At 33.2% G+C, this 230686-nt stretch carries 217 protein-coding genes, 1 other RNA gene, 5 pseudogenes and 1 riboswitch (2 of these 224 cut by a window edge); of the genes and pseudogenes, 49 read left to right on the top strand and 174 right to left on the bottom strand.

All coding sequences use genetic code 11. From position 1 onward, the window contains the following. On the top strand, positions 1–388 hold the final stretch of the coding sequence (locus FP435_RS04100) for a hypothetical protein (RefSeq protein WP_265484577.1). It extends 1634 nt beyond the left edge of the window; the window shows 388 of its 2022 coding nt (coding positions 1635–2022); its start codon lies beyond the left edge, outside the window; it ends in the stop codon at positions 386–388. A gap of 38 nt (positions 389–426) precedes the next feature. Here FP435_RS04100 and FP435_RS04095 read toward each other — a convergent pair whose 3' ends face one another. The 5 genes from FP435_RS04095 to FP435_RS04075 all read right to left on the bottom strand — a co-directional run bounded on the left by FP435_RS04095 (position 427) and on the right by FP435_RS04075 (position 3586). Further along, positions 427–855, bottom strand: coding sequence for an Rrf2 family transcriptional regulator (locus tag FP435_RS04095; RefSeq protein ID WP_265484576.1), 429 nt, complete (start codon positions 853–855; stop codon positions 427–429). 24 nt (positions 856–879) lie between these two features. Then, positions 880–1731: an SDR family oxidoreductase gene (locus FP435_RS04090; RefSeq protein WP_265484575.1), complete on the bottom strand. Its 852-nt coding sequence runs from the start codon at positions 1729–1731 to the stop codon at positions 880–882. Positions 1732–1859: 128 nt separating this feature from the next. Further along, entirely contained in the window at positions 1860–2225 is a 366-nt protein-coding gene (locus FP435_RS04085) for a DUF2255 family protein (RefSeq protein ID WP_265484574.1), read from the bottom strand. An 11-nt stretch (positions 2226–2236) separates the two neighbouring features. Next, positions 2237–3172 (bottom strand): aldo/keto reductase, encoded by a 936-nt coding sequence (locus tag FP435_RS04080; protein WP_265484573.1) that lies wholly within the window; start codon positions 3170–3172, stop codon positions 2237–2239. A gap of 6 nt (positions 3173–3178) precedes the next feature. Further along, a complete protein-coding gene (locus FP435_RS04075) occupies positions 3179–3586 on the bottom strand; it encodes a MerR family transcriptional regulator (protein ID WP_265484572.1) in 408 nt (135 codons plus the stop codon). A gap of 243 nt (positions 3587–3829) precedes the next feature. Between FP435_RS04075 and FP435_RS04070 the strand changes: the two genes are divergently transcribed. Further along, complete coding sequence (locus tag FP435_RS04070) at positions 3830–4618, top strand: SDR family oxidoreductase (RefSeq protein ID WP_265484571.1); 789 nt, start codon at positions 3830–3832, stop codon at positions 4616–4618. A 49-nt stretch (positions 4619–4667) separates the two neighbouring features. Here FP435_RS04070 and FP435_RS04065 read toward each other — a convergent pair whose 3' ends face one another. Continuing rightward, positions 4668–5774 carry a glycosyltransferase gene (locus tag FP435_RS04065; protein ID WP_265484570.1) on the bottom strand — a complete coding sequence of 369 codons (1107 nt, stop codon included), beginning with the start codon at positions 5772–5774 and terminating at the stop codon, positions 4668–4670. 165 nt (positions 5775–5939) lie between these two features. On the opposite strand from FP435_RS04065, the gene FP435_RS04060 reads away from it, so the two are divergent. Both FP435_RS04060 and FP435_RS04055 read left to right on the top strand, forming a co-directional pair. Next, entirely contained in the window at positions 5940–6569 is a 630-nt protein-coding gene (locus FP435_RS04060) for a phosphatase PAP2 family protein (RefSeq protein WP_265484569.1), read from the top strand. Between the two features lie 232 nt (positions 6570–6801). Beyond that, positions 6802–8547, top strand: coding sequence for a 1-deoxy-D-xylulose-5-phosphate synthase (locus FP435_RS04055; protein WP_265484568.1), 1746 nt, complete (start codon positions 6802–6804; stop codon positions 8545–8547). Between the two features lie 71 nt (positions 8548–8618). Here the strand turns inward: FP435_RS04055 and FP435_RS04050 are convergent, their stop codons facing one another. Beyond that, positions 8619–9644: a branched-chain amino acid aminotransferase gene (locus FP435_RS04050; RefSeq protein ID WP_265484567.1), complete on the bottom strand. Its 1026-nt coding sequence runs from the start codon at positions 9642–9644 to the stop codon at positions 8619–8621. A gap of 176 nt (positions 9645–9820) precedes the next feature. Between FP435_RS04050 and FP435_RS04045 the strand changes: the two genes are divergently transcribed. After that, complete coding sequence (locus FP435_RS04045; RefSeq protein WP_265484566.1) at positions 9821–10276, top strand: GNAT family N-acetyltransferase; 456 nt, start codon at positions 9821–9823, stop codon at positions 10274–10276. A 290-nt stretch (positions 10277–10566) separates the two neighbouring features. On the opposite strand, the gene FP435_RS04040 is transcribed toward FP435_RS04045, so the two are convergent. Then, a complete protein-coding gene (locus tag FP435_RS04040; protein WP_265484637.1) occupies positions 10567–11907 on the bottom strand; it encodes a replication-associated recombination protein A in 1341 nt (446 codons plus the stop codon). Positions 11908–12086: 179 nt separating this feature from the next. On the opposite strand from FP435_RS04040, the gene FP435_RS04035 reads away from it, so the two are divergent. The 3 genes from FP435_RS04035 (at position 12087) to FP435_RS04025 (ending at position 14380) form a co-directional block, all read left to right on the top strand. Next, the gene (locus FP435_RS04035) at positions 12087–12416 is read left to right on the top strand and encodes a hypothetical protein (protein WP_265484565.1); all 330 of its coding nucleotides are present in this window, start codon (positions 12087–12089) and stop codon (positions 12414–12416) included. Positions 12417–12490: 74 nt separating this feature from the next. Next, positions 12491–13354 carry an NAD(P)-dependent oxidoreductase gene (locus FP435_RS04030; protein ID WP_265484564.1) on the top strand — a complete coding sequence of 288 codons (864 nt, stop codon included), beginning with the start codon at positions 12491–12493 and terminating at the stop codon, positions 13352–13354. Between the two features lie 93 nt (positions 13355–13447). Beyond that, on the top strand, positions 13448–14380 hold the full coding sequence (locus FP435_RS04025) for a site-specific integrase (RefSeq protein ID WP_265484563.1): 933 nt from the start codon (positions 13448–13450) through the stop codon (positions 14378–14380). Positions 14381–14467: 87 nt separating this feature from the next. On the opposite strand, the gene FP435_RS04020 is transcribed toward FP435_RS04025, so the two are convergent. Together FP435_RS04020 and FP435_RS04015 are read right to left on the bottom strand one after the other, a co-directional pair. Further along, positions 14468–15889 carry an amino acid permease gene (locus tag FP435_RS04020; protein WP_265484562.1) on the bottom strand — a complete coding sequence of 474 codons (1422 nt, stop codon included), beginning with the start codon at positions 15887–15889 and terminating at the stop codon, positions 14468–14470. Positions 15890–15904: 15 nt separating this feature from the next. Beyond that, positions 15905–17494: a pyridoxal-dependent decarboxylase gene (locus tag FP435_RS04015; RefSeq protein WP_265484561.1), complete on the bottom strand. Its 1590-nt coding sequence runs from the start codon at positions 17492–17494 to the stop codon at positions 15905–15907. A 217-nt stretch (positions 17495–17711) separates the two neighbouring features. Here FP435_RS04015 and FP435_RS04010 point away from each other — a divergent pair, with 217 nt between their 5' ends. Continuing rightward, positions 17712–17918: a hypothetical protein gene (locus tag FP435_RS04010; protein WP_265484560.1), complete on the top strand. Its 207-nt coding sequence runs from the start codon at positions 17712–17714 to the stop codon at positions 17916–17918. Positions 17919–18019: 101 nt separating this feature from the next. After that, positions 18020–19360, top strand: coding sequence for a dihydrolipoyl dehydrogenase family protein (locus FP435_RS04005; RefSeq protein ID WP_265484559.1), 1341 nt, complete (start codon positions 18020–18022; stop codon positions 19358–19360). 262 nt (positions 19361–19622) lie between these two features. Here FP435_RS04005 and FP435_RS04000 read toward each other — a convergent pair whose 3' ends face one another. Both FP435_RS04000 and FP435_RS03995 read right to left on the bottom strand, forming a co-directional pair. Next, positions 19623–20342 (bottom strand): alpha/beta hydrolase, encoded by a 720-nt coding sequence (locus tag FP435_RS04000; RefSeq protein ID WP_265484558.1) that lies wholly within the window; start codon positions 20340–20342, stop codon positions 19623–19625. Positions 20343–20416: 74 nt separating this feature from the next. Next, positions 20417–21475: an aldose epimerase family protein gene (locus tag FP435_RS03995; RefSeq protein WP_265484557.1), complete on the bottom strand. Its 1059-nt coding sequence runs from the start codon at positions 21473–21475 to the stop codon at positions 20417–20419. Between the two features lie 324 nt (positions 21476–21799). On the opposite strand from FP435_RS03995, the gene FP435_RS03990 reads away from it, so the two are divergent. Both FP435_RS03990 and FP435_RS03985 read left to right on the top strand, forming a co-directional pair. Continuing rightward, positions 21800–22159, top strand: coding sequence for a type II toxin-antitoxin system RelE/ParE family toxin (locus FP435_RS03990; RefSeq protein ID WP_265484556.1), 360 nt, complete (start codon positions 21800–21802; stop codon positions 22157–22159). Continuing rightward, positions 22159–22434: a helix-turn-helix domain-containing protein gene (locus FP435_RS03985; protein WP_265484555.1), complete on the top strand. Its 276-nt coding sequence runs from the start codon at positions 22159–22161 to the stop codon at positions 22432–22434. Before FP435_RS03990 ends, FP435_RS03985 begins: the two co-directional genes overlap by 1 nt. Before the next feature lie 546 nt (positions 22435–22980). Here the strand turns inward: FP435_RS03985 and FP435_RS03980 are convergent. The 4 genes from FP435_RS03980 to FP435_RS03965 all read right to left on the bottom strand — a co-directional run bounded on the left by FP435_RS03980 (position 22981) and on the right by FP435_RS03965 (position 26775). Next, positions 22981–24264: a solute carrier family 23 protein gene (locus tag FP435_RS03980; protein WP_265484636.1), complete on the bottom strand. Its 1284-nt coding sequence runs from the start codon at positions 24262–24264 to the stop codon at positions 22981–22983. Between the two features lie 204 nt (positions 24265–24468). Continuing rightward, positions 24469–24867: a type II toxin-antitoxin system HicB family antitoxin gene (locus FP435_RS03975; RefSeq protein WP_265484554.1), complete on the bottom strand. Its 399-nt coding sequence runs from the start codon at positions 24865–24867 to the stop codon at positions 24469–24471. Between the two features lie 56 nt (positions 24868–24923). Further along, positions 24924–25106, bottom strand: coding sequence for a type II toxin-antitoxin system HicA family toxin (locus FP435_RS03970; protein ID WP_265484553.1), 183 nt, complete (start codon positions 25104–25106; stop codon positions 24924–24926). A 337-nt stretch (positions 25107–25443) separates the two neighbouring features. Next, positions 25444–26775 (bottom strand): FAD-dependent oxidoreductase, encoded by a 1332-nt coding sequence (locus tag FP435_RS03965; RefSeq protein ID WP_265484552.1) that lies wholly within the window; start codon positions 26773–26775, stop codon positions 25444–25446. 164 nt (positions 26776–26939) lie between these two features. On the opposite strand from FP435_RS03965, the gene glsA reads away from it, so the two are divergent. From glsA to FP435_RS03935, 6 genes are all read left to right on the top strand, one after another. Continuing rightward, positions 26940–27869 (top strand): glutaminase A, encoded by a 930-nt coding sequence (glsA, locus tag FP435_RS03960; protein WP_265484551.1) that lies wholly within the window; start codon positions 26940–26942, stop codon positions 27867–27869. A gap of 128 nt (positions 27870–27997) precedes the next feature. Next, the gene (locus FP435_RS03955; protein WP_265484550.1) at positions 27998–28750 is read left to right on the top strand and encodes a carboxymuconolactone decarboxylase family protein; all 753 of its coding nucleotides are present in this window, start codon (positions 27998–28000) and stop codon (positions 28748–28750) included. 232 nt (positions 28751–28982) lie between these two features. Then, positions 28983–29852 carry a hypothetical protein gene (locus FP435_RS03950; RefSeq protein ID WP_265484549.1) on the top strand — a complete coding sequence of 290 codons (870 nt, stop codon included), beginning with the start codon at positions 28983–28985 and terminating at the stop codon, positions 29850–29852. 139 nt (positions 29853–29991) lie between these two features. Continuing rightward, positions 29992–32463 carry a hypothetical protein gene (locus tag FP435_RS03945; protein WP_265484548.1) on the top strand — a complete coding sequence of 824 codons (2472 nt, stop codon included), beginning with the start codon at positions 29992–29994 and terminating at the stop codon, positions 32461–32463. A gap of 71 nt (positions 32464–32534) precedes the next feature. Continuing rightward, complete coding sequence (locus tag FP435_RS03940) at positions 32535–33647, top strand: NlpC/P60 family protein (protein WP_265484547.1); 1113 nt, start codon at positions 32535–32537, stop codon at positions 33645–33647. A 61-nt stretch (positions 33648–33708) separates the two neighbouring features. Next, the gene (locus FP435_RS03935; protein ID WP_322573202.1) at positions 33709–34575 is read left to right on the top strand and encodes a C39 family peptidase; all 867 of its coding nucleotides are present in this window, start codon (positions 33709–33711) and stop codon (positions 34573–34575) included. 841 nt (positions 34576–35416) lie between these two features. On the opposite strand, the gene FP435_RS03930 is transcribed toward FP435_RS03935, so the two are convergent. The 4 genes from FP435_RS03930 to FP435_RS03915 form a co-directional block, all read right to left on the bottom strand. Next, positions 35417–36100 (bottom strand): DUF554 domain-containing protein, encoded by a 684-nt coding sequence (locus FP435_RS03930; protein WP_265484546.1) that lies wholly within the window; start codon positions 36098–36100, stop codon positions 35417–35419. A gap of 78 nt (positions 36101–36178) precedes the next feature. Next, a complete protein-coding gene (locus FP435_RS03925; RefSeq protein ID WP_265484545.1) occupies positions 36179–36619 on the bottom strand; it encodes an 8-oxo-dGTP diphosphatase in 441 nt (146 codons plus the stop codon). A gap of 129 nt (positions 36620–36748) precedes the next feature. Then, a complete protein-coding gene (locus FP435_RS03920; protein ID WP_322573205.1) occupies positions 36749–37327 on the bottom strand; it encodes an NAD(P)H-binding protein in 579 nt (192 codons plus the stop codon). A 103-nt stretch (positions 37328–37430) separates the two neighbouring features. Beyond that, positions 37431–38288 carry an aldo/keto reductase gene (locus FP435_RS03915; RefSeq protein ID WP_265484544.1) on the bottom strand — a complete coding sequence of 286 codons (858 nt, stop codon included), beginning with the start codon at positions 38286–38288 and terminating at the stop codon, positions 37431–37433. Positions 38289–38534: 246 nt separating this feature from the next. Between FP435_RS03915 and FP435_RS03910 the strand changes: the two genes are divergently transcribed. After that, positions 38535–39404: a LysR family transcriptional regulator gene (locus tag FP435_RS03910; protein ID WP_265484543.1), complete on the top strand. Its 870-nt coding sequence runs from the start codon at positions 38535–38537 to the stop codon at positions 39402–39404. Positions 39405–39450: 46 nt separating this feature from the next. On the opposite strand, the pseudogene FP435_RS03905 reads toward FP435_RS03910, so the two are convergent. The 12 genes and pseudogenes from FP435_RS03905 to FP435_RS03850 all read right to left on the bottom strand — a co-directional run bounded on the left by FP435_RS03905 (position 39451) and on the right by FP435_RS03850 (position 48434). Beyond that, positions 39451–40490, bottom strand: a pseudogene (locus FP435_RS03905) (zinc-dependent alcohol dehydrogenase family protein). A 148-nt stretch (positions 40491–40638) separates the two neighbouring features. Next, positions 40639–41010, bottom strand: a complete 372-nt coding sequence (locus tag FP435_RS03900; protein WP_265484542.1) for a nuclear transport factor 2 family protein — start codon at positions 41008–41010, stop codon at positions 40639–40641. Positions 41011–41035: 25 nt separating this feature from the next. Next, the gene (locus FP435_RS03895) at positions 41036–41872 is read right to left on the bottom strand and encodes an SDR family oxidoreductase (RefSeq protein WP_265484541.1); all 837 of its coding nucleotides are present in this window, start codon (positions 41870–41872) and stop codon (positions 41036–41038) included. A 74-nt stretch (positions 41873–41946) separates the two neighbouring features. Continuing rightward, positions 41947–42552: an NAD(P)H-binding protein gene (locus tag FP435_RS03890; protein WP_265484540.1), complete on the bottom strand. Its 606-nt coding sequence runs from the start codon at positions 42550–42552 to the stop codon at positions 41947–41949. 104 nt (positions 42553–42656) lie between these two features. After that, entirely contained in the window at positions 42657–42974 is a 318-nt protein-coding gene (locus FP435_RS03885) for a hypothetical protein (protein WP_265484539.1), read from the bottom strand. Further along, entirely contained in the window at positions 42911–43549 is a 639-nt protein-coding gene (locus FP435_RS03880) for a LysR family transcriptional regulator (protein WP_265484538.1), read from the bottom strand. Before FP435_RS03880 ends, FP435_RS03885 begins: the two co-directional genes overlap by 64 nt. 1049 nt (positions 43550–44598) lie before the next feature. Further along, positions 44599–45273 carry a type 1 glutamine amidotransferase gene (locus FP435_RS03875; protein WP_265484537.1) on the bottom strand — a complete coding sequence of 225 codons (675 nt, stop codon included), beginning with the start codon at positions 45271–45273 and terminating at the stop codon, positions 44599–44601. Beyond that, positions 45263–46432 (bottom strand): ArgE/DapE family deacylase, encoded by a 1170-nt coding sequence (locus tag FP435_RS03870; protein WP_265484536.1) that lies wholly within the window; start codon positions 46430–46432, stop codon positions 45263–45265. The genes FP435_RS03875 and FP435_RS03870 overlap by 11 nt, the downstream gene beginning before the upstream one ends. Positions 46433–46542: 110 nt before the next feature. Beyond that, a complete protein-coding gene (locus FP435_RS03865) occupies positions 46543–46776 on the bottom strand; it encodes a hypothetical protein (protein ID WP_265484535.1) in 234 nt (77 codons plus the stop codon). A gap of 67 nt (positions 46777–46843) precedes the next feature. Next, positions 46844–47701, bottom strand: a complete 858-nt coding sequence (locus FP435_RS03860) for a patatin-like phospholipase family protein (RefSeq protein ID WP_265484534.1) — start codon at positions 47699–47701, stop codon at positions 46844–46846. A gap of 120 nt (positions 47702–47821) precedes the next feature. Beyond that, the gene (locus FP435_RS03855) at positions 47822–48196 is read right to left on the bottom strand and encodes a type II toxin-antitoxin system PemK/MazF family toxin (RefSeq protein ID WP_265484533.1); all 375 of its coding nucleotides are present in this window, start codon (positions 48194–48196) and stop codon (positions 47822–47824) included. Further along, complete coding sequence (locus FP435_RS03850; protein WP_265484532.1) at positions 48180–48434, bottom strand: hypothetical protein; 255 nt, start codon at positions 48432–48434, stop codon at positions 48180–48182. The genes FP435_RS03855 and FP435_RS03850 overlap by 17 nt, the downstream gene beginning before the upstream one ends. A 204-nt stretch (positions 48435–48638) precedes the next feature. Between FP435_RS03850 and FP435_RS03845 the strand changes: the two genes are divergently transcribed. Then, positions 48639–50003 (top strand): FAD-dependent oxidoreductase, encoded by a 1365-nt coding sequence (locus tag FP435_RS03845; RefSeq protein WP_265484531.1) that lies wholly within the window; start codon positions 48639–48641, stop codon positions 50001–50003. A 67-nt stretch (positions 50004–50070) separates the two neighbouring features. Here FP435_RS03845 and FP435_RS03840 read toward each other — a convergent pair whose 3' ends face one another. The 3 genes from FP435_RS03840 to FP435_RS03830 all read right to left on the bottom strand — a co-directional run bounded on the left by FP435_RS03840 (position 50071) and on the right by FP435_RS03830 (position 52822). Further along, a complete protein-coding gene (locus FP435_RS03840) occupies positions 50071–51423 on the bottom strand; it encodes a fibronectin type III domain-containing protein (RefSeq protein WP_265484530.1) in 1353 nt (450 codons plus the stop codon). Positions 51424–51432: 9 nt separating this feature from the next. Beyond that, entirely contained in the window at positions 51433–52221 is a 789-nt protein-coding gene (locus FP435_RS03835) for an alpha/beta fold hydrolase (protein WP_265484529.1), read from the bottom strand. Between the two features lie 109 nt (positions 52222–52330). Next, positions 52331–52822 (bottom strand): hypothetical protein, encoded by a 492-nt coding sequence (locus FP435_RS03830; protein ID WP_265484528.1) that lies wholly within the window; start codon positions 52820–52822, stop codon positions 52331–52333. A gap of 177 nt (positions 52823–52999) precedes the next feature. Between FP435_RS03830 and FP435_RS03825 the strand changes: the two genes are divergently transcribed. Then, positions 53000–53863 (top strand): hypothetical protein, encoded by an 864-nt coding sequence (locus FP435_RS03825; RefSeq protein WP_265484527.1) that lies wholly within the window; start codon positions 53000–53002, stop codon positions 53861–53863. A gap of 60 nt (positions 53864–53923) precedes the next feature. Here the strand turns inward: FP435_RS03825 and FP435_RS03820 are convergent, their stop codons facing one another. Beyond that, positions 53924–54280, bottom strand: a complete 357-nt coding sequence (locus FP435_RS03820; RefSeq protein ID WP_265484526.1) for a hypothetical protein — start codon at positions 54278–54280, stop codon at positions 53924–53926. Positions 54281–54398: 118 nt separating this feature from the next. Between FP435_RS03820 and FP435_RS03815 the strand changes: the two genes are divergently transcribed. Then, positions 54399–55154, top strand: a complete 756-nt coding sequence (locus FP435_RS03815; protein ID WP_265484525.1) for an SDR family oxidoreductase — start codon at positions 54399–54401, stop codon at positions 55152–55154. A 5-nt stretch (positions 55155–55159) separates the two neighbouring features. After that, positions 55160–55513 (top strand): MerR family transcriptional regulator, encoded by a 354-nt coding sequence (locus tag FP435_RS03810; RefSeq protein ID WP_265484524.1) that lies wholly within the window; start codon positions 55160–55162, stop codon positions 55511–55513. A gap of 328 nt (positions 55514–55841) precedes the next feature. Here FP435_RS03810 and FP435_RS03805 read toward each other — a convergent pair whose 3' ends face one another. The 3 genes from FP435_RS03805 to FP435_RS03795 all read right to left on the bottom strand — a co-directional run bounded on the left by FP435_RS03805 (position 55842) and on the right by FP435_RS03795 (position 59810). Continuing rightward, the gene (locus FP435_RS03805; protein ID WP_322573204.1) at positions 55842–57170 is read right to left on the bottom strand and encodes an NAD(P)/FAD-dependent oxidoreductase; all 1329 of its coding nucleotides are present in this window, start codon (positions 57168–57170) and stop codon (positions 55842–55844) included. Between the two features lie 230 nt (positions 57171–57400). After that, on the bottom strand, positions 57401–58993 hold the full coding sequence (locus FP435_RS03800; protein ID WP_265484523.1) for a bifunctional aspartate transaminase/aspartate 4-decarboxylase: 1593 nt from the start codon (positions 58991–58993) through the stop codon (positions 57401–57403). Positions 58994–59198: 205 nt separating this feature from the next. After that, positions 59199–59810: a tyrosine-type recombinase/integrase gene (locus FP435_RS03795; protein ID WP_265484522.1), complete on the bottom strand. Its 612-nt coding sequence runs from the start codon at positions 59808–59810 to the stop codon at positions 59199–59201. 725 nt (positions 59811–60535) lie between these two features. On the opposite strand from FP435_RS03795, the gene FP435_RS08415 reads away from it, so the two are divergent. Further along, entirely contained in the window at positions 60536–60847 is a 312-nt protein-coding gene (locus FP435_RS08415) for a hypothetical protein (protein WP_322573201.1), read from the top strand. A gap of 967 nt (positions 60848–61814) precedes the next feature. On the opposite strand, the gene FP435_RS03785 is transcribed toward FP435_RS08415, so the two are convergent. The 9 genes and pseudogenes from FP435_RS03785 to FP435_RS03750 all read right to left on the bottom strand — a co-directional run bounded on the left by FP435_RS03785 (position 61815) and on the right by FP435_RS03750 (position 66164). Continuing rightward, entirely contained in the window at positions 61815–62159 is a 345-nt protein-coding gene (locus tag FP435_RS03785) for a hypothetical protein (RefSeq protein WP_265484521.1), read from the bottom strand. Further along, positions 62146–62346 carry an AbrB/MazE/SpoVT family DNA-binding domain-containing protein gene (locus tag FP435_RS03780; protein ID WP_265484520.1) on the bottom strand — a complete coding sequence of 67 codons (201 nt, stop codon included), beginning with the start codon at positions 62344–62346 and terminating at the stop codon, positions 62146–62148. Before FP435_RS03780 ends, FP435_RS03785 begins: the two co-directional genes overlap by 14 nt. 156 nt (positions 62347–62502) lie before the next feature. After that, complete coding sequence (locus FP435_RS03775) at positions 62503–63420, bottom strand: M48 family metallopeptidase (protein WP_265484519.1); 918 nt, start codon at positions 63418–63420, stop codon at positions 62503–62505. A gap of 81 nt (positions 63421–63501) precedes the next feature. Next, positions 63502–63948, bottom strand: coding sequence for an HIRAN domain-containing protein (locus FP435_RS03770; protein WP_265484518.1), 447 nt, complete (start codon positions 63946–63948; stop codon positions 63502–63504). 75 nt (positions 63949–64023) lie between these two features. Next, a complete protein-coding gene (locus tag FP435_RS03765; RefSeq protein WP_265484517.1) occupies positions 64024–64308 on the bottom strand; it encodes a type II toxin-antitoxin system Phd/YefM family antitoxin in 285 nt (94 codons plus the stop codon). Positions 64309–64344: 36 nt separating this feature from the next. Further along, the gene (locus FP435_RS03760; protein WP_265484516.1) at positions 64345–64644 is read right to left on the bottom strand and encodes a HigA family addiction module antitoxin; all 300 of its coding nucleotides are present in this window, start codon (positions 64642–64644) and stop codon (positions 64345–64347) included. 16 nt (positions 64645–64660) lie between these two features. Next, positions 64661–64849 (bottom strand): annotated as a pseudogene (locus FP435_RS03755) (type II toxin-antitoxin system RelE/ParE family toxin); the annotation flags it as partial. Between the two features lie 384 nt (positions 64850–65233). Next, a complete protein-coding gene (locus FP435_RS08410; protein WP_322573203.1) occupies positions 65234–65542 on the bottom strand; it encodes a restriction endonuclease in 309 nt (102 codons plus the stop codon). After that, positions 65454–66164: a winged helix-turn-helix domain-containing protein gene (locus FP435_RS03750; protein WP_322555902.1), complete on the bottom strand. Its 711-nt coding sequence runs from the start codon at positions 66162–66164 to the stop codon at positions 65454–65456. Before FP435_RS03750 ends, FP435_RS08410 begins: the two co-directional genes overlap by 89 nt. Positions 66165–66734: 570 nt before the next feature. Between FP435_RS03750 and FP435_RS03745 the strand changes: the two genes are divergently transcribed. Beyond that, entirely contained in the window at positions 66735–67346 is a 612-nt protein-coding gene (locus tag FP435_RS03745) for a restriction endonuclease subunit S (protein ID WP_265484514.1), read from the top strand. A gap of 125 nt (positions 67347–67471) precedes the next feature. Here FP435_RS03745 and FP435_RS03740 read toward each other — a convergent pair whose 3' ends face one another. The 5 genes from FP435_RS03740 to FP435_RS03720 form a co-directional block, all read right to left on the bottom strand. After that, complete coding sequence (locus tag FP435_RS03740; protein ID WP_265484634.1) at positions 67472–67816, bottom strand: type II toxin-antitoxin system mRNA interferase toxin, RelE/StbE family; 345 nt, start codon at positions 67814–67816, stop codon at positions 67472–67474. Position 67817: 1 nt separating this feature from the next. Continuing rightward, positions 67818–68114 carry a type II toxin-antitoxin system RelB/DinJ family antitoxin gene (locus tag FP435_RS03735; protein ID WP_265484513.1) on the bottom strand — a complete coding sequence of 99 codons (297 nt, stop codon included), beginning with the start codon at positions 68112–68114 and terminating at the stop codon, positions 67818–67820. Positions 68115–68319: 205 nt separating this feature from the next. Further along, positions 68320–69042, bottom strand: coding sequence for a hypothetical protein (locus FP435_RS03730; protein WP_265484512.1), 723 nt, complete (start codon positions 69040–69042; stop codon positions 68320–68322). A gap of 236 nt (positions 69043–69278) precedes the next feature. Next, positions 69279–71060 carry a DUF2075 domain-containing protein gene (locus tag FP435_RS03725; protein ID WP_265484511.1) on the bottom strand — a complete coding sequence of 594 codons (1782 nt, stop codon included), beginning with the start codon at positions 71058–71060 and terminating at the stop codon, positions 69279–69281. 207 nt (positions 71061–71267) lie between these two features. Next, positions 71268–72146 (bottom strand): DegV family protein, encoded by an 879-nt coding sequence (locus tag FP435_RS03720; RefSeq protein WP_265484510.1) that lies wholly within the window; start codon positions 72144–72146, stop codon positions 71268–71270. Between the two features lie 153 nt (positions 72147–72299). Between FP435_RS03720 and FP435_RS03715 the strand changes: the two genes are divergently transcribed. Further along, complete coding sequence (locus FP435_RS03715; RefSeq protein ID WP_265484509.1) at positions 72300–73991, top strand: Rqc2 family fibronectin-binding protein; 1692 nt, start codon at positions 72300–72302, stop codon at positions 73989–73991. A 47-nt stretch (positions 73992–74038) separates the two neighbouring features. On the opposite strand, the gene FP435_RS03710 is transcribed toward FP435_RS03715, so the two are convergent. The 6 genes from FP435_RS03710 to FP435_RS03685 form a co-directional block, all read right to left on the bottom strand. After that, entirely contained in the window at positions 74039–77212 is a 3174-nt protein-coding gene (locus FP435_RS03710; RefSeq protein ID WP_265484508.1) for a carbamoyl phosphate synthase large subunit, read from the bottom strand. A gap of 3 nt (positions 77213–77215) precedes the next feature. Then, complete coding sequence (locus tag FP435_RS03705; protein ID WP_265484507.1) at positions 77216–78271, bottom strand: carbamoyl phosphate synthase small subunit; 1056 nt, start codon at positions 78269–78271, stop codon at positions 77216–77218. A gap of 8 nt (positions 78272–78279) precedes the next feature. After that, positions 78280–79185 (bottom strand): RluA family pseudouridine synthase, encoded by a 906-nt coding sequence (locus FP435_RS03700; protein WP_265484506.1) that lies wholly within the window; start codon positions 79183–79185, stop codon positions 78280–78282. Positions 79186–79292: 107 nt separating this feature from the next. Continuing rightward, on the bottom strand, positions 79293–79769 hold the full coding sequence (gene lspA, locus FP435_RS03695; RefSeq protein WP_265484505.1) for a signal peptidase II: 477 nt from the start codon (positions 79767–79769) through the stop codon (positions 79293–79295). 1 nt (position 79770) lies between these two features. Then, positions 79771–81444 (bottom strand): formate--tetrahydrofolate ligase, encoded by a 1674-nt coding sequence (locus FP435_RS03690; RefSeq protein WP_265484504.1) that lies wholly within the window; start codon positions 81442–81444, stop codon positions 79771–79773. 17 nt (positions 81445–81461) lie between these two features. Beyond that, positions 81462–81797 carry a hypothetical protein gene (locus FP435_RS03685; RefSeq protein ID WP_265484503.1) on the bottom strand — a complete coding sequence of 112 codons (336 nt, stop codon included), beginning with the start codon at positions 81795–81797 and terminating at the stop codon, positions 81462–81464. Positions 81798–81977: 180 nt separating this feature from the next. Between FP435_RS03685 and FP435_RS03680 the strand changes: the two genes are divergently transcribed. After that, complete coding sequence (locus FP435_RS03680; RefSeq protein ID WP_265484502.1) at positions 81978–82907, top strand: DegV family protein; 930 nt, start codon at positions 81978–81980, stop codon at positions 82905–82907. A gap of 220 nt (positions 82908–83127) precedes the next feature. On the opposite strand, the gene FP435_RS03675 is transcribed toward FP435_RS03680, so the two are convergent. The 9 genes from FP435_RS03675 to FP435_RS03635 form a co-directional block, all read right to left on the bottom strand. Then, positions 83128–86754: a hypothetical protein gene (locus tag FP435_RS03675; RefSeq protein WP_265484501.1), complete on the bottom strand. Its 3627-nt coding sequence runs from the start codon at positions 86752–86754 to the stop codon at positions 83128–83130. A gap of 139 nt (positions 86755–86893) precedes the next feature. Continuing rightward, on the bottom strand, positions 86894–87799 hold the full coding sequence (locus tag FP435_RS03670; protein WP_265484500.1) for a hypothetical protein: 906 nt from the start codon (positions 87797–87799) through the stop codon (positions 86894–86896). A gap of 278 nt (positions 87800–88077) precedes the next feature. Beyond that, positions 88078–89070 carry a hypothetical protein gene (locus tag FP435_RS03665; RefSeq protein ID WP_265484499.1) on the bottom strand — a complete coding sequence of 331 codons (993 nt, stop codon included), beginning with the start codon at positions 89068–89070 and terminating at the stop codon, positions 88078–88080. A 73-nt stretch (positions 89071–89143) separates the two neighbouring features. Beyond that, the gene (locus FP435_RS03660; protein ID WP_265484498.1) at positions 89144–89572 is read right to left on the bottom strand and encodes a hypothetical protein; all 429 of its coding nucleotides are present in this window, start codon (positions 89570–89572) and stop codon (positions 89144–89146) included. 343 nt (positions 89573–89915) lie between these two features. Continuing rightward, the gene (locus FP435_RS03655; RefSeq protein WP_265484497.1) at positions 89916–90434 is read right to left on the bottom strand and encodes an N-6 DNA methylase; all 519 of its coding nucleotides are present in this window, start codon (positions 90432–90434) and stop codon (positions 89916–89918) included. Continuing rightward, positions 90427–91665 carry an AAA family ATPase gene (locus FP435_RS03650; protein ID WP_265484496.1) on the bottom strand — a complete coding sequence of 413 codons (1239 nt, stop codon included), beginning with the start codon at positions 91663–91665 and terminating at the stop codon, positions 90427–90429. The genes FP435_RS03655 and FP435_RS03650 overlap by 8 nt, the downstream gene beginning before the upstream one ends. Positions 91666–92125: 460 nt before the next feature. Next, positions 92126–92482, bottom strand: a complete 357-nt coding sequence (locus tag FP435_RS03645) for a hypothetical protein (protein ID WP_265484495.1) — start codon at positions 92480–92482, stop codon at positions 92126–92128. A gap of 387 nt (positions 92483–92869) precedes the next feature. Next, positions 92870–93085 carry a hypothetical protein gene (locus tag FP435_RS03640; protein WP_265484494.1) on the bottom strand — a complete coding sequence of 72 codons (216 nt, stop codon included), beginning with the start codon at positions 93083–93085 and terminating at the stop codon, positions 92870–92872. Positions 93086–93485: 400 nt separating this feature from the next. Continuing rightward, on the bottom strand, positions 93486–94616 hold the full coding sequence (locus FP435_RS03635; RefSeq protein WP_265484493.1) for a serine hydrolase domain-containing protein: 1131 nt from the start codon (positions 94614–94616) through the stop codon (positions 93486–93488). Between the two features lie 313 nt (positions 94617–94929). On the opposite strand from FP435_RS03635, the gene FP435_RS03630 reads away from it, so the two are divergent. Next, the gene (locus FP435_RS03630; protein WP_265484492.1) at positions 94930–95790 is read left to right on the top strand and encodes an SEC10/PgrA surface exclusion domain-containing protein; all 861 of its coding nucleotides are present in this window, start codon (positions 94930–94932) and stop codon (positions 95788–95790) included. A gap of 14 nt (positions 95791–95804) precedes the next feature. Beyond that, entirely contained in the window at positions 95805–96251 is a 447-nt protein-coding gene (locus FP435_RS03625; RefSeq protein WP_265484491.1) for a hypothetical protein, read from the top strand. Between the two features lie 63 nt (positions 96252–96314). Here the strand turns inward: FP435_RS03625 and FP435_RS03620 are convergent, their stop codons facing one another. The 5 genes from FP435_RS03620 to FP435_RS03600 form a co-directional block, all read right to left on the bottom strand. Next, on the bottom strand, positions 96315–97022 hold the full coding sequence (locus FP435_RS03620) for a DUF975 family protein (protein WP_265484490.1): 708 nt from the start codon (positions 97020–97022) through the stop codon (positions 96315–96317). A 66-nt stretch (positions 97023–97088) separates the two neighbouring features. Beyond that, entirely contained in the window at positions 97089–98213 is a 1125-nt protein-coding gene (locus FP435_RS03615; protein WP_265484489.1) for a THUMP domain-containing class I SAM-dependent RNA methyltransferase, read from the bottom strand. 54 nt (positions 98214–98267) lie between these two features. Further along, positions 98268–98627: RNase P RNA component class B (gene rnpB / locus FP435_RS03610), an RNA gene on the bottom strand. Positions 98628–98669: 42 nt separating this feature from the next. Continuing rightward, complete coding sequence (locus tag FP435_RS03605) at positions 98670–99098, bottom strand: DivIVA domain-containing protein (RefSeq protein ID WP_265484488.1); 429 nt, start codon at positions 99096–99098, stop codon at positions 98670–98672. Between the two features lie 65 nt (positions 99099–99163). Further along, complete coding sequence (locus FP435_RS03600; RefSeq protein WP_265484487.1) at positions 99164–99709, bottom strand: DUF1273 domain-containing protein; 546 nt, start codon at positions 99707–99709, stop codon at positions 99164–99166. A gap of 76 nt (positions 99710–99785) precedes the next feature. On the opposite strand from FP435_RS03600, the gene recU reads away from it, so the two are divergent. Both recU and FP435_RS03590 read left to right on the top strand, forming a co-directional pair. Continuing rightward, the gene (recU, locus tag FP435_RS03595; protein ID WP_265484486.1) at positions 99786–100439 is read left to right on the top strand and encodes a Holliday junction resolvase RecU; all 654 of its coding nucleotides are present in this window, start codon (positions 99786–99788) and stop codon (positions 100437–100439) included. After that, the gene (locus FP435_RS03590) at positions 100429–102831 is read left to right on the top strand and encodes a PBP1A family penicillin-binding protein (RefSeq protein WP_265484485.1); all 2403 of its coding nucleotides are present in this window, start codon (positions 100429–100431) and stop codon (positions 102829–102831) included. The genes recU and FP435_RS03590 overlap by 11 nt, the downstream gene beginning before the upstream one ends. A gap of 65 nt (positions 102832–102896) precedes the next feature. Here FP435_RS03590 and nth read toward each other — a convergent pair whose 3' ends face one another. From nth to FP435_RS03555, 7 genes are all read right to left on the bottom strand, one after another. Beyond that, positions 102897–103517, bottom strand: a complete 621-nt coding sequence (gene nth / locus FP435_RS03585; RefSeq protein WP_265484484.1) for an endonuclease III — start codon at positions 103515–103517, stop codon at positions 102897–102899. Positions 103518–103534: 17 nt separating this feature from the next. Next, positions 103535–104170, bottom strand: a complete 636-nt coding sequence (locus tag FP435_RS03580) for a DnaD domain protein (protein ID WP_265484483.1) — start codon at positions 104168–104170, stop codon at positions 103535–103537. A 56-nt stretch (positions 104171–104226) separates the two neighbouring features. After that, positions 104227–105525 (bottom strand): asparagine--tRNA ligase, encoded by a 1299-nt coding sequence (gene asnS / locus FP435_RS03575; RefSeq protein ID WP_265484482.1) that lies wholly within the window; start codon positions 105523–105525, stop codon positions 104227–104229. An 81-nt stretch (positions 105526–105606) separates the two neighbouring features. Next, positions 105607–106101 carry a hypothetical protein gene (locus FP435_RS03570; protein WP_265484481.1) on the bottom strand — a complete coding sequence of 165 codons (495 nt, stop codon included), beginning with the start codon at positions 106099–106101 and terminating at the stop codon, positions 105607–105609. After that, complete coding sequence (locus tag FP435_RS03565) at positions 106085–108904, bottom strand: helicase C-terminal domain-containing protein (RefSeq protein WP_265484480.1); 2820 nt, start codon at positions 108902–108904, stop codon at positions 106085–106087. Before FP435_RS03565 ends, FP435_RS03570 begins: the two co-directional genes overlap by 17 nt. 25 nt (positions 108905–108929) lie before the next feature. Next, positions 108930–112463, bottom strand: coding sequence for a helicase-exonuclease AddAB subunit AddA (addA, locus tag FP435_RS03560; RefSeq protein ID WP_265484479.1), 3534 nt, complete (start codon positions 112461–112463; stop codon positions 108930–108932). Continuing rightward, complete coding sequence (locus tag FP435_RS03555; RefSeq protein WP_265484478.1) at positions 112453–115950, bottom strand: PD-(D/E)XK nuclease family protein; 3498 nt, start codon at positions 115948–115950, stop codon at positions 112453–112455. The genes addA and FP435_RS03555 overlap by 11 nt, the downstream gene beginning before the upstream one ends. A gap of 108 nt (positions 115951–116058) precedes the next feature. Here FP435_RS03555 and mvk point away from each other — a divergent pair, with 108 nt between their 5' ends. Genes mvk through fni form a run of 4 tightly spaced genes read left to right on the top strand, consistent with a single transcriptional unit; the run spans position 116059 to position 120092 of the window. After that, entirely contained in the window at positions 116059–116976 is a 918-nt protein-coding gene (mvk, locus tag FP435_RS03550) for a mevalonate kinase (protein WP_265484477.1), read from the top strand. Positions 116977–116978: 2 nt separating this feature from the next. After that, the gene (gene mvaD / locus FP435_RS03545) at positions 116979–117950 is read left to right on the top strand and encodes a diphosphomevalonate decarboxylase (protein ID WP_265484476.1); all 972 of its coding nucleotides are present in this window, start codon (positions 116979–116981) and stop codon (positions 117948–117950) included. Positions 117951–117979: 29 nt separating this feature from the next. Then, a complete protein-coding gene (locus FP435_RS03540; protein WP_265484475.1) occupies positions 117980–119053 on the top strand; it encodes a phosphomevalonate kinase in 1074 nt (357 codons plus the stop codon). A gap of 10 nt (positions 119054–119063) precedes the next feature. Next, positions 119064–120092, top strand: a complete 1029-nt coding sequence (gene fni / locus FP435_RS03535; protein ID WP_265484474.1) for a type 2 isopentenyl-diphosphate Delta-isomerase — start codon at positions 119064–119066, stop codon at positions 120090–120092. 25 nt (positions 120093–120117) lie between these two features. Here the strand turns inward: fni and FP435_RS03530 are convergent, their stop codons facing one another. From FP435_RS03530 to FP435_RS03520, 3 genes are read right to left on the bottom strand one after another with little or no spacing between them, the layout of a single operon-like run. Further along, positions 120118–121512: an RsmB/NOP family class I SAM-dependent RNA methyltransferase gene (locus tag FP435_RS03530; RefSeq protein ID WP_265484473.1), complete on the bottom strand. Its 1395-nt coding sequence runs from the start codon at positions 121510–121512 to the stop codon at positions 120118–120120. After that, on the bottom strand, positions 121487–122476 hold the full coding sequence (locus tag FP435_RS03525) for a hypothetical protein (RefSeq protein ID WP_265484472.1): 990 nt from the start codon (positions 122474–122476) through the stop codon (positions 121487–121489). Before FP435_RS03525 ends, FP435_RS03530 begins: the two co-directional genes overlap by 26 nt. A gap of 2 nt (positions 122477–122478) precedes the next feature. After that, a complete protein-coding gene (locus tag FP435_RS03520) occupies positions 122479–123225 on the bottom strand; it encodes an SAM-dependent methyltransferase (protein WP_265484471.1) in 747 nt (248 codons plus the stop codon). A gap of 86 nt (positions 123226–123311) precedes the next feature. On the opposite strand from FP435_RS03520, the gene lepB reads away from it, so the two are divergent. Both lepB and FP435_RS03510 read left to right on the top strand, forming a co-directional pair. Next, on the top strand, positions 123312–123896 hold the full coding sequence (gene lepB / locus FP435_RS03515; RefSeq protein WP_265484470.1) for a signal peptidase I: 585 nt from the start codon (positions 123312–123314) through the stop codon (positions 123894–123896). Between the two features lie 18 nt (positions 123897–123914). After that, a complete protein-coding gene (locus FP435_RS03510; protein ID WP_265484469.1) occupies positions 123915–124097 on the top strand; it encodes an LBP_cg2779 family protein in 183 nt (60 codons plus the stop codon). Between the two features lie 254 nt (positions 124098–124351). Here FP435_RS03510 and FP435_RS03505 read toward each other — a convergent pair whose 3' ends face one another. From FP435_RS03505 to FP435_RS03445, 13 genes are all read right to left on the bottom strand, one after another. Further along, positions 124352–124999 (bottom strand): uracil-DNA glycosylase, encoded by a 648-nt coding sequence (locus tag FP435_RS03505; RefSeq protein ID WP_265484468.1) that lies wholly within the window; start codon positions 124997–124999, stop codon positions 124352–124354. 9 nt (positions 125000–125008) lie between these two features. Beyond that, a complete protein-coding gene (locus FP435_RS03500; protein ID WP_265484467.1) occupies positions 125009–125842 on the bottom strand; it encodes a hypothetical protein in 834 nt (277 codons plus the stop codon). A gap of 1 nt (position 125843) precedes the next feature. Then, positions 125844–126554, bottom strand: a complete 711-nt coding sequence (locus FP435_RS03495; protein WP_265484466.1) for an ABC transporter ATP-binding protein — start codon at positions 126552–126554, stop codon at positions 125844–125846. Beyond that, positions 126541–126906, bottom strand: coding sequence for a GntR family transcriptional regulator (locus FP435_RS03490; protein WP_265484465.1), 366 nt, complete (start codon positions 126904–126906; stop codon positions 126541–126543). Before FP435_RS03490 ends, FP435_RS03495 begins: the two co-directional genes overlap by 14 nt. A 441-nt stretch (positions 126907–127347) precedes the next feature. After that, the gene (locus FP435_RS03485; RefSeq protein ID WP_265484464.1) at positions 127348–128415 is read right to left on the bottom strand and encodes a zinc-ribbon domain-containing protein; all 1068 of its coding nucleotides are present in this window, start codon (positions 128413–128415) and stop codon (positions 127348–127350) included. A 20-nt stretch (positions 128416–128435) separates the two neighbouring features. Further along, complete coding sequence (locus FP435_RS03480) at positions 128436–129197, bottom strand: hypothetical protein (protein WP_265484463.1); 762 nt, start codon at positions 129195–129197, stop codon at positions 128436–128438. A gap of 68 nt (positions 129198–129265) precedes the next feature. After that, complete coding sequence (locus tag FP435_RS03475; RefSeq protein WP_265484462.1) at positions 129266–130066, bottom strand: hypothetical protein; 801 nt, start codon at positions 130064–130066, stop codon at positions 129266–129268. A gap of 198 nt (positions 130067–130264) precedes the next feature. Next, entirely contained in the window at positions 130265–130705 is a 441-nt protein-coding gene (locus tag FP435_RS03470) for a hypothetical protein (RefSeq protein ID WP_265484461.1), read from the bottom strand. 199 nt (positions 130706–130904) lie between these two features. Further along, positions 130905–132383: a hypothetical protein gene (locus FP435_RS03465; RefSeq protein WP_265484460.1), complete on the bottom strand. Its 1479-nt coding sequence runs from the start codon at positions 132381–132383 to the stop codon at positions 130905–130907. Positions 132384–132443: 60 nt separating this feature from the next. Beyond that, positions 132444–133214 carry a zinc ribbon domain-containing protein gene (locus FP435_RS03460; RefSeq protein ID WP_265484459.1) on the bottom strand — a complete coding sequence of 257 codons (771 nt, stop codon included), beginning with the start codon at positions 133212–133214 and terminating at the stop codon, positions 132444–132446. Positions 133215–133441: 227 nt separating this feature from the next. Beyond that, positions 133442–134452, bottom strand: coding sequence for a hypothetical protein (locus FP435_RS03455; RefSeq protein WP_265484458.1), 1011 nt, complete (start codon positions 134450–134452; stop codon positions 133442–133444). A 102-nt stretch (positions 134453–134554) separates the two neighbouring features. Continuing rightward, positions 134555–135331 (bottom strand): hypothetical protein, encoded by a 777-nt coding sequence (locus FP435_RS03450; protein WP_265484457.1) that lies wholly within the window; start codon positions 135329–135331, stop codon positions 134555–134557. A gap of 2 nt (positions 135332–135333) precedes the next feature. Further along, positions 135334–135933 (bottom strand): helix-turn-helix domain-containing protein, encoded by a 600-nt coding sequence (locus FP435_RS03445; protein WP_265484456.1) that lies wholly within the window; start codon positions 135931–135933, stop codon positions 135334–135336. A gap of 168 nt (positions 135934–136101) precedes the next feature. Here FP435_RS03445 and FP435_RS03435 point away from each other — a divergent pair, with 168 nt between their 5' ends. Further along, the gene (locus FP435_RS03435; protein WP_322573200.1) at positions 136102–136968 is read left to right on the top strand and encodes a LysR family transcriptional regulator; all 867 of its coding nucleotides are present in this window, start codon (positions 136102–136104) and stop codon (positions 136966–136968) included. Between the two features lie 83 nt (positions 136969–137051). Here the strand turns inward: FP435_RS03435 and FP435_RS03430 are convergent, their stop codons facing one another. The 15 genes and pseudogenes from FP435_RS03430 to parE all read right to left on the bottom strand — a co-directional run bounded on the left by FP435_RS03430 (position 137052) and on the right by parE (position 160496). Further along, on the bottom strand, positions 137052–138056 hold the full coding sequence (locus tag FP435_RS03430) for an alpha/beta hydrolase (protein ID WP_265484455.1): 1005 nt from the start codon (positions 138054–138056) through the stop codon (positions 137052–137054). 127 nt (positions 138057–138183) lie between these two features. Beyond that, complete coding sequence (locus tag FP435_RS03425) at positions 138184–139029, bottom strand: alpha/beta hydrolase (protein WP_265484454.1); 846 nt, start codon at positions 139027–139029, stop codon at positions 138184–138186. 19 nt (positions 139030–139048) lie between these two features. After that, positions 139049–139822 carry a hypothetical protein gene (locus FP435_RS03420; RefSeq protein WP_265484453.1) on the bottom strand — a complete coding sequence of 258 codons (774 nt, stop codon included), beginning with the start codon at positions 139820–139822 and terminating at the stop codon, positions 139049–139051. 421 nt (positions 139823–140243) lie between these two features. Continuing rightward, positions 140244–141857: a peptide ABC transporter substrate-binding protein gene (locus FP435_RS03415; RefSeq protein ID WP_265484452.1), complete on the bottom strand. Its 1614-nt coding sequence runs from the start codon at positions 141855–141857 to the stop codon at positions 140244–140246. A gap of 280 nt (positions 141858–142137) precedes the next feature. Then, entirely contained in the window at positions 142138–142842 is a 705-nt protein-coding gene (locus FP435_RS03410; protein ID WP_265484451.1) for a YoaK family protein, read from the bottom strand. An 18-nt stretch (positions 142843–142860) separates the two neighbouring features. Continuing rightward, positions 142861–143550, bottom strand: coding sequence for a YoaK family protein (locus FP435_RS03405; RefSeq protein ID WP_265484450.1), 690 nt, complete (start codon positions 143548–143550; stop codon positions 142861–142863). Positions 143551–143587: 37 nt separating this feature from the next. Then, positions 143588–144172 (bottom strand): peptidylprolyl isomerase, encoded by a 585-nt coding sequence (locus FP435_RS03400; protein WP_265484449.1) that lies wholly within the window; start codon positions 144170–144172, stop codon positions 143588–143590. A 72-nt stretch (positions 144173–144244) separates the two neighbouring features. Then, positions 144245–145438 carry an acetate/propionate family kinase gene (locus tag FP435_RS03395; protein ID WP_265484448.1) on the bottom strand — a complete coding sequence of 398 codons (1194 nt, stop codon included), beginning with the start codon at positions 145436–145438 and terminating at the stop codon, positions 144245–144247. A gap of 108 nt (positions 145439–145546) precedes the next feature. Then, positions 145547–147253: pseudogene (spxB, locus tag FP435_RS03390) on the bottom strand (pyruvate oxidase); the annotation flags it as partial. A gap of 185 nt (positions 147254–147438) precedes the next feature. Beyond that, the gene (locus FP435_RS03385) at positions 147439–153411 is read right to left on the bottom strand and encodes a mucin-binding protein (protein WP_265484447.1); all 5973 of its coding nucleotides are present in this window, start codon (positions 153409–153411) and stop codon (positions 147439–147441) included. Positions 153412–153673: 262 nt separating this feature from the next. Beyond that, positions 153674–154126 (bottom strand): YSIRK-type signal peptide-containing protein, encoded by a 453-nt coding sequence (locus FP435_RS03380; protein ID WP_265484446.1) that lies wholly within the window; start codon positions 154124–154126, stop codon positions 153674–153676. Positions 154127–154302: 176 nt separating this feature from the next. Continuing rightward, complete coding sequence (locus FP435_RS03375) at positions 154303–155238, bottom strand: manganese-dependent inorganic pyrophosphatase (protein WP_265484445.1); 936 nt, start codon at positions 155236–155238, stop codon at positions 154303–154305. 64 nt (positions 155239–155302) lie between these two features. Then, positions 155303–156022 carry a LysR family transcriptional regulator substrate-binding protein gene (locus tag FP435_RS03370; protein WP_265484444.1) on the bottom strand — a complete coding sequence of 240 codons (720 nt, stop codon included), beginning with the start codon at positions 156020–156022 and terminating at the stop codon, positions 155303–155305. A gap of 13 nt (positions 156023–156035) precedes the next feature. After that, complete coding sequence (gene parC, locus FP435_RS03365; protein ID WP_265484443.1) at positions 156036–158519, bottom strand: DNA topoisomerase IV subunit A; 2484 nt, start codon at positions 158517–158519, stop codon at positions 156036–156038. Between the two features lie 24 nt (positions 158520–158543). Beyond that, entirely contained in the window at positions 158544–160496 is a 1953-nt protein-coding gene (gene parE, locus FP435_RS03360; protein ID WP_265484442.1) for a DNA topoisomerase IV subunit B, read from the bottom strand. 97 nt (positions 160497–160593) lie between these two features. On the opposite strand from parE, the gene plsY reads away from it, so the two are divergent. After that, positions 160594–161235, top strand: a complete 642-nt coding sequence (plsY, locus tag FP435_RS03355) for a glycerol-3-phosphate 1-O-acyltransferase PlsY (protein WP_265484441.1) — start codon at positions 160594–160596, stop codon at positions 161233–161235. 128 nt (positions 161236–161363) lie between these two features. Here the strand turns inward: plsY and FP435_RS03350 are convergent, their stop codons facing one another. The 13 genes from FP435_RS03350 to FP435_RS03290 all read right to left on the bottom strand — a co-directional run bounded on the left by FP435_RS03350 (position 161364) and on the right by FP435_RS03290 (position 174696). Continuing rightward, positions 161364–162227 (bottom strand): aldo/keto reductase, encoded by an 864-nt coding sequence (locus tag FP435_RS03350; protein ID WP_265484632.1) that lies wholly within the window; start codon positions 162225–162227, stop codon positions 161364–161366. Between the two features lie 82 nt (positions 162228–162309). After that, entirely contained in the window at positions 162310–163194 is an 885-nt protein-coding gene (locus tag FP435_RS03345) for an aldose 1-epimerase family protein (RefSeq protein WP_265484440.1), read from the bottom strand. Between the two features lie 76 nt (positions 163195–163270). Next, positions 163271–164662: an ATP-dependent protease ATPase subunit HslU gene (gene hslU / locus FP435_RS03340; RefSeq protein WP_265484439.1), complete on the bottom strand. Its 1392-nt coding sequence runs from the start codon at positions 164660–164662 to the stop codon at positions 163271–163273. A gap of 9 nt (positions 164663–164671) precedes the next feature. Then, entirely contained in the window at positions 164672–165196 is a 525-nt protein-coding gene (gene hslV / locus FP435_RS03335) for an ATP-dependent protease subunit HslV (RefSeq protein ID WP_265484438.1), read from the bottom strand. After that, the gene (gene xerC / locus FP435_RS03330; protein WP_265484437.1) at positions 165197–166126 is read right to left on the bottom strand and encodes a tyrosine recombinase XerC; all 930 of its coding nucleotides are present in this window, start codon (positions 166124–166126) and stop codon (positions 165197–165199) included. It lies immediately after the preceding gene. After that, positions 166110–167441: a methylenetetrahydrofolate--tRNA-(uracil(54)-C(5))-methyltransferase (FADH(2)-oxidizing) TrmFO gene (gene trmFO / locus FP435_RS03325; RefSeq protein ID WP_265484436.1), complete on the bottom strand. Its 1332-nt coding sequence runs from the start codon at positions 167439–167441 to the stop codon at positions 166110–166112. Before trmFO ends, xerC begins: the two co-directional genes overlap by 17 nt. Positions 167442–167537: 96 nt before the next feature. Then, positions 167538–169616 carry a type I DNA topoisomerase gene (gene topA, locus FP435_RS03320; RefSeq protein WP_265484435.1) on the bottom strand — a complete coding sequence of 693 codons (2079 nt, stop codon included), beginning with the start codon at positions 169614–169616 and terminating at the stop codon, positions 167538–167540. A gap of 64 nt (positions 169617–169680) precedes the next feature. Beyond that, a complete protein-coding gene (gene dprA / locus FP435_RS03315) occupies positions 169681–170526 on the bottom strand; it encodes a DNA-processing protein DprA (protein ID WP_265484434.1) in 846 nt (281 codons plus the stop codon). Positions 170527–170579: 53 nt separating this feature from the next. Continuing rightward, positions 170580–171335: a ribonuclease HII gene (locus FP435_RS03310; protein WP_265484433.1), complete on the bottom strand. Its 756-nt coding sequence runs from the start codon at positions 171333–171335 to the stop codon at positions 170580–170582. Continuing rightward, a complete protein-coding gene (gene ylqF, locus FP435_RS03305) occupies positions 171332–172174 on the bottom strand; it encodes a ribosome biogenesis GTPase YlqF (protein ID WP_265484432.1) in 843 nt (280 codons plus the stop codon). Before ylqF ends, FP435_RS03310 begins: the two co-directional genes overlap by 4 nt. 13 nt (positions 172175–172187) lie before the next feature. Then, positions 172188–173603, bottom strand: a complete 1416-nt coding sequence (locus tag FP435_RS03300; protein WP_265484431.1) for a S41 family peptidase — start codon at positions 173601–173603, stop codon at positions 172188–172190. A 12-nt stretch (positions 173604–173615) separates the two neighbouring features. Beyond that, positions 173616–173840, bottom strand: coding sequence for a YozE family protein (locus FP435_RS03295; RefSeq protein ID WP_265484430.1), 225 nt, complete (start codon positions 173838–173840; stop codon positions 173616–173618). Between the two features lie 4 nt (positions 173841–173844). Then, positions 173845–174696, bottom strand: a complete 852-nt coding sequence (locus tag FP435_RS03290; RefSeq protein WP_265484429.1) for a DegV family protein — start codon at positions 174694–174696, stop codon at positions 173845–173847. A 182-nt stretch (positions 174697–174878) separates the two neighbouring features. Here FP435_RS03290 and trhA point away from each other — a divergent pair, with 182 nt between their 5' ends. Continuing rightward, on the top strand, positions 174879–175544 hold the full coding sequence (gene trhA, locus FP435_RS03285) for a PAQR family membrane homeostasis protein TrhA (RefSeq protein ID WP_265484428.1): 666 nt from the start codon (positions 174879–174881) through the stop codon (positions 175542–175544). A gap of 44 nt (positions 175545–175588) precedes the next feature. Here trhA and FP435_RS03280 read toward each other — a convergent pair whose 3' ends face one another. From FP435_RS03280 to FP435_RS03200, 17 genes and pseudogenes are all read right to left on the bottom strand, one after another. Continuing rightward, positions 175589–176782, bottom strand: a complete 1194-nt coding sequence (locus tag FP435_RS03280; RefSeq protein ID WP_265484427.1) for a CCA tRNA nucleotidyltransferase — start codon at positions 176780–176782, stop codon at positions 175589–175591. Between the two features lie 101 nt (positions 176783–176883). Then, positions 176884–178131, bottom strand: a complete 1248-nt coding sequence (locus tag FP435_RS03275) for a tetratricopeptide repeat protein (RefSeq protein WP_265484426.1) — start codon at positions 178129–178131, stop codon at positions 176884–176886. 74 nt (positions 178132–178205) lie between these two features. Continuing rightward, a complete protein-coding gene (locus FP435_RS03270) occupies positions 178206–178481 on the bottom strand; it encodes an HU family DNA-binding protein (RefSeq protein ID WP_265484425.1) in 276 nt (91 codons plus the stop codon). Positions 178482–178671: 190 nt separating this feature from the next. Further along, a complete protein-coding gene (der, locus tag FP435_RS03265; protein WP_265484424.1) occupies positions 178672–179979 on the bottom strand; it encodes a ribosome biogenesis GTPase Der in 1308 nt (435 codons plus the stop codon). 71 nt (positions 179980–180050) lie between these two features. After that, the gene (gene rpsA, locus FP435_RS03260; RefSeq protein ID WP_265484423.1) at positions 180051–181247 is read right to left on the bottom strand and encodes a 30S ribosomal protein S1; all 1197 of its coding nucleotides are present in this window, start codon (positions 181245–181247) and stop codon (positions 180051–180053) included. 62 nt (positions 181248–181309) lie between these two features. Further along, complete coding sequence (gene cmk / locus FP435_RS03255; protein ID WP_265484422.1) at positions 181310–181975, bottom strand: (d)CMP kinase; 666 nt, start codon at positions 181973–181975, stop codon at positions 181310–181312. An 89-nt stretch (positions 181976–182064) separates the two neighbouring features. Further along, the gene (locus tag FP435_RS03250; RefSeq protein ID WP_265484421.1) at positions 182065–182646 is read right to left on the bottom strand and encodes an ECF transporter S component; all 582 of its coding nucleotides are present in this window, start codon (positions 182644–182646) and stop codon (positions 182065–182067) included. A 92-nt stretch (positions 182647–182738) separates the two neighbouring features. Further along, positions 182739–182852: riboswitch (FMN riboswitch) on the bottom strand. Between the two features lie 62 nt (positions 182853–182914). Beyond that, complete coding sequence (locus FP435_RS03245; protein ID WP_265484420.1) at positions 182915–183592, bottom strand: LysM peptidoglycan-binding domain-containing protein; 678 nt, start codon at positions 183590–183592, stop codon at positions 182915–182917. A 15-nt stretch (positions 183593–183607) separates the two neighbouring features. Continuing rightward, positions 183608–184324 (bottom strand): pseudouridine synthase, encoded by a 717-nt coding sequence (locus FP435_RS03240; protein WP_265484419.1) that lies wholly within the window; start codon positions 184322–184324, stop codon positions 183608–183610. 21 nt (positions 184325–184345) lie between these two features. Further along, positions 184346–184900 (bottom strand): SMC-Scp complex subunit ScpB, encoded by a 555-nt coding sequence (gene scpB / locus FP435_RS03235; protein ID WP_265484418.1) that lies wholly within the window; start codon positions 184898–184900, stop codon positions 184346–184348. Continuing rightward, positions 184881–185630, bottom strand: a complete 750-nt coding sequence (locus tag FP435_RS03230; protein WP_265484417.1) for a segregation and condensation protein A — start codon at positions 185628–185630, stop codon at positions 184881–184883. The genes scpB and FP435_RS03230 overlap by 20 nt, the downstream gene beginning before the upstream one ends. Then, positions 185623–185949 (bottom strand): reductase, encoded by a 327-nt coding sequence (locus tag FP435_RS03225; RefSeq protein WP_265484416.1) that lies wholly within the window; start codon positions 185947–185949, stop codon positions 185623–185625. The genes FP435_RS03230 and FP435_RS03225 overlap by 8 nt, the downstream gene beginning before the upstream one ends. A 45-nt stretch (positions 185950–185994) precedes the next feature. Continuing rightward, the gene (gene xerD / locus FP435_RS03220; protein WP_265484415.1) at positions 185995–186885 is read right to left on the bottom strand and encodes a site-specific tyrosine recombinase XerD; all 891 of its coding nucleotides are present in this window, start codon (positions 186883–186885) and stop codon (positions 185995–185997) included. Beyond that, positions 186875–187759: a S1 RNA-binding domain-containing protein gene (locus FP435_RS03215; protein ID WP_265484413.1), complete on the bottom strand. Its 885-nt coding sequence runs from the start codon at positions 187757–187759 to the stop codon at positions 186875–186877. Before FP435_RS03215 ends, xerD begins: the two co-directional genes overlap by 11 nt. A 139-nt stretch (positions 187760–187898) precedes the next feature. Next, positions 187899–189326, bottom strand: a pseudogene (gene pyk, locus FP435_RS03210) (pyruvate kinase); the annotation flags it as partial. Between the two features lie 36 nt (positions 189327–189362). Beyond that, a complete protein-coding gene (pfkA, locus tag FP435_RS03205) occupies positions 189363–190322 on the bottom strand; it encodes a 6-phosphofructokinase (protein WP_265484411.1) in 960 nt (319 codons plus the stop codon). 132 nt (positions 190323–190454) lie between these two features. Then, the gene (locus tag FP435_RS03200; protein WP_265484409.1) at positions 190455–193571 is read right to left on the bottom strand and encodes a DNA polymerase III subunit alpha; all 3117 of its coding nucleotides are present in this window, start codon (positions 193569–193571) and stop codon (positions 190455–190457) included. Between the two features lie 93 nt (positions 193572–193664). On the opposite strand from FP435_RS03200, the gene FP435_RS03195 reads away from it, so the two are divergent. Beyond that, a complete protein-coding gene (locus FP435_RS03195; protein WP_265484407.1) occupies positions 193665–193868 on the top strand; it encodes a YjzD family protein in 204 nt (67 codons plus the stop codon). Positions 193869–193898: 30 nt separating this feature from the next. Here FP435_RS03195 and FP435_RS03190 read toward each other — a convergent pair. The 8 genes and pseudogenes from FP435_RS03190 to uvrC form a co-directional block, all read right to left on the bottom strand. Continuing rightward, positions 193899–195463, bottom strand: a pseudogene (locus FP435_RS03190) (bifunctional metallophosphatase/5'-nucleotidase). Between the two features lie 46 nt (positions 195464–195509). Continuing rightward, a complete protein-coding gene (gene rpmF, locus FP435_RS03185) occupies positions 195510–195701 on the bottom strand; it encodes a 50S ribosomal protein L32 (protein WP_265484405.1) in 192 nt (63 codons plus the stop codon). Between the two features lie 107 nt (positions 195702–195808). Next, positions 195809–196153: a lipopolysaccharide assembly protein LapA domain-containing protein gene (locus FP435_RS03180; protein WP_265484403.1), complete on the bottom strand. Its 345-nt coding sequence runs from the start codon at positions 196151–196153 to the stop codon at positions 195809–195811. Positions 196154–196173: 20 nt separating this feature from the next. After that, a complete protein-coding gene (locus tag FP435_RS03175) occupies positions 196174–196968 on the bottom strand; it encodes an SDR family NAD(P)-dependent oxidoreductase (RefSeq protein WP_265484401.1) in 795 nt (264 codons plus the stop codon). A gap of 10 nt (positions 196969–196978) precedes the next feature. After that, positions 196979–197905, bottom strand: coding sequence for a ribonuclease Z (gene rnz / locus FP435_RS03170; protein WP_265484399.1), 927 nt, complete (start codon positions 197903–197905; stop codon positions 196979–196981). 13 nt (positions 197906–197918) lie between these two features. Next, positions 197919–199841, bottom strand: a complete 1923-nt coding sequence (locus FP435_RS03165) for an acyltransferase family protein (protein WP_265484397.1) — start codon at positions 199839–199841, stop codon at positions 197919–197921. Positions 199842–199864: 23 nt separating this feature from the next. Then, positions 199865–201154 carry a GTPase ObgE gene (obgE, locus tag FP435_RS03160; protein WP_265484631.1) on the bottom strand — a complete coding sequence of 430 codons (1290 nt, stop codon included), beginning with the start codon at positions 201152–201154 and terminating at the stop codon, positions 199865–199867. Positions 201155–201227: 73 nt separating this feature from the next. After that, a complete protein-coding gene (uvrC, locus tag FP435_RS03155) occupies positions 201228–203030 on the bottom strand; it encodes an excinuclease ABC subunit UvrC (RefSeq protein ID WP_265484395.1) in 1803 nt (600 codons plus the stop codon). Between the two features lie 132 nt (positions 203031–203162). On the opposite strand from uvrC, the gene FP435_RS03150 reads away from it, so the two are divergent. The 5 genes from FP435_RS03150 to FP435_RS03130 all read left to right on the top strand — a co-directional run bounded on the left by FP435_RS03150 (position 203163) and on the right by FP435_RS03130 (position 207277). Further along, positions 203163–204092 (top strand): nucleoside hydrolase, encoded by a 930-nt coding sequence (locus FP435_RS03150; RefSeq protein ID WP_265484393.1) that lies wholly within the window; start codon positions 203163–203165, stop codon positions 204090–204092. Next, entirely contained in the window at positions 204092–204703 is a 612-nt protein-coding gene (locus FP435_RS03145) for a DedA family protein (protein WP_265484391.1), read from the top strand. The genes FP435_RS03150 and FP435_RS03145 overlap by 1 nt, the downstream gene beginning before the upstream one ends. 87 nt (positions 204704–204790) lie before the next feature. Next, positions 204791–205600: a site-specific integrase gene (locus FP435_RS03140; protein ID WP_265484389.1), complete on the top strand. Its 810-nt coding sequence runs from the start codon at positions 204791–204793 to the stop codon at positions 205598–205600. Between the two features lie 90 nt (positions 205601–205690). Next, complete coding sequence (locus tag FP435_RS03135; protein ID WP_265484387.1) at positions 205691–207052, top strand: APC family permease; 1362 nt, start codon at positions 205691–205693, stop codon at positions 207050–207052. A gap of 78 nt (positions 207053–207130) precedes the next feature. Beyond that, positions 207131–207277 carry an SPJ_0845 family protein gene (locus tag FP435_RS03130; protein ID WP_416209744.1) on the top strand — a complete coding sequence of 49 codons (147 nt, stop codon included), beginning with the start codon at positions 207131–207133 and terminating at the stop codon, positions 207275–207277. 81 nt (positions 207278–207358) lie between these two features. On the opposite strand, the gene FP435_RS03125 is transcribed toward FP435_RS03130, so the two are convergent. The 16 genes from FP435_RS03125 to FP435_RS03050 all read right to left on the bottom strand — a co-directional run bounded on the left by FP435_RS03125 (position 207359) and on the right by FP435_RS03050 (position 220479). Beyond that, positions 207359–209605, bottom strand: coding sequence for a hypothetical protein (locus FP435_RS03125; protein ID WP_265484385.1), 2247 nt, complete (start codon positions 209603–209605; stop codon positions 207359–207361). A 138-nt stretch (positions 209606–209743) separates the two neighbouring features. After that, complete coding sequence (locus FP435_RS03120) at positions 209744–210625, bottom strand: hypothetical protein (protein ID WP_265484383.1); 882 nt, start codon at positions 210623–210625, stop codon at positions 209744–209746. 30 nt (positions 210626–210655) lie between these two features. Next, a complete protein-coding gene (locus FP435_RS03115; RefSeq protein WP_265484380.1) occupies positions 210656–211075 on the bottom strand; it encodes a hypothetical protein in 420 nt (139 codons plus the stop codon). A gap of 18 nt (positions 211076–211093) precedes the next feature. Next, positions 211094–211681, bottom strand: a complete 588-nt coding sequence (locus FP435_RS03110; RefSeq protein ID WP_265484378.1) for a hypothetical protein — start codon at positions 211679–211681, stop codon at positions 211094–211096. Between the two features lie 18 nt (positions 211682–211699). Next, the gene (locus tag FP435_RS03105) at positions 211700–213508 is read right to left on the bottom strand and encodes a DUF2971 domain-containing protein (protein ID WP_265484376.1); all 1809 of its coding nucleotides are present in this window, start codon (positions 213506–213508) and stop codon (positions 211700–211702) included. Positions 213509–213510: 2 nt separating this feature from the next. Further along, on the bottom strand, positions 213511–213954 hold the full coding sequence (locus FP435_RS03100; protein WP_265484374.1) for a hypothetical protein: 444 nt from the start codon (positions 213952–213954) through the stop codon (positions 213511–213513). Positions 213955–214176: 222 nt separating this feature from the next. Beyond that, the gene (locus tag FP435_RS03095) at positions 214177–214371 is read right to left on the bottom strand and encodes a helix-turn-helix domain-containing protein (RefSeq protein WP_265484372.1); all 195 of its coding nucleotides are present in this window, start codon (positions 214369–214371) and stop codon (positions 214177–214179) included. Positions 214372–214375: 4 nt separating this feature from the next. After that, a complete protein-coding gene (locus FP435_RS03090; protein WP_265484370.1) occupies positions 214376–214708 on the bottom strand; it encodes a hypothetical protein in 333 nt (110 codons plus the stop codon). Between the two features lie 222 nt (positions 214709–214930). Then, positions 214931–215305: a DUF1828 domain-containing protein gene (locus FP435_RS03085; RefSeq protein ID WP_265484368.1), complete on the bottom strand. Its 375-nt coding sequence runs from the start codon at positions 215303–215305 to the stop codon at positions 214931–214933. 48 nt (positions 215306–215353) lie between these two features. Beyond that, positions 215354–215749 carry a hypothetical protein gene (locus FP435_RS03080; protein ID WP_265484366.1) on the bottom strand — a complete coding sequence of 132 codons (396 nt, stop codon included), beginning with the start codon at positions 215747–215749 and terminating at the stop codon, positions 215354–215356. A gap of 78 nt (positions 215750–215827) precedes the next feature. Then, positions 215828–216058, bottom strand: a complete 231-nt coding sequence (locus FP435_RS03075; protein ID WP_265484364.1) for a hypothetical protein — start codon at positions 216056–216058, stop codon at positions 215828–215830. Then, positions 216051–217880, bottom strand: a complete 1830-nt coding sequence (locus FP435_RS03070) for a nuclease-related domain-containing protein (protein WP_265484362.1) — start codon at positions 217878–217880, stop codon at positions 216051–216053. Before FP435_RS03070 ends, FP435_RS03075 begins: the two co-directional genes overlap by 8 nt. Before the next feature lie 101 nt (positions 217881–217981). Continuing rightward, the gene (locus FP435_RS03065; protein ID WP_265484360.1) at positions 217982–218911 is read right to left on the bottom strand and encodes a hypothetical protein; all 930 of its coding nucleotides are present in this window, start codon (positions 218909–218911) and stop codon (positions 217982–217984) included. Between the two features lie 8 nt (positions 218912–218919). Beyond that, the gene (locus FP435_RS03060) at positions 218920–219207 is read right to left on the bottom strand and encodes a hypothetical protein (protein WP_265484358.1); all 288 of its coding nucleotides are present in this window, start codon (positions 219205–219207) and stop codon (positions 218920–218922) included. A 91-nt stretch (positions 219208–219298) separates the two neighbouring features. After that, the gene (locus FP435_RS03055; protein WP_265484356.1) at positions 219299–219952 is read right to left on the bottom strand and encodes a hypothetical protein; all 654 of its coding nucleotides are present in this window, start codon (positions 219950–219952) and stop codon (positions 219299–219301) included. 89 nt (positions 219953–220041) lie between these two features. Next, a complete protein-coding gene (locus FP435_RS03050; protein WP_265484354.1) occupies positions 220042–220479 on the bottom strand; it encodes a MerR family transcriptional regulator in 438 nt (145 codons plus the stop codon). 172 nt (positions 220480–220651) lie between these two features. On the opposite strand from FP435_RS03050, the gene FP435_RS03045 reads away from it, so the two are divergent. Both FP435_RS03045 and FP435_RS03040 read left to right on the top strand, forming a co-directional pair. Beyond that, positions 220652–222124 (top strand): MDR family MFS transporter, encoded by a 1473-nt coding sequence (locus FP435_RS03045; protein ID WP_265484352.1) that lies wholly within the window; start codon positions 220652–220654, stop codon positions 222122–222124. Then, positions 222124–222702: a DUF4811 domain-containing protein gene (locus tag FP435_RS03040; RefSeq protein WP_265484350.1), complete on the top strand. Its 579-nt coding sequence runs from the start codon at positions 222124–222126 to the stop codon at positions 222700–222702. The genes FP435_RS03045 and FP435_RS03040 overlap by 1 nt, the downstream gene beginning before the upstream one ends. Positions 222703–222756: 54 nt before the next feature. On the opposite strand, the gene FP435_RS03035 is transcribed toward FP435_RS03040, so the two are convergent. The 6 genes from FP435_RS03035 to FP435_RS03010 form a co-directional block, all read right to left on the bottom strand. Continuing rightward, positions 222757–222966, bottom strand: coding sequence for a hypothetical protein (locus tag FP435_RS03035; RefSeq protein ID WP_265484348.1), 210 nt, complete (start codon positions 222964–222966; stop codon positions 222757–222759). Between the two features lie 92 nt (positions 222967–223058). Further along, positions 223059–224030 (bottom strand): Gfo/Idh/MocA family protein, encoded by a 972-nt coding sequence (locus tag FP435_RS03030; RefSeq protein WP_265484346.1) that lies wholly within the window; start codon positions 224028–224030, stop codon positions 223059–223061. 16 nt (positions 224031–224046) lie between these two features. Beyond that, a complete protein-coding gene (locus FP435_RS03025; RefSeq protein WP_265484345.1) occupies positions 224047–224568 on the bottom strand; it encodes a GNAT family N-acetyltransferase in 522 nt (173 codons plus the stop codon). A 62-nt stretch (positions 224569–224630) separates the two neighbouring features. Beyond that, a complete protein-coding gene (locus FP435_RS03020) occupies positions 224631–225269 on the bottom strand; it encodes a DsbA family oxidoreductase (RefSeq protein WP_265484343.1) in 639 nt (212 codons plus the stop codon). A gap of 147 nt (positions 225270–225416) precedes the next feature. Further along, the gene (locus FP435_RS03015; protein WP_265484341.1) at positions 225417–225587 is read right to left on the bottom strand and encodes a hypothetical protein; all 171 of its coding nucleotides are present in this window, start codon (positions 225585–225587) and stop codon (positions 225417–225419) included. Positions 225588–225685: 98 nt separating this feature from the next. Then, positions 225686–226324, bottom strand: a complete 639-nt coding sequence (locus FP435_RS03010; RefSeq protein ID WP_265484340.1) for a DUF4767 domain-containing protein — start codon at positions 226322–226324, stop codon at positions 225686–225688. 147 nt (positions 226325–226471) lie between these two features. On the opposite strand from FP435_RS03010, the gene FP435_RS03005 reads away from it, so the two are divergent. Continuing rightward, on the top strand, positions 226472–227356 hold the full coding sequence (locus FP435_RS03005) for a metal ABC transporter solute-binding protein, Zn/Mn family (protein ID WP_265484338.1): 885 nt from the start codon (positions 226472–226474) through the stop codon (positions 227354–227356). A 38-nt stretch (positions 227357–227394) separates the two neighbouring features. Here FP435_RS03005 and FP435_RS03000 read toward each other — a convergent pair whose 3' ends face one another. The 3 genes from FP435_RS03000 to FP435_RS02990 form a co-directional block, all read right to left on the bottom strand. Further along, entirely contained in the window at positions 227395–227988 is a 594-nt protein-coding gene (locus FP435_RS03000) for a DUF4767 domain-containing protein (RefSeq protein ID WP_265484336.1), read from the bottom strand. 100 nt (positions 227989–228088) lie between these two features. Beyond that, positions 228089–229729: a peptide ABC transporter substrate-binding protein gene (locus FP435_RS02995; protein WP_265484334.1), complete on the bottom strand. Its 1641-nt coding sequence runs from the start codon at positions 229727–229729 to the stop codon at positions 228089–228091. Positions 229730–230094: 365 nt separating this feature from the next. After that, positions 230095–230686 carry the end of a YSIRK-type signal peptide-containing protein gene (locus FP435_RS02990; protein ID WP_265484333.1) on the bottom strand. It continues 1385 nt past the right edge of the window, so only the last 592 of its 1977 coding nucleotides appear in the window; its start codon lies off the right edge, out of view — the gene reads right to left on this strand; its stop codon occupies positions 230095–230097.

Raw genomic sequence — 230686 nt, 5'->3', positions numbered from 1 at the left:
TAAAGATCAACTAGCAGAAAAAGAAAAGAATCAAGAAAGTTTATTACCTAAGCTTACTGCTCCCATTTCTATTGCTAGCAAAGAGAAAAGTAGCTTAGAAGACCATAAACCAATTAGTGAAGAAGATAAAGTTGTAAAACAAGATGCAGTTGCTAAAGAAAATAAAGAATTACATGGAGAAGATAATTCAAACTTCACAGTTAAATTAATTTGCGAAACGGGAAGCTATACTAGTACTCAATTTCAAAATTATGGTGAAGCAATTAACTTTTTCCAAAAAGGTCTTGAACTTAATAAGTTGAACCAATTCTTACTTGTAACTGATAAAAACGGCCAGGAAAGTTTAATTTCCATTAAACAAATTTTAGAAATAAAGCCAGCTAAATAATAAAAGCATCCCTATCAACTAAGGGATGCTTTTATTATTTAGCGTTGCGCTTGTTTAGCTAAGATATTTGCGATTATATCAGATAAACTTATCTGCTTCATTTTATTAAAAGCAGCAATTTCTATTTCTTGATAAGATTCGTTTAAAGTATCTTGGATATTACTGCCAACAACACAAGCTGGGTTAGTTTTAGGATCAACGTGAAGCAAATTATGATCCATGTTGATTGCACAATAAATATCGTAAATATTGATATCTTTTGGAGATTTTAAAAGTTTGGCACCAGCTTTGCCCTTTTGGGTAGCAATTATTCCAGCATTGCGTAAGTCAGACATTAATTGACGTACTAAAGTTGGATTTGATTCGATACTTCTAGCAATTGCCTTGCTAGAAAGATCACCGTCTTTATAGATTTCGAGATAACTGAGTAAGTGAATTGCGTCACTTAGTTTATAAGAATACTTCATAATCTTATTTAACTATTATTTTTATTATTTATCAAGAATAATCTTAATTGCCTCAACGAGTGGGGTAACGGGACGATTTAAGGCTTGAGCCAAATCATTTGTTTCCTCATTAAGAGATCCATCGTCAATTGGATCTTCAAAAGAAGCAAACATCTTAGCAAGGTTGCTATCTAAGCCCGTACCTTCAAGGAATTTAATGTATTCATCTTTAGAAACTTGTTTAGCTTCAATATCATTTCCAATAGCTTCTTTTAAAGCCTTTCCCAATTCTTCATAGGATCGACTTGGGCCAGCAAATTCATAAATCTCTTTTGCATTTTCACTAGCTAATACTTTTGCGGCTGCTTCTGAATAATCATTTTCAAGAGCCCAACCTGCATTATTGTTTGTCCAATAAAGAGGATCTTGACCATTTTTTCCCATTTGTAAAAAACTAGCTTCATTTTCTAAATACCAGTTGTTACGAAGAAAGGCATGAGCAATTCCAGCTTCTTTAATTGCATTTTCAGTTAGACGGTGGTCATTAGCTAACGCACTTTTTGAAGTTTGAGCATGAGGGAAGCTAGTATAAGCTACAAACTTTACGTTAGCTTTCTTTAAAGCATTAACTACATTTTTTTGTGCTTGGGCGCGACTAACTTTTCCACCTGGTTGAGAAGAGATAAATAAGACTTTATCTACTCCTTGGAAAGCATTTTCCATTGAAATAGGTTCATCATAATTACCTTCTCTAACTTCATAGCCGGGGAAAAGTTTTTTAGCTTTTTCTACGTTACGGTTAATGAGGATAACATTTTCTTTACCAATGATTTTACTTAGTTCTTTAACGGCATTTTGACCAAAACGTCCGGTTGCAGCAGTTACAGCATATTTCATAATATTATCTCCTTTATCTTGTTAGTAATAAACTTACATGTATTATAATAGCACATGTATTTTTATTTGCAACAAGTTAATTTTTTAAAAAACTTATCTCTAACTTTTTAGAAATAAGTTTCTATTTTCTATCGTTGAATTAGCTCTACTGTTGCATTAGCACAAGTAGGGGAGATCATCATATCAATTGGATATTGACCATGATACTTTTCTAGATATGCTTTAGTTACATTTTGTTCCTCGGCTTTATCAGTCACAGGGCGGTAATTAATCTTAAAAATTTGCCCATCTACTTTGATTTGACCACCATTTTTAATGCCTGCTTGATACCATTTGCTTTCTTTACCTTTTCCTGCTCGTAAATAAATATGGTTATTAATTGTAACAACCCAGAGAGGAATGTCTTGTAAAGGCGTTTTGTTTTCATCAAAAGGTTGGTTTTGAATGGTAGTACTTTGGTTAATTTTATTAATTATTTCTCTTGTCCAACTCATACTTTCTCCTTTTACTTGTCCATATCCGGTTCCCAACTACCGGTAGTATTAACATTGATTTTTTCAGCAACATCTTCTAATTCTTGAATTTCACTTTTAGTTAACCGAGTAGCAGCAACTTGAGCTGCATCTTCAACTTGGTTAACCTTGGTTACACCAATAATTGGAAAGGTATCTTTAGATAAGGCCCAGGCCATTGCAGTTTGTGCTGCAGATAAATCATAGTTTTTACCAATTTCTTCTAATTTAGTTACTAGGTCAGTTAACTCAGGCAATTTATCATTATAAACTTGTGCGCGTACACTACCAGCGGGAAAGGGATTATTTACATTATACTTACCAGTTAGTGCTCCTTGTTCTAAAACCATATATGCAAAAAATTCTAAATTATTTTCTTTGCAGTAGTCTAGAATACCGGCTGTTTCTGAACTACGATCTAATAAACTCAAATGATTTTGGACAGTAGCTAATTTAAAACCTTCTTCTGCTAAAATCTCTTGTACACGTTTAATTTCACTTAGAGTATGATTGGAAACACCGACATGTTTAATTTTTCCTTCTTTTAAAACTGGTAAAAGATCATGGGTCCATTTTTCTACATCTGCATCATTATGAATCCAGTAATAATCAATATAATCAGTTTTTAAGCGTTTCAAACTTTCATCTAACATTGTTTGGACTGGATTATCTGTCTTCGGTGCCATTTGCGGGGTGAATTTGGTAGAAATAGTTAATTCACTACGTGGTGTATTTGCTATCAAATTACCTAAAATTTCTTCAGATCTTCCACTACCATAGGCAGTAGCTGTATCAAAAAATGTTAAATTTTTAGAAATTGCTGCTTCATAAACAAGTCTAAAGTGGTTTTCATCATAGCTATTTCCAAAATAACTATTATTATCTCCCCATGCCCAAGTTCCTAAAACAATTTTATTTTTGATCATCATTTTCTCCTAATCATCTAATATTTTATATTCTTCAAAATAGCTTTTATTCTGCTTAATTTCACCAGATTCATACAGTGAAATTTTATGCTTTAAGCGCTTAATTGAACGATTAAGGTCATTCTTTTTATTTTCTAGTTCTATGAGCTGTTCTTTTAGCAATTCCTCACGCGCTTGCAAAGTCTCATCCCCAGCACGTAACATGTCTGCATAGTCAATTAATTTTTCAATTGGAACACCAGAATGACGTAAACACACTATCATTTCAATCCAACCTTGCATCCCTTCACTAAAATAACGATTGCCATTACTTTTACGTGGAACAGTAGGTAATAAGCCAATTCGCTCGTAGTAACGAAGAGTATCAGGCTTTATATCGTATTTTTTGCTTACTTGTGTAATAGTTAAATCAGCCATTTTTCGCCTCCTGCATATAATTTACTACTTGGAGTTAACTCCAAGTCAATAATTTAAATTAATTTTTAAATAAAAGCATCTTTGCTTGTAAAAAGTAAGTTAAATGTGTATATTAATCATTGAGAAAGCTAAAAACTTTATTTACGAGTATTCGTTTTTATTATGCTAGAATAAAAATTAAGTAATTTCTTATTTAGATAGTTATTTTTATAATTAAAGTAATAAGAAAAAAGGAGAGAAAACATGGTTTATTCTGAATTAAAAGACAAAGTTGCTGTAGTTACTGGTGGGTCAAAAGGTATCGGTACAGCCATCAGTGAACGTTTTGGTAAAGAAGGAATGAAGGTAGTTATTAACTATCACTCAGATAAAGAAGGTGCGCAAAAAGCTGCTGATGCCGTTAAGAAAAATGGTGGGGATGCAGTTATTGTGCAAGCTGATATTGGTTCTGAAGAAGGCGCACAAAAATTAATTGATGCTGCAGTTGATAATTTTGGTACTTTAGATATTTGGGTTAATAATGCAGGGATGGAAAATCAAGTTCCAACCAAGGACCTTTCTTTAGAAGATTGGAATAAAGTTATTAATGTTAATTTAACTGGTGTATTTTTAGGAACTAAGATGGCACTTCGTTACTTTACTGATAATAAGAAGAAAGGTAACATCATTAACATGTCTAGTGTTCATGAACAAATTCCATGGCCAACATTTGCTCACTATGCAGCAAGTAAGGGTGGGGTAAAATTATTCACTGAAACAGTGGCAATGGAATATGCTAAGCAAAATATTCGTGTTAATGCAATTGGACCAGGTGCAATCAATACTCCAATTAATGCGGAAAAATTTGCTGATCCTGAACAAAAGGCAATTACTACTTCCATGATTCCAATGGGAAGAATTGGAGATCCAGAAGAAGTTGCTGCAGCTGCTGCATGGCTTGCAAGTGATGAATCAAGTTACGTAACTGGAATTACTATGTTTGTAGATGGAGGAATGACCCTCTACCCATCATTCCAAGGTGGACGTGGATAAAGATCCATCTTAAAAAGAACTTAGGAGCTTTGAAGAGCCCTAAGTTCTTTTATTTTGCCGGTGGCATTATCTGCAGGATAATAAGCATCTTTTTAGCAGATTTTTCAATTGATAAGGTTTGTGCATATTGCTGATATTCTTGGCTCATTTTTTGTAGTTGTTTGGGATGATTTTTCCAAAAAAGTATTTTTTTAGCCAGAGCTCTACTATCACCTGCAGGGAAAAGATTATTTTTAGTCAAGGAATAAGAAGAGGTTGAAGAAAGTGGGGCATCAGCAATTATTGGTACACATCCACTTGCGAAGGCCTCCATACAAGCCATCCCTTCAATTTCAATATCTGCACAATGAACTACTAAATCACTTTTTTGCATAATTTTTTGTAATTGCTGAGGTTTATAGTAAGAAAAAGTAATTTGTTGAGGTAGGTGTTTGGCTAAGTTTCGATAATTTTTTTCTAAAGGTCCTTGGCCAGCAAAAATTACTCTAATATTTTTAGGAAGATATTTTAATGCTCGTAACAAGACTTCCTGTTTTTTCTCATGCGAAAATCTTCCGATGCACAAGATTGTAAAACAGTGGTCTGTTTGCTCTGGGCGCTTAACTAAATAGGTATTACTAATGCCATTAGAGATGACATGCAATTTTTGCTTGAAATTATTTTTTCTAAGGTAGTGGGCTACTTTTTCAGTTGGGCAAAAAATATCTGTCACATGACGGTAAGCAATTTTTTTAGCAAAGTTAAGTAATAAGTGATTAGACCATTTGTAATTTAGAAAAGGGACAGAATATAAAATATTTTCTGGATAAATATGAAACATTGCGGCTAACTTTTTGTGCTTTTTAGCAGCTACTTTGCCTACAACTGCTGAAACAGGGAAAGGTGTCTCTAAAATCACTGCCTCTGCCCAAGACACAGCTCTATTAACCATCTTGCGTTGAGAACGTGCTAATTGAAAACCTTGTTTATCAATGATTTTTTGAAAAAATGGTAATTTTTGTACTGGAAGAGGATAATCCACCGCTCCATTTGCTTCATTACCTAAAATTCTAACTTCATGACCTAATTTTTCAAATTCTTTTTTAAAGCGCTGGGTAGAAATGGACAAGCCATTTGTTTGACAGCCAAAATCATCAATAACAAGTAAAATCTTCATACTTACTCCTCTTCCAAAAGTGTCTTTATACATACTATTTTATCTAAAAAATATAAAAATCAAAAATAACTAATCTGTGGCCTGGCTGAATCAATCTTTTAATGGAGTTTGTTAAATGATAAAATTAACTTGTTAATTTTATAAAAGAAAGAAACGAGTAATTTCATGAAAAGATTTAAATATGCTGTATACATCGGCTTACCAATCTTTTTAATTTTTGCTATTTCAATTATTATGCATCTTGCATGGATTAACTCATTTGATAGTTTTTTCCAAGAAATAGTAAGAAGTGCTAGTGGCTTGGATGGTGTAATGAAAAAGATTACATTTTTGGCTAAACCAGTAGTTGATTTGGTATGGATGTTAATTTTATCAGTAATTCTTTGGTTTAGAAATAAGAGAGCGTTGGCTACAAGTATCGTGATTACTTTGGTAAGTGCAGATATTGTAGGTTGGATTGTAAAACATCTAATTCAGAGAAGCCGGCCGGTAGGACACCTAGCAGCTGACGATGGATTTAGCTTTCCAAGTGGACATACTTTAGGAATGGGCGTTTTGGTGATTTGGATAATTATGGTATTGCTTCCCAAAATTATGAAAAATCGCTCCCATCGGCTTTGGATTGATACTATTCTTATTCTTTGGCTAATCATTGTGATGATTTCTAGAGTTTACTTACTTGCTCACTATCCATCAGATGTTTGTGCTTCAGTTTCGTTAGCATTACTATGGGTAGGAGTAGTAGAACTTTGCTTACATGCTCTTGCGAAAAGACTTTGGGATATTAATGTATAAATAATATTAATTTATAATTGACCAACTCATTATTTTGAGTTGGTTTTTTATTAGCAAAAAATCGGCAGTATCAATAATATTTAAGAGTAATATGAATATAATCTATTTGGTTCCATACTCTTGTTTTCCTTTTTTTATCATTATCCAATGCCAATCAAGATTAATAATTTGACTTAGAGTAAACTCCAAGTGATAGTATAAAGTTAGTAGAGTTTAGAAGGGAATAAATATTATGAATCAACATCCAGATTATCTTTTAAATAATATTAAAGGGCCAAAAGATTTAAGAAAATTAAATATTGAACAATTAAACCAACTAGCTCAAGAAATTAGAACTTTAATTTTAGAAAAAGACTCTGTGGAAGGAGGTCACTTAGGACCTGATTTAGGAATTGTTGAAGCCACAATTGCCTACCACTATGTTTTTGATGCTCCTAAAGATAAAATAGTTTGGGATGTTTCGCACCAAACTTACCCACATAAGATGCTTACTGGACGTGCATTAGCTTGGCTTGATCCAGATCACTATGAAGATGTCACTCCTTATACCAATCCAGATGAGAGTCCATATGACTACTATGCAGTAGGTCATACCTCTACTTCAATCGGTTTAGCTACGGGAATGGCTAAAGCCCGTGATTTAATGGGAGGTCATGAAAATATCACTGCCTTAATTGGGGATGGTTCAATAACTGGTGGATTAGCATTTGAAGGACTTAATAATGCAGCTATTGAGAAGCATAATTTGGTCATTGTTTTAAATGATAATCAAATGTCAATTGATGAAAATGTTGGTGGAGTAGTTACCATGCTTGAAAAACTACGTAATTCTGACGGAAAAACTCCAGATAATCCTTTTACAGCAATGGGATTTGATTATCGTTATGTAGCAGATGGTAATAATATTAAGGATATGATTGAAGCATTTAAAGCTGTAAAAGATGTCGATCATCCAATTGTCCTTCACATTAACACTCTAAAAGGTAAAGGTTACCAACCAGCTATTGACGACGAAGTTGGACACCATTGGGTACTTCCATTTGATTTAAAGACCGATAAAACTACAGTACCAGCACCCAAGGGGCCTACTGCAAATTCTATTGCTTTGGATGAAGTCATTCGCCACATTAAAAAGGGCGAAAATATTATGGCGATTAACGCAGCTATTCCAGGAGTATTCGGCTTAGGAAAAATTAAAAAGGAATACCCTGAACACTACACTGACGTTGGAATTGCTGAACAAGAATCTGTAGCTTTTGCGGCAGGAGCTGCAAAAGAGGGGGCTGTCCCAGTTTTATTTGAAAATTCTACTTTCTTACAACGTGCCTTTGATCAACTTTCTCATGATGTTGCCGCAAATGACTTACCAGTGGTAATGATGGTTGCAGGTGGTGGAATTTCTAATGCTTCAAAAACACACTTAGGAATTTTCGATCAAGTAATGGTCGGTAATTTACCTAATTGGAATTATTTAGCACCTACTACTTTAAATGAAGAACGTGCAATGCTTGATTGGGCAATTAAGCAACGTAAGCATCCAATTGCAATTAAAATGCCAACTAAACCAGTGCCAGAAGGCGAAAAAATTGAAGATCCAGACTACAGCACTATTCACTATCAAATTATTCCCGGTAAAAATGATGTTGCTGTAATTGCTTTAGGGGACTTTTATGAACGTGGTCAAAAAGTCGCAGCAGAATTAGGAGCAACTTTAGTAAATCCACTTTCAGCAAACATTTTAGATAAAACAGCTCTAGATGATTTGGCTGAAAAGAATCAATTAATCATTACTTTAGAAGATAATTCTTTAGATGGTGGCTTTGGACAAAAGGTGGCCAGTTATGTTGGTAGTAAAACTAAAGTGCTTAACTTTGGCCAAATTCGTGAATATAGCGATCAAACTCCACTTGAAACTTTATATGAAGATAATCAACTTAATGTGAACCAAATTGTAGCAGCTGCTAAAAAGGAATTATAATAAAAAGCATCCCTTCAAAGGGATGCTTTTTATATAGGATTAAAACCCCTAATAGCGAGGTAACATTCATACTAACTTACGGAAACTACCCAACCAAATTTATCTGGTAAATCACCATTTTGGATACCTACCAAATTATTGTACAATTTTTCTGTAATTGGTCCAGGCTGATTTTTATTACCGAAATTATATTTATGATTGTGATAAGTTAAAGAAGCAACAGGTGAAATTACGGCAGCAGTTCCAACTGCTCCAACTTCAACAAAACGTTCAACATCAGAAAAAGGAATTTTAGTCTCAATTGGATTAAGTCCCATATCTTGTGCAAGAGTTAATAATGAGCGTTTAGTGATGGATGGTAAAATAGAATCAGATTTAGGTGTTTGGAATTGACCTTCAGCAGTAATTCCATAAAAGTTAGCACCACCAAATTCATCAATATATTTATGTTCACGAGGATCCAGATATAAACAATCCGCAAATCCTTCTTTTTTTGCTTTAATACTTGGTAATAAACTGCCAGCGTAGTTTCCAGCCGTTTTTGCTTGACCAGTTCCTGCATGGGCTGCACGATCATAATCAGTTACCTTGTAGGGCATTGGATGTAATCCTTTAACATAAGGGCCAACTGGTGTCGCATAAATTCTAAAAGTATAAGTATCTGAAGGAGATACACCAACTAGTGGTGCACTTCCAATCATAAAGGGGCGAATGTACAAAGTACCGTCTGAACCATAAGGTGGAACAAAATCTTGGTTAGCTTTAACCACTTGTTTAACCGCTTCTACAAATCTATCTTCAGGATAAGCTTCCATCATTAAGCGCTTTGCCGAATTAGTAAATCTTTTAGCATTTTGTTCAGGTCTAAATAAGTTAATACCACCATCTTTACGACGATAGGCCTTTAATCCTTCAAAAACCTCTTGACCATAATGAAGTTGTTCAGCAGCTTCGTTAAAAACAATATTAGAATCTTGAGTCAATTCCCCACCTTGCCACTGACCATCTTTAAAGGTATCAGTCCAGCTGTAAGGTAAATCATGATACTTAAAACCTAAATTGTTCCAATCAAAATCTTCTGGCTTTGCTTTTGTCATTTTCTTTTCCCCCTTCAATAGGAATTTTTTAATAAAATAATAATTAAATAAATGAAGTTTGTCAACGATTTATTAATAATTAATAAATAAAAAATTAAAATTTTAAATTAACTTTGATGGCGGTCTAAAAAGAGATAAAATATAGTTCTAAGCTTTAAAAAGAGGGTTAAAAGAAGATGAAAATCAAAAATTTTGAATTCAAAACGATTGAGGAATTGAGTGGAAGAGAAATGTTCTGTATCGAAAGATTACGAATTAATACATTTGTAACTGAACAAAAAATAACTCTTCCGGAGTTAGATAATATAGATTTAAGTGCTATCCATGTTTATCGACTTAATGAAGAGAAGACGAATGCTCTTGCTACTTGCAGAATTTTTCAAGATGAAAAAGGAAAGTGGTTTTTAGGTCGAGTTGCTGTTGATAGAGCTACTCGTGGACAAAAACTCGGAAAGAAAATGTTAGAAGCAGTCCATAAATATCTTAAAGAAGAAAAGGGTGCAAGCCATCTCTCTTGCCACGCTCAACAATATGTGCAGAAGTTTTATGAATCATTAGGTTATAAAATAAAGGGTGAAGTATTCCAAGAAGCTGGTATCGCTCACATTATGATGACCAAAAATTTAGGTTAATTCCATGAATAGACAGTTAGTTAGTTTAGTAACTTGCTTTGGAGTAAGTATTTTGCTTATCCTTTTCTTCAAAACTCATAATCAAACTCTCTGGATCGGGATTTTGGGATTATTTTTCTGGGCAGGAGAATCGTTTTTGCAAGATAAATATCCAAAGTCAAGATCTTTGATTCTAGTGATAAATGGGATTCTGGCATTATTGGTAATATGCGGAATAAAAATCTTTTTTAAATATTGATAAAAGTAAAGCATCCCTAGATAGTTTGTTTCATCAGAGATGCTTTATTTGATTATTCTTGATAAGGATTGAAATGTTCAAAATGTGTCAAATTATCATTTTTCTTAAATTTCTTCCCATAAATATATTCAAACAATTTTTGATATTGATAATACAAAGTTTGTTCATTTTTATTTGGAGCAGGCTCATAATAATGCCGTCCAATTAAATCAGCTGGTAAGTAAGGTTGTCTAGCAATTTTTTTAGGTTCTGCAAACATATTTTTCATAATTCCAGCTCCACGTAATTTGTCGGCTCCTTTATAATGGCTATCTCTTAAATATCCAGGCATGGGATGCTGATTAGCATTTTTAGCGTCAGCTGCTGCACGACGATAAGCTTGCATAATAGAATCAGATCGCGGGCTAACAGCTAATAACATAGTTGCCATCGCTACATGAGTACTGGCACGTGGTAAGCCAATTTCTAAAGCAGTATTTGCTAAAGTAATGACCTGTATACTTCGTTCTGAGTCAGCCAAGCCTAAATCTAAAGCACTCATATCTTTTAAGCTACGTACAACGGATTCCAAATCTCCTGCTTCAAGTAATACAGCTAAATAGTACAACGCAGCATCTGCATCAGAACCTTCAATAGAATCTCTCCACGCAGATAAATAATCATAGTGCTGGGTGGCATCTTTATCATAATTAAGATGTTGCTGACGACTAAATTCTTTTACTTGGTCAGTTGTTAACTCTTTTTCGTACATTGCAAAAAGGGTTTCCAGTACATTTAAGGCAGTACGCACATCCCCATTACCAGTATTGGCAATTAAGTGGGCAACATTTAGAGGGATTTCATAATCAAAAGCTTCATTTGCAGCTCGAATAATCATTTTTTCAATTTCTTTAGTTTCTAAGGGATGAAATTCAAAAATCTGACAGCGTGATCTAATTGCAGGTACCAATGACATAATAGGATTTTCTGTAGTTGCTCCTATCAAAAGCACATGACCATTTTCTAAATGTGGGAGCAAAAAATCTTGGATTGGCTTAGTTAAGCGGTGGATTTCATCTAAAAGCAAAACAAAGGACTCATTAGGGTGGGAATTGAGGATCTTATTTAATTGGGCTTTGTTTTCAATACTTGCATTAAATTTCTCAAAAGGATACTGAAACTCATTTGCTACTACATGGGCAAGAGTAGTTTTCCCCGTTCCTGGCGGTCCCCACAAAATAAGTGAGGTAGGGATACGTTTTTCAATGATTCTACGTAGAGGTTTCCCTTCGGCAAGTAAATGTTTCTGACCAACTAACTCTTTCAAAGTTTGGGGTCTTATTTTATCAGCTAATGGTTGTTTAAAATTACTTTTTGTATTTTTACTGTTAAAAAGAGATGTATTTTCAAACATTTGTCTTCCTTTCAGATCTATCATTTTATTTTAACATCCTGCAAAGATAACGAAAATTAGTTAATTATACCTAATTTTAAATACATTAGTTATATAATATACATTCTAAATATTAACTAGTATTAATTTTGATTTTTCTGTATAATCAAAACTATATTTTATATACATGGAGAAGAAATATGCAAGATTATATGGCTTCCAGCCTTGAAAAATCATTTCATAAAGATATTCCTGTAAAATATGATAAAAAGAAAAAACTTTATGTTATCGAACTAGATAGAGGAAAAGCTAATAATAGCCTAGAATTTGCAGTAAATGAAGCCAAATCTGGTGATACTGATGATTGGGAGATCTTTGTAAAATTCTTTACAGAATATTCAGATACATTGAATGAAGCAGGAATGAAATCAAAAATCGTTGTTAATGATCCTAAGAGCTCCAAAAAAGCAATCTTAACTGTGGAAAAGGGAAAAGTAGTTGAGGATCTTGTTAATAGTAGTGATATTTAACTAAATTATGAGCAGGAATAACTTCCTGCTTTTTATATGCTAAAATAAATTACGAATAGTAAAGGAGTTTTTCAATGAAAGTTGGTTTTATTGGTACCGGAGTAATGGGTACTGGAATTATTAATAATTTGCTTAAAGCAGGGAACGAAGTAACTGTTTATAATCGCACCAAGGCTCATGCACAAGAAGTGCTTGATAATGGCGCAAAGTGGGCGGATAATCCTGCAGATGCTACTAAAAATAATGATGTAGTTATGTCAATGGTGGGATTCCCACAAGATGTTGAGCAGATTTACTACGGTCAAAATGGAATTTTAGCTGCAGCAACTTCTAAGCAAGTTTTGGTAGAAATGACTACTAGTAAACCTTCTTTAGCACAAAAACTAGATAGGGATGCTCGAGAAAAAGGCTTACATATCATTGATGCACCAGTTTCAGGAGGAGATATTGGTGCTAAAAATGGCACCTTAACGATGATGGTTGGTGGAGATAAAGTGGATCTAGAAAAAATCACACCACTTTTAAAGCAATTTAGTAGTCAAATTCATTACTTTGGCCCTGCTGGTAGTGGCCAACATGCAAAAATGGCAAATCAAATCATGATTGCAGGTACTATGACTGGAATGAGTGAAATGCTTGCTTATGCTAAAGCAGCTAATTTAAACCTCCAAGAAGTAATTAAGACTGTTTCAGGAGGAGCGGGAGAAAATTGGAGTTTGAGTAATTATGGGCCCCGGATTTTAAGAAATGATTATACTCCTGGATTTTTTGCTAAACATTTTTTGAAAGACTTGCGGATTGCTCTGGAAGAAGCAGAAAAGATGAAGTTGAATTTGCCTGCTACTAGGGATGCCAAACGCCTTTATGAGGTTTTGGTAGATGAAAAGGGGCTTGGTAATGACGGAACGCAAGCCTTAATCGAGCTATGGTGGAAATAAGAATTTGATAATAGAGAGACTAAAATAATTGCAAATCTAAAACCTCTTTGAAAAATAGTTAATGTGACTAATTTATTCAAGGAGGTTTTTTATATGTCACGAAAAAAGTACAGTACAAAGTTGTTTTACAAGTATTATTTGGACTGGATTCGTCTCTATAAAGAGAATGCAATTCGTCCAGTTACGCTGGATAAGTATTACCTTGTCCAACGCACTTTAAAGGAAATTGCTCCAGATCTACATATGAATGAACTAGATCGGAAAAGCTATCAAAATTTACTTAATATCTATGCACAAACTCATGAAAAAACAACTACGCTTGATTTTCATCATCATTTAAAAGCTAGTCTGTTTGATGCAGTAGATGATGGTATCATTAAAATGGATCCAACTAGAAGAGCAATTATTAAGGGAACTGTAACGAAGAAGAAAAGACCAAAGTTTCTTAATCTTTTCGAACTTCAAACTTTATTAAGATCACTAAACTTAGGCTCAGAATTAAATTGGGATTGGTTCATTCTTTTAGTTGCAAAGACTGGTCTGAGATTTGCCGAAGCTTTAGCCTTAACGCCAGAAGATTTTGATTATGAAAAACAAAGTATTATAATCAACAAATCTTGGAATTATAAAGAAAAAGTTGGTTATTTCCAACCTACTAAAAATCCATCATCTAATCGAATAGTTATGGTTGATTGGCAAATAATGCAACAATTTAAGCAGTTAACAGAAAACAAGATGTCAAAGAAACCAATCTTTTTTGAAGAAAATCAGAGAGTATATAATTCAACCCTAAATCAACGGTTAGCATCTTATTGTAAAAAGGCAGGTATTCCACCAATTTCAATTCATGGATTAAGCCATACACATGCATCATTATTACTTTATGAAGGTGTGTCAGTAGCAAGTGTTGCTAAACGGTTAGGCCATTCAAATACAACTACTACTCAAGAAACCTATATTCATATTATTCAAGAATTAGAAAATGAAGATAATGATAAAATTTTGTACCACTTAAGAAAACTATGATTATTTCTATTCTGTAGCTAATATATCCTCTTAATTATGCAAAAACTCGTAAGTTCTCAACTAAACTTACGAGTTTTATAGGATTTTCTAATTTTTCTTTTCTTGCTGGGCCATTAGTTCATTAACTTCCTGTGTCCATGAATCTTTGTGAAAATGTACAATAACAAATGGTAAAACAGTAAGGATAATACTAATGACTGCTACAATAATAAAGTTTAACCAAGTTCCTACAGCAAAAGTAGCAACTAGAGCAACAATTATTGTGGCAATTAATAATAGACCGATAAACCAAGTCATACCTAAATTTCCGACTTTGAAAGGACGTTTTAAATTTGGCTCTTTAATTTTTAACCTAATAAATCCAACTGCCATGAAGATGTAAACAATGCAATAGAGAACAGTAGTTGCATTTACTAAATCAAGAAATGCTGTATTAATCGCAGGAATTAATAGATACACTAACGCAAAAAGGGAGATAATAGTTGCTTGTGTAAATAGAATAGTGTGCGAATCACCGAATTTATCAGTCTTCCAAAATTTAAATTTGGGTGGATAAAGACCTTGTTGGGCGCTAGAAACAATTGTCTTACCTGGTCCTGAAGCCCATGCAGATAGTTGAACACTTACTCCAATGAAAACCATAATACTAAAAACATTAGCAATCCAAGAAGGGAGACCCAAAATTTTATCATAGATGATAACAGGTTGGACAATATTATTTAAGTCAATTGCAGATGGAGAAACAACAGCTGCTTCTAAGAAGCCATTAACAGTATTTAAAAGAAACATAAATACTAAAGTTACTAAAACTCCAATTGGATAAAATGAAACTTTTTTAAGTCTAGTAATATAGACTGAAGACATTTCAATTCCAGTAAAAATAAATATTATTGGCGAAAAGAACTGCAGTGATTTCATATCTGTAGGATCTGGCCATAACTTATCTACAGAAAAGTGACCTAAAATAGCTGTAGGATGAATTCCTGTTTTAATGACTGCAATAATTCCTAAAATTGTCATAATCGCAAGTGGGATATAAATACCTAGCCATGATCCAACTTGTCCTGTTATTTTAGCCATATCAAACTTCATATTCAAAAAAGTGATTATCCAATAAACAACTAAAATTACAATTAACGTAAAAATATTGTTAGTTCCCAATTTTGGTTGATTAATTGCAGTAGCTAATAAAGGAGGAAGGGCAGAGGCAACCATTACCATTCCAGGAAACATCTGTACCCAAAGTAACCAAGAAGTTGCAAAGCCAAATTTCTGTCCTAAAGAATTGTTAACCCATAATTCAGGACCACCTTTTTGTGGGAATGCACTCCCAAACTCACCAGCAATTAAACAAATTGGTAAAGCAAAGAGCAAAGTAGCAACAGCCATGTAGAAAAACATTGTCCAGCCACTACCAGCAACATCGGGAATATTACGAATACTTGCTGCTAGAGCTACTGTCATCCCTATGAAAGTAATTAATCCAACTTTTGATGTCTTACTTTTCATAAATTAATACACTTTCTATAGAATTTCGCTTAATTTCTTTTCCATTGACTTTGCAATTCCTTTTGAATAGAAATCAAAGAGTTTGTCATCATTCAAGTAAGGTGTCATAATAGCAGCTCTCAAAAGGGTTACTTCACCAACTTTATTCCATTCATCTTCAGTAAAGCCCATCTTTTCAATAAATGGAACAGGAGATTTGCCATAAGTGCCTTTTCTAAAGATAGTATGTGAGGTTAAGAAACGATTTTCGTAAACATGACTGTCATAAAATGAAGAAAAATCAAATACTTTTTCATTAAGGGCATTGGTTTTTGCTAAATCAGTTTCGCCATCAACTTTCAATACCCAATCCACCATATTAAAATCTGGATTATCAAGAGGATAGACACTCACTGTTTTTCCTTTAACATTGAATTTAAGATTACTTAAGAAATCTCTAAATCTCTGGGCTGCTTCCATAGATGAACCTACTAAACGTCCATATCCAGTTACGTTAAGTGGTAGTGTGCGGTGTGCGGCCCAAACTGCAGCTGCAGTAGCACCTGCTTTGGAACCACCAATAATGTATGAACCTAACATATCTGGTAGGGATGCGGTTTTCTTTTCAAAAACATATGGAGCAAAGTAAGAAATGGCATTTCTCATTGCCAGGTGTTTAATTGCAATCCCACCAGCTGCATATGGAACATAACCCATCTTATGAGGGTCAACTGTAACTGATTCTGCCTCTTTAATCGCTTTAAAAGCGTTATAGACATGTTTAGAAATCTTGACAGGATAATTAAAGACATCGTGTTCTTTTAATAAATCTGCTAGTTGATCATATTCAACATAATTGCCATTTTCATCTTTAAATAAAGCTCGACCGTAACCACCGTATGCAGCATCAACGTGAAGGTAGAAGTAGACACCTTGTTTTTCCATTTCTTGACGGAATTTAACAATTCGGTCTACTTCATCTATTTGACCTTCTTCAGTAGTACCAACTACTGCTACTACTCCTAAAATTGGAATCTTTTTAGCAGCTAAATCTTTGATGGTTTGTTCCAAGACATCAACGTCCATCCTAAAATCACTTTTAACTGGAATTTGGACCATTTGGTCAAGACCCACACCAGAAATATCAAGTGCTTTTAACCAAGAGTAGTGTTTAGTATAAGGAACAATAAATTTACCCAATTTTTGAATGTTTTTACCACTTCTAGAAGAGTGGGCCTTAACTTCAGTAATTTGTTCTGGAGTTAAAGTAGCCATAATTTTTAATACATCTTCAACAGACATATTAAGTAATTCCCATTCGCTCATTCCTTCAACTTTCTCGGGAACTACTTCCTTAAAAGCAAGTGGTAAAGATTTGAATTGACGAGCATACCACATTCCTTCAAGATTTGCCATCGAACCGTCATGAGTAATATGGCCCCAGCCATCTTTATAATCAAATAATTTTGCAAAGTCTTCACCAACTTCTGCTTCCATCTTAGAAGTAGCCATTGAAGATTCAAGGGCAACATTGTTTGAATTCCAAAGCATTGCATAACTATAAGCAATCATTGCAGGAGCTAGGGTATCAGAGTTCATCTGGCCCCAATAACGGCCAGCTGACATCCAAGGAACGGTCCCTGGTCTTAAGCGACGATCTAATTCAGTTAATACTTTATGTTGTCGTTCCTGCGAAACGAAAATTTTTAAATAATAATTTTTCTCTACTACTTATGTGCCATTTTAACAATAAATTTACCTTACAAAAAAGGGCATATTATTTGCAATTAATCTTAATGAGATTATGCTTAAGGTGTTAGTAAGTTACTGAAAGGAGTCAAAAATGACTAATAAAAAAGATGTAAATTACAAGTCACTTTTTATCGGTGATAAAGCTGAAAATGGTGATAAGTACCTAGATGAATTAACACATTTAATTCATGAACATTTGGGTTGGCGAAAAAATTATCTACCAGGTGATTTACCCGCAATTACTGATGATGACAAGTTAAAACAAGAATATATCGTTTCGCAGGAACAAATAAATTAGCATCCCTAATAAAAGTAAATTTTATTGGGGATGCTTTTATTTTTACAAAAAATAAAAAAGTAGTATGCTAGTCTAAAAACATGCTATGGAGATTTAAAACAATGAAAAAATATGATTATATTATTTTAGGAACTGGTCCTGCAGGATATGCTCTAGCTAAGAAATTATCAGCAGCTGGTAAAAGTATTCTGGCTATTGAAGGTGGTTTATTTGGTGGTACTTGTCCTAATGTAGGATGTGAGCCCAAAATCTTCTTAGAAGGGACGGTTCACACTGCATTAATGACGCAACAATTAGTGGGACACGGATTAGTACAAGAAGCTAAAATTGACTGGCAGGAATTAATGCAAAATAAAAAGAAACGCTTTGATTCTTGGCCTGAAGAAACAAAAGCTATTTTTTATAAACTAGGCGATGTAGCTGAAGGTTACGGAAAATTTGTTGGCAGTCATACTATTGAAGTTAATGGTGAAAAATATGAAGGCAGTAAAATAATTATTGCTACCGGAGCGCATCCTCACAAAGTTCATTTTCCTGGTGATGAGTTAACCCATACCTCTACAGATGTATTATCTTTAGATAATCTTCCTAAGAAAACAACAATTATTGGTGGTGGCTATATTGGTATGGAACTGGGAACTTTTTTAGCTGCAGCTGGTAGTGAGGTGACTATTTTAGTACGTTCAGATAGAGTCTTACGTAACTTTTATTATGATTATACTGTGCAACTCGTAGATGAAATGGAAAAAAGAAATATTCATATTCGTTTATTTATAGAGATAGCTACCCTAGAGAAGACGACAAATAAAAAAGAATTAATAATTACTACTAAAGATGGTTCAAGAATTGAAACGAATTATGTTCTAGATGCTAGTGGACGACAACCTAACGTAGAAAGACTTAACTTAGATGAAGTGGGAATTAAGTATTCACAGCATGGAATTGAGGTAGATAATCACTTAGAGACTAGTATTAAAGGGATATATGCCATGGGGGATGTAACTAGCCAAAAACTTCCAAAATTAACCACTGTTGCTGAAAGTGAAGCTGACTATCTCTTTAATTTACTTGAACAAAATGTCAATATTCCTTACTATAAGCCAGCGATTGGGACAGCAGCCTTTACTTTTCCTGAAATTGCCCAAGTAGGCCTTAATCCAGAGCAGGCTAAACTTTCTCCAAGTCAATATAAAATTGAAGAGCACAATCTGCAAGGTAGTAGTCTTTATGCTGGACTTAATGAAAAGCCAGCAAAATTAACACTAGTGTTTGACAAACATAATAAATTAGTTGGAGCAAGTGAAATTTCAGCAACTGCTGCTGATGATATTAATAATTTTGTACCAATTATTGGACTAGGATTAACTAAAGAAGAATGGGTTAAAAAGGTTATCCCAATCTATCCAGCACTTGCTGATAAAATTGGTGGTTTTCTGAAATAAAACTACTAATCTTTTATGAATTAAAACATTAAAAAACCAGGGTAGTCAAAGTACCCTGGTTTTTTAATACATATTCTAAGAAATGAGCTAATTTATTTAATGACGGTGTTGAGTTTGAGGCTTTTTAGCGGGCTTGCTTGCGTAATAAAGACCACCCAATAAGACAATAACACCAATGATTTGTGTTGACATAATTTTCCTCCCAAACTTACTTTATGTAAGTATAATAACAACTTATTAAAAGTAAGTCAAGCAAATAACTTTATTTTTTTACCTTATCTAGCCATTTAATTAATAAGTTTGCAACTTCTTTTTGCTGAGTAGCATTGGAAATTGTAGCGTTGCCATCACCTTTTTGCTTACCATAAGAGCCAAATCCGGCATGGTTTCCTCCCTTAATTGAGGCAAATTTGGTATTGGTAGGTAAATATTTCTTGTTTACTTCATAATTTTTCCAATTCAATACTTTGTCATTGGTGGCTGTAATTGATAGGACATCTAAATTTGTTTTATCTAATCTACCTTTTTCATCAGCATAAGCGCCAAGTAAAAATAGACCACGTAAATATTTGTTATGAGAATTATGAGCATAGCGACTTGCCATTGCACCGCCTAGAGAGTGACCTCCAACAACATAATTTTTATTTTTACCAGCTAAATTATCGGCAGCATTTTGATTGAAAAATGCCATATTTAAAGGAAAATGAACAATCTTAACCGTATAACCGGCTTGCGCAACCTGCTTAGCCCAAATTGAGTAAGAATCAGGCTTAACCATTGCTCCTGTATAAAAGATTACTGTCATTTTGTTGTGCTTTGTCTTAAAGACAGTAGCCTTATTAATAACTTGGCTACTCTTAGCGGCTTGTTGCGCTGCTGCAGAAGGTTGGTAAGTAGAAAAATGAACGTAAGTGGCAGCGGAAATTAAAATAATGGCAATAATGCTGATCACTGTAATAATTATTTTTTTAAAAGTCTTCATATTCAATACTCCTATGTTTCATCCTTTTGATTTTAATTATAGCTAAACAGATGAAATTAATTGAGCAAAAAAACTTAGCTTTTGCTAAGTTTTTGGCCAGGGTATTCAATTTCGTATTTTATCCAGTGATGGACGGGTGCTAAGGGTCTCATGGTAATATCACCAAATTCGGGATGGTGAGGTGCATCGGGAAGAGTTTGAGCCTCCAATGCAAGAGCAGCCCAAGAACACCCTGGATGATTAAGCTTTACTGTATTTGGCAAACCATTTGCACTAAACATTACTAAAGCATTACGGTCAGAGTACATTCTCATCTTTAAATTAGTAACCGGATTAGCTAAACTAGCTATTTCTTTACCAGCATAAGTAGAGCTTGGAGTGACTACAAAAAAGTCATCAAAACCTTTTTCAGGAGTTTTATTCATTTCAATCAAGGCGTTCTCTAGTCTTTGTCCCTTTTTAAAGTCGTAAGCATTGGTATTTTTAACTAATTCTCCTGTAGGAATCTTTTCTTTGTTAACAGCTAAGTGATAGTCTGAGTTGATGGTTAAAATTTGTTTTTCAATTGTTAAGTCAGTTTCACTTAAGTTCCAGTAAGTATGACTTGTAGGATTAAAAAGGGTAGGTGCGTCAGTTTGACCGTAGAGATCAATTGTAACACTATCATCATTTCTCAAAGTATAAACCACATAAATGTCTGTATTAGCTGGCATCCCGTCAGCGGTAGGAGAATAATTATTATGCAAAATTAAATGAGCGGAATTTTTATCAATCTCTGCCTTAACATCCCAAAAATGATTTTGCCAACCTTTAGATCCACTGTGAATATTGTTATTGCCTTCATTTTTTTCAAGACTATATTCTTTATCATCAATTGAAAATTTAGCTTGATCAATTCGATTGGCAACTGGTCCAATTAGTTGGCCAATACTATAACCAGCATCTAAGTAGTCTTCGATTGAATCAGCAGCTAGTAACATATTAAAATGGTCATTGTTACTTGGAATACTGTATTGTTGCCAAATACCACCGTAATTTAGGACGCTAATTTTTACATTATTATCATTACTAATCGTATAACGTGTAACATCCTGATCATTTACTTTTCCAAAAGAATCTTCAAAAAATTCCATTTTATCCTCCTTAAAATATGAAAACGTTTACAAATATAATTGTAGCACTTTAAGATTGATAAAAAAAGAATAAGCAAATGAAGGGGCTAATTTGAAAAATAATTTAAACTATTTATAAACTTGTATAGCTTCTAAGCAGAATACTTTTTTAGACAGAGTGTTTGCACTATAGAGTCTTAATTTTGCAACACTCTTTTGCGTTGTCTTTTTCTAAGTTTCAAAGCAAAATTGATAATATAATAAATTATTTACTAAACTAAATAGGCTCAGTTGCATAGGATTATAGAATGTGCATCTTTATAGCGTATCTGCTATAATAGGGATATGAAAAAATTTGAATTTAGCTATTATAACGAAAAAGAATTCGAAGAGTTTTTAGATAAACTGCCAGTTAAAGAAATGGAAAAATTAATTCTTCGTATTTCTAACATTGAAGAAGCAGGTTTTAGAATTTCTAGTAGACAAAAGTGGACAAAAAAATTAGTAGGATATGTTAATTTATTAGAAATTAGATCTAATTTTTCTAATGACATAATTAGAGCATTATTTTTTCACAGCTCAACTGGTCAATATGTGATTACCCATGCCTTTAAGAAAAAATCACAAAAAACACCACTATCAGAAATAAATAAAGCTCTTTCAAGAATGAAGGATTATGAGAAGAAAAATGGAGGAAAAGACTAATGAGTTTTGCAGATAGATATATTGCTAAAAAAATAAAAGAAAATCCAGCACTTAAATCTGAATTTGAACAAGAAGATTTGAATTTGAAAGCAAGTATTCTAGTGAGAGATATGCGAGATGATCTCGGAATGACGCAACAAGAATTTGCAAATTATATAGGTAAACCTCAATCGACTATTAGTCGAATTGAATCAGCTTCAATGAATGTAAGTATGGGATTACTTTCTGAAATTGCAAGGGCAGCGCACAGACAAATTAAGTTAGTTTTAATTTAGAAGATTCCAGTGCAGATTGGGGTCATAGAGACTACCTAGAGGACTGTCAATCGGATTAGCATTAACGACTGATAAACATTACTATGAAAATGCAGTGTCGTTTTTAATGTTGAAGGCAATCACTAATAATAGTGTAAAACTATTATACGAATTAAATCTTAAGCTAAAAGTTATTAGTATATTACTGATAACCTTTAGCTTATTTTTAATTTTTGCAATTCACCCACAAAGATAATTTCTTTTCTAAAATAAGAATCAAGAGTTAATGCAACTCAAAATTTTAGAAAGGAAAGTTACTAGAGATGAAACAAGTAAGAAAAAAGAGGAAGCTAATTTTAAAGCCCCTCCAAATATAGGAAGCTTAATTGACTAGTGCTTTAAGCATAATCTTCCCAGCTTTTAAGGTACTGGTCAAAAAGCCTTTGCGATCAATAATGTGGACTTTATCTAGACTTCCCAATCTATAATCCAGTTTCAAGTAATGCACAATAAAATCCCGAGATTTCTTTCCGGCAATCTCGGGATTTTATTTGATTTCATTTCATCCTATTCACTTACTTCATTTGCGGCTTTTTTAGGCAAAATCCAATTTAACAACATCCCCATGATGGTACATAAAGCAACTGCAGTTAACTGGAAACTACCAATTTGTAGATAAGTACCACCGATTCCAATTACCAAAATTACTGAAGCAATCATCATATTTCTTTTTTTACTAAAATCGATTTTGTTATCTACTAAAATTTTTAAACCACTTGAGGCAATCGTTCCAAATAATAAGAAAGAAATTCCTCCGATTACTGGCATGGGAATAGTATCAATTAGGGCAGCGACTTTTCCAACAAATGAAAAGATAATTGCTAATCCAGCTGCACTAGCTAAAACCCAGACCGAATGAATTTTAGTCATGGCTAAGACGCCGATATTTTCTCCGTAAGAGGTAGTAGGAGGGCCACCAATAAATCCGGCAATAATTGTCGAAAGTCCATCGCCCATCAAAGTACGATGTAAACCAGGATTTTTAAAGAAATTACGTTTGGTTAAAGAATTAAGCACCATGATATGGCCCATGTGTTCACTCATTGTTACAAAAGCAATTGGCGCCATCGTCAAAATAGCTGCCGGATAAAATTTTATTTTATAAGAAATCCCTGGTAAATCTAAAGCTGGCCAAGAAAACCAAGCACCTTTAATTACTGGGGTGAAGTCGACAATCCCTACCAAACATGAAAGCAGATAACCAAAGATGATTCCTAATAAGATAGAAACTAAGGCAGTAAATCCTTTGAAAAACATTTGGAAGAACAAAGTAACCGCTAAGGTAAAAATAGCAATTCCAAAAAATTTTAGGTCATATTTTGAATTATTGAGCATGGCATCATTAGCAGCAGTTGTTGCAAGTGATAACCCAATGACAATAATTACTGGTCCTACTACAATTGGCGGTAAAACTTTGTCTACCCAGCCAGAACCGATTTTTGCTACTACTAAAGCTACAATTACGTAGACAATACCAGCAGCGATCGCTCCTTGAGCAATGGCTGGATAGCCATCTGCTTTCATTAACGCTTGCATTGTGGCAATATAAGCAAAACTTGATCCTAAATATGCCGGAATTTTAAAGCGAGTTAATGCCATGTGCACTAAAGTTCCAACTCCTGAAGATAGGAGGGCAATGCTGGGACTAAGTCCTACTAAAATTGGTACTAATACTGTTGAGCCAAACATTGCAAACAAATGTTGTAAAGCAAGTAATAATCCCTGTCCAACTTTGGGCTTCTCATTAACATCTAGTAACGCATCTGGATTGCGAAATTCCTTTTTCACTATAACCTCCCTATAATAAAAAACGACTCACCCTAATCTGTAAGGACTAAGGAAGAGTCGTTTCTGACAAAAATTAGTCCTATAAGACTAATTTACCTAAAATTATCTAATATTAAACATGTAATAAAAGGACTTGTCAAGGACTATTTTTGAATAAATCATTAAAAGCTTCACTTCATCTATCAAAAAGGTAATTAATTTTTTGATTTATTGAATGCCTAATTTAGCTTTTAACGCATCGGTGAGAGTAGCTGAAAAGTTAATATTGGCTTCTTTGGCTAACATATTTACAAAAGAAGGAATAGTTAAAGTCTTTTTTACGAGCTTATTTTGTTCTTTTTCACGTTCAAGCTTTAAATCGACTTCAACAGGAACTAAAAAGTCTGGCGCAACAATATCAAATTTACTTGGATCTTTTGTTGGCGCAGGAACTTTTTCATTAAAGTCTTGCTGAGTGAGTAAGTATCCAGTTAATGAATCGTGGGAACTTTGAAGAGCTTCTTCCAAAGAATCTCCAAAGGTTGCAGCATATGGTTCTAAATCTGGAAAAGTTACTTCATATTGTTTTTTAGAGTTTTTATGAAATCTTGCAAAATATAATGTCATTTTTAACCTCCGTTTAAAAGTCAATTTAATGAAACTAAAATACCAAAACAAACGGATTATTTCCAACCCGCTTGTTTATAAATACTATCAAGAGTTCCTTTAGGGATGTCTTTATTAGGATGAGGAACTGTGACTATTCCCTTTTTAGTAGGGTGTTTAAAATGATGGTGGTCACCTGTAATGCGGGCTAAGAACCAACCTTCACGTTTAAGTCTCTTGATAACTTTTCTTGATTCCATTAAATCTCCTCCCTAGTAACACGTATCTTAATACGTCTCACACATATATAATAGCACGTATCTTAATACGTGTAAATAAAATGGAATAATTGAATAAAATATCTAATTTAGAAAGGACGCGCTTGGTTTTGAAAAGCTGGTAAGTCTTTAGCATAGACCTAACCCTAAAAGAAAAAGGCTACAACTACCATTCACATTAGAATTTGATTGGTAATTATAACCTTTGAACTTAACAAAACCATCATAAAGCGATGGTAAATCAAAAGGGAAGGATTGGGTCTCCCTAACCGAAGCTAAACTGTGGTTCTATTAAGAGACATTACCTTTAATAAAAGGACTATTTTTTGAATAAATCATTAAAAGCTTCACTCATTGTAGGATGAGTATAAATTTGATCACGCAAGACTGTGTAAGGAATATGCATCTTCATAGCTAGTGAAATCATATTAATCAATTCATAGGATTCAATTCCATATAAAGTTGCCCCAATAATTTCGTTATTAGCAGGGCTAACTAAAGCTTTGAATAAACCTTTAGGATTTTTAGCAACGTGAGCCTTAGGAATTGCACTAACTGGTAAAGTAAAGAGTTCGTAAGGGATGTTTTGCATTTTAGCTTGTTTTTCATTTAAACCAACTGCAGAAAGAGCTGGGTCAATAAAAACGCTGTAAGGAATAACCTTACGGTCTTCTGTTGAACGAATTTTGCTACCAAAAAGTTGATCTTTAATAATTCTAAAGTCATCCAAAGAAATATAAGTAAATTGTGGACCACCTTTAACATCCCCAATTGCCCAAACATTAGGAACAGTAGTTTCGAGATACTTATTTACGACAATGGCACCACGAGTGTCAGTCTTAATTGATGTACTTTCCAAATTTAAGTTTTGGGTATTAGGAGTGCGGCCAGTAGCTACTAAGATACGATCACCATCAACAACATGAACACCTTCTGCATCATTAAAGATTACTTGAGCACGCTCTTGTTGATCAACAATTTTTTCTAATTCAACACCTAATTTAAAGCTAACTCCTAAGTCTTCCAAGTCTTGTTTAACTAACTTGGCAATGTCGTCATCTTCTTTTGGTAAAAATTCACTGTTATGATCTAACACAGTTACATGAGAGCCATACTTAGCAAACATTGCGGCAAACTCTAGACCAATGTAACCACTACCAATAATTACTAGTTCTTTTGGAAGGCTCGTTTGATCCATAGCGGCGGTTGAATCCAAAATGAAGCGACTTTCCTTTAAACCAGGGATGTCTATCATTCTTGGTTTAGAACCAGTATTAATAAAGATTCTCTTACCTTCAAAATTCTTAGTACCTAATTCAGTTTCTACAGCAATAGTGTGGTCACCAGTAAAGTGTGCTGTTCCATCTAAAACAGTAACTGTCTTTTCATCAGCTAACATATGATAGTTTTTGTTGCGAAGCATGGCTGTCATTTGGTTTTTGTTAGTGACTGCGTCCACATAATCCATTCCATTTCCCGCTTCAATAATTAGGCGTTTGGAAGGAAGACAGGCGATATTAATACAAGTTCCACCATACATTTGATTGCTTTTTTCGATTACAAGAACTTCTTGTCCTTGGCTTGCTAAAAATTTAGCTAAGGTTTTACCACCTTTACCAAAACCAATAATAATATTTTCTACTTTTTGCATGATAATCCACCTCGTTATCTTTTTACTTTAATTATATTAGAAAATTATCATCTTGTCACTTTAAATGCTTATTTTTTATAAGTGAATTAAGTGCTTTTAATTGGCTTTTTAAGAAAAAGCGCTATGATTAAGCTAAAAGTATAGTGTGATAGAAAGGTTTAAAGATGAATTTAGATTTAAATAATTTAATTAAAGAAAATCTCCCTAAACAAACACAAGGAAAAGTAGCAAGTTATATCCCTGCACTAGCGGAAGTCAATCCTAACCAGCTTGGAGTTGCTTTGTATGATTTAAAAAATAAAGAGATCATTCAAGCTGGAGATAGTGATGTTCGGTTTGCAATTGAAAGTATTTCTAAGGTAATTACTTTATTGTGGGCCATCAAAAAGTTGGGGATGCAAGAAGTATTTACCCACGTTGGCTCACGTCAAACAGGCTTTGCCTTCAACTCAATCTTAAATATGGAAATTAATAAGCTCAAACACCCGATGAACCCATTTGTTAATGCTGGTGCCATCATGACTACTTCATTAATTGTTGAAGATAAAAAAAGAGATCCTGAACCTTTTGCAGAGATCTTGGATTTTGCTCAAGAAATCTGTAATGACCCTGATTTATATTTGGACGATGTTATTTACCATTCTGAAAGAAGAACTGGTAATTTGGATCGCTCGTTAGCCTACTACATGAAGTCAAAGAATATGATGATTGCGGAAGTTGAACCAAGCCTAGATACATATTTTGAGCAATGCTCAATGATGGTAACTGCTAAAAGCTTAGCTAATTTAGGAGCTGTCTTAGCAAATGATGGTATTAAACCTTGGGATGGTGAAAGACTAATTTCTAGTGAAAGTGCTACTTATACTAAATCCTTAATGATGACTACAGGATTATATAACCAATCAGGGACCTACTCCCGCTTAATTGGTGTTCCTACCAAGAGTGGAGTAGGTGGTGGCTTAGTATCAGCTGCACCTCATGAATATGGTATTGGTGTCTTTAGTCCTGCTTTAGATAAAGAGGGTAACAGTGTAGCCGGCCTAGCTTTATTACAAGATATTGTTGATGGACTAGGATTGGACATCTTTAAATAGAGAATTACATTTATTCATTTTAAGCATTAAATTTTAAGAAAAATAAGCATTTCACATAGGAGGAACTTACTACTAAAATGAATTAAAGCAATCGAATAATGTAATCACTTTAAGGAAGGATGTTTCTAATGACAGAAATACACCAAACTGCAGGAAGAGATCAATTAGGTAAATTTGCACCAGAATTTGCTCATTTTAACGATGATATATTATTCGGAGAAAATTGGGCTAATGATGATATCAGTCAAAAAACACGCTCAATTATTACTATCTCTGTCTTTTTAGGTCGTGGACTAGTTGATTCATCATTAAAATATCATCTTCAAACTGCTAAAAATAATGGGATAACTCGTAAAGAAATTGCGGCAATTATTACTCATGCTGCGTTTTACGCAGGCTGGCCTGTAGCTTGGTCTGCTTTTAATATGGCTAAAGAAGTATGGGCAGATGAAAAGACTGATGACGAAAAAGCAGCTTATCAAAATACGATTATTTTTCCAATTGGGGAATCAAATGATGCTTACGCAAAATACTTTACTGGCCAAAGTTATTTAGCCCAAATTACTGATGATGCTTTTCCAATTAGTAATGTAACTTTTGAACCTGGGGTTATTAATCATTGGCATGTTCACCATGCTTCTAAAGGTGGCGGTCAAATGTTAATTGCTGTTGGAGGTCGTGGTTATGTGCAACTTGAGGGACAAGATCCTGTTGAATTAAAACCGGGAGATAGTTTCTTTGTACCAGCTAATACTAGACACTGGCATGGAGCTGCACCTAAATCATGGTTCTCACACTTAGCATTTATGGTTCCGGGAGAAGAGATGAGCAATGAATGGCTTGAACCAGTAGATGAAGAGTTTTATCGAAAATTGAAGTAATAACGAATTAGAAAAAGAGGTTGTATTCAAACTATGGAATATAACCTCTTTTATTATCAGAATGAAGGGAAAGTAACAATAGGAGTGTTTATAAAGGGATGTTCTAGTATATTAAAATTTCGATTTAGAAGATAGGCTATTTTCAATTACACTCCATGATAAAATACCTTGTGTGAAGAATGGAAAAGTTATTTAAAGCACAAACTACCCAAACACTAATGGAGGTTTAAAAATGAAAATTAAAAATGTCGTGAAAAAAGTTACTATTGCAGCCATGCTGGCTACGCCTGCACTCGGCGCTTTCTCTCATTCTGCCGCCCTAGCTGCTAGTTGGGTGCCTAACTCCAAATACTATGTATCTAACCCTGATGATGCTACTAATGAAGATACTTATGATACCTATGATGGTGCCTCTAACCGTAACTTTAAACGTCGTAGCGCTAACATCTATGTCAAAGATAAGTCCATTTTACCCGCTGTTAAAAAGGCCATCAAACTCTGGGCTCCTAAGTTTAAATTTAAGTTAGTTAAGTCTGCTAAACATGCTAGCTTTAACTCTGCTAAATACGCTAATATTGTGGTTTATGATGATAATAAAGTTGACACTACTGAACGTGGTGGTAGTAGCAATATTACTACAACTCGTGTTTATGAAAATAAAAATCCTGAAGTAATTAAATACCTTGGCGTTAGATATCAACCTTATGCTAATGACCACTTAACACCTAAACGCGTTAAGTTCCTTAAAAAGCACCCAAGTTACACAACTGCTAATAAGTTTGCTCCTAAAGATTGGAAAAAGAAAGCATTTACTAATCATATGAATCTTGTTGTTCGGTCTAACAATTTAACTGAGCAAGGTAAAGTTAATGCCGTTGCCCAACAATTAGGGCGTGCTATTGGATTAGGATCTTTAACAGATATTAAAGAGTCATTTTTAAGCGACAAGAGTGACATTATGGCCGCCACTCAAGGCCATTATAACCAAAACTGGCACGTTACCCAAGATGACTTAGATCATATTGATTGGATCTATTCACATCCTTATACTAGTCTTGCTGATAATCCTATTTTTAGTGAATCAGAAGCACATGCCATTTAATATTATTAATAAACATCCCTTATGGGGGATGCTTTTTTATTGCTCAAAAATTTAACTTAAACTTTTTTTGTTCTTTTTATAGTTGCTCTTAGAAATTATTTATACTAATTACAATCTCAAATAGAAAGGTTGTAATTATGTGAAAAAACGAAAACGTTTTCAAAAATTCATGTTAAGTGCTGTCGCACTAACAACTTTAATTCCTTTTACATCTCAAACTAGCATTGTCCATGCTAAATGGGATGGACATTATGACCCTAGAAGTACTGACCAACGTCCAATCAAAGATGCCTATGGTATAGCTAACACTAAGTATAATGGTAAAACAAAAGCTATTTCACCATATATTGGTATTGAACAAGGTATTAAAAATGGTAATCAAATGGCGGATTATGTAAATGCCCATAAGACTACCGGTTTCTTAGTAGAAAATAAAGGCCTTAGTGGTCAACCTTTTGGTGGCACCAAAAAGCAATGGCATATATCCAACGAAGCTGACCCAAAAAGAATTAAAAAAGGTAAGAAACACGAGTGGTACGTTTATCACTTGCCTAAAAATGATCCCGAAAATGGGGACGGTGTTTCAGGTAAACTTGGAATGTTTTATAAAAATGCATTGACTTATTATCCTAATGAGAAGGGTAAAGAGCAGACGCAAGGTGCTAAAGTTAAATTAAATGCCCGCATTGTTTGGAATGGTGACTACCACTATGATAATAAAGGCAAAATGGGTAATCCAAATATTCACTTTGATACCGAGCATTTAGCTGTCAAAGAACCTTATGATGGCGAAGGTAATTTTTCTTTAATTCTAACTTATGCAACTGGGAAAAATAAAGGAAAACCCTTTAAGAAGATTAAAAGTGAATTATCCCAAACTGATATAGACTCTCAACAAGGAATACTTTTTAACACACCAAGTTATATCATTGTTAATAAATCTACTAAATTAAATGCTGGTGTTGAGACAGGTTATGGAATAAATTCTGGTATTCAAAACGGTCTAGCACGTATCTTTGGTGATGAACATCGTATATTGCGTGACAAAAAGACAGGTAAGAATTTACGTCAAGGTACTGTTTGGCCAGATGATCCAGATGGTAGATTCTCTTATATTCCCAAGAACCCAATAAATGAGTATAATGTAACCTTTGTTCACGGGTATAACAATCAAACCTACCTTTCACAATCACATAGGTACGCCCATCCTTCTGCTTCATTTAAAGTGCTTACTGGTAAATTTGCACACGACGCTAACAACATTGATAGTAAAAGTAACTATGAAGATGCAGCTCAAGCAGACTACTTTGGTTTTGATTTTGACAAAGGTGGGACTTCTTCATACGAAGTCCCCGTTGATAAGTGGGTCTCTAAAACCAATAACTTTACTAAGCACTCAACTAAAGAAACAATCAATGACACTGGAACTGCTTATTTTGACATTCATACTAGCTTAAAAGCACCATCAAGTGCTTTAGTTAAATCTGGTAACACCAAAGACAACTACAATGCACTTCCTCTTGCAGCAGCTATCAATGATAAAAATGATCCTTACATGGTGGGTGTTAAGAAGTCTAAACATGCCAAGCAACAACTTGTGCTAACCGACTACGTTGATCCTAGTTTAGAAGTAGTTAGTGCCAAAGTTTATGAAAGTGACTGGGGCGATAAATACGGTAAGCACCGTACCGATATTACCAAAAAGAATATTTTTACCGTTCAGTCAGACAAGAAAGGTCTTCATGATAAAAAAGGTTATACGGTAGTTGAAGCTAAAATGACAGACAAAGCAGCTGAAGCCACTTCTGATGCTTGGCACAAAAACTACCACTTAGTTATTCAAGTTAAACCTAAACCTGATCAACAACCTGCAGAAGGTAGTATCTACAGCGGTTCTACGGTTGTTAACAACCAAGCATGGTTAAACGGTAAAGACAGTGGTGCAAAAAGTAAACTTATCGTTAAATACAACCACACTGATACAACCACTAAAGGTGACTCGAAAAACGGTTTAACTGCTCACAAGTTTGTTTATGCAGCCGATCCAAAGGATCCAACTAAAGCTAAAGATACTGGTGCAGCAGACATTCATGAACAAACCGTTTATCCAAATCAATACTTATATTACCGGTTGCGTTTCAAGCTCAATAACTTTACCCAAGTAGAGAAAAAAGACGGGCACAAGTTAACCAGTAGCGACGGGCAAAAGCTGGTAGATGACAAATATACTGACTTTACCATTCACGACACGCTCGACGATAAGTTTAGAACTAAACTCGACAGTAGTGGTGATGCTGCGGTTGACCATGTGCAAGTTAGCTTAGATCCAAAAGATTTTAACAATAACTCTGCAACGCACGGTGCAACTATCAATGGTAACAAGTTAAGTATTAAGATCAACAAGGACAGCGGTAAAGACAAAGATAAAGACAAAACCATGCTTAAAGAGCTTTCTAAGAATGGTGGTACAATCTGGGTGCAATACCGCGTTCAAATTAGACCTAATGAGGTCGGCGCAAATGCTAATAAGTACTTGAAGCCACTTAACTTACATTACGAAGATAATGTTTATTTAATTGGCCAATTTATCATTATGAACTTGCTGAATTAGTGATACTTAGTATTGACGTAAACAAGTAAAATATGACAAAATAATTGATGAATTATTACTAGGAGAAAAATATGAAAATAAAAACAAAGTTTACTGCAGCTTTTGCGGCAACTTTATTAAGCGCAAGTTTTTTAACTGTAAATGTTAAAGCAGCAGATATTGATATCAATAGTCAATCAAATAGTTCAGATAAAACTATTCAAACGGTAGAAACACCAGTAAAGAAAGTTAGCTACTTTAAATCTAATCCTAAAATTATTCAATTAAAGAAGGAAACTACTCTTTACAAAGATGCAGCTTTGGCTCATCCTGATCATAAGGCTAAAAAGAACTATCACTACTTGATTTCCTTATTGAAGACTAATAATGATGGTAGTAAGATATTGAAAACTAATTCTGGTCTTTATATTTCTGCAGATACATCCCTTTCTAAAAAGATAAAAGGTTACCAAAATCCAAAGAAATATCATCAAGTACATTATACTCAACTCAAGCCTTATGGTAAGGTGGGTTACACCTTATCTCGCGGTTATGAGGGTATTAAGACTTGGAAAGTTATGCATAAGATGGGTACTTGGGCAGGGACTAATTACTATAATCAAGCTACTTATAACGCAGTTAAAAATTTCCAACGTAAGCATGGCTTAAAGGTTACAGGTAGTGTTAACTTAAAGACTTGGCAAAAAATGGGCTTTTCTAAAAAGGAATGGTATGACATTGATAGTTATGTAGCTCCACTTGGTGCTAAAGCATGGCAGGATAGAAGTGGCCATATCGAAGCAATGATTAAACAAGCTTATAAGTACATAGGTAAGCCATGGCTTGCTGGTTGTTCTTCAAGTCCAGCTTATGGTGTTGATTGTTCAGGACTTGTAATGCAAGCATTGTATGCTGGTGGTATTAGTCCAGAGCCAACAAGTTCAATAGGTCATGCTCATCCTGGTAACGAATGGAATTCACGTAACTTATGGGCAGATAAGAAATTAAAGAAAGTCTCTTACTCTAGCCGGAAACGTGGTGACTTAGTATTTTATTACCAACCGGGTACTCATACTATTTGGCACGTTGCAATTTATTTAGGTAATAATAAGGTAATCGAAAGTTGGCCACCATCTGTAATGGTTCAGCCAATTGTTAATGGTCAACGTAATGTAATTGCCGGTATTAAACGTCCGTTTATCTAGAAATAAAATGTATCAAAAATATTGGTTTTTGATACATTTTTTATGAGGAACTAAATTAAGAATGAAATTAAAATACAAATTATTAGCTGCAGCAGCTATTACAATAGGATTAAATGCTAGAAATTCCCAAGTTATTTTGGCAGCAACTGACAATAATATTGAGAAAAATTCGCAAACACAAGCAAATCCAACTTCACAAGTCTCACACTGGCAGACAGTCAATGGTAAAACTTATTATGTGAAAAATGGGAAAAACCTCAAAGGTTATCGCCAAATTGATGGTAACTGGTATGTTTTCAATAAAAAGGGTGAAGTCTGCACTGGTGTACATCAAATTCCACATACCAAGATTTTAGGCTATTTTAATAATCAAGGTCATCGCATTTTCTCTAATGTAACTGTCGGTAAAGTAAAGTACTGGATTAATAAAAAAGGGACGATTGTTGGAGTTAAGAATAATGCCAAAGTAGTTTCTCAACTTCCTGAAATGCCTACTGGCTGTGAAATAACCGCTGTAACGATGATGCTCAACTATGCAGGAGTTAATGTTTCAAAATTCAAAGCAGCTAAGATAATGCATTATAGTTTTAATCCTAACAAAGGATTTATCGGTTCGCCTTATAAAAAATGGCCTTTGGGATATTGGGTAGCTCCTGATGGTGTTAAGTCAGTAGTTAAACATTATCTCGGTACCTCCAAAGTAATGACTAGGACAAGTATGGCCGGAATTAAGAATAAGTTAATTCGCTCACATCTTGTTGTAGCATGGGTTGGAAACTTTGACGGCTTTTCTAATCATGCAATCACATTAACTGGTTATATCATGGTAAAACTTTGTATTACAACGATCCTTGGACTGGTACTAAACGTTCCATTGGTGAAAATTCATTTATGTTACATTGGGAAAAGGATGCTAAAAGGGCATTAAGTTATTAAAAGGACCGGGGTAGGTCCTTTTTTTGCTTTAATCCATTACTCCAGTTAATTTTGGTACTTTAATTGCTATTAGGCATGACATTTAAAATTTAGACTTTTTGCCTCGTTCATTAGTACCGATAATATTTTTATTGGTAAAAGTATAATTTAGAAGGATACCTATTCTCCTCTTTTGCAAGGGAAGAGTCAAAAGAAGAGTTTTAGATATAATGATTAAGTTTAATGCTATATATTATTGAATATTATATATTAAATATATATGTGTGTATCATAAATATATGGAATATAAATTTTAAGACTAATAAATTTATCTATTAAACACTGAAGTTTATTTTATTAATCAATTTTAACCAGTACAAAGTTTTAATTTAAGCCTATGAAGATCGATGAAAAATCAGTATCTAAAAAGCTAGCCAGCCATAGGTCGGGACTTATGAATTTATTGTGATGGGATCCAAGATAGTTTAATAAAAGCAACAATTAAATAAAATGATTTTATTAGGAGAGATTTTCCGGAGATGAGTCGAGTAGAAAATAAATTTGTCACTAAAACAAATAAAAATTAAATGGCAAAATTAGATAAGTGAAGACATATTTATATAGATAAATAATAGCAGCTCTATTCTTTTCATTATTTAACTTTACATAATATCGATTATAGGAAATTGTATAAAATTTAGTTTCTAATCTCCTTTTGGCTATTTTGGAGAGATTTATTATTTATCTTTTGGATTTAAAAATTCGTCATTATAAAAAATGCATCCTTTCAAAGAGTTTGTAGCCAGAAGAAATGCATTTATCAAAATTTATTTTTATGAGATTCAATCTTTTCCCTAAATTATACTTTTCCCAATAAAAAAGATAATTGGTACCAATAAACTTGGTAAAAAATTCAAAGTTTTTATATCGCGCAACTTTAAAAGTACAATTCCAGTAATTGTAATCAAAAATCCTCCTACAATTGAAATTTCTGTAATTAATGGCCCACTAAAAAAAGAAGCTGATAAATACTTTGCCACTAAATAGATTCCTCCTTGCCAACAGAATAAAACTGGCGCACAAATCAACATTCCCCAACCAAAACTAGCTCCAAAAATAGTTGAAGATACAAAATCTAAAGTAGCATTTGTAAATAGCATGGTATGGTCTCCTTTAGCGGCTGCCATAACAGGACCTACAATTGATAAGGCTCCGATGCAATATAATAAAATTCCAGTTGCAATTCCTTCACCGGTAGAAGCTTTGCCTCCAAAACGATCAATTAAATTGTTATAATGCTTATTTAAGTCAAGCCAATTTCCAAACAAAGCACCTAGTGCCAAACTAACAATAAATAAGACGGGATACTTACTTTTAGGAAGATTGTTAATTACATTTTCTAAACCAATGCCCAAAGCTGCTAACCCCATGGCAATGTATAGAGCATCTTCATATTTATCTTTAAGGCCATTTTTTAGAAAGCATCCAATTGTTGTTCCAACTAAAATTGCTCCTGTATTTACTATTGTCCCAATCATACTTTTCCTCTTTTAATAATAAATTAAATCTCTTTAGATAGATCTTCTTTTATTAACAGTACAAAGAAAAGATCCTACTCAAAATAGTTCATCCCTCTCACCATCTAATAAATGTTCACTAATCTTTTCATCAAAATAAACTGGTAAATCATGATCAAAATTATATGCTAGTTTCGAATGGAGTAATTTATCCTTTGTCATCCAAGTTAGAGTCCCTTCTTCACTTTCCTGTAAATTACCACTGAATTTTGTTGCAGTATAAAAGAATACTAAATAGCGTTGTTGGTTAGCGTCATAAAACTGCTTAACGCCTACAAGTTTAGGAGCTTCAATAATTAAACCGGTTTCTTCTTTAACTTCACGGATTACTGAATCATGAAATGACTCATGAGCTTCAACGTGGCCACCTGGAAAAGTTAGTCCTGGCCAGACTGGATCTTTTCGATCTAAAACTAATATTTTATCTTTGTTCTTGATCATACACATGTTTGTTAAAGTAACTGATTCAGTTCTACTCATTAAATTGCCCTACTTTCAAAAATTTACGTCTTGTATTTAATTATAACTTTTTTCATTTCATAGTCTAAAGGAAATAAAAACACTATTGCTACAAATCTAAGCAATAGTGTTTTATTATCTTCACAAATTTTAGTAAACAGGTCTAGGAGAACCTTGAGTAGCTTCATCAGCAAAGCCAATACTCTCTCTACTGTATTTTTTAGGATCTTCAATAATTTCTACAATTAACTTTGCGCAGCTCTTTCTTGAGACAGAGACACCAATATACTCTTCACCCTTGTGAGTAACAGTATAATTAGTATCATTCCGATCATTAAGCCAAGCTAATCGAAGTACTGTATAATCTAAATCTGATTCTTCAATATACTTATCAGAAAGTACAACTGCATCAGTTGCTTTAACTTTTCCGCCAAAACAAACTTCTCGGTTATATGAACCAAATGGCTCAGGTACTTTGTCATAAATTCCAAGAATATTTGAAGAAATTAAACGTTTAACGCCTTCTTCATCCATAATTTTAATAATATCTTGGGTAAGCTTAGCTTCTGCACTATGATCTACAAAAGCCACATAGACAATATCTTGTCCTTTAATTGCTTTACGCAAATCGTCTGGATTATTAGCATCCCCATCAATAATGGTCACTCTGGGATTATCTGCTAAATCAGCAAGACGAGCAGAATTCCTTAAAAATAGGGTTAACTCAATATCATTAGTATCTTTTAAAATTTTTCTTCTACTAAGCGAGCAATTTGTCCATTTGCTCCAATGATTGCTACTTTAGTCATTTTACTTTACTTCCTTTCAATACTTAACGTAAAGCTTTCAAACTTGAACCAAAAATACTTTCAATAGCACTTGGATCACGATGATCGAAGAACTGACTTTCTTGCAAATCAAGTGAATTCATTTTCTTCATGTCTTCATCACTTAATTTAAAATCAAAAACATCAAAGTTTTCTGCCATGCGAACCTTATGAACAGACTTTGGAATTACAATAATACCTCTTTGAAGTAACCAGCGTAAAATTACCTGTCCGTTCTTCTTACCATATTTCTTACCAATTTCAGCGATTGTTTCATTAGTGAAAATCTCATGCTTACCTTCCGCAAATGGTGCCCAAGCTTCTACTGCAATCCCTTGTTTTTGATTCCAGTTTACTTCACTATCTTGTTGGAACCAGGGTGAGACTTCAATTTGGTTAACTGCAGGTTTAACATTACTCATTAATTCTAAGTTTTTGAGTTGATCTGGATAAAAATTAGAAACCCCAATGGACTTAATTTTACCAGCTTTTTGAGCTTCTTCTAAAGCTCTCCAAGCTCCATAAACATCCCCATATGGTTGGTGGAGTAAATAAAGATCCATGTAATCCATTCCAAGCTTGGCTAAAGATTCATCAATTCCTTGTTTAGCTTTTTCATAAGTAAAATGATCTACCCATAGTTTAGAAGTTACAAAGAAGTTGCTTCTATCGATGCCACTTTGGTTAATTGCTTTACCAACAGCTTCTTCATTTTGATAAGCTGCTGCTGTATCAAATAAGCGATACCCTACTTCAATTGCATCTTTAACTGCAGTTTCTGCTTCTTTTAGATCTGGAACTTGAAAGACACCAAATCCAAGTTGTGGCATTTTATTGCCATCATTTAAAGTAATATATTCCATGATAATTCCTCCGTTTTTATGATATCTCTTAACAATTATTAGTATAGCTTGAAAAATTAAGAGAGAAAATTACCCTTTATGTATATCACGATACGATAAATGTATGGTGTGATTTTAGCTTAGAAAAGTAATGTTAAAATGTAGTTTATTTTAAATTAAGTAGCGTTATCTGCTCAAACTCAGTAATTAATTTTCAATTTAATTCATGTTATTATACATATAATGCATACTAAGGAGAGAATTGTAATGATAAGTTTTGAATTGCTAGAAGAATTAGTTACCTTCGCTAAATATGGGACTTTAAGAGCAACAGCTGAGCATTTGATGATTACTCAACCTAGTGTTACACGCGGGATGCAAAAGTTAGAACAAGAATTGGGTGTTAAGCTTTTTGACCGCCAAGCTAATCGAATTTCCTTAAATGAAACTGGTAAATTAGCTGCAGCTGAGGCCAAAAAGTTATTAGCTGCAGAAAATAATTTTGTGGAGAAAATTGCTAATTTTGACCAAATGAAAAAGAATATTACCATTGGTTCCGTAGCTCCTGGTCCTCTTCTTTGGTTAGATAATAACCGTCCTAGTTTTAATCAAGACCTTGCCATTACCCAGCAACTGATTACACCTGATCATGTTGTGCAAGATTTACTTAGCTACAAACAAAGAATCATCTTCACAAATTATGAAATTGAATCTGAGGAAATCGAATCAATGTATTTAGGTAGAGAAAAATTATTTGTTAGAATTGATAAATTTAATCCTCTGGCTGCCAAGAAAAGTGTAACTTTCAAAGATTTAGCAGGTTTAAGTTTCTTAGTAGTTAGGGATGTGGGACCTTGGCGTAAGATTCAAGAGTCCAATATTCCAGATGCTAAATTTTTATACCAAGAAGATTTAAACTCACTAGATGAATTAACACAATATTCTAATTTTCCCGTCTTTAGGTCTAACTTAACTTTAGCGAGTCATTTTGAAGAAAAAGATGACGATCGTATCTTAATACCAATTGAGGATAAAAATAATACTTTAGAAATTTACGGCTCGTATTTAAAAGAGCAGCGGTCTACTGTACAGCCCCTTTTAAAGGAAATATCTCAAAATTGGCCAGTTCAAAAATAAAAAGTCTAACTTTTGGTGGTATTTCACACTAAGTTAGACTTTTTATTTACTTATCATTTACAATAATCAAAGACTTAATCGCTTCACGCTTATCCATTGCAGCATAAGCATCTTGAATATGCTCTAAATCAAAACGTTTAGTAAATACTTTACCTGGATTAATATTTCCCTTTAATACTTCATCTAAAAGTAAATTTTGTCATAAGTAGTAACACTAGCAATACCACCCCGAAGACCAATATTTTTCCAAAAAAGAGTATTAGAAGCTGGTTCGGTCTGAGGTACACCAACACGACCAATAATTGCACCTGGACGAGCAAGTTTGCCAGCTTGTTCTATTGCACTTGTAGCACCGACACATTCTAAGACGCTGTCAGCTCCTGCACCGTTAGTTAAAGTCATGACTTTCTCTACTGCTTCATCTCCACGTGCAGAGACAATATCAGTTGCACCAAATTCTTGTCCTAGTTTAGCTCGAACTTTATGGTGACTCATTAAGATAATTCTTGAAGCACCAAGTAAACGTGCTCCAATTACTCCACATAGTCCTACTGCTCCATCCCCAATAACTACAGTAGTATGACCAGGTTTAACTTCAGCAGATTTTGCGGCATGAAAACCCGTTGCCATAACATCGGCTAAAGTTAAGAAGTTGTTGAGTTGTGCATCTGAGTAGTCTTCTGGTTTACCAGGAATTTTGATTAAAGCCCAATTAGCTTGCTCAAAACGTAAATACTCACCCTGATAACCACCATTACTACCCTCTGGTTGGTTTAGACACGAGCCGTCAAAACCTGCTCGACAAGCGGCGCAATAACCGCAACCGTGAGTAAAAGGTACAATTACAAAGTCACCAGGATGAACTGCAGTTACTTCATCACCAACTTCTTCAATAATTCCTATCGCTTCATGCCCTACTGTCGAGCCACTTTCGCGCTTAGAAATGCCACGATACCACCATAAGTCAGAACCACAAACACAAGCTCTGATAATACGAATAATAGCATCAGTAGGCTTTTGAATAGTTGGTTCAGTTAATTCTTTTATTGCCATCTTCCCTGGTTTAACAAAAACTGCTGCTTTCATTTTATCTATTTCCTTTCCGTCATTTAACTTGCAATGATCATTGTAGTGCTAAATTTTTCTTATGAAAAATACCAAAAGTTGATGCTAGTATGCCTAAACCGTATAATAAAAAATATTTTTAAGGACTATAGACCGGATCTACTGCTACTTAATATGGGCTAGCCACTTGTTTAGCTATAACCCACTTGCCATTTTCTTTAGCAAAATACATTTTCATTTGAAGTGGCCAAGTAGAAATACTACCGCCCCAAATTCTGGCTTTAACACGATTTTTACCAATAAATGATGCTGTATTCCCATTAATTTCAATATCTTCAATCGCTTCTTCATCAGAAGAATAATATTTCATTTCTTCATTTTGGATTTGGTCGATCCATTCCATCTTCGGTTGAACATAGCCAGTCATATGAGTTAATTCCATACTTGGAGCTAAAATTTGGTTAAGTGTGTTAATGTCTTTGTTAACCATCGCTTGGTTTTCTTTGCGGTAAAGTGAAATTATTTGTTGTTCATCAGTCACAAAATCACCTCATTATCTATTTATATTAATTTCTAACTTCGTCAACATTACCGTACCAATACTGAGCGGTAACACCACCATCAATTAAAAAATCACTCCCTGTAATAAAGGCTGCTTGGTCACTCATTAAATATTGAGCTAAACTAGCAATTTCATCCGGAGTTGCTGGACGCTTAGTTACCATCGATTCAAACATTTTCTTGTAGCCGGCACCACGTGGGCCATTTAATTCATCCAAGGCAAGTGGAGTCATTACTATTCCGGGAGAAATGGCATTAATTCTGGCACCACGCTTTTGCCAATTTACTGATTCACTAGCAACACGCAACACATTCTCACGTTTAGCATATTGGTAAGCAAAAAGTGAATCGGTAATTACATCAGGTTGCAAAATATCTAAATCAAGCAATTTTTCAGTTGGAGTCATAGCAAGTTTTTTGTCGTTCTCTTGACCTAATGCGGGTAGACGATGTCCAGATTGAGAAGAAATAATAATTCCACTACCACCTTCATCAATAACTTTTCCGAATTCTTCAAGCAAAACTGAGGTACCATACAAATCCACTTTCAAGACTTGCTCAGGAGTAGTTTGAGATGGTGAAACACCTGCTGCATTGACTAAGTGCTTAATTTTACCCAACTCTTGAGCTTTCTTAACTACTTTTTGAATTGATTCACGAGAAGATAAATCAGCCTTGATTGTTTCTACATCAAAACCTGCTTCTTGTAATCTCTTTTGCACATTTTTTAAGTTGTTTTCATTGTAGTCAGCTAGTAATAATTTTTTACCACTAGCAACCCGTCTAACAATAGCTTCACCAATTGATCCACTACCAAATAAAACAACTACTTCTTTTTTCATATTTTTCTCCCTTAATAAATTGATTTAATCCACCTAAAATTAAAACTTTTTTATTTGAATTTACTCTTAATGATTTATTCTTCTGAAGTATTAATACCCACACTATCTCTAGAGTAAAGCGAATCATCATCGACAAGTTTTTGGACTAAATCACCAATTGATGCAACCGAAACATCATGGCCACCAAATGGTTCCCCTTTTCTAGTTACTTCGTAATTAACGGGACCATTAGTGAACCAACCAGGACGAACAATAGTGTAGTTTAAATCGGATGCTTCAATGATATCAGCTGCTTCACGATAAGGTCTTAAAGTAGAATTAGTTCTTAAATTACCACCACCAACGCTAGCTGGAATTTCATTGTAAATTCCCATGGAAGTAATGAATACTAAACGTTTTACGCCATTTCGGTTCATTGCTTCAACAATGCTCTTAGCAAAATGTCCTAAGTTACCACTTAATGCGGCAAATACAGCATCTTGTCCTTGTAAAGCCTTGTCCAAGTCTGCTGGATTAGTTACATCCCCAGAAATTGTCTTTTCTCTACTTGGATCAGCTACACTAAGTTTGTTAGCTGAGCGAGAGAATAAAGTAAGATTGTCATTTGTATTTTTTAAAATTGCTTCGGTTGCTGCTCTACCCACAGTACCAGTAGCACCAATAATTAAAACGTTTGTCATAATTTTCACCTCATGTGTTTAATTCGATTTTCAATTATTATTGTAGAAGCAAAAAGACCTAGGAACAATTTCTTGTTCTTAGGTCTTTTGATAAGTAAAACTTATTAATTATTAAATTGTTTTTCTAAAATATCAAAGAAGCTCTCAATGTAGTAGCCAGAATTATCTGCTTTCCAAAAGGCATAGTATTCTTGTGATAACTGTTGATCACCATTGTATAGAGGCAAACTAACCAAATCATCATTCAAAGTAATCGTATCTTTAACACGATCATTAATAATTAAATAGCCTTGATTCAAAGTTGCCATCATAATTGCTTCATCATAAGTAGATGCAGTTACAAAATCACCGCTGATATTTAAAACATCTTGATAATACTTCTCTTCATCGGCCTGTTCATTGGCCCTACAATTAAAATACATGGCAAATCACGCAAGGCTTGACTTTCAACTTTAGTTTGATTGGTATTGACTTGTTTTTTATTAATCAAAACTTCGAAATTACTTGAAGTCAAAAACTTATTTACATATTTATTAGAAGGAGCTCTTCTTAAATCACTAAAAGCAATATCTAATTTATCTTCTTCTAGCATGTTAAATAGTTTTTCGTGACTACCACTAGTAATTTTTAATTGAACATCAGGAAATTCCCCTGAAAATTCCGTTACTGCTCGTAAAAATTCATTAGTTCCAAAATTACGCAAATAACCAGCATGCAAAATAAAAGGTTCTTCTGTTTGATTATCAATTTTCTTTGTCTCGGAAATTAATTCATCTAGGTTGTTTAATAAATCTTGGCTATGATTATAAAAATATTTACCAGCTTGAGTAACAGTAAAGCTGCGCCCTATTCTTTCTAAAAGTTGGACGCCTAATTCTGACTCGAGCTCTTTAATTTGCTGTGAAATGGCTGGTTGTGAGATATGACATTCCTCAGCAGCTTTCGTAAAATTTTTATTTTTAACTACTGAAATAAAATATCTAATTTGATTAAACATAATTATCACCTGTATACAAAAATAAAGAATACAATCCTACTTGCATCCATTATTTAAATATTTTTCTCTTATAATGTCTAATAATTTTTGTCACTGTCTGTGCATCATGATTTCTACCTTCGATATATCTAAATTATCAGAAATTTGAACACTGTATCCTATTTATCAAAAATTAAAAGGTACAATTAAAAATCTGAAAATAATTAAATACTTTCAGATTAATAAATTCCCACGTTCATTTTTATACCTTATCCTTTAATTTCTAACTATGTACTTACAGTGGTTACCCTTATTCATTTGGTGTTTAGACTTTTACTACCGGCTTAAAAGTAATTACAGCTTACAATCCAAGCCAATCATCTAATCTATTTAAAGCCTTTGCGATTTGTTAAAGGAGCTAGATTAAACCTATTGAAATCTTATTTAATTTATTTTATAATTGTAAAAGAAAAGGAGCTAACGAGTGCCAGTCGTTAACTCCAATCGTAACTTGAATGACTGAATAGTTAGCTAATCCTTGTGATTAGCTTTTTTTGTTATTGCATAAGCCTTTGCACAACTCACTAAGAATTTACCTAGTGCATTGAGTGCAATAGCAGAAGCTATTTGCAAGGAAGCCTACTTCTCCAGTCTATTCCATGTGGCATGGCTCTCACCTCCGTAACTGAAAATAGGTTGAGGGGTGTGTAGCCATCCAAAGTTACTAAATCATCGGTTAGCTAAACCAATGACCTAATAATATTGTAACAAGATGATAAACAAAAAGCGATCAAATTTTGAAGTGCCTCATAATTGTTAGACATAGATCTAACAAGTGTGAGGTATTTTTATACTCCCTCTTTGCTTAACTTTTATTAACAGTTTATAGAGAAAAGGAATACTTGAAAATTACTAGTTATTTATGCTAGCTTACGTATAACGTAAACTAATGAATTTATCGATCTTTTAGGTGAAAAGATAACTTTCAAGCCGTTACTCCGATTGATCAAAAGCTAAAAAATAATCAAAAAGCCGATGAAATTCATTCATCGACTTTAAAGAAAACCTTACTACCAAGTCCTACTAATAAAATCTAACAACTTAAACATTATTTTTTTATTTTCTTCTGGCACACCGTGTTTTATTATTTCTTGATAAGTCTGGTGTAGAGAATTGTTTTCTGCAGGATATTCTTGATCATTAATAGCAATTTCACGAAGATTATCTTCTTCAGGCTCAAAATGGAATTGCAGGCCAATCACATTATCATTAAGCAAAAAGCCCTGATTTTTAACTAAATCGCTAGAAAACAACAACTTTGCTTCTTTAGGAATTTCAAACATTTGTTGATGCCAATGTAAAGCAGTTAATTTTTCTGGAAGTCCTGGAATTGTTTGATCTTGCAAATAAACTGGGGCCCAGCCTACTTCTTTGTAAGGCGCATCTAAAACCTCATATCCAACAGCTTTAGCAATTTGTTGAGCACCAAAACAAGCCCCAAAAATTGGTTTATGCGCTTTAAGCATCTCTTTGATTAATTCACGTTCTTGTTTAATCCAAGTTAAATCATCATTAGGACTCATTGGCCCACCTAAAATTACTAGCAGATCTGTTTCTTGCGCACTAGGCAAGTGGCCAAATGTTTCTGGATGATAGACATAAAATTGATAATTATTCTTGTCTGCCCAAGATTTAATCGCCCCTGGGCCTTCATTGGGTGTATGCTGCAAAACATTAATTCTCATTTTTCCTCTCCTCTCTAGTGGCAAAAAAGTTTTTAATAATTTCTTGATATGTTTCAATTATCTTTAAGTAGCTTGATATTGTAGTATATTCATTACTTTGGTGAGCTTGTTCCCATTTATCAGGACCTAAAACTACTACAGGAAGGTCTTTTCTTTTCAAGGTGAAAACACTCGCATCAGTTGCTCCATTAATAATATCTAGTTTTATTTCATCAGAAAAATTATTTTTTGCGGCCTTAAAAGCTAGCTGTACAAAAGAGTCTTCTGGCGCTGTAGCAATCGGATAAAAACTTTGAATCACTTCTAACGCTAAATTGTAGGGAGAATTTTGATTAATATCATCAACTAGCCCTTGTAGTCTCTCGATCACCTTATCATTATCAAAAACAGCGGTTGGACGAATATTTCCCTTTAGACTTGCTGTCGAAGGAATGATGTTGACCTGACTACCTCCCTGGATTAAGGTTACACTATGCTTAACTGCGCCTAAATAAGGATCTTGTGGCACAGCATCAAATAAGGTCTGTTCTTTTTTGATGAATTCAACTAAACCATTAATTGCATTGATGCCCTTTTCCGGTTTTGAACTGTGAAAAGATTTTCCTTTACTTTTAATCTCATAATTGAGGCTTCCTGAATGAGCAAAAATAATATTCCCGCCCGTCGGTTCTCCAACTAAGAGTGCGCTTAAATCCTGAGCAATATTTTGTTTTTGAAGGCGATTAGCGCCGGGAGTGCCGTATTCTTCGCCTGCAGTAATTATCAATCTTACTTTTCCATTTTTGGGCAGTTTATCTGCTTCTTTCAGCTCGATTAAAGCAATTATTTGAGCGGCTAAACCACTTTTCATATCACTAGAGCCACGCCCATATAGTCTATCACCTTTGATAGTTGCAGAAAATGGAGGATAAGTCCACTCCCTTTCAGACACAGCAACTGTATCCATATGGCCAGTTAATCCTAAGATATTTTGACTATCTTTATCTCCTACTTCAGCAATTAAATTGGCTCGCTTATCACCAAAGGCATCAATTTTTGCGTCAATGTCATACTTTTTTAATAATGATCGAAGGTATCTAGCAACCTCTATTTCATTACCGTTAACCGAATTAATCTTAATTAAGTCAGTCAAAATTTTGATTTTTTGCGTTTTGTCCATACTTTCATCTTCTTTATAAAATTAATTAACATTATGATAACATGAAAAGTTTATTCTTAAACTATTTTCCATAACAAAAAGACATCCCTTACAGATGTCTTTGGTTTGCTTTATAAAAAGTGATGCTTCTTCATTCTTTGCTCAAAAATACCATTTACTAATTTGGTCATCTCTTCTTTATCGGCGGTACTTACTTCATCATTTTCAAATTTTGCATACAAGTCGGGATGTTCTCGAGCAATTAACTTACAAGTACCGCCAGTAGCATGCTTACGAAACATCTTGGGAATCTTTTCTAAATACTCTGGTTTTACTAAAGCAATAATTTTCTCATTAGCTGTCATCTTTAACCCTCCTTCGGTTCTTTTAGTTGTCCTTATTTTATTATTTGGCAGTCAAAATTGCAAAAACTTAATTACCCTTTAAAAAAGATTTTATTTTTTGCATGTTATCATAGGCAGTTTTAACACCAATCTCATACACATTTTGAATTGCTTGAGGTGAATTTTTAAAAGTCTTCACCTTTAAAGGCTCAGGCGGCGCAATTATTAGCATTTCTCCACCTTTTTCTAATTTCTTCATTTTATCCAAAGTAGCATTGTAGTTAACTGCACGATTTAAAACTTGCTTTTTAACCGCTGGATAATCTTTAAAAATTCTTGAATAAAGACGTTGATGTTTCCCAGGAGTTTTACGATATGAGCGTGGTTGGGTAGTAATTACAACTTGTTTGGTTGGGCCAAATCTAGGAAAGAAGTCAATTGGAATTGAATCACTCACGCCACCATCCCAATAATGATTGCCATTAATTTCAACTGGTTTGGCAAAAACAGGAATCGAAGCAGAAGCCTTGATCCACTCCATATCTTCACCCCGTCCACTAATCAGACGATGAAAGGTCGGCTTCCCAGTTTCAATATTAGTTGCGCAAACCCAAAAGTCCATCGGATCACTAGCAAAAGTATCATAATCAAAATAGTCTAATAAGTCAGGAATAATATGATAGCACATTTCTACATTATAAAGATTACCAGTTTTGCGCCAACTTTTAAAACTAGCATAGTTATCATCTTTAGCAAATCTCTTATTGTAACGCAGGGCTCTTTGGGGTTGGTGAGATTTATAATTTACTCCAAAAGCAGCTCCAGCTGATACCCCTACTGCTTGATCAAATTTAATATTGTTTTTCAAAAAGACATCTAATACACTTGTAGTAAAGATATCTCTGATTGCTCCACCTTCGAGCACAAGTGATGTTTTTTGTTTCATATAATGTAATCTTCTGATGTAATTTTTTTCTTTGTAATAAGAAGAGATATCCCAGATATCAGGTTAAAGTAAAAAATTAACTCTCCATATAACAATTTTGTATCTATTAAGCAATATAATTTATTCTTTTCCTACAATGTCTTCTACATATTCCTGGAGTAAATCAATTGTTTTCTTATTTAAATGATTAATAATCTTTCCGTGTCTTGCAACAAAATCGAAATTTTGTAACTGCCACAAAACTATGTACCCTTTAACTCCTGTACCGTTAGAACCATTAATAAGAATAGGAAGATATCTTGGATTATTCTCATAATTTGAAGTAGTTATTGGAAATCCTAAAAACATATGCGTTGCATGATTATAACTATTCGTACTCATTACTACATAATGTCTACGAATATTATTAGTAGAAGGATCATGTCCTCCCATTTCATGTCCCGCATGTGGTTCAGCATCTACAATAATAACATCACCTTTATTTGGAAAAATCATTACTAATCTCCTTACCAACTGGCTTAACCTCTTGTAGTAACGGATCTTTTTTAACATCATGTTGATAATCATAATTTTTCCATTCAGGAGTACTAAAGATATTCACATGTTTTTTAACAGGCGTAAATACTATAGTCTGACCTACATTCTTAACATCATACTCATTCCCAAGTGTTTTAATATCTTTAGGAACAGTTAAAGTTTTAGAATTTCCTACAGTTCGTAATTTTACTGACATTTTGTTTCTCCTTTGTATACATAAGTGTATACAAAAATTATAAAGATGTCAACTAAACTATAAGTGACTGTTTAAATCAACTAAATTCTTACTTGTCTACTGATTTACTAACTTTTTATCTTTCAGTTCAATAATTTGTATTTTTTCAAAAAGAGATTATTGTAGAGATATAAGATAATAGTTTGTTTTAAGGAGGTCTCTTTTATGGATAAACGCAAAGTTATTATTGTTGGTGCTTCTCATGGTGGTCATGAATCTGCAATTGAATTATTAGATAAGTATGATGATGTTGATGTAACTGTTTATGAAGCAGCTGACTTTATCTCATTTATGTCGTGTGGCATGCAGTTATATCTTGAAGATAAAGTTACTGCTCGTGATGATGTCCGTAATTTTAAGGCAGAAGATATTGAAAAACGTGGTGGTAACGTTTATGACAGCCACCTAGTTACTGGTATTGATGCCGATAAGCACACTGTAACTGTAAAAGATCTAAAGACTAATATTAGTAAAGAAGAGCACTATGATAAATTAATTCTTTCATCAGGTGTTACTCCACAAACTCTTCCAGTCCCTGGTAGTGATTTAGGAAATATTTACTTAATGCGTGGGCGTGATTGGGCTATGCAATTAAAAGATGCAGCTGCTGATCCCGCAATTAAAAATGTAGCTATTATTGGTGCTGGTTATATTGGTACCGAAGCTAGTGAAGTATTTGCCAAAGCTGGCAAACATGTTACTTTAATGGATATGATTGGTCATCCTCTTGAAACTTATCTTAACCAAAAATTCACCCATATTCTTGAACCTGTCTTTAAAGAACATATGGATCTTAAAATGGGTGCAAAGATCCTTGGATTCGAGGGAGATAAAAAGGTTAAGCGTGTTAAAACTGACAGCGGTGATGTAGATGCTGACTTAGTTGTTATTGCTGCTGGTGTTAAACCTGCAACTGATTGGTTAAAAGGTACGATCGATTTAGATGAGCGTGGATTTATTAAAACTGATGATTACCTCCGCACTAATCATGAAGATGTTGTTGCTATTGGGGATGCAATTAAACCACTTTCAATCCCAGCAAATCAAAAGATGCCAATTGCGTTAGCAACTACTGCAAGACGCGAAGCTCAATACGTTGTTAACAATCTTTTCGATAAAAAACCTGCTCGTCCTTTCAAGGGTGTAGTTGGTGCATCTGCTTTAAGTTTCTTTGATTACAAATTTGCCACTGCAGGTCTTAACGAATTTTCTGCTAAAAAGCTTGGGTTAGACCACGCTGAGAGTTATTATGAAGATTCAATGCGTCCTGCTTATATTCCAGAAGCTGATAATCCAAAAGTTTATGTAAGTTTAACCTTTAATCCTCTTACCCATCAAATTTTAGGTGGTGCTGTTTTATCTAAGTACGATATTACTGCTCAAGGTAATGTATTAGCATTAGCCATTAGTCATAAAATGACTTTGGAAGATTTGGCTGAACAAGATTTCTTCTTCCAACCTGGATTTGATCGTCAATGGAGTTTGTTAAACTTAGCAGCTCAACATGCTTTAGGCAGAGCAAGATTTTAGAATTTTGAAATAATTTAGAGCTAAAAAGGCATCCCCGCTATGAGGGATGCCTTTTTTACATACTGCACTAAGCAGGATTATTAGTGATTGTCACAGTTTTGATGTCTGACCAATCACTTTTAAGAGAACTAGTTAATGCACGAACTCGTACTTCATATTGTGTTCCCTTTTTAAAGTCTTTTTCTCTATCTATTTCAGTTTTGGATTTGCTACCGGTAATAAAACTTTTCCATTCGGAAGTCCCCTTAACTCGGTAAGCAACTTCATAACTATCGACAGCTTTATTTTCATTCCATTTTACAGAAATATAAGGTTCATCATTACCATGATCGTCATAGTAATCTAAGTTAATATTTGGTTTAACTGGTGTCTTATCGTTTGATGTTAATGGACGATAGTAAGTAAATTGCTTAACTGCAGATTTTGTACCATAAGCTTTATATGGCTCATTAATTCCAATAACCGCTGTCGTCAAATTTTCACCATTAACAAGGGAAGAATTAGGAATTAAACCACTTGTAGTATTTGAAAAGAATGCCGGATTTCCATATAAATATCCTGAATGATTATTATCAACATTGTAATAAATTCCATACTTAGTTGCGTGGTCAGTAGGTGTGTAATCTACTTGAACTCCTTGATCAGTTGACTTAATGTTAGTAATCTTAACAGCTCCTGGAATTTGATCAGTATCTTCTTCGGTAAGTTTAAAATTATATTGTCCAGTTAAGTTAGAAAATGAAAGGTTGTAGCTACCAGCACCTACGTACCAGCTGAAAGTACGATGACGTACACCACCGCTTACATCGTATGGAGCAAAATCGTAGGCAGCGTTAAAATCTTTAGCCAAAGACTCTAAGTCAACACCCAATTTGCTCATGTGTCCGTGATAAACTGGCATTGTATTAACATCAAGAGTAACTTTTTTAGGTTTGTCTAAGGTAATTTCATAGTCGTGCCAAGTATCAAATTTATAAGTATGATACATATTCAGTAATCCTTTAATAGTCTGCCCCGATTGAATTTTTTCTACCTTAGGTTTCTCCTCCTTACTCATAATTGGAAACGTATCTAGGTCCTTACGCAAGCTAGTGAGTTTAGTAAAGCTAGTTTTAATCTTAGCATTTGCAGTCGTCGTTATAGTATAGTTACCAGAACGTAAGTAGTAAACCTTGGTGTCCTTGGTTTTGCCAGGATAAGCAACAGCATTCCATTTATTAACATTTTTGATAGTGTATTTGTTACTTCCTTTTACAGTCAACCTACCTGGGACTTTTAGGCGAAGTTTATAGGTTTTTCCTTTGATTAAACTACTAGTTGCATGGGTTGATACAGTGTTTGTAGCAGCATTTGCAGTTGGGGCGGTTAAAAAGAGAGCTCCAGCTGCAAATGCTGTAAATAAAATTGTGTGTTTCTTCATTTTTTCTCCTTAATAATTATTTTCTTTTAAAATCTTGGCTAAGATAGAATTGAATTTATCTGGTCGCTCTGCCATAATATCATGACCACTTTGGTCAACCAAGATAAAATGAACCTTCTCATTTTGTTCATCCATCCATTTTCCAAAGTTAGCATCATAATAGGGGCTTTGAGCAGCTGCAACAATGTAAAGTGGCACCTGGGTGTGTTGAATAGTTGGACGCCAGTCATGTCTCATATGTTCTTGAAGCAAGTCCAAGTTATCCTGGCGACTAAAAGGAAAATCCTTTTTAGCGGGTTTTAATTTAGCAAAAATATTATCATCTAACCCATGTAATGTTTCGTGCACTTTAGGCACTGTTTGGGACAGTTCAAGATAATTATTTTTGTCATAATTAAGATAACCATAAGGCCAATCTTTGTCATTTAACATATAAGGTGTTTGATCGACGACAACAGCGAGTTCAATAAGCTCAGGTTTTACATGTAATAAGTTATATAAGAGACTGCCACCCATTGAGTGACCAATAAAAGTAGCTTTAGAAATCTTTAGAAAATCTAGTAATTCAATTAAATCATGGGTTAGTTGTGCTGAAGTGTGGCCCACTTTTGTTCGTTGACTTTTACCAAAATTACGATGATCATAAGTAATTACTTGATAGCCTTGCTTAGAAAAATAGTCTATTTGACTACTCCACACTTCTTGGTAGCCACCAAATCCTGTAATGAGTACTAGAGTTTTCCCTTCTCCTGTAACTTGATAATCTAATTCAGTATTATCACTTGTTTTAAATTTCATAACTTGTGTCTTTTACTAATTAATCCAATTTATATTTTAACAATTATATCAAAAAACATCCCTACAAGAAAGTTCTTCCAAGGGATGTTTATTAACTGTTAACTTAATTTTATTTAAACATCATATTTTCTAAAGCAGTATAATTAACATCACGCGCTTCATAATTTTTAAGTAATTTCACAATTAACTTATCTAATTGTTCTTGTTCTTCGGGTGTAATTGAACCATAAGCAGCTTCTGAAATCTCATTTCTTCTATCTTCAAGTTTTTGCGCTTCGTTAAATCCAGCATCAGTAAGACTTAACTTATATTCTTTATCATTAATATTTTCTTTTGTAACAAGGTTATAAGTAAGTAAAGCACTCGTTGCATCTTTAACTTCACTTGTACGGAAGTCAAAGTTAAGTACTAATTCTTTATTGGTGAGCGCTCCACCCTGTTTTGCTAATACTCTGATAGTACGATTATAAATATGTTCATCTGGGAACTTTGGTGAGTCAACTAAAGTTTCTTTTGAAAGGTGAACTTGTTTTTTGAGCATTGCTTGGTATTTTTCAAATTTTTTAACATCTAAAAATAATTTAGTTGATAATTCAGTCATAATCTTACGCCTCCATTAAATTAATGATTTATCTACCTGAATAGTAACACCTGCTATTTTAATAGTAAAATAAAAGGCTCCAAGTTATTAACTATTGATTTTGCTACCACGCTCTTCTTGTATTGTAGGGGAACCTAGTTTATACTTACTGAAGACATTATTTATTGGAGGAATTTTATGAAAAAAAGTTTTTTAATGCCATTTTTAGGTGCTAGTTTATTAGGGATAGGTGGACCAATAGGTTCTCTTAAAAATGCTCCTCATCAAGTAGTACAAGCAGCTAAAAGTAAAAAAACTTCACCAAAACAAAAAAATTATCACTTTTCCGGTACTGTAGTAATTAAAAAGAAAAGTTCTAAACATCTTTCGCTTTATTCAAATTCACTAACGAAAGTAACTTCTCACCTTAATAATACCAGTTATGTATATGTATCATCGGTTAAGAAAGTAAATAAAAAAATTATTGCTTACCGCTATAAAAATAATCAATGGATTAAAACTAATGATATTTCAAGAGTAAGCAATAAGCAGAAAGTTTCAAAGGATAAAGTATCTAGATTAGCAGCCGGATTTAAGCCTTACAAAGAAACTTTTAAAGTTGGTTACACTGGTGCTTATCTAATGACTAAAGATGGTAAAAAAACTGATACTATTGATAAAGGAAAAATTGTGAAATTAATTGGAGTGGGTAGTATTAAAAATAATCGAGCTTGGGAATTAAACAATGGCTCCTTTATTTATGCTAAGTATCTAGTCTCAGCCAATACTTCCATTTCAACTCAGAAACTCCCTACTATTTCTACTAATTCTATGGATAGTTTAGATCCACAAATTGTTAGTCAACTTAAAGATTCTAGCGTTCCATTACTTTCAAAATATTCCATTGTTAAAAGTTTAAGCGGAGAACAACATGAGCTTGCTGAAAAATTACTTATGGATCAAATGGGTATTAGTTCAACAAGTACTAGTCGTTTTGACAGTATCATGAATAATATTTCTCAATCAGCTACTACTTCCCTTAATTGGATTCATAATTCATAATAAAAAATCGTTGATAGATGAAAATAAACTATCAACGGTTTTTTGTTTAAAATTAACTTCTTATATCTTTTTGTACCAATCGGCATGTCGAGCAGAAATAATAAAGAATGTTCTACTATTGTGATAGTATTTTTTGTTTGTAACTATCCAACCGCCAGTACTCATAATCCAGTAAGAAATATGTAATTTTGTCCCCTTTTTAACATATCCAGCCTTATAAAAATGGTTCTGAGCTTCATATTTTCCAGTTCGAACTCGATAAATAGGTATTTTTCTTGTAACTTTCACATATCTTGTGGCTGCTCTAGCATAATCATTTCCATTTAAGTAGCTGCTGGCTTGGACTGTATTTGATTGCTTGGCACCAATTATAAATAATAACAGCATTGAAAGAATAAATAATACTTTTTTCTTCATTTGTTTCTCCTCATTACTTTTAATTATCCTTACTAAGTATACAATATTTTTCCTTATATTTGCTATGGAGTTAGCTCCATAGTTTATAATGAAACAAACGAATAGAAAGGTGATTATTATGAGTATTAAAGATAAAGTTGTAATTATTACTGGAGGTTCTTCAGGTATTGGAAAAGCTACAGCTAAGTTGCTAGTAGAACAAGGTGCCAATGTAATTCTTGGTGCACGACGAGAAGAAAAATTGGTTAAAATTTCTGAAAAATTCAAAAAACTTCCCGGTACAATCTTAACCCAAAAAGTTGATGTAACTAAGCGAGAAAATATTCAGCAATTAATTAAACTTGCATTAGATAGCTATGGCCGGATAGATGTTTTTTATAATAATGCAGGAATAATGCCTCAAGGCTTCTTACGTGATCGTAATTATGATGAATGGGAAGCTATGATAAATACAAACATCATGGGAACATTAAATGGGGTTGGAGAAATTTTACCTGTTTTTCGGAAACAAAAAGATGGATTGATTATCGCAACTGATTCAGTTGCTGGACATGTAGTCTATTCTGGATCTGTTGTTTATAATGCAACAAAATTTGCTATTAGAGCTATTATGGAAGGACTAAGACAAGAAGAAAAAGATGCTGGTATAAAGTCTACTCTTATATCTCCTGGGGCAGTTAGCACTAATTTAGTTGAAAGTATTAGTAATCCTAATTTTAAAAATAACATCCAAACACTCTATAATTCTCCTCGTGAAGAAAAATTAGTACTTACGCCAGAGGACGTTGCTAAAAGTGTAGTATATGCAATTGATCAACCAAAACATGTAACTATTAGTGAGATAATTTTAAGACCTACTAAACAAGATGTGTAACTATAATGAAAATTAATGAAATTTCTAAAAAATATAATCTTTCAGTAGATACTTTACGCTATTGGGAGAAAGTAAAAATTATTCCTCAAATTAAAAGAGATAAAAACGGCTACCGAATCTATTCAGAAGAAGATTGTGAATGGATAGAATTTGTTCACTGTATGCGTAATGGTGGTGCTACAATAGCATATTTAAAAAAATATTTATCCTTAGCATCTAGTAAAAGAGATACACGTAAAGAAAGAAAAAAATTGCTAGAAAAACAACTATTAAACCTAAAAAACCAGCTACATATTTTACAGCAAAACTATGATTTTTTAGAGCATAAAATTAATAATTGGAATAAATACTTTGAATAATACAAATTTCTGGTGTTGATAGTTTTGTTGAAATTGGTGCCGTCGGTACTGCTGCGGTAATCTCTCCGCTTCATTAACTTACCACAACGAAAAACTACTTTTGGTAGTGAAGATCATCCTGGACCAGTTACTCAACAATTATACGAAAATTTAGTAGGTATTTAAAATGGTGATTTACCTGATAAATATGGCTGGATAGTTTCTTTAGATTAATCTACTATAATAAACCCTCTCTATAAACTAGGATATTAGTAAATTCGCTAGTAATAGAGAGGTTTTTGTAAAAGTATGAGTTAGTAAAAGTCGTTAAAGTGGAATTCTTAATAGCTTACGCTAAAGCTGTCTTTAAAGCTGTGATTAAGCCATCGGTAGTTGCTGGAAAAGCAAAAATCATCTTGTTTAAGTCTTGGAAAGTTAATTTTTTATCAATGATAATAGTAACTAAATTAATCATTTCCCCTGCTTCGTTTCCTAGTAAAGCAGCTCCAGTTAAAGTTTTATCTTTTTTATTAACAATAAACGTAAAATGAGCAGTAGCTTCTAATTTATTTTCAAAATTTATTGGCCCGCCAAATGGCACCTCAACAATCTTATACTTATCTGGTTGATTCGTTGCTTCTTTTACACTAACACCAACTTGTGCAATTCTTGGAAAAGTAAACACTAAATTTGGAATTGCAGGATAAGTAATCGGTTTAGTATTACCAAGAATTACAGAAGCAACGTAGTTAGATTCAAAAGTTGCTGTTGGAGTTAATCGAGGTATTGATTTATCAATAACATCCCCTGAGGCAAAAATATTTGAAACATTAGTTTGTAAGTGATCATTAACTTCAATTCCGTTTTTATTATATTTAACCCCTACGTCTTCTAATCCTAAGTTAGCTGTATTTGCACTACGACCTGTTGCATCAACAATATAATCTGTTTCAATTTCTAGACCTTGAGCTGTAATTAATTTGAAGGAACCATTTTCTTTTACAATTTTACTTACAGCTTGATTAAAATGAAATTTTACTCCTTCTTGGGTCATTTTATCTACTACAGCTGAAACCATTTTTTCTGGATATGCAAGTAAAGCACGATCTGCAAACTCAACAATATTAACTTCAATTCCCTCTTTTATAACAATAGAAGCAAATTCCATTGAGATAATACCGGCACCAATGAATGTAATACGTTTTGGTAATGAATCTAAGTCTAAGAATTCCCGACTATCGTGGGTAAACTCACTGCCAGAAATTTTAAGTTTATTTGGATGCTGTCCAGTTCCAATTACAACATAATCACTAGTGTATTTTTGATTATTAACTACAACAGTATGAGCATCTGCAAGTTTTCCCTTTCCCTTTAAAAGAGTAATTTCACTTTGCTCAAATTTCTTTTCAAGTAATGGAGCATAAGTAGAAATGATTTTCTTCTTATATGCCATCAGCTTTTCCCAAGAAATTGTTCCCACTGTAGCAATATCTGCTTGTTCATAACGATTTAAATCATCTAAAAATTCAAACGGGGTATCTAAAATAAACTTTGCATTACAACCATAGTTTGTGCAAGTTCCTCCGGCTAGTTCTTGTTCAACGATAGCAACTTTTTTACCAGCTTTAACTAAATCTTCTGCACCATGCCAAGCTGCATGTCCTGACCCAATAAAAATAACATCATAGTCATAAGCTATTTAATATCTTCTCCTTTATTTATCTACTTTTATGTCATCTTATCACTAAAATGAGGAAGAAGTGAAACTATTGAATTGGAATATTGAAAAACGTTGTATCTGTCATCTTAAAAAGCTAAACTGTTTACAGAGATTATGATGAGTAAATACTAAAAAGATTTTCTTTATAAGTAGCTTATTAAACTAACTAATAAGGAAAATCTTTTTTATTAATTATTTTCTTTGTATTTCTTATAGTACTCTCCTAGTAGTTCGAGTACCTGTTCACCAATTAAAGTATAATCATCAGTTGGCAAGTTTGCCTCAGACACTCGTAGTTCCCCTGGTTTAGCACCAAATCCAACACCATCAACTAAAACGACACCATTTTTCTTAGCTAAATTAAGTAAAAAGTCAATTTGATTAAAATCATCTTCTAAATATTTTCTGAATCCCTTCCCATATTTCTTTTCAGCTAAACGATAAATATCTATTAGAGAGTAATAGTGTGTATTTGTATCAGTTTCATCTTTTGGAGCGTTCATTGCATTATGTAAATCTTCATACCTAATTTTAACTAGTTTTCTTGCACTATCAATATATGCATCAGTAGAACCTTCTGCATACACTAAATGAGTTAATGAAAATAAACTCATCATAATTTGTTGGGGAGTAGATAAACCTGCAGTATGATAGAGTCCAACTGATCGACTATCTGAACACAAACGGTCAATAAAAGGCATATTATTGGGATCTACCACATTACTCTTGTAGCGATTAAATAATTCTCTTTTTTCTGCTTCTGGAAGCTTTTTAATCTTAGCATCAAAAATATTATTATCATTTAAAGCAATTGCCCCTAGACGCCAACCCGTACAACCAAATAGCTTAGAATAAGAATAAACTAACATTGTATTATAAGGAAGTACGCTGTAAACACTAGTAAAATTAGGTACAAAGCTACCATAAACTTCATCTGAAATAATCATTAATTCTGGGTTGCTTTTTACTACATCTTTAAGGGCATGTAAAGCTTTAGAATTAAATTCTTTGGAGGTAGGATTAGTTGGATCAACTACAATTAAAGCTTTAAGAGCAGGATCTTTCAATTTTTCAATTTCAGCTGGCTCAATTTCCCAATTATTTTTTTCGTATGAAGCTAAATCTACTTCAACTAATTGATAATCATTCAGCTCTGGAATCATGATATAAGGTGGAAAAATTGGCTCATTAATCGCTATCTTATCACCTTTTTTCAGAAGATGATTTTCTTTTAAGCTATGAAAAGCATATGCAATTGCAGCTGTTGCACCTTCAGTAGGAAAGATACTAGTTTGATTTGCTAATTTTTTTCCTCGATAAGAAATAGATTGTAAGTACTCATTAACAATAATTTCATTGTACTTTAAACAACGACTAGGGACTGGATAATCATTTCCAATAACTCCATTTGCCCATTCATAAATTAAGTCATCACAATCAACTTTCAAATTTTCTTTACAATAATTTATGGCATCGATAATAAATTTATCAACTTTACTGTTATTAGAATCTAAATAAGAAAATAGACGCTCTCTAATTCCTTCTTTATTAATAAAACCAGCCATTATTCCATCATTAATTGTATTTTTTGACTCATTCACACTAAATTCCACTAAACGTGCAAAAGCTAGTCTTGCTAAAGTCTGAATCCAATTAGGATTTCCTCTTCCAGCATTTAAAAAGATATTCCCTTTTTCATTATTTTTAGCAAGTGCCAATAATTTTTGACTAATTTCAAAAGTTCCGAGTTGTTCTATTTTCTTTTCACTAATGTTATCCATGATTGTCTCCACTATAATATTTATTAATTATTATCATTAGCGTAACTCCCTGTTTAAATAAAGGCAAATTTTATGTTTTGATGAGAAAGGGAGTTAACGACTCTACTCGTGGACTCCTTTAAAACTAATCTTAACTCTTCTAAAACTGTTGCGTTGCCAGCAGACTATGAACAATCTCAGAAGCAAAAAATTTATTAGTTTACAATTAACCAAAGTCTACCCTATCTAATAGATGTTCACGTTCTTCTTGATCTAATCCTAGATATGCCAAAGTCATTTGTTCCGAAGAGTGATTAAGTAATTTCATTACTAAGGCAATATTATGGTTAGTTTGTTGATAAACACGATAAGCTCCAGTTTTGCGCATTGTATGAGTTCCCAAATAATTAATATTAAGAATCTCTCCTACTCTATGCATAATCATGTAATATCTTCTTTCGTCAATATGCTTTTCAGGCTTAGTCATTGACGGAAAAAGCCACTCGCTAAAGAAAACACTCTTATCGGGATTCTTTAACTGCCAACCTTTTAACCAATCATAGTAGTCTTCTAGATCTTCCTTTACGGGTTTTAAATAAAGTACATTTTTCTTTTTAGTCTTTTTATCGATGATATAAGCATTTTTCTTAACTCGACCATTTTCCTCATATACATCTGATTTTCTAAGACGCAAAACATCACTCACTCTTAATAAAGTAGCTTTCCCTACTTGAAAAATAGTGTAGTTTCGTCTTCCTGATTCAAATCTGTTTAAGAGAGTATCTTGGACTGAAGATAAAACCCAAGAATCCTTAATTGGTTTAACTATTTGTTGCATCAAATTGCATCTCCTTTATTTGCATGAATGATTAGTTATTAGTCTTTTTGGACGAATAATGCAATAGAATCGTCCTCTCAGCATGATAAGAAAATTGATTTTATTGATAATTTTATGGAAATTCCTTTATCAACTTTACTAGTTTTACAAACAGTCTATAAAATACCTATTTGTAAAGCTTTATAATATACTAATGTTATTTATACTATATTAAGAATTATAACACTAGCTATTTTTGGGACATCTTAAAATTGGCGTTATTACGCTATTCCTCAAGCTTGTTACTAGTGTTATTATCTCATTATAACACTAGCATAATAGCCAAAAGTAAGAATTTATACCTAAACCTTATAAATTCCACTGTTTATATTTATTCGGTTGATTTTGCAACTGGCATTTTGATTCTTTCGATTGCTGCAATTAACTTTGCAAAAGCATATCGAATAATCAAAAAAGCTAATCATAAAGATTAGCCTTTCCCCTAGTTATTCAAATCTACGATTGAGAGTAACGAGCCACCACTCGTTGCTCTCTTTTCATTTGTACTTATATTATAATTGGACGGATTAATTAAAGCAAATTTTAGATAAAATATCGTGATAAATAATAAGATTCTCTTATCAAAAAAGTTTATTGCCAATTAAATAGCCATCAATACTAGCAGCACCAGGAATAGCGTATAATTAAGATAGTCTCTTAGAGATTAGAGAAAGGAGTAAAAAGTTATGCCAGATAATTTTCATGCAAAAAAAACAGATGATAAAATGAAAAAAATATTTGACGAATTAAACTTTGTAAATAAAGAAACCAAAAAAGATATTCTTTTAGCGCTTGCTAAAGATAGAGGTTTAATTGAAGACAATACTCCCGGTTTCACCAATAATAAAAAGTTGATGAATTATATGAAAACTCATGCAACAGCAATTAAGGAAACAATAGAATTAGAATCTAATGGAGTTGGAGATGTAGTTCGTAAACGTGAAAAGGATAAAAGTGGATTTACAAATATTGAAGAGATTGATTGGGGCAAGTTATAAATATTTCAAAAAGGAATATAGCTTCAAAAATACAAGAGTAAGGTTACTGAAGTCTTACTCTTTTAAGCTAAAAATTATTAACTATTACTTTACATAATATTTTTACCGTAAATATAACTTTTTACTCTATAATTCTCTTCTACCATTTATGAACTACAGCAGGATTAAAATCCCGCATATACTAAAGGAGCTAGACTACTTTCTCTTGAATTTTTATTTAATTTCTTTTATAATTGTAAAAGAAAAGGAGCTAACGAGGTCGAGTCGTTAACTCCAATCGTAACTTGAATGACTGAAGTGGTTAGCTAATCCTTGTGATTAGCTTTTTTTGTTATTGCATAAGCCTTTGCACAACTCACTAAGAATTTACCTAGTGCATTGAGTGCAATGCTTAGTGCAATAGCAGAAGCTATTTGCAAGGAAGCCTACTTCTCCAGTCTATTCCATGTGGCATGGCTCTCACCTCCGTAACTGAAAATAGGTTGAGGGGTGTGCAGCCATCCAAAGTTACTAAATCATCGGTTAGCTAAACCAATGACCTAATAATATTGTAACAAGATGATAAACAAAAAGCGATCAAATTTTGAAGTGCCTCATAATTGTTAGACATAGATCTAACAAGTGTGAGGCACTTTAATTAGTCTATCACTTTAAAATTATCCAGTTTATTAATTGCAAAATCGCAAAAATAGCCTCATTAATAATGAAAAATCTTTTCCAAAAATTTTTCCAATTAAACTTGTATTTCATTTAAAATTTCCTTTCGTCCAATATAGAACACAAAAATACAGGATTTTTAATCCACTGTTTCTTGGCTAAGGCTTAAAGCTAAAATTGTTATGAGGTTTGCAACAATTCTAGCTATTACTAAGGTAATTGTCTTAGCTTTTTTTGTTGATTTTATTATTTTTGCTATTATTTGCTTAAGCATTTATGTTAGCAATTATTACGTACTTTATTATAAAAATTAATTATTTTCGATGTAATTTTCCTTATATAAAAGTTGAGTCTCATTATTAACCTTAAGTTCTACTACATCTTCTTTACCTTCTGTCATCTCTAAAATGATTGCTTCTTGTACGGCTTCTTTCATCCCTTCAGTAAGATCATTGAAATTGCAATTAACGAGAAGCACCTCTCTATTTTGTAATTCACCATTTATTGAAGAAGTTTTTTCTGCTTGTAAAATTAATACATGATGAAAAGCATCAGTAAGCTTTTCGATGATTTTTTTATTTAAGTCTTCAAGATTATAAGTTTCCTTATCTCTTTTAACTAAAGTTAGTGTAATTTGATTTTTAAAGTCTTTCATTGTCTCTTCCTTCTTTTAATACTTCTGCCCATTCTAATACCGAAGGGGCTTTTTTTATAGTAATTTCATCACCATTAAGTTTGAAAGAAAGTTTTGTCCCTTTTTCTAACCCCAATGCTTTTCTAATTGAAACAGGAATAACAATTTGTCCCTTTTGGGACATCTTTCTTATTAATTGATTTTCCATATGATCACCTATCCCTATATTGCATCTTACATAAAGAGTACACCTTAATTTTATCTTCTACAATAAATAAACTATATTACTTTTTATTGTTCAGATTATTTGTAGAATCAAATTGCACAATCCTACGAGGGTATTTAAATCCTTTTTTCTTTGATATTAAATTTTTGCACTATTTTTTAAACGTTCAATTCTTTTATCTAGTGGCGGATGATCGGAAAACAATCTTTGATACCATTTGGTAATTGAGCCAGCATTAAAATATAGACTTTGCAAAACTAAGTTATTATTTGTTTTTTCATTCTGAGGTAATTTTTTGCCATTTTCTAAATCTTCTAATTTTTGTAAACCAGAAATTAAACCTGATGGTTCTCGAGTTAGATCAGCCGATCCGGCATCAGCTAAATACTCTCTTTGACGGGAAATGAGTAATGATAATAATTTAGCGATTGGAATTGCAAAAATACTCACGATTGCCCCAAAGCCTAAGATTAGTAAACCAAAGCCCTTAATTAAATAAGTTCCCCATCCCTTTCCGTCAGAGGTAACCAAGGTCCAACCACCTAAGAGAGTCCCAAGGCCAGTCCAAAGAATAAAATTAACAAGAATGCTCGATAGAACTGTAATGCGAATATCATAATTACGAATATGAGCTAGTTCATGTCCAATAACTCCACGCACTTCATCCCTATTCATAATATCTAGCAAGCCTTGGTAAAGCACTAAACTAGCGTGCTCGGGATCAAAACCAGTTGAAAAAGCATTAACTTCCTTCGTAGGCGAAATATAGATCTTAGGCATTGGCATTCCAGCGGCTAAGCATAATTCTTCAACCATTTCATAGATTTGGGGATTACTTTTCCTAGTAACTTCTTGGGCACCGGTTACTTTCAGCAAGGTATTTGTTGCTCTAAAATAATTCCAAGCTACATAACCTATGCTAAAAATGAAAAATATGACACCAAGTATTGGTAAAAGGCATCCTATTAATACACTGATTGCCAGGAGCAAAACTAAAAAGATTCCCAACATAATCCAAGTATTTCGCTTATTTTGTTCAATTTGCTTATAGAGCACAAACTTCCACTTTCTATTTAGGATGTTACTTATAAAGTATAACACTAATTAAAATAAGGATTTTTACAAGGATTAACTTAACTAACTCATGTGCATGTAAACCTTGAGTATAAGATCTAACTTCTTACCATCCCAATGAAAAGATTTGACTTTACCAAATAAAAGATTCCCCTCATCCATTAAGCGACTTAAAATTAAGTTGTTCTTTCGTGGTAAGTAACCTAACTTTAGGCCACTAGTGGTCTGTACATTAATTGCATGTTCATCATAGTGATTACCTGCTTCTCTGATCAAAATTAATGGGTCATTTTCTTGTAACCTTGGAATAAGATGATCTTCTAAATCTAGATATTGACTGCCAACTACTTCACAACCGTATAAGAAAACATCACGCGAATTCTTAGAATTGTTGTAATATTGTTTCTTAAGTTCATCAATCTGCGTCTCCATCTTGTCCATACGATCAAGTACATCTTCAAAAAATCCTGCAGGTGGAATAAATATTGTTTCATCATTGTTAAATTCCATGATATGACTCCTATATTATAATTTATAAATTTCATTTTGCTACACTTGAATAAATTTTATCAAATAAGCAAAAAGCTAATCACAAAGATTAGCTTCGTCTCGGTTATACCATTCTTGAGGTGTTAATTTCTTACTACTGTGTTTATCGGTAATAGCTTTTTGAAGAGCCTTTCTATTTTCTGATGTTGATAGAAGGTAGTTTGTTTCTTGCCATGAACTGTATTCTTTTTCAGATAATAGGACTACATTTTTATTTTCTGGTCTTGTTATAAATATTACATCATTATAATTAGAGACATCGTCAGCAAGTTTTTTGAAGTTTTTTCTTAATTCACTTGTGGTTGTTGCTTTAATAGTCATAGTTTTAATCCTTTCTACTAACTTTAAGTTAAATAATTAGGCAAGTGATAATTGCTTAATTTGGTTATAACTGCCACTATGTTCTATTTCTGCATTTCTTAGCTCAATATCATTTTGAATATTTAAAAAGTACTTTGGAGATACTCCAAATAATTTTCCTAAGCGTATTGAAGTGTCTACAGTAATTTTTCTTTTATCATGGAGAATATCTAATATTCTTGAAGATGGGACATTAATAGCTTTAGCAACTGCATAAGCAGAGATATTTAAAGGCAACATAAATTCTTCATACAAGATTTCACTTACTTTTGTTGTAGAAATATTATTCTTTAACATAGATATTTCCTCCTTATTAATGATAGTCTACAATTTCTACATTATAAAAATAATTTGGCGTTTTAACTACAAAACAAATACGGTATTGCTTATTAATGGTAATACTATATTGCCCTTTTCTATCTCCATCAAGTTTTTCTAAATAATTTGCAGGTGGGATTCTCAAATCATTTATATCTTGTGCTGCAATTAATTTTGTCAAAGCATATCCCATAATAAAAAGTCAATCATAAAGATTGACTTTCCCCAAAAGTTATTTATTATCTACGATTGAGAGTAACAAGTAGCTGCTTATTACTATCTTCTCACTTGTATTATAATTGAACAGATTGATTAACGCAAATTTTTTATGAAAGTATTTTGTAGAATTATATACGAGTTATTGCAGCAATGGAGAAATTCCTAGGAAAATACTTATCTTAACTCTAATAAAAAGAATCTTAATGAAATAAAAAAGCAGTTTGATGAAATCAATTTAGATAATTTAACCATAGATACTAAAGAAGCAATACTTTTAGCTTTAGAAAAGATATGGAGTTAAATTGGTACTTTTCACCGCTAATCCAGTATTCTATCAACAATACCTAGTTTATTCAAAAAATTCCTTATCTAATTCATATACTACTTTTGGTTTGACAAAAACTTGGTATTTTGCAACTAAATCTAATAACTTTTCACCATCAATTAAAGTTATTACTCTTGTTCCTGAACGTGCTGCGTTAATTGCACCTCTCGTAAAAGAAGTAGTGGTAATGAAGATGCCATATTCTGCTCTAAATTTATCCATTGCCCCTCTAAATTTATCAATTTCAGGAGATGAGACGGTAGTATTTAAATTCCAGCGTTTTGCTTGAATGGCAACACGTGTAGTTGGCAACACGTGTAGTTCTGAAATCATCATTAGTCAAGTAACCGTACCCATCTATGCCACCGTCACCCGAAATATTTATACCAATTTTTTCATCTATATCAACACCCATTTTTTTAATTAATTGTCGACAAAACTCTTCAAATTTTGTGGGCGCAAGACTATTAATAGCCGTTTGAAGTCTTTGGCGCCAATCTTCATTGTAATCAACTACTTTTTCAATTTCTTTTCCCTTATCTTTCGAATAAGTCATTTTAGCGTTTCTTTTAGCTTTTCCCTTCCAAAGAGGCTCAGTTATTCGGTAAACAGATGCTATAAATTTCTCTGGCTGATCTTCAAACTCGTAACTAGCTTTTCTACCCTTTTCTGTTAACACTACGGCACCTAATTTAGGACGGTCAAATAATTTTGCCATATTTAAATTTGTCACGGCAAAGTTAAATGGATAGTCAAAGGGATGGTAGAGATTCCCACTTTTTGAAGTTTTAATATGTGTTAATGCATCTTCTGGAATAAAATCTATATTCTCAATCAAAGAACGTTTTAATTCTTTAGTAGTTACTTTTCCGCCCAATCGTTTTAATTCTTTTATTAAAGGAAAAAGTAAAGATGCTTCTTGGTCACGTCTTGATAGATCCTTAAATTCTTTCATTTTGATTAATCCTATTCAAACTCATTAAAATACTTTATCTCATATTAGTATAACCTTAATTTAAATATATTACTATTCAATTACTTTTACTTGGCAGCAACAAAAAGGAACTTTAATTTTTAAATCTAAAACAGAAAAAGGATTTCCGAACCTTACTGTATTATCTGCTACTCAAAACAAAGGAATGATACCTCGAAATAAAATTGGAGTAGATATTAAAACTTCACGAACTAGTCTTGAAAGTTATAAAAGAATAGAACCAGGCGATTTTGTTATCCACTTACGTTCCTTTCAAGGAGGTTTTGCTTACTCAAGAATGGAAGGAATCGGCTCCCCTGCTTACACGGTATTTTCCTTTAAAGTGCCTGAGAACTTTAATGATAATTTTTGGAAAGAAAAATTTACTAGTTATAATTTTATTCAGTTACTAAAAAAGTAACCTACGGAGTTAGAGATGGAAGAAGTATAAGTTATTCAGATTTTTTAACTTTAAATCAAAAATTTCCTTTAAAGTTAGAACAAGACAAAATTGGTAATCTTCTTTCAAAACTTGATGAGACTATAACCCTTTTGCAAAAGAAATATTCTTTGCAATCTCAACTACAACAAGCAATGTATCAAAGGTTATTTTCCCTTAAGAGTACTCAACTTAAAGTTAAAAACTTGAAAAATGATTGGAAAATTTTATCCTTAAAAGAAGTTATATCTAAAGAATTAAAGGGAAAAGCAAAAAAAGAGATGATTGGAAATAATTCTATATATCTTGACACTGCCTATTTGAATGGTGGAACTCCCACTTATGTCTCTGCTTCTAAAGATGTAAAAAATGATGATATTTTAATTTTATGGGATGGATCTAAAGCCGGTACTATCTATCGTGGAATTGAAGGTGCTTTAGGCTCTACTTTAAAAGCATATTCTCCTAAATACTCAAGTTCTTACTTATATCATTTTTTAAAAAGTAATCAAAATAAAATTTATTTTAATTTTCGCACTCCTAATATTCCGCATGTGGTTAAAGATTTTTCTACTAAATTTATGATTAAAATACCATCTAATGAAGAACAAAAAGTTATAGGCAATTTATTAGATAAAATAAATATATATCAAGAAAAAAATAAAAGTAGAAGAAATTCATTAAAAAAATTGAAACAATTCCTCCTTCAAAATATGTTTATCTAATTTTTTGCAAATTAATCTCACATAAAAAAGAGTTAACGACTGAACATTCCATTATTGCATTACCTAATAGTCGCTAACTCTTTTATCTTTTAAATAAGTGAGGAGTAAAATTCTAAATATTTTTATTAATCTAAATTTCCTTGTCTAAGTTCATTATGCGTAGTGATGGTTGTAAACCTGATAGTTCTTTTTGATTCTAACTTATAATAGACTACTAATACATCGCCTAAAATATGATATTCATTGAATCCACTCCAAGGCTCATCTGTTAATTTATGGTCATAATAAGGTCCATCAGGATCAGTAGAGCTATTACCATTTCGAGGTAATTTTCCATTTTGCTGAAGTAGCATCATAGTATATTTCAAGGATTCAATAGCATCATTGGCTTCATCTTGTGTCAAATTAAAAAGTTTCTTTAAGTTAGCAAATCTTTTATCAAAAAGTTTAGTTGTTTTAATTTGATACATACTAAACACCTAATTTTTTGAAGTAGTCATCCAAATCATCAACTTTATTATCATCATCAGGTATCAACCCATTGACGATAGCAAGTTCCTTAATCATTGCGTTTTTACTTTCCTCATCAAAAGTCTCATTTTTGTTTGGTACCACTTTAAGACTAAAAGGAACTGCTTGTTCTCTTGCTACACGAGTAACAAATATATTTAGTAAAGCTGATGAAGTTAATCCCATTTTTTCTGCTGCTTGATTAAAAAGTTTCTTTGTACTTGCATCAACTTTAAAGTTCATTGAAGCCGTAGTCATAATATATCCCTCCTTAATATCACCTTTATATCTGATGTATATTTAAATTATACCCAATGGCTACATATTAAACAATTATAGATATTACTACTTTACATAATATTTTTACGGTAAATATAGCTTTATATCATATAGTTAATTTCTATTCCCTCTTCTTTTGTTTCCAAATCATCCTACTTTCAACCTAATATATTATTTAAGTCATCTAGCAATTAAATTGTTTTTTTCTTATTACTTCAATTTTCTCTATATCTTTAACCAAAATTATTTTAGGAAGACCTGAGACAATCTCTAAGTAGTTACCGTTATTTATAGATTTAATTAACCTATACTCATGTTGAAATTCGTAAGACTTATCTTTATAAAAAAGTGTAGTCCAATTATCTTTTGAAAGAGTTGGTAAAGATTTTGAGTATGTAGAATTGTAATATTTTATATAGCCTTGTTGCTCCTTTTTGAAATTGTAAAAACAATTTTTGGGTATTGCTACAAGATCTCTTTGATTATCAGGATCTATTTTTTTACAATCTTCTATAAATTCTTTTTTTAATTTAAATTTTCTCCCATTTTCATTCTCTTCAACAAAAACAAGATCATCAGTAGTTACTGCAATTAGGGAAAAAATTCCTATTTCATTATATTGTTCATCACTTAATATTTGTCGATTTAGCGTTACTTCACAATCAGTAATATCAAAGCTTTCCCCATTTAATTTAATCGTTTTCCATTCTCCTGGTAATGATTTTTTAGTTATGTGTCCCTCATTTAAGTCTCCAATATTATTATCACCGTTCAAGCCCAAGTCTTTAAAATATCTTACTTTCGTAAAATAAAACTTACCCTTAATAATGTCTTTGGTATAGCGTGGTTTTACATATTTTAAATAAAATACTGTAGACGCAGAACTATCTTTTTTTCTATTTTTCATATTTTACCTTTCTTAAATCTTGGAACCTGTCTATCTTTATTTATCATACTCTTTATTAAAAGGTTATACCGATAGTTTTTGAAATTGTTTCACATAAAATAGTTAAGAAATTCGCCCTTAAATTTCAAGATTAGAACGACATTATATTTAAGATTGAGTATTTTTATAAGGTATTAAAGGATAAAGTTATAAATAGGCTAATAAAATGCCCGTTTCCTAAATAAATTAATATAGATTTATTTTACTGCTTTCTCTAACGCTTTTTGTAATGCTGGATCAACTGCATGAAGATAAAGTCCGTGAACTCCGCGTGTCAACAAAACATTTAATTCATTCTTCAAGAGCATTTCTGCGTAACTTTTAGTTGAATTTCTTTTTTGAGTAGCTTTTGAATTTTTACTACTAGAAGGATCATGAATAAGCTTTCCATCACGATATTTTACTGATGGACCTAACTCTACTCCAACATAATTTAAGTCAAAGCCTTGCACAGTATAGGTGGATCCAATTTCATTAATTGTATAATCTTTCTCAGCCCAAGCCTGTTGTTTATAAGTAACTGGTCCATAAGGATGATTATGTTTTTCATAGCCATCACGCCTTCTAATCTCATAGTTCCAAGGCATTTTCCAACTACCTTCGACTACTTCCCAATACTTTTGCCCAGCTGGTAACTCTGCTTTACCTCCTGAATATTTCCAATCAAATGTTGCTACCATTCGACTAATTCCACGTTCTTGATTTTTATCTTTATTCTTGATTGCAGCTTGCATTTTAGCAGGATCAGAAAATACTTTTACTTCATATTTGTTATCTTTAGGTAATTTTCCAATTTTACCATAATTAATAATATTTTCTATCCAATTAATTGTTTGAGGATTAGCATCAATTCTCATCTGATTATGTAAATAAATAATATTCTCAGGACCAATTTTCTGCTCTAGTTCTTCTAATTTTCCATCTTCCCAAACTGAAGTAGTTGATAATACCTGTTTAGGATCATAAACTGCCATTACAATTTTTGCTCTTTTTAAAATATCTTCTAACATATTTTGACCTAAACCAGCATAAGATTGACTTCGTTGAGTTAATAATAAATGGACTTCATCAACCAAAACAATGTCAGTTTTATCATCAGGTGAAACGTTTTTTATAAATGAGACCGGCTTTTCAACTGTAACATGATCTTGTTTTTCAAAAAGTTTTCTTTTCATTTCTTGGTATACAGTTAACTGTTCATTTTGATTGACTAATAAAGAAATGGATAAGTGTTTGTCATTTTGCGTTTCAGTTTCATGTACCAAATCATAGAAAATGTTACTCATTAAAACTGTTTTACCAGCTCCTGCTTCTCCTTTAACCAAAATAAGTTCTCCATCAGCCGATAATTGCTTATTGGCATTAGTTAAAGCAAAATTAATTTTATCAATTATTTTTTCTTTTGCATTTAACTGCTCAGTTGTTAGCTTATTAAAAGGGGAAGATTTAAATAAGGCAGAACTTTCTAAAATACTCTGTGCTGGAAAAAGAGTTTTATTTTCCTTGTTTAATTTCTTCCAAATTAAATCAAATAATTCATCAAATTCATGTGAATCATAATATTTATTTTGTTCATTATGCCGTCGATTATTAAGATGTTTAACCGCAGGAACACTACTCAAATATTGCATTAAACGATTTTCAATATCTAGAGTCATAGATTTATTAAAATGTTGATGTCCAATAACATACATCATAGTATCTCTTGATCTCTTTAAGTTTGAGAAGTCCTGACGATTTTTAGGATCAACGTCTAAGTGTTGTAATGTTCTTCTTTGAATATCGTTTGTTTCACCAACATAAACAGAAAAGTTATCCTTATGCTGATTGGGAGTATCATTAATAATATAAACAGTCGGATATTCGGTTAAAATTGAACTTTTTTCTGAATGATTTCCGTACTCTTTCCGAATTGCATCTTTTAATTGAACTGCACTGTTGAGATTATACTTTGTTTGGTAAATTATTGGTTCTTTCACATTAACCTTCCTTTTTGAGTATCAGCTTAATTATCATTATACTATTTTGCTCGATAATATAACAATGCAGTTATCTAAAACGGTTTATAGATACTTTCCCATAAGTAATTTAAATCGTCTTTAATATAATTTTCAAAAGATTAAATACTAGTTACTATACTATTTTTTCCAAAACAAAAAAGCTATCTTCAAATGATAGCTTTTTAACTACAAATCAATCTTGTCAATATCTAACAACCATGTAATACCAAGTGATTTTTCACCTAGGTGAGTGGCTACTACTGCGTCAAAGACCTGCATTTCAACTGGTTGATTTGGATATTTTTCTTTAAAGTGTTCAGCTACTTCTGCGGCTTGAGCTTCATCATTAGAATTATAGATAATGAAACGTAACTTATCCTTGTAAGGTAATTCTGCAATCTTTTTATTAGCAATTTCTTCACTCTTTTTAATTGCGCGTTTTAGAGATCTAACTTTATCAAAACTTTTGATTTCATAAGTTTCAGAATCAAAAGTAAGTAAAGGCTTAATATGAAGCATAGTACCAATAAAAGCAGAGGCGTTACTTAAGCGTCCACCTCTTACCAAATTTTGCAAATCATCTACAACAAACAAAACGCCAATGCTTGCCCGAATTTCATCTAATTTAGCAAAAATTTCTTCAACACTGCGACCCTTTTTGGCCATTCTTGCTGCTGCTAAAGCCAAATAACCAATTGAACGTACAGTCATTCCTGAATCATAAGGATGTAAATTATATTCAGGATGTTCTTTAGCAATTGTTAATAAGGTATTATAAAAGCCAGAAATGGCAGATGTTAAAGTAATAGTAATAATAGCTTCATAACCTTCGTCGTGGAGTTTATCAAATAATTCTAACATTGTTCCCAAAGAAGGTTGTGAAGTTTTAGGAAATGAGGCGCCGTTACGTTGTGTTTCAAATAATTTTTCAGCAGTAATATCTACTTTATCTAAGTAAGTTTTACCATCAATAATTACAGGAATGGGTACTACTGTAATATCATTTTCTTTTGCTTCTTGAATTGTTACATCACTGGTACTATCTGTTACAACTGCTATCTTCAATCTGAAAACCTGCCTTATAATATATTAGTCCGTTTAGTAGTTTAATTATAGCATACTTGAATGCTAGTCTGGTATCAATAAGAAACTTAAGAAAATAGGGATTTTTTTAGATTAATAGTATAATAGTAAGGAAAGAAATTTTGAGGTGATTTGATGGCTTATGATGGCCTTTTTATTCATAGTTTATTAGCACAATTAGATACCGATCTTGTGGGAGGAAAGCTAACAAAGATTTATCAGCCCTTCCCTTACGACTTAGTACTAAACTTTAGAAAAGATCGTAAAAACAAAAAACTACTTATTTCTGCTAATGCACAAAATCCACGCTTTTATATTACAAATGAAAACATTGTCAATCCTGATGTTGCCCCAACTTTTGTCATGGTACTACGTAAATACCTGGTGGGATCAGTTTTAGAAAAAATTGAACAAGTTGGAGTTGAAAGAATTGTTAATTTTTATTTTTCCAATCGTAATGAGCTGGGAGATGAAATTAAATTAGTATTATCAATTGAACTGATGGGTAAACACAGTAATGTAATTTTGTATGATGCCCATACTAATAAAATTATTGATCTACTTAAACGAATCAATCCTGATGAAAATCGGGCACGGCTTCTCTTGCCTCACGCACCTTATGAACTTCCACCATTAAAGCCAGGAATTAATGGTTTTGAAGTTGATAAATCTAAGTTCAATGAATTAAAAAAAGAGTTTCCTACTCCTAGCGACTTCGCTCAAAATATTAACGGAGTCGATGGCGATGATCGGCGGGAGTTAGCAGGATATTTGGAAGACGACTTTTCTTATCCTTCATTTACTACCTTCTTTTCTCATTTTGATCATCCTAAAGCAACTATTTTACAAACTCCTAAACATAAGGACCGGCTGTTTTTATACTTACCTTACCATTTAGATTTACAAATGGTGCGTACTTATCCAGAAGTAAACAGTGGCATTGAAGATTTTTATAAAGAACAAGCCAATAAAGAATGGGTTCGCCAAAAATCAAAAAAGGTAGAAACTGTTGTTTCAAATGAGCAAAAGAAGCTCAGTAAAAAGCTAGTTAAACTTAAAAAGCAATTAAAGCAAGCAGAAAATTCTGAAGAGTATCGGATTAAGGGCGAATTATTAAACACCTATCTTCATCAAGTTAAGCCAGGAATGACGGAAATTTCCTTACCTAACTATTATGAAAATAATCAAGAATTAAAAATCAAACTGGATCCTGCTCTCTCTCCTGCACGCAATGCTCAAAAGTATTTTACCCGTTATCAAAAACTGCGTAATTCCATTAAGCATGTCAATGAACAAATTAAAATTACCAAAGAAAATTTAGCTTATTTTGATTCTATTCAAACAGCAATTGATAATGCTGATCCACAAGATATTGATGCAATTAGTGAGGAATTAATTAATCAGGGTTATTTGAAACGTCCTCAAAATCATCAACGCAAAAAGAAAATAAATGAAAAATCACTTAATACTTTTGAATTAAGTGATGGTAAAAAAGTGTTAGTCGGTAAAAACAATTACCAAAATGATTGGCTCACACTTAAAAAGGCTAATAAGAAGCATTACTGGTTCCACGTTAAAAATATGCCTGGCTCGCATGTGATTTTGGAAGATGAAAATCCAAGTCCGCAAGACATTCAAGAAGCTGCAGAAATTGCAGCCTACTACTCTAAAGGTAAAAATTCCGCTCATGTTCCAGTAGACTATGTTCAAGTTAAGAGAATTAAAAAGCCTAATGGTGCAAAGCCTGGTTTTGTCATTTATACAGGACAAAATTCAATTGAAGTTACTCCAGAAGAAGAAGTTGTAACAGGAAAAAGAATACAGTAAAAGCATCCCACTTACAAAGTAAGTATCTAGGGATGCTTTTTTCTTTATTATAATGGTTGCGTAGTCATCGCCATGGTTTCTAAAACCGTTAAAATATCTGCTGCAGACTGGAGACTAGATAAAACAGGGATATGAGTTTCTAAAGCTGTATCTTGAATAACAATTGCATCATGGCTAGCCGAATCAGAAAGGCTGGTCACATTAATTACCATATTAATACGATGCTGCGTGATTTTTTCCAAAATACCCTTATTTCCATCTTGTAATTTACTAATAATCCCAGTAGTAATTCCCTTTTCTGCTAAAGTTGTTGCTGTACCTTCAGTTGCTAATAAGGTAAACCCTAAGCGGTGGAATCTGGCAGCAATTTTAACAGCATCCTCTTTTTCACTATCTTTAACTGAAATAAAGACAGTCCCATAACTTGGAATAATCAAGTCACTGGCTTCGTATCCTTTGTACAAAGCGGTTGGCAATCTGACAGCTTGCCCCATTACACTTCCTGAAGTTTTCATAAGTGAATCAAAAGTATTTTCGCCATGGTATTGTAAGGATGAAAATACTGGCATTTTTACATGAATTAATGATGAAGATGGCCAAACATCATTTGTTAAATTTAATTCTGGTAAATCAGCTCCCAGTAAAACTTGCGTGGCAATTTTAACGATATTTTGATGGATAGATTTTGTTAAAAAAGAAATATTATGCCCCGCATATGTCTTAATTTGTAAAACATAGATTTGATTATTAGCAATTAAAAAGTGCAGATTAACTGGCCCCCGCAATTTAAACTGCTTAATGATATTTACTGTGCTATCACGTAGTAACCGTTGCTGGGTTGAACTTAAGTTTTGAGGACGGTAAATTGCAATTGAATCTGAAGCATGTGAGCCACTTTGCTCAAAGTGTTCAATAATTCCTGGAATTGTAACATTTTCTCCATCTGAGATAGCTGTTACTTCATATTTTTTACCTTCAATAAATTTAGAAATAATTATTTCTTGTAACTCATTTTCAGTAATATATTTATTTAAAGCCGGAATATCAAAAACAACAGCTGATTTAGGCTTTTTTTGATTGTTGCTTAACCCACCGATTAAAAGTGGGAAGCCATGTTTTATAACAAATTCTTCTACTTCCTCTGGTTGCTTAGTAGTTAAAGCTGGCACTGGACTTACATTTGCATTTTCAATTACTTTTGTTTTATCCAGCTTAAGAGTATGTTCAATATTTGGTTGGCCAATAATTTTAAGGCCATTTTTAAGCAGCGGGATTCGATAGCGATTTGCCTGTTTCCCAGAGAATTGCGTTAAGACATACTCGATGTTCTCTTTTTGTGCAACTGCGAGAATATTTTCTAAAGTAATCGGCTCAAAATAAACTCGGTCACATACATCATAAGAAGCACTAATACTTTCGGGATTATTACTAATAATTACTGGACTTATCCCCTGCTCTTTTAATGTTTTAGCTGCGTGATAAAGCATGTAGTCAAATTCACCAGTCAGTGAAACTTGAAATGGCTTAAGTCCAAGGATTAAACATTTCTTTGCAGCTGCTAATGGTTTAATTTCATCCTGAACCCCATAAGCAGAAAATGTTGCCCTGATTTCTGGTTCTTCCAAACCAGCAGTTCCATCTACTCGAATATATGAAGGATAAATTTGCCATTGCTGAGCTAAGTCGATAATTTCATCATAAGGTTTGTTAGTTAGGTAGGCAATTAAGCGATTAGAGAAGCCGTATTTTTTAACTTTAAGCAAAAGGTTTGAAGAAAGTGGTTCTTCCTTTAGTTTTTTGGTTAAAGCAATTAAGTGATTAAATTTTTGTAAGAAGACTGGATGAATATGAGTAGCTTTTCGTAAATCCTTGTACGGGATTTCTTTAAAAATAGCAGCGACTAAGATTAGAAGGTGATTTTCCCAAGGATCAGCTAGGTCTTGCAAAATCTCTTCTTTGCTTTTTCTAAGTTCTGTTCTAACTGTCTGTAAATTATTAGTAAAGCTGGTGGTTGATTGAAATGCCTTCATAAAGGCAGCTTCAAAGTTCATCCCTTTCCCTAAAGCTGCTCCTCCAGATGTGGTTTTATTTCCTAAAGTATAGTGGTTTGTACCTGACTCTACAAAGGACCAGTAAGGCAAGCGGACATTGAAAGAATCTTTACGCGGTTCAATAGCTGCATTAAGACCAGATTGGGGATCAATTATTTCATTTAAATGATAGCCCAAAGCTATTTTCGCAACTACATAACCTACACTATATACCCCACTGCGATAGGCGAGCAAACTAGTATGTGTAAGACGCGGTTTAACACTCAAAACCTTAAATTTGAATTCATCATTACTTTGTTTAACCGCAAAATGGATTGACAAAGCACCATGGAAATTTAAAGCATCCGCAATTTTTTTACTGTAGCGCCGTAACTGTTGCATTTGATTATTATTACGAGTAATAACCGGAGTTACTAAAAGCGAATCTAATGAATCAATTCCAACAGGTTCAAGACTGCCTGAATTATTAATAAAACAGAAATTACCGATTGGGTCGCGGATAACATCTAGAATTAATTCTTCAAAGTTAGAAAGATCTTCAGTAAGACGATAATTTTTGTAATTGAAATGATCTTGATCTACTTCTTTTTCATGATCAAAATATAATTTTAGTTCTTCATAATTTTTAAAAGAACGATGAATATCTGGCCGGTAACGTTGCTTTTTAACTAAAAGAAGTGGATAAGTTACTCTACTTAACTCATTTAAAATAGTCGCTTCATCTTCGATTAACCATTGACGCGTTGTTGGAATCTGATGACGATCCAAAAATTCATGAAATTTTCTTGAATCTTGTAAATCTAGACTCAAATCATTAATTCCTAATAAACTAATGTCCATGTCGGATAAAATACCATCTTTTTCCAATGCCTTAAGCAAGCGTAATGCTGGTTTGCCTCCAGCTGCTGCAAATATTGCATCTGGTTTTTCCATCCGCAAAATCCTTTTAGTAAAATCCAGTGTCATGGGTTCCAAAAAGACTTTTAAGTTCTTCTTCCAATCAGTTTCAACAGTAGCTGGATTAGGATTTAACAAAACAACCTGAATATTTTCTTCTAAAAATGATTCTAAGACTTGCTCTCCCAAAATATCCATTTCTGAAACTTCGCCAATTATTGTTGGTCCAGCTCCAATAATCATTATCTTATTAAATTCATTATGTAGTGGCATAATTTACTCCATCATTCTTACAAATTGATCATAGATACTATCAGCATCAAAATTACCAGGTGAACCTTCTGGATTAAAGGCAGTCGCAATACACTTTTCCTTTTCTAAAACGTATCCAGCAAGTAAATCAGATTTTAAATCATAGTATACTCTAGAAAAGTTTAAAGTGATATTTTCTGGAAAAACTAATTGTCCCAGATTCATTGCAGTTTGCCAAATTCGATGATTCTGTTGATCAATTACTGGAAAGTTACTTCCATTATACGGTGGCTGCAATTCAAAAGTTTCTAAATTTAAATAGTCACTAATTGCTAAGAATCCCAACCCAATTCCTAAAATTGGCAATTTACCGTAAAACTGGTCAAAGATGGGCGCTAAATCCTTTTTCAATTCTTCTGGATTACTTGGTCCATTAGAAAAAATAATTCCATCAGCTCGAATATTAATTATGTCATAGATTGAGGCATTGTACGGCAACACAACACTATTAATCTTTCTTAAAGATAATTCACGTAATAAAGAGTGCTTTAATCCTAAGTCAATTACTGCAACAGTTTTACCAATATTAGGTGCGGCGTAAGGATTAGAAGTAGAAATTTGGGCGGTTTTATTTTTAGGTAACACCAAGGCCCGAATTTGATCAAAAGCATGTTCATCATCTGTATCCATAATTGAGGCCTTAATTGTCCGCTGTTGTTTTAATTTTTGGACTAAAGCTCGCGTATCTACCCCATAAATTCCGGGGATATTTTTTTCTTTAAGAAAATCATCTAAATCTTGAAAAGTATTACTATCAGAAATGTGAAAAGCGATGTCGTTAGCGATGATTCCTTTAACTGAAGGGTTGATAGATTCATAATCAATTGGATTAATACCGCTTGCTCCAATTAATGGTGTAGTAAAAGTAAGAATTTTTCCAAAATTTGCTGGGTCAGAGATTGCTTCTTGATAGCCAAAATTTGCTGTCTGAATTGCTAATTCTCCAGTTGAAGTAATTCCTGCTCCAAAGTCATGGCCACTAAAGGAAGTGCCATCTTCTAAAACTAAGTATCTTTTCATTTAACTTTTTATCCTCGACGTAAATTCTCCAACTGCTTTTGAAAAATTTCTGGTACATCTACGCTAAATTCCAGCCATTTATCAGATGTAGGTTGATAAAAGCCTAAAGTTTTCGCATGTAAAAACTGGCCGTTACCTTTAAGCGTTTTTTTAGGACCATAGACTGGATCTCCAGCTAAGGGATGCCCAATATATTTCATGTGTACCCTAATTTGATGAGTACGTCCAGTTTCTAAAATACACTTTACGAGCGCATAATCTTTGAATTGTTCTAAAACTTCAAAGTGAGTTACTGCATTTTTACCGTTAGGATTAATTGCCATCTGTTTTCGGTTATTTGGATTTCGTCCAATCGGGGCATCAATTTTGCCACTTTTTGTTTTAAAATTACCATGCACTAGAGCAAGATATTCTCTCTTATTTGTTTTAGAAGCAAGTTGTTTTTCTAAACTTTGCCTTGCATGATCGTTTTTAGCAACCATTAATAGCCCTGATGTATCTTTGTCAATTCGGTGAACAATTCCTGGCCGAAAGCCTTCTTCACTATCTGCCAAATCTTTTGTGTGATACAAAAGCCCATTAACTAAAGTATGATTAGGATGGCCCGCAGCTGGGTGAACAACCATTCCTTGAGGCTTGTTTACTACAATTACGTCATCATCTTCGTAGATGATATCTAAGTGTAAATCTTCTGGTTCTAAATTTAATGGTTCTTTTTGGGGAATCACTACTTCAATTTGATCCCCACTTTTAACCTTATAGGAAGCTTTTTCTTTTTTAGAATTTACTAATATATTGTTATTATCAATAAGTTCTTGAACTTGGGTTCTGCTTAATTTTTCAATTTCTTTGGATAAAACTTTATCTAACCGACCTGATTGATCGGTAATCGTTAAGTTGTGCTTTTCTTCCATTTCTTTAATCCTTATAATTTTAACCTGTTTATTCCTGTATAAGTTTAGCACATTCTTAGAAAAAATCGTAATAAGAAAAGTACAAGATTGCTCTTGTACTTTAAGAATTATTTTGTTTTCTTTTTGTCTTCTAAAAAAATTAAATAGATAAAAACTAACAACAAACCAACACTAATTGCCATGTCAGCAATATTAAAAATATTGAAATTGATGAAATCTAGCTGAAACATATCTACTACATAATGCATTTGTAGCCGATCCATGAAGTTTCCAATTACCCCACCAAAAATAAGTGCTAATCCAATGTCAAAAGTAATATTTTGATACTTTAAATTGAAAAGGTAATAAATTACTACTATGCTAGCAATTAAAGTGATAATATAGAAAATCCACATTTTACCTGCTAGCAGATTCCAAGCAGCGCCGTTATTTTGTAAATAATTAAAAGAAAATACGCCAGGAAGGACTTCTCTTGTTTCACCAACTCGAAAATTTGTTTTAATATAGTACTTTAAACTTTGATCAGCAAAAATTACTGCAAAGGAAATTAATAAATACCAAGCTTGTTTAAGTTGTTTACCCATTTTAGAATAATCCTGAAATTTTACCGTTGTTATCTACGTCGATATCTAAAGCTGCTGGATGTTTAGGAAGACCTGGCATATCAAGAATTGATCCAGTTGCTACTACAATAAAGCCAGCTCCATTTTTAAGAGCTAAATCCTTCACATGAAGAGTAAAGTTTTCAGGAGCACCTAATTGTTTCTTATCATCAGTAAAGGAAGCTTGAGTTTTAGCAATGATTACTGGAAGATGGTCCTTGTTCATCTTTTTAATTTCTTTTAATTGGTCTTCAGCTTTATCGCTGTATTCGATATTACTTGCACCATAAATATTTTTGGCAATTTTTTCAATTTTGGTCTTAATATCATCATCTTCACGATAAATAGAAGCAAAGTTGCCACCCTTTTCAGTTAGTTCTACTAACTTTTCAGCTGCTTTAACTCCACCCTTTGAGCCTTCATCATGGTAAGAAACTACTTCACAAGTAAATCCTTCTTGTTCAACTAGTTCCTTGAGGCGGTTTAACTCTGCATCTGTATCAGTAGCAAACTTATTAATTACTACCATAACAGGCATGCCGTACTTAGCCATGTTAGTCATATGACGTTTCAAGTTTGCAAAACCTTTTTCTAAAGCTTCAAGATTTTCTTCATCTAAGTGATCAGTAGTCTTTTCAGCTTGGTATTTAAGTGCACGAACAGTAGCTACTACAGCAACAGCATCTGGACGTTTTTCCAAGTGTGTTGAAACAAAGTCCATGAATTTTTGTCCACCTAAATCAGCTCCAAAGCCAGCTTCAGTTAAGACATAGTCACTCAAATGAAGAGCTAAATTAGTTGCAATAATTGAATTGGCTCCATGAGCGATATTAGCAAATGGTCCACCGTGGACTAAAGCAGGAGTATGTTCTAATGTTTGAACAAGGTTTGGCTTTAAAGCATTTGAGAGCAAGGCAGCAATTGCTCCTTCAAAACCTAAATCTTTAACAAAAATTGGTTCGTCTTTAGTTGAGAAACCTACTAACATATTACCGATACGACTCTTTAAGTCATCGATATCTTGGGCTAAGCAAAGAATAGCCATTAATTCATTAGCTACAGTAATTGCAAATGAACTTTCGTGTTCAATACCATTAAAACGAGAACCTTCTCCGACGGTAACTTTTCTTAGAGTACGGTCGTTCACGTCAATTCCACGCTTTAATAAAATACGGTTTGGATCTAAATCTAAACTATTATCTTGGTAAATATAGTTATCTACTAAAGCAGCTAAAGTATCAATCGCACTAGTTAAGGCGTGCATATCCCCAGTAAAGTGGAGGTTAATGTCTTCCATAGGAATAATTTGCGCATATCCTCCACCTGTAGCACCACCCTTTAATCCAAATACTGGACCCATTGAAGGTTCACGTAATGCAATTAAGGTATCTTTATGAAGTTGATTTTTAATTGCATCCCCTAAACCAATGGTAATAGTTGATTTACCTTCGCCAGCAGGTGTTGGTGAAATAGAAGTTACTAAAATTAATTTTCCTAACTTATCATTTTTTTGAACGCGATTAATTGCTTCCCATTTAATCTTTGCTTTATCAGCACCATAAGGTTCAATATCAGCAGCTGATAAATTTATTTTTTCTGCAATTTCAGCAATTGGGTTAGCAGTAGTTTTTTGTGCAATTTTAATATCTGATTCCATGTAGATTCTTCTTTCTTTTATTTGCTAATTGACAATACCAAGTATGAATGAGATTTACCTTTTAATTCGTAGATTTTAAAAAATTTCCATTTCATTCGCAATTTAGGTGAATTAATTGTCATGGCAGCTGCGTAAGGAAGTTTTAAAATATAATTTGTTTGATCTTCTTTATAATAAGAGGTTAGCCAAGTATAAATTACCAATAAAACAAAAATTATACTTAAACTTAAACATGGGATACTTACCCCCTTATTTGCTTCATAGCCGAAAATTACAGCTACAAAAATTAGGGAAAGCAACCAGGAATAGTAAGTAACCCCTTCTACTCCTAAAAAGATAAAATGTTTTTTCATTAGAATTTAGGTCCCACCTTAATTAAGCTATCTTTTTTATTATAACAGATTTAGTATTTTTGGTTAATATATAGCAAATACTAAATTTAAACGCTTTTTAACCTTTTATTTAATTAAAATTTAGTTTAAACTATTAAAAAAATGCTTAATTTAATTAAATAATAAGGGAAGGAAATTAAAATGAAAATTGGTGTCTTAACAGATAGTTCTGCGTATTTAACTCCTCAGCAATGTGCTGATAACGGAATTAAGGTTATTCCAATACCAATCATTTGGAATAAACAAGTTTACCACGATATGGTAAATATTGGTTTTCATGAATTTTACGAAAAACTAGCAACAGCCTCCACTTTACCTTCTACTTCTCAGCCTTCTATTGGAGATATTCAAAAGTATGTTGATTCTTATGTAGAAGCTGGCTATACTGATTTGATTATCGTTACTATTTCAAGTGGACTTTCCGGTTTTTATGAGAATGTCTTATCAATTGCCAAGACTGAAAAAAGAATCAATATTCATCCCTTTGATTCAAAAATAACCTGTGCTGGGCAAGCAAATGCTGCTTTATTAGCTGGAAAACTTGTTAAAAAAGGTGCAGACATTGATTTAATCATGCATGACCTCGAAGACTTACGCAATACAACTGATGTTCGTTTTGTAGTAGATAACTTGCAACACTTAAAGCGGACTGGTCGCCTATCAAACGCTGCTAGTTTCGTAGGTTCCTTATTGAGAATAACCCCAATTCTTTCAATGGATGTTCAAGACAAAGGAAAAATTTCTGCAATTTCTAAAGAAAGAAAATATCAACGTGCTTATAACAGAATTCAGCAAGATTTTACTAAATTAATTACTGATCTTCCCTATCCAGTTCAACTAACAATTTTTCACGCAGATGATATTGAAAGAGAGACCGCTTGGCTTGAAGATTACGAAGAAAAGTTTCCACAAGTCGAAATTAACTCAAGTATCATTGGCCCAGTAGTAGGAACCCACGTGGGACAACATACCATTGCAATGATTTGGAGTCGTAATATTAACTCTTACTTTGACCAAGATGGTCAACCACTACCTGCTAGTGAAATTCACTCACCAATTGTTGAAGACTAAAATATCTAGAAAATTTATAAATTTAAAATCACCGATACATCCAGGTTTATATTAGCTTAAGCCAAGATTATTGGTGATTTTATTTTGCTCTAAATAGAGGACAATCTACATGACTAATTCGAAATTATTTTAAGATTCATAAAGCCATTAAACTTAACACAATTAAGTAGCCAAGTTAAAAAGCTATAATTGGTCTAAAAATTTCTTTACTTTTATTCCCTCAGTAAGCTGAAGTTGGTTCAAATTTAACTACTAGCCTTTGTTTAGTAGCATTACCGTTGTATGAAGCATTAAAGTCAGTGTCGGAACTAGCGCTTGACCAGCCACTAGGAAGTTTTACGCTACCTTTTTCTAAAGTAGTATTTTCAGGAAGTGGGTCGCTAATCTTCAAGTTGCGTAAATCACGATCAGTACCGAGTTGGGCATCAATGCGGTAGCCAATTTCGTAGTCATGATTTGGATTAAGTGGTGGATTACTATCACCTTTAGTGTTACCCGGATCAACATCTTTGCCAGTAGTTAAGTCTTTGATGCTAGTAATTGACTTACTTACAGCAGATGGAATTTGATCCTCTTCAACAGGTTTACCTTCCCAAGTTGCATCATCAGAAACTACATTATTATCTGGATCATTTTCAACACTAGTTTCAACATAAGCTTTGTCACTGGCACCGTCCCAACCAGCTTTGTAGCTGTACGAGTGGTGAATAGTACCAGGAACTGCTAAGACAAAGTTATTTTCTTCCTCATCAGGAAGTTTATCTAAATACCCCTTATTAGCATCTGCAATGACAGATTTACTTGAAGTTTGAATGTGGAAGTTACTTGTTACATCTTTACCGTTTCTAAAGACGCGGATTCCAGTATAAGTACCATCTGGAACATGACCATCATTTTCACTAGTCCAAGTCTTAGAAGCATCTAAAATTTCACTACTTTCAACTTTATCTTTTAAACGTACTTGAGTTAAAGGTTTACCTTGCTGCGTATTAGAAGCTAAGTTACTTACTACTTCCCAGACCTTGTCTTGGTCGTTGACAACATTTCCACTATCTTCATAAGAGCTGTTGACATTTTTAGTTAGTCCACCTGTTGGAACCATAAGGTAATTCTTAACTTTGTTAGTTTCGCGTTTCTTAATTAAATCAGATTCACCAGCAATGGACTTAATTTGTGTTGTCCAAGTATCACTTACAGTGGTGCGACTATATGGATTGCTACCACTAAGGTATTCGCTGTGATTTTGGCTAATCTTCTTTTTAGCTGCTGAATTAGGAGCTTTTTGCCATTCACTGTACCAGTAGTCATAGGTAGCTTCCCATTCTTGGTAATCGGTACTTTCAGTTTCTTCACGTGTCTTATGTAACCAGTGTCCATCAATGTTAGCCTCGTTTTGAATGGTGTGTGCTTCATCACGTTTACCATTATCTTCGTAATGTAAGTTAAGTGGCTTCAAGTACTTATTAGCATTTTCACCAACTTCATTAGGCCTAATTTGAACACGATATTGCACCCAGATTGTACCACCATTCTTAGAAAGCTCCTTAAGCATAGTTTTATCTTTATCTTTGTCTTTACCGCTGTCTTTATTAATCTTGATACTTAACTTGTTACCATTGATAGTTGCACCGTGTGTTGCAGAGTTACTTTCAAAATCTTTTGGATCTAAGCTAACTTGCACATGATCAACCGCAGCATCACCACTACTATCGAGTTTAGTTCTAAACTTATCGTCGAGCGTGTCGTGAATGGTAAAGTCAGTGTATTTATCATCTACCAGCTTTTGACCGTCGCTACTGGTTAACTTGTGGCCGTCTTTTTTCTCTACTTGCGTAAAGTTATTGAGCTTGAAACGTAACCGGTAATATAAGTATTGGTTTGGATAAACAGTCCCATCGTCCATGTCTGCTGCACCGGTATCTTTAACTTTAGTTGGATCCTTTGAATCGGCTGCATAAACATACTTGTGCGCACTTAAATCGTTTTTCGAGTCGCCTTTAGTGGTTGTATTAGTGTGGTTGTAAGTAACTTTTAATTTGGTGGTTTTAGTTGTCTTACTTTCATTTAAAGTAGCCGTATTATTAACAATTGTAGAACCGTTGTAGATACTACCTTCGGTAGGTTGTTGGTCGGGCTTAGGCTTAACTTCAATAACCAAATGATAGTTCTTATGCCAAGCATCAGAAGTGGCCTCAGCAGCTTTATCTGTCATCTTAGCTTCAACTAAGGTGTAACCTTTTTTCTTGTTAATGGCTGGAGTACCTTTATCGCCACTAACCATTTTAAAAGCGTTACTTGTTTTAAGTTTCTTACCGTACTTATCGCCCCAGTCACTTTCATACACTTTAGCACTAACTACTTCTAAGCTAGGATCAATATAGTCTTTCAAAACAAGTTGCTGTTTAGCATGCTTAGCCTTAACATGGCTAATCAAAGGATCATCTTTATCCTTTAAAGCTGCTGCAATAGGAAGTGCATTGTAGTTGTCTTTGGTGTTACCAGATTTAACCAAAGCACTTGAGGGTGCCTTTAAGCTAGTATGAATGTCAAAATAGGCAGTGCCTGTATCATTGATTGTTTCTTTAGTTGAGTGCTTAGTAAAGTTATTTTTGGTTTTAGAAACCCACTTGTCAATTGGTACTTCGTATGAAGAAGTCCCACCTTTGTCAAAATCAAAACCAAAGTAGTCTGCTTGCGATGCATCTTCATAGTTACTTTTACTATCAATGTTGTTAGCGTCGTGTGCAAATTTACCAGTAAGCACTTTAAATGAAGCAGAAGGACGTGCGTACTTATGCGACTGTGACAGGTAAGTTTGATTATTGTATCCGTGAACAAATGTTACATTATATTCATTTGTTGGGTTCTTGGGAATATAAGAGAATCTACCATCTGGATCATCTGGCAAAACAGTACCTTGACGCGCATTATTCTTTTTCTTATCACGTATTATTTTTCCATTATCACCAAAGACACGTGCTACACCATTTTGAATACCAGCATTTATTCCATAAGTAGTGTTAACACCAGCATTCAATTTAGTAGATTTATTAACAATGATATAACTTGGTGTGTTAAAAAGAATCCCTTGTTGATAATCTATATCAGTTTGGGATAATTCACTTTTAATCTTCTTAAAAGGTTTTCCTTTATTTTTCCCAGTTGCATAAGTCAGAATTAAAGAAAAATTACCTTCACCATCATAAGGCTCTTTGACAGCTAAATGCTCAGTATCAAAGTGAATATTTGGATTACCCATTTTACCTTTATTATCATAGTGATAGTCACCATTCCAAACAATACGGGCATTTAATTTAACTTTAGCACCTTGCGTCTGCTCTTTACCCTTCTCATTAGGATAATAAGTCAAAGCATTTTTATAATACATTCCAAGTTTACCTGAAACGCCACCCCCATTTTCGGGATCATTTTTAGGTAAGTGATAAACGTACCACTCGTGTTTTTTACCTTTTTTAATTCTTTTTGGGTCAGCTTCGTTGGATATATGCCATTGCTTTTTGGTGCCTCCAAAAGGTTGACCACTAAGACCTTTATTTTCTACTAAGAAACCGGTAGTGTCATGACTATTCACATAGTTCGCCATGTCATTACCATTTTTACTACCTTGTTCAATACCAATATATGGTGAGATAGCTTTTGTTTTTCCATTAACCTTAGTGTTAGCTACACCATACTTACTTTTGATGTTTCTTTGCGGTATGCCATATACACTTGGATCTTTATCCCACCTAGCATGGACAATGCCAGTTTGAGATGTAAAAGGAATTAAAGTTGTTAGTGCAACAGCACTTAACATGAATTTTTGAAAACGTTTTCGATTTTTCACATAATTACAACCTTTCTATTTGAGATTGTAATTAGTATAAATAATTTCTAAGAGAAACTATAAAAAGAACAAAAAAAGTTTAAGCTAAATTTTTGTGTAATAAAAAAGCATCCCCATAAGGGATGCTTGAAAATTCATCTTAAAGCCCACTAGCCATTGAGCCATTCCGAACAGTGTTATCAGCAATACTAGTATAAGGATGTGAATAAATCCAATCAATATGATCTAAATCATCTTGGGTTACACGCCAGTTTTTGTTGTAAGAAGATTGATCAGCGTACATAATATCGTTCTTTTCTCTTGGATCAGATTCATCTGAACAGCCCAATCCAATAGCTCTTCCTAATTGTTGAGTCACAGCATTAACTTTTCCTTGTGCAGTTAAATATTTAGATTCAACATAGAGATTCATATGGTTAGTAAAGGCTTTCTTTTTCCAGTCTTTAGGATAGAATTTAGTCCCTGGAAGCATGAGAGGGGAATTATGACAATACTTTTTAATGTACTGGATACGTTGATGATTCAGACGTGGACTAGCATAACTAACATATCTATTACCGTGCCAATATTTAATCACTTCCGGATTCTTTTCTTCATAAACACGTGTGCAAGTAATGTCGGCAAAACCACTTTTATCAATTACGCTGTTACCATTTTTGTCATTCTCCATCATTATACCCTTATTATCATCATAAACCACAATATTAGCGTATTTAGCAGAGTTAAAACTAGCATGTTTAGCAGACTTAACTAACTTAAATTTAAACTTAGGAGCCCAGAGTTTGATGGCTTTTTTAACAGCGGGTAAAATGGATTTATCTTTGACATAGATGTTAGCGCTGCGGCGTTTGAAGTTGCGGTTAGGCGCATCGGCATCTTCACCGTAAATATCTTGTTTAGTAGCATCATCCGGGTTAGATACATAGTATTTGGAGTTAGGCACCCAACTAGCAGCTAGGGCGGCAGAATGAGAGAAAGCGCCGAGTGCAGGCGTAGCCAGCATGGCTGCAATAGTAACTTTTTTCACGACATTTTTAATTTTCATTTTTAAACCTCCATTAGTGTTTGGGTAGTATTGTGTTTAAAATAACTTTTCCATTCTTTACACAAGGTATTTTATCATGGAGTGTAATTGAAAATAGCCCATCTTCTAAATCGAAATTTTAATGTACATTCCCTTCCAACTCAATAGCATAAAAATAGGCTGTATTTCATATTCTAAATACAACCTATGTCTCCTTTGTTAATTTGCTCTCCAATTGTAAGTTTTAAAGTCCTTGATCTTTAATTTGGTATTTCTCTTTTAGTCGATGTGGTTTTATTTTAATAATTAGTATAGTTTAAATATTTAGAAGCAAACGTCTTACTAATATAGTTAGAGGCCACAGTATTATAATCACCAGTATAAGGATGTGAATAAAGCCAATCAATATGATCGAAATCATCTTGGGTTACACGCCATTTTTTATTATACTGATCATTTGGACTCGCCATGATATCGTCAAAGTCACCTGCTGCATTTGCACCAGGTTTATCATCATCAGTTTGGTCTATAGTACCCAGTCCAATAGCTATCCCTAAATTTTGTGTAATTGCATTAACTTTACCTCGTTCAGTTAGGTGTTTAGAGTGAACAATAAGATTCATATGATAAGTACTATCTTTCTTTTTCCAATCTTTAGGCCAAAACTTAGTTGATATTAAAGCACTAGGATCTACTTTCTTGATATATTGTATACGTTTATGATTAAGACGTGGGCTAGCATAAGCATAATACTTATTATTATAATTGAATTTTATTACTTCAGGATTCTTTTCTTCGTAAATGCGATCATTATTAATTTCTGCCCAACCAGTTTTATTGAATATCGGTTTATTCCTATTTGTCAAAAATTCACCATTCTTGTCACGTCCATCTTCGGGCTTATACTTAAGTTTATAACTCTCTACTAGTTCACCCTTCGGTTCATCGTAAATAATAATATTAGCATATTTAGTGGAATCCAAGTTAGCATGTTTAGCAGACTTAACTAACTTAAATTTAAACTTAGGAGCCCAGAGTTTGATGGCCTTTTTAACTTCAGGTAAAATAGATTTATCTTTGACATAGATGTTAGCACTATGTTGCTTAAAGTTGCGATAGGAAGGTTCACCATAAGTATCTTCATTAGTAGCATCATCAGGGTTAGAGACATAGTACTCCGAGTTAGGCACCCAACTAGCAGCTAGGGCGGCAGAATGAGAGAAAGCGCCGAGTGCAGGCGTAGCCAGCATGGCTGCAATAGTAACTTTTTTCACGACATTTTTAATTTTCATTTTTAAACCTCCATTAGTGTTTGGGTAGTTTGTGTTTAAAATAACTTTTCCATTCTTTACACAAGGTATTTTATCATGGAGTGTAATTGAAAATAGCCCATCTTCTAAATCGAAATTTTAATATGCCTCCCTCTCTAAATCTTCGCATTTTTGTAAAGCATTCCAATTTGGCCGTGATTTTTACTGTAATCACCATTAGGGAAAGTGTAAATATACCAGTAATGGTGATTGCCCTTTTAATGGTGTCTGGATCACCTTCATCAGATTTACTCCAATTTTTGGCAGCAGATCCAAATGGTTCACCCTTCAGAGCTTTGTTTTCTACTAAGAAACCTATAGTATTAGGAATTTTATTTTTTAAGTCCTCGGCCGCCCAAGCAGCAAGTTTATTACCATTTTTATAACCTTCATGAATGGCGATTTTACCATTATTATGTTTGGCACTGAGTTCACCGTAAACGTCTTTAATATTGAGTTGTTTCAGGTGAGTCTTACTAGCCACATTTTTATTCCACTTAGCCTAACGCAATGCCAGGTTGAGATGTAAAAGGAATTAAAGTTGTTAGTGCAATAGCACTTAACATGAATTTTTGAAAAAGTTTTCGTTTTTTCATATAATTACAACCTTTCTATTTGAGATTGTAATTAGTATAAAGAATTTTTAAGGCGTGTTAGGTAAGTGACAAAAAAAGTTTGAGATAAATTTTTCTGAATAACAAAAATAAAATTTTGCTATGGTCAAAAACACCCCCTTTAATTTTAAAAGCCAAAAAATCACCCCCTTAACTTTCATTTTTTCTATTCTTAAAAATAGTCCCCTAACTTTTTTAGTTAGAGGACTATTTCTATTTAAGCAAATCCGCAATTGCTAATTCTTTCTTATGATAAGACTTATACTGTTTTAAAGCTTTAATTAAGTCATCAAAATGATTATCCCAAAATTGATAATTATCCTCATATGTCTTTACATGCTCTAAATCTTTATAATGACTACGAACATACTTACTGGGTTTATCATTATTGCCATTAGTATAATATTGAAAATCATTATGATAAATAATATAAAGAATTTCAATTTCTGGCCTCGTAGTCACATTATTTATCTCTGAAATTTTTCTTTGATAAACTTTTGGTAACTTAAAGTTTTCTTTTCTAGAGTCTAAAATTCTAATTATCTTTATAGGGACTGAAAAACTTTTATTTAAATACATTTTTGCAAAGTTTGCTCCTTTTCTGGTTGTAATTATTTCTTCTTGGAGCATTTCTCTGCGGTCAAATGTTAAAGCTTCATGATCTAAAAGAACATCAATTACTGCCCGTTCACTTTCACCTTCTGCAATCACAGCAATTAGTTCTTTACTCATGTTTATCTTCTACCACCTTTTTCGTTTGTTTCTTTAATCGTAAATATGATTCATATTCTGGAGCCGTTCCTCCTAAAAGATCAGATTCAAATACTTCTGACTTTTTATAATCATTGCGAATATCCGTAGAAGAATAACGTTGAAGTTCTATTTTGTCTTTTCTTTTAGTTATATAAATTTCATCCCCTCTATTTATGTCATCTAGTAATTCATGATAGTGCGTACTAAAAATTAAAGTAGCTCTATTTACATTTACTTTTGGATCACTAAAGTATTCAATGAATGAACGTACAATTGCGTGATTAAAGTGGTTTTCTAATTCATCTACAAAAATTATTCCTCCAGATTTTAATGCAGATACTACATTGCCATATAATGTAATTCCTTTAGATGTTCCTGATGATAAAAAGCGTTGAATTACATCGAACCCAGTGGCTGTGATCTCTTCATCTCTATTTTTAAATTTTAAGCGGTATAACAGCTTTATTGCTCCCGCCTCATCCCTTTGTTGCTCAACCTTTAAATAATCAATTGTAGGATCTAAAAATCTTAATATTTCAGTTGGTACCGTACTTTCACCGTAGTAAATAGCATTTACATTTGTAAATATTATATTTTCTATTATAGTTTGAGTTTTATAATTTTCTTTTGCGATTATTACTCTAAATATAGAGTCATTTGTTGCTAAAATAGTTGCGGCTACTTCATCTAGTTCTTTTCTATCAAGAATTGGCTTAATTCCAGTAAAATCAAGGATTTGCTTTTTTGTAAATTGTGGCTTGAATTCTTTCTGATAAATTTTTTCACTGTCTATTATCCACTTCTTGTCTGCTCCATTATTTTTAAATACTATTTCATCCTTATACAATTTTTCATTACTACCGTAGAAAAAAGTAGTAATTTTTATAGGATTATTCCCTATTAACATATTCTTTAGGGAGGTCTGTTCAATTGATAAATCATAGAAAAGTAAGGTTAAGATACCAGCAATAGTATTTAAGATTGTTGTTTTACCTGTAGCATTTTTTCCAACAATTGTTGCTAAATTCGTTACCCATAATTTTCCACTTAAATTTGTCAATTGATCTTTAGTACGTGCAGTTACTCGTGCACCACTCATCAAAGAGAATTCTAACCCATCTTTAAATAATGGGTGATTCTCTATTTTTACTTTCAAAAACGTAAGTTTTGGCTGTATTTTTTTAATATGCCTTGTTTCTCTGTTGGTCACCTGTTATTCCTCCTAAAATACAAACCTTATATTCTACTTAACTATTATACATTATTTTTAAACGGATTATACGATTAAAAATATTTACTAAAAAAACATCTCTCTTAATTTTTTTAAGCAAAAAATACCTCCTAACTTTTTAGCTAGAGGGTTATTTTGTAGACTTTATATTATCTTTTGTAAATTTATAATTTTTATAATCTAATTGATTATGTTTTTTGCTTGGGTATATCAGATGATGGTCAATAAACAATGGATAAAATCTAGTAATTTCGTCTGGTATCATGATTCCTATTAACATAATTTCTTCTTTTTTTGCTGCTAATTCCCATAAATGGCCTTTTTTTAAATTATGACATCATATTATTGCTTTTATTTAAAAAAATAGCTGTTTTTTTAATTTTAAGCTAAATTTTTGAATAATAAAAAACATCCCACGTAGGGATGCCTATAAATAATATTAAAACTCTGTGGCACGTGACTCATAATAAACAGGATTATCATTAATATTGGTATAAGGGTGTGAATAAATCCAGTCGATATGGTCTAAATCACTTTGGGACACATGCCAATTATCATTAAAAGAATCTTGATTATCAGAATTACAGCCAAATGCCATGATGTCAGTTTTATCTTTTGGCGCAACATCTTCAGCATTTTCAAAGTCCCCTAACCCAATAGCATGTCCTAACTGGTTAGTAACTGCATTTACTTTACCTTGTTCAGTCAAAGCGCTAGACAAAACAATAAGATTCATATGGTTGGTGAAAGAGTTCGTTTTCCAATCTTTAGGGAAAAATTTACCTGCCGTAGTCATTCCCAGATGCTTTTAAAAATATTGAATGCGTTTATAGGTGAGGCGAGAACTAGCATAGTGTAATTGAAAATAGCCCATCTTCTAACTCGAAATTTTAATATGCCTCCCTCTCTAAATCTTCGCATTTTTGTAAAGCATTCCAATTTGGCCGTGAGTTTTACTGTAGTCACTATTAGGGAAGGTGTAAATATACCAGTAATGGTGATCGCCCTTTTTGATATTGGCTGGATCACCTTCATCAGATTTACTCCAATTTTTGGCAGCAGATCCAAATGGTTCACCCTTCAGACCTTTATTTTCTACTAAGAAACCTGTAGTATATTGTAATTAGTATAAATAATTTCTAAGAGAAACTATAAAATGTTGCTAATAAATTTGATTCCATCGCTAAATTAACAACTGTCCAATTTTCTTTTTTTCTAATTTTTCGACCAACTTCCGTAAAAAAGTAGTTTTGCCCACACCACGAGTCCGATAGACAATGGAAATTTTGTATGGGCTATTAGGATTATCTAATTCATTTGTTACGTTATCTATTAACTGTCCTCGATTTAGAAAAATCTCAGGTATTCTACCAAAACTTGGGTTAAATGGATTATTCATTTTTATCTCCTTGTGTATCTTTATGTATCCTTATGTATCTTGTCATATTTTGTGTATCTCTGTGTATCTTTATGCTTATATTATTAAACTCATATTCATTCTTCTAAATAAAAAATCACCAATGATCTTAGCTTGATTTACATCATCAAACTTTAATACATTGGTGATTTTTACTATTATCTAGGCAAACTTTAACTTTCCCAGATCCTTTTTAATATAGCCACTTAGTTAAGTCTGCACCTTCACCTGTTGGTAATTCATCAACAAAAGGATTAAAATCTTCATCTTTAAGTGGTTGATTAGTATTTAATTTTTTAATAGCATCCATTGCTTTTTCCTCCTTGAAAATTATTAATAGTTAGTTTAGCGTTTTCAAAAAGAAAAAGCAACAAATTTGTTTCTATCCTTCTACAAAAAAGTCATCTTGCATAGTTTGCAAAATCTTGTAGCCAACTTTTTTAGCCACCCCATTATCACTTGGAGTCTGATTTAAGAAGATAACAATTCCATTGGCGTTATCAGGAGTAAGTTCCATCCAGTTGCTAAAATGCGTATAGCCAATATTTCCGTAGGCTACTTTAAATTTACCTCCTGCCCTGCGATAGATGCCGCCTGAATAAGTTGTCTTTTTTGCCGAAAGAGTAGTCATGTAATCATATTGCGTAGGGGTTAAAATTTTGCCATTGTACAATCCCTGCATAATCTTATAGTAGTCTTGTGGTGTTGTAAATAAATTGCCTGCACCAGGTAATTGACTAGCTAAAGCTTTGGTGACTTTTACCGGATCTTGATAAGAACGGCCATGGCGATATCCATAAGAAGTTGCGATGGTTTTATTTTTGGGAATATCTTGATACTCAAAAGTGTTCTTTAATTTAAGAGGCTTAATTATTCGATTTTTTAAATTAGTATCGTAGGATTTACCAGTTACCTTACGAATTATGCCAGCAAGTAATAAATAATTAGCATTATTATAGTTAAAGCTATCACGTTTAGAACTTGAAGTAGAATTAATCTCGTTTATTGCCCATTGAATGGCACCAGTTTCAGAATAAAAATGATTTTGGGTTCTTTCTGTACCAATAATGTTGATACCAGAAGTGTGGGTCATTAAATGCCCAATAGTGATATTTTTACTTCCCTTAACCTTGGGAAACCAACGTGATAATTTTGAATCTTGGGTGATAGGATTTTCAGAATCCTGCGATTCAAAAATTAATTGAGTCATCATCGCTGCGGTAACAACTTTTTCCATTGATCCTAAAGGGTACAACACACGATTATTTAAAATCTTATTTTTATAATTACCATACCCATAATTTACGATTTGGGACTTACCATCTTGTACCACCAAGACGCTCCCACGTACATGATTTTTTTCTAAGATAGATTTTATTTTGCTAGTAGTATTTTGTTTACTAGAAGCAGCTGAGGCTCGGGCAGGTAGGTGACTAAGAATAGAGCTAGGTGCTCCTAAAATTAAAGTTAATGAAGCAGTAAGCTTTAAAGTAAAATGTTGCCAATTTTTCATTAATTAGATACTTCCCTTTCTAAAAGCAAAATCCTATGCTCTATTTTAACACGCATGCTAAACTTGGGGAGACAATTATTAGATGCTACCTACACAAAAAGCATCCCTGAAGTATAAAATAGGATGCTTTTTGCGAAATGAAAAAATTATATTAGAATTGATCCAAAGAGGATCTTATAGAAAGTAGAGACAAAAGTTTCTTCCCACATCGCTTTTGTCCTAAAATTATTATAATATAAACTTACCTAAAATTCATTAAAATTATTTTGCTTATTTTTCTACTCTGAAATAACTTGATAGAAAGGATTACTTAATGAAACACAGACTCATTTTCAAAATTTTGTTAGCAACTAGTATGATGTCGCTCTTTTCTTCCCAGCCTGTCCAGGCAGCTACAAAAGCTGCAAAAGCAACAGTAAAAACTAAAAAATACCAGCAAGCAAAAATTATTTTACCCAAGAATTATACCCGGCATAATTTATTACAGGCTTTTACTAGTAGCCCTTCTACCAAATTTAAACAAGCTTGTGTAAAAGGGATGAACGAAAACAACTTTTCAAGAATTACTGCAGCTGAAAGTAAAAAAGATAACCAAACTAAGATCAATCTTAACAAACTAACTCCAACTCAAAAAAGAAAGCTAGCAGATTTTACTCTCAAACTTATTAATCAAGCACGTAAACAGTTAGGATTACCTGTTTGGCGCTATAGTTCCAGTGCACAAAAATTGGCTAACGATATTGCCATGCAGTACGCCCTTCACCATAAAAGTATCTCTGATCAAACTGGTCACTACATCAAAGGCATTACTACTGCTACTAAAGCAAATGGCTTTACAGGCCCATTAACACAGGATAATTATGTGGAAAATATGGGAGGCTTTTTAGGAAAGCAAACTATCACAATGACCCAAGCTAAAAAGAAAATTTACTTCATCTTAAAACAAATGATTTTTGGTTTTGCTGGCAATAATGAAAGTCAACGTCAAGATCAAACTAAATACTTAGAGTGGCAACATGCTGCTTCAATTTTTAATACTCAAGGCTCTAAACATGATGGCGATTGGGATTACTTTGGTCTTAGTGTTTCTAAAAAAGGCAAAGCTTACACAATTCACTTTATTTGCATTCCTAGTTTTATGGTGAAAGAATATCATCATGGAACTTGGAAATAGAAAGTGTGAATCTAATGAAAAAATTTCCTCCGATTGAAAAAATAATGGAAGCTTATACAGCTATTGGGGATCATCATGTTAAGATGTTTGAAAATTACGCCCTAGTTACTTCATCTAATAATGCTAAAACTTATACAGTAAAATGGCATGATGGTATTTATCAAGCAAATGATAATGCTACTTATTGGCAAGGATATGCTGGTTATCCGATCATCGCAGTATTATTATTACAAAATAAGCTCCCCTTTGATGAAGCTTTAGCTAAAGCTTTTGCCGGTATTAATTGGCATGAACTTAATGAAAAATTTAAGCGCAATTACACCGAAGCAGCTAAATTTATTTTTAAAGAAAAGAAGCTCGATGAAAATACCATTCTAACTAAAATTGATCAATGCTACGCTATTTTAAAAGAACTTCCTTTAACTATTAAACGCACTACTACAAAAGTCATCAAAAATTAATTTTAACTTTATGCAAAAAGCTACTATGTCCCTTTTAACGAAACATAGTAGCTTTTATAATGTTTAATTTTCTTCAGTGAAGTTTGATTTTTGGAAATGGTCACCAACTAATTGGCGGTAGTAATTAGCCCGAGTTACACCAAAATATGGACGCAACCATAAAAAGCCAATTCCGCAAGTAATAATTGAAAGCAAGAACCAACCAATAAAGCTCAAGTCTAAGCAAAATAATTGCCACTTATGTCCTTTCATTACTTGACGGCTTAAGCGAATTGCTTGCGTTGGTTGAACTTCATTTCCATTATCTGTTAAATCTTTAATAATGTATGGTGCCATAGAGTAAGCGTAAGATTTAATAATTCCTGGAATAATAAATAGCATACTCCAAAGAGCGATAAAGACGCTTGCTAAAAAGCTAGTTAACAAACTTGGAATTATTCGTTTATTAGTTACAGCTGCAAAAGCGCCTGTGAACACATTGCCTGCTTGCTCTGTATCTACTAAGTTAAGGTATGCATAGTAAATGCTGTAACTGAGCATCCCTACTACAATTGAGCTAAGCGCTACAGTTGAACTGGTACTACTTAATAGTGCAGATTCTTTAGGCGCTTGGCCCAAAAATCCATTACTAAATCCAATAAAATAACTTGGATTTGAAACAATACCAATAACTCCAGCAAAAATACTATTTACTAGCGGCACTAAGATCGCCCAACCCCAGTCTCCCCTTAACTGAGATTTTGCATTCTTTTTCAATGTAGAAAATTTCATTTTTTCCCCCTAAATAAAATTATTAATTCCTAGTTATTATAGCAATAATTTTATTTAGAATCTATTCTATCTTTGATTTGCCCAATATTGATAGTAATCTGTTCTTAAGTTACCATTGAAAAATTTTCTCTTTTTAGTAGCTTTTTCACCAAAGTACTTTTCAAATTCAGGATCAGAGGTTAAATAGTACTGACTAAAACTTTCAAGTGGACGCAAAGTTTGCCCCATTTCCTCATAAATTTTTTCAGCAGCTTGCCGGTCTTTTAATCTTTTCCCATAAGGTGGGTTAGCAATGATAATTCCATTTTCTAAGTCAGTTGAAAAATCTTTAACAGCCACTTGCTTAAACTTTATATCTTGTAAAACTCCAGCATTATGGGCATTAACTTTTGCAATTTCCAAGATTGATTGATCGATATCACTGGCAATAATTGGAGCATGATCTTTTATGATTTCGGCTTTAGCTTTTTCAACTAATTCTGGGTGTAACTTTTTATCGAACCAGTCAAAATCATCAAAAGCAAATTTACGCCAAATTCCTGGTGCAACATGCTTAGCAATTAAGGCAGCTTCAATTGCAATTGTCCCGGAACCTGTCATTGGATCAATAAAGGGATGACTACCATCGTAAGGTGTTAGTTCAATTAAGCCAGCTGCAAAATTTTCTTTAAGCGGTGCACCACCATGTTCTACGCGATAACCACGTTTAAATAAACTTTGTCCTGTGGTATCTAAGCTTAAACGTACCTTATCTTTATAAATATGAACATCTAGTGGGTATAAGGCTCCTGTTTCTGGTAAAAAGCCACGTCGATGGTACTGATCTGTCATTTTATCTACAATTGCTTTTTTTACAATTGATTGGACATCAGGTTCAGAGTGCAATTTACTTTTAACACTCCGCCCCTTAACAGGAAATTGCGCATCCATTGGTAATAACTGTGCCCAATCATAGCTATAAGTTTCCTCATAAAGTTTGTCAAAATCAGTTGCTTTAAATTCTTTCAGCAAAATCTTAACACGATCAGCACTTCTTAACCATAAATTAGTTTTAACAATGTCTTCTTGCGTTCCCTCAAAAAAGACACGGCCGTTTTCAGTTTCAGTTTCATAGCCTAAATCTTGTAATTCCTTAGCTACTACACTTTCAAATCCTGCACCCATCGTTGCATATAATTTGTATTTTTCCATAATATCATCTCCATAAAAAAAGTTGAGCATTAATGCTCAACTTACCATACAAGTTTCTATAAGCCACGTTTTGTTCCAACAAAGCTTGGCAAACTTTGTTTTCAGCAATCATCTATCTCTACTATGTAGTCTCACCCATCGTTCATTTCCTTAGGTGAAAACGCCCCTACCAAATTTGGGTTGCTCACTTGCAGGGTTTACCTCGTTCCACCAACAAAATTTCTTTTGTTGCTCCGTCACTGTGGCACTTTCAGGATATTCACGCATGTCTAACAGATTTAGCGCTTTTTCCGCCATGATTTTTATAAAATCCCTCAGCTTATTGGGCTGAGTACAAACACTACGAGCATCGCAGCTCGTGTGAGCGTGGACTTTCCTCAGCTAGCTCTTGGCTAACCGCGATTGCTCAAAACTTGCAAAATAAATTATATCACAAATGCTAATAAAAATTAATCTCTATAGCCCTTGCTTATCAAGTCTTTGTTCTAGATTAAAGACTTTACGCTCTAAAGTAGAAATTCTTTGAATCATTGCTACGTTAGTCGTAATTTCGTTACTTCCATATTTATAATCAGTTATCGGCGGTACACTCTTATTACCCTCACTTGAAGGATAATACATCTTAACGTCGTCTTCCTCAACAGATTTTGCATTTGGAAAACGTCTACTATCTGTTTCAGCTTCTTGCTTTTGCTGTAATTTTGTATTTAATTCTTGTATTTTTGTTTGATATTCATTAATGATTTGGATGAAATTGGTATAATCTGCAATAATTGTATCTAAATAACTATCGACCTCTGTTTGGTCATATCCTTTTACTTTAGATTTAAATCTCTTTTGCAGAATATCATCCGCTGACAATTTAATGTCTTGTAAATCTGCCATGTTTCTCACAGCTCCTTTGCTTATATTTTAGCAAAAAAGCTCCTTTATTAAAATAGAAGTAACCTCTATCTTGCTAAATATTCTTCTGCTGTCTCTTGCAAATCATAAAAATCAATTAAATTAACATCATAATTGCTTTTTTCCTGGTTTCTTTTGATAAACTCATAATCATATCTGCTTTTGCCAGGATGTTCTGGGTCGTAAATCAGTAAGGCTTGGTCGCTATGAGTAAACATAAATTGCTGATAGTTTTTCAATTGGCTTGGATTTTGATACGATTGCTTAGAAACAGAAGCATAAAAATCAACTTTATTTTTTAACTCTTCAAAATGAAGTTGGTTTTTTTCATTCCAATTTTTAGCAAAATCTGCATAAGGTGTTAACATCCCCACCTGCAAAGGATACTCCTTTGCTAATTCTAACCCTACTTCTAGACTCCATTGTTCAACGCCTAAATTTCCCCCACTTAAGATCCAATCGAGTTCGCCGTTTTCTAAAAGAGATCGATAATATTTCTTTAATGCATACTTTATTACTTGCAGCTTTTTTTCTTTCTCATTAAAAATATTTAATTCATAACTGCGATATCCTGTTACCCATAATCTTTTCATAATTTTTCCTTACTTTTTCACACTTTTAAAATTTGTTCAATAACTGCTATAATTGATGCTATCAGGAGTGAAGTAAATGGTCAATTATCCTACTGGAAGTCTGATCAATTTTAATGATGGTCAGACAAGAGATTTAATTAATAAAACAAAGAACAAAAAGGTAGCTCGACATAAAGATACTGTTTTTTCTGATCGTGGAATGAACTTAGAGCAGCAAATTAATGAATCGAATAACTATTACCTTTCAAAAAATATAGCTGTTGTCCATAAAAAGCCTACTCCCGTTCAAATTGTCAAAGTCGACTATCCTAAACGTTCACGCGCCGTAATTAAAGAAGCTTACTTCAGACAAGCTTCAACTACAGATTATAATGGTGTCTACAAAGGCTACTATCTTGATTTTGAAGCTAAAGAGACCCGTAATAAGCAATCTTTTCCTTTAAAAAATTTTCATGAACACCAAATAATTCACTTAAGTCAATGTCTAAGACAACAAGGAATTTGTTTTACGATAATTAGGTTTGCGACTTTAAATCGGTACTTTGTTACGCCTGCCAGTTTTATTGTAGATGCTTGGTATGCGTGGAAGAAAAAAGATAAAAGTTCAATTAGTTTAATTCAGCTTAGTGAAAATTCAATTGAAATTAAAAGTAGCTATCGCCCTACTCTCCCTTATTTACAAGCTGTTGACAAAATTATAGAAAGATCGGAAGTAAAAAATGACAGATAATCAAAATCAATCTCGACCCTCCAGAGTATCTCGCCTACGTTCAAAAGGAAAAAAGAAAAATATTTTTCTTAGAATTATAAAATGGATTTTTATTACTTTTTTGATTGTAATTGTGGGTGGAATTGGGCTTTTTGCTTACTATGCTAAAGATGCACCTAGCATTTCTCAAGCACAACTCCAAAGTGGCGGAACAAGTAGCTTATACACTAATAATGGAAAGTTTCTTCTTTCTTTAGGTTCCTCTAAAAGAACTTACGTCAAAAATAATAAAATACCTACTACTTTAAAAAATGCCGTTGTCTCTGTCGAAGATAGACGCTTTTACAAAGAAGGCATTGGTCTAGATCCAATTAGAATTATCGGATCAGTTTTAGTTAATGCTAAAAGTGGTGGCGTTGCTGCTGGTGGATCAACCATTACCCAACAATTAGTGAAGTTGTCCGTTTTTTCAACTGATGCTTCTCAGCGTACACTTAAACGCAAAGCCCAAGAAGCCTGGCTTTCAATGAAAGTAGAACGTGAATTTAGTAAAAACCAAATTTTAGAGTTCTATATTAATAAGGTTTATATGAATTATGGTATTTATGGGATGGGAACAGCCGCTGAGTTTTATTATGGTAAAAGTCTAGATGAGTTATCTTTGCCGCAGTTAGCTTTATTGGCAGGGATGCCTAATGCACCAGTTGCGTACGATCCTTATGTATATCCTGCAAAGGCAAAATACAGACGTGACATTGTTTTAAAGTCGATGCTAACTAATCATAAGATCACCAAGGCACAATATAAAAAGGCAGTTAACACTCCAATTACTGAAGGACTACAGCCTAAGAAAACAACTGTTGATTCTACTTTGAGAAAAGTTGATGATCCATATATTAAAGAGGTAATTTCTGAAGTTAAAAGTAAAGGATTTAATCCTTACAACGATAATTTAAAAATTACTGTCAATATTGATCAAGATGCACAAAATAAACTTTATGAACTTGCAAATGATGGCGAAGTGCCTTTTACCAATGATAAGATGCAAGTGGGTGCAACTATTGTCAATCCAAAAAATGGACACGTAATTGCTATCCTTGGAGGGCGAAAACTCCCTTCTGTTCAATTAGGACTTAACCGTGCTGTTCAAACTGGGCGTTCAACCGGTTCTACAATTAAACCAGTACTTGATTATGGACCAGCAATTGAGTACCTGTACTGGCCAACTTCTTACATTCTCAATGATAGTAAGTACATTTATCCTGGTACTAATATTCAACTCTATGATTGGGATAATACTTATAAGGGTAAAATGTCTATGCGCCAAGCACTAGTTGAATCACGAAATGTTCCAGCTGTCCAAACTTTGGCTAAAGTTGGTGTAAGTCGTGCTTCCCTTTTTGCTAAAAAAATGGGTGTCAATGTTCCTTCAGATTCAGGTTTATCTGTTGGTATCGGTGCCAATGCTTCTTCTCTTCAAATGGCAGGTGCTTATAGTGCTTTTGCTAATAATGGTGTATACCACAAGCCACAATTTGTTTCTAAAATTGAAACTCCTGATGGAATTACTCGTAAGTATGACAGTGAAGGAACTCGTGTTATGAAGGACTATACAGCTTACATGATGACAGATATGCTTAAAGGTGTCTTCACTGGAAAAGGATCTGGGACCGCTGCTAGAATTGATAACCTTTATGAAGCTGGTAAAACGGGAACTGTAAAATATTCAGAAGATGATCTTGTTAAATATCCGCAATACGCAAATTCTCCAAAAGATGCTTGGTTTGTAGGATATACTAAATTATATTCAATGGGTATCTGGACAGGATATGACAATCTTAAAGATGGAACCCCATCAGGTGTTGGAGAGAACTCAGCTCAACTTCTTTATAAAAAGATGATGCAATACTTAATGGAAAATAAACCAAATGAAGATTGGAGTCAGCCTTCATCAGTTGTTGGACGTAAAATTGTTAATGGTACTGAAAATGAGGTTGCAAGATCTGGAGCAAGTAACGCAACTTGGCAATTATTTGTTAAAGGCCATGCTCCAATTGATCCTTATGGTAACAGTGATGAAAAAGTAACCACTGTCAAAAGAAGAGATGAAGATTATGATGATGATACAAAAGTAGATAATGATGAAAAAATAAGTAGCTCACGTAAAGATAAAGATGAGGATGATACTTCTTCCACTTCAAAGAGTTCTATTTCTGAAAAAGAGAGTTCAGCCTCCTCATCTAAACAAACTGCTACACAATCTTCAACTCAAAACAATGAAACAACAAATACAAATTCACAGTCAAAAGCTGAAACTACTTCTCAGTCTACCTCTCCATCATCTTCAGAAACTAGTCAGACAAATGCTCAACCTAAAGCAACCACTGATAATAAGGATACAAATCCTAACTAATTAAATAAAATAATAAAAAGCTTGATAATTTCGTTTAAAACGTTGAATTATCAAGCTTTTTTATTTTAACTAAGCAAACTATAAGGATCAATCCCTTTTTTGCGAGCTGGTAATTTATAACGACCAAAGGCAATTAGGGCATGATGAGCATGAATCCACTGCTCCTGTGGTAAAATTTCTTCCAGGCGTTTTTCAATTTGATGAGGTGTAGCTTTTGCAGGTACAATTTTAAAAAGTTTAGAAATTCTAGACACATGAGTATCAACAGCGATGGCAGGTATTTGAAAGGCTTCTGCTAAAACAACATTTGCTGTCTTTTCCCCTACTCCCGGAAGAGTAATTAAAGTTTGTTTTTCTCGGGGGACTACCCCATTAAAGCGGTCTGTAAGAATAGTTGCGGTTTCCTTTAAATGTTTAGCTTTAGTACGATAGAGACCAATAACCTTAATTGTAGACTCTATTTCTGAAAGAGAAGCATTTTTTAAACTTTTACTATCCGGAAACTTTTGATTAAAATTAGGAGTTACCTTATTTACCATCTTATCTGTAGTCTGTGCGCTCATCATTACTGCACATAGCAAGTGAAAAACACTATCCCATTTTAGTTCTCCTTTTGCATCAGGAAAAATATTCATTATTTTTTGAAGAACAACTAGCGCTTCTTCATCAGAAAGTAATTTTTCCATCTTTGGTATCCCTTCATTTAAAATTTTGTTCTTTGTAAAAATCCCTTAACTTGTTCTGGTGTCTTTAAGTTGTGTTGTTGCCAATTTAATAGAATTCGATCAACATATTTAAAATTATATACTTGAGCTAAAACAGCTTCACGTAAAGCCATCTTTATTATTTCATTATCATAATGATCAATATTTATCCAAGCAGCTACTTCTTGACGTTCAATTGGACTTAACAACCTTCCAAACTCTACTTCAAATTGATGGACTAAAACTTGAATTGGATCTTCTTGAACTTCCTTAATTTCTAAATTCTCAGTGGCCACTTCCTGATGATCTTTAAGGTAATTGTCTAATTTTGTATATAATGGCGAAAGGTCATAATAGCTTGTAATCTTACCATTCTCATCCTTCTTTTGTCGCAAAGCAATCACTTTATCATCAATAAGTTCTTGAATTACTTCCCCAACTTGTATTGGACTAAGTGTCATTTCTTGAGCTAGTAATTCATTGCTAGGAAATAAATTATTCTTTTGATAGTATGCTTCCAATTTTAATAAGACCAGTAGAGATAATTCACTTAAATTTAAATGAATATAATTTTTTAACAGTACATTAGGAATACTCAAAAAACCATCTGTGCGGTAGTTGTTAAAAGATACCATATTTCCCCTCCTTTAAAAAAGAGCTGAACAATGCGTTCAGCTCTTTTTAATCTGATTTATGGACGTAAGCGATTGATCATTCTTGGGAATGGAACAGCTTCACGAATATGATCTAACTTACAAATCCAGCCGAGATATCTTTCAAATCCAATACCAAAGCCAGAGTGAGGAACAGAACCATATTTACGTAAATCAAGGTACCATTCATAATCTTTTTCGTTTAATCCTGCTTCTTTAATTTGTGCCTTTAAAGTTTCATAGTCACTTTCACGTTCACTACCACCGATAATTTCTCCATAACCTTCTGGAGCAAGAACATCAGCACATAAATATTCTTTTGGATTATCTGGGTTCTTCTTCATATAGAATGGTTTGATAGAAGTTGGGTAATTTAAAATGAAAACTGGACGATCAAATTGCTCAGAAATATAAGCTTCATCTGGTGCACCAAAGTCGTCTCCCCACTTAAAGTCACGTCCTGCATCTTGAAGCATCTTAACAGCTTCATCATAACTTAATCGAGGGAAATTACCTTCAGTAGTTGGTCTTAACTTTTCAGGATCTCTTCCTAAAAGGCGTAATTCATATTCACAGTTATCTAAAATACGCTTAGTTACGAAAGCCAATAATCTTTCTTGAATATCTAAAGATTCATCTTGACTCATCCAAGCCATTTCTGGCTCCATCATCCAAAACTCAGTCAAGTGACGACGTGTTTTAGATTCTTCAGCTCTAAAAGTTGGCCCAAAAGTAAATACCTTACCGAAGGCAGCTGCTCCAACTTCTCCATATAATTGACCTGATTGTGAAAGGTAAGCATCAGTATTGAAATAGTCAATATGGAATAATTCAGTAGTTCCTTCTGGAGCTGATTGCATTAAAATAGGTGCATCAAATTTTATAAATCCTTCTTGTTCGAAGAAATCTACAATTGCCTTGAAAGCTTGATTTCTAATTTGCATGATAGCAAAAGGTCTCTTAGATCTTAGCCATAAATGACGGTGATCTAACAAGAAATCAATCCCATGTTCTTTATTACCAATTGGATAGCCTTCATTATTAGTTACAATCTCTAAATCAGAAATTTTTATTTCATAACCAAAGTGAGATCTTTCATCTTTATTAATTGTTCCAGTAATGTACATGCTTGCTTCTGGGTGTAAACTCTTTGCAGCATTAAATACTTCTTCTGGAACATCCTTTTTTAAAAGAACTCCTTGGAAAAAGGCAGTACCATCACGTAATTGTAAAAACATGATTTTACCACTTGAACGCTTGTCTGTAAGCCATACATGCATCTTGACTTCTTCGCCAACATGCTTTGAGGCATCTTTAATTGAAATTAATTCTGTCATTCGTTACCAACCTTTATTGAATAAACTTAACTTAATTATACTAAAAAAATTATTAACGTTAAGATGCTAAGAGAATCTAATTTATAAATTATCAATATAAGAAAGTTTTTCTCCAGACTTAAAACTATAAATTACATAGAGATAATTTCCATTATCTTTCTTATAAGTGATTTCCCAAACTGGGGTATCCTTATACCACCCCAATTCCACTTGAGGATTTTTGTAATTAGGATACTGCGTATTAAATAATTTTAATACTTTTTGCTCACTAATACCATCTTTTGAATTATAAAGATACGATTTTTTACTTTTTGGAAGATATATAAAGTAATATTTTTTTCCTTTTTTATCTGTTCCTAGTAAGCTATTACTTTCTGTATCCCTACTTAAATGGTATGTCTCTTCAACTTTAGTAATTGGTGTTTTCTTAAGGGCAATCTTTTCGACTGCTTTTTCTCCTTGTGCTCGTGAATTAGTACCGACTAAAAAAATAACCACACAAATACCATAGATTATGATTAAAGTGGCAATAATCCCACCTAAAATTTTTAAACCTCTTTTAACTGTTTGATTCATGTTTAAATCTCTCTGCAAGTAATTTTCTTAATTCTTTTCTTGAAACTTTTTTAGCTCCAACTGGTAAACTCTTTAAAAAATTTTTACCATAATTTTTGTGCCAAAATCTTTGATCTAAAATTACAAAACTACCATAGTCTTTTTCATTTCTGATTAATCTTCCCACTCCCTGACGGAAACGAATAATAGCTCGTGGAAGAGTATCTAATTCAAAGAAATGGCTCCCAACTTGTTGTTTCAGTCGTTCATCTCTTAATTTAATTTCTGGTTGATCTGGAGATTCAAATGGTAGGCGTGTAGCTACCACAAGATCTACACCACTATCTTTAAAGTCCATCCCTTCCCAAAAACTATTTGCTCCTAAAAGAATTGATTTTTTGGCAATCCCAAATCTTTTAGCTAGACGCTCATTAGAGCCGGTAATTCCTTGGGCTAAAATTTCATAGTCTTTCAATTCTGGCGCATTATTTATTTTAGCAAAAACTTCTTTAATAGTTGAGAGATTAGTAAATAAGACTAACACATGATTTTGTTTTTTAATATCATTAATCAAAAAATCTGTAATAAAGTCTGTATATTCTTCTTCATTAGGATCTTGCGGAGCCTTTTCATCATCCAAAGCTAAAACCTGAAGGTGCTTTTCTACTGGATATGATGGCTTTGCACTGTAAAGTAAAGTCTTACTTGGATCTAACTCTAATTCTTTCAAAGAATAATTATAATTACCCTGTTGAGTTAAAGTAGCAGAAATAAATAATTTCTTTTTAAAATTTTGATATAGTTGCAATAATTCAGCTTGCGGATCTAAAGTTAACCATTGTAAATTCGTTGATAAAGGATCTTCAATATTTGTAATTTGTAAAACAAATCCCTTTTCGCCAAATTTACTTTGATCAGTTAATTGATCACTCAAGAGAAAGGTTTGCTGAGAATAATAATCTATCTTATCAATTTCCTCTTGTAACTCAATAATTAAACTATCAATAATTTGTTGGTTACTTGCAGAATTGCGGTATAAGATCGACTCAACGTTATTTACATCCCGACGAACCAGTTCAATTTTTCCCTGCAAAAAATTAAGCTTTTCCTTGAAGTTAGCTATATTTGGAAATAAAGCATAGCCTTGAATTCCTAAATTAACTCGTTCTTGATTCCCATATTCCTTTGTAAGAGCCTTGTCTTTTTGTGCATATAATTCTCTTTGAATATTATTAATAGCATGAATCAAATCATCGATTTCTTTCTCAAGTTTCTCTAAGTAAAAAGTTACTTGTTTATTTTGAGAAAATTCGTTTTTAACACTCTTATCTGCAAATAAGAGTAAATTTTTTAAATGATTTGCTACACCCCAAAAACTTTCAAATTGAAGAGAATCATTACGAGAATTAGCGACATTATCAGCAAAACGATGCGCTTCATCTACAACTAAATATGGATTTTGTCCCCAAATTGAATCTAGATAGTGGTTGGCAAGATAAGCATGATTTGTAACTAAAATATCTGCTTTTTCTTGCTTATCCCGGGCTAAGTTCCAAAAATCATATTCAGAAAACGTAGTACCTATTCTTGCATCCCCTGGATGGCGAATCATTTCAAATAAAGGATCTTTAAAATTAGTTAATTGTAATTCGTCTAGGTCTCCTGTCTTTGTTTCCGTCAGCCAGATGATAATTTTCATTTGTAAAATTAAGGTTTGAAGAGGCCAGTTTTTTTGTAATAAAGAGGCGTAAAAATTATCTAAATCTATATAGTGTGAACTTGCTTTTACCTCTTGCGCCGAGAGATCTAAGCCAGTTATCTTTAATAATTGCGGGATTTCCTGATTCATTATTTGTTCTTGTAGAACTTTAGTGGGAGTCGCAATAACTAACTTTCGTCCTGAATATAGTTCATAAGCATAGGCCATTAAAAAACTTAGTGTTTTTCCACTCCCATTAGGAGCTTCAACAACCATGTTTTCTTCTTTAGAAGAACTTAAAAAATTGTGGATTCTATTAATCAGGCTAACCTGTCCTCTTCGAAAACGTACAATATTTTTAAAAAGAGCTTTCTTTTCATCATCGCTTTCTGGAAATGTAGTCTGTTTTGTAGAAACTTCCTTACCAACTTGTTCAGTTTGTCTTCTCAAAACAAGATTTTTTACTTGAACTAAATCTTTAGGGAGTTTTCTTTTCTGTAACCGTCTTTCTTTCGTAATTTCAGCGAAAACATCTGCAGTATTTTTTACCAATCCTTTGGATAAAGAAGTTAAAGTATTTAATGTGGATTGAGGAAGAGACTCAAGTTTTTCAATTATTTGAAGCAGCAGTTGTCCTGTAACGTAAGCATCTGAATCAGCCTGATGAGGATTTAAGTGTTCAATATGTAGCCGATCAGTTAAATCTTTCAGTTTATAAGATGGAAATGTAGGAAAAGCAATTTGTGCTAATTCTACAGTGTCGATTGCTTTGAGATTTAAAGGTTTTAAACCTGCATTCTCTAATTCGTAATTTAAAAAAGGAAGGTCAAAGTTAACGTTGTGTGCTACAAAAATGGTATCTTTTAAAATTTCTCGTATTTTACTTGCATAGTGAGAAAACTCTGGTGCGTGCTTAACTTCTTCATTGCTGATTCCTGTCAAATTTTCCACTGACAAAGGAATTTCTTTGTTGGGATTTATTAAAAAAGAATATTTTTTTACAATTTTACGATTTTTGATAATCACACAACCAAATTGGATAATTTTATCTCCCTGCTTTTTTTGTGTACCTGTTGTTTCCAAGTCAACTACTGCAAACGTATCTTTTGAAAATGCTTGGCTCATAAAATATCCTCCCTTGTTTATACTCTTAGTCTAATTTTACTAACTTCTTTGCGTCAAGTAAAACAAGAAATTTTGACTTAACTTTAACATCCTCAATCTCATTTAAAGCAGCTTCATATAGACGGAGCTGACCACTATATTTTTGTTTTATCTTCTCAATTGCAGTTTCAAGATTATTTTTATCAATGTAGTCTGTCTTGTAGTCAAATAAGACAATACCATCCGTATCCTTATAATATCCATCAATAGTCCCATGAACTAAAATTTCTGCAGTAGGATCAGAAAAGTTATCAAAAATCTTCGTTCCTTTGACTAAGCTTGAAAAAGATTGTTCACGATATAACTTAGTTGTATTTTTCCAAAAGTTTGCAGAAAACTCACTAGTTACGAACCACTTAATAGCCTCCTTATCGATGTGTGGTATCATATCAGGATTAAGCTTCCTCAAGTTAACTAGCATTTCAATTTCTTGATCTAAATTTTCTGCAGTAGGAGCATTTGTATAATCGTAATATTGCAAAATTAAGTGTGTTGCTGTTCCAATCTCTACCCCACTAAATTTTTGGGTTGGTAAAAAGCTTGGTACTGGATCGATTGGTTGTAAATATCGATTTGAAGATTTAATGAGATGGGCATTTTTTAATTCTGGATCTATCTTATCATTAAAAGCATCCTTAATTTCCGAAACGGCTTGGTAAGCGGTTGTTTGCGTAGCATCTTTGAATGGGTATTTAAAATTATATAGTTCTTCTACTTTTTTCTTAAGAGTTTCAGGAATTTTTTCTTGAATATCGTTTTTTGAAATTGAACTTATTTGTTTATTTTCCTGGTCTTTATAAGTTAAGTAAACTAGCTGATTACTGTATTCTATATCATGATTGATTTCAGAAATTTCTTGGGGAGTTCCAAGAGAGTCCTTAAGAACATCATCCATAAAACTCAGATAAGAACTATTATTCTTAGCATTTGTTTTTTGACCTACTAAGATTAGTTTTTGACGTGCTCTTGTTAAGGCAACATATAGAATTCTGGCTTCTTCCTCTAAATCGAGTTTTTTCTTTTCTTCTTTAATTGCAGACATTAAGAGAGATTGCACATAAAAATCTTCTGTTTTAATCTTTAACCCTATCCCTAATTCTGGAGAAATCATATATTTCTTTTTGCTATCTTGAAGAGAAAACGGCTGCTCTAGTCCTTCAACAAATACAATCGGAAATTCTAATCCTTTAGATGCATGGATTGTCATTAATTGAATTGAATCGTTAGCACGATCACTTAGTAATGGCTGAGCGAGATCACGGTCATTTTTACGCATTTTTTCAATAAAGTTTATAAATTGATATAGTCCTTTAAAACCTGCACTTTCATACGAACTTGCGCGTTCATATAAGGTTTGCAAATTGACTCGTCTTTGCTGCCCGTTGGGAAGAGAAGTAACAATTTCTAATAAGTGCGTCTCTTCATAAATACTCCAGATAAGCTCTGAAATTCGATGATTAGTGGTGAAGTTTCTAAAAAATTCTAATTGTGCTAAAAACTTCTTAACTCTCTTGCCTAATTCATTATTAGTACTGGCATAATTAGCAACAGCTTCAAAGAAATCAGCCGAATTTTTTGATTTAATTCGAATTTGCGCAAGTTCTGGTTCAGTAAAGTTAAAAATTGGAGATCGTAGAACTGATACTAAAGGTATATCTTGATGAGGGTTATCAATAATGCGTAAATAGTTCATGATCATTACTAATTCAAAAGTTTGAAAGTAATTTTCTGCGTCTGTGATAAACAAAGGTAAATTAGCTTTAGCAAATTCCTGCATAATTTCTAAATTGTGACCCTTTGTACGCGTCAAAATTGCAATGTCTGAATAACGTATTAAACGAGTTCTTTTTTCTTTTTCATCCCAAACTTCAAATTTTTCTTCAATAAGATGATTAATTCGATTAATTATTCCTCTAAATTGATGACTTTTTTCTGTTTCACCATCTACATAAATATATTCACTCGCACTTGGAATATCTTCATTTTCGTCAAAATCAGCTGCATGTTGCAATTGAGCTTCTTTTTTATAATTAATCCCACCAAATTCTTCAGTCATTATTGAATTAAAAAAATTATTAACTGTATTAACTACGTTTGAGCTAGAACGATAGTTTTTTGAGAGAATTATTCTTTTGTGATCTTTATTTTCTGATTTAAACTCATTATATTTTTCTAAAAAGAGTTTAGGTTGAGCCTGTCTAAAGCCATAAATGGATTGCTTAACATCTCCTACCATAAACACCGCATTTTTTCCTGGCTTCTTTAAGGCTTGAATGATACTTTCTTGTAAATAATTAATATCCTGATATTCGTCAACTAGAATTTCTTCAAATTTATTTTGATAAAACTCTTGTGCTAAATCGGAGTTGGAATCGTTGCTAGTCAAAATTTCATAAGCAAATTGTTCCATATCTTGATAATCAAGAAGTTTTTGTTCTCGCTTAAAACTAGCATATTTTTCAATAAATTCTTTTTCTACCTGCGCAATTATTCTATTAAGTTTGTAGTTAGCATTGAGATAGCTGAGTTGCTTTTTTTCTTCTTCAATGAAATATGTAGCATAAAATTGTTTTAATTGCTCTTCTGTTTCCTTTTTGTAAAGTTTAAAGTCTTCATAAGTTGGGCTGTCTTTAATTACTTTTGATTCAAGAGTTAAAGTGGAAAATTGAGAGCGTAAATCATCATAGGCTGAATTGTTATTCAGATTAGTTAAAAAAGTTTCTGTTGCTTGGATAAATTTATTTAAATTTGTAATGTTGAAGGCATATTTTTCAAGGATTTTTTTGTCGGTTTCGGTGGTTTGTTCTGTTTGCAAGCGATTTGTAAAATCGCTTGCTTTGTTTTTTATTTTGTCTACTTTTTGTAAAAGTAACACTTTTATGCTTTTATTCCAAAAATTTAAATTTGTAATGCTTTTTGCTTCTTGGTCACCAACTTTTTGTAAAAAATTCAAATAATTTGGCTGCGTCATTACAATATTGTATAAATCATGGATTAAATTTTGTGCTTCCTCTGCATTACTATCACCCGCAAAATTATCATAAAACTTTAAAAACTCCTCATCTTCATTTTGAAAATGCTGCTCTTCTACTTCCTTTAAAGCCCGCTCTTTTAGCAGCATCCCTTGCACCTCATCAGTCAAGATACTAAAACTTGGATCTAGCCCAATTACATAGTAGAATCTCTTAATTACATCTAAACAAAATGAGTCAATAGTTGAAATGTTAGCAACATCAACTTTAAGCAATTGCTCTTTTAAAAAATAATTTTTGGGATCCTCATTTACTGCGCGAGAAAGGCGAGCCTTTATTTTCTCTTTCATTTCACTAGCTGCTGCCTTAGTGAAAGTAATAATTAATAAATCCGTAATTGGGACATGGTTAAAAATCTTTTGTATTACCCTTTCTACTAAGACCGCCGTCTTCCCCGACCCAGCTGAAGCCGAAACTAAAATATCCTTACCATTAGTTTTAATTGCTTCTTCTTGTTCTAAAGAAAAACTTATTTTTTTACTCGTCATTATCTTTCTTCCCTAATTTTTTATCAATCTCATCTATTAACTGTGAACTATCTTTTATTGTTGGCAAATCATGGTATTCATTTTCTGGCAACATTGGATCAAAGAAAAAGATATCTTTATAATCTGAATACTTAAGTGCCGAATTTTTTCCATCCCTGAACGGATTCAAGGTAATTTTTCCGCTTAGTATTTTCTGAGCAGCTTGTTTAATCAAAAAGTCATTATACTCAAGCAGCTTATCTAGCTGATTAGGGGAAAAGATTACTGTTTTCCCCTTTCTTTTACTAAAAGTTTGATCTTTGTTTAACTGAACACCATTGTAAAAATCAGATTTTCTACTTTCTGCCAAAGTTGGCTCAATTTCCTTTAACAAAGATAAATCTTTTACCAAAATTCCTCTATACTGAACTTGTTTGCGGTTTTCGGCCTTTAAATCTTTTACTTTAAATCCTTTTTGAATGTTAGTTTTCTTATTTATTAACTCTCTTTTATTCGCAATAGTTTGATAAAAAGCACCCATAATTTTTAAAGGCTTATCACCATCAGCAAAATAGCCCGCATTTTTCTTTAAAACGTCTAGATATGACATCATTTGTAATGAAATTCCAGAAAAGAATTTGTTCATTTCAAAATTCTTTTCAGACGACTTATAATCAATCAATTGTGCTATCGTTTGGTCATCAATTTGAGCTAGATCTATGCGATCAATTTTTCCTCGGAGTCCTACCTGATGCATTTTCCCCTTAAAATCTGGTACTTCAAATTTTAATCCCTTAACTTTTTGTGAACTTCCGAAACTTAATTCTGAATACTGAGGCCTAAAAAGAGTTTGATTTAAATGATTATGCCAAAAATTAGCTACATAGTTAGTAGTGGAGTCCAATCGTTTAAATAAATACTGATTAAATGGATCATTTAAAAGTTGACGATATTGGCCCTTTTTTTGTAACTCTAATTGAATTTCTCTTAGAATCTCATTTAGTTGTTCTATGCTAATACCTGCTAAATCTAAATGATGAGCTTTTAAATATTTAACCAAATTATCAAAAGTTTCATGATAGTAGTTTCCTGCTTGGATAACATCCAATTCATTCTCAACTCTTTTATGAAGTCTTAACCCATAATTCAAAAAATATTCAAATGAGTTTTTGTAATATGTTTCCAACTGAGAAATTGAGGTTTCAATTGTTTGACCATATAGCTCTTGTGCCAACTCTTCACTTAAATCTTCTGGAACATTCTTAAATTCACTGGACAAGATTAAATGTTGGGCTAACTCGGGTTCTTTCGGACTAGTCAATTCCACTAATGCCTGTGCATAGGAAAAATTATTATTCTTCATATAAGTTAAATAACCCAAACTAGCTTTAGGATTTGTAACAAATGAAAGAACTTCTTCCTGATTTACAGGTAAGTCACGCTGTCTTTTTTCTGGCTGCTCTGTTAATCTACAAAGTTCCTTATAGTACAAAGAAGGTTGCATTTTTTCATTTGAAGCATTCAAAATGGGGTAAGAAAAATATATCTTATCTGAAGCTAGACTTAGTACATTACCAAATTGATAATTTTGATCTAAATTATTGACTTTATAAGAATCTTCTAACTGATTTTCACTTTCAGTAATTGTATTATTAATTTCTTCAATATTTTCACTACTTAAAAAACCAGGGGTAGTTTGTAACTGTGGCAAATTAGTACTAGTTGCTCCCAAAATAAAGACTTGTTTATATTTTGGAATCTGCACCATCCCTAATTCGGAAATATTCACAGCATCTAATGTTGAAGGAATTTGAGAAAAACTTGCCTCTCCAAACCCACTAATTAATAAATCAAAAAATGAGTCAAGATCGTATTCTTTTGCAATTAATAGGTAGTCCTTAATTAAAGTTTGTAATGTCGACCAAACTTGCTCAGGTTCCTGCGCTAATTGTAAATCACCAGTATCAATAGCTTGTTTACGCCACTGCTCAAATCTTTCCGGAACATGATTTTCAACTAAAAAGTTCCAAAATTTATTTATTCCTTCTTCTACCTCTGTTACCTGCTTTAATTGCTCGATGATGGTTTTGATGGTTTTCAGTAAATAAGTTCTTAACTTATCTAAAGTTTGGACCTTCTCTTGAGCATTATCCAATTTAATGACATTAGCATCTACAAAATCTGTCAGGGGTCTTTCCCAAAGAGAAAAGTTTATTCCATGAGCTAAGACAAAATTTTCTAGATCATCTAGGTCTTCTTGATACTGTTGTTCAGTTTGATACCAATCTGGAAGAAATAACTTTGTTTTAGCAAAGGCTAAGATATTTGTAGTAGAAAAATTACCCTTGGCTATTTTTCTTAAACTTTCAATGACTACCACTAGTGGATGATATTTCATTTGTTTCTGTAAGTCATTGAAGAAAGGAATTTTATTTTGGCGCATAATTGGGGCTAAATAAGTTTCGTATTCACTAAGATTTGGTGCTAAAACTAAAAAATCACGATAACGATAATTATGTAAGGCAACTTGTTGATAAATTGTTCGTGCAACAAAATAAGCCTCTGCATATCGTGAATCCGCCTTTATAAAATAGGTAAAATCTTTAAATTCATTACTATCTTTAAACGGAGGAAGCTCTTGCACCCACAGACCATTTAACTTTTCAGCTTTTGAGATTTTATTCTTACTTAGGAAAGCTTCTTCTTTAACCTCTAATCCCTGCTGGAACCAACTTGCTTTTAATTGCTTAATAGTTTTTTGCACAATGTAATCGTAATCTCCTACTTGAGAAGTTTTCTTTATCGTGCCATCCTTTGTTTTAAAAGCAAAAGTTATATTATTAGCTTTAGTAGAAATTAACTGGACATTTTTCAATTCTTGAGATGTAAAATGCGAAAAATCTACAAAGAAGAAATTCATTTCTTTTAAGTTCTTTGCCTTCATCAAAAACTTGTTTAATAAATTTTCTACTTCATCTTTTGTAGCAAATTTATCAGAGAGTCTAGCACTGAAAGCATGATAAATTAGTTTTAAATCATGAATTTTTCTTTTAGTTTCTTCATCACCAAGCCCATCTTCATCAATTTCTTCCAAATCTAAATTTCCTTGTTTAATTGAAAGCATTGCTTCATAGACTTGTTTTAATGAGCCATTATTAACTTCTGAATCTTTAAAGATCAATAAATTATCTTTATTTTCCTCGACAATTTGTTTCAAAAGCATGACACTTCCAGCATCATCCAAAATCTCTGGAAAATTAATTTTTTCATTTTTTAAAAAGAACCATGCCAAGCGGGAAAATGAGAGTACCTGCAAATTTTTTACGCTTGATTTTTTATACCTAGAATTTAGAGTGCTTAAAACATCTATTTCTGTGGTAAACTTTATATGATTTGGTACGATAATAAAAGTTAACTTATCTTCGTCATCTCTATAACATTCAATTGCACGTCGAATAATTTCTTCTTGTAGATTATCAGTTTGACGTCCAGTTAGTAAATTAATCAATTTACGGCCTCCTCAGAGCTAGTTAGTCAATTTCTTGCTTTATGCGAACACGTATTCTAATTATACAAAAAAGATAATTCAGAGAAAAGAGGATAAAACGAGAAAATAATGAATAAAACTACTATTACAAGTCATGGAAAAGTAATTCTCATTGGTGAACATTCTGTTGTTTACGGTAAAAATGCCTTTGCAATGCCAATTAAAGCTTTGCAGATCAAGACGACTATTGAACCTCTTGCTGTAGGTAATAGTCAAATGATCACAAAAAACTATCACGGCGATTTTCTTAGTGCACCAGCTACTTATGATGGTCTTAAATATATTTATAAAACTTTAACTTCTCGCTTATCTTCTCCTCCCACTTTAAAGATAACCTATGAAGGAGAAATTCCAATAGAACGTGGTTTAGGATCAAGTGCAGTAGTTGCGTTAGGCACTACGAAAGCTTTAAATGAATTTTTAAACCTTAATCTTTCTAAAAAAGAAATTATGAAAATTGCCAATCATGCAGAAATGATTAATCACGGAAAAGCTTCAGGTTTAGACACAGCTACGGTTAACTCTGATTATTTGGTAAGTTTTAGTAAAGCAACTGGTCCCACAGCTCTTAAAAGTCATCTAGGAGCAAGTCTATTAATTATGGATAGCGGTCAGCTTGGCAATACTCGTCAAGCTGTTGAATTAGTTCGAAAGCAACTTGAAACTACTCAAGATGGTAAAAAACGCATTAACCAACTTGGCTCATTAGCCAATGATTTTAAAAAAGCATGGCTTAGCAAGGATATTTTTAAAATTGGTGATATCTTTAACCAAGCCCAAACAATTTTAGCTTCTTTCCATCTTTCCACTTCTAAAATTGATCAGATCATTGAAGTAGCTAATGCAAATGGTGCTTTAGGAACAAAAATTTCAGGTGGTGGTTTAGGGGGTATTGTCATCGCCCTTTGTCCTACGAAAGAAATAGCTCAGCAAATTATAGGAAAAGTAAAAAGTAACATCGTTAATTATTGGATAGAGGAAATTTAATAATGAATAAAAAAACAGCACGTGCCCATACTAATATTGCGTTAATTAAATACTGGGGTAAAGCCAATCCTGATTTAAAGCTTCCTTTAATGTCCAGTCTATCTATGACACTAGATGCTTTTTATACTGACACAACTTTTGAACATAGTCCTGAAATAACGGAGAATAGCTTCTATTTAAACGGCCAAAAACAAGATTTAAGCAGTAGTAAACGTGTCTTTGAATATATTAAACGCCTCCAGAAAATGTATGGTTTCAATGACCACTTTAAAATATCTTCGATTAACCATGTCCCCACTGCTGCTGGCCTTGCCTCTTCTGCATCTGCATTTGCAGCCTTAGCTGCTAGTTTTGCAAGTAGTTATCAACTTGATTTAGATAAAAAATATCTCTCTAAACTTGCTCGCTTAGGATCAGGTTCAGCAACACGCTCTGTTTATGGTGGTTTTGTCATTTGGGAAAAGGGAAATTCTCATGATACTTCTTTTGCTACTTCCCTTATTGAAAAGCCAGCTTGGGATTTACAGATGTTAGCAGTTGAAGTAAATACCCAACCTAAAGAAATTTCTTCTTCTACAGGGATGAAATTAGCTCAATCTTCTCCCTTTTACCAAAATTGGCTTGCTCGTAATCAAGAAGAGATTGATTTAATGAAAAAGGCTATTGATAACAAAGATTTCACTCAATTAGGAGAACTAAGTGAATTATCAGCTAACGAAATGCACTCCTTAAATTTAACTTCCCAGCCTAGTTTTACTTATTTTTCTCCTCAAACAATTGCTCTAATCAATTTAGTTCATAAATTACGTCAGCAGGGTATCGAATGTTATTATACGATTGATGCTGGCCCGAACGTTAAGATTCTTACAAAACATAATTATACTGAAAAGATTGTTAACTCTGTTCAGGAACTGTTTCCTAATGTTAAAATAGTTACTGCAGGTTTTGGTCCAGGAGTGACCATTTTAAACTAATATTATTGAATAGATTAGAGGAAATTCTTTTGATAACTGAAAAAGCACCTGGAAAGTTATATATTGCTGGCGAATATGCAGTTTTAGAACAAAACTGTCCAGCTATTTTAGTAGCACTTAATGAATTTGTAACTGTTTCAATTGAAAAATCGACTGGATCTTCAGGATTAATTCATTCCAAGCAATATTCTCAAGACTCCCTTCATTGGGTTCGCCAAGGTAATCAAATGGTTATTGATAATCGTGATAATCCTTTCGAATATATTTTATCGGCTATTAAATTTACGGAACAATTTTGCTTAGAGCAAAAAATTTCAATGTCACTATACGATTTACATGTTAATTCTGACCTAGATTCTCCAGATGGTAAAAAATTTGGTTTAGGATCTTCAGCTGCAGTTACTGTTGCAACTGTCAAAGCTATTTTGAAATTTTATGGTTTAAATTGTAGCAAAGATCTTATTTTTAAACTTTCAGCTATTTCTCACTACAGCGTTCAAGGAAATGGTTCAGCAGGTGACATTGCAGCCAGTGTTTATGGTGGCTGGTTAGCATACCAAACTTTTGACAAAAAATGGCTAAAAAAAGAACTCAAAGCTAAAAGTTTAAGTGCTGTTTTAAATGAAGCATGGCCTGGATTAAAAGTACAACTTTTAACTCCTCCAGATGATCTCGAATTAGTTATTGGCTGGAGTCAAAAGCCAGCATCTACTTCTCAACTTGTTGATAAGACAAATGCTAAAAAAGCCCACATTCGTCATCAATATGAAGATTTTCTTCAAAATTCTCGCGAGTGTGTTCTAAAAATGATTGAAGGGTTTGAAAAGGGCGATATTTCAATTATTAAAGATCAAATTCGAATTAATCGCACCCTTTTAAAAGAATTTGCGGCTCTCAATCATATTGCAATTGAAATTCCACGCCTCAGCAACTTAATTGAAGTTGCTGAACAGTTTGGTGGTGCCGCTAAAACCTCTGGTGCTGGAAATGGTGATTGTGGTATCGTAATCGCTGACACCAATACAAATATTGAACAAATGAAAGTCCTATGGAAAGAAAATGGTATTTTACCATTAAATTTTTTAGTTCATTCCATTAATTAAAGAGGTTCTTATGTCGCAACACTCCCAACGAAAAGATGATCACTTAAAATTAGCAAAAATGCTCTTTTTTTCTTCTCATAACGAACTTAATCAAGTCCACCTTATGCGACCTGTTTTACCAGAAATAGCCCTTTCCGACATTTCACTTACTATTAAGCTTTTTAACAAAATAGTTAGTGCTCCTTTTTTTATTAATGCAATGACTGGTGGATCAGCTAACGCAGAAGTTGTTAATCGACGTTTGGCTCAAGCAGCTGCTAAAGAAAATATTGCGATGTCATTAGGATCAGCTAGTATATTAGAAAAAGAACCTAAGCAGCTAAATAGTTTTTTAGTTGCTCGACAAGAAAATCCTCATGGTTTTTTATTTGCTAATGTCAACCCTAATACTTCTCCAAAAACAGCCGCTAAGATTGTCAAAATCCTCTCTGCCGACGCTCTTCAAATCCATTTAAATGTCTTACAGGAAATTGTAATGCCCGAAGGAGATCGAAACTTCCACTGGTTAGATAACCTGAAGAAAATTCAAGATAGCGTAGAAGTTCCTGTCATCTTAAAAGAAGTTGGCAATGGAATAAGTAAAAAGAGTTTAGCTTTTTTGAAAAGTAACGGCTTTGAATATATTGATATTGGTGGAAGTGGTGGAACTGATTTTGCCACTATTGAAAATAATCGTCGTGAAAAAAATAAGCTAAATTTTATCGATGATTTAAATCTATCTACTGCCAAATGTCTGCTTGGAGCTCAAGAAAATCCACCTGAAATTTTAATTTCTTCAGGAGGAATCACTACTTCAATGGATATTTTTAAGTCCTTGATTCTAGGAGCAGACTTTGTTGGAATTGCTAACTTATTTCTACAACATGCGGATTCTACAACTAATCTTATTCAGTTAATTCAACAATTAAAATCAGAATTAACTACTTTATTTGCTATTTTTGGCATAAGTGATTTTTCGTCTCTCTCTAACATTGACTACTACTTAGATTCAGCTTTATTTAACTATTTTAAACAAATTAATACCAAAAAAGTTGACTAACTCTTTTAGAGTTAATCAACTTTTTTCATTTACGAAGTCCTTTAGGATAAAAGTTTTTTAAGATATTGTCTCCACCTACTTTACCAAAACTAAAAATATTTCCTTGGTAGCTTACTAAGACAAATCCTCTTAATTGATTATCAGTTAACTTGATACTTTCACCATGAACAAACTTTTTAAATTCTTCTTCATTTAATTTTATTTCTTCCGTTTGTGGCTTTTGGCCCAATACTTCAGCTAATGCATGTGAAGGTTCAAAACGATTCTTTTTTAATAAGCCTAACTCGACCCCATTATTTAAAACATGTAATCCTTTTAATAAAACTGGATTTAAGGCTGGAAAAACCACATGATCATTTCTCTTAATAGTCTTCTTCTCCCAGTTTTCCATTTCTGTGGGTAAGTTAAATTTATCAAGAACTTTTTTAATTAGTTCAACTTCTTTTTTATCAATTTTTTCAAAGCTACTCTTTATTTTTTCCTTTTTTCGCTTCTTTTTCTTTTCCTTCTCTTCTTTGGGTAATTCTCCTGGTTTTTGCAATAAACTCACAAACTGGCCTTCTCCAATTCCATTTTGAAACCACATTCTAACGGTATTTTTTAAATTTTCTTGCTCATCTCCCCATTCGGGCTGACCTGCACTCATCCCTGGATAGTGTTTAAGTGGTAAGATCTTAAAATCATAATTTTCTACTAGCCAACTTACTATCTCTTCATCTTCTTCTGGCGCATAAGTACAAGTTGAATATACCAACATCCCACCTGGCTTTAGCATTTCTACAGCAGAGTTTAAAATTTCTTTTTGCCGACTTTGACAAGTTAAAACATATTCTTGTGACCAATATTTAATTGCATCTGGCTCTTTACGAAACATCCCTTCCCCAGAACAAGGAGCATCAACAACAATTTTATCAAAGAAATTTTTAAAATTATCTACTAAGCGAGCTGGATTTTCATTAGTTATCACACTATTTACAGCTCCCCATCTTTCTAAATTTTCCCGTAAAATTTTAGCTCTAGCAGTAGATATTTCATTAGCTACTAATGTTCCTTTACCTTGAAGCTTTTCTACTAGCGCTGTTGACTTTCCTCCAGGAGCTGCACATAAATCTAATACAACTTCTCCTGGTTTGATTTGTGCTGCTTCTGCTGGATACATGGCAGAAGGGTCTTGCGAATATACTTTTCCTGCTAACCACTCACTATCTTTTCCTGAAGCTGTCCCATAATATCCATTCTCAGTAAAAGGTACTCGACTATCTAGCGGATAAGCTACATCTTTAAAGCCATTCTTTAAACTGTTTAATCTAAATCCCTTTGTCTTATCTTCAGCTTCAATTGCTTTAAAAAACTTAGCTGCTTCTTTTTCTCCCAGCAACTTATTATATTTTTCTTTAAACTCGGTCGGTATTTTTTGCATGATTTTTATCCTTTCGCTGGTTAAAAAGTAAACTTAAACCATAAGTGGCACATTCTAATAAGTAAATAATGAAATATAATCCCAGTAAAGATTGCTTATTTAAGAAGAAGCATAAAGCTTGAATTGCTAAATAAGTAAAACCGATTAAAATTAAGTTTTCCATTACAAATCTAAAAATATTATTTTTAACTAAGAACTGAATAATATCTCTTTTAACCAGTAATCTTCTATTTTGGTTACTGTCAATCATTCCCCAAATCCAAGAACTACATAAAATAACTACTACACATAATAAAGTGAAGATGAATTTTTTAGTTGGATTAATTCCGTGCTGACGGTTATAAGTTGTTGCATAGTCTACCACTTTGTGGGAGGCCTTTAACTGTTTAGCTAAAGTAGTAGCTTGTTTATTACTTAAACCATCTACAGATATGATATAATTTTTTAGTTTCTCATTGGCAGTTGGTAAATTAACTCCAGTGATTAGGTAGTATCCCTTTGCTTTTGCTGAATTTTTAAATTGGCCAATTACACTAATATACTGATTGTCTAGTTTTAAATAGGGATGATTTTGATAAGTAATAACATTATTTTTTGCAGCCTCTCCCACTACTGCTAAGGGTACTTGATTGGTAAAATCACTCTTTGAAAAATAACGATCACTACTTTTTTCTAGAGGTAAACTTGAAGGAGTATAATTAGCCCAAATTAAAACTCTATCAGTATCATATTTCGACTTTAGATGAACCTGTATTTGATTATTAGGATACTTATTTAAATCCGTAATTAATTCTTTAATAGTTTTATTATTACTTACCTTATAAACATTATACTTGGGTGACAAACCATTATTATTCAAAATGCGGTCTGCTTGTTGGGACTGTTGGAGTGATAAACTTAATCCAATTCCAACTAAAGCCAGCAAATTTATCACCAAGAGAAAAACTTTTTTTATATTTATCATTTTTACCTTATTCCATAAAACCTTTCATCTATAAAATCAAAACTTTGAAATACTTGATTGATCTTCTTTATTTTCTTTTTATCAATTAATTTTGCTTCTTGCCAAAATAGCGGCGTATTTGTTGCGCCATCCTTTTCGCCAATAAAAAGTAATTTTGTCCTCAAATCGCAATATTTACGATAACTTTGAAGTAATTTATAATCTTCACTACCAAAATTAGGCGCCCAAGCACATAAAATTATATCTACATCGGAATACTTTTTCACTGCTTGCTCAGCGGTTAGTTTTTCTACTGGATAAAATCGATTACTACCAGTTTGAGAGGTTTTCGCCCATTCTAGTGAATCAGTTGCTTTTGTCTTAATACCCACCTTATTTAAAGCTAATGACCAATAACCATTACCAGCCATTACCTCTAAAGCTGTTTTAGCACTAAACTCTTCTTTTACCATTTCTGCAGCTGCTAAATTAGGTAACGACCAGATACCATACTTTCTTGATAAATAGCTTCTAAAATTAGTTAATAATTTATTTAAGACATTTATGTCTTGAACTTCACTTAAAGTTAATCCTTCACTGATTTCCTCAAACTCATCTGGGAAAATTTCTAATCTTGCAGGCATTGTGGATATTACATCTTTTTTACTAATTTTATCGATAATTTTTTCTACTTCTACTACTCGTTTATGAACAAGCTCTGAATTAATTGATTTATCTAGTGTAATTAATTTATTTACTAAATTTTCCATTTTATTTATCCTTTACAATAGATTTTAACATTCAAAAACATAAAAAACAGTTATAATAGAATAGTAAAGATAAAGGAGTTAGATTTATGGCAAAGGATAATAAAAAAACCTCTCAAAAAGAAGAATCTTGGGGGAAATCACTACTTGAAATTGTAGTAATGGTTTTAATTTTCATGGGAATCTACTTTATTATTTTTAGATTCTTTCTTTCCAATGAAACTGTCTCAGGGCCGTCAATGCAGCCGACATTTGAAAGTGGCGACCGAATTATTGCAGTTCGACATACTAAGTTGCAAAGAGGAGATATTGTAATCTTAAAGGCCCCTGATGAGCCAGGTGCTCTTTATATTAAGAGAATTATCGGCTTACCTGGTGATACAGTGGAATCAAAAAATGATGTCATGTATATCAACGGGAAACCAATCAAGCAACCTTATTTAACCCAATATGAAAAGAAATTACCTAAGGGACAACTTTACACTAATAATTTTTCTTTACAACAACTTTTTGGAGTTAAGCGAGTTCCTAAAAACTCCTACTTTGTAATGGGTGATCACCGGAATGTCTCAAAAGATTCCCGACTGATTGGTTTTATTAAAAAGAGTGCAATTATTGGAGAAGTTAAGTTAAGATATTACCCACTTAACCAAATCAAGTACTTTAGTAATTAGTTTAGAAAGGACTTTACAATGAATACAAATGATTTAATGGACGCAATTATTGATTACGAAGTTAAAAATGGAATTAATGATACCGCATTAGCATTTGGAAGTCACTTATCTGTTGAAAAAATCCACGCAATGAAATCTGGTCAAGATAATTTTACTAATGAAGAAGTGGAGCAAGTTTTGAGTTACATTCAAACTCACTAATATCAACATTTTTCGATGAATTACTAGATAATTTCTTGTATGCCAAATGTGTACCAAATAATTATAAAATAACTGCTTAATATTTTCATCCCCTGTTAATTTAGAGGGTGAAAAGATATTAAGCAGTTTTTTGCCTTAATTAACTAACAAGCTGTTTTCATCTTAGTAACAAATTATCCAGTTTTTATCAGCTTATCCCATTATAAAACTCCCAGTTTGGATTCTGATTCTTTATCCAATCTGGGAGTTATTTTTTATTTACTATCTTTTAAATAATGTCCAATTTTTAACCAATCTTGTTCAATCGTCTCTTGTAGTTTACGTCGATATAAAACGGCTGCAGGATGGTACTCAAGAAAAATCGTGTACTTATCTTTTGACCATTCATATCCATCTTCCTTTTGATTTAATTGTAAGATTGCTTGATTTTCTAAAACTTTGCCATGATCTGTCGAAATTTTGTATTCTGATCCTAATAATCGTTCAACTGCAGTTGAGCCCATTGCTACGATGATCTTTGGCTTTACTTGCTCTACCTCATAATCAAATAAGGGCGCATGAGCTAAAATCTCTTTCTTCGTCGGCTTACGATTAGGATACTTAACTATTTTTGTATTAAGCTTTTTATCAAATACTTTCTTTTTACTATAAGGTCTACTTCTTACAACCGAAGTTATGTAAACATCTTCCCTTTTTAATTTTAACAAAGCAAGTGACTTCATCAATTCTTTCCCCGAGTTGCCATTAAAAGGAATATTGGTTTTAATCTCATTACGTCCTGGTGCTTCCCCCACTAACATTAATACAGGGTTCACAGGACCAGCACCTTCATTTATACCTTCTAGCTGCATCCCTTGACTTCGTTGCCTTACCTTTTCTAATAATTTTTCTGGATATTTCATATTATTAGACTATTTTCCTTCGTAATAATTTTTTAAAAGCCAAATATTGATTAAACTAAATATTACCACAAAAATTCCCACAGATACATTAAATACGCCAAAGCTTTCTAAACTACCACTCATTAGTGAGAGAGCAATAGATAGATTATTATAAAGTTTTTCAATAAAGTTGAGTGAGCTAATTAATAAAACAATAAATAAAACAGTTAATACGATAAAACGGTACAAACGATTAAATTTTTCCGGTAAAAAATCTACAATTACTCTGGAACTGAGATTAAGCAGTGTTACCCCAGTGTAAAAAATTAGGATAATTAGTAATAAAGCTATCAAAAAAGATAACACAAGTGAAATAAACTCTAATCCTCCATCTTTAAGTCCATTTCCGATTTCCCTTAAAGTCACAGGATTAAATAGCCCATCTTTTTTATTACTAAATAGAATTCCTAATCCTCTTCTTACATCTTTATTAAAAAGTAAAGGTAAAGATGTGAGAATTACACCTACAATCTGCAAAAGCCCTAAGTAAATCCCACCAATAATATCACTCAATAAGTTTCCTAGATATAATTTGGTTGAACTTACCGGTACTAATCTCCAGGTAGTTGACCCATAAACTTGTTCATTTTTCCAAGCTGAAATTACTAAGTACAACATATCAACTATTGGTGCTAATATACTAAAAATTTGTACCAAGACAGTTAAATTATGAAAGGCTTCTGTTTTTAAATATCCAAAAATGCTCAAAAGTACAGTTGCAACTACTTGGAGCAAAATTAATGTTTTTACACTTCGCCAACGTATTGACAGAAGTTCTCTAAATAAAGCACTAAATTTTGTCATTTTATTCTTCATCCTCATAAAAGCTAGTATAGTATTCCTCGATTGTTTTACCTTGCTGCCTAATATCCTCTGCTGAAATTTGTGCTGCTATTTGATGATCCTTGATAATGACCACTTCATCCAATAGATTTCTAATTTCATTTACAAAATGATCAGAAATTATTAAGGTACTATCCTCGTCTTTCCAAAGTAAAATAGAATTAATTATTTTCTTTCTCGTCATTGGATCAATTCCCGAAAATGGCTCATCTAATAGATAAAGTTTTGCATGGCGACTTAAAGTTAGTGCAATACTCAGCTTTTCTTGCATCCCTTTTGAAAGTTGCCCTAATTTCATTTCATCATTTAACTTCATGAACTTTTTTAATTCTTCAAATTGTTCTTGATCAAAATCCGAAAATAATCTTTCATAAAATTCTTTTATCCACTTAATACTCGTACCATTTCCAAGTCCACTTAAAGAATCCGACATTGATACAAGGGCTTTTCTATTTTCTGACTTTGTCTCACATTCTACTTGAATTTGACCTTTGTAATTATTAGCTAAACCAGCTATTAGGCGCATCAAGGTTGTTTTGCCTGCACCATTTTCTCCCAAGAGTGCAACAATCTTTCCACTAGTAATATTTAAATCTATCTTACTCAAAATTGTTTTTAGATTTTTATGGTAAGTTAAGTTTTCAATTTGTAGCATTTCTTTATTTTTCATCATTTTTAATGTAATTTCTCAAAACTTCTTCTGCTTCTTGCTTATCTAAGCCTAACTGGCGACAGCTTTCCAAAAATTCTTTTATTGTATCTTTCACTAGCTCCATACGCTTTTTTTCAATTAACCTCTTGTCGGTTGTCACAAAAGACCCGAGTCCTCTTTTAACTTCTAAAATACCTTCACGATTCATTTCAGCCAAAGCACGCTGCACCGTATTTACATTTACGGTCAATTCAACTGCTAACTGCCGTACTGAAGGAATCTTCTCACCTGCCTTGATATTTCCCAAGGCTATTTGACGGTACAAGTATTTTTCAATTTGTAAATAAATTGGTACATTATCTTGGAATTCCATTATCTCTCCTTTTAAGTGTAATATTAAACTATTACACTGATATATTAACAAAAGTCAAAATATTAAACAACCCACTAACTTAATTGTTTCACACTGTCTAAACTCCTCATTAGCTTTTTTTAGTTATTGGTTATTATTCCTGTTGTAGCAGTACTTTACTGGGAATGGCAAAAAATTAATACTATCGGTGTAAAACTCAATTTGTTATCTTATTCTAAAATATTTACCCAATTTTCTTAAAAATATACTATTATATTAAATAAAAAAATAGCCTATTTTTTTGATTTTTAGCAAAAAAGTTTCACAGCTCTTTACTAAGCAGCGATGTAGTAAGATAAAAAGACCTAAAAGTATTAAACTTCTAGGTCTTAAATGATTATTTTAGGAAATGTTTACCGTATTTCATTAATTAGGACTTCTTCTTTACGCCAAAATTCTATCTTATTTTACATCTACATCTGTATCCCACTTAGGAGTTACGATGTAATCAAAATCATCATCGTCAGAGCTCCATTTAATTACTCCGGAATCTGAATTTGCACCATAAGTATTAAAATCTGCTAGTTGGTCAATTAACCCTTTGATAGGTTTAGATTTTACTGTCTTACCATCAACCACAGTGGTTAAATAGAATTCTCCATCTTCATCTGGATCATATTTCTTATGAGAAGAAGAGGAGCTTTCATCATTACCCCCACGAAAATATGTTCTAATGGTTTCACCATTCTTATCCAATGTACCTTCTTTTTCATGGATACCATTAAAATAAATCTTACTATAAGCTGGTCCTTTTATTTTTACACTATATGTTTTTACATCCAGGAATACTGGATCGTTATTAACTATATCGACAGTCTTGTTAGTTTCTTGTTTCTGTTTATTATAGACAGTTATATCATACATTCCTGCTAAAAGATTTACCTGTTTCTTGCCATTAGATTTTATTTTTCCCATATTAGTCCCATTGATATAAAGTAAATCATTGTCATCATCTGTATTAATTACAGGACTATAGGTTCTAACTTTTAATGAATATTTAGGGAAAATCATAAAATAATTTCCATTTCTCACTAATTGAAGAGTTTCTTTAGAATTTGGTTGTTTTAAAGAATTAACTAGGTAATCTTTTAAACTCTTTTTATCACTTTTGTTAAGATATTCATAAGATGTTTGCAAAGGCTTTAAAGTTTCTGGAGTAATTTTAACAGTCGAATTATCAGTAATAACATAGTTTTTTAATTTAGGAGAATTAGTAGTAAGAGCATTTACAATTCTAGAAGCCTGACTATCCTGACTATAATATTTGGTGCCAGCAAATCCTAGAGCTGCCACAATTACTAATATTCCAATGTAAATTAAATATTTTATTTTTTTCTTTTTTGATTTTAAGGGTTTAGGATTGGGAGCTGTTGGGGAATTTTGAGAATTGTTGGTAACTTGACCACAATTTCCACAAACTTTATCAGTAGGTTTTAGGGGATGGCCACAATTTGTACAAAATTTTTTCATTTTTATTTTTATAATCCTCTCTAATCATCAACTTCTTCAGGTGTTGTAGGGAAGCCACTAACTTTAACTTTTATTGGAGTTAGATCCACATTATATTTAGATAATAATTTTGTATCTCCATCTAACATTACCTCTACTTTTTCACCATTAATTAATTCTTGGGTAGTTGGAGAATAGGTCACATAATATTTTGAACCAGTAAAAATATTTTCCGTTGCGTAATTATAATTTTTCTCTGGGATACAACTATCCATCCAAGCTTGCCAATCTTTCCAAACTTGGGCTGCCTTTTTATCTTTTTCTACTAGTCCTAACCAATCCTGATATTCATAGACTACTTCCTCTGAAACATCTCTATATCTTTTTCCTAAGTTAACATGGTTAAAAAATCCACTAGTAGCTGCTACATTTTGGAGTAGTTTGGGATGACTTTTAAAATACTTATAACTCTCCGACTTTCCATCTCCATTTTTATACATAATTGAAAATATATTATTCACTATAGACACTGTTGACTCAATTGAAACTCTTTTTACTGGAGCTTTTGTAAACGTTCCATCCTCAGTGTTATAGGTTACACGCTTATATTTATAATATCCAAAGGTTATATTCTCTTTATAAAAGGGACTATTAGGGTTATATTTGGGAGAATTATGCAGATGAATCCCAATTATTACAAGAATTGCTACAATAATACCACCAGTAATTAAGATTATTTTATTATGATTTGTTCTTCTTCCTTTAGAAAAAGAAGAAGGAGCTTTTAAATTGTTATCTTCCATTTTTCACCAAACAAAAGACGGCTGAGTTGTTGACTCATCCGTCTTTATTACTTTCTAAACCAGATATACTACTTAATTACGAGACTTGTCGCACGAATCCAGTAGCTTTTACCGTAGACTTTGTAATAAGTTTTACCCTTAATTGTTTTCTTTTGATTTAATTTATAAGTATGGTGTCCGTAAACCTTAGTTCGAGTAGTCTTTCCAGTTGAAGTGTAAGTGGTAACCTTGGCATTCTTTCTGCCTCTAACGTAGCCTTTTAAGTTAACCTTCTTTACTGAAGAAGCTGAGGTATTGTTTTCAACTTTAATTGGGACGACAATTGAGGCGGCGTTCTCATTACCACGCCCTTCATATCCTAAATCCATTTTATCTCCACTAACAATATGTGGTTCTGGTGCCCCATTATCACCTGTATCCCATACATATAATGACCATTCTTTGCCTACATAATTTCCCCAATTCCCTTGTTGTAATAATCTGCTATAGTGAGAGCCATTTTTCACATTAAAAGTTAGCACAGCACTATAACTTTTTCCTTTTCTTAAGGGAGTATTTACACTTAGAGCTTCTGTGTAGTCTGGATCACCATTATCCATATTCGCATAAACTGACATTCCCAACATTTTTGTTACTTTACTTACATTAGAAGTAACATCGCTAACTGGACGTAGAGCAAGAGAACCAACTGTTTCCCCATTTTTAGCAACAAGATATGGAGTCTTTTTCTTAAGCCATAAGGTTGCAGTTTGATCATCATCGTCTGCGGCTTGAACAATGTTTGGATGAATGCTGTTTGCCACAACACCAGTTAAAGGAGTTACTCCTAATAATGCAGCTACAACCAATCCTAAGTATTTCTTCTTCATGTCTTTTGTCTCTCCTATATTAATATAATTTTTTCAAATTCTACTTTACTATTAAAAATCACATCTGTCTTGAAATCTTCCATATTGATATAATACAAGCGTTATTTAAAATTACTTCTACTTATCATTAATTTTTTAAACAAAAAGGTTGATTCCAACTAATAATTGCAATCAACCTAATAAACTAGAGACACTAACTTATCTTCTATAATGCTTCAAAGCAGCTGACTTACTTTTATAATAAGTCTGCATAGCACTCGCATCCCTTAAACTTTGGTGATTAGATGAAAGGTTTAGAGGATAAATTCGTCCACCAATGTAGTAAAAAGTCAAAGTATTTCCTTTACTACTAATTAAAACTTTACTTGGAATTGAAAGTGAGGTAGCTCTATATGCCTTAGAAGAATACTTGTATACTCGAGCATTTACTCCATCTAATTTAATTCTAGTACTATTAATCTTATAGGCATGAACTTTCTTTCTAGATGTTGCTAAATACCAAGTACCTCTAAATCTTTTGGGAACAGTTGTTGTTTTTAAGACACTAGCTTGAGCAGATTTCACATTAACTTTATCTGAAACTCCGACTACGCCAATAAAAACTAATAATGCAATCCCTAATAACTTTAAGCGTTTCATTTTGTATCTCCTATATTAATATAATTTTTTTCAAATTCTACTTTACTCCCAAAAATTACATCTGTCTTGAAATCTTCTATATTGAAATAATACATTTGTTATAAAATTAAAACTCGATAAATTTTACTTCAACTTAAATAATTCTTTTGCTTCGTTAATTTAAGCCATAAATCAATTTTATTTAACGTGTTACCTCTAATTATTTACGTGATAATTTTCTAGACAATTGTCTATTAGTAGTATTAAGGGCTTCATTCATACCATCTAATTTTCTATTCGTATTTCCCAGTTGTCTATTTGTTTCATCTACCTTAGAAGTAAGCGATGTATTTACTGCTACATTTGCTGCTATGCCACTTTGAATAGTTCTCTTAATTCTTTTAGCATTCGCATTAATAGACGAAGTGATATTATCAGCACTATTTTTCATATCGGTATCTATAACATTAACACCCTGCTTAATATCCTTTAGTTCTTCCTTAATATTTTCAATCCCATTACGAATTTCTTGATGTTGCTCAATAATTATCTCTAATTTATCTGATACGTTTCGAAAACCTTTTTCAACAGTATTTCTCATTAAAGTACTATTACGTTCAATATCTTGACGTAATGCTAAATTTTCTTCTGCTCGTCCCCAACGATCCTCAGCAAGCCGAACAGCATCCCCCGCAGTTAGTGCTTGCTCAGTACGAACAAGTTCATATAACTCTGCATAATATTTTAAATTACCAAACCGCTTTGCTGGAACATCAATAAACAAATCTTCTTTCGATTTAAGTAACTTTCTGAATTTTTTTGCTTGCTTTAAGTAATAAGTACATTGATCTTTCAGATACTCATAATTTTTAATTTTAATCTTATTTTGCCCAATTATAGCCGGAAGTTCTTTTACTGCTCTCTCTGCCCCAGCTCTACGCCTTTTATTTTCCTCTATTCTCTCATTTCGGCTAGTAACTTGTATCTGATACTCTTCATATTTTTTCTGTGCAGCAATCTTTTCTCTATACTCAGATATAGCTAGTTCATAGTTTTTTATCTTTTGATTGTATTCAGCCATCTTTTGATTATACTCACGCTTAGGCACCGTTTTTCTAAATATAATAATAATACCAATAATAACGATCAATCCTACAATACATCCAATATTCTCTGCTTTACCAGAAGCCAAGAAATTAAACAAAGTTTGATCATTTTTAGAAGGATTTTTCATTATTGATAATGCTATAATTTTGCTTTGAATTATCTTAGATAGTCCATAAGCCCATAAAACTAAAGGTATAAAGATTAATAGAGCATACTCCCACCACTTCCACTTGTGCATAGGTTTATAATCAGGTTTCTTCAATTTACGAAGCTCATCTTGTTTTTTCTTTAATTGTTGTCTATATTCCAGGATTTTTATAGTAGTATTATTCGGTGTTTCGTCGCTTAGAACTGGCTGAGTTTTTTCTATTTTGGGAACAGATACTGCTTTAAATTTTCCTGAATTGTTTTTAGCGTTTGTTAGGTCTATTTTATTACCACTCATAACTTTTTGAAAAAAATTAATTTCAGAATTTATATCCCTGATTTTATTATGTAAATCTATAATATTCTGGTTATTTTTCTCTGTTTCTTTAATTACAAGATATGTTTGCTTAATTTTATAGAGTAACGCTTGCTTTTTGTCATTCATTTTTCTATCCACCATTTTACTAAAAGTAATCCAATTAATTATTAAACTTAAATAATACTTTTAACTCTTAACTTCCATTTTATCTACTAAATTCTTCACTTCATCGCTATCTTTAACTTGCTGAATTTCTTTAGCACTTAAGGTTGCAAAGGGAGTTACATGGCGCGTTGCAGAATCTTTTGAAGATTGCTCGTAACAATAAACAGTTGATCCATCTGAACTTATCCGATATTCAAGAATTTCTCCACCATTTTGCCCGTCACTGGTAAACATATAACTTACTCCCGTTCCAGGCTCAGAATAATTTTCATTTTCTGCGCTTGCTTGAATTACATTGACTTCAAGACTATCTTGAGTTGCAAAACTCTTCCAGCCTTCACTTTTTTTTCCACCTAGTAATAAAACAGAAGAAGCTAATGTTTTAGGACCAATGTTTGCTACAGTTGCTCCATCACCGTCATCTTCATTATTATCAGATGCCGCATCTTCTTGATTACTACTGCTACCAGCATTAATACTTTGTGCACTATCAGAACTTGTTACTGAAGAAGAGTTTTTTGTTTCCATCACTGCCGAGTTATTTGAATTATCCATATTTTGATAAACTAGATATCCACCTTCGGCTAAAAGTGCTACCACACCAATTCCAATAAACCATTTATAAGCAGAATGATTTTTCTTACTAGCTTGCTTAGCTGGTTGCCTCATAGATCCCCTATTTTTAGTAGATTGATTAATTTGCTCTACTGGAGTAAGGGGTGTCCCACAATTTCCACACACCTTATCAGTATTCTTAACTGGATGACCACAATTTGAACAAAATTTATTCATTAATATCCCTCATTTTTACATTCAATAATCCTTACTTTATCATTAAAGTTTATTTTCGTCTTAAAATCTTCCACATTGAAATAATCCGCCTGTTATATCTACTACCTACAAATAAAGGATAAGCCGATTTTATTACTAGCTTATCCTTTATTATCCTTATTTATTTGTAACTAATTTTCGCCGGTCAGTTCTCTCTTTGATTTTTTAACAATCATAATTCTACTAGTTTAGTAGATGGAGTAGCCATCATAGGGGTGCGCATAAATCCAATTTATATGTTCTACATCCATTTGCGTTACAACAAATTGTGAATTTAACATTTTTTCAGACACGTAATTTTCATCTTCATCTTCTCCATATTCCTCTAATCCATGGAACGCAGAGATATCATTTGTGCCATAAGTTTTATAAATATCCTCGAAAAAGGCATCATTATAACCAATACCGATAATTTGTCCTAATTGACTCGCTATTTCATTAATTTTTCTTTGCTTGGACATATTTTTAGTAAGTACACAAATATTTGCAACATCATCATTTAAACGAGCTTGACCTTTTTTCTTCTTGTGAACTTGACCGTTACCATCCCAATACTTAATATGTCTTGATTTTATTAGTTTTTTATCTGTAACTTCAATTAATTCCGATCCAGTCCAAGATTTATTTCCATCATATTCTTCAGAATAAGGATCATCACAAATCACAATATTAGCATACTTTTTTGAAGTTGAACGAAACTTGGCATGTTTCATTGAATTAACAAGATTAAATTTAAAACCTGGCTTCCACATTTTAATTGCCGCCTTTACTTCTGGCAACAAAGACTTATCCTTTACGTAGATATTTGCTGAACGTTTTTTTAAATTACGATGCGCCATTCCTTCATAGGGATATAAATATTTCTTACTAATATAATTAATATACATATTCCAATTATCTGGATTCTCTCCACGTTGCCAATCTTCATATCCCGGAACTTTACTTTTATTATACACATCATTGTATAAATCAACCTTTGCTTTTATATGTTTTGGAGTATCATCTTCCCAAGGATGGAAATTAGTAAAATAAAGAGACTGAATAGAATGGACTTGGTGATCCCATGCTCGATCCCATGGCAGAGTTGTACCTACATTATTAGCTGCTTGTACCTTTTGAAGTACCCCGATTGGATGCACAATTGATATACCACCTAAAAGTAACCCCATTCCTACTAAAGTTGATAAAAATTTCTTCATGTCTTTTGTCTCTCCTACTATTAATATAATTTTTTCATGTTCTACTTTACGCCCAAAAATTACATCTGTCTCAAAATCTTCTACATCGAAATAATACAAGCGTTATCTAATCAATTGTAAAAATTCTTTCTTTAAACCAGCTATCGATACTTGATTCTCAATCCACTTTACTGTCTTAAAATCCCTTTTTCTTTTAGCTACTAGATATTGAACGGCTAATTTTTGAAGAAAAATATTTGGGGTAGTTTTCAATGAATCCAAAACCTCTATTCCATATTCCTTTAAAGAAGACCTTTTATTCGCTTTACTTAACAAAAAAGCTACTACGATATCAGCAATCAGCCTTACAGTAGAATTTGCTACATCTTTTTCATCATATTTATAGAATATTTTTTCAACTATTACTGCGAAATTATCATTTGGATACAATTTTAAGCTGACTAGTAAACACCACAAAAAGTTATCATCGTAGTCTTTTAACTTAAAAAGTAATTTTTTAACGTTTTCATTTTCTGTAAGTTTCTCACCTTTTAATGATCGAATCATTTCTTTTATTAATAAATTAAGTAACCTGCTTTTCACTTCTAAATTATTAAAAAGAATACTTAAGCTTGCGACATCTTTATTTAAGAAGTAATAGAGTGCTTGATCTTGATAATAACGAACGGTTTTTTCAACAGTAGAATATTCTCCTAGAAATTTCATCTTTGTAATATGATTATTATCTAAAATATTTATTAAATCTTCCGCAAATATTGTCGTATCTTCACGCTCAATTCTTGAGAGAGCCGATACACTAATTGTATTCTTCCCCACTAGGTTGCTTTGAGTAAGTCCTAAAGTTCGTCTAAGTAATAATAGTTTTCTTGAAATTAACATTCTTATCTTTGTCTATCCTCATTATTTAACTCAGGTAACTCTTTACTGATTTTTTCATAGCCATTGAAAGTTAAAAGTTCTTTAATCGTACTAATTTTCTTAGTATTTTTCTCAAAGAGTGCATGATAATATTGCGCACACAACTTTTCAATAGCTAAAATTGGATATGGGGGCAATCTTTCAATAAATTTAATCACTTTTTTACCCTCAGCTACCCAACTATTAACATAGCAATGATGTAAATACCTAATAGCTAAATCTGCTACTTCAGCTTTTTTATCAATCTTATTTTCTTCAGCTTCTTTAAATAAAAGCTCCATTAAATCCCAACTATCTTTTTGGGGTAAGGTAAGCAGACTAGTTTCTAAAACATCAAGAGTTGTTTTATCAATTTCTGGATTATTAATTTCAAAAAAGTCTTCTAAAGAAATTCCATTTCTATTCAGCATTGTTAATAAAGCATCTATTTTAACTTTACTAATATCCCGCTCAACTTTAGAATAATAAGATTCAGTCATCACTCCTTCTGACATCTCTGTTTGTGTTAATCCTAAAAAAAGTCGAACCGTTTTTAAACGTTCTCCAATTCTCATTTCTCTCATCCCTTCTACACTTCTATAATAGTGATTTACCAATAAAAGTCAGAAAATCTTCTATATCGAAAATTATTTGAGGGAAAATAACGTTTTATTAAATTAAATTATCTATAATTTAATAAACTACTTTATTTCTTGAATACTAGCATCTAAATTTTGCTATAATAATCAATTATGGAAATTCGAGTATTAAGATATTTTTTGGCAGTTTGTGAAGAAAAAAATTTTTCCCGTGCAGCAAAGAAATTATTAATTTCACAGCCTGCTCTTTCAAAACAAATTAAAGATTTAGAAACAGAATTAGGAGTTAAGTTATTTATTAGAGATCATCAGTTAAAACTGACTCCTGAAGCTTATTTTTTACGTCAAAAGGCTCAAGATATCGTCAATTTAAGTGATCTTACTGCACAAACTCTCAAAAAAGATAAAATAATTAGTGGAGTTTTACGTATTGGTGCAGGAGAAAGTCCTGAATTGGGAAATTTAATGAAAATTTTAGGCGAACTAGGTAAAAATAAAAATGTTCAAATTATGATGGAAGATGGAAATGCCGATCAAATCGAAGCTAAAATAGAAAATGGGCTCCTTGATTTTGGGGTAGTGATGGGTAATCGCCAATTAAGTAATTTTAATACTATTGTTTTACCTCAAAAAAATGAATTTGTTGCTTATTTTAAAGATAATTTACCTCTTGCAAAAAAGGTTGCTCTCACTTCAGAGGATTTGATTAACTATCCTTTAGGAATAAGCAGTCAACGAATGGTTAATGATAAATTTAAAGTCTGGGCACAAGAAAACTTCGATAAATTAGATTTTTATGCGTTATCTAACTTAGCTTACAATTCTATTTTAATGGCTTATGAAACAAATACGGTCGTTATTACTTACAAAGGTTTACCCGCTATTAAAGATCCTCACTTTATTTATCGTCCACTCTCACCAAGAGTTTTTGATTTAAATACTCTAATTTGGAAGAAAAATATTCAATTAACTTCTTTAAACAGCAAATTTTTGGAAAAGCTTAAAGACTCTTTGCACTAAATTTAATCAAAAACAGACTATCCGTTTTAGAATAGTCTGCCTTTATTACAAATCTGAATTTTTATCTTTCAAGATGACTCAACCTATAGATTCTTTTTAAAGAATGACTCTAATTTATCAAAAGGAATTTTGTCCATTTGGTCATATAAATCTACATGTGTTGCATCAGGAACCACTATTAATTCCTTCTGAGTTCTTAAACGATCATATGCTTCTTGTGCCATATAACGTGAATGCGCCTTTTCTCCAGTAACAATCAAAGCTGGAGCAGTAATTTTCTCAATTTTTTGTTGCAAAGGAAAGTTGTAATAACTCACAGGAGTAGTTGCATCCCAGGCTGAATTAGAATTAATTGAACGTGGATGAAAAGCTCTTACTTTGTAATACTCAAAAAATTGAGTAGTTACTGGATCTGCTCCATTCGGTAAGGTACTCCCAAATAATTTAGGTGCATAAATTGGATTATTATCTTCATCAAATGGTAATTCATGTAGACCAGTAATTTGCTCTCCTTGATCTACTTCTTTCCATCTCATTTCTGCCAAATATTCTTTTTCTTTTTTCTGTTGTTCAGCTGTTTTTGTATTATTAAGACCTTTCCACATTGAATCAGCCATATCATACATTACACTTGTGGCAACTGCTTTAAGGCGTATATCAATTGAAGCGGCTGTTAAAACATGTGAACCCAACCCACAAATACCAATGGCACCAATCCGCTCTCTGTCAACAAAATTTTGTTTTCCGAGAAAATCTACTGCTGCACTAAAATCTTCTACGAAAATATCACTACTTGCGACATCCCGTCTTTTACCAGAACTTTCCCCAGTCATTGATTGATCAAAAGCTACTGTTACAAAGCCTCTTTCTGCTAAAGTTTGAGCGTAAAGACCACTGGCCTGTTCTTTAACTGCTCCAAAGGGACCAGAGATAGCAATTGCGGCATGTTTTTTACTATCATCAAAATTTGAAGGTATATATAAGTGACCCGCTAAGGTAAAGCCATATCTATTTTCAAAGTGAACATTTTGAACATCAATTTTAGGATTTATTTTGAAAACTCGCGTATCATTAGCTAATTTACTCATAAATTTCCACCCTTTCTTTTAATAAAATTATAAACTAAATTATTAATCAAAGATAATACTTATTAGTTAGTAACTCCAATAACTTTTTGCTATGAAAAAACATCCCTCTCACAAGGGATGTTTTATCTTACTTCCATAAAAAATTAATTAAATATTTATCTACTTCTTTATTCTCATGCAATTTACTATGTTGAGCATTTTTTCCAGTTATTTCAATTTCTTTATATGATTTAGCTCGCCCATTAATTAAATATTTATATGATTGCGCCGAGGCTACTGAAACAGAGCCATCTGATTTCGAACCATCTTTTTTATCACCGTAAATATTTAAAACCTGGCTATTTTTAGGATAAGTCTTTCTCAAAGAAAGTAAATTTTTAAAACTTTCTGCGTACTCATCCGGCTCACCTGTTTGCTTATTTTTTATTTTTGCTTTCCGGCCTACTTCTTCACCTAAATAACCATTATAATGGCCGGCAATTGAAACTACTTTATTAATTTGTGGGAGGTTCTTGTTATTGTAATTATCTTTAATATAATTAGCAATCATCAAATTTCCCATTGAATGTCCTACTAAATTAATCTTTTGGTAGTGATATTTTTGCTCAAAAGCTACAATTACATCCTTAACATAGCTAACATTACCACTCCTATTATCTTCTAAATTTACTTCTACGATTGGATTTTTGGTACTTTTTGCCATTGTCTTGTTAAAACTCACTTTACCGTCAGCACTAACATTAGCTCGAATTACCGTATGAGTTACATCAGCTTTTAAAGCTGCATTAGTCATTTGGTGTTCAGCATTTGCACTAGAACCATAGCCATGAAAAAAGAAGGTAGGAATACTACTAGTATTTGTTAAGGTTAACTTTTGCTTAACATTCGGCTTAGCTCCAGTATTTTTACCGCATCCTGTAATTACTAATAGGAGGATTGCCAAGGATAAAATTAAACTAAATTTCTTCTTCATAATTACTCCTTTTCTCTCCCTAAAATGGAAGGTCATCATGATTAGAATGATCATACTTTTCTACAATTGCTTCTCGAATTAAAGGTACACAAGTGAATACGTCTTTTTGGGTTTCTGGATAAAGTTCCAATAAAGTTAATAAATAATCAAAAAATAGTTGAGCAAAATTCTGTGCACTTTCATCTTGAAGCAAATGGGAACCGCCAAAGATTTTAAAGTCAAGCTCAGCTATCAGCGGAAACTGGGTAGCAGCTAATACTCCTTCAATTCCATCACTTCTTTTATAAGTTAAAGGATCTTTCTCCTCTTCTCTAATAAACTTATTAAGAGCTATTACTTTTTTGGGAGCATCCTCAAAAGTAATCCATTTTTCTGGATTAAATTCTTTAGTCGGTTTAAAACTTTTCATTAAACCCTCTAAATAGTCTAAACTCCGATTCGCAAAATCTAAAGGAAAATAGAAACGATCTATTTGATCAGCACTTACTACTAAAGCCTCAAACATATCAAAAAGTTTTGCTACTAATTGACCTTTTTGATAGGTCGTTGCTAAATAATTTGTTCCTGGTGTTTGCACAAATAAAGTAATCCATGTTCTCTCAAAGTCGGCTGCTTGTTTTTGCGCAGTTTGCAAAAATAATTCTTGCCGCTTCAGCTCTTGAAAAGTTTGTTGAAAGCCACTATCACCTCGAGGTACTTTATAAGCAATAATATTTTCACCTTTAGGCGTAGTAAAGATATTTAATAATTTAGCTTTAGAAAATTTATTATTAAAATTATTGACGTTAGCCACTGAAATTCCTTTCTAAACTCTGAAATACATGCGAATAAGTATAACCTAATTTATAAACTTGAGCAATTGAAAAATATTTTTAAATGAATTTAAATATTTTTCAAAAAATTCTTCCATTAAAAAATTCTCGTGTTATAATCATTATTGATATGTATCATCATTCTTAGATACATATCATCTCCTAATCTTGCATTAGTAAGATATTTGGAAGTTTAATATTTTAACTTTTTTTATAAAATTAGCTACTATCTCTAATTTTATAATATCATCTCTTTTCTTTAAATGTTAATTTAATTAACATTCAACATTATACTTTGTTTTAATTAAATGCACCTTCTCTAATTCTTCAACTGAAGGTGTATTTTTTTGTACAAAAAAGGTGAAATTCATTTTATTTAGCAGAATTTCACCTTTTATTTCATTATTTAACTTTTACATTCCAATAGTAAACGACATTACCATATGGAGATAATTGGAAGTTCTTAACGTTAGACTTTAATAAGTAAGAAGTTGCAGATTGATATAATGGAACTGCAAAAGCATCCTTCTTAATTAATTGATTTTCAGCCTTAATTAGAGATTGAAGTCTCATCTTCGGATTAGTGGCATATTTTGAGCGTGCATTATCAATTTCATTCCAGAAATTATCATTGTGATAATCAGGAGCTAAGTTAAACAGACCACCAACAGTTAAGAAATCAATTGGATCTTCATAACTTGGTTGCCAAGTACCATAAACCATATCATAATTATGATTTGTAGTATTAGCCAGACGTGACTTAAGTGGCATTGAGCGTACTTTTACAGTCAAGCCTGGGAGATTTTCCATTAAATTACTTTGTAAAAATTCTCCAACTGCCTTAGAATCTGTAATATCTGAAGTTAGCAATTCAATTGTAATCTTTTTACCAAGATCTTTTTGGGCTAACTTCCATTCTTTACGTGCTGCTGCAACATTATAAGTTACTACATCCCCAGCATCTTTTCGGTAATCATTACCAGTTGCTTGGTCTGTAATAAAGTCTGAAGCAACAATACCATTAGAAACTTTGCCGGCAAATAATACATCATTTACTAATTGCTTCTTATTAATTGCTTGACTGATGGCACGACGTACATGCACATTACCTGATACTTTACGCTTTAAGTTAAAACTCATATACCCATTAGTTGGAGTAATCTTTGAATGATACTCATCATTATTACGATATTGTTTTACATAAGCAGAAGAAAGTGGAGTATAAGAAATTTCATTAGATTTAAACATATTAATTCCAGTTGACGTTTCCTTAACAACTTGGTAATTTACCTTACTTAAATTAACAATCTTTTTATTCCAGTAAGTTTTATTTTTATTTAAAGACCACTTCAAGTTAGATCCGGTCCATCCCTTAACTACAAATGGACCATTGTAAGCCATTTTGTCACTACTTGTACCATACTTTGAGCCATATTTTTTTACTAAATTGGTATCTTGTGGGTAAAATTGTGCTCCTTCCAAAATTTGAGGAAGATAAGGAATTGGATTTTCTAAAGTAACTTGTAATTTATATTTTCCAATCGCCTTAACACCCAGTTTACTTGGAGATTGCTTTCCTTGTGCAATTGCATCACCATTTTTAATAATCGCATAACTATCTGCATCCAAAGATTGACTCTTCGGATCAACAGTTCTTTGCCAACCTGTTACATAGTCTTGAGCAACAACAGGATCACCATTTGACCATTTTGCATTTTTTCTTAAAGAAAATGTGTAAACTTTTTGATCTTTTGAACGACTAACAGCAGTCGCTCCAGCTAGCTGAGGTTTATTATTTTTATCAAAGCGATAAAGTCCTTCAACAGTATTTTGTAAAATTTCTGAACTTGTAGTATCACCATACTTACTTGAATCCAAGGTTGAGATTTCATTCGGCGTTGAAGTATTCAAACTCGCAGTATCCGAACTAGTCGCATTTTTATTTCCACATGCTGCTAAGAGTGCTCCAGTAGTTAGTGTAACTAATCCAGCAGCAAAAACTTTTAATTTAGACATTTTACTATTCCTTTCCTACACAAAAGGCGAGTTAAATTCCAACATCCAGAATCTAACTCGCCTTATTAATATCCTAATATAAAAATAAATTTTAAAGAGTTAAGTTAAAATGGATGCACGTCAAATAAGTTACTATTTTCACAGCAACACATATCCATATTAACTTGGTTCAAGTTAAAATAAACCATTGTTTTCTCCCTAAATACTTATTATTTATAAGCAATAATACCTATCTTTAGTATAAATGTCAATAATTCTTTAAATAAATTATTTCTTTTTATCAACTAAAATTAATCTTCTGGGTTCTTTTTAACATTGCCAAATAAAGAATGTTAATTATTGCAATCACAACTGCTCCAAACCAAATTGTTTTCAAATAGAAAAAATTTTGTAGATAAGAAGAGACAATTGCACCAAGGGCAAATGCAATAACTAACCATAAATAGTTTTTTGCAGCACTATATTTTCCTTTATCTGCACCAAAAAAGTAAGCTGACCAAGCAACTGCAGAATTACTCAAATTTCCTGTGGTGAAGGCATTACTATAATTCATTCCTTCAATTTTACTAAAAGAAGCATTTTGAAGCGCCATACAGAAAGAAGTAGCCGGTACAATATAATAATTAGGGAAACTAGCCGGTAAAAAGCCCACAATAATACAAATCAATAAAATTGGAAATAGGCAAAACAATCGCCAATAATTGCTTTTTACATATTTATGAAATAATCCTACCATTAATAATCCAATACTAAAAGCTACAAAAGTACTTCCTCTCGTCAGCATCCCTTTAACATTTTCTGTTACTACAGATTCACCAAAAAAAATTACATTTGCAGTTTGCTCAGCTGAAAGGGTATGCCCTCTTTGAATATACGTATAAGCGTCTACAAATCCTCCTGAAAAGGTCAGAGCAGTTGCTAAAATACGGGATTGAGATGGAACTTTTTCCGTGAAAAGTCCTTTTATTTTTTTGATTACTTTCACCCTTTATTCCCGCTTTCTTTACAAGTTTAATTTCTTTTTTCTTTTTAGCAAGAGAAAGTATCCCATATTAATTAAGGCTAATAAAATCGCCCCATACCAAATTGTCTTTAGTCCATAGCTTTTTTGTAAAAAAGCTGACACCATTGCCCCAATTGCAAAAGAAATTACTAACCACATATAATTTTGCGCAGCCGTGTATTGACTTTTATCTTCTCCAAAAAAATATGCAGACCAAGCTACCATTGATTTCTTTAGGTTTCCTGTTGTAAAAACGTTATTATAACCCATTCCTTCAATTTTACTAAAAGAAGCATTTTGAATTGCCATACAAAAAGCAATTGCCGGCACAATAATATAATTAGGAAAACTAGCTGGCAAAAAACCCACAATGATACAAATCAATAAAATTGGAAACAGACAAAAAACTCGCCAATAATTACTTTTTACATATTTATGGAATAATCCTACAATCATCAAGCCAATTGTAAAAGCAATAAATGTGCTCGCTCTTGTAACCATTCCACTAACATTTCCTCGGGCTAATGAATGGGCAAAAAAGATAACATTACCTGTTTGGCCAGCTGACAGAGTATGACCTCTTTGAATATAAGTATAAGCGTCTACAAATCCTCCTGAAAAAGTAAGCGCACTGGCTAGTAAACGCGATTCAGAAGGAATATGATCATTAATTAATCTTTTAAAACTCACTTGTACACCTTTTCATATAAAAAGGCGGTCTCCCGCCTTAATCTTCGATAGAAATTGTCTCAATAATTACATCTTCTACTGGCTTATCAGTACTGTCTTTTTTAACTTTAGCAATTTTATCAACAACCTCCATCCCTTCAATTACCTGGCCAAAGACTGTGTGTCGCCCATCAAGCCAAGGAGTTCCACCTTGCTTATACGCCTTGATAATTTCCTTAGGATAGCCCGCTCCATCTAATTCTCTGATGAAACGCTTAGGCATATTCTTATTTTGAACAATGAAAAATTGACTACCATTTGTGTTAGGACCTGAGTTTGCCATTGAAAGTGCACCACGCAAATTGAACACTTCTTTAGAAAATTCATCCTCGAAGGGATGACCCCAGATACTTTCTCCTCCAGTACCATCCCCTTCAGGATCTCCACCTTGAATCATAAAATCATTTATTACCCGATGAAAAGTAGTACCATCGTAATAACCCTTTTTAGATAAACGAACAAAATTTTCAACTGTCATTGGAGCTTGTTTTTCAAATAGCTTAATTTTAATTTGTCCTTGATTAGTATCAAGAGTTGCTACTGGACCACTTACTTTTTCTAAATTTAATTGTGGATAGCTCATATTAAACACTTCCCTTTTCTTTATCTTCTCTAATCATTATACAATTTTTAGAGAAATCATGTGAAAAAGAATCTATGCTGCACTTAAATTTGTTACTCTAACCACATCTCGTTCAATCATTAACTCTTCATTAGTTGGAATAATTAGTGCTTTAATTTTAGATTCTGGTTTACTAATTATTCCTTCTTTATTTAGCTCATTTGCTTTAAGGTCTGGTACAAGTCCAAAAATTTTCAGTCCCTCCATTACACTCTGCCGGACTCCACTGTCATGTTCACCAATCCCTGCTGTGAAGATTATCGCATCTGCACCAGCCATTTCAGTTATATAAGCTCCTACATAGCGCAAAATTCTATTTTTAAATATATTTCGCGCTAAAAGTGCTTGTCGGTTATTTAGATTATGTTTTATATCTCTCATATCCTTAGATAACTCTGAAATACCTAACAAACCAGATTTGGTTTCCAAAATATCAATCATTTTCTTCATTGGTATCTTTTCTTTTTCCATTACATATTCTAGCAAAGAAGGATCTACATCTCCTGAACGTGAACTCATTGTAATACCAGCAACAGGACTAAAACCCATTGAAGTATCATATGACTTTCCATTTTTAACTGCAGTAATAGATGCTCCAGAACCTAGATGGCAAACAATTAACTTTAAATCTGCTAAATTTTTATGCATTAATTGAGCGGCTCGCTGAGAAACATAACGAATTGAAGTACCATGAGCTCCATACTTACGAACTCCATATTTTTTATACCATTTATAGGGAACTGAATATAAATAGTGAATTGGATCAAGTGTTTGATGAAATGAAGTATCAAATACTCCTACTTCTGGAACACCTGGTAAAAGATCCATGAATTTTTTTACAACCTGACCTTCAATCCTATTATGAAGAGGAGCATACTCACCTAAATCAAAAATTTCTTGTAGATTATCTTGAGTAATTAAAGTTGAATCTTGAAAAGACTCTCCTCCTGCTACAATACGGTGGCCAATTCCTATAATTTCATTTAAATTATTAATAATTTTATATTTTTTTAGAGCACTAATTAATAATTCAACTGCAGCTTCTTGGGTGGGGATTTCTACGTTTTGAACATATTTTTGCTTATTTCTTCCTGTAAGCGTAAAAGATGCATCAGTCATTCCAATTCTATCTGCCATCCCCTCTGCTAATACTTCTTCATCTTTTAAAGCAAATAATTTAAACTTAAAAGACGAACTTCCAGTATTAATTGCTAAAACACTTTTCATAAACTTCCTCCTAACCTATGTAAATTAAAAATCAGAAACCATTTAATAATCTAGTTTCTGATTTTAATGAATTTTCTTTATTGATTACTCACCTACTTTTTTCACATGATACTTTTCAGCAAAATAACTAAATGGTTTCAAATCTTGAGCTTGGTATTTCTGAACAAACTCTGGATCATCTAAAGTATTCAATTCAGTTGAATATGGCATCTTATGAGTATATTTAACATCGATCAGCATAGGACCTGACATCTTTTTCCATTCTTTTACTGCTTGTTCAAATTCTTCCTTTGTTCTTACAGTCACACCTTTTACATTCATCCCTTCAGCAACTTTGGCCCAATCATTATCCGGAAGAATAACTCCAGACAAAGGTTGATGAGATTCATCAGTTTGTTCTGCTTCAATAAATCCTAATGTTTCATTTGTGAAAACAACGTTTAAGATATGGAGATTGTACCGTGCCATAGTTAAAAGCTCTTGATTCATCATTGCAAATCCACCATCACCAGCCAACTGCCATACTTCACGCTCAGGATAAGTTAAAGCTCCTGCTATCGCAGCTGGGGCAGCATAGCCCATAGTTCCATGGAGACCTGAAGTAGTCCATTTTTGGTCACCATGCATTTTTAAGTTACGAAGATGATCAATGTTTACATTCCCTACATCAATTGCAAAGACAGCATCATCAGCAGCTTGCTTACTAATCACATCCCAAATTGGTTCACGACGAACTGGCCTTTCCTTAGAATCTTTAAAGCTATCAACCCATTCATCCCAATTGTTACGATCAGCTAAAGCTGCTTTAAATAGCGGAGACTCACTACGCTCTTCTCCATTATCAATCAAAGCTCTCAAAGACTTTTTTGAATCAGCTAGTAAAGATACATCGACTGAGTGTCTTTTACCAAATCTAGCTGGATTAGTATCGATTTGAATAACTTTAGCTTTCTTATCAAACCAAGCAGCTGAGAACGGAGAATTATTTCCAACCCAAATTACTAAATCAGCATATTTTTGAACTTCATTAGGTGCTTTTGTACCTGCACGTCCAATAGTACCAATATAAGTTGGATAGTCATCCTCAATGATTCCTTTGCCAAGGTAAGAGGAAAGAAGAGGCATTTTAAACTTTTCAGCAAACTCCTTTAATTCTTTTCCTGCTTTCTTTGCTCCATTCCCAAAATAAACAACAGGATTTTTAGCTTCTTTAATAAGTTTAAGAGCTTGAGTGACTGATTCAGAAGTAGGTTCCGGATAATTTGCTTGAGGATAAGCTTCTTTATTCACCCTAAAATTATCCTCTATCTTCTCCCATCCTAAATCTTTTGAAACAATTAATACAGCCGGTCCTTTTTTAGCATAAGCTTGACGAATTGCTTCATCCATCAAAATTGGTAGTTGTTGTGCCGTTTTTGGTTGAGCTGACCAAACTGCTGCATTAGTAAACCATTTGTCTTCATCAAATGCTTGGAAAAAATCTACATCTTGATGATCTGTTGCTACATTAGCAATGATTGTTACCATTGGAGATTTATCATATTTTGCATCATACAACCCATTAAACATATGGGCTGCTCCTGGACCAGCGGAAGCAAATGCTACCCCTAGCTTACCAGTTAATTTATATTCTGCTGAAGCAGCTAAACTACCTGCCTCTTCATGACGAACTTCAATAAATTTGATTTTATCCTTCCAATTATGAATTGCATTCATCGTCGAGTCAAACGAGCCACCTGGCAAACCATAAATATGATCAATATCCCAATCATACAATACTTTTAACATTGCATCTGAACCACTAATTTTACTCATAATAAAATCTTCTTTCTTATAATCTTTTTTAACCTTGTTTATTCCTTTTTTATCGCTAATGATAGCGCTTTCTTTTTACATCTTTAATATAGCATCTACTTTTTAAATTATCAAACAATTGATTTCCTCCACAACTCAAAAAGGCACACCCTTATAAACGGATGTGTCTTTCTTAAGTTATTTAGTTAATCCTTTTTCTTTTTACTACCTCTCAATCCTAAAATTGCTGACATACTTGCAATTGCTAAACCTAAAATTCCTAAAGTATTGGTATCTTTAACCCCAGTTTGTGGCAAAGTAGATTGATTCTTATTGCTACTTACTGATGCATCAAAGTTTCCATTTTCAGAAACTGTATTATGATTTGGTTTAGTACTCATACCTGTTTGTGTTGGCTTACTTGTCGAAACAGTATTAACAGGTTTATTTGAAGTAGTAGGCTTGCTTGCAGTATCTGGTTTATTAGGTGTACTTGGAACTGATGGTTTTGATGGTTTGTTTGGAGTGTCGGGAACCGATGGCTCGTCAGGCGTAGTTGGTGTATCAGGAATTGATGGTTCATCTGGGGTAGTAGGCTCATCTGGGGTACTTGGAACTGAGGGTTCATCTGGCACAACTGGTGTAGATGGTTCAGTGTCCTTAGTATAAGTTACTGTTACAGTGCTATCAGTGCTATCCTTAGTAATTCCATCTTTTGCAGCTACTACTGAATGATCAGGCGTATAGCCTTCAATAGTTGGTGAAACCACACTTTCAAAACTACCTGTAGCTGGAGTCCAAGTAATCTCACCAATCAACTTTCCAGTTACCTTATCAATAATCCCTGTTCCCTTAAAAGTAATGGTTTGTACTTTATCGGGTGCAGCTGATACATTAGTATCTTTGTAAACATACTTAATAGTTCTAGTTACAGTCTTGCTCAAGCTCTTAGCATCAAATGGATATTTTGGACTATCTGGATCATCCGGATTAATTGGAGTATCTGGAGTAAAGTCATCATCTGGTCCGACTGGGATAGTTGCGTGCGTGAAGTAAACTTTGAATAAGTTCTTATAGTTATCTTCTTGGAATGTTGCACCTTTATTATAAGTACTATTTTCTAACTTGTAGCCGCGAGCCTCATAGTAAGCAATCATTTGGTCAGGTGAAGTTGGGAAACTAATCACAGTACCAAACTTACCTGCGGCGTTTTCGCTATTTAAGACAACATTATCAGTTTTATCAATATATTCAATTTGAGCTGTTTGTTCATTAGCCAAATATTTTACAATCTCAACAATATCTTTTGAATCCTGATTAATATTGCCCTCTTCTACCACTTCAATCGGTTCAGGACTATAATTTGCTACTTCTGGAGAAGTTACTGCAGCAAAATGTGTGCCATTTATTGCAGTCCAATTAATTGTACCAGCTACTGGTTTACCTTGAGCGTCCACCTCAATTTCTCCATTTGAATCAAGATTTACTAATTGCCCAGTTACTTTATCAATAATTCCCTTACCAGTAAACTTCAACTCTTGAACTTTATCACTAAGTCCTTCTACAGGTTGGTTATTTGATGCATATACATACTTGATAGTTCTAGTTACGGTCTTGCTCAAGCTCTTAGCATCAAATGGATACTTCGGACTATCTGGATCCTCTGGGTTAATTGGTGTATCTGGAGTAAAGTCATCATCTGGTCCAACTGGGATAGTTGCGTGAGCTAGGTAAACAGTAAAGTTGTTAACATTTGGATTTTCTTGAGAATCCCCATATGTTGTTACGCCATTAATAAACTTAAATTGATCCTTAGCTACTTGTTCATAACCACGTTTTTCATAGTCTGCGATTATATCTTGAGGATCATTTTCAAAGAAAATTGACTCATTATATTTTCCGTCAACACTTTGTTTTTCCAAAACTTTATTAGTTGTAGTATCAATATAAGTAATTGTAGCCTGTTCTGGATTAGCATCGTATACAACAGTTTCATAAATATCAGGTGTATAACCATTAACTTCATCAACTGTTGGAACTTCCAATCGATCAGCACTATATCCTGTAATCTTAGGAGAGGTTACAGCTGCAAAACTCGTTCCCTCACTACTCCAGTTAATTGTACCAGCTACTGGATTACCATCACTGTCTACTTCAATTTGACCATTTGAATCAAGATTTACTAATTGACCAGTTACCTTATCAATAGTACCAGTACCGGTAAAAGTAAGAGTTTGTACTTTAGTTGGAGCTGCAGTTGCTCCGGTAATATTGTAAATATAGTTAATAGTTCTAGTTACAGTATTCTTTAAACTAGCTGCATCTAAAGGATATTTAGGGCTATCTGGATCCTCTGGGTTAATTGGTGTATCTGGAGTAAAGTCATCATCTGGACCTACAGGAATAGTTGCATGCGTTAAGTAAACGATGAAGTTGTTAACATTTGGATCCGTTTGAGAATCTCCATATGTTGTTACACCATTAACAAACTTAAATTGATCTTTATCTACTTGTTCATAACCACGTTTTTCATAATCTGCAATTACATCTTGAGGATCATTTTCAAAAGTAATACCTTCTTGATACTTTCCATAAACAGAATCTGAAAGTAAGGTCTTTCCAGTTACCTTATCAATGTAAGTAATATTGGCTCTTTCATTATTTTCATAGTAAGTTACTAAGAATTCTGTATCAGCATTATTTTGAGTCACTCCACTGATTTGGTTAATAACTGTTTGATCTGCAGTATAACCCGGAATGCGTGGCGAAACTACTTCACTAAAGCTATCACCTGATCCAGTCCACATTAATTGACCAGTAACTAGGGAACCGTCTTCATTTACCATGATGTTACCATCATTATCTAAAACTACATAATCACCAGTAACTTTATCAATTACTCCCATAGCTTGGAAATGAAGCGTGTCACTTACTGGTAAAGCAGCTTGACGCCCATCAACGTATTGGTAGTTTACAGTTCTAGTAACATCTTTTTCTAGCTTATCAGAATCAAGAGGATATTTTGGTCCATTTGGATCATCTGGATTAATTGGTTCTCCTGGCTTACCTGGATTTTCGGGATCAACAGGTACGGTACCATGCTTTAGTAAAACGTAAAATGTATTATCCTTTTCATTATTAGCAAACTTGCTTCCTACTTTAAAGCCATCCTCTACTAATTCGTAGCCCTGATTCTCAAGAGCTGTAATCATATCAGCAGTAGAATAATCAATAACTTCATTATATTTACCTGTGACCGTTGCTGTCTTTAAATCTTTATTTGTAGTAATGTCACGATAAATAATTTGAGCTGTTTGGTCCTGAGCTCCATAAAAAACAATTTCAGTAAGATCGGGTTGGTCGGGAGTAACAGTTACTTGACCTACTTTTTCTTGATCAGGTACATAGTTAGCAATTACTGGTGAAGTTACTTCTGCAAAATCGCTTGTTTCAGGGGTCCAACTGTAACTTCCTTCTTTGATAATCCCATCCTCAGTAACAATCTCGTTATTGCTATCAAGTTCTACTAAATTACCAGTTACCTTATCTTTGTAACCATTTCCTTTAAACTGTACTGTTTGGGTTACACTAGGAGCAGCTTGGCTACCATCTTCTGCATATTTATAGTCAATGGTTCTAGTAACTTGTTTTTCAGTGCTTACAGGTTCAATACCGTGGGTAAAGTAAAGATTATAAATATTTTTATCATTATCTTGTTGATAAGTATAAGTTGCTTTAGGGTCAAAATTCCCCTTACCTGGAATTAAGACATAACCTTGGCTTTCAAAAAGTGCAATCGTCTTTTCTGGATCAAATGGGAAAGAAATTGTATCTCCATACTTACCTAAAGCATAGTCAGTACCAATTGCTGCCCCAGTTACATCATCCCAATAGTTAAGTTGAGCAGATTGTAAGTTTTTCTTATAAACAACAATTTCATCAATGTCATTACTTGTAGGTACAACATACTTAGCTGGAACTTCAAGCTGATCCGGACTATAACCAGTGATTGCTGGCGAAACCACAGTATCAAATTTTTCATATTCTGGCTCCCAATCAAGGTTTGATACTGTTTCCCCAATTTCACCGTTATCATCAAGCTTTACATAGTTTCCAGTTACCTTATCTTTGTAACCAGTCCCAGTAAATTTAACTGTTTCCACTTTAGTTGGTACTGCAACACTACCATCTTCATAGACATATCTAATATTTCTAGTAACACTTCTCTCTTCATTGACAGGTTCTACCCCATGTTTAAGAGTAATCACATAAGTGTTAGCATCTGGTTCATCAATTGAATCCTTATATTTAGTACCAGCTTTAAATGGATTATTAACTAAAACATATCCTCCAGTAATATAGCGGTTAATTGCATTTGTAGGACTGTAGGAAATAGTTGTATTGTAAATACCTTCAGCAATTCTAGTTTCTAAGATTTTATTATCAGTAATATCTTGATAAATGAACTTAGCTGTCTCACCATGAGAATATTTAACTGTTTCAACTAAATTACCGGTAGTTGGAGTCACTACTACTGGTGAAACTTCAGTTGGATCTGCATAGTAATCTTCCACCTCGGGTGATTCTACACTATCTAGAACAACGGAAGATTGAGTCCAACTTGGACCTTCAGCCGTACCAGTAATATCATTATTTTCATCAACAGTTACCCATTGACCAGTTACTTTATCAAGATAACCTGTAGCAGTAAATTGGGCGGTTTGAACCTTGTTCTCTAAACCATCAACTGGTTCATTATTACGAGCGTAAACATACTTAATCGTCCGAGTTGCAGTTGCAGTCAGATGACTGGCGCTACTATTTTGAGGAAAAGTAGGACCATCTGGATCATCTGGGTTAATTGGATCACCTGGCTGACCTGGGTTATCAGGATTTACAGGTAATACACCGTGCTTTAAGTGAACAACATAGTCAATTTGGTCTGTCCCTAACTGTTGTCCTGGAACATAATTGCTACTTACTAGGACATAACCTTGCTTTTCATAACTTTTAATTTGAGTATTCGGATCGACCCCAAAATCTATCTCATCCTCATATTCTCCATTAAAACTATCTGCATATAATACTCTATTCGTCGTATCATCAATATAAGTTATTGTGGCTAATGATTTGACCTTAACATATTTAATTGGATGATCTTGACCCGGATTGGTAGGATTATAATTTTTTTCATTAAGATTTGCTAAGGTCCAGCCCGGGATATCAGGGGCACTAGTCGTAGTGGCTTTAGAGGCATCTGCAAGGTTATTATTATATTGAGTATTATATTGTCCATCATCAATTCGATTTCCATCTTCATCAACTGGGATAATCTTTCCAAGTGGACTGTAGTATAAGTTAGCGACACTGACATCATTAGGAATATAGGGACTTCTGGCATAAATTCCATTAGTAAATTGCTTATATTGACCGGGTTCAACGGTTAGCGTTTCAATAGCATCGCCATCTTTACCCGCATATAAAGAAGCATTCATAGTACCTGTATACAACCCATCTGCATTAGGAATTTCATAATATACAATTGTATTTGTAATTTGTCCCTCACTATCAAATAAAACTTTTTTATAATACCTATTAGGTTGGAATAAGGAAATAGTCCCTGTATAGTTAGCCCCATCGTTGGCAATATTATCACCATTAGTTAAATATTCACCAGTAATAACTTTTTTATATTGGTTAATATTAGGAATAGTAAAAGTTTGCCCACTTAATCCTTCTACATTAATTCCCTCAATATCATGATCTGGATCTTCATATTCATGATATTTTTTATCGTCTCCTAAAACATAATATTTTACTGCTGCTTGATTAGATCTAACTGGGTCAATATCTACCTTTTGAAAAAAATCAGTATCATTTTGTGCCCCTAAACCATAAATATTTTTTATGGAGGTATCGGTTGTCATTCTTTGAATTCCAGTAGCACCTTGGGTAGGTCTTGATACACCATCAATATTTAAATTATAGACACCCGTATTGTGAACCCAATATTTAGCGTTCCCTACAGCAATGTCAACATAATTAGTCGCCTTATTGGGGTCATTATCCACTTTAACAATCTTATTAGTATTATTAGGATCTAAACTAGCAAAATCAGAGTTAGTAATGAAAACGTGAACCTCTTGACCCGGATTCATTCTATCAGTTGCAATAATCATTCTGGCACTTTTGCCACCATATAATGCATTATTTAATTGTAAAATTGAATAAATATATAAATTATTATTTTTAATTAAATTTTTAGCTTGGTTAAGAACAGTATTATTAGGATCTTTACCAATAAGGGTATTTACTCTAGCCTGTTTATCACTAGTAGTAGCAACTACCTTTGAATCTTTAAGATTTTGAAGATTAGTTTCTTTGTTAGTAGTTATATCTTTTACATCAATTGATGTGGCAGTGGGAGAAGTGTTATCTTCCTTAGAAAGGTTTATAGAAGGCCGTTCTCCCCCCCCCTATTTTTACTTTATTGGTTGCATCCCCGTTAGCACTAGCATCTTTACTTGAAGCACTAGCTTGAGGAGCTGCTTTTTTATCTAGAGTTTGTTCTTTACTACCTTCTTTTGAATTTTCTGAATTAGTAGTTACTCTAGCTTCACTATTCTTTTGATTTTGAGTATCTCCAGTTTGCTTGGCAACATTATCATCTACTTCAGTCTTATTATCTTTAGTTGCGTCTTGTGAAGACTGAGTAGTCACCGTAGTAGATTGAGCTGGGCTAACTTCAGCTGCTTTTGCAACTCTACCAGAACCCATAAAAGCTAGTCCAATTAAAACTGAACTAACTCCTACCTTTAAAGTACGGATAGAAAAGATTTGCTTTTTCGGCTCCATCTTTCTCAATTTTTCTCTAAAATTATTTTTTGATAACATTTTTTCTCCTTCAATAGTTAAACTACTACCATATTGTTATTAATCACAGGTTTATTATACTTCTTATTTTTATTAAAAGCATTAAAAACAGCAGTTTTTTAATTATAATATTTCTTATATTTAACATATTAAGTAATTTAGACACAAAAAAAAGGCCGGTTTTCCGACCTAGTTTATTAATCTTCGAAAGCTGCTGTTAAAGGAGGAACAATTTGCTTTTTACGAGAAACTACTCCTGGTAAAGCAACACTTGAATCATTTAATTTTGTATCAAAAGCCTTTTCAAAAATTGCTTTATTCTCATCACTACCAACTACAATAGCTTCTGAATTTGAATTTAATACATCAGTTAAAGCCAACATAAACATATCATAATTATTATCAGCACTTGCCTTTTCCATTGCTTTAATGAAATCAGCTTTTCTTTCCATTGCTTCTGGTAAGTCAACTGTGTTAACTTGAGCAATACGCACAGTGTTGCCGTTTAATTCAAAGCTTTTGGCATCTAAATCAATGAGTTCCTCTTCAGATTTATCAGCAATATTGGTACCAGCTTTAAGAAGTGCTAAACCATATTCCTTGTAATCTACACCAGCAATTTTGGCTAAAGCTTCTACAGCTTTTTTATCTTCTTCAGTAGTTGTAGGTGATTTTAATAATAAGGTATCAGAAATAATAGCTGAAAGCATTAAACCAGCTATGTTCTTTGGAATTTCAACTCCATTTTCCTTAAACATTTTGTAAACAATAGTACTGGTACAGCCAACTGGTTCTGCACGGTAAAATAGTGGACTAGCAGTATTGAAGTTCATAATTCTGTGGTGATCAACAACATGAGTAACTGTTACCTTATCAATATCAGCAACACTTTGTTGAGGTTCATTATGATCGACAAGCATTACAGCATCTACTTTATCTGCAGCGGTTTCAATAACCTTAGGTGCTTCAAAGCCGAACTTTTCTAATGCATACTTAGTTTCATCATTTGCTTCACCTAAAGCAACTGGCTCAGTATCGTAGCCTAATTTATTTTGTAAATATGAGTATGCAATTGCAGTACCAATTGCATCAGTATCTGGATTTTGATGTCCAAAAACAAATTCTTTTGCCATGATTAAAAACTCCTTTAAATCTATCTACAATAATTATCACAGTATATCTTCATTTGGTCAATTCCTAAATTAGGGTTTCCACATCATCTAAACGGCTGTCGTAACTAGTGTGAGCTAGATAATCTTCCCATTCTTTCAAAAAAGAATCTAAAAGTGAAAACTTAGAATTTAGCTTTTTAATTATAAAATAACTTTGAAAATAAATTTTTGGCTGAAGTTCTACTGGATAGAGTGAAATCTTACTACGATGAGCTTGATAAAAACTCTGTGTTACATAAGTATTATACGGACGAGCTTGAGCAAATTGTAAGAGCTGGTAAGTCGCAGAAAAACGAGCCACTACTTCAGGTGGATTAGGTAAAAAGTTTAGCTGATAAGTGGATCTAATTAAATCCGGTAAGTAGGTATCTGCAGCATAAGAAACCCATTTTGTTTTAGTTAATCCCTCATAAGTAGCAGGAGTATTTTTATCATGAGTTAAAAATACTATTGAATCTTCAAAGACTTTTTTGACAATGATACTCTTTAGTTCTTCACTCGTTAGACTACTTTCTGGCAAATAGGTAAAAGCTAAATCAATTTCCCCATTACGTAATTTATTCCAAATACTACTTCTTCCAAAAAATTCAACTACAAATTCTACATTTGGCTTAAGTGAATTATAGTGGATTAAAAACTCTTCTAAAATTCGTGCTTCCATAATATTTAAAACACCAATTTTTATTACTTTATTATCTAACTCACTATTTGCAGGTCTAGAAGGACCTGTTACCTTCTCCATCATTTTATTTTCCTTTTTAATCAAATAAGTTGCTTATGTCTTTATGGTTAGGAGCAAGTGGCTTAGAAAGGTTAAGAGATATGGGTTGTCCATCAGTTGTAGGATCCAAAACAAACGAGCCATTAGTGTAGCGATCTCCTAATGGAAATTCATTGGTATTAAGAGTTAACTGGCGATCACTGCTAGTTGTCACAATCAAATCATGATCCTGACCATACCAAGTAATTGCATTAATACGATGAGGTTTAGTCTTTAACTCTCTTAGAATTAATACGCCTCGTTTTGCACGTGTAACTACATTCACTAAATTCAAAGCAAACTGCTTGAAAGCTCCTCTTTGGGTAATTAGACCTACTTTCACTTGATCCACTTGCTCTGGCTTAACTAAAATATAGCCTACAACATAGTCCTCTTCTTTTAAGTTGACTGACTTAACACCAACAGCACGCGCTCCACTACTTGGAACTTCATCAGTCTTGTAGCGCACTGCATAAGCTTGATTAGTAATCAACGTAAGATCATAATCTTGTTTTTCATCTAAAAGATCAACACCAACTACTAAACTATCATTTTCTTTTAGCTTAATTGCCATCATTGCACGTGATTTATATGTTCGAGTTGGTTGTAAGTCACCTAATTTAACTTGCTTAATGTAACCATCATTAGTTGCTAGTAAGAAGTTTCTTTCTGCACTTAAATCTGGTACTTCAAATACTCTTAAAATCTTTTCATCGGGATCTAGTCCAATTTCTTGAGATAAGTGTTGCCCAGTTTCCTTCCACTTGGTGTCGACTAACTCATGAACTGGTCTGAAAATAATGTTTCCCTTAGTAGTAAAAATATAAAGATTACTTAGAGTAGATATTGTCTTTTCAAAAATTATTTTATCTCCATCTGGCAATCCATTTTCACTTGCAGCAGTTGATTGGAAAGAACGTAGTGATGAGCGCTTTAAATAACCTTCTTGACTAACCAATACTCTAACATCTTCATCTGCCATCAAAGCTTTTTCATTAATTTCAATTTTTTCAGCTTTATCAGTAATTTCAGTTCGACGTTCACTGCCAAATTCCTTTTTGACAGCTCTTAATTCCTTAATAACTACTTTCTTCAAAACCTTTGGGTCGTTAAGAATTTCTTGATAAGTAGTAATTTTTTCTTTCAAATCAGCTTCTTCTTTTTGAAGTTGAGTAACATCAGTATTACTTAAACGATAAAGTTGAAGAGAAACAATGGCTTCTGCTTGATTAACAGTAAAATCAAACTTATCTACTAAATTTTTCTTGGCTGTCTTTTTATCTTCTGAAGCTCTAATAGTCTTAATTACTTGATCTAAAATATCAAGCGCATGAATCAAGCCTTCAACAATTTCTAACCGTTGCTGAGCTTTATTTAAATCAAATTCTGTTCGTTTAGTAACAATTTCTTTTTTATGGTCTAAGTATGAACTTAAAATTTGTTTTAGTCCAACTTGTACAGGAGCCATATGATCAATTGCTACCATATTAAAATTATAAGATACCTGTAAATCAGTATTTTTAAATAAATAATTTAAAATATTCTGACTGTCAGCATCTTTTTTTAATTCAATAACAATCGATAATCCATGACGATCAGTTTCATCTCGAACTTCCGCAATTCCATCAATTTCTTTATTTAATCGGATTTCGTCAATTTTTTTGACCATTAAAGCTTTATTGACCCCAAACGGTACTTCACTAACTACAATTTGCTGACGATGGCCCTTAATATCTTCAATTCTAGTTTTAGAACGAACTTGAATTCGACCACGACCAGTTTCATAAGCTTCTTTAATTCCCTTTTTGCCGAGAATAATTCCGCCGGTAGGAAAGTCAGGTCCTTGAACATACTTCATTAATTCATCAGTTGTAGCTTCGGGATGATTTAATAAATAAATTGAAGCATCTAGCACTTCACTCAAATTATGTGGAGGAATTTCTGTAGCGTAACCTGCTGAAATTCCTGTTGAGCCATTCACCAATAAGTTGGGGAAATGAGCTGGAAGAACTGTGGGTTCATATTCAGTATCGTCAAAGTTCAAAATCATTTGAACAGTGTCTTTATCAATATCTTCCAACAAGAGATTAGAAATTTTGTTTAGACGAGACTCTGTATATCTCATTGCAGCTGGTCCATCACCATCCATTGATCCATTATTACCATGCATTTCAATCAATGGTTCACGCATTTTCCAATCTTGAGATAAGTGAACTAAGGCACCATATATAGAAGAATCACCATGAGGGTGAAAATTACCCATAACATTTCCGACAGCTTTAGCTGCTTTTTTGTAAGGTTTATCGTATGTATTATTATCTTTATACATTGCATAAAGAATACGTCTTTGAACAGGTTTTAGGCCGTCTCGAATATCTGGTAAAGCACGTTCTTGAATAATATATTTTGAATAACGTCCGAAACGTTCACCCATTACCTCTTCTAAAGGTAAATCTTTAATTCGTTCTGTTGTTTCTACCATCTACAAATTAGTTCCTTTCTTAAATTATTGACGACTCGTTTCTAAAATGGAACCTTCTTCACCCATTCTAAACTTCACATTTTCATCAATCCATTTACGTCTAGGTGCTACTTTGTCGCCCATTAAAGTAGTAACACGTTTTTCTGCTAGTTGTGCATCATCAATCTTGACACGAATTAGAGTTCTTGTTTCTGGATTCATTGTTGTTTCCCAGAGCTGATCCGCATTCATTTCACCCAAACCTTTAAATCTTTGGAGCGAAAAGCCTTTCCCCATTTTTTTAGAGACTTCAGCTAACTCTTCATCTGTCCAAGCATATTCGATTTTAGCTTTTTTATTGTTGCCTTTTTGCAATTTATATAATGGAGGAAGTGCAATATAAACCTTCCCCGCTTCGATCATTGGACGCATATATCTATAGAAGAACGTTAAAAGTAAAATTTGGATATGAGCTCCGTCTGTATCCGCATCCGTCATAATAATAACTTTATCATAATTTGAATCTTTTACTTCAAAATCTGGACCTACTCCTGCCCCAATTGTATGAATCATAGTATTAATTTCTTCATTTTTGAAGATGTCTTGTAATTTTGCTTTTTGCGTATTTAATACTTTTCCTCTCAAAGGTAAAATTGCTTGGAATTTTCGATCTCTTCCTTGCTTTGCTGAACCCCCAGCAGAATCACCTTCGACTAAGAAAAGTTCATTTTTCTTAGGATTACGAGATTGAGCTGGTGTCAATTTACCAGAAAGAATTTCTTTCTTTCGTCTCTTTTTACCATTTCGACTTTCATCGCGTGCCTTTTTAGCTGCTTCACGAGCATCACGTGCTTTTTGAGCTTTTTGCACTAAACTCTGGGCAAATTCACCGTTTTCCATTAAGTAGTAAGATAATTGTTCATAAACAATATTATCAACTACACTTCTTGCTTGTGGTGTTCCCAACTTACCTTTTGTTTGACCTTCAAACTCAAGTAATTCTTCCGGAATCTTGACTGATAAAACTGCACTCAAGCCTTCACGATAATCAGATCCTTCAAGACCTTTTTCTTTATTTTTAAGTAAGCCTTGCTTCTTAGCAAAATCATTAAAAGCACGTGTAAATCCACTTCTCGCTCCTGCTTCATGACTACCACCATCAGGAGTACGGACATTATTTACAAAAGAGACAAAATTCTCTGAATATCCATCATTATATTGACCAGAAAATTCAACTTCAATTCCATGTTGTTTTCCTTCAAAGTAGAAAACATTTCCCATGGTATCTTTACCCTCGTTTAAATATGAAACAAAAGATTGAATTCCCTTATCGAATAAAAATTCATCATGGTGATTAGGATCTCTTTCATCAGTTAAAGTAAATTTAACTCCCTTTAAAAGAAAAGCTGATTCTCTGATTCTTTCTTGAATGGTTTCATAATTATATGTAGTAGTAGAAAAAATGGTTGGATCTGGCTTAAAAGTAATTGTTGTTCCTGTTTTGTCAGTAGTTTTACCTAAATTTTTTAAAGTACCTACTGGATGACCACCATTTTTGAATTCTTCTTCGTAGGCAATTCCATCCCTCACAACACGAACTTTAAGCCAAGAAGAAAGAGCATTAACTACTGAAGACCCCACTCCGTGAAGTCCTCCAGAAGTTTGATAATTCTGTTCGGTAAACTTACCTCCAGCATGTAGTACCGTCAAAATAACTTCAATCGTTGGTTTACCTGAGGGATGCATCCCCGTTGGCATTCCCCGCCCAAAGTCTTGCACAGTAATTGAATTATCTTCATGAATAGTTACATTAATTTCTTTCCCATATCCTGCCATTGCTTCATCAACAGCATTGTCTACTATTTCATAAACTAAATGGTTAAGTCCATAACGGTCAGTTGAGCCAATATACATTCCGGGACGTTTTCTAACTGCCTCTAAACCTTGTAAGATTTGAATCGATGAATCATCATAAGTATTTGTATTAGTTTTAGTCAAAAAAATTCCTCCATTTTTACAACAATTACCTTCAAATTCCCATAACCTAGTAATAATTTGCTACAATAACTTTATAATAAGATGAGGTTGAAAAATAATGTCTATATTAAAATATATATTTGTGTTTATTTTAGCATACTTGATCGGTTCCTTTCCGACCGGTGTACTAATTGGAAAATTTATTTGTCACAAAGATTTACGTCAATACGGTTCTGGAAATATTGGAACAACTAATGCCTTTAGAGTCTTAGGTCCACTTGCAGGAAGTGTAGTTTTAATCATTGATGTCTTAAAAGGGACATTAGCTGCAAGTTTGCCATATTTTATCTTGTCAACTTCGCCACATTACTTTGTCCTTCTAGCAGGATTAGCTGCTATTTTAGGACATACCTTCTCAATTTTCTTAAAGTTCCATGGTGGAAAAGCTGTTGCAACAACAGCTGGGGTATTATTAGCCTATAATCTTAAATTCTTTGGCTTAGCTGCCATTGTATTCTTACCAATGGTATTTATTACAAGTTATGTAAGTTTATCGAGTTTAATTTCAATTGTAATTTTATTTATCTGTTCTTTCTTTTTTCATGATGTTTTTTTAACAGTAATTATCGGATTTATGACTATCGTTTTATTTGTTCGTCATCGTTCTAATATCAAGCGTTTACTCCATCATCAGGAAAATATTATTCCCTTTGGACTATGGTATTGGTATAAAAAGGCACATCATGAATTAAAGAAATAAATTAATTTAAACTCTGATTTTTTCCTTTAAATATTATATATTTCAAAACATTTGTTCGCAAGTGCTTTTAAAAAAAGATAAGTCCTTTTGAAAAGAAATAACTTTTTCTTAAAGACTTATCTTTTTTATTATGAATGACGTAATTGATTTAAACTTTCTCCAAAAATATCGTCAATAACAGCTGGATCACGGTGATCAAAGAATTGACTTACACCCTTGTCTAAACCACGAATATTCTCCATTTCGTCTTTAGTTAATTCAAAATCAAAGATGTCCATATTTTCTTTTTGGCGATTTGAATGAACAGACTTAGGAATAACCACAATCTCACGTTGAATAAGCCAGCGTAAGATAACTTGAGCAGGTGTCTTACCATATTTTTCGCCAATTTCTTTCAATAAGTGATTATTAAAAATATCATTTTTACCTTCTGCGAATGGTGCCCAAGCCTCTACAGCCACATCACGTCCTTGGAAAAACTTCACATCATTAGTTTGTTGGAAAAATGGGTTAATTTCAATTTGGTTAATAGCTGGTTTTTCTTCATGAGCTAATTCTAAGTTCATGTATTGATCTGGATAAAAATTAGACAACCCAATTGATTTTATTTTACCTGCCCGCTTTGCAGCAGCCATTGCATTCCAGGCACCAAAGATATCTCCATATGGTTGGTGGATTAACATTAAATCAATATAATCTGTATCTAGTTCTTTCAAGTCATCATCAATTGCTTTTTGAGCTTTTTCAAAAGTAAGATGATTTACCCAAATTTTACTAGTTAAAAAGATCTCTTCTCTCTTAATGCCACTTTCTTTAATCGCTTCACCAACTGCTCTTTGATTTCCATACATTTCTGCAGTATCAATTAAACGATAGCCATTGCGTAGTGCTTCTGCAACTGCCTTTTTAGCTTCATCATGATCTGGAACTTGGTATACTCCAAACCCTAATTGGGGCATTTCATTACCGTCATTTAAAAAAATTGTTGGAATCTTAGTCACAATTTAAACCTCCTATTTCTATCCCCTTCATTATACTTCTAATTCTTAGATAAAGTCTTCGAAAAGAACTCAATTACTTATTTTTATCTTGGAAGGTCATCACAAAACCAGCTTTCCACGTTTTGCCAGCAGCTAGATGATTCATTCCCTTTTTATCTTCTAAATGCCCTTTAGTCTCTAAAATATCTGCTATTCCCCACCATGGCTCAATGCAAACGTAATCTGCTGTTTGAGGGTATTGCGACCATAATCCAACATAAGGTGCATCCATTTTAATACTTACTTGATAATTATTTTTATCTGTCGCTACGCTCACTTCATTTTTACCACGTAATTCTAAAACCCAAGCATCTTCTTTAAATAGTAGGTCACTGATTTTAATTAAGGAATCTGTCGCAGCTTGCGATCGCTTACTCCAATCTAGGAGCGGTGCCTTTAAGGGAATCCGCATATGCTCTACTGAGGGGGCAAATTTGAAGTAATAATCATCTTTCTTAATTTCTTGATTAGTTGGTAAATTAAATGCCGGATGACCACCAATTCCAAAAATCATTTCCTTAGTATCTTGATTTATAACTTCAAAATTTTCTTCAACTGAATTATTACTCAAGGTATAGGTTACTCTAAGTTCAAATTTAAAAGGATAATTTTTTAAAGTTTCTGGGGTATCCTGCAACAAAAAGGTAATACTTGTTTCACTAGCATTTTCCACCCTAAAATTCATATCTCGAGCAAAACCATGCTGAGACATATTATAAATCTTGTCCTTATAAAAGTACTGATTATCTTTCAAAGCTCCGACAATTGGGAATAAAATTGGCGCATGTCGTTTCCAAACTTTTGGATTTGCTTGCCAAATATATTCTGTTTGAGTTTCATTATCAACGATACTTTGAATCTCAGCACCATGATCAGAAATAGTAACTGTCAAAAAATCATTTTTTAATCTATATTCCATCGTTTCTTTTCCTTACCACTAGCTAACCTTACTTACAAAAAAGCTGCTTCATCACAGGGATGTAGCAGCTTAGTAACTAAAGAATAAACTTAGTTAAATCTTTATTAGTAACAATATCTTGAAGCTTATCATCCACATATTTTTGAGTAATAGTAATTTCTCCCATGGTCATATCTGGACCTTCATATAGTACATCTTCCAGTAATTTTTCTAAAATCGTAGCTAAACGACGAGCTCCAATATTATCTGTACCTTGATTTACTTGATAAGCAATTTGAGCAATTCGATCAATTGCTTCTTGTGTAAAGACTAATTCAATTCCATCAGCTTTTAAAAGCGCAATGTACTGTTTTAAAAGAGAATTTTGTGGATCTTTTAAGATCTTTACAAAATCTTCTTCAGTTAAAGCATTCAATTCTACACGAATTGGGAAACGTCCTTGAAGTTCAGGAATTAAGTCACTTGGCTTACTTTCTGCAAAGGCACCTGCTGCAATAAAAAGAATGTGGTCTGTAGAAACTGGACCATATTTAGTAGTTACAGTTGATCCTTCTACAATTGGTAAAATATCTCTTTGCACACCTTCACGAGAAACTTGTGCTCGACTATTTTTATCGCCACCAGTTGTTTTGTCAATTTCGTCGATAAAAATAATTCCATTTTGTTGGGTACGTTCTATGGCACGTTGATATAAAGAATCATAATCAATTAACTTTTTGGATTCTTCTTGAACTAACACATTACGGGCATCTTTAACCTTCAAAGTACGCTTTACTTTCTTCTTAGGTAAGATATCACCCATCATGCTAGACATATCCATTCCCATTTGTCCCATCATGTCACCCATTGGATTTACACGGGGAGCTTGTTCAACTTCAATTGTTACTTCATGATCTTCTAATAATCCCTGATTTAACTTTTGAGCAGTACTCATTCTTTTATTTTTAATATCTTCAGGAATTTCTTCCTTAACTTCTTCTTTATTTCCGAAGTTTCCTGAGAGCATCTTCATCATTTGATCAAAAGACTGCTCACGATTTTCTTGACGTACTACAGGAACTAAAACTTTAACTAACTGTTCATTAGCTTTTTTAATTGCCTCTGTATTTACACGTTCAAATTCCTCTTTTTCTTCCATGCGGACTGCTTCTTTTACTAAGTCACGCACCATTGATTCGACGTCTCGACCAACATATCCAACTTCAGTAAACTTAGTTGCTTCTACTTTTACAAAAGGAGCATCTACAATTTTAGCAAGTCGACGGGCAATCTCTGTTTTACCTACTCCAGTTGGTCCGGCCATCAAAATATTCTTAGGAGTAATTTCTTGTTGAAGAGTTTTTGGCAATTGTAAGCGACGATAGCGATTGTACAAAGCAATAGCTACTGCCCTTTTAGCTTCATCTTGACCAATAATATATTCATTCAAAATATCTACAATTTTCTTGGGAGTTTTTTGTGTTGTCAAATTAATCACCTAAATTTCATCTGTTGTAATATGATCATCAGTAAAAATGTCAATTCCAGAAGCAATTTTTACAGCTTCTTGAGCAATCTCTTTTGCACTCATTCCATTGCTATGACGTGTCATTGCAATTGCAGCCGCTTGGGCAAAATTACCACCTGATCCAATTGCTACTACATCTTCATCGGGCTCTAAGACTTCACCATTTCCTGAAATTAATAATAAGTCCTTGCCATCAAAAGCAATTACCATAGCTTCTAATTTAGCTAAAGTTGGATCCTTACGCCAACTTTGTGCCATTTCAACTGCTGCACGTCGTAAATCACCTGAATAAGTTTCAAGTTTTCCTTCTAACATGTCTTGTAAGCTGACTGCATCAGCCACTCCACCTGCAAAGCCTATTACTACTTTATTATGATAAATACGGCGAATCTTCTTAGCAGTTGCTTTAGCAATAACTTTTTCACCTAAAGTGACTTGTCCGTCACCTGCAATTGCAGTTTGTCCATTGTATCTTACAGAACAGATTGTTGTCATTTACTTTGCCTCGTTTTCTTTATTATTTCTGGGGAAAAACTTTTGATAGTCGCTTTGTAATTTCTTGGTACTGATGTGAGTATAAATTTGGGTAGTAGATAAAGATTCATGTCCTAACAATTCTTGTACACTACGCATATCAGCACCATTATCAAGCATTTGGGTAGCAAAAGAGTGTCGTAACATATGGGGATGCGCTTTAGCACTCACCCCTGCTTTTAAAAATACATCTCTCATTACCTGTGCAATTCCACGTTCCGTGATTTTTTTACCTCGATTATTCAAAAAAACATCCCCTGCATCAAAGTTTGTTTTTAACAAAACAGGACGTGAATTTTCTAAATAATTTTTTAGAGTCACACAGCTTTCCTCAGTGAAAGGAACATAACGATCCTTCCTACCTTTACCATGCACTAAAATGACGCGCATGTCAAAATCTATTTGCTCTAACTTTAAATTCGCTAGTTCACTTCTTCGCATTCCGGTTACATAAAACAACTCAATAATTGCTTTATTACGCATTGTCAGCGGCTTAGAATCATTTAAAGAATCAATTACTTTTTTTACTTCATTTTGGTAAAAAAATTCTGGTAATTTTTTCTCTCCTGCTCTAATCGAAATTGCAATGGTAGGATCAATTTTTAATAAATCCCTTTTTACTAAAAATTGATAAAAAGAGCGTAAAGAAGACATCTTTCTTTGTAGTGTTCTTCGACTCGCTTCTTTACCTAATTTTTCTAAAAATCTCTCAATATCTCTAGTTTTAACTTGATCCCAGCCTATAAATTCACCATTTTTTCTTAAAAAATTTTGAAATTGTGTTAAGTCTTCAAGATAGCTATTCAAAGTGTACTCACTATAAGCGCGTTCATACATCAAATACTCTTTGAATTTTTTTAAATAGTCATCAAGTTTAATTGAGTTGGTCATAAGATTTTAAAACATCTTCTTTAAATTTATCTAAACTAGCTAGAGCGTTCTTTGAAATCTCTAAGTGACGCTCTTGTTTATTACGTACCTTGTGATCCAAGCTAGGAAGTAATGCATAAGATGCATTCATTGGTTGAAAATGCTTAGCACTAGTAGTAGTGATATAGTTTGCCATTGAACCCAAGGCTGTATTTTTAGGAAAGGCTACTGTATCTTGACCAGCAGCTTTTAATGCTGCATTAATACCGGCTACTAGGCCACTTCCTGCACTTTCAACATAGCCCTCTACCCCTGTCATTTGTCCTGCAAAAAATAACCCTGATTGAGTTTTTGCTTCATAAGTCGCATTTAAAACTTCAGGACTAGCAATATAGGTATTACGGTGCATCTTCCCATAGCGAACAAATTTAGCATTTTCTAACCCAGGGATTTTAGAAAATACACGTTTTTGTTCACCATATTTCAAGTGGGTTTGAAAGCCGACAATATTATACATACTTCCAATTGCATTGTCTTGACGTAGCTGAATAACGGCATAAGGAGTTTTTCCAGTTCTTGGATCTTCTAACCCAACAGGCTTCAAAGGTCCAAATAGCATAGTTTTTTCACCTCGGTGTGCCATCACCTCAATTGGCATGCATCCCTCAAACACATTACTATTTTCAAATCCATGTAGTTCAGCCGTTTCTGCACTAATTAAAGCCTTGTAAAACTCAAAAAATTCTTCTTTTGTCATTGGGCAATTAAGATAAGCAGCTTCACCTTTATCATAACGTGATTTTTTATAAACAATATCATAATTAATGGAATCAGCTGCTACAATTGGAGCCGCCGCATCAAAAAAGTGCAGACTATCTGTTCCACAAAATTCCTGAATTTTTTCAGCTAAGTCATCACTTGTTAAAGGACCAGTTGCAATTATTGTAATGCCATCTTTAGGAATACTAGTGATTTCTTCTTCATGGATTGTAACATTTGGTAAAGATCTTAACTGGTCAGTAATTTCCTGTGAAAACTTGTCTCGATCAACTGCTAAGGCACCTCCAGCAGGAACAGCAGTCTTATCAGCAGCTCTTAATACTAAAGAGTCAAGCTGGCGCATTTCTTCTTTCAAGAGCCCAACAGCATTAGAAAGTTGATTTGAACGCATTGAATTAGTACAAACTAATTCTGCAAAACCACTCGTATGATGGGCGGGAGTTTGTTTTTTAGGACGCATTTCATAAAGATCTACATTAATTCCTCTTTTTGCCAATTGCCAGGTAGCTTCACTCCCAGCAAGTCCTGCACCGATTACTGTTACTTTTTTTGTCATATAATTCTCTTTCTACTTTATATTTTGTTTTTCTACAAAAATAATACCATTGCTTTAAAAACAATGATATCATTTTTAAGTTTAAATTTTGTTAAATTATTCTTCTTTTGGTTCTTCTTTGTAATCACCATTAGGACACAAAATAGTTAGACCTTTTTTGGATTTCTTTTGCACTAAGAAATGGCCATCATTAGGACAGTTACGTCCAATTGGTTGATCCCAAGAAACAAAATCACATTCAGGATACAGAGAACAGCCATAGAATTTTCGATTACGCTTCGACTTTTTCTCAATAACTTCTCCCTTACCACACTTAGGACAAGTTACACCAATTTTCTTAACAATTGGCTTAGTATTGCGACACTCTGGGAAACGAGAACAAGCATAGAACTTTCCATATCTTCCCATTTTAATAACCATTGGGGCACCACAGATATCACAATTAAAGCCCGCAGGTTCATCTTTAATTTGGACTTTCTCAATTTCACTATCTGCTTTTTCTAATTCTTTAGAAAATGGTTTGTAGTAGTTGTCAACAACCTTTACCCAATTTTTCTCTCCTTCTTCAACATGATCAAGATCATCTTCGAGTTGAGCAGTAAAGTCGACATTTACGATATCTGGGAAAAATTCTTCAATTAATCCATCGACAATTTCACCAAGTTCTGTTGGTACAATTGAACGGCCTTCAAGTTTTACATAATATCTCCGTTGAATTGTATCAATTGTTGGGGCGTAAGTTGACGGACGACCAACACCGTTGGCTTCCAAAGCATGGACTAAACTAGCTTCTGTATATCTTGCTGGTGGTTGGGTAAAGTGCTGACGATCATCAGTACTATTTAGTTTTACCTTATCGCCCTCTTGTAAATCAGGTAAAGCATTATTCTTTTCTTTACCAATATCATAGACTTTAGTAAAGCCTGCAAATTTCATCTTTGAACCCGTAGTTCTGAAAATTACACCATTTTGTTCTAAATCAGCTCTCACAGTATCATACACTGCACTAGTCATCTGACTTGCAATGAAACGGGCCCAAATCAAACTATAAAGACGATATTCTTCACTAGTTAAATATTGCTTAATAGAGTCTGGGGTGCGAAAAGCAGAAGTTGGACGTATGGCTTCGTGAGCATCTTGAGCTTCAGAATCATTTTTGAAATTCTTTGGCTTAATTGAAGCAAACTGTTCTCCATATTCCTCATGAATAAATTTCGAAGCTTCTTGTTTAGCAACATTAGCTATTCTCTTAGAATCTGTACGCATATAAGTTATCAATCCTACAGAACCTTTACCAAGGTTAACCCCTTCATAAAGTGATTGAGCTATTCTCATTGTTCTACGCGTACGATAACCTAAACGTTTGTTAGCTTCTTGTTGCAAAGTGGAAGTAGTGAAAGGAGCTGCTGGTGCACGCCGACGCTCTTTTTTCACTACTTTAGTTACTTCAAACTTTTTACGCTTATCAATTCTGCTTAAAACATCTTTTACAGCTTCTTGATTTGGAAGATCACTCTTCTTCCCATCTAAGCCATAGAAGCTACCCTTAAACTTTTCTTTGTCCTTTTGGAATTCACCATCAATTGTCCAATATTCTTCTGGTTTAAATTCCTTAATTTCTTTTTCACGATCAATGACTAATTTTAAAGCTACTGACTGCACACGACCAGCAGAAAGTCCTTTTTTAACTTTTGCCCATAAAATCGGACTTAAAGAATATCCCACAAGCCGATCTAAGACACGGCGAGCTTGCTGAGCATCAACAATATCCATATCAATTGTACGTGGATTTTTGAAGGCATTTTTTACTGCATCTTTAGTGATTTCGTTAAAAGCTACTCGATTAGGTTCTTGAGGATTTAAATCTAAAGCATGGGCTACGTGCCAAGCAATTGCTTCTCCTTCACGATCGGGGTCAGATGCCAAATAAACATATTTTGCTTTTTTAGCTTCACGCTTTAATTCTTTAATTGTTTCCCCTTTACCACGAATTGAGATGTACTTTGGTTGATATTCATTTTCTAAATCTACACCCATTTGGGATTTAGGTAAATCTCTAATGTGACCTTTTGAGGCAATTACATGATAATTACTTCCAAGATATTTCTCAATTGTCTTAGCTTTATGAGGCGATTCGACAATAACTAAATTTTTCTTTTTCTTTTTAGTAGGCATTCAGATGCCCCTTCCTTGTTCTATAATTCTAATTATAACTTACCAGAAAAAGTCACCTTGTCAACTACCACATATCTTTAAAATCAAAATTTACAATTGGCTGAGCGCCTGCGGCAATTAAATAATTAGGCCCTTCTGCTAGTTTACTGCCTAAGGGACCAGGAATTGCAAAGATATTTCGATTTTCTTGCAGCGCAATATTTGCAGTAATTAATGATCCAGACTTTTTCCGAGCTTCACCCACAATCACATTTTCACTTAAGCCTGCTAAAATTCGATTTCTTTGCGGAAAATAAGGTGGAATAGGCTCGGTATCTGGTAAGTATTCACTTAAAACAAGACCTACTTTTTCGATTTGCTTTTGTAGATCTCGATTTTTTGCTGGGTAAAAATAATTTAATCCATTTCCTACAACTGCTATTGTTTGCCCTTTACTTGCCAAAGCTTGCTCATGAGCAATTGTATCAACCCCTTTGGCTAATCCACTAGCAATTACAAAATTTTGTTTAACTAAATTTGGAATTAATCGCTTTAAAGTAGAGGTACTATAAGAAGTTGGATTTCGAGAACCTACAATAACAGTAATTCGTCTAGAAAGCAAATTTAAATTTCCCCGTGCAAATAAAATTAACGGGGGATGATACATTTGTTTTAATTGAATAGGATAAATGTCATCAAAAAATGTTAGTACTTCACATTGTAATAAAATCCGCTCAACTAGCTGACCTAATTTAGGACTCTTGTAAGCCATCAAAACAAGCTCTTTTAACTTATCAGGTAAATCTGCTTCTTGAATGATTGAAGCTGTGATTTCAGGGCAATCTCCTAATGTATCCATTACCTCACTTATTCCCTTATATCCAATTCCCTTTTTCAATTTCAAGCGAATATAAAAATCTCTTTGTTTCATAACAACAAAACCTCCAATTTTTACATACGCAAAAATAGAGGTCGATTGTTAATTTAATTAAAAAAGTCACTTACTGGTGCAAAAGTTTTTCGATGAATGGGAGTTGGACCATATTTTTTTAAAGCTGCAATGTGTTTAGGAGTACCATAGCCAGCATTATGAACAAAATCATATTGAGGATATTTTTCAGCATATTTATTCATCAAATTATCTCGATATACTTTTGCAACAATGCTGGCTGCCCCAATAGAATTGGATTTTGTATCCCCTTTAATAAGTTTAATTTGAGGAAGTGGTAAATCAATCTCCATCGCATCCACCAAAAGTCCATCTGGCTTAACTTTCAATTTTGAAACTGCCTGTTTCATGGCCAATCTATCGGCTTCATAGATATTGATTTTATCAATTACTTCATTATCTGCAATCCCAATTGCTACACTAATGGCTTGGTCCATAATCTTGGGATAAAGTTCAGCTCTTTTTTGAGGAGATAATTTCTTTGAATCATTTACATCAATTAAATTAAAATCCTCTGGTAAAATTACTGCAGCAGTCACAACCGGGCCAGCTAATGGTCCACGTCCTACTTCATCTACTCCCGCAACAAGCTGATTATTTTGCCAAAATTTTCGTTCATATGAAAAACGCAGGTCAAATTCATGCTGCTTTTTTTTCAATTTTGCTAATTTATTATCATAGGAAGCTAATAATTTTTTGACACCTTTACGTTCATCCTGACGTAACATCTTTATGGTATCTGCATTTAAACTGGGATCCTGCAGTAATTCTTTAATTTCTTTGATTGTCATCTTAAATCAAGTGTAATCCTTCCAATTTTGGCTTTTCTAAATCGCTGTAACATGTAAAGTGAAAAACGCTCATAATCATCTCTCATGCCATACATCTTTGTCATTTCTAACATCGCATCAACATCTGATAAAGATTCTAGTTGGTCTTTATCTAAGCGAGAAAATTTAACTAAATCACTTAAATAATGTTCTTTTAAGAAATTTATTAAAAAAAGTGCTACGTCATCTGCATGAAAAACATTATCTTTAATTGCTCCACAAGCAGCTAATTTATACCCAACTTCTTGATCGGAAAATTTAGGCCATAATATTCCTGGCGTATCTAAAATTTGGATACTAGAATCAGAAGTTTTTAACCAGCTTTGTCCTTTAGTTACTCCTGGTTTATCTCCAACAATTGCTGCATTTCTCCCAACCATTCTATTGATAATAGTGGATTTACCACAGTTGGGAATACCAGCAATTGCTACCCTAATAATTGGATTTGAAGCACCTTTGTTTACTAAATTATCAACTTTCGCTTTACCAGCTAGTTTTATTATTTTAAAGAGTGCTGTCATATTAGTGTTGTGCTGAGCATCCATTGAAAGGACAAAATTTCCCTCATCTTGAAAATAATGAGTCCATTTTTTGGTCTGAATTGGATCTGCTAAATCGGCCTTATTCAAAATAATAATATGAGGCTTTTGCTTAGTTATTTGCCCAATCATCGGATTGCGTGATGATACTGGTAAACGCGCATCTAACACCTCAATTACTACATCAATTAAATTAAGCTTATCTTCTAATTGATTTTTGGCCTTATTCATATGACCAGGATACCATTGAATTGTTGCCATAATTTCCTCCTATTTAGCCTTTTAGACTTAATGCTTTCTTTAAAGCAGGATTATCTTCTGCAGCTTTTTGAGCCACTGTTAAATAAAGTTGTTGCTTTAATTGAGCGTCTACTTTACCAGTTTCTTTAATACCTTGACTCTTTTGGTATGCCATTACTGCTGCTTTAGTATTACTATCAAAGACTCCAGTTGGGTACTGATCTAAATAACCTAATACTCGTAAGTATTGTTGTAAAATTGTCACATCAAGCCCAATCATTTTTTCTTTTAACGTATCACTAGTTTGAAATGCTGGCAAGTCTTCAAACTTAGATACAGGAGTTTTATACATCGGCTTAATTCCTTGATGATTAATCCAAGTACCATTAGGAGTTAACCATTTAGCGATTGTATATTTATATTCTGTACCAGCTGTTGAACCAACTTGTTGAACTGTCCCTTTTCCATACGAAGTTTGACCGACGGTAATTGCTCTTTTATTTTCTACTAAAGCCGCTGTAAAAATTTCACTTGCACTTGCAGTGTTTTTATTTATTAAAATTATTGGTTTTACTTTGACTTTAAAATTATCAGCTAATTTATTAGATGATTTGATTGTCTGCTTCTCTGTCTTTGATTCATACTTCATTAAAGTTTTTCCATTAGGAACAAAGTAGGCTGCACTAGTTAAAGCACTTTCCATGACTCCACCTGGATTATTTTGAAGATCGATAATTAATTTAGGATATTCCTTAAAATTAATATTTTTCAAAGCTGCTTTTAGATCCTTAGCAGTATTTGTATCAAATTGCGAAATAGTGATAATTGTCGCATTCTTCTCATTTTTTACTGTTAAACTAGATTGATTAATTTTTGCTCTAGTCAGTACGACTTCAAAAGTTTGACTCCCTCTTTTTAAAGTTAGCCTTACCTTGGTCCCTGTTTTTCCCCTAACAAGTTGAGCCACCTTATCAAAGTTCTTTGCAGAAACTGGTGCATTATTTACCTTTATAAGTTGATCATTAACCTTAATTCGACTTTTTGAGGCGGGAGAATCACTAACAATTGAATCTACTAAGATTTTATTGCCGGAAACTTTCATTTGGATTCCAACTCCGCTAAAACTCTCACCTTGGATAACACTATTTACTTGTTGCTGAGTTTGACCAGAAAGTGTTTGAGAATACGGATCCTTTAAACTAGCCAACATCCCATCAATAGCACCTTGAGCAAGTTGAGATGAAGAAATTTTTTGATAGTAAGAAGCTTGCAGCTGCTGATAAACACGATCAACTGTTGCTAAAGGTGAAGAAAGTTCTTGATATCTCATCACCCCAAAAGTACCAGCAGCTCCAATGATAATCCCACCTACCCCAGTTAGCAAATATTTAATTGGTTTAGGAATTTTTTTCTTAGTTTGTTTTTTATCTTTATGATCACTTTTTTCCATTTAACTAATCCCTCAGTTCATCGCTTCTTTATATAATTCATAGGCACTATCAAAAATACTCATTGTTGGTAAGTAAGGTGCATTTAGTTCTAAGTATTCAGACAGCTTTTCATAATCCTGCTCTTGTTTAGGGAAAGAACTATCAAACTGAGCATTATTAGCAAATTCTGCAATATCATCATGAGAATGAGGATTTCTCTGTGTCATCAAAAAACGATAAAAACTTTCTCGATACATAAATTTACTCCGTGTAATAAATAATCGCATAAGCTCCTGTGCCTGAGTGAGTAGCAATTATTGGACTTGTTTGTTGTACTAAAATATCAGCATTTGGAACTATTTTTCGAATTTTATCAGCTAATTTTTCCATTTCTTCAGGAGTATCTACATAAGAAATTCCTACTCCTTTAACTTGATCCTTCTTTTCTTCTAAATCATGAAGAACTCGTTCATCAAATTGACGAGAAAATTTCTTCCCCCGTCCCTTTTTAAAAATATTGAGATTTCCTTGTGGCATTTGCAAAGCAATCCGGATATTTAAAAAACTAGCAATTGTACCAGCTAATTTACCTAAGCGACCACCTTTAATAATATTTTTTAAATTCACAACCATCATTTCAAGTTGTTGAGAATCAATAATTTTTTGTACATGCTCAAGAATTTCTGCTTTGCTTTTTCCAGCTAATGCATCTTTTGCAGCTGCCAATACTTGAAAACCTTCTCCTCGATCTGTAAGCTCTGAATCTATTATTGTAATTTGATCTTCTTTACCTAAAAGTTGTGCAGCTTGGCGGGCGGTTTCAATTGTTCCACTTAAATTATGAGAAAGGAAAATTCCAATAACTTGATCATCATTTTGAGTAAGTTCATCAAAGGTCTTTTCAATTACTCCTAATGCTGGTTGACTAGTTTTAGGTAATTCCGTAGAAGTGTCCATTTTTTTAACAAATTCACTTCGTGAAATGTCTACCCCATCAATATAAGTTTCTCCATCAATAGTAATTGTTAAAGGAATCACAGTTATATTATATTTTTCAACTTCCTGGGGACTTAATTGAACAGAAGAATCAGTAACAATATTAATTTTTGACATTTTCCAAACCTTCATTTCTTACTAAGTTTTTAATTCATCCGTAAAATGAATTGATAGTATGTTAGAATTTACCTTATAGATACAAGGATTAGTATAACAAAAGATTACTCCAATCGGTAAAAATTATTTAATTCTCTTGGCAAATCTACTAATTCTAATTTTTATTTTACGAGGATGACTTTATGCGATTTAAACAATTGTGGGAACCTCCTACTAATCCCTCGAAGACTTATCTAATTTTAGACAATATCTTCAGTGCCATTACTCACGGGGTCGGCTTTGGGCTCTCAGTAGCTGGATTAGTTATTTTGATAGTACGAGCAGTTCAGACTGGGGGAGCTTTAAAAATTGTCTCTTTTACTCTCTATGGTAGCAGTTTAGTGCTTCTATATCTTTTTTCAACTCTCTACCATAGTTTGGTATTTACACGTGCACGACGCGTCTTTCAAATATTCGACCACTCATCAATTTTTATTTTGATTGCAGGTTCTTATACTCCATATACTTTAGTAGCTATTGGAGGCGCTAAAGGATGGACCATGTGGGGAATTATTATTGGATTGGCAACTCTTGGAATCTTATTTTATATTTTTAATCAGGGGAAGTTTATTATTTTAGACACCATCTTATACGTCTTGATGGGCTGGATGGTAATCTTTGCAAGTGCTGACCTATACCCCATTTTAGGCCGAGCAGGTTTTACTTTATTGTTCATGGGCGGAGTCGCTTATACAGTTGGAGCTGTTTTATTCACAATGCGTCGCATTCCCTTTATCCACGTCATTTGGCACTTATTTGTAATGCTAGGTTCAATCCTAATGTATTTTTCTATTTTACTTTATATTTAAAAACGAGTACTTATCATCCCTTGATGATAGATACTCGTTTTTAATTATAGTGTCTGCAAATAAGCACTAATTTCTTCTTCGTTATTTGCTATCTTTCCTTCAACCACTGCTTCAGTAATCGTATCTAGTAACTCACCAATTTTCGGTCCCGCCGGAATACCACTCTTTAATAAGAACTTGCCATCAATTGCAAGTTCTTTTGCACTTTTAACTGGTAGAGCTTCATAACGATCGTACAAGGCACTCCCATTGATGGGCTGTCCCAAAATATGGGCTAAATCAATTGTAGCTAGAATCGTCTTTAAATCGCTTTTAAACAGTTCATAATTACTTGGAGTAGTATCACTAATTAAATCAAAAAATTCAATTATTTTTGTTACTTGATGGATCATTGCGTTAGAATTTTTCCAAGCTCGCATAAACTTTGGAACATCTTTTGTGTTTAATTTCAACAATACAATCATCGTTGTCCAGAGGTTTTCTTCTGTACTTGGACTAAAATTAAGTTTGGGAAAAATTGCCAATGCATCCCTTTTACCTGCAAAAAATGGCACTTCCTGGTATAATTCTGTTTCTAAAAAAAGCTCAAAAGCTTCTTGGCTACCAGGACTAGTTCCCATCTTTACAAATTCTTCTCTAACTCTTTCTACTGCAATCTTACTTAGCAATTCATGGTTGTCTTTAATGGCTTGTTTAGTCTTTTCTTCTAAACTAAATTTTAATTGACCCATAAACCTGACCGCTCTCATCATTCTTAAGGCATCTTCATGAAAACGATTCTCTGCTACTCCAACAGCACGGATTACTTTCTTTTTTAAATCTTCCAAACCATTAAAGTGGTCGATTATGTTTCCCTCGATGTCCATGGCTAATGCATTAATAGTAAAGTCACGTCGTTTAAGATCTTCAGATAGATTTTGCACAAAACTTACATGATCAGGTCGGCGAAAATCTTGGTAACCAGATTCTGTTCTAAAAGTTGTTACTTCATAACTTTCATGGTCATATCTTACGGTAACTGTTCCATGTTGAATTCCAGTATCAATCGTATGTTGAAAGATTCTCTTTATTTCTTCTGGATAGGCACTAGTTGCAATATCAACATCATGAATGTGTCTGTCTAAAAGTAAATCTCGAACACTTCCACCTACAAAATATGCTTCATAGCCCGCAGAAATTATTTCTTTTAATACTGGAAGAGCCTTAGTGAAAACTGGTGATAATTTTTCAATCTTCATTAAAACACTCCTCTTATCTAATCCTTTTAATCTTGTCAACTTAATTTTACAATAAATCGCCTGATAACTCTAATCCTTTTAAATAACAATTAAATCTACTTCTATAATTCATCATATAAATTTTGCATTTCATCATCTTCAGGGATGAGTTGAAGATATTTACTAAGAACCTCTTTAGTAATCTGATTTTCTCCGATTTCCTTAAAGAAATTTGCCATCTGACGTAAAAAGTCAGGATTTTCTTTAAAGGCAGGATAGGCCAATAAAAATTCATTCTTTGCTTGTTCATAGTCTTCTAAACGTTGGTAAGACACTGCACGATTCCAATGAATTTGGGGCTCTAATTCTTCTTCTGGCAACTCCTTAAACAGGGCTAAATTCTTTTGATCATCTTTTTTTAATAAATATAAATTTGAAAGCTGGAGAAGTAAATCACTATTTTCCGGTGCTATTTCTAGTCCCTTTTTTAATAATCTCTCAGCTTCTGTTAATTCATCTAAGTTAGCTGCTGCTTTAGCACCCAAGTTATACAAGACCTCATCAAATTCATTATAGGTTAATCCTGTCTGGGCCGTTTCTAAAACTTTTTCATTATTATCTTCTTTAGAATATGCAGTTGCTAGCAGAGGATAAGCATTTACAAAATCTGGTTGTGTCTGCAATACTTCAGTCAAAAACTTAATTGCTTCTTTGTTATCTTCTACTGCTAACATAATGAGACCTGCTTCATATAAAGCATCAATACTTAAAAACTCGTTTTGGTGTTCCCTGACTACTCTAGCAGCCTCCTCATATTCTCCTAATTTTGCTAAGGAAGTCGCTATTCTTTCATTGATAACGACCTCACCAAAAGTTTTATAATTTTTTGCAAGCTCATCATAGTATTTCAATGCAGAAACGTAATCTCCAGTTAAATAATCCAATTCTGCAAGACCAAAAGTTATCGCATCTTCCTCAGGAGCTAAATTCTTTGCTTGAAGTAGCTTTTGCTTAGCTGGCTCTATTAACCCATTAGTTTGATAATAATCAGCCTGCGCTAATAAACTCTCAACGTAAGCATCACTATCTGAACTAATATTAAATAATAGGGTAAGGCCATCATCTTCTTGCCCATCATTTAAAAGAATTTCACCCAAATATACTTTAAAAAGATCTTCTTTTGGAAATCGTGCAATTAAAGCCCGATAAACATCTTTTGCCAAATTGGTAAAACCAAGATCAGTTAAGTTACTTGCTAGTGATGCTAAAATTTCTGGTTGATCATTATCTAAAGCCTTTTTTAAGAGAATATTATTTTCAGAAAAATCATGATTTTGGATTGCATCCAGTAATTGTTCAGAATAGCTCATTAGTGTTGTTCCTTTCATGAATACAAAAAAGCGTTAAGCAGTAGGCTCAACGCTTTTACTAAAGAAGTGAAATATTACTTAACAGCATCTTTAAGTGCTTTACCTGGCTTAAATGCAGGAACCTTAGATGCAGGAATTTCGATTTCTTTACCAGTTTGTGGGTTACGGCCCTTACGAGCAGCACGATCACGAACTTCAAAAGTACCAAAACCGATTAATTGAACCTTTTCACCTTTAGCAAGATTTTCTTGAATTGAGTTAAAGATTGCGTCTACAGTAGCAGCAACATCCTTTTTAGTTAAGTCAGTCTTAGCAGCTACTTCAGAAACTAATTCAGCTTTATTTGCCATTATAAATTCACCTCCTAATTTAAACTTTAAGTAAGATAAAGTTTAAACTTGTCATTCCTGAAAGGAAATGGAAGAATGATGACTACCAATCATTAGCTCCCTGTATTAAAGTTAGCATACCAGCCCTTTAACTACAAGCTTTTTAAGAAATTATCTTATGCATAAAGTTAACATTTTATAGTTTACCATACTATTTGCGCTTTCGAGCCATAATTTTTATTGGTGTACCTACAAAATCAAAGTTTTGTCGCAATTGATTAATTAAAAATCTCTGGTATGAAAAGTGAAGCAATTCTGGCTCATTTACAAACACTACAAATGAAGGTGGATTAGTTGCTACTTGAGTCATATAGTAAATTCTTAAGCGTTTCCCATTTACTAATGGTGTAGGTGTAATTTGGGTAGCTTCAAGAAGTAAATCATTTAAGACACTTGATTGAATGCGACGATTTTGATTGATGTGCACCTCTTTAACAAGGTTTAAAATTTCTGGAACACGTTGTCCTGTTTTGGCAGAAACAAAGATAATTGGAGCGTAATCAAGATACTGAAATTCTCTTCTAATTGTATCTGTAAAATCTTTCATAGTAGTACTATCTTTTTCAGGTACATCCCACTTATTAACTACAATGATAACTCCACGTCCAGCTTCATGGGCATAACCTGCCACATGCTTGTCCTGTTCTCTAATTCCAGTACTGGCATCCAAAACTAGTAAAGCAATATCACTATTTTCAATAGCACTCATTGAACGCATTACAGAATATCTTTCTGTGTTTTCATAAACTTTACCTCGTTTACGAATTCCAGCAGTATCAACAATTGTATACTTTTCACCATTATGCTTAAATGAGGTATCAATAGCATCACGTGTTGTCCCTTCAATATCAGAAACAATTACGCGTTGCTCACCTAAAATCGCATTTACCAAAGAAGACTTCCCAACATTTGGACGTCCAATTACACTAAAACGAATGCTATCATCTTCATGGCGATTAGACTTATCACCAAATTCTCCCACAATTGCATCTAATAAGTCTCCAATACCAGTACCATGACTTCCGGAAATTGGAACTGGATCTCCTAAACCAAGACTATAAAAATCATAAATATCTTGGCGCTGTTCAGGATTATCAGCCTTATTAACTGCTAAAATAATTGGCTTTTTAGTTCGATAGAGCATTTTGGCAATAGTTTCATCCATATCTGTCATATGACTGGTTACATCACCAAGCATGACAATTACATCTGCTTCTTCAATAGCAATTTCAGCTTGAGCTTTAATTTGTTCTTCAATTTCACCTTGCTCTAGTGTAATCCCACCAGTATCGATTAAGATAAATTCGTGTCCCATCCACTCTGCACGAGCATAGATTCTATCTCTGGTTACTCCAGCTTCGTCTTCAACAATTGCTACTCGGGAGTTAATGATTCTATTAAAAAGTGTAGACTTCCCAACATTTGGACGTCCAACAATAGCTACAACTGGTAATCCCATAATTCATTCCTTTCTCTTTACTCACTATACTTTGTTTAATAAAAAAAGCTGACGTAAGCCAGCTTTTTTTATTAATCGTTATCTTTAAGTTGATCACCGATAATATCACCTAAAGCAAAACCGTTATCATTGTTATCGCTCATGTACTTCTCAGTTACAGATTCTTGGCGACGACGTGGACGATCTTCACTCTTAGCGTTTGGATCAGCTTGTTTAATTGATAAAGAAATGCGTCTATCGCTTGGATCGATATTTAAGACCTTAACCTTAACTTTATCTCCAACCTTTAAAACATCACTAGGCTTTTCAACATGTTTGTTTGAAATTTCAGAAACATGAACTAAACCTTGAATACCGTCAGTTACTTCTACAAAAGCACCGAAAGCAGTTAATGTCTTAACTTCACCTTCAATGATGTCACCTTCAGTTAAGCCAGAAGTTGCTTCTTCAAATGGTGATGGCAAAGTTTGCTTAATAGAAAGGGAGATGCGGTGTCTATCGTTATCGATACCAATTACCTTAACTTTAACATCTTGTCCAGCTTTCAATACATCGCTAGGCTTATCGATGTGCTTGTAAGAAATTTCAGAAATGTGAACTAAACCATCCACACCACCGACATCAATAAATGCACCAAAAGCAGTTAAACGAGATACTTTTCCTTCTACAGTGTCACCAACAACTAATTGACTAGCAACATTTTCAAAGGCTTCTTCACGTTCTTTTTCAATTAAGTCTTTTCTTGAAAGAATTAATCTATTCTTGTTTGGATCAATTTCAGTGATCTTTAAGTTCATCTTCTTACCGATGTAAGGTTTCAAATCTGATACGTAACGATTTGAAATAAGTGAAGCTGGTAAGAAACCTCTTGTACCAACATCTACTAACAAACCACCGCGAACAGCACCAGTTACAGTACCTTCAACAGTTTGTCCATCTTCAAATACCTTTTCTAATTCCTTGTAAGCTTCTCTTTCCTTTAAGCGAGTTACAGATAAGAAGAATTCACCGTTTTCCTTATCTCCACCAGCTCTTCTAAGTACTAAAGCTTCAAAGGTATCACCAACTTTTACTAAGTCACGTAAATCTGCGTTACGATCTGCAGTAAATTCACGTTTAGTGATTACACCTTCAACACCGGCATTTTCTACACCAACAACAATTTGACCATCTTCAACATCTAAAACTTCTACGTTAACGATGTTTCCGACTTCAACACCTTGCATTTCTTTTAAAGCATCTAAGAATTGATTACTATTATCTGACATATGTACCTCCCAATATCAAATTCCATTTTAAATGAAATAAGGAATTTTTTCTACTATTTTGTCTAATTTTTTTCGTTTTTTTCAATAAATTTAGTGATTTCAGCTACTACTTCTTCAATTGAAAGATTTGTAGTATCTAATTCTACTGCGTCAGCAGCTTTTTTTAGTGGAGAAATTGCACGATGTGAATCTTTATAATCTCTTACTTCAATGTCATGTTCAATTTCTTCAAGGGGTTGCTCGATACCTTTTTCTTTAAAATCTAAAAAGCGACGCTTAGCACGAGATTCCACGCTTGCAACCAAAAAGATTTTTATATCTGCATTTGGTAAGACGGTAGTTCCAATATCACGCCCATCCATAATTACATTTTCCTTACCAGCCATTTCACGTTGTAGCTCGACCATTTTTTCTCTAATTTTTGGTAAAGCTGAAACTTGAGAAACATTTTCTGTAATTTCTGGTGTTCTGATAGTCAAAGAAACATCTTTACCATCAATGAAAACCTTCTGTTCACCATCTATCTTTTTGAATTCAATTGAGCTTTTGTCAATTAAATCCACAATTTTATCTTCATCTCCGTAATCAACATTATTTTCCTGAGCTAACAAGGTACATACTCTGTACATTGCTCCTGTATCAATGTAGATAAAACCTAGATTATTAGCTACAATTTTTGCAACTGTGCTCTTACCAGCAGATGCTGGCCCATCAATAGCTACTTGCATTAATAAAAAAAGTCCTTTCTCTATCTCTAATTCTAAATTTTACCATATAAATGAATAAAAGGTAGAACTTATTTGTCCTACCTTTATCTCTAATAATGTTTTTTTACAAATTTAACAAACGTTGGTAAAAATGTTCTTGCTAATAGTAATACCACAGCCCCATTAATAAGTCCTTTTAAAATATTAAAAGGAACTACCACTGAAACTACATATTTTAAAATTGTAGAATTCAATTTAAAGCCAATCATTGTAATATACATTGGCATTAAGAAAAAGTAATTAGCTAAGGACATAATCACTGTTAGTGAAATAGTCCCAACAAGAATCCCACCAATTTGGTACCAAAACTTTTCATGATGCTTTTTACTAATGAAATAGATTGGATAAATATAAGCTAGAGTGGCTAAAAACGCAGCAATATCACCAACAAGAGAAATTGGATTAAAGCCTGCAAATATCAAACTTAGCAAAACTTTAATTAAGGTAATCATAAAACCACTTAGTGGCCCTAAGGCCATAGTACTGATTGCAATCAAGGCATCCGAGAGATCGAATTTTAAGTAATCAAATCCTGGCATAAGTGGAAATTCAATCTTCATTACTAGAAACGCTAAAGCTCCTAGCATTGCCCATGTTAGCCATAAATTAAGTCCTTTTCTAGATGACTGCATAATAAAAACTCTCCCTAAATTTAAATTTAAAGTAAGTAGTCTGTTGCTCCAGCCCAGACTTAAATTAGGGAAAGCTTAATTTCTCATAATCAGTCTGTCTTCTTCCATCTAGACTTTACTATCGGTATCAGAATTTCACTGATTCAGCTTAACGCTCGCGGACTTTAACCACCGGTCTGGAATTTCACCATGCCCTGAAGACAACATTTATTACTTTTAATAAGTAGATTATAATCCTAATTATATTTTTTGTAAATATGCAGTATAATTACTGGTTATTTTGTACTTGCGTATCGGTTGTTGAAGTATTTGTAGTAGTACTATTAGTATTATCAGTTGACTTATTGCTCTCAGAAAATCTTTCAGTAGTCTGACTAGAGGTGGCAGCACTTTCTTCTCTAGTATCCTCACTAGAAGAGGTATTTTCAGTATTAGAAGTATAATTATCTGTGTTTTGGTTATTTGAAGTATCTGAAGTTGTAGTAGCTCCTACTTCTTTAATCTTTAAAGTTTGTCCAACTTCAACATCATTCTCACTGGTCAAATTATTTAATCTGATAATTTCTGCCACAGTCGTATTATTTGCCTTAGCAATTTCTGCTAATGTATCGCCTGCTTTTAAAGTATAATAGCCTTCCTTATTTGCTAAAAATTTATTTTTAGTAGTACTCTTTTTCTTTGACTTTTTATGAGAAGTAGTTGAAGTCTTTCTAGTAGATACTTCTTTTTGTGCAAGATTTTGGCTGCTTCCATTTAACTTGGATTCAATAATTGGAATAATAGCAATTAAAATAATTGCTATTATTATGATGCCTGCCCAAAGTTGTGGGTGACCCTTTTTGTTTGGAGTAACTTCTGCATGTTTATTACTAGCTCTTCGAGGGGTAGTAGGACGTTCAAAGTGTTTGTAAGGTCCCTTTTCATTTGTATTCTTATTATTTTCCATTAATTCACCTTAAAATTACTTCATATTTTTTAATTGATGTACTTCTTCACGGGTTAATTCACGATACTCCCCAGAAGTCAGAGACTGGAGCGTTAAGAAAGCATACTTTTCTCGTGACAATTTATCTACTAAATGACCAACTGCCTGAAACATCCTTTTAACTTGGTGATAATGACCTTCATGAATCGTTAATTGAACAATTTGGTACTTTTTATTTGCATCGGTCCGTAAAATTTTCAACTTGGCAGGAGCTGTTTTCTTACCATCAATCTTAACTCCATGAGTAAGTGAATAAATTTCCTCTGGAGTTAAAATACCTTTTATTTTTGCGACATACACTTTAGGTACTTCATGGCGGGGATGCATCAAGCGATTGGCTAATTCGCCATCATTAGTCATTAATAATAATCCAGAAGTATCATAATCTAAGCGTCCTACTGGATACAAGCGATAAGGCACGTCTTCAAAGAAATCAACCACGGTCTTTCTTCCCTTATCATCACTTGCTGAGGATATAACCCCACGGGGTTTATAAAACAGATAAGTGTGCAAACTTTCGCTTTCAATTGGAACACCATCAACTTCTATTTTATCACTTGGTTCTACCTTTGTTCCTAATTCTGTAACAACTTTTCCGTTTACTTTAACTACTCCGGCTGTAATTAGCTTTTCTGCTTTTCTACGTGATGCTACCCCTGCTTGGGCAATTACTTTCTGTAGTCTTTCTGCCATGTTAACCCTCTTTTCTATGAATTATGCTTCGTCAAAATTTGGCTTATCAAACAAATCAATTGCTTCATTCTCTTCAAATTTTTCAATTACTGGTAGCTCTGTTAAATCTTTGTAGCCAAAATACTCTAAAAAATAATCTGTTGTCCCATATAGATTAGGCCGACCAGTTACATCTTTTTTTCCAGTTACCTTAATTAAACCACGCCAAATCAAAGTCTGAAGTGCTGCAGAGGAATTTACTCCCCTTAATTCGTCTATTTCAATACGAGTTATTGGTTGCCGATAAGCAATAATTGCTAAAATTTCTAGTGCTGATTGACTTAAATGTTTATTAACATCTTTTTGAAAATAGTTTTCAACTATTTCGCTATATTCTGCTGCATTAGTCATTTTATAACTATCTGCAATTTCAATTATCTGCAATCCTGTTTTTTGCAAAGCTGACTTTAACTCTTCAACATCTTGAGTCAATTCTTTTGAATTCTGGCCAAGCAATTCCTCTAAGGTTGCCTTAGATAATCCTGCATCCCCTGCCACATATAATAATGCTTCTAACTTAGCTGCTTGTTTTTTCACCTTCGGCTCTCCGCTCTATTCTAATATCACCAAAATCTGCAGTTTGACTAACAACAATTTGATGATTTTTTTCTAGTTCTAGTATACTCAAAAATAGACTTACTACTTCATCAATCCTTGTAAAATTACTAACTAAACTAAAAAAGCTCAACACGTTTTTTTGATTTAACTGTTCACTTAATTGTGCAGTCATTTCTTCAATTGAAACTTCTGCAATTTCAATTTTTCGTTCAATTGGATTCTTTAATTTAAAACGATGCAAAACATTTTTAAAAGCATACACTAAATCACTTTCTTTCATTTCACCTAAAGGAAGTGGTACTACTTCTACTTCAGGAGCACTAGAAGGCTCTTTAGCTAGTAGCACAGGAGATTGCTCTCCTTTTTCTTTTAAATATTCTGACACTCTTTTAAAAACAGAATATTGGATTAATTGCTCTACTAATTCAGTTCTTGGATCTTCATCTTGTTCTTCAATTTCAACAAAGTCATTTTTGGGTAATAAATACTGAGATTTAATACGCAAAAGTGTTGAAGCCATTACAAAATATTCTCCTGCAATTTGCAAATCCAGTTTTTGCCAATAATTAAGATGATCTAAGTATTGCTTAGTAATTTGAGCAATTGGAATATCATAGATGTCTATTTCCTGCGATTTAATTAAATGTAGTAATAAATCTAATGGCCCAGAAAAATTAGGCAAATTTAAAGTTAAGTCATTTTTATTCAACTGTATTTCCTCTTCTTAAAAATGGTAACAGGAATGTATAGCTAGGAAAAACAGTAATGTTTTCCTTAGGATAGAGTTGTTTTAACTCTGTCATCATTTCCTGACGTGTCTGATTGTTACGGAACCCTGGATCTAGAGAAACATAACGAATGACTAAGCAATCTGGCCCTTCCTGCAAGCTAATAATTCCTCGTACATGTTGACCACCACTTCTAAAAAGTAAAACTTCAAATTGATTGTCTTGTTCATTATAAAGTTTCAATTCTTCTTTTAAATTGGTTAAATTTTTAAAATCAGGCAAGTAAGATAAATAGCCCATCACTACTTTTTCGAACTCTTTTTTATATTTACTTAACATAGGTATTTAAATACGTGGATGCGTATTTTTATAAACCTCCAAAATATGATGTTGGGTTAAATTAGTATAAATTTGTGTTGTGCCAATGTCACTGTGACCTAAAATTTCCTGCACAACTCTTAAATCTGCTCCGTTTTCAAGTAAGTGAGTGGCAAACGTATGGCGGAGTGTGTGCGGAGTTACCTTCTTTTGAATCCCTGCTAATTGGCAATACTTTTTAATCAATTGCCAAACAGCTTGACGCGTCATTGGTTTACCACGTGCATTTAAAAAAATCTTATCACTCCAGACGCCAGTTTTTAAAAGTTGTTCTTCTCGCACTTTAGTATTATATTTATCGATCCAGCTAAGTGCTACTTCAGTAATAGGAATAAGACGTTGTTTGCTTCCTTTCCCAATAACTTTCACTAAATGCAACTCTTCGTGTAAATCGTCCTGTTCTAAATTTAAGAGCTCACTTACACGCATGCCAGTAGCATATAGTGTTTCTAAAATAGCTCGATCTCGAATTCCTAATTTTTTATTGATGTCTGGCATTTGAAGTAATTTATCAACTTCTGCTGCTGTTAAGGCAACAGGCAAGCGGTGCTCTTTTTTAGGTGAGTCAATTTTTAAAATTGGATCTATTTGAATAAGGTCTTTTCTGACTAACCACTGATAAAATCTTCTTAAGCTCGAAAGCAAACGTGCAATAGAAGCAGTTGCTTTACCTTGATCTTTTTCCTGGGCTAAAAAATGGTTTAATTGGTCCACACTTACTTCCCAGCTAGTAATATTGTGCTTATTTAAAAAATTAAGATATTCAATTAAATCTAGCCGATAAGATTCTACTGTATTTTCACTCAGACCTCGCTCAATTTGAGCGTATCGTAAATAATCTGCTATATTATCCTTCATTTTCATTATTTTCTACTAATGAAATTGTTCCAGCATCTTTATCTTCAGTGATTAAATTATCTTTCAATAACTTACCCAAAGCACGTTTAAAAGCAGATTTTGAAATTCCAAAATGTGTTTTAATCTCTTGAGCATCACTTTTATCATAAAAAGGCAAAGTCTTAGTTTGTTGACGTCTTAAACTCATTAAAATCATTTGAGCATCATCATCAATTTCCTCAAAACTTCTAGGTAAAACACTTAAATTCAGGCGACCATATTGGCTGACACCAATTACACGTGCTTTAATTTTTTCACCTAAACGTAATGGTCGATAAGTTTCTGAATTATGAACAAATGCCAAATAATACTGATCGGTTAATACAAATGAACCAACTTCGTAATTACGATATACAGTACCATTTATATTTTTATTTTCTAAATGGCTAGGGAAATTAGCAGCCAACTGTTCAAAAACATTTTCTTCTGCCATTTTTGCCCATACTCGATTTTTATCATCTGTTTCAAGTCGAACTAATAAGCGATCATCACGCTTGGGCCATTGATTTTTATCTAAAGGAAGGTCATCTAAAGAAATAACCATATCTTTATCATTTAGTCCAATGTCTATGAAAACGCCTAGATCCTTTCTTACTTCTGTTACAGTTCCCCATCCATATTGATCTTGCTGAGCAAAAGGATAAAACTGTGTCATTTCTTTCTTTTTATCTTTATTTTCATAGATAAAACCTTGAACCATATCACCTAATTTAATGGGATCTTCTTGGGTTATTTCAATTTTCTTAAGTTCAAAAGTTACCCCATCTACTTGTACATAATAAGATTCTTCATTTTCATCAGTAACTTTACCCTTAGTAATTTCACCTAATCTCATCTTGAACCCCTATTTCTTATAAAATAATTTCTTTTAACTTTAATTCTAGTATAAAGTAAAGATAAAAGAAATAAAAATAAAATAGCCAGTAAGAACTGGCTATTTTATAAAATGATTTAATTATTAAGTTAAATTATTTAACTTTTCTGATAGTCATTAAGTTAGTCTTACCAGTTTCACCTAATGGTAAACCAGCAACGATAATGATATCATCGCCAACTTCTGCTAAGCCGTTTTCTTTAGCTAACTTCATAGCTTCTTCAAGGGCATTATCAGTGTTTGATGGCTTATCAGCAAGAACAGGCTTTACACCCCATACAACAGTTAATGAGTGTTCAATCTTTTCGTCAAATGTCATAGCAAGGATGTTAGCATTTGGACGGTACTTAGAAATCATACGTGCAGTGTAACCTGAAGCAGTAATAGTAACAATAGTCTTAATACCTAATTCTTCAGCAGTTCTAACAACTGATTCACCAATTGCTTCAGTAATGTTTGAGCCTTGGTATTCTTCGAATCTTTGAAGAGCTAAAGTGTTACGTTCAGCAAGTTGCTTTTCAGTACGCATGTCGATTTCAGCCATAGCCTTAACAGCTTCAACTGGGTAAAGACCGTTTGCTGATTCACCTGAAAGCATAGTAGCATCAGTACCATCTAAAACAGCGTTAGCTACGTCAGTAACTTCGGCACGAGTTGGACGTGGGTTTTCTTGCATTGAATCAAGCATTTGAGTAGCAGTAATAACTGGCTTACCTAATGCATTACATCTTCTAATGATATCTTTTTGTACAAATGGTACGTTCATGAATGGAATTTCAACACCCATGTCACCACGAGCAATCATAATACCATCAGAAACATCCAAGATTTCTTGAAGATTGTCAATACCTTCTTGTGATTCAATCTTAGGGAAGATCTTTACGTATTCACAGTGTGCTTCTTTAAGTAAGGCACGAATGTCTAAAACGTCTTGTGCTTTACGTACAAATGAAGCAGCGATGAAGTTAATACCTTCACTTAAACCAAATTTAATGTCATCAGTATCTTTATCAGTGATTCCTGGGAGGCGAATTTCAACACCTGGTGCGTTAACACCCTTCTTAGAACCAATAAGACCAGTGTTTTGAGCTACACAAACAAGTTCGTGGTTAGCATCATCTTTGTCAGTAATAAGTAAGTCAACTAAACCATCATCGATTAATACGTGACCACCCTTTTTGGTGTCATCGTATAAACCTGGGTAGGTAACGTAGATCTTGTCCTTGTCACCTTCCTTAGTTGCATCCATAGAAATTCTAATGGTATCACCAGTATGAATAGTGAACTTACCATCTTTTTGAGCAGTAGTTCTAATTTCAGCACCCTTAGTATCAAGTAAAATACCAAGTAACATGCCAGTATCCTTTTCAATCTTACGAACCATGTCCATGCGTTCCTTGTGTTCTGCATGGTCACCGTGTGAGAAGTTAAAACGGAAAACATTTGCACCGGCTTGTGCTAATTTGGTAATAGTCTCAACATTATTTGAGGCTGGTCCTAAAGTACTAACAATTTTAGTCTTTTTCATTTGAAAAACTCTCCTGTATAAATAAATAATCAAAAACTATTTGGCTAAGTCTTTGTTTAATGAGTATAACGAGTAATCACCGTGGTGCTTAGCATCAAACAAGTCAAGCATATTGTGTGAACCAAGTTTACCATTTTCGATACCTACGGCTAAGCCACCTTTACCTTCAAGTAATAACTTAACTGCATAAGCACCCATCTTGCTTGCTAAAACGCGATCACGAACAGTTGGACTACCACCACGTTGCATATGTCCTAAAACATTTGCACGTGCATCGAAATCACCATATTTCAAAAGTTCGTCCTTGAATTTTTCGGCGTCCATGACACCTTCAGCCAAAACAACAAGACCGTGCTTTTTACCATTAGCAAATCCTTGCTTCAAGGTTTCAGCGATTTCTTTGATATCATATTTTTCTTCTGGAATTACAATAGCATCTGCACCAGTTGCAACTCCAGCGTGAAGTGCGATATCACCACAATCGCGACCCATAACATTTACAATAAAGACACGTTGGTGACTTGTTGCAGTGTCACGGATCTTATCAATAGCATCCATAGCTGTATTACATGCAGTATCAAAACCAATTGTGTAATCAGTGTATGGAATATCATTATCGATTGAACCTGGAAGACCAATAGCATTATAACCATGTTCGGTTAATCTCAATGCACCGTGGTAAGAGCCATCTCCACCGATAACAACTAAAGCCTCAATACCGTGTTTCTTTAACTGTTCGATTCCCTTAAGCTGAGTTTCTTCTTCAGCAAATTCTGGAAAACGAGCAGAGTAAAGAAACGTACCGCCGCGGCCAATTTTATCCGCAACTGTTTCGGAAGTCATTTGGAAAATATCACCAGCTACAAGACCAGCAAAACCATAATGAATTCCAAAAACTTCAATATCATTTGCCAAAGCTGTACGAGTAACAGCTCTGATAGCAGCGTTCATGCCTGGAGCATCCCCACCACTAGTTAAAATACCAATCCGTTTCATGAATTCACCTCTACGATTTTTCTGAGTTTAATACTCACATCGACTTTATAGTACCATTTTTTTGCTAAACTGTCTTGTCTGTTTAACAAAAAAAATCGGATTTTAAAATGAATTCGTTTTCAAATTCTTTTTTTATTCCTTTACGTTAATTTTTTCGTGTACTTTAATTTTTCGTGCATCTTGTAACAAAAACTGAATTTTATTCGGATCATAGCGATCGTTTTGGGTACTAACTCGTAATAAGTAAATCTTGCCCTCATCCAATTTATCTTTTAACTCTGAATAACTTCTTGGAAAAATAATTATTTCAAATTCACCACTTGTATCTTTAAAAGTAGTAAAAGCCATTTCTTCATCATTTTTGGTTCTTACTTTCTTTAAACTAACCAGTTCTCCAATCGCAATTCCTTGCTGCCGACTAGTAAATTCTCCTAGTTTTTTAGTATTATATTTTTTCTTAGTAAATTGCTGTAAAGTCATTAACATACTAGCAGTAACTGAAAAACCCATTACCTCTTCTTCAAGTTCTGCCCGCTTGTACTGCGAACTTCTGTCTTTATTTTGCTTAACTACCGCATTATACTTAGCATCCGCATAGGAATTTTCTTCTTTAAATTTTACAGTAGAAATTATAGAAGACAGTCTGCTTAACACCTGTAAACGATCAATTTTAAATTCATCAAATGCTCCCGCTTTTACTAAAAGCTCAACTTGATCTTGTCTTAAATATTTTTTATCTATTCTTTGCAAAAAATCTTCCAGCGAATAAATAGACGTTAAGTTTTCAATTTCTTTAATAAAATCTTGGTTTAAATTTTTAATTTCTTTTAACCCTACTCGAATTCCATCTTTTTCAACTGTAAAAGTAGCTGCACTTTTATTAATTGATGGGGGTAAAATTCTAACCCCTTTATCTCGTAAAACTTGCAAATATTTTTTAACCTTTTCGGTATGAGCAAAATTATCATTTAGCAAGACAGTATAAAATTCTTTGGGGTAATTAGTTTTTAAATAAGCCAACCAATAAGCTAATTTTGAATAAGCAACCGCATGAGAACGATTAAAGCCATATCCAGCAAACTGAGCAATATTTTCATAAATTTTTTCAGCTAAATTCTCAGGGTGACCATTTTTCAGTGCTCTTTGAATAAACTTATCTTTTTCGTGAGCAATAATTTCTTTATCTTTTTTTGAAATTGCTCGCCTCAGCAAGTCTGCTTCTCCTAATGAATACCCTGCAAATGCTTGGGCTGTCTTCATTACTTGTTCTTGATACACCCAAATTCCATAAGTAGGTCGTAAAATATTTTCTAAACTTTGATCAGGATAAGTTACTTTTTCATGACGATTTTTTCTTCTAATAAAAGAATCAATATTTTGCATTGGACCAGGACGATAAAGGGCATTGATGGCAACAAGTTCTTCAAAACTAGTCGGCTTTAATTTTCGTAAAACACGTTTAATTCCTGCTGACTCAAACTGAAAAATCGAATCTGTCTCTCCCTTTTGAAAAGTCCTAAAAGTTTTTACATCATTCAAAGGAATCCTTTCCAATTCAATTTTGGTTCCTTCTTGTTGCACCAAAGCTAAAATATTTTCTAAAATCGTTAAGGTTTTTAAGCCCAAAAAATCAATTTTTAATAATCCAAGTTTTTCCACATTCTCTTTTGTTTGTTGCGTAATCGGAATGTCTAAAATTCCTGGTTGTAATCCAACTACTTCATCTAGTCTTTTATCTGAAAGGACAAGCCCTGCTGCATGAATTGAAGTCCTAAGAGGTAGTCCTTCCAAATGCTTAGCAGTCGCAAAGAGTAAATTGTTCATGGGACTAGCATTTACCAAAAATTGTAATCTTTTTGATTGCTGGTAGGCTTTCTCTAACGTCATCTTTCCTTGACCTGAAGGAACGGCTTTAGTCCACTTAGCTATTTCACTTTCATTAAAGCCAAAGACTTTCGCTACTTCTCCTAAAACTTGTTTAGCTGAAAAAGTCACAAAAGTTAAAATTTGGGCTGTATGCTCACGCCCATATTTTTCAGCCATGTATTTAATAATAGTACTTCTTTGCTTATCAGGAATATCTAGGTCAATATCCGGCATCTGCTTTCTCGCTGGATTTAAAAATCTCTCAAAAAGTAAATTGTACTTTATTGGGTCAACACTAGTAATATTTAAAGCATATGAAACTAAGGAGCCAGCTGCAGACCCGCGGCCGGGTCCTGTCAAAATGTTTTTGCTGTGAGCATAGTTGATGGCATCCCACACAATTAAAAAGTAGTCATTAAATCCCATCTCATGGATAATTTTTAATTCATATTCTAGTCTTTGCTGATAATTTCTAGGAATGTGGTTATTAAACTTCTTTGCTAGTCCTTCTTGAACTAAGTTAACTAAATATTCTTGAGAAGTAGAAAATTTATCCTGAGGATATGTTGGAAGCTGCGGTTCTTGAAATTCAATTTCAGCATTTGCTTGCTGTGCTATCTTTTCAGCATTTTTTAATGCTTCCTGTAAATCAAAATTTCGATATCCAATTTCAAGTTTTTGCTCGTCCTTTAAATATTTTTCCCCTCTCTCATTCAAAAGCGATTTAAGATTACTTTTTATTACCTCTCCAACCTTGATATTTTGTAATGCAACTTGCAAAAACTTATCTTGGGGATTTTGGTATTGCACATCTTCTACAGCAACCAAAGGTAACTTAAACTGCTTGCTCATTGTCTTTAGATAATTAATATAATTACTTTCTTCTTTGTCGGCATGAATTCCTAAATATAATTCATTACTTGAATCAAGCAAGCTTGTTAATTTTCTTAAATAGCTTTCTCCTTGATTATCACTTCTATCTGCTAGCTGCACTAATTCACTATCTGCATTAGCAGGTACAATTACAAATAATTCTTTAAATTCCTTAATCACTTCTTCTGCAGCCAAGGTTTTATTTAATTGAATTTTACTAGATAAAGACAAAAGATTTTGATAACCCTTATTACTTTTAGCAATCAAAATTAGATTATAATTCTCACCACTACTGATCAAACCTGTTAGAGTAATTTGCATCCCTAATAAAGGTTTAATACCTTCTTGTTTTGCTAATTTATAAAAATTAACTAATCCATATGTAACATTTAAATCGGTTAAGGCAATACTAGAGTATCCTTTTTGTTTAGCACCTTGCAAAAGAGATTGCACTGTCATTGGACTTTCTAGTAAAGAATAGCTACTAATATTTTGCAAACTCACTACCATTTAATCGCCTCTTTCTCTTTTAAAGTATACCAAAAGTCTTGCCACAAATGATTTTTTTTGCTAAGATGACTAGCGAAAGAGGGAGATCAAACTATGAGATTTATCGTAACAATGGTATGGTCAACTATTTATTGTGAAATCATCGGCTTTATTGCTGCTGCTTTAACTCAAATGGCATTTGACCCAATTCAAGCAGGAATTATCGGACTTATTTTTGGCTTCTTGTTTGCTTTAATTATTCCCGGTATTACCGCTAAAAGTCACAAAGGTAAAAGTAAATTTAGTAAAATGATCTAAAAGAGAAGCATCGCATGCTTCTCTTTTTGCTTAGTAAAATTTGTAATTTTTTTGGACATCAACACTAATTTTTTCTTGGTTTAAATACTCTTTAAATAATTGTACGTAATCTTGGTCATATATTTTTTCAATTTTATCCATCCCGTATCCTGGATAAAAGCCACCACCAAGTGCTCGATAATTATTAACTGCTAAGTGATAAAACTTGTCATTACTAATTTCTTCCCCATGAAGCGTTAACTTTGTAATTCTCTTTCCTTCTGGCCGAGAAATATCTGCTTCATAATGAACTGGATAAAATAAGTCAAAATTAAATAAGAGATTTTTAGGTTTTAAAACATTATCTTTAAATTTAACCTTACCATTTTTATCTTTATCCAAGAAACTCAAACTATGTTCAATTATTTGTCGAATATCTGCTCCCGAAACTTTAACGAGTGCTAGCTGATTAGCAAAGGGATAATTTAGCAAGATCTCACGCATTGTCACATCTTTTGAAAACCCTCCTGCATCTTCTGCCATAATAGCTGTTGCCGACAAATCAGCGTTAGTGAAATACAGTTGCATTTGGTGAATTAAGTTGATAAAAGGCGCCCCTTTTAAGCGTCCTGTAATTGCATCTTTAATTGGTGCCGCTTGCGAAAGGGATGCAATTGGCTCATCGAGCCAGTTTTGGGTCTTTTTATCTAACTCTGTCATTAAAGAAATAATTTTTTATCAGGAGTTACTCCTTTAGTTTCAAGTAACTTAGTAGTTAAGTTATTGATAATAACTTTCCCATTTTTTTCTTTATCAAAATCAACTATAACTTCAGCTACTGTTTCGCCTTTATGCCCAGGTTGAACAATAGCTGTTTTATTTTTGACTAAATTTAAGCGTCGATGCTGATGACCAGTTAAAAATACATCAATTTCTGGGATATTTTCAAATATTTTATAACCCTCATTTTCACCATTATGAGGTTCCGTGGCTTTGCCCGTTTCCAAATCACTTTCAAATCCTCCGTGGTAAAGGGCCACTAAAAGATCAACTTTGGGACGAAGTTCTTTTACTTCTTTTTTTAATCCTTCATAAGCAGAAAAAAATTCTAAGTTAGGAATATTTTCAACTGGTTCCCATTTGGAAATATACTGCGTTGTCACTCCAATTAGTCCTATCTTGAGACCAGCTTTTTCAATAATTATACTTTTCTGCCCAAAAGCAGGCTTTTTTGTGCTTTTATTTAGGACATTATCATTTAAAAAAATCCCATGATCATAACTAATAAATTTCTTTAAATAATCTAGTCCAAAATTAAAATCATGATTACCCACTACTCGCACATCGTAGCCAACAACATTATATGCTGCTGATAATGCCTGCACTCCACTATCTTCTGGCAAACTCTTTAAGTAAGAAGCTAAGGGAGAGCCTTGAAGTGAATCACCACTATCAGTTACCAAAACATTGTCTTTACCATATTTTTCTCGTTCCTGAGCAATTAAGGTGCTAACTCGGCTTAAAGAAAAAGGTGCAGTATAATTATTTTTATCTTGATAATTTGTTGGTGTAATAAATCCATGAGTATCACTAGTATGTAAAATTGCTAATTTCATCTTTTCCCCCTTTATACAAAAAAAGACACCCTGCGGTGTCTTTTAATTAATCGTTATTTTGTTGCTTTGCTTCGTTAGCAACTTGACGGCCTTTGTAAAAGCCCTTACGTGATACACGGTGGCTTAAACGGTATTCACCAGTAGTTGCATCGTAATGCATTGCTGGAGTTGTTAACTTAATATGACCACGACGTGAACGTTTCTTTTGCTTAGAAGTTTTTCTTGCAGGAACTGCCATTAGTTAGATCTCCTTTTTTATAGAATTGAGACTTGCGGACTTATACAAATAAGTCACTAAATACTCACGTATTTCAATCATACAATCTAAAGCTAGATAAATCAAGTCTAATCTTTAGTTGTAGCGGTAGATTTTTCTTTTAATTTTGAAATTTCTTGCTTTAACTTGTTAATTTCCTGATCTTTTTTATTAATTTGATCATTGAGTTGCTTTTTTAAAGTAGCTTCTTGTTTGCTATATTCTTCTTTTACATGCTTTACATCCTTATTAGTGCCCAATAACATTGAAATGAAGGCTCCTAATAAGATCATTGTAATTAAAATAATAATTAATGGCATCTTAGGTTGAAAAAAGCCAAAATTAATTGCTACTTGTTCAGTATTTAAGCAAGCAAAAATCACCAAAATTAAGACAATAATTAATCCAAAAACTAACTTTCTTTGTTTTTTCACGTTACTCCCCTTTTCCAATGTTACTTTCTGCTCCCAAACTTCAAACTTGCCCAATCACCAAGCTTAGGAAAAATTTGATACAACTTAGCTAAAACAGCCAAACTCACTGGTAAGTTTAATTCTCTTCGATTAGAGCCAAAGAAATGAACCACTTGCCATGCTACATCATCCGGATCAAGCATAAAGCGTTGAACATTAGTGGCATATTCTCCAGTTTTATCTGCAACATTGAAGAAGTTTGTGTAGACTGGTCCTGGATTAACTGTCATCACTTTTACACCAAAAGGTTTAAGTTCTAAACGTAAAACATTTGAGAATTGAATTACAGCTGCCTTAGTAGCACTATAAGCTGCTGTCTTAGTAGTTGGAATAATGCCAGCAATTGAACCAAGATTAACTATCTGTCCTTGTTTTTGGTCAATCATAATTCTTGCAATTAAGCGCGTGAAATACATCAAGCCTAAAACATTAGTTTGGAACATTTCAGTCACTTGTTTAGGAGTAGTTTCTAAAAAATTTTCAAATATTCCAAAACCAGCCGCATTCACCAAAAAATCAATGTGCTTAACATGCTGAATAATTTTTCCAAAAGTACTTTCAATTTGATCTGCTTTGCTCATATCAGTTGGAAAAACAAAAGCTTGTCCACCAGATAGTTGCTTGGCTTCTTGTGCAATTTCCTGTAATCTTTCTTCATTTCTAGCAATTAGAATTACATCTGCACCTCTACTAGCACTTTCTAAAGCAATTGAACGACCAATTCCACTAGAAGCACCAGTAACCACTACTACTTTTTCTCTTAATGTTTTACTCATAATTGTCCTTTCATTTCATTGGAATATTAAAACTATCTAAATCACGCACCAACTTTGTATGTTTAAAAATTGAACGAGCTTGTTTTTCTAAAATTTGACCACTTTTACCAGTATAACGAGCAGAAATATGTGACAAATATAATTGTCCGACGTTTTTTTGCTTTGCTACTGAAGCTGCATCAATACAAGTTGAGTGGAAATAGCGGTGAGCCATTTTACTATCTTCTCCGCTAAAAGTAGATTCGTGAACCAACACATCGGCATCTTGAGCCAGTTTGCCAATATTAGGAGTTGGCCTTGTGTCATAGATAATCGTAATGATTCTTCCTGGACGATCTTCACCCAGAAAATCTTTTCCATCAAGCACTCGTCCGTCACCTAAGGTTACTGTCTCTCCAGCTTTTAATTTACCATAAATTGGTCCATTAGGAATATGATATTCAGCTAATTTTTCTACTTGCAATTCACCTGGATGTGGTTTTTCAACAACTCTAAAACCAAAACTTGGAATACGGTGATTTAATTTAGCTGTGTATACCTCAAAATGATCATCTTCAAAAATTAATCCATCTTCTTCTAAGATTACATATTTTATTGGATAACTAATTTGGGTACGTGAAACTTTAAGTGATGTTTGTACAAATTGATCAATTCCAGCTGGTCCATAAATGGTTAATTCACCACCATCCCCTTGGAAAGAACGTGAAGATAACAACCCAGGTAACCCAAAAATGTGATCCCCATGATTATGAGAAATAAAAATTCTTGTAATTTTTCGTGGGCGAATGTTAGTCTTTAGAATTTGATGTTGGGTTGCTTCTCCTACATCAAATAACCAAATTTCATTTATTTCGTCTAATAACTTTAAAGCTAATGACGAAACGTTACGTCCTTTAGAAGGTTGGCCTGAGCCTGTACCTAAAAATTCTATTTCCATGAAAACCTATTTTCTAATAAAGTCCTTTTTCTACTAATTCTTTTGTAATAAAACTACTATAATACTTTGATCCTATGTCATTTGGATGTGTATGATCATCATAAAACCAATTTGGATGAGCAGTAGCAACAGCATTCCAGTTAATAATATATAAGTTTTTGTATTTCTTACTTTCTTTTTGCAAAAGATTATTTACTGGTTTTTGCCAAGTACGAGTTGGCACATAAACATTGACCCAAAATACGCGTCGTTTTTTACCAACAATCTGCATTACATGTTCCAAATCTTGGGGTGGAAACATTCCATTTGTTCCTAATCCAACCAAAACATTTTTGTTTAAAACTCCCTCAGCTTTGTACTTTTCAAACAAAGGAATTGTATCAGATAATTGACGAGAAACGGCAGCATCAATTATGGCATGGGGCATCAACTTCTTAAGATTTTCACTAGAGCCGGCCATTACCGAATCGCCAATTGCAGTTACCGGAAGCTGACGCGCTAACTGAAGTTGTTCTTGGCTAATACCATATTTTTCAAAACTTTTATTTACTGGGTGTGCCTTAGCAGCCTTTTTTGCCTTAGCTAATAAAGTATTTTTAGTAGTTGTTTTTTTAGATTGACGTTTTGCTTTTGCAATTAATTTCTTATTATCTTGAAGTTGTTGCTTTCTATTTTTCTGAATTTGCTTTGCAAGTGGAGAAGCATTAGGATCTTCTGCTTTAGCAGCTGGTGACTTGAGAATTGCTACACTACCTGCTACTAAGAAAAACGCACTTACGATACCTACTACTTTTTGAGCTACAAAGTGTCCATTAAAAGTAAAGAATCTTCTAAGATAAGTTTGAACCTTTTTAACAGTAAGTTTGCCAAATGGTTTTTCAATGTAACGATATGTTAATTCAGAAACTATTAAAATTAATGCTACTTCAATTACACGATATAAAATCACATGGTCGGCAATATTTTTAACCTTATCTTCAAAGAAAATCATAATTGGAAACTGATAGAGATAAATCCCATAAGAACGTGATCCAATCCATTTAAAAAGTGGATTAGTTAGCCAAGCATTCCAATGAGAAGAAGGATGGGCAATTACAGCAACTAAAATCATTGTTAAGAATGAGAAAATAAACATCCCGCCACGATATGGGAAAGCATGCTGTGGATTTAATGCTGGGGTTGCTGTCATCCAAAGTATTAAAATTAAGGTTAAGGCACCAATTAAATCTAAAATTACTCCGTGAGTTTTGCCGGCTTTTTTATTAAGCTTCCAAGTTGGCCAAATTATCGCCAACATTGCACCTAATCCCAGTGAGAAAAAACGTGTATCACTACCATAATAAATTCGACTAGTATCTACACCTGGCTTGAATAAAATTGCCATTTCAAGTGCTGAAAAGATTGTCAAAGCAGTAATAATCCAAAAGCGTGTTTTTTTCTTCTTTACTTTGGTCATTAAGAGCCAAATTACAAGAGGCCATAAAATATAAAATTGCCCCTCAATCGACATCGTCCATAAATGAACAAAGGGTGATTCATTGGCTGCAAAACGTTCAAAATAGCTTTGTCCGTTAAAAATTTCCCAAATATTATAAACATTCAATAAGTTAGTAATTACTATTTGATACAACTTTGCCAATAAATTTCTTTGAAATAGCAAAATATACGTTCCCGCCATCCAAATAACAGCTATCATTTGAGGATAAAGTTTTTTTATCCGGCGCAAATAGAAACCTTTAGTATCATATTTTCCACTTTCTTCATATGCATGAAACATATGATCAGTAACTAAATAACCAGATAATACCAGAAAAATTGGTACTCCAAGATACCCACCTATGAATCTATTAGGATCTAAGTGATATAAAATAACTCCAATTACGGCTAATGCTCTTAAACCAGCATAACCAGTAATAAAGCGGTTTTTATTTTTCAAAAGTATTACTCCAAATTCTTATTTTATTCTACAAATTCAAACGTCAAATCACCAATGTGCACTTCATCACCTTCATGTGCACCCTTAGCACGAAGAGCATCATCAACACCCATTTTCTTTAACTTACGTGCCAAAAGCATAATTCCATCTGTGTGATCTAAGTTAGTCATTTGAACTAAACGCTCAAGTTTTTCACCAGTAACTGTGTAGTCACTTTCACCAGTTTTTGTGATTTCAAAACTATTATCTGGACGTTTATAAACAAATTCTTTTTCTTGAACTTCTGCTTCTCCAGGTTCTTGGGCTTCCTTTTGAGCTACCTCATCAACCACATCAGCTGCTGCACTCATTAATTCATTTACACCTTTATGAGTGACACTTGAAATTGGATAGACCTTTTTATCACCAAGTTTTTTCTTAAACTCTGCTAATTTTTCTTCACTACCAGGAATATCCATTTGGGTAGCGACAATCAATTCTTTCTTGGTAGTTAAATCAGAAGTGTAATTTCCAAGCTCTTTCTTGATAGTTTTGTAATCTTCATAAGCATCACGGCCATTATTAGGATCCATCGAAACCATGTGCAAGATAACTTTTGTTCTTTCCACGTGACGTAAGAATTGGATTCCTAATCCTACTCCATCAGCTGCCCCTTCAATTAATCCTGGTAAATCAGCCATTGAAAAGTCGCGTCCATCTGGTAAAACAACCATCCCTAAATTAGGAGTTAAAGTTGTAAAATGATAAGCTGCAATCTTTGGCTTTGCTTTAGTAACTACCGATAAAAGCGTAGATTTACCTACTGAGGGAAAACCTACTAACCCTACATCTGCCAAAACTTTTAATTCTAAGCGTAAAGTTCTGAATTCTCCAGGTTCTCCATTTTCTGCAATTTCAGGTGCAGTGCGTGTTGAAGTAGCAAAGTGAATATTACCACGACCACCACGGCCACCCTTAGCTACCATAAGTTCTTGACCATTTTTTACTAGGTCACCTAGTAATTCACCAGTATTAAAATCATACACAGTAGTTCCCATTGGAACCTTTAAATAAACATCTTTGGCACCTTTACCATACTGAGATTTAATTCTTCCATTTTCACCATTATCGGCTTTGAACTTGCGTCTAAAACGAAAATCCATTAATGTTCGCAAACCTGAGTCTGCAACTAAAATGATGCTACCGCCACGGCCACCATCACCGCCAGCTGGGCCACCAAGTGGAACATACTTTTCATGGCGGAAAGCTACAGCTCCATCGCCACCTTTTCCAGCTTGAACATCAATTTTTGTTTGATCAACAAACATCTCTATCCCTCCCATTGTTTTATTCTATCTTATAATAACATAAGCACCTTGATATTTTAGTACTCATCTGTTTAATTTCTCATAAACTTAATTTTATCGTCTGTGCTTGTGGCAGAGTTAACCCAGCCTTTTTTAAATCATCAACTGACGCTTCTTTTATTTTTTTCAAGGAGCCAAATTCACGTAGTAATTTATTACGCGACTTGGGGCCAATGCCTTTGATTTCATCTAACTTACTTGCAAGAGAATTTTTAGCATGCGTTCTACGGTGGAAAGTTATTGCAAATCTGTGCACTTCATCTTGGATACGCGTCATTAGATAAAACCCTTCAGACTTTGGATCCATTGGAATTAATTGATAATCTTCTCCTTTAGTTGGATCGCCAAAAATCAAGTGGTTAGTTCGGTGTTTATCATCTTTTACCATCCCTGCTACTGGAATCTGAATATTTAATTCGTTTCGTAACACATCCAAGCAAGCATCGACTTGAATTTGACCTCCATCCATTAAAATTAAATCAGGAAGAGGTTGATGTTCTTTTAAAAGACGACTATATCTTCTACGCACTACTTCACGTGTATTTCCTACTTCATCGCCTCCATTTTGGTGCTCTACTTCTCCCTTTAATTTATATTTACGGTATTGCTTTTTATCAGGTTCCCCATCTGTAAAGACTACCAAAGCAGATACAGGATCTGTTCCTTGAATGTGAGAATGGTCAAAACTTTCAATTCGGTGACCGTAAGGCAAATGCAAGGCATCAAAGATTTCTTTCTGGGCTCCCTTAGTTTTCCGATTACCTAATTCTAAGAGTCTAAATTTTTCATCTAACTTAAGTTGGGCATTGTCCTTAGCCATTTTTAATAAGGAGGCTTTTTGCCCACGTTGAGGTGTTCTTACAGGTACTTTTAGAACCTCACTTAGTGCTTCATTATCTAAACCTGCTGGCACTAAGACTTCTTTCGGCAAAACACGATTCTTTTGATCATAAAATTGAGCAATAAATGATAAAAATTCATCTTCTGGATCAGTTGTATCGGTCAAAGGAAACATGCGAGTTTCTCGGCGCAATAATTTAGCTTGTCGTAAGAAAAAGATTTGAATTGAAATCCATGATTTATCAACATAAAAATTAAAAATATCTCTTTGAGTATGATCATTAGAAATAATTTTTTGCTTTTCAACAGTTTGTTCAATGTAGTTTAGTTGATCACGAATTTCGGCGGCACGTTCAAACTCAAGCTTTTCAGCTGCTTGAGCCATTTTCTCATTTAAAGTCTTTTTAGCTTGTGAAATATCACCATTTAAAAAGCTCTTTATTTGCTTGATCTGTTCATCATATTCTTGCTTAGAAACTTCTCTAAAACATGCTCCTAAACACTGCCCCATATGATAGTACAAACATGGTCTTCCTTGATGACCACTACACCTACGCAGAGGCCAAACTTTTTGAATAAACTTCAATGTTGCCTGAGCTGCATAAACATTAGGATAAGGGCCAAAATAATATCCACCATCTTTATGAACAACTGAAGTTAACTTTGTTTGCGGATCTCGTTCATTAGTAATTTCAATATAAGGATAACCAGTACCTTGTTTTAATTGCACATTATAGTAAGGCTGATATTTTTTAATTAAAGTAATTTCCAGTAAGAAAGATTCTTTATCTGAGGAAACAGTAATAATATCAAAATCTCTTATTTCCTTAACTAATTCTGCTCGGCGACCTACTTGCTTGCTTTTAAAATAAGAACGAACTCTATTTTTTAAATTTTTAGACTTACCAACGTAAATTACCTTTCCGTTAACATCTTTCATTAAGTAGCATCCCGGCTGACTAGGTAATAATTTAAGTTTATTTTCAATAAATTCAGTTGCCATAATTTTCCTACTTTCTTTCTCATTATTTAAGGATTGATAAAATTAGCCTTATTTCTATCTTTTGATTTACCTTATCTGCTGAATCGATTAAAATATAAAGTATATAATTCAGATAAGAGAAAGGTAATAAAAATGAAAAATATTTATTTTAACCATGACGGAAATATTGATGATTTTGTTTCTTTGCTTTTACTTTTACAAGCACCTGACATTAAATTAATTGGTGTCAGTGCAATTGATGCAGATGGCTATATTGAACCTTCAGTAGAAGCTTGTCGCAAAATGATCGACCACTTTAATCTTCGTGGTGATAAATTAGAAGTTGCACGCTCAAACTCAAGAGCTATTCACCAGTTCCCTAAAGAATGGCGAATGGCTACATATTCATTTAACTACTTCCCTATCTTGAATGATACTAATAAGATTGAAACTCCTCAAGCAGCTTTACCTGCACACTTAGACATGATTGAAAAAATTAAAAACTCAACTGAACCAGTTACTTTAGTAATGACTGGTCCTTTAACTGATTTAGCCCGTGCCTTAGAAATTGATCCAAGCATCCAAGATAACATTGAAAAACTTTACTGGATGGGTGGCTCAGTTGATGGTCATGGCAATGTAATGAGTGTTGATGCAGATGGTACCCAAGAATGGAATGCCTTTTGGGATCCTGAAGCCGTTGAAAAAGTTTTGGATTCAAAACTTGATATTCAAATGGTTGGTTTAGAAAGTACTGAAGAGATTCCTCTTACTGATGATTTACGTAATCACTGGGCCAAAAATCGTCAATACCCAGCTTTTGACTTAGTTGGATTGGGCTATAGTCTTATTGTTTCAATTCCTGGAGCAGAATTATATCTTTGGGATGTTCTGACTACGATGAGTGCCTTAGATGATTCTGTAGTAAGCACCCAAAAAGTTAAAGCAGGTGTTTTAACAGAAGGCTTAGGGGCTGGTAGAATGTTTGAAACTCCAAATGGCAAAGAAATAACTTTAGTTACAAGTGCTAATAAGAATGCCTTCTTTGATAAGATGGATAGTATTCTCAAACGTCAAGCCTAATGATTACTTGGATTACAAGTTTTATAGAGCAATTTGGTTATTTAGCCTTATTATTATTAATTGCGATTGAAAATATTTTCCCACCTATTCCATCAGAAATCATTTTAACTTTAAGTGGATTTCTATCAACCAAAACAAGTCTAAACCTGGCAGGAATTATTATCTTTTCCACTTTGGGCTCTTTAATTGGAGCCATAATCTTATTTTCAATTAGTCGAAATCTAACTTTAACACGTTTAGAAAAAATTTTAAATACAAAATTTTGTAAACTACTCGGCTTTAAACAAGAAGATGCCCAAAAGGCCATCTCTTGGTTTGAAAAATACGGAATTGGCGCTATTTTTTACGGTCGTTGCATCCCAATCGTGAGAAGTTTAATTTCTATTCCAGCTGGTATCGCTCGAGTTGGTTGGGGAAAGTTTATTTTACTCACAACTGCTGGAAGCTTAATCTGGAATACTATTCTCATTCTTTTGGGTTACTACACCGGCCAAAACTGGGCAGTAGTTGTTAAAATTTTCGATGATTATACACTTATTATTGCTTTCATTATTTTATTAATTTTAATCTATTTACTTTACAAGTGGTATAAAGCTCGCTTGAAAAAGTAGTATCTGGCGGTTCTGCAACAGCAGAACTGCTTTTTATATGATATAATATTTTTGTAAAAGTAACAATTATATTATTTAGGTGATCTTATGTATAATTATCCATACATTAAAAATTTCAATGAGTGGTGTGCTGGTCGTAATCTGCGCCCTGAAACCGTTATTTCAATTAACCAATCAATTAATTATTTTTGGAATTACTACCGGGATACTTCTAGCCATCCCCCTACCCTAGAAGATATTACCGGCCAAGATATTCGGCAATTTTTAGTGGAATTAGAAATTCGTCAAAATCGTTCTATTCAAACTATTAACAAATATGTAACTCATTTAAAAAAGTACTTTTCTTTTTTATACGATCATAAATTAATGCCAAACTATGTTCTCACTGATATTAAAGGTTATACCTTTGATCGTACTCCTCGTTTTTGCTTAGATTGGATCGATCATTTAGAAGAAATTGTTAAAAATTCTGCTGTAAGTCTAGATGCTAAAAAAATTCTGATTTTAATTGCCCATGGTTATGAACCTGAAAAATTTTTAAAGTTGACACTTACAAGGGTCAAGGCAGACAAAATTATTACTAATTCTTTGTATCTAACTACTCTATCTCAGCCTCTAATTGAAACGGACTTAATTTTTCATACCAAAAAGGGACTACCAATCACTGCTCTTACTTCTTTGAGTCGCCGTATTATACCTGATCGGGAGATTTTAAACTTCAATTTAACGCCAGGCAGTTTACGTTTAAGCTACATTTATCGCTTAGTTAATGATTCTTCTCTTTCAGATGATGACTTAATGAAGTTGCTTCATGTCAATCGTAAAAATATTACTTACTATCGTGACCAAGCATATAAAGCTAAATTTACTAATTTTTCTCCTTCTTGGAAAAAATAATACTTTATACTACTCTTCTTATCATAAAAAATATTACAATATATATTAGGTACAAGAATTTGTATAATTTATATTTAGAGGTAAGAGAAAATGAAAGAACAAACTTCTGTACCTAAGAAACTGTCGTTTATCTCGATCTATTTTTTAGGTATTAATGCTGTTATTGGATCTGGGACATTTTTACTTCCGTCTACGATCTACAAATATATGAATTTGATGGCAATTGCAGTTTTGCTGTGTACAGCACTTACTGTCTCAATGATTGCCTTATGTTATGCTGATTTATCAAGTCGTTTTAAGGGTTCTGGAGCTGCTTGGCTTTATTCTTACAATGCGTTTGGTAGATTTGCTGGGTATGAACTTGGAATATTTACCTGGTTTTTAGGATGTACTACTTTGTCAGCCGAAGTTGTAGCTTTGCTTACTATTCTTAAAAGTTTCCTACCAGTCTTTAACAATCCAGTTGTTTACACCTCAGGAGTTATTTTCTTAATTTTACTTTTTTCTATCATTAACTTCTTTGGTAGATCATGGGTAAAAGCTGTTAATAATGTTTCTGCTGCCGCAAAGATTATTACTTTGATTGTCTTCATTGCAGTCGGAGTTTTCTTTGTTAAAAAGTTTAACTACAGTCACATTATTCCAGCTGCTGCTTTGACTGGGGTAGGACCATTTTTTAAACACTTCGGTGCTGCCTTTACTCCTATCTTTTATTTATTTACTGGATTTTCATTTATTCCAATTGCTGCTAAGCAAATGAAAAATCCTGAAAAAAATATTCCTCGAGTTTTAATTGCAGTTATGACTAGTGTTACTATTTTGGACTGCTTGATGTTATTAGTAGCTATTGGACTTGCAGGAACTAAGTTAGGTGGTTACTCTAACCCACTTGCTAGTGCTTTAAAGACTGGAGTTGGTGAATGGGGCTTTGCCTTTATGATTGTTGGAATGTTAATTTCAATCTTTGGAGTAGCATTTTCAGCATCATTCAACACCCCTTCTTTAATAGCTTCTTTAGCTACTGAACATGATATGTTACCAAGTTGGATGGGTAAAAAGAACAAACATGATGCACCTTGGGTAGGTATTATTTTTACCGCTATTTTATCAGGTGCCCTAGCAACTCAAAGTTACTTATTCTTAGTTTCATGTACTGTTTTAGCATCATTTGTTCAATATGTTCCATCTATTTTAGCTGTAATTAAGTTTAAGCACACTAATGAATATCCAACTCATGGATTTTCACTTCCAGGAAAATACACTATTCCAATTATCGCCCTCTTAATTTCTTGCTACATGGTAACTAATTTTACTGCCAAAACTCTCTTAATTGGTAGTGCAGTTGCCGTAATTGCTGCAGGTTGTTACTTCTTTATTGATCGGGACAAAGATAAAGAAGCTAAACATGAAGCTTGGCTTGCTTCGCTAAGAAATAAAGATTTTAAAGATTAATTATTAACTAAAAAGCAACCTAGCTCTTGCAATAGTTAGGCTGCTTTTTGTATGATTAAATAAACAATTAGGGAAAGGATGACTAAAATGGGTTTAACTTTCAAGAAAAATGATGACTTAGAAAAGGCTTTTGAACGTTTTGCGATCTTGCCAGATGATCCTAAAGTAGATGGTAAGAAAAAGCCAGAAGATGAAGATAAAAAGAAGAAAGATAAAAAAGACTAGTTAAAAGGGATGCTATCAATTTATGGTAGCGTCCCTTTTAACTTATAGCTTATCTTGGGTTAAATTATAACAAAAATGATGTTAAAAATGTGTGTAAAGGAAATCTAACATATTTTCTAACACTTTTTGCGCGTAAAATCTTAAAATACGCACATAATGTGCGCGTAAAAATGTTAGAAAAGAAAATCGCACATCTTTTAACACTTTTTTGTGCAGAAATGTGTATTTGCCATCTACCAGCTTTTGCCCATCACTACTGGTTAACGGGTGACCGTCTTTTTTCTCTACTTGGGTAAAGTTATTGAGCTTAAAGCGTAACCGGTAATACAAGTATTGGTTTGGATAAACAGTGCCGTCGTGCATGTCTGCTGCACCGGTATCTTTGACTTTAGTTGGATCCTTGGAATCGGCTGCGTAAACATACTTGTGCGCAGTTAAACCGTTTTTCGAGTCACCTTTAGTGGTTGTATCAGTGTGGTTGTATTTAACGATAAGTTTACTTTTTGCACCACTGTCTTTACCGTTTAACCATGCTTGGTTGTTAACAACCATAGAACCGCTGTAGATACTACCTTCTGCAGGTTGTTGATCAGGCTTAGGTTTAACTTGAATAACTAAGTGGTAGTTTTTATACCAAGTATTGGATTTATTTGCTTGAGTAGCCTCAGGTTTCATTTTAGCTTCAACTACAGTGTAGCCCTTTTTATCCTTAAGGCCTTTCTTGTCTTTTTGTACAGTGAAAAGGTCGTCAGTAACATTTTTACGGTGCTTACCGTATTTATCACCCCAGTTACTTTGATATACTTTAGCACTAACTACTTCTAAACTAGGATCAATGTAATCAGTTAATACAAGTTGTTTCTTTGCATATTTAGATTTTTTAGTGCCAGCTAGATAAGGATCGTTCTTATCATTCATAGCATCTGCTAGTGGCAGTGCATTGTAATTTTTGTCAGTGTTACCAGCTTTAAGAAAAGCAGTTGAGGGCCCTTTTAAGCTAGTATGAATATCAAAGTAAGCACTACCTGTATCACTGATTGTCTCTTTAGTTGAGTGCTTAGTAAAGTTATCGGTTTTAGAAACCCATTTGTCAACGGGTACAGTGTAAAGAAGGGATGTTCCCTTGTCAAAGTCAAAACCAAAGTAGTCTGCTTGAGCGTGATCGGCATTATACTTTTCACTATCAGCATTACGGTGAGGATCGTTCTTAATATTCTTGGTCTTAATTAGGTTATATGAAGAAGCAGGCGTTGCCCATTTATAAGAAGTTGCCCCATAGTTTTCATTATTAAAATCGTGAACAAATGTTACATTATATTCACTCATTGCTTTCTTTGGAATGTAAGAGAATCTACCTCTTGGGTCAGTCTTTAAAACAGTACCTTGACGCGCATTTTCTTTCTTTTTATTAAGAATTGTTGGCCCATAATCACCAAAGATACGTGCTACGCCATTTTGGACACCAGCCTTTACACCGTAATTGGTGTCAACACCAGCATTTAGTTTAGTGTCGTTACCAGCTTTATTAACAATAATGTAGCTTGGTGTGTTAAAAAGTATCCCTTGTTGATAATCTATATCAGTTTGGGCCACTTCACTTCTAACTCTAAAGGGTTGTCCTTTCTTTTTCCCACTTGCATAAGTTAAAAGTAAAGAAAAGTTACCTTCACCAGTGTATGGTTCTTTGACAGCTAAGTGGTTTGAATCAAAGTGGACATTGAGGTTAGGCATCTTATTTTTATCGTATTGATAGTGATAATCGCCATTCCAAACAAGGCGTGCGTCTAACTTGACAGGCTGTTTTTGAGTCTTATTCTTACCCTTACCTTTTTCAGCTTTTTCATTTGGATAGTAAGTCAGAGCATTTTTGTAAAACATTCCAACTTTACCAGCTCCTGCATTGGAACCATTTTTAGGCAAGTGATAAATGTACCACCAGTGCGTATCGCCTTCACCAGCTTCGTTAGACTTACTCCATTTGCTGGTAGTACCACCAAATGGTTGCCCACTAATCTTCTTATTTTCTACTAAAGAACCAGAAGTATCATTATCTTTGACATATTTCGCCATGGCACTACCATTTTTACTATGTTGTTCGATGGCAAGATATGGTGAAATAGCAGGATTAGATTTATTATTGTAACCCTTTATTTTGGCTACGCCGTATTTACTTCTGATGGGCCGTTGTGGATTATAAGGATCATTTTTAGTCCAAGAATTGTTAGCCCATCTAGCATGAACAATGCTAGTTTGAGATGTAAAAGGAATTAAAGTTGTTAGTGCTACAGCACTTAACATGAATTTTTGAAAACGTTTTCGATTTTTCACATAATTACAACCTTTCTATTTGAGATTGTAATTAGTATAAATAATTTCTAAGAGCAACTATAAAAAGAACAAAAAAAGTTTAAGGTAAATTTTAGACAACAAAAAAGCATCCCTATAAGGGATGCTTGAAATTTAGTCTTAAAGTCCACCAGCCACTGAGCCATTACGAACAGTGTTATCAGCAATACTAGTATAAGGATGCGAATAAATCCAATCAATATGATCTAAATTATCTTGAGTTACACGCCATTTCTTATTGTAAGAACATTGATCAGCCATCATAATATCATCGTATTCATTTACTGAATTTGGAACAGGGTCATCACCTTGTTCTATATCACCTAATCCAATAGCGCGCCCTAATTGATAAGCTACCGCATTAACTTTTCCTTGTTCAGTTAAATGTTTAGACCGTAAAACAAGATTCATATGATTGGTGAAAGCTTTCTTTTTCCAGTCTTTAGGCATAAACATATTAGAGTTTTGCCAGCCAGGATTTTTCTTAAGAAACTTAATCCGCTTAGGAGTAAGGCGCATTTCTGCATATGGGCCATATTTACTACCATGGGTATACTTAATTACTTCCGGATTCTTTTCTTCATAAACACGAGTTGTAGTAATGTCAGCAAGAGGACTATCTGCTTTAGTGTCAGCCTTATTATCATCATAAACCACAATATTAGCGTATTTAGAAGAAGTGAGGCTAGCATGTTTAGCAGACTTAACTAACTTAAATTTAAACTTAGGAGCCCAGAGTTTGATGGCCTTTTTAACAGCGGGCAAAATGGACTTATCTTTGACATAGATGTTAGCGCTGCGGCGTTTGAAGTTGCGGTTAGAGGTATCAGCATCCTGATTATAAATGTCCTCATTAGTAGCATCATCAGGGTTAGATACATAGTATTTGGAGTTAGGCACCCAACTAGCAGCTAGGGCGGCAGAATGAGAGAAAGCGCCGAGTGCAGGCGTAGCCAGCATGGCTGCAATAGTAACTTTTTTCACGACATTTTTAATTTTCATTTTTAAACCTCCATTAGTGTTTGGGTAGTGTTATTTGGTATCCTTTGATTTTTCTTTTTTATCAATTGAAATTTTATCGGGAGAAATCATTATCTGCTTAGACTCAGCATTTGCATTATCTATATTCGTATTTTCCCACTTTACTTCATAGTATAATACTAATATTAAAACAAGGATCATTAGTACAAGGTCTATACTAGCGAGCACATTGTCAGCAATTATATCATCTTTAAATATAGTCTCAAGAAGAGTGGGAATACTAATTACCGTTATTAAATTTTGAACAATTCTACAATAAGCTATACGTGTCGTCATATTCTTAGATGAATGTTTAGTGTTAGACATTATTCCCATAATAATAGTAATAACTAAAATTAAAATTAATCCCACTAGAATTACTAGCCATAATTTACTGCTATAACTAACTGCTGTTAATTGTAAAAACTTCATTCTTGCTCCTTTTTAAAATTACTTTTCAATTACTAACTCAAAATAAGGAAACATATTCTTTTCCTTTGAAAATTGAATCAATTCAGCTGGTTTTACTATATATGTCCCCTCATTTTGCTTGTCTTTAATTATAGTAGGGGAAAATATAATGCCTGTGCCTTCCAATCTAAAGTAAATCTTCTTTTGATTTTCTCCTACTTTAAGCCAAATCATTTGATCTGTTACTGGCATTCTTACCTCCTTTTTACTAACTACTTTCTCTATACGCTTTGAGTAAACTTCTATATCATCTCCACTTATTACCAGATAATTACACGGAATTAATAAATTTTCTACTGATGATTCTTCTAATTTAGTAACTGCTCCTAATAAACAGATCGCAAGTCCTATTTCAGCAATCAGGGGAAATGTTTGAGAAAATTGGAAATTCTCTCCAATAGAAATAAGCTTTAAAAGTACTGGAATGATGTATATTGTTACAATAGTTTTAGTAAATTTTCCAAATACTATTTCTTTTCTCTTATATTTACTAATTTTTGCAGTGTATATCAAAGAAATTCCAATTCCTACATAACCAATAATTAAATAAATCCATAGTGCAGACACTTTATACTTTTTCCTTCCTCACCTATATTGTATTTTTGACTTAACCACCTTTATTTTTCGATCACACTCTTTGATATATGGAGCAATGTAGTCAATATCCTTAGCTATTGGTCCTACAATTACTTCATCATAATTAACTGGCAAATTTTCATTGTCTTGTTCTATCACCCCTTCCTTATTCTTCTCTACATCCTTATTTTTAATTGTTGTATAAACAAATGGAACCGGATATCCGGGTTTCTCATCAAAGAATACTCTTTCATCCCTATCTTCTATATTTTCCAAATTTATAAAAATTCTAAATTCATTTTCATAAGAATATTCCATTCGTTTAAAAGAATAGATAATATCTTTGATAGATGCTAAATTACTCAACTCTTTTAAAGACTGGAATTTTTCCTTTAGATCTGCTTCTTTTTCCCTCACATCTTCTCCCGGAAAAGATGCTAGTTTCAAATTAAAGTCACCTGTATCTTTCCAGTCTAAATAACAAACTCGTCGTACTTGAACAAGCCCACTGTTACACAATTTTTTAATGTAATCTGATGAATATTTCAGAAATAATCCTTTACCATCATTTGCATATTGTTTCCACATAGGTAAGATATCAATTGCCGCAGTTGTAGAAGAAAGAAAGATATCACTTGCTTCATAATCCTCTTGTGAACTTCCTGGTACTTCACCTTCTTCTTTCTTGCTCATCTTATCTAAAATTTCCCAGAAAATTTTTCCCTCTTTAGGATCATTAAGTTGATTAGAATTAGTTAATCTTAAAGTACTCATCCCCGGATTATTATTAGCATCTATTTCATGTTCTTTATTTATAAGATATTTTAGATTTTCTGCTGATGTATATTGTCCTAGTTTTCTTTCCTCCACATTTTCAATCTCACTCCAATTTAAAGTTAAAATATTTCTTATATCATTTATTAGAGTGGAACCTTTTTTCAAATTATTAAATAATGTTACTAATTCATTATTTTGATTAAAGACTTCTATCGTCTCCAATTTATCAACAAAATCTTTTGCCTCTTTCTCAATCCTTATTTCATTTTTCTCACTATAATCCATTAAATCCATTAACATTCCATCTGTAAGAGAAAAAATATCATTCTTTTCATACTTTTTTATGTCAAATTTAGAACTATTTTTTAAAATTGCACCAATTATATTAATTACTACATTTTTCAGCTCTTTTTCCCCATCATCCCATTCGGCTTTTAAATTATCATTTAATTCTTCAAATTGCCCATCTACATCTTCAAGAAGATTACCTATTTCACCTAACAAATCTGGTGTTAATTGCTTTGCTAATTCTTCTAAAGTAAGGTCAATCCATTTTTGATCATGCTCATTTTTTCGAAAAAGTCTGTAAAAACTAAACATAATTCTAGTTCGTGGATAACGAAAAAATGAATTACTTAATAAACTTTTACCCTTATCTTTAAAGCTCAAGAGATCGTCATACAAAGTTGGAGTTAAGGCTAAATCCCCCATTGTTTTCAAAAAATCTTTTGCCTCTTCTAACTCCATCAAATCTATTAAATTTTTATAAACCTCCGGGCTATCTCCAATCATAAAAAAATTATCTATAAGTCCCTGATACTCAGAGAGTGCCAAGAGATCTTCATTAATTTCTTCATCTACAATTTTCACTACTTTTATTCTGCCAATTAAATTATCGGCTGACTGGTAGTATAAACTGTAATTTGTACTCCAACCATAATCATTCCAAGAAATCTGCTCTAAGAAAAATGTCCCAGCCTCTTCATACTCTATTTCATCCTTACTATTTACCAACATAATATTATCAACTATCTGTTCCATACTTATTCCTTCTCTACTATTGATAGCTTTTGTAAGAGCTCATTCGCTGCATCTCTTGTAAACGTATCTTCTGTATTAAATAAACACTCAGTAGCTATCTGAATTAAAAGTACCTTGGTTTTTTGTGATATCTTATAAATATTCTTAATATCTAATACTTTATCAACCACCATATTCCAATTTTTATTTTTATAAATTTTTACACTTACCAAAACACACCAAAGAAGTGCATCATTAAATTTATCAATGCCTTTAAGTATTTTGTAACTTCTATCTTCGTTTTTAACAGGACTACCTTCTAGCGTTAAAACCATATCTTGCACCAAATAAGTTAGCAGCCCGTGTTTACTAGGTATCTTTTTTGCCAACTCTTTTAATTTAGGGAGATCTTGGTTTAAAAAATAGCTTAGCAATTGCTTTTGATAATCTTTAATTCCAAATAACACTGGCGAAAATTCTTGTAAAAACTCAATAACAGAGATATTTTTATTTTTAAGTATCTTTACAAGAGCATTAGCAGATAGCGGATTTTCATCTCTTTAAACTCTTGATAGCGTCGGCGTACTCACTACCCCTTCAGTAAATTCTCCTTGAGTAATTCCAAGAGTTTGTCTTAGTTCTAATACCTTTTTATTAATCCTCACTTTTTGCTGCTCCTACTTACTCCCTCAAACTTCTCCAAAAAAATCTTGCAAAGAAATTCTATTTTTATTCAAAATGGCAATTAGAGCTGTAATTCTAATTTCTCCTATTCCTCTTTCAATTTTTGAATAATAAGATTCACTCATGATTCCCTTAACAAATTCTTCTTGCTTGCATCCTAACAATATTCTGAATTGCTTGAGTCGTTGACCAATATCCATACTTTTAATTTCCTTTGATAAATTTATTCACATCTTCTACTGTGTAACTTTCTTCAAGTGTTCGAATTAACCACCAATCTAAAGCCAATACACATATCATGAACCCCATCATCCACAACTGTTGCGATATATCAGGGATTTCAGTAAAAAAAGTTAAAAAAGCAGGTAATAAAATAATTGTGGCGATATCTCTATATACCAAAAGAATTGCCCTCATTTCTTTCATCCGACGATAAGTTGGATGCTTTAAAACAAATCGATCACTTATTTCCATTAACATAACTCCTAATGCAATGGTTAAAAATAATACTCCCAACATAAATTGACCTGAGCTCATAAACTCCTCCATATTTTATAAATTTAAAGTTTATAGTGCCCATTCTACCCCCCCCCTCAGTTATTCTTGTCAAGTTCACTTTTTTACTACTTAAGCAGCTACAAATCGCGTAATTTCAACATTTTAAAAACCAAAATTTAATTAATCTACACAAAATGTGTAACAAAAAACACCATTTCAGAAAATCTTCCAAAATGGTGTTATTTTAATCATCTAATTATTTTAGTTTCCTAAATAGCTCAAAGCAATTTGCAACTGCAATAAATCACTAATTGCATCTGGGACATTGACCAAATCCTCAACTTCGATGAAAATTACCCCATGTTGTTCATCAAAGTCAAAACCAGACCCAACTACAATATCTTCCGCCTCTTCCAACAAATCATAATTTTCCTGAAGCGGATCTAACTTAAACATTAATTGGCCATCATCACTAATTCGATAATAATCCTCTATTTGCTCTACCCAAGCATACAAGTTATCTCCATATGAGCCAATCAATGGTGTAGTAACTTCAATTGCATCCCCTGCCTCAACCAACTTCACCCGCTTATTAAACCAATCAACCCCTACTTGCTTCAATTCTTCTAATTCCATGACTCTCCCTTTCTACTAAAAAAGTCTCGGTTTTATCCGAGACTCTAATTAAAATCTTCTTGCTAAATCCATTTCTCTAACTAGCAAATCTGTAAATTCATTCAAAGCATCTGATAACTCTTCAGCTTTAATTCTTTCTTTTACAAACTCACCGCGTGCATTCATTGCCACTCCGTAATTAGCAGCGAGGGCAGCTAATTGTTGTGCTAAATCTTGGACATTAGCTAATGAACGAGCAATATGGTAACTAGTTAAATCACGATCTGATAATGTAAAAGTATTATCTTCATGTGGAGTCAAGTAAAAATTAATTCCGTTTCCTAAACCGTTAACATTATCAGTATAAATAATATATTCATCAGTTTCTGTTGGCTCAATAGAAAAACGGGTATCATCCCAATCTTTCCAATAATTGTCTAATAATGAAATTAATGGATCTTCCATTTTAATCACTCCTTTATAACTCTCTTTCTTTATTATAATCATTCTTTAGCGAAAAAAGAATTAAAAGGATTTTTAATGTTAAAATAATCCACTCCCAATTACAAGTACTATCACCATCACTGCTAGTGCAATAACAATAGGAAGGTTTTCACTTCCTTGATGAGCTTTAACTAGTTTTTGATAATTTTTTTCTTCCTTTACCAACTTATTTTGTTCTTGCGCAATTAAAGGTTCGTATTTTGTCGTAACATTTTGCTTTTGTTGTTGGAGTTTTTGGTATTTTGCTACTTCTGTTTCAATATCATTCATTTTTAGTTATCGCATCAATAAAGGTATAATCATGAGTTTGTAATTGATTATTGTAATATGCTTTTGCTTGAGCAAATCCTTTATCGACTGCTTTCACCTCTTTTAATGCATCTTCTTGAGCCTTTAAAGTTTCAAGTTCATGTTCAAGTCCAATTAAGTGTTTTAAAGCTTCATTCAAAGTTTGCAATTCTTTTGTTAAAGAAGTTACCTTATTAATAATCTCTTTGAATTCCTTATCAGTAACTTCCCCACCCCAAAAGACCAAGTTACCTGCATGGCCTTTATTAGCACGATCTTTACTTTTTTCAATCAATACCTCACCAATTGCTTTAACTTCTTCATCAGTTAAACTCACTGGCACATCTGTCTTCACACCGTTAGAGACTACTAACTGCACATCTGCTAACTTTAAGACGTGGGCACCTTTTTGAGTATAGAGTTCACTATTTTTAAAGGTGAAGTTTTGCTTACTTCTACTAATGAATACTACTAAATTATGAACTAGATATTGACCTGCAGGTTTTTTAAGTAAGTTTTTGATAACAGGATTATCAGACTTTCGAAGTGCATAACCAATCGCATCCCTGTGCTTGGCAATTTGACTACTAATATCTTGATAACCACTACTTACATTATATAAACGAGAAGTAATTGTTCTTACTTTAGTTTCAATACAGAAAATTCCCTTATTAGAAACAACTAAGTTATCAATTTGATTACTATTTAAAGATGGTCCCTTATTATCATAAGGATAGGGCAGAATCACATTGTGGCCAATATATTTTCCTTGTCCAATTTGGCGTAACTTCTTGTCAACTAATAATTCACCTAGTTCACCAGCATACTTATTACTTAAACTAGTAATATCATGTTCAGTTAGTTCTAAGGTTTTTTCTGGTAACACTAGATCTAAAGTTTTAAAATTCTGCTCTTTTAACTTATTAAATTCAGCAAGTTCCTTATTTAAAGCAAGGTAATACTTTTGTACTTCTTTTAAGCCTAAAATATTATCTTTTGACAAATTATTATCATGATCTAGACCAAAATATTTTCGACTAACTGTCTCAGCATTAATTAAGGACTTATTAGCCAAATCATCTTTAAACCAATGACCGTCACTATCTTTTCTTAAAAACCAATTACTAGCTGCATCTTGAATCTTCTTAATAACTACCACTTGATGATGCAACTTATTCTTCAATTGTTGGTAATACCAGTTCTTTGAAGTAAGTTGCGCCTCAATAGTTTCCTTTGCTGGTAAGTTATGAAGGTCAATTGTACCTTGATAGTTTGAATGATATTCAAATTTAGGTGGATTTTCTCTAAAGTCTACTCTGGTATAAGTATCAGGCGTTAAAAAATGCCAAAATTGTAAAATATGACCTTTGCTATTGTAAATGAGTTGGTATTTTAAACTTTTAGCATCATATATTTTACGAATTACTAAAGTTTGCTGATTGTGATAAGTAGAAATTTCATAGGTTTGAACTGAAAGATCTTCCGAATTAGGGAATTGATAAGGAAAGTGTCGTTTCTTTAAATTAGAAACCAACTTATTTTCTTGCTCATCAATTTGTTCTAATTCCTTTGTTTGTTCCTTTTTTAAAGAGCCAATTTTTTCTTGAAGCTGAGTAACACGTTGTTCTTGTTTAGCTAAATTTCCTTTATCTTTAACTAAATATGAGCTTGCCCAATATACTATTGCTCCTAATAGAATTGCCCCTAAATCTACTAAAAATTTATTTTTTAAAAATAAAAGCAGCGTAATCAAACCTAAAACTACAATCACTTTCCAACTATTAAGTGATCCTTTTAATTTCATTGCTTTAATTTCTTTCTAGAATTTAAGATTAAATCTTCCTATTAAAATTATAGCAAGATTTTTACTTAACAGCCACGTTACTTACTCAATATTATTGAACTTTATGAGTACTCAGCATTTAATCCACTTTTTATTGTAAAATATTTTAATTTTCCATCTTTCAAATAATTCCTTACCTGAAACCATTGTCGACATCTTTTACTATAAAAATTGAAATTTTGTTTAAAGGTTGGATTAAATTGATTAATCGTCTTCCTTTGCTTAGTAAACTGCAGATTATTTTCATTCCATATTTTTTGGATACATTCCAAACTATCTTTTGGATCTAATAATAAATTATTACTTTGATAACGTAGCTCGCTAATCTTCCCTTTCTTAACTAAATAAGAAATCTGCGGAAGTTCTTTATTAACGTAAAACTGTTTTCTTTTCTCAACCAAGTTTAAATTGATCTTTTTTCCTGGTAATAAATTACTTTGCTTTTTCACATGCTGACGATAAGCGGTTGAATTATTAAAAATAGTTATCACATCTACAGTTCGATGACTATCTTCCAAATTTAAAAATAGCTCCTGTTGGGAAGCAGGTAAAGAAAAAGAAATCTTAGTTACCTTATTAGGCTCAACACTAACAGTTCTGATTAAGTGATTAAAACCTGTCTTGTTACCAGATAAAACTTTAACTTCTCCGACTCTTAATCCCTTCAACTTTAAAGTATAGTCTCCTGCTTGATCAGTTTTAAATTGATAGTTTTCTCCATTATAATCTTCTGGCTTGGCCACAACGTCAAAAAAACTTGATCGGGTTTCTGACAATGTGGCATGTGGCAAGCTCTCATGAAGTTTATTAAAACTTTGCCATCCCTGATAACCTGATCCTAAAGCAATCAAGAGTAAAACTATTCCCCCACTTAAAGCTAGCTTTCTTTTGCTTTTAACCGCATAAGATGTAAAAACTATTGCTAGAAAAATAGCTCCTAGCGCTAGGCCAAAAGCTAGATATATTTGTTCTTGATAATTCAAAGAAAACATAATTTTAATTATTTATCTTCTTGATCATAGATTGTTTGTAGCTTATCAACATATTTTCTTAAATCAAGGTTACCACTGGTGCCACCTTTTGCTACATTTGAAAACAATTCATAACCAATATTTAAATCATCAGGCGTTTGAATTCCTTCTAAATCACTGTCAGTAATCATTTCAGCTTCTTGTCCTGATGCTCTAAAAATTGTTACTAAGAGATAGGCAATATCCACATTAGTAAATTTATGAGCTTTCATGTTTTTGGCTATCATCATTAAAAATGGTAACGAATAGTCTCCCATAAAATCCTTACTCCTTTAAATTTCTTCCAGATATCGTATATAATTGTAGCATTTTTTTGAGATAAATGCTTGTCGATTCAAAAGGAGCCTTTTATTTTTGCTGTCCTTTTGATGCTAAAAGAAGAGAATTTAAATTTGCAGAAGGATATTTAATATTAATTTTGTCTAGCGCTGACAACTTGTTTTCTGCTCTATAGAGGGCCTTTTCGATCTCAATCGAACTAGCAGTCTTAGCAATGAATAAATTTAATTTTTTCTCTTGGTGATACTTTCTTAATTTTTCATAAATTTCTGAACTAATATTATCTTTGACCACAATCACTATTTCTGCACCAGCAATTGCAGATGTAATTGTTTCTTTTGCCTCATTGCCTAAAAGCCTTACTTGCCCATTATGAGCCTTAATTATTTTTTGACCAATTCGGCCAATTTTATCTTGAGCATAGACTAAAGCCACTTGTTTATGATGCAAATTAAAATCTAATTGGGGCACGTACAACACATTACTATGTAACTGTTCATTTAAGTGATGTTGTTTAGGAAAGGATTTACTTTTTTGAGAATCTTTAACTTTTGATTTCTTTGCAGGCAGCTTAACATTTTTTTCTAGTGTTGGCTTTTGTTTAAGTGAATCTTGATATACTTTTACAATCAAATCTAAAGCCTGAATGCTCTGACTAAGTGACTGCTGGCTAGCTGTGGTTGATTTCATTAAGTTAATGACATCATTACGGTAATCATACATTGTTAAAATTCCTTTTATTTAGCGTTCGTTATATTAATCATACCAAAAACAGTGGATTTTATTCTTCCTTTTTTGCTATTTTCACTTATCTAGCGAGCAATTAATTTATAATAACTTCCTTTTTCATCTACAATTGCTTTTAACTCATATTCTTTTCCAGTATTATCACTGACATCGCCAATTTCGATTTCACCATATCCTTTTTCAGGATCAGTAATTTTTAATTCTTCAAATTCATTTTTGAAAAATTTACTCATTATCTTTCTTTTAACTTTAACATCCTTAGCTCTTTCATAAGCTGCTGCTAAGGTATATCCCTCATCTAAATTATGTTTAATAATTGCTATAAAATATACTGTAATTAAGTTATATCTTCTCACTCCACTATTTTCTTTTAAAGGTGCAATATAACCTTTTTGCTCCCAATAGCGCAATTGTCTTGGCGATACACCTACCACATTACTAACTTCTCCAATGCTAATTCCAGTATTATGGGCCAAAGAAAAGAAGGTATCTTTTAATTCCATTATTATTCCTCTCTAATTGTATTAATCTTAAGCCCCATTTTAAATTGTTTTGATAAATTATGCAACATTATTGTTAATTTGTATAACTTATTTGTAAGATAATTTGACATTTTATTTAAAAATGCTAAATTAAATAGTGGACTTTATATTAAATTAGAAAGAAGGACTCCTATTGAACTCAACTCCTACTGATATTCATGGAAAAAGTTATAATAGAAATCTCTTAGTTCTTGTGTTGATTGTAGGATCATTTTGTACCGTACTAAATGGTACACTTTTATCAACTGCCCTACCTTCAATTATGAGAACTTTTGATTTATCAACTGCCACTGCTGAATGGCTTTCTACCTCATTTCTATTAGTTAATGGGGTTATGATTCCAATTTCTGCGTGGCTAATTAACCGTTTTGGTTCTCGCAAAATGTACTTAACAGCAATGTCTGTTTTCTTTACTGGAACTGTGATTGCTGCGATTGCTCCTAACTTTGGTACTTTACTTGCCGGAAGAATTATTCAAGGACTAGGAGTTGGTGTAACTATGCCACTACTTCAAACTATTATGTTAACTATTTTCCCACCTGATAAACGTGGTGCTGCCATGGGAACGGTGGGAATCGTTATTGGACTAGCACCAGCTATTGGTCCTACTTTATCCGGTTGGATTGTTGACAACCTTTCTTGGCGATACTTATTTAGCATTATTGCTCCAATCGCTGGTTTAGTAGTCATTTTGGCCTTCTTTTTAATTAAAGATGTCTTACCTACTAAAGATGAAAAAATTGACATTTGGTCAGTTGTAACTTCAACTTTTGGCTTTGGAAGTTTATTATACGGTTTTTCCGAAGCTGGTAATAAAGGTTGGACTAATCCCGAAATTTTAGGCTTTATAATTTTTGGGACAATTTTTGTAATCTTATTTGGAATTCGTCAACTAAGAATGAAAGTTCCATTTTTAGATATTACCGTCTTCAAACATTTTGAATTTTCTTTGGCTGCTGCTTTAAGTGGAATTACCAACTTGGCAATGGTTGGAATTGAAATGGTGTTACCACTTTATTTACAAAACTTACGTGGAATTTCAGCCTTCCGTTCAGGATTAATGTTACTGCCTGGTGCGTTAATGATCGGGATTATGGCTCCAATTAGTGGTCGTATTTTCGATAGATATGGTGCGCGCAAGATGGCAATTACGGGGATGGTTTTACTTACTTTAGGAACAATTCCTTTCATCTTCTTGACTGATAATAGTTCTTATACCATGATTACCATCTTGTATGCCGTCCGGATGGTTGGAGTAGCTTTAGTCATGATGAACGTAACTACTTCAGGGATGAACTCACTTCCTCTTAATAAAATGTCTCATGGTACTGCAGTTAACAATACCTTTAGACAAGTATTGAGTTCAATTGGTACTGCTATCTTGGTTTCGGTATTAACTACTACTACCAAGAATAATATGCCAACTAAGCATTTACTTCATACTTCACCACTTCAATATAAAAATGATGCTATCAATGCCACTTTAGCTGGATTTAGAGCTTCATTTGCAATTAGTATTGTCTTTGCTTTAATTGCCTTAATTCTTACTTTCTTCTTAAAGAAAGGTAACCGTGCTCGTGAAATCGAGAAAGGAGGCCAACAATAATGATTATTGCCATTTTAATTGTAGCGGCCATCTTATTTATTTACTTTAATGTCATCTCTGGCAAAGCTCATACTCTGCTTGCTTGGATAGCTCTAATTTTTGTTGGCCTTTCAATTGCTGGGATCACCCTCCATGATTGCAGCCACTACGGTATGAAAGAAAAAGTTCAAACTCATACTACTACTCTTTCATCTAGCGCTAGTCCTCAACTACCCCTTTTACTTTACCAACCTCTTGGTAATGGAACCGAAAAAATTTATCTTTATAAGACGAGCGATAAACAAAACAAGCCTCAAGCTATCAAAACCGATAAAATGAAAGTTGAGGTCAAACAAGGAGCCACTCCTAGATTAAAAATTACTACTACTCGTTATACCTATAAAAATGACTGGAATAAAATTTTATTTGAAATTTTTGGTCACAACAATGAATTAAAAGAACGTAAATATACTTTCTACGTTCCTAAAAACTGGAAAGTTCTTTCTGTCAAACAAGCTCAAGAACTCCAAAAGAAAATGCAAGCTCAAGCAGCTTTAATGAAGAAAAAGCAACTAGCTGCTCAAAAAGCTCAAAAATGAACCAACTAAAAAGGAAGTTAACTCAATTAAGAGCTAACTTCCTTTTTAGTAGCATTAATCTTCTTTAGGAGCTTCAACTGTGATATCTTCGTCATCATCAGTTTCTTCTTCAGGAGTTGAAAGTGTGCCTTCTTCAATGACATCACCATTTTCATCTTCTAAAGTACCATAGTAATCTCTTGCTTTCTTAACACCAAGTGCAATTGCTGCAGCTCCTACTAAAGCGCCAGTAATACCTAAAAAGATTCCAAGTTTTTTACTCATTTTTAACACCTCATTCATTAAACTTTATTTCTGAATTCACTTTTATTATAGTCCCTTAGCTTTTGAAATTCACTTAATACGACTTAGCAAATCTATCCTAACTTTAGGCCAGCTTGAACATAAGCTTTTTCTACTACATCCATTACTGCATCACTATGGTCAAGACGTTTTTTAACTTCAGCCATATCATGTTCTTCAATCATGCGATTAAATTCTTCAAATTCTTCTCGCATTCGGTGTGTATATGGGTTATCAGCTACTTCTTTAATCTTATCTTGACCACGATAGATTTCAAAAGAATTTAATTCATTTGTTGGTCCTTTAACAATAATTGAACCCTTTTCTCCTTCAATAGTTGAAGTAATTGGTGCACTGCAATCTTTAGCTGCAATCAATACCGCCTTAAAATCTCCATAGTCCATGGTTAAAATACCAGAAGTATCAATTCCATTTTGAATGTTTGGTAAATAATTTACCTTTTTAGGTTTGCCAAACAACCCTACTACAAAATGAATATTATAAACATTTAAATCCATTAATGCACCGCCAGCTTTTTTAGGATCAAAAACTGGTAAAATATTTCCTGCTTTGAAGTCATCATAGCGGTGAGAATATTGTGAAAAGTTCATCGAAACAATTCTAACTGGACCCAAGTCTTTTAGATTTTCTTTGATTTTCTTGTAGTTAGTTAAATATTGGTTAGTAATTGCTTCAACTAGTACTAAATCTTTAGCTAAAGCTTGTCCTTGCAATTCTTTTAATTGATCATAGTAAACTGTAAATGGCTTTTCACAGATTACATTTTTATTAGCATCTAATGCTTTTTTAGCATAAGCATAGTGGAGAAGGTTAGGTACTGCAATATAAACTGTATCAATATCTGCCTCCCTTAAAGCTTCATCATAATCCAAATAGATCTTTTTAATTCCATATTCAACTTGGAGTTCTTTCATTACTGATTCATTACGTCCAGTAATTCCTACTAGCTCAATTCCCTTTATTTCTTTAGCAATTTTTAGCCAATCATGCACAATGAATCCTGATCCTGCTACTAATAACTTCATTATCTTACCTCATTTCTTACTCGCGAATATCTTCATAAACGTATGAAATTTCTTTAGGCCGATATACCCCATTTAATTGTCCTACTCGTTTAAATCCCATCTTATCAATCAAATGTTGCATTGCCTTATTATCTTCGTGTGTATCAATCCGGATACTATCAATATCTTGACGATGATCACGAATATAACTAATTACTGCTGCTAAGAGTTTAGTTGCATATCCGTGACCCGCATGCTGTGAATGAATTGCTACTCGATGAATGACAACGTATTTATCGGTGTCAACTAACCATTTTCCTTCAAGTTGGTCATAAGAAGGATCTGGTGCTTCAACCACTGAAATTGCTCCAACAGTTTCGCCGTCATCAGAGACTGCTAAATAGGCAAAGCCTTTTTCAATATCCTCCTTAATTTGATCTGGTGATGGATAGTCTCCTTGCCACTGGTCAACTCCATGTTCGGCAAGTTGATTTGCCCCATCTTTTAAAATAGACATAATTTGGTCAAAATCTGACATTGTTGCTTGTCTTAACTTCATTTTTCGCCATCCTTTCTGCTTTCAAAAATATTATATCCAAAACCAGATAATTCTCTCAACCTTTAATAGAATTCTTGGTTAAGAACATCCTTTAATTCTTCTAAATCTAACATTTTTGGAAATTCTTGGCCATTAATTTCCATAAATGGAACACTATTAACTCCGCGCTCAGTCAACATATCTTCTTGTTCAATTACCAAATCACGATATTCTTCAGAATCTAAAAAGTTTTTTACAACATCTTTATCAAGACCTACTTTTGCAGCACGATCAATTAAAACTTGGTGATCAGCTAATTCAACATTTTCTGTAAAGTTTGCTTCAAAAAGAAGATTTGCTAACTTAATTGCCTTTGCACGATCTTCTAGCCCATGCTCTACCCATTGAACTAAACGGTGAGCATCCATCGTGTTTGTTTCTTTCACTCCAGCATAATTTATTTTTAAGCCAGCTTTTTGTCCCATTTCAACAATTGAGGCAAATCTTTCCTTAACTTCTTTTTCAGTAAGATTATCTTTTTTTGCTAATAATTCCCCATTAGTGTCCTTGGCTACTTTAGGTGCATTTTTATTAATTTGTGCAGCATGGATATTAATTTCTACCTCTTCAGGTAAATTAACTTCAGCAATTGCCTTTTGTAATCTAGTAAATTCAACATAGCAATACGGACATGCATAATCTATCCAAATTGAAACTTCCATATTAATTACTTCTTTCTTTTTTACTTTGTCTTATCACTTTAATTGTAGTTTTATTCCCTTCACATAGCAAAAATAAGAACCAAAATCTTTATTTTTCCACGAAAAAAGCTGCCCCGAAGGACAGCCAAAAGGATTTTCTTTTATTAATTATTCACTAGCTTTTTCAATAAGCTTCTTTAATTCAGCTTCTGAGAAAAGATTACTGTATTGTGAAGATAAACGTTCAAGAATAGTACCGTTATCTTGGTCACGGTGGATCATTTCTCTAACTTCTTTAATAATCTTTTCTTCATCTGCGTTAAATTCTGGCATTGCCATAATAATCATCCTCGTTTTCTAGTAAACACATTACTTCTTTTGCTTACATTTATATAATAGTTACCCTATTTTTAAAATGCAAATATTACGCCTTAAAATTAAAGATCTCCATCCATGACATCACTAAAGTTAGCGGTCATACTTTTATCATTACTTACTGTCAGGTTAACTTTTTTACCTAACTGGTTAGTATCAACTAATACGATTGGCTTTTTATCATGTAAACAGAATAAGAAAGTACTATAGCCTTTTGTTCCACCTAGATTTTCATTGTAAATAGCCATTACCTTGTAGTCGTATGTATCGCCACCTTGAGGACTCCACCCAATGCTGATCTTTTTACCATTTAAATAAAAATTATCTTTCTTAAAAGTATCAGGGTAAAGCTTTTGAGCTGCTACTTTTAATGACTTTCTTCCATTATATTTTTCATAAGTAACTTTACGTTTCTTAGCTAAGGCTTGCATGGCATCTTCTAAATGAGCATCTTTTTTCTCAGTCCAAGTAGTTTTTTCAATTCTTTCTTGTAATTGCTTTTGCTTAGCTTCTGAACTACTTTTACTTGCAGAAAGACTAATACTTTTTGACTTGCTAATTGACTCAGACTTTTTAACTGAATTTTTATCCTTGCCAACGATTACATTATTACCATCTGGAGACACTTTGACAGTGCTACATCCCGCAGCTAATCCTCCAACTAATAAAATTATCCCACTGATTAATACACTCTTTTTCAATTTTACCTCATCCTTTTTACAATATATATTAATCTTATCACTTTCCCTATCCTTCTTCACTTGCAATTACTTATCAATTATTAGCAACTTTGCTATCATTATTACTAGAGATTATATCTTAAAATTATTTCAAGGAGCAGAATATTTATGAAAAAGAAAAAACTTCTTAGTATTTTTTTGATGCTAGGAATATTTTTACTAATTTTAACTGGCTGTGGTAAGCAAAGTACCACCTCTTCCAAAAAAATAAATATTGTAACAAGCACAAATATTTATGCCAACATCGCACAAAATATCGTTGGAAAATACGGCAATGCTACTGCGATTATTAAGTCAGGAGCAATAGATCCACACGATTTTGAGCCTACTACTAATGATGCAAAAAGTATTCAAAATGCCCAACTAGTGATTAGTAATGGACTTGGTTATGACGATTGGATGGATAAACTAGCCAATGCCAATAATAAAAGGATTACCAAAGTTGGTAATGATATTTTAAAACTACCAGCTAATGCTAATCCTCATATTTGGTATGATTTAGAGATGCCTACTAAATATACTCAATATTTGGTTAAACAACTTTCTAAACTTGATAAAAAACACGCTAGTTACTATCAAAGTCAAGGAAAGAAATATCTAAAGCGAATTTCTGAAGTCAAAGCTATTGCTAATCACATTGATGGCAAACATAGCAAGCCTGTTTATGTGAGCGAACCAGTATTCGATTATGCGCTTAAAGCTACCGGCTTTACGATTGGTGATAAGGCCTTTGAGGAAGCAATTGAAAAGGAAACTGATCCTACTCCTCAAGTAATTAATGAAATGACTACCAACATTAATCATCAGAAAATTGCCTTTTTTGTTAATAATACCCAAGTTAATAGTTCAACCGTCGACACTTTTGTCAAGAAAGCCAAGGCACATCAAATTCCAATTCTTTCTGTCAGAGAGACAATGCCTACCGGAGATAATTATCTTTCTTGGATTAAACAAAATTACCAAAACTTAGCTAAAGTCGCAAAAAAGAAATAACAATAAAAGGGATGCAGGAGCATCCCTTTTATTTATCCCTATTTTTCTTGCACAATTTTTTGAAAACCATCATTTAAAGTTTGATCGGTGTTTATTGTTAAGGGGATCACAGCTACATTATGAGTTGAATCCAGTAAGACTACAGGCTTACCCTTATGTAAACAGAATAAATAAGTATTATGCCAGCCCATATTATTCACATTTTGATTGTAGATAGCTACTACATTATACTCATATTTATCTTTACCATCTGGACTCCAACCAAGTGAAATATTATCATGATTCTCAATCGAAAATTTCTTACTTGAAAAAGCTTCTGGATAAGTTACTCCACCAACTGTTTTGATAGAGTCATGACCATTATATTGTCGATAAGATTGGGAAGCAGCCTGGCTCCATTTTTTCACAAACTTAGCTAATTCTTTATCTTTTTTCTGGTTCCAGTTAACCCCTTTTTTAGAAGGGACCTTCATGTCCTCAGCTTTTTTATTTGATTTACTTAGACTACTTGCTCTCTTTGGCGCCTGAGTAACTGGCTGAGAAGAAGAATTGGTATGAGAAGAGGCTTTAGGATTAGAACACCCAAATAATCCTACACTACATAATGATATTAATAATAATTTCTTATACACTGTTTGCCCCACCCTTTCTTATAATTTTCAATTATAACAAATTTGCTTTTCTGCTGAAATATAAAAAGGATTCTCTTAGTAGAAAGAGAATCCTTTTGAGCTAGTCTACATATGCATACTTATAACTCCACTGAGTTCCAGCAGTATTATGAATAATACCATGAACTCGACTCTTTTGCATATAAGCAGTTGTTTGTTGGTAAATTGGCGTAATTGCCTGAGTCCGATTAATTAACTGAGCAGCCTTCCTCAAATCTTCCCAACGCTTTTTAGAATTATTAGCGTCTTCATTTGTAGCTCTATCAACTAATTCATCGTATTTTTCACTAGCAAATTTCCCATAATTATAAGAGGTACCAGTCATTGGAATTTGCATAAAGGTCATTGGATCATTAAAATCTCCACCCCAGTGAGAAAGATAAAGATCAAATTCCCCTTTCTGTGCTCGACTAGTTGCAGACTTTTCAGGAATATCAACTACATTAATCTTAATTCCTGGTAATTCTTTTGTCCATTGCGATTGCAAATATTGAGTTAACGCTCCACTATCTGCCTCATCATTTGATGATAAAAGAGTAAGATCTAAGTTTTTAATTCCTAACTCTTTTAATCCTTCATGCCAATACTTTTTGGCAAGTGTTGGATTGTAATCTACTGTGTCTTTTACTTTTTGTTCTTGAGCAAAGTCCTTTTTAGTATTTGGATCAGTTGCTAAGCCAGTTGCTACAAAACCAGTTGGCAGTGTTGATCCATTTCCTAACACTTTCTTTGTAATGATATTTCTATCAATTGATAAAGACATTGCTAACCGAATCTTTTCATTATTCAAAGCTCTACGATTAGTAGAATTAGGTGCTTTAAAATTGTAAAGTAAAAATCTTACTAATGAATATGGATAAGTCTTAAATTCTGGATTTGACTTAAGATTTTTGACTTGTTCATTTGAAAGTGGAGTTAAATCCAATTTATTCTGTTCAAATAATTGATAACCTGTATTAGTAGACTTCACTACCTGATAATTTATTTTGTTTAACTTAACTACTTTCTTATCCCAATAATATGGATTTTTTTCAAAGCTCCAAGTATCGTTAGTACCATTCCAGTTACTAATTTTGAATGGACCTGAGTAGACCATATATTTAGAATTAGTTGCGTATTTCTTTCCGTATTTGTCTACTACTTTTTTATTTTGGGGCCCAAATAATGGATAGGTCATTAAGACCTTAAAGTATTCAATTGGTCGCTCTAGTTTAACTTGAACTGTTTTATTATTTAATGCCTTAATTCCTATACTGCTTGAAGATTTTTTTCCAGCGGTAATAGCATTGGCATTTTTAACTCCTGAGAAAAGATAAGCATATGGTGACTTAGTGGCTGGATCTAAACTTCTTTGCCAAGAATAAACAAAATCTTGAGCAGTGATTTTATCTCCATTTGACCATCGAGCATCACGCAACTTAAAAGTCCAAGTTTTGCCGTCTTTAGATACAGTACTGCTTTTTGCAAGACCAGCTGTAGGCTGGCCATTTTTTCCTAAACGATAAAAACTTTCAAATACATTTCCAGTCTGTCCATACCCAGTTGATTTGCTAATATCAATCGTATCTAAAGGTGCATTAGTTGAAAGATTTAAAGTTTGTTTTTCTCCACCACTTGAAGAGGATGAATTAGCACAGGCAGTCATCACCACTCCCACTGATAATGTTATAATAGCAGCAATAATTTTTTTCAAACTGCGCATAATTTCAATCCTCCTTCAATAAGTTACTTCTTTTTTGTAAGTTCATTACCACTATACTAATCTTCTTACTTTTTGTCAACAAAATAAAAAGTCGTTTCTCCATATAGAAAAAACGACTTTTTATATTATTTACAATTTATCTTTACCTTTTCCTTAATCCATCACTTCTAATACCTCTGCTACTCTTAAAGTTCGCTCAGAAAACATTATTGGTAGATGTTAATGGGATGATAAAAATAAAATTATGATGGTATTTTTGAACTCAAATTTAACTTTTAAATTTCTCTGAGAACAATACACCTCTAGCATATTCTTGCTGCTTAATTTAATAAGTAATTGAGTTACCAATAAATTGTATAATTATATTATTTTGTTTTATTATATTGTGCAGTTGTCATTAAATATTTTGCGTAAATAAATGATCCATCACTTAATTGCCAAGTACGCTTAGGATCTGTTGCTGCACCTTTTACACCAATTGCTTCAATCTTGGTACCCTTTTTAACAGACTTAATCTTTTTACCATTCTTGTCCATTAAGTAAGCACCTGGGTAACCTACTACCCAGTTTTCTTTTGAAGCCTTAAATCCAGTAGCTACTTTTACCTTTGAACTAGTTTTCTTAGTAGTTGTAGATTTAGAACTAGTAGTCTTCTTGGTGTCTTTGTTTGATTTAACTGAAGGTGCTTGGTGGCCTTTAGTTACCTTATCAACATCACTTGCCTTAATCCATTGATTACTCTTGTAACGATATGCAACTACTTTGCCATTTACTTTCTTTACATAGGTAGTGTAAACATAAGAAGCCTTAAGGTGAGCAGTTACTTTACTTAGCTTGTAATCATAAAGTGGGATATTATTATTTACATCACTATTTACTTCAACAGTTGCTGCATAAACTGAATATGTTGTTTTATTAGAAGTAGTATCCTTTGAAGTTGAAGTTGGCTTTTTATAG

The organism is Lactobacillus sp. PV037 (assembly GCF_014522345.1).
Lineage (GTDB): Bacteria > Bacillota > Bacilli > Lactobacillales > Lactobacillaceae > Lactobacillus.
Note: the sequence above shows the minus strand (reverse complement) of the source record. Positions and strands in the feature narration are given on the sequence as shown.

Bases quoted from the DNA above. Each gene is read 5' to 3' on its own strand.
- recU (WP_265484486.1), top strand. From the start codon at position 99,786: ATGGTCAATTATCCTACTGGAAGTCTGATCAATTTTAATGATGGTCAG.
- lepB (WP_265484470.1), top strand. From the start codon at position 123,312: ATGGCAAAGGATAATAAAAAAACCTCTCAAAAAGAAGAATCTTGGGGG.
- FP435_RS03795 (WP_265484522.1), bottom strand. From the start codon at position 59,810: ATGCAACAAATAGTTAAACCAATTAAGGATTCTTGGGTTTTATCTTCA.
- FP435_RS03380 (WP_265484446.1), bottom strand. From the start codon at position 154,126: ATGTTATCAAAAAATAATTTTAGAGAAAAATTGAGAAAGATGGAGCCG.
- FP435_RS03965 (WP_265484552.1), bottom strand. From the start codon at position 26,775: ATGCAAAAAGTAGAAAATATTATTATTGGTTTTGGTAAAGGTGGTAAA.
- cmk (WP_265484422.1), bottom strand. From the start codon at position 181,975: ATGCAAGTAGCTATTGATGGGCCAGCATCTGCTGGTAAGAGCACAGTT.
- FP435_RS03910 (WP_265484543.1), top strand. From the start codon at position 38,535: ATGATAAGTTTTGAATTGCTAGAAGAATTAGTTACCTTCGCTAAATAT.
- FP435_RS03580 (WP_265484483.1), bottom strand. From the start codon at position 104,170: ATGGTATCTTTTAACAACTACCGCACAGATGGTTTTTTGAGTATTCCT.
- FP435_RS03150 (WP_265484393.1), top strand. From the start codon at position 203,163: ATGAAAAATATTTATTTTAACCATGACGGAAATATTGATGATTTTGTT.
- FP435_RS03015 (WP_265484341.1), bottom strand. From the start codon at position 225,587: ATGGCAATGCCAGAATTTAACGCAGATGAAGAAAAGATTATTAAAGAA.
- FP435_RS03450 (WP_265484457.1), bottom strand. From the start codon at position 135,331: ATGTTAATTTCAAGAAAACTATTATTACTTAGACGAACTTTAGGACTT.
- FP435_RS03140 (WP_265484389.1), top strand. From the start codon at position 204,791: ATGTATAATTATCCATACATTAAAAATTTCAATGAGTGGTGTGCTGGT.
- FP435_RS04075 (WP_265484572.1), bottom strand. From the start codon at position 3,586: ATGGCTGATTTAACTATTACACAAGTAAGCAAAAAATACGATATAAAG.
- xerD (WP_265484415.1), bottom strand. From the start codon at position 186,885: ATGAAGGATAATATAGCAGATTATTTACGATACGCTCAAATTGAGCGA.
- FP435_RS03470 (WP_265484461.1), bottom strand. From the start codon at position 130,705: ATGAAACGCTTAAAGTTATTAGGGATTGCATTATTAGTTTTTATTGGC.
- FP435_RS03875 (WP_265484537.1), bottom strand. From the start codon at position 45,273: ATGAGAATTAATGTTTTGCAGCATACACCCAATGAAGGCCCAGGGGCG.
- FP435_RS03200 (WP_265484409.1), bottom strand. From the start codon at position 193,571: ATGGTAGTGAGTTTGCAAAATATTAGTAGCTATTCTTTACTAGAAAGT.
- FP435_RS03050 (WP_265484354.1), bottom strand. From the start codon at position 220,479: ATGGAATTAAAAGATACCTTCTTTTCTTTGGCCCATAATACTGGAATT.
- FP435_RS04005 (WP_265484559.1), top strand. From the start codon at position 18,020: ATGAAAAAATATGATTATATTATTTTAGGAACTGGTCCTGCAGGATAT.
- FP435_RS03655 (WP_265484497.1), bottom strand. From the start codon at position 90,434: ATGAGTAAAGAACTAATTGCTGTGATTGCAGAAGGTGAAAGTGAACGG.
- FP435_RS03765 (WP_265484517.1), bottom strand. From the start codon at position 64,308: ATGACTATTAAAGCAACAACCACAAGTGAATTAAGAAAAAACTTCAAA.
- FP435_RS03175 (WP_265484401.1), bottom strand. From the start codon at position 196,968: ATGAGTAAAACATTAAGAGAAAAAGTAGTAGTGGTTACTGGTGCTTCT.
- FP435_RS03460 (WP_265484459.1), bottom strand. From the start codon at position 133,214: ATGAATAAATTTTGTTCAAATTGTGGTCATCCAGTTAAGAATACTGAT.
- FP435_RS03680 (WP_265484502.1), top strand. From the start codon at position 81,978: ATGAAAATTGGTGTCTTAACAGATAGTTCTGCGTATTTAACTCCTCAG.
- FP435_RS04000 (WP_265484558.1), bottom strand. From the start codon at position 20,342: ATGAAGACTTTTAAAAAAATAATTATTACAGTGATCAGCATTATTGCC.
- FP435_RS03835 (WP_265484529.1), bottom strand. From the start codon at position 52,221: ATGAAATTTAAAACAAGTGATAATACTGAATTAGATTATCAAGTTACA.
- FP435_RS03020 (WP_265484343.1), bottom strand. From the start codon at position 225,269: ATGGAAGTTTCAATTTGGATAGATTATGCATGTCCGTATTGCTATGTT.
- FP435_RS03075 (WP_265484364.1), bottom strand. From the start codon at position 216,058: ATGAATGATATTGAAACAGAAGTAGCAAAATACCAAAAACTCCAACAA.
- FP435_RS03985 (WP_265484555.1), top strand. From the start codon at position 22,159: ATGAGTTTTGCAGATAGATATATTGCTAAAAAAATAAAAGAAAATCCA.
- FP435_RS03385 (WP_265484447.1), bottom strand. From the start codon at position 153,411: ATGATTATTGCAACTGATAGAATGAATCCGGGTCAAGAGGTTCACGTT.
- FP435_RS03750 (WP_322555902.1), bottom strand. From the start codon at position 66,164: ATGAAAGAATTTAAGGATCTATCAAGACGTGACCAAGAAGCATCTTTA.
- FP435_RS03130 (WP_416209744.1), top strand. From the start codon at position 207,131: ATGACTAAAATGGGTTTAACTTTCAAGAAAAATGATGACTTAGAAAAG.
- FP435_RS03645 (WP_265484495.1), bottom strand. From the start codon at position 92,482: ATGACTACGGCAGGTAAATTTTTCCCTAAAGATTGGAAAACGAACTCT.
- FP435_RS03070 (WP_265484362.1), bottom strand. From the start codon at position 217,880: ATGAAATTAAAAGGATCACTTAATAGTTGGAAAGTGATTGTAGTTTTA.
- lspA (WP_265484505.1), bottom strand. From the start codon at position 79,769: ATGGGTAAACAACTTAAACAAGCTTGGTATTTATTAATTTCCTTTGCA.
- FP435_RS03345 (WP_265484440.1), bottom strand. From the start codon at position 163,194: ATGGAATATAGATTAAAAAATGATTTTTTGACAGTTACTATTTCTGAT.
- topA (WP_265484435.1), bottom strand. From the start codon at position 169,616: ATGCCTACTAAAAAGAAAAAGAAAAATTTAGTTATTGTCGAATCGCCT.
- plsY (WP_265484441.1), top strand. From the start codon at position 160,594: ATGTCTATATTAAAATATATATTTGTGTTTATTTTAGCATACTTGATC.
- FP435_RS03845 (WP_265484531.1), top strand. From the start codon at position 48,639: ATGGATAAACGCAAAGTTATTATTGTTGGTGCTTCTCATGGTGGTCAT.
- FP435_RS03465 (WP_265484460.1), bottom strand. From the start codon at position 132,383: ATGAATGACAAAAAGCAAGCGTTACTCTATAAAATTAAGCAAACATAT.
- FP435_RS03700 (WP_265484506.1), bottom strand. From the start codon at position 79,185: ATGGAAGAAAAGCACAACTTAACGATTACCGATCAATCAGGTCGGTTA.
- FP435_RS03890 (WP_265484540.1), bottom strand. From the start codon at position 42,552: ATGACAAACGTTTTAATTATTGGTGCTACTGGTACTGTGGGTAGAGCA.
- FP435_RS03510 (WP_265484469.1), top strand. From the start codon at position 123,915: ATGAATACAAATGATTTAATGGACGCAATTATTGATTACGAAGTTAAA.
- FP435_RS03060 (WP_265484358.1), bottom strand. From the start codon at position 219,207: ATGGGAGACTATTCGTTACCATTTTTAATGATGATAGCCAAAAACATG.
- FP435_RS03240 (WP_265484419.1), bottom strand. From the start codon at position 184,324: ATGGCAGAAAGACTACAGAAAGTAATTGCCCAAGCAGGGGTAGCATCA.
- FP435_RS08415 (WP_322573201.1), top strand. From the start codon at position 60,536: ATGCCAGATAATTTTCATGCAAAAAAAACAGATGATAAAATGAAAAAA.
- FP435_RS03670 (WP_265484500.1), bottom strand. From the start codon at position 87,799: ATGAAAATTAAAAATGTCGTGAAAAAAGTTACTATTGCAGCCATGCTG.
- FP435_RS03505 (WP_265484468.1), bottom strand. From the start codon at position 124,999: ATGAAATATCCAGAAAAATTATTAGAAAAGGTAAGGCAACGAAGTCAA.
- FP435_RS03810 (WP_265484524.1), top strand. From the start codon at position 55,160: ATGAAAATTAATGAAATTTCTAAAAAATATAATCTTTCAGTAGATACT.
- FP435_RS03570 (WP_265484481.1), bottom strand. From the start codon at position 106,101: ATGAATCAAACAGTTAAAAGAGGTTTAAAAATTTTAGGTGGGATTATT.
- FP435_RS04020 (WP_265484562.1), bottom strand. From the start codon at position 15,889: ATGAAAAGTAAGACATCAAAAGTTGGATTAATTACTTTCATAGGGATG.
- FP435_RS03280 (WP_265484427.1), bottom strand. From the start codon at position 176,782: ATGAAGATTGAAAAATTATCACCAGTTTTCACTAAGGCTCTTCCAGTA.
- FP435_RS03940 (WP_265484547.1), top strand. From the start codon at position 32,535: ATGAAAATAAAAACAAAGTTTACTGCAGCTTTTGCGGCAACTTTATTA.
- FP435_RS03225 (WP_265484416.1), bottom strand. From the start codon at position 185,949: ATGGGCTATTTATCTTACTTGCCTGATTTTAAAAATTTAACCAATTTA.
- FP435_RS04035 (WP_265484565.1), top strand. From the start codon at position 12,087: ATGCAAGATTATATGGCTTCCAGCCTTGAAAAATCATTTCATAAAGAT.
- FP435_RS03730 (WP_265484512.1), bottom strand. From the start codon at position 69,042: ATGAAAAATAGAAAAAAAGATAGTTCTGCGTCTACAGTATTTTATTTA.
- FP435_RS03525 (WP_265484472.1), bottom strand. From the start codon at position 122,476: ATGATAAATATAAAAAAAGTTTTTCTCTTGGTGATAAATTTGCTGGCT.
- trmFO (WP_265484436.1), bottom strand. From the start codon at position 167,441: ATGACAAAAAAAGTAACAGTAATCGGTGCAGGACTTGCTGGGAGTGAA.
- trhA (WP_265484428.1), top strand. From the start codon at position 174,879: ATGCGATTTAAACAATTGTGGGAACCTCCTACTAATCCCTCGAAGACT.
- FP435_RS03310 (WP_265484433.1), bottom strand. From the start codon at position 171,335: ATGACAATCAAAGAAATTAAAGAATTACTGCAGGATCCCAGTTTAAAT.
- FP435_RS03300 (WP_265484431.1), bottom strand. From the start codon at position 173,603: ATGGAAAAAAGTGATCATAAAGATAAAAAACAAACTAAGAAAAAAATT.
- FP435_RS03425 (WP_265484454.1), bottom strand. From the start codon at position 139,029: ATGAAGAAGAAATTTAGTTTAATTTTATCCTTGGCAATCCTCCTATTA.
- FP435_RS03800 (WP_265484523.1), bottom strand. From the start codon at position 58,993: ATGGATAACATTAGTGAAAAGAAAATAGAACAACTCGGAACTTTTGAA.
- FP435_RS03040 (WP_265484350.1), top strand. From the start codon at position 222,124: ATGATTATTGCCATTTTAATTGTAGCGGCCATCTTATTTATTTACTTT.
- FP435_RS03195 (WP_265484407.1), top strand. From the start codon at position 193,665: ATGAGATTTATCGTAACAATGGTATGGTCAACTATTTATTGTGAAATC.
- rnz (WP_265484399.1), bottom strand. From the start codon at position 197,905: ATGGAAATAGAATTTTTAGGTACAGGCTCAGGCCAACCTTCTAAAGGA.
- FP435_RS03090 (WP_265484370.1), bottom strand. From the start codon at position 214,708: ATGAGCTCAGGTCAATTTATGTTGGGAGTATTATTTTTAACCATTGCA.
- FP435_RS03665 (WP_265484499.1), bottom strand. From the start codon at position 89,070: ATGAAAATTAAAAATGTCGTGAAAAAAGTTACTATTGCAGCCATGCTG.
- FP435_RS03250 (WP_265484421.1), bottom strand. From the start codon at position 182,646: ATGCAGTCATCTAGAAAAGGACTTAATTTATGGCTAACATGGGCAATG.
- FP435_RS03530 (WP_265484473.1), bottom strand. From the start codon at position 121,512: ATGCAAAAAATACCGACCGAGTTTAAAGAAAAATATAATAAGTTGCTG.
- FP435_RS03640 (WP_265484494.1), bottom strand. From the start codon at position 93,085: ATGAATAATCCATTTAACCCAAGTTTTGGTAGAATACCTGAGATTTTT.
- ylqF (WP_265484432.1), bottom strand. From the start codon at position 172,174: ATGGCAACAATTCAATGGTATCCTGGTCATATGAATAAGGCCAAAAAT.
- FP435_RS03735 (WP_265484513.1), bottom strand. From the start codon at position 68,114: ATGACTACGGCTTCAATGAACTTTAAAGTTGATGCAAGTACAAAGAAA.
- FP435_RS03055 (WP_265484356.1), bottom strand. From the start codon at position 219,952: ATGTATGATTACCGTAATGATGTCATTAACTTAATGAAATCAACCACA.
- FP435_RS03430 (WP_265484455.1), bottom strand. From the start codon at position 138,056: ATGAGTAAATTAGCTAATGATACGCGAGTTTTCAAAATAAATCCTAAA.
- FP435_RS04015 (WP_265484561.1), bottom strand. From the start codon at position 17,494: ATGTCAGCTGGCCGTTATTGGGGCCAGATGAACTCTGATACCCTAGCT.
- der (WP_265484424.1), bottom strand. From the start codon at position 179,979: ATGGGATTACCAGTTGTAGCTATTGTTGGACGTCCAAATGTTGGGAAG.
- FP435_RS03295 (WP_265484430.1), bottom strand. From the start codon at position 173,840: ATGTATCGAGAAAGTTTTTATCGTTTTTTGATGACACAGAGAAATCCT.
- xerC (WP_265484437.1), bottom strand. From the start codon at position 166,126: ATGACCAACTCAATTAAACTTGATGACTATTTAAAAAAATTCAAAGAG.
- rpsA (WP_265484423.1), bottom strand. From the start codon at position 181,247: ATGTCAGATAATAGTAATCAATTCTTAGATGCTTTAAAAGAAATGCAA.
- FP435_RS03445 (WP_265484456.1), bottom strand. From the start codon at position 135,933: ATGAGAGAAATGAGAATTGGAGAACGTTTAAAAACGGTTCGACTTTTT.
- FP435_RS03770 (WP_265484518.1), bottom strand. From the start codon at position 63,948: ATGGAATTTAACAATGATGAAACAATATTTATTCCACCTGCAGGATTT.
- FP435_RS03495 (WP_265484466.1), bottom strand. From the start codon at position 126,554: ATGATGAAAAATAAAGAAATGCTACAAATTGAAAACTTAACTTACCAT.
- FP435_RS03780 (WP_265484520.1), bottom strand. From the start codon at position 62,346: ATGGAAAATCAATTAATAAGAAAGATGTCCCAAAAGGGACAAATTGTT.
- FP435_RS03605 (WP_265484488.1), bottom strand. From the start codon at position 99,098: ATGGCAGATTTACAAGACATTAAATTGTCAGCGGATGATATTCTGCAA.
- FP435_RS04060 (WP_265484569.1), top strand. From the start codon at position 5,940: ATGAAAAGATTTAAATATGCTGTATACATCGGCTTACCAATCTTTTTA.
- FP435_RS03825 (WP_265484527.1), top strand. From the start codon at position 53,000: ATGAAAAAAAGTTTTTTAATGCCATTTTTAGGTGCTAGTTTATTAGGG.
- FP435_RS03455 (WP_265484458.1), bottom strand. From the start codon at position 134,452: ATGAAGAAATTTTTATCAACTTTAGTAGGAATGGGGTTACTTTTAGGT.
- FP435_RS03705 (WP_265484507.1), bottom strand. From the start codon at position 78,271: ATGAAAAGATACTTAGTTTTAGAAGATGGCACTTCCTTTAGTGGCCAT.
- FP435_RS03275 (WP_265484426.1), bottom strand. From the start codon at position 178,131: ATGAGCTATTCTGAACAATTACTGGATGCAATCCAAAATCATGATTTT.
- FP435_RS04080 (WP_265484573.1), bottom strand. From the start codon at position 3,172: ATGATGATCAAAAATAAAATTGTTTTAGGAACTTGGGCATGGGGAGAT.
- FP435_RS03290 (WP_265484429.1), bottom strand. From the start codon at position 174,696: ATGTCAAAAATTAATATTGTTACTGATTCTTCTGTTCAATTAAGTCCC.
- FP435_RS04090 (WP_265484575.1), bottom strand. From the start codon at position 1,731: ATGAAATATGCTGTAACTGCTGCAACCGGACGTTTTGGTCAAAATGCC.
- FP435_RS03475 (WP_265484462.1), bottom strand. From the start codon at position 130,066: ATGAAGAAGAAATACTTAGGATTGGTTGTAGCTGCATTATTAGGAGTA.
- FP435_RS03080 (WP_265484366.1), bottom strand. From the start codon at position 215,749: ATGGAAGATCCATTAATTTCATTATTAGACAATTATTGGAAAGATTGG.
- FP435_RS03820 (WP_265484526.1), bottom strand. From the start codon at position 54,280: ATGAAGAAAAAAGTATTATTTATTCTTTCAATGCTGTTATTATTTATA.
- FP435_RS03085 (WP_265484368.1), bottom strand. From the start codon at position 215,305: ATGGAATTAGAAGAATTGAAGCAAGTAGGGGTTGATTGGTTTAATAAG.
- FP435_RS08410 (WP_322573203.1), bottom strand. From the start codon at position 65,542: ATGATTTCAGAACTACACGTGTTGCCAACTACACGTGTTGCCATTCAA.
- FP435_RS03970 (WP_265484553.1), bottom strand. From the start codon at position 25,106: ATGGAATCAAGAAAAGTTATCAAGAGACTTAAACGTGAAGGTTGGTTC.
- FP435_RS03375 (WP_265484445.1), bottom strand. From the start codon at position 155,238: ATGGCAAAAGAATTTGTTTTTGGACATCAAAATCCAGATACTGATGCA.
- FP435_RS03415 (WP_265484452.1), bottom strand. From the start codon at position 141,857: ATGTCTAAATTAAAAGTTTTTGCTGCTGGATTAGTTACACTAACTACT.
- mvk (WP_265484477.1), top strand. From the start codon at position 116,059: ATGAATAAAACTACTATTACAAGTCATGGAAAAGTAATTCTCATTGGT.
- FP435_RS03590 (WP_265484485.1), top strand. From the start codon at position 100,429: ATGACAGATAATCAAAATCAATCTCGACCCTCCAGAGTATCTCGCCTA.
- glsA (WP_265484551.1), top strand. From the start codon at position 26,940: ATGAATTTAGATTTAAATAATTTAATTAAAGAAAATCTCCCTAAACAA.
- FP435_RS03840 (WP_265484530.1), bottom strand. From the start codon at position 51,423: ATGAAGAAACACACAATTTTATTTACAGCATTTGCAGCTGGAGCTCTC.
- FP435_RS03990 (WP_265484556.1), top strand. From the start codon at position 21,800: ATGAAAAAATTTGAATTTAGCTATTATAACGAAAAAGAATTCGAAGAG.
- FP435_RS03490 (WP_265484465.1), bottom strand. From the start codon at position 126,906: ATGGAATTCCAAGATAATGTACCAATTTATTTACAAATTGAAAAATAC.
- fni (WP_265484474.1), top strand. From the start codon at position 119,064: ATGTCGCAACACTCCCAACGAAAAGATGATCACTTAAAATTAGCAAAA.
- FP435_RS03620 (WP_265484490.1), bottom strand. From the start codon at position 97,022: ATGAAATTTTCTACATTGAAAAAGAATGCAAAATCTCAGTTAAGGGGA.
- FP435_RS04030 (WP_265484564.1), top strand. From the start codon at position 12,491: ATGAAAGTTGGTTTTATTGGTACCGGAGTAATGGGTACTGGAATTATT.
- FP435_RS03880 (WP_265484538.1), bottom strand. From the start codon at position 43,549: ATGTTTAATCAAATTAGATATTTTATTTCAGTAGTTAAAAATAAAAAT.
- FP435_RS04095 (WP_265484576.1), bottom strand. From the start codon at position 855: ATGAAGTATTCTTATAAACTAAGTGACGCAATTCACTTACTCAGTTAT.
- FP435_RS03630 (WP_265484492.1), top strand. From the start codon at position 94,930: ATGAAACACAGACTCATTTTCAAAATTTTGTTAGCAACTAGTATGATG.
- pfkA (WP_265484411.1), bottom strand. From the start codon at position 190,322: ATGAAACGGATTGGTATTTTAACTAGTGGTGGGGATGCTCCAGGCATG.
- FP435_RS03815 (WP_265484525.1), top strand. From the start codon at position 54,399: ATGAGTATTAAAGATAAAGTTGTAATTATTACTGGAGGTTCTTCAGGT.
- FP435_RS03500 (WP_265484467.1), bottom strand. From the start codon at position 125,842: ATGACAAAATTTAGTGCTTTATTTAGAGAACTTCTGTCAATACGTTGG.
- FP435_RS03715 (WP_265484509.1), top strand. From the start codon at position 72,300: ATGGCTTATGATGGCCTTTTTATTCATAGTTTATTAGCACAATTAGAT.
- FP435_RS03270 (WP_265484425.1), bottom strand. From the start codon at position 178,481: ATGGCAAATAAAGCTGAATTAGTTTCTGAAGTAGCTGCTAAGACTGAC.
- FP435_RS03685 (WP_265484503.1), bottom strand. From the start codon at position 81,797: ATGAAAAAACATTTTATCTTTTTAGGAGTAGAAGGGGTTACTTACTAT.
- FP435_RS04055 (WP_265484568.1), top strand. From the start codon at position 6,802: ATGAATCAACATCCAGATTATCTTTTAAATAATATTAAAGGGCCAAAA.
- FP435_RS02995 (WP_265484334.1), bottom strand. From the start codon at position 229,729: ATGCGCAGTTTGAAAAAAATTATTGCTGCTATTATAACATTATCAGTG.
- FP435_RS03625 (WP_265484491.1), top strand. From the start codon at position 95,805: ATGAAAAAATTTCCTCCGATTGAAAAAATAATGGAAGCTTATACAGCT.
- FP435_RS04045 (WP_265484566.1), top strand. From the start codon at position 9,821: ATGAAAATCAAAAATTTTGAATTCAAAACGATTGAGGAATTGAGTGGA.
- FP435_RS03865 (WP_265484535.1), bottom strand. From the start codon at position 46,776: ATGACAGCTAATGAGAAAATTATTGCTTTAGTAAAACCAGAGTATTTA.
- FP435_RS03145 (WP_265484391.1), top strand. From the start codon at position 204,092: ATGATTACTTGGATTACAAGTTTTATAGAGCAATTTGGTTATTTAGCC.
- FP435_RS04025 (WP_265484563.1), top strand. From the start codon at position 13,448: ATGTCACGAAAAAAGTACAGTACAAAGTTGTTTTACAAGTATTATTTG.
- FP435_RS03860 (WP_265484534.1), bottom strand. From the start codon at position 47,701: ATGAAACAAAAAACATCACTTGTGCTCGAAGGTGGAGCAATCAGAGAT.
- FP435_RS03115 (WP_265484380.1), bottom strand. From the start codon at position 211,075: ATGAAGTTTTTACAATTAACAGCAGTTAGTTATAGCAGTAAATTATGG.
- FP435_RS03930 (WP_265484546.1), bottom strand. From the start codon at position 36,100: ATGATTGGGACAATAGTAAATACAGGAGCAATTTTAGTTGGAACAACA.
- parC (WP_265484443.1), bottom strand. From the start codon at position 158,519: ATGGTAGAAACAACAGAACGAATTAAAGATTTACCTTTAGAAGAGGTA.
- FP435_RS03740 (WP_265484634.1), bottom strand. From the start codon at position 67,816: ATGTATCAAATTAAAACAACTAAACTTTTTGATAAAAGATTTGCTAAC.
- FP435_RS03065 (WP_265484360.1), bottom strand. From the start codon at position 218,911: ATGTTTTCTTTGAATTATCAAGAACAAATATATCTAGCTTTTGGCCTA.
- dprA (WP_265484434.1), bottom strand. From the start codon at position 170,526: ATGAAACAAAGAGATTTTTATATTCGCTTGAAATTGAAAAAGGGAATT.
- FP435_RS03935 (WP_322573202.1), top strand. From the start codon at position 33,709: ATGAAATTAAAATACAAATTATTAGCTGCAGCAGCTATTACAATAGGA.
- FP435_RS03885 (WP_265484539.1), bottom strand. From the start codon at position 42,974: ATGTATTTTAATTGTAGGGCCAATGAACAGGCCGATGAAGAGAAGTAT.
- hslV (WP_265484438.1), bottom strand. From the start codon at position 165,196: ATGACAACAATCTGTTCTGTAAGATACAATGGACAAACTGCAATTGCA.
- FP435_RS03615 (WP_265484489.1), bottom strand. From the start codon at position 98,213: ATGGAAAAATACAAATTATATGCAACGATGGGTGCAGGATTTGAAAGT.
- FP435_RS04085 (WP_265484574.1), bottom strand. From the start codon at position 2,225: ATGAGTTGGACAAGAGAAATAATTAATAAAATTAACCAAAGTACTACC.
- FP435_RS03975 (WP_265484554.1), bottom strand. From the start codon at position 24,867: ATGACATTATATTTTGCAAGATTTCATAAAAACTCTAAAAAACAATAT.
- FP435_RS03245 (WP_265484420.1), bottom strand. From the start codon at position 183,592: ATGGAAAATAATAAGAATACAAATGAAAAGGGACCTTACAAACACTTT.
- FP435_RS03370 (WP_265484444.1), bottom strand. From the start codon at position 156,022: ATGATGGAGAAGGTAACAGGTCCTTCTAGACCTGCAAATAGTGAGTTA.
- FP435_RS03035 (WP_265484348.1), bottom strand. From the start codon at position 222,966: ATGAGTAAAAAACTTGGAATCTTTTTAGGTATTACTGGCGCTTTAGTA.
- FP435_RS03850 (WP_265484532.1), bottom strand. From the start codon at position 48,434: ATGTCAGTAAAATTACGAACTGTAGGAAATTCTAAAACTTTAACTGTT.
- mvaD (WP_265484476.1), top strand. From the start codon at position 116,979: ATGAATAAAAAAACAGCACGTGCCCATACTAATATTGCGTTAATTAAA.
- FP435_RS03005 (WP_265484338.1), top strand. From the start codon at position 226,472: ATGAAAAAGAAAAAACTTCTTAGTATTTTTTTGATGCTAGGAATATTT.
- nth (WP_265484484.1), bottom strand. From the start codon at position 103,517: ATGGAAAAATTACTTTCTGATGAAGAAGCGCTAGTTGTTCTTCAAAAA.
- rpmF (WP_265484405.1), bottom strand. From the start codon at position 195,701: ATGGCAGTTCCTGCAAGAAAAACTTCTAAGCAAAAGAAACGTTCACGT.
- FP435_RS03215 (WP_265484413.1), bottom strand. From the start codon at position 187,759: ATGAGATTAGGTGAAATTACTAAGGGTAAAGTTACTGATGAAAATGAA.
- FP435_RS04065 (WP_265484570.1), bottom strand. From the start codon at position 5,774: ATGAAGATTTTACTTGTTATTGATGATTTTGGCTGTCAAACAAATGGC.
- FP435_RS03400 (WP_265484449.1), bottom strand. From the start codon at position 144,172: ATGAGCTATCCACAATTAAATTTAGAAAAAGTAAGTGGTCCAGTAGCA.
- FP435_RS03030 (WP_265484346.1), bottom strand. From the start codon at position 224,030: ATGAAGTTATTAGTAGCAGGATCAGGATTCATTGTGCATGATTGGCTA.
- FP435_RS03025 (WP_265484345.1), bottom strand. From the start codon at position 224,568: ATGAAGTTAAGACAAGCAACAATGTCAGATTTTGACCAAATTATGTCT.
- FP435_RS03600 (WP_265484487.1), bottom strand. From the start codon at position 99,709: ATGAAAAGATTATGGGTAACAGGATATCGCAGTTATGAATTAAATATT.
- FP435_RS04070 (WP_265484571.1), top strand. From the start codon at position 3,830: ATGGTTTATTCTGAATTAAAAGACAAAGTTGCTGTAGTTACTGGTGGG.
- FP435_RS03635 (WP_265484493.1), bottom strand. From the start codon at position 94,616: ATGAAAAATTGGCAACATTTTACTTTAAAGCTTACTGCTTCATTAACT.
- FP435_RS03895 (WP_265484541.1), bottom strand. From the start codon at position 41,872: ATGAAAAAAGAAGTAGTTGTTTTATTTGGTAGTGGATCAATTGGTGAA.
- FP435_RS03435 (WP_322573200.1), top strand. From the start codon at position 136,102: ATGGAAATTCGAGTATTAAGATATTTTTTGGCAGTTTGTGAAGAAAAA.
- FP435_RS03830 (WP_265484528.1), bottom strand. From the start codon at position 52,822: ATGACTGAATTATCAACTAAATTATTTTTAGATGTTAAAAAATTTGAA.
- FP435_RS03690 (WP_265484504.1), bottom strand. From the start codon at position 81,444: ATGGAATCAGATATTAAAATTGCACAAAAAACTACTGCTAACCCAATT.
- FP435_RS03950 (WP_265484549.1), top strand. From the start codon at position 28,983: ATGAAAATTAAAAATGTCGTGAAAAAAGTTACTATTGCAGCCATGCTG.
- FP435_RS03395 (WP_265484448.1), bottom strand. From the start codon at position 145,438: ATGAAAAGTGTTTTAGCAATTAATACTGGAAGTTCGTCTTTTAAGTTT.
- FP435_RS03955 (WP_265484550.1), top strand. From the start codon at position 27,998: ATGACAGAAATACACCAAACTGCAGGAAGAGATCAATTAGGTAAATTT.
- addA (WP_265484479.1), bottom strand. From the start codon at position 112,463: ATGACGAGTAAAAAAATAAGTTTTTCTTTAGAACAAGAAGAAGCAATT.
- FP435_RS04050 (WP_265484567.1), bottom strand. From the start codon at position 9,644: ATGACAAAAGCAAAGCCAGAAGATTTTGATTGGAACAATTTAGGTTTT.
- FP435_RS03785 (WP_265484521.1), bottom strand. From the start codon at position 62,159: ATGAAAGACTTTAAAAATCAAATTACACTAACTTTAGTTAAAAGAGAT.
- FP435_RS03855 (WP_265484533.1), bottom strand. From the start codon at position 48,196: ATGATTTTTCCAAATAAAGGTGATGTTATTATTGTAGATGCTGAACCA.
- FP435_RS03710 (WP_265484508.1), bottom strand. From the start codon at position 77,212: ATGCCACTACATAATGAATTTAATAAGATAATGATTATTGGAGCTGGA.
- FP435_RS03925 (WP_265484545.1), bottom strand. From the start codon at position 36,619: ATGAGTAGAACTGAATCAGTTACTTTAACAAACATGTGTATGATCAAG.
- FP435_RS03760 (WP_265484516.1), bottom strand. From the start codon at position 64,644: ATGTTAAAGAATAATATTTCTACAACAAAAGTAAGTGAAATCTTGTAT.
- FP435_RS03520 (WP_265484471.1), bottom strand. From the start codon at position 123,225: ATGGAAAATTTAGTAAATAAATTAATTACACTAGATAAATCAATTAAT.
- FP435_RS03135 (WP_265484387.1), top strand. From the start codon at position 205,691: ATGAAAGAACAAACTTCTGTACCTAAGAAACTGTCGTTTATCTCGATC.
- asnS (WP_265484482.1), bottom strand. From the start codon at position 105,525: ATGACAGAATTAATTTCAATTAAAGATGCCTCAAAGCATGTTGGCGAA.
- FP435_RS03565 (WP_265484480.1), bottom strand. From the start codon at position 108,904: ATGAGCCAAGCATTTTCAAAAGATACGTTTGCAGTAGTTGACTTGGAA.
- FP435_RS03915 (WP_265484544.1), bottom strand. From the start codon at position 38,288: ATGGAATATATTACTTTAAATGATGGCAATAAAATGCCACAACTTGGA.
- FP435_RS03095 (WP_265484372.1), bottom strand. From the start codon at position 214,371: ATGGATATTGGTCAACGACTCAAGCAATTCAGAATATTGTTAGGATGC.
- FP435_RS04040 (WP_265484637.1), bottom strand. From the start codon at position 11,907: ATGTTTGAAAATACATCTCTTTTTAACAGTAAAAATACAAAAAGTAAT.
- uvrC (WP_265484395.1), bottom strand. From the start codon at position 203,030: ATGGCAACTGAATTTATTGAAAATAAACTTAAATTATTACCTAGTCAG.
- FP435_RS03485 (WP_265484464.1), bottom strand. From the start codon at position 128,415: ATGAAAAAATTTTGTACAAATTGTGGCCATCCCCTAAAACCTACTGAT.
- FP435_RS03870 (WP_265484536.1), bottom strand. From the start codon at position 46,432: ATGGACAAAACGCAAAAAATCAAAATTTTGACTGACTTAATTAAGATT.
- FP435_RS03995 (WP_265484557.1), bottom strand. From the start codon at position 21,475: ATGGAATTTTTTGAAGATTCTTTTGGAAAAGTAAATGATCAGGATGTT.
- FP435_RS03120 (WP_265484383.1), bottom strand. From the start codon at position 210,625: ATGAAAATTAAAAATGTCGTGAAAAAAGTTACTATTGCAGCCATGCTG.
- FP435_RS03105 (WP_265484376.1), bottom strand. From the start codon at position 213,508: ATGGAACAGATAGTTGATAATATTATGTTGGTAAATAGTAAGGATGAA.
- FP435_RS03480 (WP_265484463.1), bottom strand. From the start codon at position 129,197: ATGGAAGATAACAATTTAAAAGCTCCTTCTTCTTTTTCTAAAGGAAGA.
- FP435_RS04010 (WP_265484560.1), top strand. From the start codon at position 17,712: ATGACTAATAAAAAAGATGTAAATTACAAGTCACTTTTTATCGGTGAT.